The organism is Cryobacterium sp. PH29-G1 (assembly GCF_030063365.1).
GTDB lineage: Bacteria > Actinomycetota > Actinomycetes > Actinomycetales > Microbacteriaceae > Cryobacterium.
Map to the genome: position 1 here is coordinate 113,961 of NZ_JASISY010000002.1, position 230,686 is coordinate 344,646.

At 63.2% G+C, this 230,686-nt stretch carries 208 protein-coding genes, 3 tRNA genes, 1 other RNA gene and 8 pseudogenes (2 of these 220 only partly in view); 86 read left to right on the top strand and 134 right to left on the bottom strand.

What is annotated here, in order from left to right:
* Positions 1–2,153: the 5' portion of a bifunctional [glutamine synthetase] adenylyltransferase/[glutamine synthetase]-adenylyl-L-tyrosine phosphorylase gene (locus QMK22_RS02945; protein WP_283496144.1), read on the bottom strand. 931 nt of this gene lie to the left of the window's left edge; 2,153 of the gene's 3,084 nt are visible here — the first part of the coding sequence; its start codon is at positions 2,151–2,153; the stop codon falls past the left edge of the window.
* A gap of 157 nt (positions 2,154–2,310) precedes the next feature.
* Positions 2,311–3,648, bottom strand: coding sequence for a type I glutamate--ammonia ligase (glnA, locus tag QMK22_RS02950; protein WP_283496145.1), 1,338 nt, complete (start codon positions 3,646–3,648; stop codon positions 2,311–2,313).
* 106 nt (positions 3,649–3,754) lie between these two features.
* On the opposite strand from glnA, the gene panB reads away from it, so the two are divergent.
* Positions 3,755–4,639 carry a 3-methyl-2-oxobutanoate hydroxymethyltransferase gene (gene panB / locus QMK22_RS02955; protein WP_283496146.1) on the top strand — a complete coding sequence of 295 codons (885 nt, stop codon included), beginning with the start codon at positions 3,755–3,757 and terminating at the stop codon, positions 4,637–4,639.
* A 57-nt stretch (positions 4,640–4,696) separates the two neighbouring features.
* Here panB and QMK22_RS02960 read toward each other — a convergent pair whose 3' ends face one another.
* A complete protein-coding gene (locus QMK22_RS02960) occupies positions 4,697–4,885 on the bottom strand; it encodes an SPOR domain-containing protein (RefSeq protein WP_283496147.1) in 189 nt (62 codons plus the stop codon).
* A gap of 12 nt (positions 4,886–4,897) precedes the next feature.
* Between QMK22_RS02960 and map the strand changes: the two genes are divergently transcribed.
* A complete protein-coding gene (gene map, locus QMK22_RS02965) occupies positions 4,898–5,761 on the top strand; it encodes a type I methionyl aminopeptidase (RefSeq protein WP_283496148.1) in 864 nt (287 codons plus the stop codon).
* Between the two features lie 29 nt (positions 5,762–5,790).
* Entirely contained in the window at positions 5,791–6,549 is a 759-nt protein-coding gene (gene ppgK, locus QMK22_RS02970; RefSeq protein WP_283496149.1) for a polyphosphate--glucose phosphotransferase, read from the top strand.
* A 44-nt stretch (positions 6,550–6,593) separates the two neighbouring features.
* On the opposite strand, the gene rnpB is transcribed toward ppgK, so the two are convergent.
* From rnpB to QMK22_RS03000, 6 genes are all read right to left on the bottom strand, one after another.
* An RNA gene (rnpB, locus tag QMK22_RS02975) (RNase P RNA component class A) lies at positions 6,594–6,987 on the bottom strand.
* Positions 6,988–7,034: 47 nt separating this feature from the next.
* Positions 7,035–7,772 carry a zinc ribbon domain-containing protein gene (locus tag QMK22_RS02980; protein WP_283496150.1) on the bottom strand — a complete coding sequence of 246 codons (738 nt, stop codon included), beginning with the start codon at positions 7,770–7,772 and terminating at the stop codon, positions 7,035–7,037.
* A gap of 60 nt (positions 7,773–7,832) precedes the next feature.
* Positions 7,833–8,651 (bottom strand): Nif3-like dinuclear metal center hexameric protein, encoded by an 819-nt coding sequence (locus QMK22_RS02985; RefSeq protein ID WP_283496151.1) that lies wholly within the window; start codon positions 8,649–8,651, stop codon positions 7,833–7,835.
* 87 nt (positions 8,652–8,738) lie between these two features.
* Positions 8,739–9,074 carry a hypothetical protein gene (locus tag QMK22_RS02990; protein WP_283496152.1) on the bottom strand — a complete coding sequence of 112 codons (336 nt, stop codon included), beginning with the start codon at positions 9,072–9,074 and terminating at the stop codon, positions 8,739–8,741.
* A 160-nt stretch (positions 9,075–9,234) separates the two neighbouring features.
* A complete protein-coding gene (locus QMK22_RS02995) occupies positions 9,235–9,945 on the bottom strand; it encodes a GAF and ANTAR domain-containing protein (protein ID WP_283496153.1) in 711 nt (236 codons plus the stop codon).
* A gap of 9 nt (positions 9,946–9,954) precedes the next feature.
* On the bottom strand, positions 9,955–10,572 hold the full coding sequence (locus QMK22_RS03000; protein WP_283496154.1) for a GAF and ANTAR domain-containing protein: 618 nt from the start codon (positions 10,570–10,572) through the stop codon (positions 9,955–9,957).
* A 565-nt stretch (positions 10,573–11,137) separates the two neighbouring features.
* Between QMK22_RS03000 and QMK22_RS03005 the strand changes: the two genes are divergently transcribed.
* Entirely contained in the window at positions 11,138–12,694 is a 1,557-nt protein-coding gene (locus tag QMK22_RS03005; RefSeq protein ID WP_283496155.1) for a glycoside hydrolase family 18 protein, read from the top strand.
* 27 nt (positions 12,695–12,721) lie between these two features.
* Here the strand turns inward: QMK22_RS03005 and QMK22_RS03010 are convergent.
* Positions 12,722–12,794 (bottom strand) — tRNA-Val (locus tag QMK22_RS03010).
* Positions 12,795–12,867: 73 nt separating this feature from the next.
* Positions 12,868–13,338, bottom strand: coding sequence for a peroxiredoxin (locus QMK22_RS03015; RefSeq protein WP_283496156.1), 471 nt, complete (start codon positions 13,336–13,338; stop codon positions 12,868–12,870).
* 258 nt (positions 13,339–13,596) lie between these two features.
* On the opposite strand from QMK22_RS03015, the gene aceE reads away from it, so the two are divergent.
* From aceE to QMK22_RS03045, 6 genes are all read left to right on the top strand, one after another.
* Complete coding sequence (gene aceE, locus QMK22_RS03020; RefSeq protein WP_283496157.1) at positions 13,597–16,323, top strand: pyruvate dehydrogenase (acetyl-transferring), homodimeric type; 2,727 nt, start codon at positions 13,597–13,599, stop codon at positions 16,321–16,323.
* 6 nt (positions 16,324–16,329) lie between these two features.
* Entirely contained in the window at positions 16,330–17,532 is a 1,203-nt protein-coding gene (locus QMK22_RS03025; RefSeq protein ID WP_283496158.1) for a PucR family transcriptional regulator, read from the top strand.
* Between the two features lie 105 nt (positions 17,533–17,637).
* A complete protein-coding gene (locus QMK22_RS03030; protein WP_283496159.1) occupies positions 17,638–18,558 on the top strand; it encodes an ACP S-malonyltransferase in 921 nt (306 codons plus the stop codon).
* Between the two features lie 17 nt (positions 18,559–18,575).
* Positions 18,576–19,580 carry a beta-ketoacyl-ACP synthase III gene (locus tag QMK22_RS03035; protein ID WP_283496160.1) on the top strand — a complete coding sequence of 335 codons (1,005 nt, stop codon included), beginning with the start codon at positions 18,576–18,578 and terminating at the stop codon, positions 19,578–19,580.
* Between the two features lie 58 nt (positions 19,581–19,638).
* Positions 19,639–19,887 carry an acyl carrier protein gene (locus QMK22_RS03040; protein WP_092108059.1) on the top strand — a complete coding sequence of 83 codons (249 nt, stop codon included), beginning with the start codon at positions 19,639–19,641 and terminating at the stop codon, positions 19,885–19,887.
* A gap of 104 nt (positions 19,888–19,991) precedes the next feature.
* On the top strand, positions 19,992–21,227 hold the full coding sequence (locus QMK22_RS03045; RefSeq protein WP_283496161.1) for a beta-ketoacyl-[acyl-carrier-protein] synthase family protein: 1,236 nt from the start codon (positions 19,992–19,994) through the stop codon (positions 21,225–21,227).
* A gap of 219 nt (positions 21,228–21,446) precedes the next feature.
* Here QMK22_RS03045 and QMK22_RS03050 read toward each other — a convergent pair whose 3' ends face one another.
* Both QMK22_RS03050 and QMK22_RS03055 read right to left on the bottom strand, forming a co-directional pair.
* Positions 21,447–21,968 (bottom strand): DUF3145 domain-containing protein, encoded by a 522-nt coding sequence (locus QMK22_RS03050; protein WP_283496162.1) that lies wholly within the window; start codon positions 21,966–21,968, stop codon positions 21,447–21,449.
* Positions 21,969–22,160: 192 nt separating this feature from the next.
* Positions 22,161–23,960 (bottom strand): bifunctional 3'-5' exonuclease/DNA polymerase, encoded by a 1,800-nt coding sequence (locus QMK22_RS03055; RefSeq protein ID WP_283496163.1) that lies wholly within the window; start codon positions 23,958–23,960, stop codon positions 22,161–22,163.
* A 123-nt stretch (positions 23,961–24,083) separates the two neighbouring features.
* Between QMK22_RS03055 and QMK22_RS03060 the strand changes: the two genes are divergently transcribed.
* Positions 24,084–24,638, top strand: a complete 555-nt coding sequence (locus QMK22_RS03060) for a DUF7010 family protein (protein WP_283496164.1) — start codon at positions 24,084–24,086, stop codon at positions 24,636–24,638.
* On the opposite strand, the gene QMK22_RS03065 is transcribed toward QMK22_RS03060, so the two are convergent.
* Positions 24,632–25,021: a MerR family DNA-binding transcriptional regulator gene (locus QMK22_RS03065; protein ID WP_283496165.1), complete on the bottom strand. Its 390-nt coding sequence runs from the start codon at positions 25,019–25,021 to the stop codon at positions 24,632–24,634. The two genes, QMK22_RS03060 and QMK22_RS03065, sit on opposite strands and share 7 nt — an antisense overlap.
* Positions 25,022–25,460: 439 nt before the next feature.
* Between QMK22_RS03065 and QMK22_RS03070 the strand changes: the two genes are divergently transcribed.
* From QMK22_RS03070 to QMK22_RS03080, 3 genes are all read left to right on the top strand, one after another.
* Positions 25,461–26,981: a SulP family inorganic anion transporter gene (locus QMK22_RS03070; RefSeq protein ID WP_283496166.1), complete on the top strand. Its 1,521-nt coding sequence runs from the start codon at positions 25,461–25,463 to the stop codon at positions 26,979–26,981.
* Positions 26,982–27,056: 75 nt separating this feature from the next.
* The gene (locus tag QMK22_RS03075) at positions 27,057–28,505 is read left to right on the top strand and encodes an NAD(P)/FAD-dependent oxidoreductase (protein WP_283496167.1); all 1,449 of its coding nucleotides are present in this window, start codon (positions 27,057–27,059) and stop codon (positions 28,503–28,505) included.
* A gap of 59 nt (positions 28,506–28,564) precedes the next feature.
* Positions 28,565–28,903, top strand: coding sequence for a cupin domain-containing protein (locus QMK22_RS03080; RefSeq protein WP_283496168.1), 339 nt, complete (start codon positions 28,565–28,567; stop codon positions 28,901–28,903).
* 25 nt (positions 28,904–28,928) lie between these two features.
* Here QMK22_RS03080 and QMK22_RS03085 read toward each other — a convergent pair whose 3' ends face one another.
* Positions 28,929–29,645 (bottom strand): TetR/AcrR family transcriptional regulator, encoded by a 717-nt coding sequence (locus QMK22_RS03085; RefSeq protein WP_283496169.1) that lies wholly within the window; start codon positions 29,643–29,645, stop codon positions 28,929–28,931.
* 235 nt (positions 29,646–29,880) lie between these two features.
* Here QMK22_RS03085 and QMK22_RS03090 point away from each other — a divergent pair, with 235 nt between their 5' ends.
* The 5 genes from QMK22_RS03090 to QMK22_RS03110 are packed head-to-tail and all read left to right on the top strand — an operon-like array spanning position 29,881 to position 36,771.
* Positions 29,881–31,542, top strand: coding sequence for an amidohydrolase (locus QMK22_RS03090; protein WP_349360496.1), 1,662 nt, complete (start codon positions 29,881–29,883; stop codon positions 31,540–31,542).
* A gap of 23 nt (positions 31,543–31,565) precedes the next feature.
* Positions 31,566–33,230: an ABC transporter substrate-binding protein gene (locus QMK22_RS03095; RefSeq protein ID WP_283496170.1), complete on the top strand. Its 1,665-nt coding sequence runs from the start codon at positions 31,566–31,568 to the stop codon at positions 33,228–33,230.
* Between the two features lie 33 nt (positions 33,231–33,263).
* Positions 33,264–34,220, top strand: a complete 957-nt coding sequence (locus tag QMK22_RS03100) for an ABC transporter permease (protein WP_283496171.1) — start codon at positions 33,264–33,266, stop codon at positions 34,218–34,220.
* A complete protein-coding gene (locus QMK22_RS03105) occupies positions 34,217–35,077 on the top strand; it encodes an ABC transporter permease (protein ID WP_283496172.1) in 861 nt (286 codons plus the stop codon). Before QMK22_RS03100 ends, QMK22_RS03105 begins: the two co-directional genes overlap by 4 nt.
* Complete coding sequence (locus QMK22_RS03110) at positions 35,074–36,771, top strand: dipeptide ABC transporter ATP-binding protein (RefSeq protein ID WP_283496173.1); 1,698 nt, start codon at positions 35,074–35,076, stop codon at positions 36,769–36,771. The genes QMK22_RS03105 and QMK22_RS03110 overlap by 4 nt, the downstream gene beginning before the upstream one ends.
* Here the strand turns inward: QMK22_RS03110 and QMK22_RS03115 are convergent.
* Positions 36,768–37,898, bottom strand: a complete 1,131-nt coding sequence (locus QMK22_RS03115; RefSeq protein ID WP_283496459.1) for a ScyD/ScyE family protein — start codon at positions 37,896–37,898, stop codon at positions 36,768–36,770. The two genes, QMK22_RS03110 and QMK22_RS03115, sit on opposite strands and share 4 nt — an antisense overlap.
* Positions 37,899–38,261: 363 nt before the next feature.
* Here QMK22_RS03115 and QMK22_RS03120 point away from each other — a divergent pair, with 363 nt between their 5' ends.
* The 3 genes from QMK22_RS03120 to QMK22_RS03130 all read left to right on the top strand — a co-directional run bounded on the left by QMK22_RS03120 (position 38,262) and on the right by QMK22_RS03130 (position 41,769).
* Positions 38,262–39,614, top strand: a complete 1,353-nt coding sequence (locus QMK22_RS03120; RefSeq protein WP_283496174.1) for a flavin monoamine oxidase family protein — start codon at positions 38,262–38,264, stop codon at positions 39,612–39,614.
* Positions 39,615–39,760: 146 nt separating this feature from the next.
* Entirely contained in the window at positions 39,761–41,170 is a 1,410-nt protein-coding gene (locus QMK22_RS03125) for an MBL fold metallo-hydrolase (RefSeq protein ID WP_283496175.1), read from the top strand.
* Between the two features lie 317 nt (positions 41,171–41,487).
* A complete protein-coding gene (locus tag QMK22_RS03130) occupies positions 41,488–41,769 on the top strand; it encodes a metal-sensitive transcriptional regulator (protein WP_283496176.1) in 282 nt (93 codons plus the stop codon).
* 87 nt (positions 41,770–41,856) lie between these two features.
* Here QMK22_RS03130 and QMK22_RS03135 read toward each other — a convergent pair whose 3' ends face one another.
* The 4 genes from QMK22_RS03135 to QMK22_RS03150 form a co-directional block, all read right to left on the bottom strand.
* A complete protein-coding gene (locus tag QMK22_RS03135; RefSeq protein ID WP_283496177.1) occupies positions 41,857–42,663 on the bottom strand; it encodes a sulfite exporter TauE/SafE family protein in 807 nt (268 codons plus the stop codon).
* Entirely contained in the window at positions 42,618–42,926 is a 309-nt protein-coding gene (locus tag QMK22_RS03140) for a rhodanese-like domain-containing protein (RefSeq protein ID WP_283496178.1), read from the bottom strand. The genes QMK22_RS03135 and QMK22_RS03140 overlap by 46 nt, the downstream gene beginning before the upstream one ends.
* A 167-nt stretch (positions 42,927–43,093) precedes the next feature.
* Entirely contained in the window at positions 43,094–43,582 is a 489-nt protein-coding gene (locus tag QMK22_RS03145) for a DUF2127 domain-containing protein (protein WP_283496179.1), read from the bottom strand.
* A gap of 129 nt (positions 43,583–43,711) precedes the next feature.
* Positions 43,712–44,932 (bottom strand): low temperature requirement protein A, encoded by a 1,221-nt coding sequence (locus QMK22_RS03150; protein WP_283496180.1) that lies wholly within the window; start codon positions 44,930–44,932, stop codon positions 43,712–43,714.
* A 296-nt stretch (positions 44,933–45,228) separates the two neighbouring features.
* Between QMK22_RS03150 and QMK22_RS03155 the strand changes: the two genes are divergently transcribed.
* The 3 genes from QMK22_RS03155 (at position 45,229) to QMK22_RS03165 (ending at position 49,974) form a co-directional block, all read left to right on the top strand.
* Positions 45,229–46,815: a class I adenylate-forming enzyme family protein gene (locus QMK22_RS03155; RefSeq protein ID WP_283496181.1), complete on the top strand. Its 1,587-nt coding sequence runs from the start codon at positions 45,229–45,231 to the stop codon at positions 46,813–46,815.
* Positions 46,812–48,656, top strand: a complete 1,845-nt coding sequence (locus tag QMK22_RS03160) for a helix-turn-helix domain-containing protein (protein ID WP_283496182.1) — start codon at positions 46,812–46,814, stop codon at positions 48,654–48,656. The genes QMK22_RS03155 and QMK22_RS03160 overlap by 4 nt, the downstream gene beginning before the upstream one ends.
* A gap of 124 nt (positions 48,657–48,780) precedes the next feature.
* The gene (locus tag QMK22_RS03165; protein ID WP_283496183.1) at positions 48,781–49,974 is read left to right on the top strand and encodes an acetyl-CoA acetyltransferase; all 1,194 of its coding nucleotides are present in this window, start codon (positions 48,781–48,783) and stop codon (positions 49,972–49,974) included.
* A 58-nt stretch (positions 49,975–50,032) separates the two neighbouring features.
* Here the strand turns inward: QMK22_RS03165 and QMK22_RS03170 are convergent, their stop codons facing one another.
* The 4 genes from QMK22_RS03170 to QMK22_RS03185 form a co-directional block, all read right to left on the bottom strand.
* Positions 50,033–51,862, bottom strand: coding sequence for a glycoside hydrolase family 15 protein (locus QMK22_RS03170; RefSeq protein ID WP_283496184.1), 1,830 nt, complete (start codon positions 51,860–51,862; stop codon positions 50,033–50,035).
* A gap of 90 nt (positions 51,863–51,952) precedes the next feature.
* Positions 51,953–52,255, bottom strand: a complete 303-nt coding sequence (locus QMK22_RS03175; RefSeq protein WP_283496185.1) for a DUF427 domain-containing protein — start codon at positions 52,253–52,255, stop codon at positions 51,953–51,955.
* 109 nt (positions 52,256–52,364) lie between these two features.
* Positions 52,365–53,240 (bottom strand): DUF1684 domain-containing protein, encoded by an 876-nt coding sequence (locus QMK22_RS03180; RefSeq protein ID WP_283496186.1) that lies wholly within the window; start codon positions 53,238–53,240, stop codon positions 52,365–52,367.
* A gap of 182 nt (positions 53,241–53,422) precedes the next feature.
* A complete protein-coding gene (locus QMK22_RS03185; RefSeq protein ID WP_283496187.1) occupies positions 53,423–54,349 on the bottom strand; it encodes an Lrp/AsnC family transcriptional regulator in 927 nt (308 codons plus the stop codon).
* Between the two features lie 218 nt (positions 54,350–54,567).
* Here QMK22_RS03185 and QMK22_RS03190 point away from each other — a divergent pair, with 218 nt between their 5' ends.
* A complete protein-coding gene (locus tag QMK22_RS03190; protein ID WP_283496188.1) occupies positions 54,568–55,791 on the top strand; it encodes a flavin monoamine oxidase family protein in 1,224 nt (407 codons plus the stop codon).
* A 30-nt stretch (positions 55,792–55,821) separates the two neighbouring features.
* Entirely contained in the window at positions 55,822–57,114 is a 1,293-nt protein-coding gene (locus tag QMK22_RS03195; protein ID WP_283496189.1) for a flavin monoamine oxidase family protein, read from the top strand.
* A gap of 70 nt (positions 57,115–57,184) precedes the next feature.
* Here the strand turns inward: QMK22_RS03195 and QMK22_RS03200 are convergent, their stop codons facing one another.
* From QMK22_RS03200 to QMK22_RS03220, 5 genes are all read right to left on the bottom strand, one after another.
* Entirely contained in the window at positions 57,185–58,372 is a 1,188-nt protein-coding gene (locus QMK22_RS03200) for an ABC transporter ATP-binding protein (protein ID WP_283496190.1), read from the bottom strand.
* A complete protein-coding gene (locus QMK22_RS03205) occupies positions 58,369–59,154 on the bottom strand; it encodes an ABC transporter permease (RefSeq protein WP_283496191.1) in 786 nt (261 codons plus the stop codon). Before QMK22_RS03205 ends, QMK22_RS03200 begins: the two co-directional genes overlap by 4 nt.
* Positions 59,151–60,059: an ABC transporter permease gene (locus QMK22_RS03210; protein WP_283496192.1), complete on the bottom strand. Its 909-nt coding sequence runs from the start codon at positions 60,057–60,059 to the stop codon at positions 59,151–59,153. The genes QMK22_RS03205 and QMK22_RS03210 overlap by 4 nt, the downstream gene beginning before the upstream one ends.
* 5 nt (positions 60,060–60,064) lie before the next feature.
* Positions 60,065–61,183 (bottom strand): extracellular solute-binding protein, encoded by a 1,119-nt coding sequence (locus QMK22_RS03215; RefSeq protein ID WP_283496193.1) that lies wholly within the window; start codon positions 61,181–61,183, stop codon positions 60,065–60,067.
* 222 nt (positions 61,184–61,405) lie between these two features.
* A complete protein-coding gene (locus QMK22_RS03220) occupies positions 61,406–62,941 on the bottom strand; it encodes a PucR family transcriptional regulator (RefSeq protein ID WP_283496194.1) in 1,536 nt (511 codons plus the stop codon).
* Positions 62,942–63,026: 85 nt separating this feature from the next.
* On the opposite strand from QMK22_RS03220, the gene QMK22_RS03225 reads away from it, so the two are divergent.
* The 4 genes from QMK22_RS03225 (at position 63,027) to QMK22_RS03240 (ending at position 67,648) form a co-directional block, all read left to right on the top strand.
* Positions 63,027–64,403 carry an aminotransferase class III-fold pyridoxal phosphate-dependent enzyme gene (locus tag QMK22_RS03225; RefSeq protein ID WP_283496195.1) on the top strand — a complete coding sequence of 459 codons (1,377 nt, stop codon included), beginning with the start codon at positions 63,027–63,029 and terminating at the stop codon, positions 64,401–64,403.
* Positions 64,400–65,947 (top strand): aldehyde dehydrogenase family protein, encoded by a 1,548-nt coding sequence (locus QMK22_RS03230; RefSeq protein ID WP_283496196.1) that lies wholly within the window; start codon positions 64,400–64,402, stop codon positions 65,945–65,947. The genes QMK22_RS03225 and QMK22_RS03230 overlap by 4 nt, the downstream gene beginning before the upstream one ends.
* A gap of 287 nt (positions 65,948–66,234) precedes the next feature.
* A complete protein-coding gene (locus QMK22_RS03235; protein WP_283496197.1) occupies positions 66,235–66,612 on the top strand; it encodes a hypothetical protein in 378 nt (125 codons plus the stop codon).
* Between the two features lie 178 nt (positions 66,613–66,790).
* Positions 66,791–67,648, top strand: a complete 858-nt coding sequence (locus QMK22_RS03240; protein WP_283496198.1) for a M23 family metallopeptidase — start codon at positions 66,791–66,793, stop codon at positions 67,646–67,648.
* Between the two features lie 49 nt (positions 67,649–67,697).
* On the opposite strand, the gene QMK22_RS03245 is transcribed toward QMK22_RS03240, so the two are convergent.
* The 6 genes from QMK22_RS03245 to QMK22_RS03270 form a co-directional block, all read right to left on the bottom strand.
* On the bottom strand, positions 67,698–68,984 hold the full coding sequence (locus QMK22_RS03245) for an APC family permease (protein ID WP_283496199.1): 1,287 nt from the start codon (positions 68,982–68,984) through the stop codon (positions 67,698–67,700).
* A 48-nt stretch (positions 68,985–69,032) separates the two neighbouring features.
* On the bottom strand, positions 69,033–69,188 hold the full coding sequence (locus QMK22_RS03250) for a hypothetical protein (protein WP_283496200.1): 156 nt from the start codon (positions 69,186–69,188) through the stop codon (positions 69,033–69,035).
* Complete coding sequence (locus QMK22_RS03255; RefSeq protein WP_283496201.1) at positions 69,185–70,279, bottom strand: FUSC family protein; 1,095 nt, start codon at positions 70,277–70,279, stop codon at positions 69,185–69,187. The genes QMK22_RS03250 and QMK22_RS03255 overlap by 4 nt, the downstream gene beginning before the upstream one ends.
* Before the next feature lie 323 nt (positions 70,280–70,602).
* The gene (locus QMK22_RS03260; protein WP_283496202.1) at positions 70,603–73,206 is read right to left on the bottom strand and encodes a multicopper oxidase domain-containing protein; all 2,604 of its coding nucleotides are present in this window, start codon (positions 73,204–73,206) and stop codon (positions 70,603–70,605) included.
* Positions 73,203–74,366 (bottom strand): DUF8744 domain-containing protein, encoded by a 1,164-nt coding sequence (locus QMK22_RS03265; protein WP_283496203.1) that lies wholly within the window; start codon positions 74,364–74,366, stop codon positions 73,203–73,205. The genes QMK22_RS03260 and QMK22_RS03265 overlap by 4 nt, the downstream gene beginning before the upstream one ends.
* Positions 74,367–74,398: 32 nt before the next feature.
* Positions 74,399–74,752 carry a DUF2249 domain-containing protein gene (locus tag QMK22_RS03270; RefSeq protein WP_283496204.1) on the bottom strand — a complete coding sequence of 118 codons (354 nt, stop codon included), beginning with the start codon at positions 74,750–74,752 and terminating at the stop codon, positions 74,399–74,401.
* Positions 74,753–74,940: 188 nt separating this feature from the next.
* On the opposite strand from QMK22_RS03270, the gene QMK22_RS03275 reads away from it, so the two are divergent.
* Together QMK22_RS03275 and ppsA are read left to right on the top strand one after the other, a co-directional pair.
* Positions 74,941–75,915, top strand: a complete 975-nt coding sequence (locus QMK22_RS03275) for a 1-phosphofructokinase family hexose kinase (RefSeq protein ID WP_283496205.1) — start codon at positions 74,941–74,943, stop codon at positions 75,913–75,915.
* A 141-nt stretch (positions 75,916–76,056) separates the two neighbouring features.
* Positions 76,057–78,438, top strand: coding sequence for a phosphoenolpyruvate synthase (gene ppsA, locus QMK22_RS03280; protein ID WP_283496206.1), 2,382 nt, complete (start codon positions 76,057–76,059; stop codon positions 78,436–78,438).
* Positions 78,439–78,516: 78 nt separating this feature from the next.
* Here ppsA and solA read toward each other — a convergent pair whose 3' ends face one another.
* The 3 genes from solA to QMK22_RS03295 all read right to left on the bottom strand — a co-directional run bounded on the left by solA (position 78,517) and on the right by QMK22_RS03295 (position 81,447).
* Positions 78,517–79,707, bottom strand: a complete 1,191-nt coding sequence (gene solA, locus QMK22_RS03285) for an N-methyl-L-tryptophan oxidase (protein ID WP_283496207.1) — start codon at positions 79,705–79,707, stop codon at positions 78,517–78,519.
* Positions 79,704–80,870 carry an ornithine cyclodeaminase family protein gene (locus tag QMK22_RS03290; RefSeq protein ID WP_283496208.1) on the bottom strand — a complete coding sequence of 389 codons (1,167 nt, stop codon included), beginning with the start codon at positions 80,868–80,870 and terminating at the stop codon, positions 79,704–79,706. Before QMK22_RS03290 ends, solA begins: the two co-directional genes overlap by 4 nt.
* A gap of 184 nt (positions 80,871–81,054) precedes the next feature.
* Positions 81,055–81,447, bottom strand: coding sequence for a GyrI-like domain-containing protein (locus QMK22_RS03295; protein ID WP_283496460.1), 393 nt, complete (start codon positions 81,445–81,447; stop codon positions 81,055–81,057).
* Between the two features lie 185 nt (positions 81,448–81,632).
* On the opposite strand from QMK22_RS03295, the gene QMK22_RS03300 reads away from it, so the two are divergent.
* The 4 genes from QMK22_RS03300 to QMK22_RS03315 all read left to right on the top strand — a co-directional run bounded on the left by QMK22_RS03300 (position 81,633) and on the right by QMK22_RS03315 (position 85,377).
* Positions 81,633–82,301 (top strand): hypothetical protein, encoded by a 669-nt coding sequence (locus QMK22_RS03300; RefSeq protein WP_283496209.1) that lies wholly within the window; start codon positions 81,633–81,635, stop codon positions 82,299–82,301.
* Between the two features lie 296 nt (positions 82,302–82,597).
* Positions 82,598–82,942: a DUF7793 family protein gene (locus QMK22_RS03305; RefSeq protein WP_283496210.1), complete on the top strand. Its 345-nt coding sequence runs from the start codon at positions 82,598–82,600 to the stop codon at positions 82,940–82,942.
* A gap of 98 nt (positions 82,943–83,040) precedes the next feature.
* Positions 83,041–84,579: a putative bifunctional diguanylate cyclase/phosphodiesterase gene (locus QMK22_RS03310; RefSeq protein ID WP_283496211.1), complete on the top strand. Its 1,539-nt coding sequence runs from the start codon at positions 83,041–83,043 to the stop codon at positions 84,577–84,579.
* Between the two features lie 9 nt (positions 84,580–84,588).
* The gene (locus QMK22_RS03315; protein WP_283496212.1) at positions 84,589–85,377 is read left to right on the top strand and encodes a class I SAM-dependent methyltransferase; all 789 of its coding nucleotides are present in this window, start codon (positions 84,589–84,591) and stop codon (positions 85,375–85,377) included.
* 108 nt (positions 85,378–85,485) lie between these two features.
* On the opposite strand, the gene QMK22_RS03320 is transcribed toward QMK22_RS03315, so the two are convergent.
* On the bottom strand, positions 85,486–86,853 hold the full coding sequence (locus tag QMK22_RS03320; protein WP_283496213.1) for a glucose-6-phosphate dehydrogenase: 1,368 nt from the start codon (positions 86,851–86,853) through the stop codon (positions 85,486–85,488).
* Between the two features lie 196 nt (positions 86,854–87,049).
* Here QMK22_RS03320 and ctaD point away from each other — a divergent pair, with 196 nt between their 5' ends.
* A complete protein-coding gene (ctaD, locus tag QMK22_RS03325; RefSeq protein WP_502856945.1) occupies positions 87,050–88,753 on the top strand; it encodes an aa3-type cytochrome oxidase subunit I in 1,704 nt (567 codons plus the stop codon).
* Here ctaD and QMK22_RS03330 read toward each other — a convergent pair.
* The 6 genes from QMK22_RS03330 to QMK22_RS03355 form a co-directional block, all read right to left on the bottom strand.
* Positions 88,728–89,951 (bottom strand): mycothiol-dependent nitroreductase Rv2466c family protein, encoded by a 1,224-nt coding sequence (locus QMK22_RS03330; RefSeq protein ID WP_283496214.1) that lies wholly within the window; start codon positions 89,949–89,951, stop codon positions 88,728–88,730. The genes ctaD and QMK22_RS03330 overlap by 26 nt on opposite strands.
* Before the next feature lie 188 nt (positions 89,952–90,139).
* Positions 90,140–91,117 carry a zinc-binding dehydrogenase gene (locus QMK22_RS03335; protein ID WP_283496462.1) on the bottom strand — a complete coding sequence of 326 codons (978 nt, stop codon included), beginning with the start codon at positions 91,115–91,117 and terminating at the stop codon, positions 90,140–90,142.
* 18 nt (positions 91,118–91,135) lie between these two features.
* Positions 91,136–91,558: an organic hydroperoxide resistance protein gene (locus QMK22_RS03340; RefSeq protein WP_283496215.1), complete on the bottom strand. Its 423-nt coding sequence runs from the start codon at positions 91,556–91,558 to the stop codon at positions 91,136–91,138.
* The gene (locus QMK22_RS03345; protein WP_283496216.1) at positions 91,558–92,031 is read right to left on the bottom strand and encodes a MarR family winged helix-turn-helix transcriptional regulator; all 474 of its coding nucleotides are present in this window, start codon (positions 92,029–92,031) and stop codon (positions 91,558–91,560) included. Before QMK22_RS03345 ends, QMK22_RS03340 begins: the two co-directional genes overlap by 1 nt.
* A gap of 103 nt (positions 92,032–92,134) precedes the next feature.
* The gene (locus QMK22_RS03350; protein WP_283496217.1) at positions 92,135–92,965 is read right to left on the bottom strand and encodes a cytochrome c biogenesis CcdA family protein; all 831 of its coding nucleotides are present in this window, start codon (positions 92,963–92,965) and stop codon (positions 92,135–92,137) included.
* Positions 92,966–92,967: 2 nt separating this feature from the next.
* Complete coding sequence (locus QMK22_RS03355) at positions 92,968–93,606, bottom strand: DsbA family protein (RefSeq protein WP_283496218.1); 639 nt, start codon at positions 93,604–93,606, stop codon at positions 92,968–92,970.
* Between the two features lie 225 nt (positions 93,607–93,831).
* On the opposite strand from QMK22_RS03355, the gene QMK22_RS03360 reads away from it, so the two are divergent.
* From QMK22_RS03360 to QMK22_RS03370, 3 genes are read left to right on the top strand one after another with little or no spacing between them, the layout of a single operon-like run.
* Entirely contained in the window at positions 93,832–94,413 is a 582-nt protein-coding gene (locus QMK22_RS03360) for a hypothetical protein (protein ID WP_283496219.1), read from the top strand.
* On the top strand, positions 94,410–94,799 hold the full coding sequence (locus QMK22_RS03365; RefSeq protein WP_283496220.1) for a BlaI/MecI/CopY family transcriptional regulator: 390 nt from the start codon (positions 94,410–94,412) through the stop codon (positions 94,797–94,799). The genes QMK22_RS03360 and QMK22_RS03365 overlap by 4 nt, the downstream gene beginning before the upstream one ends.
* Positions 94,799–95,788, top strand: coding sequence for a M56 family metallopeptidase (locus QMK22_RS03370; RefSeq protein ID WP_283496221.1), 990 nt, complete (start codon positions 94,799–94,801; stop codon positions 95,786–95,788). Before QMK22_RS03365 ends, QMK22_RS03370 begins: the two co-directional genes overlap by 1 nt.
* A 151-nt stretch (positions 95,789–95,939) precedes the next feature.
* Here the strand turns inward: QMK22_RS03370 and QMK22_RS03375 are convergent.
* The 8 genes and pseudogenes from QMK22_RS03375 to QMK22_RS03410 all read right to left on the bottom strand — a co-directional run.
* A pseudogene (locus QMK22_RS03375) lies at positions 95,940–96,176 on the bottom strand (putative PEP-binding protein); the annotation flags it as partial.
* Positions 96,177–96,295: 119 nt separating this feature from the next.
* Positions 96,296–96,502, bottom strand: a pseudogene (locus tag QMK22_RS17480) (hypothetical protein); the annotation flags it as partial.
* 84 nt (positions 96,503–96,586) lie between these two features.
* Entirely contained in the window at positions 96,587–96,988 is a 402-nt protein-coding gene (locus QMK22_RS03385) for a toxin-antitoxin system YwqK family antitoxin (protein ID WP_283496222.1), read from the bottom strand.
* Positions 96,989–97,097: 109 nt separating this feature from the next.
* Positions 97,098–98,288: an imidazolonepropionase gene (gene hutI, locus QMK22_RS03390; RefSeq protein ID WP_283496223.1), complete on the bottom strand. Its 1,191-nt coding sequence runs from the start codon at positions 98,286–98,288 to the stop codon at positions 97,098–97,100.
* A complete protein-coding gene (locus QMK22_RS03395) occupies positions 98,288–99,661 on the bottom strand; it encodes a formimidoylglutamate deiminase (protein WP_283496224.1) in 1,374 nt (457 codons plus the stop codon). The genes hutI and QMK22_RS03395 overlap by 1 nt, the downstream gene beginning before the upstream one ends.
* A 2-nt stretch (positions 99,662–99,663) precedes the next feature.
* Positions 99,664–101,334, bottom strand: coding sequence for a urocanate hydratase (gene hutU / locus QMK22_RS03400; protein WP_283496225.1), 1,671 nt, complete (start codon positions 101,332–101,334; stop codon positions 99,664–99,666).
* 59 nt (positions 101,335–101,393) lie between these two features.
* Complete coding sequence (locus tag QMK22_RS03405) at positions 101,394–102,050, bottom strand: IclR family transcriptional regulator (RefSeq protein ID WP_283496226.1); 657 nt, start codon at positions 102,048–102,050, stop codon at positions 101,394–101,396.
* A gap of 338 nt (positions 102,051–102,388) precedes the next feature.
* Positions 102,389–102,742: a hypothetical protein gene (locus QMK22_RS03410; RefSeq protein ID WP_283496227.1), complete on the bottom strand. Its 354-nt coding sequence runs from the start codon at positions 102,740–102,742 to the stop codon at positions 102,389–102,391.
* Here QMK22_RS03410 and QMK22_RS03415 point away from each other — a divergent pair.
* Positions 102,741–103,844: a glycerate kinase gene (locus QMK22_RS03415; RefSeq protein WP_283496228.1), complete on the top strand. Its 1,104-nt coding sequence runs from the start codon at positions 102,741–102,743 to the stop codon at positions 103,842–103,844. The two genes, QMK22_RS03410 and QMK22_RS03415, sit on opposite strands and share 2 nt — an antisense overlap.
* Here the strand turns inward: QMK22_RS03415 and QMK22_RS03420 are convergent.
* A complete protein-coding gene (locus QMK22_RS03420; RefSeq protein ID WP_283496229.1) occupies positions 103,819–105,006 on the bottom strand; it encodes an RsbRD N-terminal domain-containing protein in 1,188 nt (395 codons plus the stop codon). The two genes, QMK22_RS03415 and QMK22_RS03420, sit on opposite strands and share 26 nt — an antisense overlap.
* 391 nt (positions 105,007–105,397) lie before the next feature.
* Between QMK22_RS03420 and QMK22_RS03425 the strand changes: the two genes are divergently transcribed.
* The 6 genes from QMK22_RS03425 to QMK22_RS03450 are packed head-to-tail and all read left to right on the top strand — an operon-like array spanning position 105,398 to position 112,153.
* The gene (locus QMK22_RS03425) at positions 105,398–106,759 is read left to right on the top strand and encodes an MFS transporter (RefSeq protein WP_283496230.1); all 1,362 of its coding nucleotides are present in this window, start codon (positions 105,398–105,400) and stop codon (positions 106,757–106,759) included.
* Entirely contained in the window at positions 106,756–107,154 is a 399-nt protein-coding gene (locus QMK22_RS03430; protein WP_283496231.1) for a RidA family protein, read from the top strand. Before QMK22_RS03425 ends, QMK22_RS03430 begins: the two co-directional genes overlap by 4 nt.
* Positions 107,151–107,795, top strand: a complete 645-nt coding sequence (locus QMK22_RS03435) for an RraA family protein (protein WP_283496232.1) — start codon at positions 107,151–107,153, stop codon at positions 107,793–107,795. Before QMK22_RS03430 ends, QMK22_RS03435 begins: the two co-directional genes overlap by 4 nt.
* Position 107,796: 1 nt before the next feature.
* Positions 107,797–109,515 (top strand): thiamine pyrophosphate-dependent enzyme, encoded by a 1,719-nt coding sequence (locus QMK22_RS03440; protein ID WP_283496233.1) that lies wholly within the window; start codon positions 107,797–107,799, stop codon positions 109,513–109,515.
* Entirely contained in the window at positions 109,512–110,783 is a 1,272-nt protein-coding gene (locus QMK22_RS03445) for a M20 family metallo-hydrolase (protein WP_283496234.1), read from the top strand. Before QMK22_RS03440 ends, QMK22_RS03445 begins: the two co-directional genes overlap by 4 nt.
* Positions 110,780–112,153: an NAD-dependent succinate-semialdehyde dehydrogenase gene (locus tag QMK22_RS03450; RefSeq protein ID WP_283496235.1), complete on the top strand. Its 1,374-nt coding sequence runs from the start codon at positions 110,780–110,782 to the stop codon at positions 112,151–112,153. The genes QMK22_RS03445 and QMK22_RS03450 overlap by 4 nt, the downstream gene beginning before the upstream one ends.
* 24 nt (positions 112,154–112,177) lie before the next feature.
* On the opposite strand, the gene QMK22_RS03455 is transcribed toward QMK22_RS03450, so the two are convergent.
* Entirely contained in the window at positions 112,178–112,618 is a 441-nt protein-coding gene (locus tag QMK22_RS03455) for a PNPOx family protein (RefSeq protein ID WP_283496236.1), read from the bottom strand.
* A gap of 214 nt (positions 112,619–112,832) precedes the next feature.
* Here QMK22_RS03455 and QMK22_RS03460 point away from each other — a divergent pair, with 214 nt between their 5' ends.
* Positions 112,833–113,186, top strand: coding sequence for an ArsR/SmtB family transcription factor (locus tag QMK22_RS03460; protein WP_283496237.1), 354 nt, complete (start codon positions 112,833–112,835; stop codon positions 113,184–113,186).
* 14 nt (positions 113,187–113,200) lie between these two features.
* Positions 113,201–114,181: an SRPBCC family protein gene (locus tag QMK22_RS03465; protein ID WP_283496238.1), complete on the top strand. Its 981-nt coding sequence runs from the start codon at positions 113,201–113,203 to the stop codon at positions 114,179–114,181.
* Positions 114,182–114,313: 132 nt separating this feature from the next.
* Here the strand turns inward: QMK22_RS03465 and QMK22_RS03470 are convergent, their stop codons facing one another.
* From QMK22_RS03470 to QMK22_RS03480, 3 genes are read right to left on the bottom strand one after another with little or no spacing between them, the layout of a single operon-like run.
* Positions 114,314–115,573: a beta-ketoacyl-[acyl-carrier-protein] synthase family protein gene (locus tag QMK22_RS03470; RefSeq protein WP_283496239.1), complete on the bottom strand. Its 1,260-nt coding sequence runs from the start codon at positions 115,571–115,573 to the stop codon at positions 114,314–114,316.
* A complete protein-coding gene (locus QMK22_RS03475; RefSeq protein WP_283496240.1) occupies positions 115,570–117,078 on the bottom strand; it encodes a class I adenylate-forming enzyme family protein in 1,509 nt (502 codons plus the stop codon). Before QMK22_RS03475 ends, QMK22_RS03470 begins: the two co-directional genes overlap by 4 nt.
* Positions 117,079–117,127: 49 nt before the next feature.
* Positions 117,128–117,424: a 2TM domain-containing protein gene (locus QMK22_RS03480; RefSeq protein ID WP_283496241.1), complete on the bottom strand. Its 297-nt coding sequence runs from the start codon at positions 117,422–117,424 to the stop codon at positions 117,128–117,130.
* A 124-nt stretch (positions 117,425–117,548) separates the two neighbouring features.
* Here QMK22_RS03480 and QMK22_RS03485 point away from each other — a divergent pair, with 124 nt between their 5' ends.
* A complete protein-coding gene (locus QMK22_RS03485; protein ID WP_283496242.1) occupies positions 117,549–118,142 on the top strand; it encodes a TetR/AcrR family transcriptional regulator in 594 nt (197 codons plus the stop codon).
* A gap of 824 nt (positions 118,143–118,966) precedes the next feature.
* Positions 118,967–119,590 carry an RNA polymerase sigma factor gene (locus QMK22_RS03490; RefSeq protein ID WP_283496243.1) on the top strand — a complete coding sequence of 208 codons (624 nt, stop codon included), beginning with the start codon at positions 118,967–118,969 and terminating at the stop codon, positions 119,588–119,590.
* A gap of 485 nt (positions 119,591–120,075) precedes the next feature.
* Here QMK22_RS03490 and QMK22_RS03495 read toward each other — a convergent pair whose 3' ends face one another.
* Positions 120,076–120,621, bottom strand: a complete 546-nt coding sequence (locus tag QMK22_RS03495) for a hypothetical protein (protein WP_283496244.1) — start codon at positions 120,619–120,621, stop codon at positions 120,076–120,078.
* 255 nt (positions 120,622–120,876) lie between these two features.
* On the opposite strand from QMK22_RS03495, the gene QMK22_RS03500 reads away from it, so the two are divergent.
* Positions 120,877–121,440 carry a hypothetical protein gene (locus tag QMK22_RS03500; protein WP_283496245.1) on the top strand — a complete coding sequence of 188 codons (564 nt, stop codon included), beginning with the start codon at positions 120,877–120,879 and terminating at the stop codon, positions 121,438–121,440.
* A gap of 1 nt (position 121,441) precedes the next feature.
* On the opposite strand, the gene QMK22_RS03505 is transcribed toward QMK22_RS03500, so the two are convergent.
* The 3 genes from QMK22_RS03505 to QMK22_RS03515 form a co-directional block, all read right to left on the bottom strand.
* Positions 121,442–121,672, bottom strand: coding sequence for a helix-turn-helix transcriptional regulator (locus QMK22_RS03505; RefSeq protein ID WP_283496246.1), 231 nt, complete (start codon positions 121,670–121,672; stop codon positions 121,442–121,444).
* Positions 121,653–122,078, bottom strand: coding sequence for a hypothetical protein (locus QMK22_RS03510; protein ID WP_283496247.1), 426 nt, complete (start codon positions 122,076–122,078; stop codon positions 121,653–121,655). The genes QMK22_RS03505 and QMK22_RS03510 overlap by 20 nt, the downstream gene beginning before the upstream one ends.
* 472 nt (positions 122,079–122,550) lie before the next feature.
* Complete coding sequence (locus QMK22_RS03515; protein WP_283496248.1) at positions 122,551–122,772, bottom strand: hypothetical protein; 222 nt, start codon at positions 122,770–122,772, stop codon at positions 122,551–122,553.
* 263 nt (positions 122,773–123,035) lie between these two features.
* Between QMK22_RS03515 and QMK22_RS03520 the strand changes: the two genes are divergently transcribed.
* The 4 genes and pseudogenes from QMK22_RS03520 to QMK22_RS03535 all read left to right on the top strand — a co-directional run bounded on the left by QMK22_RS03520 (position 123,036) and on the right by QMK22_RS03535 (position 128,019).
* The gene (locus QMK22_RS03520; RefSeq protein ID WP_283496249.1) at positions 123,036–123,170 is read left to right on the top strand and encodes a hypothetical protein; all 135 of its coding nucleotides are present in this window, start codon (positions 123,036–123,038) and stop codon (positions 123,168–123,170) included.
* Between the two features lie 42 nt (positions 123,171–123,212).
* Positions 123,213–123,365: pseudogene (locus tag QMK22_RS03525) on the top strand (Tn3 family transposase); the annotation flags it as partial.
* 69 nt (positions 123,366–123,434) lie between these two features.
* Positions 123,435–124,317: pseudogene (locus tag QMK22_RS03530) on the top strand (IS3 family transposase).
* Positions 124,318–124,977: 660 nt separating this feature from the next.
* Positions 124,978–128,019 (top strand): RHS repeat-associated core domain-containing protein, encoded by a 3,042-nt coding sequence (locus QMK22_RS03535; protein ID WP_283496250.1) that lies wholly within the window; start codon positions 124,978–124,980, stop codon positions 128,017–128,019.
* Positions 128,020–128,251: 232 nt separating this feature from the next.
* Here QMK22_RS03535 and QMK22_RS03540 read toward each other — a convergent pair.
* A pseudogene (locus tag QMK22_RS03540) lies at positions 128,252–129,434 on the bottom strand (IS3 family transposase).
* A gap of 555 nt (positions 129,435–129,989) precedes the next feature.
* Here QMK22_RS03540 and QMK22_RS03545 point away from each other — a divergent pair.
* On the top strand, positions 129,990–130,148 hold the full coding sequence (locus QMK22_RS03545; RefSeq protein ID WP_283496251.1) for a hypothetical protein: 159 nt from the start codon (positions 129,990–129,992) through the stop codon (positions 130,146–130,148).
* Between the two features lie 298 nt (positions 130,149–130,446).
* Here the strand turns inward: QMK22_RS03545 and QMK22_RS03550 are convergent, their stop codons facing one another.
* Complete coding sequence (locus QMK22_RS03550) at positions 130,447–131,133, bottom strand: cation efflux transmembrane domain-containing protein (protein ID WP_283496252.1); 687 nt, start codon at positions 131,131–131,133, stop codon at positions 130,447–130,449.
* Positions 131,130–131,483 (bottom strand): Cd(II)/Pb(II)-sensing metalloregulatory transcriptional regulator CmtR, encoded by a 354-nt coding sequence (cmtR, locus tag QMK22_RS03555; protein ID WP_283496253.1) that lies wholly within the window; start codon positions 131,481–131,483, stop codon positions 131,130–131,132. The genes QMK22_RS03550 and cmtR overlap by 4 nt, the downstream gene beginning before the upstream one ends.
* Before the next feature lie 164 nt (positions 131,484–131,647).
* On the opposite strand from cmtR, the gene QMK22_RS03560 reads away from it, so the two are divergent.
* From QMK22_RS03560 to QMK22_RS03575, 4 genes are all read left to right on the top strand, one after another.
* Positions 131,648–134,728 carry an ATP-binding protein gene (locus QMK22_RS03560; protein WP_283496254.1) on the top strand — a complete coding sequence of 1,027 codons (3,081 nt, stop codon included), beginning with the start codon at positions 131,648–131,650 and terminating at the stop codon, positions 134,726–134,728.
* Between the two features lie 116 nt (positions 134,729–134,844).
* Positions 134,845–136,272: an FAD-binding oxidoreductase gene (locus QMK22_RS03565; RefSeq protein WP_283496255.1), complete on the top strand. Its 1,428-nt coding sequence runs from the start codon at positions 134,845–134,847 to the stop codon at positions 136,270–136,272.
* Between the two features lie 105 nt (positions 136,273–136,377).
* Positions 136,378–136,974: a DUF1326 domain-containing protein gene (locus QMK22_RS03570; protein ID WP_283496256.1), complete on the top strand. Its 597-nt coding sequence runs from the start codon at positions 136,378–136,380 to the stop codon at positions 136,972–136,974.
* Between the two features lie 6 nt (positions 136,975–136,980).
* Complete coding sequence (locus QMK22_RS03575; protein ID WP_283496257.1) at positions 136,981–137,748, top strand: DUF2182 domain-containing protein; 768 nt, start codon at positions 136,981–136,983, stop codon at positions 137,746–137,748.
* Positions 137,749–137,786: 38 nt separating this feature from the next.
* Here QMK22_RS03575 and QMK22_RS03580 read toward each other — a convergent pair whose 3' ends face one another.
* From QMK22_RS03580 to merA, 7 genes are all read right to left on the bottom strand, one after another.
* Positions 137,787–138,536: an ABC transporter ATP-binding protein gene (locus QMK22_RS03580; RefSeq protein ID WP_283496258.1), complete on the bottom strand. Its 750-nt coding sequence runs from the start codon at positions 138,534–138,536 to the stop codon at positions 137,787–137,789.
* The gene (locus QMK22_RS03585; RefSeq protein ID WP_283496259.1) at positions 138,533–139,321 is read right to left on the bottom strand and encodes an ABC transporter ATP-binding protein; all 789 of its coding nucleotides are present in this window, start codon (positions 139,319–139,321) and stop codon (positions 138,533–138,535) included. Before QMK22_RS03585 ends, QMK22_RS03580 begins: the two co-directional genes overlap by 4 nt.
* Positions 139,318–140,175, bottom strand: coding sequence for an ABC transporter permease (locus tag QMK22_RS03590; protein ID WP_283496260.1), 858 nt, complete (start codon positions 140,173–140,175; stop codon positions 139,318–139,320). The genes QMK22_RS03585 and QMK22_RS03590 overlap by 4 nt, the downstream gene beginning before the upstream one ends.
* Positions 140,172–141,134, bottom strand: a complete 963-nt coding sequence (locus QMK22_RS03595) for an ABC transporter permease (RefSeq protein ID WP_283496261.1) — start codon at positions 141,132–141,134, stop codon at positions 140,172–140,174. The genes QMK22_RS03590 and QMK22_RS03595 overlap by 4 nt, the downstream gene beginning before the upstream one ends.
* Positions 141,135–141,176: 42 nt before the next feature.
* Positions 141,177–142,673: an ABC transporter substrate-binding protein gene (locus QMK22_RS03600; RefSeq protein ID WP_283496262.1), complete on the bottom strand. Its 1,497-nt coding sequence runs from the start codon at positions 142,671–142,673 to the stop codon at positions 141,177–141,179.
* Between the two features lie 58 nt (positions 142,674–142,731).
* Positions 142,732–143,514: a DUF1684 domain-containing protein gene (locus tag QMK22_RS03605; protein ID WP_283496263.1), complete on the bottom strand. Its 783-nt coding sequence runs from the start codon at positions 143,512–143,514 to the stop codon at positions 142,732–142,734.
* A 155-nt stretch (positions 143,515–143,669) separates the two neighbouring features.
* A complete protein-coding gene (gene merA, locus QMK22_RS03610) occupies positions 143,670–145,112 on the bottom strand; it encodes a mercury(II) reductase (RefSeq protein ID WP_283496264.1) in 1,443 nt (480 codons plus the stop codon).
* Positions 145,113–145,245: 133 nt separating this feature from the next.
* Between merA and QMK22_RS03615 the strand changes: the two genes are divergently transcribed.
* The gene (locus QMK22_RS03615; protein ID WP_283496265.1) at positions 145,246–145,635 is read left to right on the top strand and encodes a heavy metal-responsive transcriptional regulator; all 390 of its coding nucleotides are present in this window, start codon (positions 145,246–145,248) and stop codon (positions 145,633–145,635) included.
* A gap of 81 nt (positions 145,636–145,716) precedes the next feature.
* Here the strand turns inward: QMK22_RS03615 and QMK22_RS03620 are convergent.
* The 3 genes and pseudogenes from QMK22_RS03620 to QMK22_RS03630 all read right to left on the bottom strand — a co-directional run bounded on the left by QMK22_RS03620 (position 145,717) and on the right by QMK22_RS03630 (position 147,933).
* A pseudogene (locus tag QMK22_RS03620) lies at positions 145,717–146,450 on the bottom strand (flavodoxin family protein).
* A 343-nt stretch (positions 146,451–146,793) separates the two neighbouring features.
* Positions 146,794–147,357, bottom strand: coding sequence for a dihydrofolate reductase family protein (locus QMK22_RS03625; protein WP_283496266.1), 564 nt, complete (start codon positions 147,355–147,357; stop codon positions 146,794–146,796).
* A 165-nt stretch (positions 147,358–147,522) separates the two neighbouring features.
* Complete coding sequence (locus QMK22_RS03630; RefSeq protein ID WP_283496267.1) at positions 147,523–147,933, bottom strand: class I SAM-dependent methyltransferase; 411 nt, start codon at positions 147,931–147,933, stop codon at positions 147,523–147,525.
* 265 nt (positions 147,934–148,198) lie between these two features.
* Between QMK22_RS03630 and QMK22_RS03635 the strand changes: the two genes are divergently transcribed.
* The 7 genes and pseudogenes from QMK22_RS03635 (at position 148,199) to QMK22_RS03660 (ending at position 153,105) form a co-directional block, all read left to right on the top strand.
* Entirely contained in the window at positions 148,199–148,597 is a 399-nt protein-coding gene (locus QMK22_RS03635; protein ID WP_283496268.1) for a hypothetical protein, read from the top strand.
* Positions 148,598–148,691: 94 nt separating this feature from the next.
* A complete protein-coding gene (locus tag QMK22_RS03640; protein ID WP_283496269.1) occupies positions 148,692–149,297 on the top strand; it encodes a DUF305 domain-containing protein in 606 nt (201 codons plus the stop codon).
* A 232-nt stretch (positions 149,298–149,529) separates the two neighbouring features.
* Positions 149,530–150,285: a M23 family metallopeptidase gene (locus QMK22_RS03645; protein ID WP_283496270.1), complete on the top strand. Its 756-nt coding sequence runs from the start codon at positions 149,530–149,532 to the stop codon at positions 150,283–150,285.
* The gene (locus tag QMK22_RS03650; protein ID WP_283496271.1) at positions 150,278–151,534 is read left to right on the top strand and encodes a M23 family metallopeptidase; all 1,257 of its coding nucleotides are present in this window, start codon (positions 150,278–150,280) and stop codon (positions 151,532–151,534) included. The genes QMK22_RS03645 and QMK22_RS03650 overlap by 8 nt, the downstream gene beginning before the upstream one ends.
* Positions 151,535–152,015: 481 nt before the next feature.
* Positions 152,016–152,096, top strand: a pseudogene (locus tag QMK22_RS17515) (twin-arginine translocation signal domain-containing protein); the annotation flags it as partial.
* A 118-nt stretch (positions 152,097–152,214) separates the two neighbouring features.
* On the top strand, positions 152,215–152,721 hold the full coding sequence (locus QMK22_RS03655; RefSeq protein WP_283496272.1) for a multicopper oxidase domain-containing protein: 507 nt from the start codon (positions 152,215–152,217) through the stop codon (positions 152,719–152,721).
* A gap of 123 nt (positions 152,722–152,844) precedes the next feature.
* Positions 152,845–153,105 (top strand): SHOCT domain-containing protein, encoded by a 261-nt coding sequence (locus tag QMK22_RS03660; protein WP_283496273.1) that lies wholly within the window; start codon positions 152,845–152,847, stop codon positions 153,103–153,105.
* Between the two features lie 285 nt (positions 153,106–153,390).
* Here QMK22_RS03660 and QMK22_RS03665 read toward each other — a convergent pair whose 3' ends face one another.
* The 5 genes from QMK22_RS03665 to QMK22_RS03680 all read right to left on the bottom strand — a co-directional run bounded on the left by QMK22_RS03665 (position 153,391) and on the right by QMK22_RS03680 (position 156,385).
* Positions 153,391–153,759 carry a sulfocyanin-like copper-binding protein gene (locus QMK22_RS03665; RefSeq protein ID WP_283496274.1) on the bottom strand — a complete coding sequence of 123 codons (369 nt, stop codon included), beginning with the start codon at positions 153,757–153,759 and terminating at the stop codon, positions 153,391–153,393.
* Positions 153,760–153,962: 203 nt separating this feature from the next.
* Complete coding sequence (locus QMK22_RS03670; protein ID WP_349360526.1) at positions 153,963–154,223, bottom strand: SHOCT domain-containing protein; 261 nt, start codon at positions 154,221–154,223, stop codon at positions 153,963–153,965.
* 253 nt (positions 154,224–154,476) lie between these two features.
* Positions 154,477–154,911 (bottom strand): hypothetical protein, encoded by a 435-nt coding sequence (locus QMK22_RS03675; protein ID WP_283496275.1) that lies wholly within the window; start codon positions 154,909–154,911, stop codon positions 154,477–154,479.
* A gap of 29 nt (positions 154,912–154,940) precedes the next feature.
* Positions 154,941–155,276: a PLD nuclease N-terminal domain-containing protein gene (locus tag QMK22_RS17520; RefSeq protein ID WP_502856970.1), complete on the bottom strand. Its 336-nt coding sequence runs from the start codon at positions 155,274–155,276 to the stop codon at positions 154,941–154,943.
* Between the two features lie 206 nt (positions 155,277–155,482).
* Positions 155,483–156,385, bottom strand: coding sequence for an SCO6745 family protein (locus QMK22_RS03680; RefSeq protein WP_283496276.1), 903 nt, complete (start codon positions 156,383–156,385; stop codon positions 155,483–155,485).
* A gap of 333 nt (positions 156,386–156,718) precedes the next feature.
* Between QMK22_RS03680 and QMK22_RS03685 the strand changes: the two are divergent.
* The 3 genes and pseudogenes from QMK22_RS03685 to QMK22_RS03695 form a co-directional block, all read left to right on the top strand.
* Positions 156,719–156,940 (top strand): annotated as a pseudogene (locus QMK22_RS03685) (type II toxin-antitoxin system death-on-curing family toxin); the annotation flags it as partial.
* A 177-nt stretch (positions 156,941–157,117) separates the two neighbouring features.
* Positions 157,118–157,606 (top strand): cupin domain-containing protein, encoded by a 489-nt coding sequence (locus tag QMK22_RS03690; RefSeq protein ID WP_349360529.1) that lies wholly within the window; start codon positions 157,118–157,120, stop codon positions 157,604–157,606.
* A gap of 159 nt (positions 157,607–157,765) precedes the next feature.
* A complete protein-coding gene (locus QMK22_RS03695; protein ID WP_502857047.1) occupies positions 157,766–158,098 on the top strand; it encodes an EamA family transporter in 333 nt (110 codons plus the stop codon).
* A 151-nt stretch (positions 158,099–158,249) separates the two neighbouring features.
* Here the strand turns inward: QMK22_RS03695 and QMK22_RS03700 are convergent, their stop codons facing one another.
* Complete coding sequence (locus QMK22_RS03700) at positions 158,250–159,641, bottom strand: IS1380 family transposase (RefSeq protein WP_283496278.1); 1,392 nt, start codon at positions 159,639–159,641, stop codon at positions 158,250–158,252.
* Positions 159,642–160,039: 398 nt separating this feature from the next.
* Here QMK22_RS03700 and QMK22_RS03705 point away from each other — a divergent pair, with 398 nt between their 5' ends.
* Together QMK22_RS03705 and QMK22_RS03710 are read left to right on the top strand one after the other, a co-directional pair.
* On the top strand, positions 160,040–160,330 hold the full coding sequence (locus QMK22_RS03705) for a DUF5652 family protein (protein ID WP_283496279.1): 291 nt from the start codon (positions 160,040–160,042) through the stop codon (positions 160,328–160,330).
* Between the two features lie 303 nt (positions 160,331–160,633).
* Positions 160,634–161,038, top strand: a complete 405-nt coding sequence (locus QMK22_RS03710; RefSeq protein ID WP_283496280.1) for a VOC family protein — start codon at positions 160,634–160,636, stop codon at positions 161,036–161,038.
* A gap of 635 nt (positions 161,039–161,673) precedes the next feature.
* On the opposite strand, the gene QMK22_RS03715 is transcribed toward QMK22_RS03710, so the two are convergent.
* The 11 genes from QMK22_RS03715 to QMK22_RS03765 all read right to left on the bottom strand — a co-directional run bounded on the left by QMK22_RS03715 (position 161,674) and on the right by QMK22_RS03765 (position 170,274).
* The gene (locus QMK22_RS03715) at positions 161,674–162,027 is read right to left on the bottom strand and encodes a hypothetical protein (protein ID WP_283496281.1); all 354 of its coding nucleotides are present in this window, start codon (positions 162,025–162,027) and stop codon (positions 161,674–161,676) included.
* The gene (locus tag QMK22_RS03720; protein ID WP_283496282.1) at positions 162,024–162,638 is read right to left on the bottom strand and encodes a phage integrase central domain-containing protein; all 615 of its coding nucleotides are present in this window, start codon (positions 162,636–162,638) and stop codon (positions 162,024–162,026) included. The genes QMK22_RS03715 and QMK22_RS03720 overlap by 4 nt, the downstream gene beginning before the upstream one ends.
* Positions 162,638–162,874, bottom strand: a complete 237-nt coding sequence (locus QMK22_RS03725) for a helix-turn-helix transcriptional regulator (protein ID WP_283496283.1) — start codon at positions 162,872–162,874, stop codon at positions 162,638–162,640. The genes QMK22_RS03720 and QMK22_RS03725 overlap by 1 nt, the downstream gene beginning before the upstream one ends.
* A gap of 635 nt (positions 162,875–163,509) precedes the next feature.
* Entirely contained in the window at positions 163,510–163,974 is a 465-nt protein-coding gene (locus QMK22_RS03730; protein ID WP_283496284.1) for an antitoxin YezG family protein, read from the bottom strand.
* Positions 163,949–166,180, bottom strand: coding sequence for a DNA/RNA non-specific endonuclease (locus tag QMK22_RS03735; protein WP_283496285.1), 2,232 nt, complete (start codon positions 166,178–166,180; stop codon positions 163,949–163,951). The genes QMK22_RS03730 and QMK22_RS03735 overlap by 26 nt, the downstream gene beginning before the upstream one ends.
* Positions 166,180–166,539, bottom strand: a complete 360-nt coding sequence (locus tag QMK22_RS03740) for a DUF6507 family protein (protein WP_283496286.1) — start codon at positions 166,537–166,539, stop codon at positions 166,180–166,182. Before QMK22_RS03740 ends, QMK22_RS03735 begins: the two co-directional genes overlap by 1 nt.
* A 51-nt stretch (positions 166,540–166,590) precedes the next feature.
* Positions 166,591–166,911, bottom strand: a complete 321-nt coding sequence (locus tag QMK22_RS03745) for a pore-forming ESAT-6 family protein (RefSeq protein WP_283496287.1) — start codon at positions 166,909–166,911, stop codon at positions 166,591–166,593.
* A gap of 11 nt (positions 166,912–166,922) precedes the next feature.
* On the bottom strand, positions 166,923–167,258 hold the full coding sequence (locus QMK22_RS03750) for a hypothetical protein (protein WP_183323589.1): 336 nt from the start codon (positions 167,256–167,258) through the stop codon (positions 166,923–166,925).
* Between the two features lie 552 nt (positions 167,259–167,810).
* Positions 167,811–167,884 (bottom strand) — tRNA-Ile (locus QMK22_RS03755).
* 39 nt (positions 167,885–167,923) lie between these two features.
* A complete protein-coding gene (locus QMK22_RS03760; RefSeq protein WP_502857049.1) occupies positions 167,924–169,186 on the bottom strand; it encodes a glycosyltransferase in 1,263 nt (420 codons plus the stop codon).
* A gap of 173 nt (positions 169,187–169,359) precedes the next feature.
* Positions 169,360–170,274, bottom strand: a complete 915-nt coding sequence (locus QMK22_RS03765; protein ID WP_283496288.1) for a DMT family transporter — start codon at positions 170,272–170,274, stop codon at positions 169,360–169,362.
* Between the two features lie 40 nt (positions 170,275–170,314).
* On the opposite strand from QMK22_RS03765, the gene def reads away from it, so the two are divergent.
* Complete coding sequence (def, locus tag QMK22_RS03770) at positions 170,315–170,887, top strand: peptide deformylase (protein ID WP_283496289.1); 573 nt, start codon at positions 170,315–170,317, stop codon at positions 170,885–170,887.
* Positions 170,888–170,938: 51 nt separating this feature from the next.
* Here def and QMK22_RS03775 read toward each other — a convergent pair whose 3' ends face one another.
* The 16 genes from QMK22_RS03775 to recO form a co-directional block, all read right to left on the bottom strand.
* On the bottom strand, positions 170,939–171,244 hold the full coding sequence (locus tag QMK22_RS03775; RefSeq protein WP_283496290.1) for an AzlD domain-containing protein: 306 nt from the start codon (positions 171,242–171,244) through the stop codon (positions 170,939–170,941).
* On the bottom strand, positions 171,241–171,993 hold the full coding sequence (locus tag QMK22_RS03780) for an AzlC family ABC transporter permease (RefSeq protein WP_283496291.1): 753 nt from the start codon (positions 171,991–171,993) through the stop codon (positions 171,241–171,243). The genes QMK22_RS03775 and QMK22_RS03780 overlap by 4 nt, the downstream gene beginning before the upstream one ends.
* Positions 171,994–172,031: 38 nt before the next feature.
* Positions 172,032–172,937, bottom strand: a complete 906-nt coding sequence (locus QMK22_RS03785; RefSeq protein ID WP_283496292.1) for a sensor histidine kinase — start codon at positions 172,935–172,937, stop codon at positions 172,032–172,034.
* A 93-nt stretch (positions 172,938–173,030) separates the two neighbouring features.
* A tRNA-Asn gene (locus QMK22_RS03790) sits at positions 173,031–173,103 on the bottom strand.
* 243 nt (positions 173,104–173,346) lie between these two features.
* Positions 173,347–174,255 (bottom strand): ATP-binding cassette domain-containing protein, encoded by a 909-nt coding sequence (locus QMK22_RS03795; RefSeq protein ID WP_283496293.1) that lies wholly within the window; start codon positions 174,253–174,255, stop codon positions 173,347–173,349.
* A gap of 5 nt (positions 174,256–174,260) precedes the next feature.
* Entirely contained in the window at positions 174,261–175,964 is a 1,704-nt protein-coding gene (locus QMK22_RS03800) for an ABC transporter ATP-binding protein (protein WP_283496294.1), read from the bottom strand.
* Positions 175,961–177,058: an ABC transporter permease gene (locus tag QMK22_RS03805; protein ID WP_283496295.1), complete on the bottom strand. Its 1,098-nt coding sequence runs from the start codon at positions 177,056–177,058 to the stop codon at positions 175,961–175,963. Before QMK22_RS03805 ends, QMK22_RS03800 begins: the two co-directional genes overlap by 4 nt.
* Positions 177,059–177,060: 2 nt before the next feature.
* Positions 177,061–178,152: an ABC transporter permease gene (locus QMK22_RS03810; RefSeq protein WP_283496465.1), complete on the bottom strand. Its 1,092-nt coding sequence runs from the start codon at positions 178,150–178,152 to the stop codon at positions 177,061–177,063.
* A 99-nt stretch (positions 178,153–178,251) separates the two neighbouring features.
* Complete coding sequence (locus tag QMK22_RS03815) at positions 178,252–179,886, bottom strand: ABC transporter substrate-binding protein (protein ID WP_283496296.1); 1,635 nt, start codon at positions 179,884–179,886, stop codon at positions 178,252–178,254.
* A gap of 224 nt (positions 179,887–180,110) precedes the next feature.
* A complete protein-coding gene (dnaG, locus tag QMK22_RS03820) occupies positions 180,111–181,976 on the bottom strand; it encodes a DNA primase (RefSeq protein WP_283496297.1) in 1,866 nt (621 codons plus the stop codon).
* A gap of 234 nt (positions 181,977–182,210) precedes the next feature.
* Complete coding sequence (locus QMK22_RS03825) at positions 182,211–183,461, bottom strand: deoxyguanosinetriphosphate triphosphohydrolase (protein ID WP_283496298.1); 1,251 nt, start codon at positions 183,459–183,461, stop codon at positions 182,211–182,213.
* Complete coding sequence (gene dusB, locus QMK22_RS03830; RefSeq protein WP_283496299.1) at positions 183,454–184,656, bottom strand: tRNA dihydrouridine synthase DusB; 1,203 nt, start codon at positions 184,654–184,656, stop codon at positions 183,454–183,456. The genes QMK22_RS03825 and dusB overlap by 8 nt, the downstream gene beginning before the upstream one ends.
* A 133-nt stretch (positions 184,657–184,789) precedes the next feature.
* Complete coding sequence (locus QMK22_RS03835; RefSeq protein ID WP_283496300.1) at positions 184,790–184,921, bottom strand: hypothetical protein; 132 nt, start codon at positions 184,919–184,921, stop codon at positions 184,790–184,792.
* An 83-nt stretch (positions 184,922–185,004) separates the two neighbouring features.
* Positions 185,005–185,709: a DsbA family oxidoreductase gene (locus tag QMK22_RS03840; protein ID WP_283496301.1), complete on the bottom strand. Its 705-nt coding sequence runs from the start codon at positions 185,707–185,709 to the stop codon at positions 185,005–185,007.
* A 75-nt stretch (positions 185,710–185,784) separates the two neighbouring features.
* Positions 185,785–186,603, bottom strand: coding sequence for an isoprenyl transferase (locus QMK22_RS03845; RefSeq protein WP_283496302.1), 819 nt, complete (start codon positions 186,601–186,603; stop codon positions 185,785–185,787).
* On the bottom strand, positions 186,600–187,322 hold the full coding sequence (gene recO, locus QMK22_RS03850) for a DNA repair protein RecO (RefSeq protein WP_283496303.1): 723 nt from the start codon (positions 187,320–187,322) through the stop codon (positions 186,600–186,602). Before recO ends, QMK22_RS03845 begins: the two co-directional genes overlap by 4 nt.
* A gap of 171 nt (positions 187,323–187,493) precedes the next feature.
* Here recO and QMK22_RS03855 point away from each other — a divergent pair, with 171 nt between their 5' ends.
* Positions 187,494–188,171, top strand: a complete 678-nt coding sequence (locus tag QMK22_RS03855; protein ID WP_283496304.1) for a hypothetical protein — start codon at positions 187,494–187,496, stop codon at positions 188,169–188,171.
* A gap of 140 nt (positions 188,172–188,311) precedes the next feature.
* Here QMK22_RS03855 and leuA read toward each other — a convergent pair whose 3' ends face one another.
* From leuA to QMK22_RS03885, 6 genes are all read right to left on the bottom strand, one after another.
* On the bottom strand, positions 188,312–190,078 hold the full coding sequence (gene leuA / locus QMK22_RS03860; RefSeq protein WP_283496305.1) for a 2-isopropylmalate synthase: 1,767 nt from the start codon (positions 190,076–190,078) through the stop codon (positions 188,312–188,314).
* A 175-nt stretch (positions 190,079–190,253) separates the two neighbouring features.
* Positions 190,254–192,833 (bottom strand): DUF2156 domain-containing protein, encoded by a 2,580-nt coding sequence (locus QMK22_RS03865; protein WP_283496306.1) that lies wholly within the window; start codon positions 192,831–192,833, stop codon positions 190,254–190,256.
* Complete coding sequence (locus tag QMK22_RS03870; protein WP_283496307.1) at positions 192,830–194,155, bottom strand: alpha/beta hydrolase; 1,326 nt, start codon at positions 194,153–194,155, stop codon at positions 192,830–192,832. Before QMK22_RS03870 ends, QMK22_RS03865 begins: the two co-directional genes overlap by 4 nt.
* A 197-nt stretch (positions 194,156–194,352) precedes the next feature.
* On the bottom strand, positions 194,353–198,129 hold the full coding sequence (locus tag QMK22_RS03875) for an SCO7613 C-terminal domain-containing membrane protein (RefSeq protein WP_283496308.1): 3,777 nt from the start codon (positions 198,127–198,129) through the stop codon (positions 194,353–194,355).
* Entirely contained in the window at positions 198,126–198,374 is a 249-nt protein-coding gene (locus tag QMK22_RS03880) for a helix-turn-helix domain-containing protein (RefSeq protein WP_283496309.1), read from the bottom strand. Before QMK22_RS03880 ends, QMK22_RS03875 begins: the two co-directional genes overlap by 4 nt.
* Complete coding sequence (locus QMK22_RS03885) at positions 198,374–198,850, bottom strand: DUF2975 domain-containing protein (protein ID WP_283496310.1); 477 nt, start codon at positions 198,848–198,850, stop codon at positions 198,374–198,376. Before QMK22_RS03885 ends, QMK22_RS03880 begins: the two co-directional genes overlap by 1 nt.
* Positions 198,851–199,207: 357 nt before the next feature.
* On the opposite strand from QMK22_RS03885, the gene QMK22_RS03890 reads away from it, so the two are divergent.
* Positions 199,208–199,405 (top strand): hypothetical protein, encoded by a 198-nt coding sequence (locus QMK22_RS03890; protein ID WP_283496311.1) that lies wholly within the window; start codon positions 199,208–199,210, stop codon positions 199,403–199,405.
* Positions 199,406–199,452: 47 nt separating this feature from the next.
* Entirely contained in the window at positions 199,453–200,865 is a 1,413-nt protein-coding gene (locus QMK22_RS03895) for an HNH endonuclease signature motif containing protein (RefSeq protein ID WP_349360540.1), read from the top strand.
* Positions 200,866–201,137: 272 nt separating this feature from the next.
* Here the strand turns inward: QMK22_RS03895 and era are convergent, their stop codons facing one another.
* The 8 genes from era to hrcA form a co-directional block, all read right to left on the bottom strand.
* Positions 201,138–202,055, bottom strand: a complete 918-nt coding sequence (gene era, locus QMK22_RS03900) for a GTPase Era (RefSeq protein WP_283496313.1) — start codon at positions 202,053–202,055, stop codon at positions 201,138–201,140.
* Entirely contained in the window at positions 202,052–203,389 is a 1,338-nt protein-coding gene (locus tag QMK22_RS03905) for a hemolysin family protein (protein WP_283496314.1), read from the bottom strand. The genes era and QMK22_RS03905 overlap by 4 nt, the downstream gene beginning before the upstream one ends.
* A complete protein-coding gene (gene ybeY / locus QMK22_RS03910) occupies positions 203,389–203,853 on the bottom strand; it encodes an rRNA maturation RNase YbeY (RefSeq protein WP_283496315.1) in 465 nt (154 codons plus the stop codon). Before ybeY ends, QMK22_RS03905 begins: the two co-directional genes overlap by 1 nt.
* A complete protein-coding gene (locus QMK22_RS03915; protein ID WP_502856986.1) occupies positions 203,850–204,938 on the bottom strand; it encodes a PhoH family protein in 1,089 nt (362 codons plus the stop codon). Before QMK22_RS03915 ends, ybeY begins: the two co-directional genes overlap by 4 nt.
* Complete coding sequence (locus tag QMK22_RS03920) at positions 204,925–205,302, bottom strand: HIT domain-containing protein (RefSeq protein WP_283496316.1); 378 nt, start codon at positions 205,300–205,302, stop codon at positions 204,925–204,927. The genes QMK22_RS03915 and QMK22_RS03920 overlap by 14 nt, the downstream gene beginning before the upstream one ends.
* A gap of 19 nt (positions 205,303–205,321) precedes the next feature.
* A complete protein-coding gene (locus QMK22_RS03925) occupies positions 205,322–206,062 on the bottom strand; it encodes a 16S rRNA (uracil(1498)-N(3))-methyltransferase (protein WP_283496317.1) in 741 nt (246 codons plus the stop codon).
* 1 nt (position 206,063) lies between these two features.
* Positions 206,064–207,170, bottom strand: coding sequence for a molecular chaperone DnaJ (dnaJ, locus tag QMK22_RS03930; RefSeq protein ID WP_283496318.1), 1,107 nt, complete (start codon positions 207,168–207,170; stop codon positions 206,064–206,066).
* Between the two features lie 78 nt (positions 207,171–207,248).
* Positions 207,249–208,268: a heat-inducible transcriptional repressor HrcA gene (hrcA, locus tag QMK22_RS03935; RefSeq protein ID WP_283496319.1), complete on the bottom strand. Its 1,020-nt coding sequence runs from the start codon at positions 208,266–208,268 to the stop codon at positions 207,249–207,251.
* A gap of 252 nt (positions 208,269–208,520) precedes the next feature.
* On the opposite strand from hrcA, the gene QMK22_RS03940 reads away from it, so the two are divergent.
* Entirely contained in the window at positions 208,521–209,075 is a 555-nt protein-coding gene (locus QMK22_RS03940) for a DUF4870 domain-containing protein (protein WP_283496320.1), read from the top strand.
* An 87-nt stretch (positions 209,076–209,162) separates the two neighbouring features.
* Positions 209,163–209,534 (top strand): DUF4870 domain-containing protein, encoded by a 372-nt coding sequence (locus QMK22_RS03945; RefSeq protein WP_283496321.1) that lies wholly within the window; start codon positions 209,163–209,165, stop codon positions 209,532–209,534.
* Between the two features lie 18 nt (positions 209,535–209,552).
* Here QMK22_RS03945 and hemW read toward each other — a convergent pair whose 3' ends face one another.
* From hemW to QMK22_RS03965, 4 genes are all read right to left on the bottom strand, one after another.
* The gene (gene hemW, locus QMK22_RS03950) at positions 209,553–210,776 is read right to left on the bottom strand and encodes a radical SAM family heme chaperone HemW (RefSeq protein WP_283496322.1); all 1,224 of its coding nucleotides are present in this window, start codon (positions 210,774–210,776) and stop codon (positions 209,553–209,555) included.
* A 52-nt stretch (positions 210,777–210,828) separates the two neighbouring features.
* Positions 210,829–211,479 (bottom strand): DUF1990 domain-containing protein, encoded by a 651-nt coding sequence (locus tag QMK22_RS03955; protein WP_283496323.1) that lies wholly within the window; start codon positions 211,477–211,479, stop codon positions 210,829–210,831.
* A gap of 5 nt (positions 211,480–211,484) precedes the next feature.
* Positions 211,485–213,335, bottom strand: coding sequence for a translation elongation factor 4 (gene lepA / locus QMK22_RS03960; RefSeq protein ID WP_283496324.1), 1,851 nt, complete (start codon positions 213,333–213,335; stop codon positions 211,485–211,487).
* A gap of 186 nt (positions 213,336–213,521) precedes the next feature.
* Entirely contained in the window at positions 213,522–213,917 is a 396-nt protein-coding gene (locus QMK22_RS03965; RefSeq protein ID WP_283496325.1) for a YciI family protein, read from the bottom strand.
* A gap of 172 nt (positions 213,918–214,089) precedes the next feature.
* Between QMK22_RS03965 and QMK22_RS03970 the strand changes: the two genes are divergently transcribed.
* Positions 214,090–214,821 (top strand): alpha/beta fold hydrolase, encoded by a 732-nt coding sequence (locus tag QMK22_RS03970; RefSeq protein WP_283496326.1) that lies wholly within the window; start codon positions 214,090–214,092, stop codon positions 214,819–214,821.
* A 196-nt stretch (positions 214,822–215,017) separates the two neighbouring features.
* Here the strand turns inward: QMK22_RS03970 and nhaA are convergent, their stop codons facing one another.
* The gene (nhaA, locus tag QMK22_RS03975; RefSeq protein ID WP_283496327.1) at positions 215,018–216,967 is read right to left on the bottom strand and encodes a Na+/H+ antiporter NhaA; all 1,950 of its coding nucleotides are present in this window, start codon (positions 216,965–216,967) and stop codon (positions 215,018–215,020) included.
* A gap of 583 nt (positions 216,968–217,550) precedes the next feature.
* Here nhaA and rpsT point away from each other — a divergent pair.
* Together rpsT and QMK22_RS03985 are read left to right on the top strand one after the other, a co-directional pair.
* Positions 217,551–217,814: a 30S ribosomal protein S20 gene (gene rpsT / locus QMK22_RS03980; RefSeq protein ID WP_283496328.1), complete on the top strand. Its 264-nt coding sequence runs from the start codon at positions 217,551–217,553 to the stop codon at positions 217,812–217,814.
* 211 nt (positions 217,815–218,025) lie between these two features.
* Entirely contained in the window at positions 218,026–218,667 is a 642-nt protein-coding gene (locus tag QMK22_RS03985; RefSeq protein ID WP_283496329.1) for a hypothetical protein, read from the top strand.
* A gap of 96 nt (positions 218,668–218,763) precedes the next feature.
* On the opposite strand, the gene holA is transcribed toward QMK22_RS03985, so the two are convergent.
* Genes holA through QMK22_RS04000 form a run of 3 tightly spaced genes read right to left on the bottom strand, consistent with a single transcriptional unit; the run spans position 218,764 to position 223,097 of the window.
* Positions 218,764–219,819 carry a DNA polymerase III subunit delta gene (holA, locus tag QMK22_RS03990; protein WP_502856994.1) on the bottom strand — a complete coding sequence of 352 codons (1,056 nt, stop codon included), beginning with the start codon at positions 219,817–219,819 and terminating at the stop codon, positions 218,764–218,766.
* 9 nt (positions 219,820–219,828) lie between these two features.
* Entirely contained in the window at positions 219,829–222,390 is a 2,562-nt protein-coding gene (locus QMK22_RS03995; RefSeq protein ID WP_283496330.1) for a ComEC/Rec2 family competence protein, read from the bottom strand.
* Positions 222,387–223,097 carry a ComEA family DNA-binding protein gene (locus QMK22_RS04000; protein ID WP_283496331.1) on the bottom strand — a complete coding sequence of 237 codons (711 nt, stop codon included), beginning with the start codon at positions 223,095–223,097 and terminating at the stop codon, positions 222,387–222,389. Before QMK22_RS04000 ends, QMK22_RS03995 begins: the two co-directional genes overlap by 4 nt.
* Before the next feature lie 234 nt (positions 223,098–223,331).
* Here QMK22_RS04000 and QMK22_RS04005 point away from each other — a divergent pair, with 234 nt between their 5' ends.
* On the top strand, positions 223,332–223,628 hold the full coding sequence (locus QMK22_RS04005; RefSeq protein WP_283496332.1) for a hypothetical protein: 297 nt from the start codon (positions 223,332–223,334) through the stop codon (positions 223,626–223,628).
* A gap of 80 nt (positions 223,629–223,708) precedes the next feature.
* Here the strand turns inward: QMK22_RS04005 and leuS are convergent, their stop codons facing one another.
* Together leuS and QMK22_RS04015 are read right to left on the bottom strand one after the other, a co-directional pair.
* A complete protein-coding gene (leuS, locus tag QMK22_RS04010) occupies positions 223,709–226,309 on the bottom strand; it encodes a leucine--tRNA ligase (protein WP_283496333.1) in 2,601 nt (866 codons plus the stop codon).
* Positions 226,310–226,390: 81 nt separating this feature from the next.
* Complete coding sequence (locus tag QMK22_RS04015) at positions 226,391–227,926, bottom strand: anthranilate synthase component I family protein (protein ID WP_283496334.1); 1,536 nt, start codon at positions 227,924–227,926, stop codon at positions 226,391–226,393.
* 94 nt (positions 227,927–228,020) lie between these two features.
* Here QMK22_RS04015 and QMK22_RS04020 point away from each other — a divergent pair, with 94 nt between their 5' ends.
* Positions 228,021–228,656 carry a DedA family protein gene (locus QMK22_RS04020; RefSeq protein ID WP_283496335.1) on the top strand — a complete coding sequence of 212 codons (636 nt, stop codon included), beginning with the start codon at positions 228,021–228,023 and terminating at the stop codon, positions 228,654–228,656.
* A 4-nt stretch (positions 228,657–228,660) separates the two neighbouring features.
* On the opposite strand, the gene cydC is transcribed toward QMK22_RS04020, so the two are convergent.
* Together cydC and cydD are read right to left on the bottom strand one after the other, a co-directional pair.
* Positions 228,661–230,367: a thiol reductant ABC exporter subunit CydC gene (gene cydC, locus QMK22_RS04025; protein WP_283496336.1), complete on the bottom strand. Its 1,707-nt coding sequence runs from the start codon at positions 230,365–230,367 to the stop codon at positions 228,661–228,663.
* On the bottom strand, positions 230,360–230,686 hold the final stretch of the coding sequence (cydD, locus tag QMK22_RS04030) for a thiol reductant ABC exporter subunit CydD (protein ID WP_283496337.1). 1,434 nt of this gene lie beyond the right edge of the window; the window shows 327 of its 1,761 coding nt (coding positions 1,435–1,761); its start codon lies off the right edge, out of view — the gene reads right to left on this strand; the stop codon is at positions 230,360–230,362. Before cydD ends, cydC begins: the two co-directional genes overlap by 8 nt.

A 230,686-nucleotide genomic window follows, 5' to 3' on the forward strand; every position in this document is an offset into this window, starting at 1 on the left:
CGAATAGCAGCGATCACGCCCTGGATGAAGGTGGCGTTGACGTCGGTGAGGCCTTGGCCGAGTTGGTCGAGATCGATCTGGCCGAGGAGTGAGGCTAAGGCCAGACGCAGCATCTCACGGCGGCGGGCCACACGGAGGATAGTTGCGGCGGCATCCGGGCTCTCATGCCGGCCCAGCACCGCCCGGGTCTCGTCCTGGAGGGCCTTGAGCGGTCGAGCCTGCAGGTCAGCCTCATCTTCGAGCCAAGCGACAGCTTCGGGGATTTTTTCCAAAAGTTCGCCGATGTACCGACTTCCGGACAACACCCGGGTGAGACGTTCGGCGGCGCCCGAGGAGTCCCGCAACATGCGCAAAAACCAATAGGTCGAACCCAGATTGTCGCTGAGTCGACGGAAGGCGAGAAAGCCGTAGTCCGGATCGGCACCCTGCGAGAACCACTGCAGGAGGACGGGGAGGAGATGCCGCTGGATGGTCGCGCGCCGGGATACACCCCCGGAGAGGGCAGCGATGTGGGCCAGCGCTCCTTTGGTGTTGAGGAATCCGATGGCCGCCAGGCGGGCTTCGGCCTGCGCACTCGTGAGGTTCAGGCCCTCGGCGGGAAGTGACGCCACAGCTGACAGAAGCGGGCGGTAGAACAGCCGTTCGTGCAGCCCGCGTACCCGCTGTTTGGTCTCCGACCAGCGCAGAGTCAGCCCGGCCGCGCTGGTGGCCAGACCCGTCGAGCGGGCGAGCACCCGCAGATTTGCCTCGTCTCGCGGTACGAGGTGCGTGCGGCGGAGCTTCTGCAGCTGCAGCCGATGTTCCATCAGGCGCAGCATGCGGTAGTCCTGAGCGAATTCGGTCGCTTCCGCCCGGCCCACGTACCCGGCGCCGGCCAGCGCAGTCAACGCTGGAAGGGTGCCGGCCTGACGAACCTCGGGGTCGGCCTGACCGTGCACGAGTTGGAGTAGCTGCACCGTGAATTCGATATCGCGCAAACCACCGGGACCGAGTTTGAGCTGCACATCGACCTCATCGTCGGGAATATTGTCGGTGACCCGCTCACGCATCCGCTGCACGGATTCGACAAAATTCTCCCGGCTGGCGCTGTTCCAGACCTTTGGAGTGACGGCGTCGATGTAACGGGCGCCGAGCTCTCGGTCACCAGCCAGTGTGCGGGCTTTGAGGAGGGCCTGGAACTCCCAACTCTTGGCCCAGCGGTCGTAGTAGGCGAGGTGAGACTCGATCGATCGTACGAGCGCTCCGCTCTTGCCTTCCGGGCGCAGATTAGGGTCCACTTCCCAGAGCTCGGGTTCGACGTCGGACTCGCCGAGACCGCGCATCACGATCATCGCCAGCTTGGTCGCGATTTCAACGGCCCGGGAGCTTTCCAGACCGACCGTTTCGTTTCCGTCAGCAACGAAGATGACGTCAACGTCGCTGACATAGTTGAGTTCGCTGGCACCGGCCTTGCCCATGCCGATAATGGCCAGGCGGGTGGCGCGCACCTCGTCGTGTGGAAAGACACCACGACCGGCAACGTCGCCGCTGCACATCGTGCGAGCGACCGCGAGGGCGGTCTCCAGCGCTGCGGTGGCGAGGTCGGACAGGGTGCGGGCCACGGCGTCGAGCCCGGCCACGGGGTCGTCCTGTTCCAGGTCGAAAGCGGCGAGCTGGGCGAGGCGCCGCCGATAGCGCACCCGGAGGGCGATCCAGGCTGCATCATCCGTCAGGCGGGAGAATCCGTCGACCGCGGCCACCGAGTCCAGCAGATCGTTCACCAGATCGTCGACGCTCGGGAGTGTCAGCATCGGTGCGGACAACACCGACAATTCTTCGGGATGCCGGAGAAAAAAATCGCTGAGCCCGATCGATGCCCCGACGACTTTCAATAGCCGCTCGGTCGCCGACGGCGACTGGAGGAGTTCGAACAGTGCGGGTGAACCCTGCCGGAGTAGCTCGACGAGCGCGACGAGCGCGGCATCCGGGCTTGCCGTTGCGGCGAGGAGGGGTAGCAGTAGGCGTGTGTCGGTCAACCGCCCGGATGAACCAGCCTGGCCCCGGGGGCTCGCTGCACCGAGGAGCGCGACCTCATCAAGCCGAGCACGTACCTCTCCGAGATCAACGAAACCGACCCGTACGAGTTCGGTCCGGGTCAGCTGCATTTGCTCCATCGCGGGTGATTCCTTCGACTCGTCGGCACTGATGGCTCGTGTTCGTTGGCGTGACACGAGTGGCGTGGGTACGTCAGTCGGTTCTCACCAGAGCCGCACGCCTGGAGGCCGCGTGGGCCAGCCAGACGCGCGTTTGGTCTGCAGACGTCAGTGACTGTTAGAGCATCTCCAGGTTTTTATGCAGTTCGAACGGGGTGACCTGCGACCGGTAGTCTCGCCACTCTTGCCGCTTGTTGAGTAGAACGTAGTTGAAGACCTGTTCGCCGAGCGTCTCCGCGACGAGCTCGGACTCTTCCATGGATCGAATGGCGTGATCGAGGCTGGCCGGAAGCTGGGTGTATCCGAGCGCACGTCGTTCGGTGTCGCTGAGGCTCCAGACATTGTCTTCGGCTTCGGGCGGCAATTCGTACTCTTCTTCGATGCCCTTGAGTCCGGCGGCCAGCATGAGGGAATAGGCCAGATACGGGTTGGCGGCGGAGTCAATCGCCCGGTACTCTACGCGGGCGCTCTGGCCCTTGTTGGGCTTGTAGAGCGGTACACGCACCAGTGCCGAGCGGTTGTTGTGGCCCCAGCAGACGAAGCTGGGGGCTTCGTCGCCGCCCCACAGGCGCTTGTAGGAGTTGACGAACTGGTTGGTCACCGCGGTGATCTCCGGGGCGTGCTTCAGCAGCCCGGCAATGAACTGGCGGCCGATTTTCGACAGTTGGTATTGGGCGCCGGCCTCGTAGAAGGCGTTCGCGTCGCCTTCAAACAACGACATGTGGGTGTGCATGCCGGATCCGGGGTGCTCCGACATGGGCTTGGGCATGAACGTCGCATAGACGCCCTGCTCGATCGCTACTTCCTTGACCACGGTACGGAACGTCATGATGTTGTCGGCGGTGGTGAGAGCGTCGGCGTAGCGCAGGTCAATTTCGTTCTGGCCGGGACCGGCTTCGTGGTGGCTGAACTCAACGGAAATACCGAGATCTTCGAGCATGCGCACGGAACGGCGCCGAAAATCGTGTGCGGTTCCGCCGGGAACGTTGTCGAAATAGCCCGCCTTGTCCACCGGAATCGGCCCGTTCTTGCCGTACTTAGACGACTTGAGCAGGTAGAACTCCACCTCGGGGTGAGTGTAAAACGTGAAGCCGCGGTCGGCCGCTTTGGCGAGGGTTCGCTTGAGAACGTTGCGCGGGTCGGCCACAGCGGGCTGGCCGTCCGGGGTGGTGATGTCGCAGAACATGCGGGCGGTGGGATCGACTTCTCCGCGCCACGGCAGAATCTGGAACGTGGTGGGGTCCGGGTGAGCCAGGACATCCGCTTCGAAGGAGCGCGTGAGTCCCTCGATGGCGGAGCCGTCGAAACCGAGGCCTTCATTGAAGGCTCCCTCAACCTCGGCGGGTGCAATAGCCACCGATTTCAGAGTTCCGACGACATCTGTGAACCAGAGTCGAACGAACTTGATTCCTCGCTCCTCGATGGTTCGAAGAACGAAGTCGCGCTGCTTGTCCATTCACGCTCTTTCTGCTTGTTCCGACAGGTATGTTCCCAACTAACCAACTACTACTGTCTAGGCTACTGGCTCCAAGCAGGATTGCTGGCCTGACTACACTTGTCGCATGCCAGAGTTGACAGCACCAGAGCCCGACCCCACGGTTTCTTCTCCCGATGCCGGGGTTCGCCACCCCTACGGTGCGGCCGTCGGGCCGAAGCGAGTGCGCACCCGACACTTTCAAAACGCCAAGTTGCAGGGCGTCCCGATTACGGGGCTGACCAGTTACGACATGCTTACCGCCCAGATCTTCGACGAGGCCGGGATCGATTTTCTGCTTGTGGGTGATTCAGCCGGTAACAACGTGTTCGGTTATGAGACGACTCTCCCGGTGACGGTCGACGAGCTCATCCCCCTGACGCGTGCTGTGGCGCGTGCGGTATCCCGCGCGCTGGTGGTCGCCGACATGCCGTTCGGTTCGTACGAAAGCGGTCCGGATCAGGCCCTGGCAACAGCAGTTCGCTTCATGAAGGAAGCTCAGGCGCACGCTGTGAAGCTCGAGGGGGGCCAGCGCAGTCATAAACAGATCAAACGCATCGTCTCGGCGGGAATCCCGGTGATGGGTCATATCGGTTTCACGCCGCAGAGCGAACACGGGTTGGGCGGCCACATAATTCAGGGCCGGGGCGACGCCGCCGAAGAACTCATCGCGGACGCCCTTGCCGTGCAGGATGCCGGAGCGTTTGCCGTGGTGCTGGAGATGGTGCCGGCCACAGTCGCCGCTCGCGTCACAGAACGGCTCTCGATTCCGACCATCGGCGTTGGGGCCGGGCCGTCCGTTGACGGTCAGCTGCTGGTGTGGACGGACTTCGCAGGAATGACCAGCGGTCGCGTGCCCAGATTCGTGCGGCAATACGCCGACGTCCGTGCCGTGCTGACGGATGCTGTGCAGCGCTTTACCGCCGACGTCGCTTCGGGCGTGTACCCGGCTCCCGAGCATAGCTACGAGTAGATAGTCAGGAGGGTCAGAACTCTGAGGGCCTGGTGCTGCCCAGACGCTAGTCGTGGGTCAGCGGGCGTCGCGAGCGTCGTCCTCGGACCACTTGGCGCTATTGGCGCGCAGCTTCTCCAGCGCGTGGGCTGCCTCATCGCGGGTGGCAAACGGTCCGACCCGATCCAGCGACGTTGATTGCAAGCCCTGCTCCACTTCGCCGGTGTGCATGTTGTACCAGAATGCGTGTTCTTTGTCCTCGGCCATAAGCTTGATCCTATGCCTAAGGATTCAATCGGTCACCTCACCCCGGGAACGGTGTCCTCGACCCGTTCCGTTCCGTCCCATATCGTTCGTCCGGAGTACGTCGGCAAGAAGGGCCCCGCCCCGTTCACCGGATCTGACGTCTATTCTGCCGAGCGGATCGAGCTCATTCGAGAATCCGGACGCATCGCCGCCCGGGCGATCGTCGCGGTCGGGCAGGCGATAGTTCCGGGGGTAACCACCGAAGAACTCGACCAGATCGGTCACGACTACATGGTGGCCAACGACGCGTACCCCTCAACTCTCGGCTACCGCGGCTACCCGAAATCGTTGTGCAGCTCGGTGAATGAGGTCATTTGCCACGGAATCCCCGACAACACGGTGCTCGAAAACGGCGACATCGTCAATATTGACATCACGGCGTTCAAGAATGGCGTGCACGGCGATACCAACGTCACATTCATCGTCGGCGAGGCTAGCGAGGAAGTGACCCTGCTGGTCGAACGCACCAGGGAGGCGCTCGCTCGCGGCATCAAGGCCGTGGCTCCCGGGCGCCAGGTGAACGTGATCGGACGCACCATCGAGTCTTATGCCAAAAGATTCAACTACGGCGTTGTGCGCGACTACACGGGCCACGGAGTCGGCGAGGCGTTCCACTCCGGCCTGATCATTCCGCACTACGACGCGCCGCAGTACGACACGGTCATGGAAGTTGGGATGGTCTTCACCATCGAGCCGATGCTCACCCTCGGCAGCAGCGACTGGGATATTTGGAGTGATGACTGGACGGTGCTCACCCGCGACCGCAGCATGACCGCCCAGTTTGAACACACCCTCGTGGTGACCGAGCGCGGCGCCGAGATTCTCACTCTGCCCTGACCGGCTCTTCGAACAGATAGGTTCATCTCATGACGGCAACGACGGCAATCGGCATCGACATCGGCGGTACGGGAATCAAGGGAGCGGTGGTTGATCTCTCGACCGGCGAACTTCTCTCCGATCGCGTGAAGTTGGCCACTCCGAAGGGTGGTCGCCCGCAAGACATCGTCGAGACCACCCGCGCACTACTGGCTACCGTCTCCCAAGGCGTCGGTGACCTGCCCGTCGGCGTGTGTTTTCCCGCCGTCGTGAAGGATGGCCACACGATGTCGGCGGCGAACGTATCGTCGAAGTGGATCGGGCTGGCCGCGGAGGCACTCTTCGAAAAAGGGTTGAATTTGCCCATTCACTTCGTTAACGACGCGGATGCTGCCGGTTACGCGGAAGCGCAATTCGGAGCGGCCAAGGGCGTGGCCGGTGTCGTGCTGCTGACCACGCTCGGCACCGGCATCGGTTCGGCGCTGCTGAACGACGGCGTTCTGGTGCCCAATACCGAGCTTGGTCACCTTGAGATCGACGGGCATGATTACGAGACCCGCGCCGCGTATTCCGCCAAGGAGCGTGAAAAACTCAGCTGGGACAAGTGGGCCGCTCGCCTACAAAAATACTATTCGACATTGGAACTGCTGTTCTCGCCCGACCTGTTTATTGTCGGCGGCGGTGTGTCGAAACACCACGAGAACTTTCTACCCCTGCTCAATTTGAAGACTCGGATCATTCCGGCCGTGCACCGCAACAATGCCGGAATTCTCGGCGCTGCGGCCCTGGCAGCTCGGTTCCCGAGCTAGCTCCGCTCCGCAGTCGCCCACTTCGGGGCCGGCTAACCAGTGGGGGAATGGGCCGGCTATTACGCCGGGTTCTGTCCAGGTGTTTGCACACCGTCGACGGCCATCTATCTCGTGACTACGTTACCGCAGCCCTCTAGCGGTCTACCCGAAAGCTCGGCGAGCCGCCTCAGCGCTTTCTGTCTGACCTTGCTCCGGACGAGGTTTACCGAGCCGACCAGGTCACCCTGGCCTCTGGTGGTCTCTTACACCACCGTTTCACCCTTACCACCACGCCCAACCCGAAGGTTAGGCACGGTGGCGGTCTACTTTCTGTGGCACTGTCTCGCGGGTTGCCCCGGGTGGGTGTTACCCACCATCCTGCTCTGTGGAGCCCGGACGTTCCTCGGCATTCGTTGGATCCGAAGATCTGGCGAATGACGCGACCGTCTTGCCGACCCATTCCGAGAATCCAGCCTACAGGGCGGGCGGGGCTGCGCCGAACCGGCCTAGATTCCGGACTCGTCGGTGCGCACCAGCACGGCGCCGCAGTCTGGGCAAAAGATGACCTCGTCGGCTGGCGCCTGGCGGGCTTCCGCGAGGTCACTGCCGGTTAGAGTCATGGTGCATCCGCTGCAGGTGCGGGCGCGCAGCAGCGCCGCGGCGTTTCCGTGGCCGGAGATGCGCAGACGCTCGTAGAGGGCCGCGAGGTCATCGGGAAGGGTCGCGGCGACCGTTGCTCGGTCACGAGTGAGCTCACCAAGCTGACGGGTGAGATCGACCAGCACCTCGTCGCGCGCGGATTCGGTAACGCTCACGCGCTCGGCGATGGCATCCCGTTCCTTTTCCACCACGGCCACGGCGGCCTCGTGCTCTTCCTGACGCTCCAAAACGGCGATTTCGATCTCCTCGAGGTCGAAGAGGCGTTTCTTGAGGGAGGCGATTTCGGAGTCCAGAGCCTGGATGTCCTTGATCGAGGAGGTGTGCTGTAACCGGTCGGTGTCGCGTGCGATGCGCTTTTCAACGACCTCGACGTCACTCTCGATGCGCCCGAGTTCGGTGCGGACGTCATCGAGTTCACCCGACCGACCAAGCAGTTTCATGCGGCTGGCTTCTGATTCACGGCCCAGCGCCGCCAGCTCGGTGTGCTGCACGAGAGACTTTGACTGGTGGCTGAGCTGAAGAACCTTGATGTCGAGGGCCTGAAGCCGCAGAAGTTCCTTCTGCTGGAGTGGTGATGCCTTCACGATGTCCTGACCTAACGCTGGAAGTGAGATGTGGTGCGGAAAATTTGAATGGTTCGGAGGTTAGTGCACAACGGCCCAGGACCACGGGTCGGTGTTCAGATCGCTCACCGTGACCAGCATGCCCGGTAGAGCCGCGCGTAACTGGGCGGCCGCCGGTTCGAGCCAGAGCCACTCGCTGGCCCAGTGTGAAACGTCTATGAGGGCGGGTCCGCCGGCGCACAACGCTTGCTCTCGAGCTTCGGAGGCCGGGTGATGACGCAGATCGGACGTGATATAGACATCCGCGGTGAGCACGGCCGGTTGGCGCAGTAGCGAATCGCCCGCGCCACCGCAGAGGGCGACGGTTTGGATCGGCGCAGAGTAGTCGCCGGCGACACGCACACCGGAGGCCGTCGCCGGCAGCAGGGCCAGGAGGGTGTGGGCGAGGTGGCCGAGGGTTGTCGGCGTAGCCAATCGGCCGACCCTACCGATCCCGGTACCCGGCGCGGCACTGTCGGTGATCGGTCTCGCGTCGACCAAGCCGAGACGGGTGGCGATGGTATCGGACACACCATCAGCGACAACATCAGCGTTGGTGTGTGCGGCCAGAAGGGCGCACTGGGCGCGAATCAGCCGGCTGAGCAGTGCACCCTTGTAGCCATCCTCCGCAACGCTCGTGACGCCGCGCAGGAGCAACGGATGATGCGTCAGGAGCAGGTCGGCCCCCGTTGAAATGGCCTCGTCAACGGTGTCGGCAACGGCGTCAACGGCGAGATGGATGCTGCGCACCGGTTGGGATGGATCACCGCTCACCAGACCCGGAGTATCCCATTCCTCGGCGCCGTTGAGCGGCCACAGGGTATGGGCGACCTGGGTAACGTCGGCTAGCGAGAATGACACCTGTTCAGCCTACCGGGCGCCCGGCCGTAGAGCTTCGCCGAACGCGGGCAACCCGATGCACCGCGCCCGGCGAAACGGTCGAAAAAATCAGTAGTCGTAATCGTCGAACTGGGCGGCAGCCGACTCTTCCCGGGTCCAGGCGGCGGGAATCATCGCGCCGGACTGAGCTTTTCGGTGCAGAAAATCAGTCGTTTCCGGTTCGATGAGTTCCGGCGACGGGGTCTCGGCTGTGACGCTCATCAACTGGCTCGCGGCCCCGATCAAGAATTGCGCGCGGAGCAGGTTTCCGTTCTCGCCCATCACGGGAATGTCCACGACGTCAACCTGACGACGGTTGCACAGTGCTTCGGCATAGAGCAGGACGGCATCGGCGATATCGCTGCCGGTTATTACCGAACCGCCCGGATGGAATATGTGCTTCATGTTCGCCCCTCGAATGCTCACGGAAAAGAATTCACGTGCTTCCAGGGTCCGGGGTCGCAAGTCACATTATATGCCCGCACCGGTCCGGGACGCTGCACTCCCGGCTGTTTCGCATGTTGCGCCGTTTGGAGGCCTCCGGCGAAGCCGGCGGTTCGTGACTCTATAGAGTCAACTCGCGATTCACGATGCGCTCGGCCACGTTCACCAGTGGAAGACCATTGTTTCGGGCGTAGTCTCGAATTTTGTTAAAGGCATCACCCATGTGCATGCCATGGGTATAGGCGAGTACGCCCTTGGCTTGTTCGATGAGGACGCGACTGTTGAGTGCATACTGGAGCTGCTGACGAACGATATCGCTCTCGCGAATGGCCCGTTCCTGCAGAATTCCAATCGTAGCCACATCTGCCAGTGCCTGCACCGTGTTGGTGTCCCCCGCGCTTAGGCCCCCGGTTCGATCCCAGAACAAATTGAGAGAACCAATGGTCGTGGCGCGGAGTCGTAGCGGAACGGCATGCATGGAAGCGAAGCCCTGCGCCAAGGCGCCTTCTCGAAACTTCGGCCACTTGTCGGTGCGCTTAATGTCGGGAATGGCGACTGCTAAGCCGGTGGTGAAGCTCTCCACACAGGGACCGCTGCCCGCCCGCAGCTGGAGTATTTCGACGAGCCTGCTGCGTTCGTTGGTTGACGCCATGACTTCGAGTTCGCCCTCACCGGCCGACAGGATGATACCCGCTGCCGAGGCCTCGAGAAGAGCGGCACACTTTTCCACGAGCGTGTGCAGAAGATCGACGACATCATAGTCGGCGACGAGAGTATCGGCCAGGGTAACGAAGGCTTCGACGAGTTGACCTTCCCGGGTTTTTGTCACCATCGTTCCATCCTAAGTCTCGAGCATCGACGAAAAATCCAGTCGTCGTGTCACTACATCGTCGGCCACTTCGCGAACCGTCCGCCCGCGAGAAAAGGCATGGCCGTGAATAATCAGGAGCGCATCGGCCGCGGAAAGATGGAGCTGGGCCAGAACCATTCCGGTCGCCTGGTGCACAACGCGCCTCGAATATCCTTCATTATCTTCCAAATCGGTCTTCTGTGCGTGAGACGCGAGGGATCGGCGCAAAACCTGGCCGGCGGCAATCTGGGTGAGCACTTCGGCATCTCGAATCTGACCCACGGTCAGGACTCGCGGCCCGTGCGAAAACAACGACACCGCTCCGATATCGATGGATCCCATGGTCAGAGGGAAGGCAAGGACGGATCGAACCTCAAAGGCAAGCGCTGCCTTCATCAGCGCCGGCCAGTTCGAGTGCTGCACGGTCTGGAAATCATCGATCAGCACCGGGCGCCGCGTCGTCATTGCATCCCAAGAAGGTCCTTCTCCCAGATCGAACTGAAGCTCGTCGAAGGTGGCCGCGAGTGATGTGCTGGCACACATCGTTTCCGATCCAAACGGGGTCCCCAGAGTGCACAAGCTCGCTGCGTCGACCGGAAGCGCGCGCACGAACGGCTCGCACATGCTGGAACTTCGTTCGTACGACACCGTCAGATCGTCGACGGCAGCGGAAAAAATTTGCCGATCAGTCATCCTTCACCACCGCGCCGCGACCGTGCACGGGCTCGTGATCACATCGTCCTGTCATACGACCTCACGATCACGTCACTGGGGGGAAAATCGGATTCGTTGCTCCCTGCTGGCGGGCTGCCACTGCGGTCTTCGCACTGCCCGGTATAAACACTGATGGCGGATGCCGCCGGTCGAACCGATGACATCCACAGGGTGAACGGGCGTCCTGCCTCAAAATTACGAACAGTCCACAACACTACGCGGTTCAAACAAGGAATCCCATGTGCGGCTATTTGCTGATATCTCGGCAGACGTCGCAACAGCTGCGGTTGTGCACCAACGCCTCACCGATACGCGAGACGGATGAATAGTTCATTCTGAGAGCATAAAGTCGGCGCAACTTGCTCGTACGCACTAACGAATCCCCCTATGCGGACGATAAATTGAAGCGACTGGCATCAGCGGGTTGTTTCATTCGGTTTGCCAATAGAGAGACGTCACTGTGAAAGACTTTATTTTTCGGAAACGGATCGGTGCCGCTGTCAGTACCGCCGTCGCGCTTGTCCTCGGGGCGGGGGCACTCACGGCGCTGCCCGCACTGGCAGCACCCGGTGCTCCGACAGAAGTAGCCGTCACTTGGGCGAACACGAATGTGTGGCGAACCGGATTCCAGTCACAGGTGACTGTGACGAATAACTCCAGCGTCGTGATTGCTCCGTGGCAGATCGCCTTCGCCTACTCTCATGACGTAAACACGTTGTGGAACGGCACAGTCCTTGAAACGGCATCCGGCTTCGAAGTGAAAGCCCCAACGTGGGCTTCCTCCTTGGCCCGCGGTAAATCAACGTCGTTCGGTCTCACGTCATACACGGTCGGGACCTCCGCACTGCTACCGACATCCTGCGTTGTTATCGGCCTGCCGACCGGCGCTGCATCGATCCCCTGCTCCATCAACGGCCAGTCGGCAGACACAACGCCCCTGCCGACACCGATACCCACACCGATACCGATACCGACACCCACACCCACACTGACACCCACACCGACACCGACACCCACGCCCACACCCACACCGACACCCACGCCCACACCCACACCGACCGGCAGTCTCCTCGTCGCGCCGTACGTGGACATGGGGCTCTGGCCGTCAGCGGACCTCTCCGCGTTTTCCGCCGCATCCGGGGTTAAAGCCATCACCGGAGCTTTCATCGTCGCCGACAGGTCTCAGGCGTGCAGCCCGACCTGGGCTGGCTACACCGCGTATACGGTCGGGACCAGCGGCGACTTCCGTAGTGCTGTCGCGACGTTCCAGAACGAGGGTGGGCAATTCATCGCGTCATTCGGCGGTGCGGTCAACGACGAGCTTGCGCGAGTGTGCACTGACCAGAGCGCCCTGCAGGCGGCGTATACGTTGGTCATCGAGCGATATAACCTCACGAGAATCGATTTCGACCTTGAAGGCGTTGACGTGTCCGACAGCGCCTCCAACAAGCGACGAGTCGCAGCCATCGCCGCTGTTCAGAAGCAACGCGCTGCCGCCGGGCACGTTCTTGATGTGACGCTGACGCTCCCCGTGATGCCGGACGGTCTGATCTCCAGCGGGATGCGCACCGTTAGTGAATTCGCCGCCTCAGGAGTGACGCTGAGCGCCGTGAACATTATGGCGATGGATTACGGTACCGGCACAGCTGACATGGGTTCCGCCGCTATCTCAGCGGCTCAAGCGACCGCGGCTCAGCTTGGCGCACTCCCCGCTTACGCGCACTTGACCAGCGCGCAGCGACTTTCCATGATCGGCCTCACGCCCATGATCGGCAAGAACGACACTGCGGGTGAAGTGTTCAAACTCTCAGACGCAACCACCGTCGGTGCGTGGGCGAAGGCCAACAATCTGGCCGGTCTCGGCTGGTGGGAAATGACTCGAGATCAATCGTGCGCCGGCGGAATTTGCGACGTACATGTGTTCAGGTGTCAGCGAAGCTCGCTGGGCGTTCTCGAAGGCATTCGTAGCCGCTACCCGCTGACCAGCGGACTGCGCACCAAAAAAGTGCGATCCTGAAACCCTGTCTGGCATGGGGTTATTCTGTGGGCCCTACCGGGCTCGAACCGATGACATCCACGGTGTAAACGTGGCGCTCTACCAACTGAGCTAAAGGCCCCCACGACGACGCGTTGATCGCGGGTTTGTCCAGTATAGGTCAGAGTCGCCGTTGGTTTGGCGACGTACCCGATTCAGAGAGCCGGTACGAGTTGTCCGAGTGCAGCACGGTAGGCGTCGATCGATCGTGCCTCGCCCGGTGCAGTGATGAAGCTGGCACGAATAATACCGCTGGGATCGATCAGGAACGTGGCCCGATTCGAGAATCCCTTCTCCTCGAGGAAGACGCCGTATTCCTTCGCGACCGCGCCGTGCGGCCAAAAATCCGCGACCAGATCAAACGAGTACTTTTCCTGCTCACCGAATGCACGCAGGGCGTGTCGAGAATCAACCGAGATGCCGATCAGTTCCACGCCGCTGTCTTCAAACAGGGCGAGGTTGTCACGGAGCTCGCACAGTTCACCACTACAGATACCCGAGAATGCCAACGGAAAAAACACCAACGCGACCGACTTCCGACCTCGGTATTCGCTGAGCTGAACGCTCTCACCGAACTGGTTCATCAGCTTGAAGTCGGGTGCCTGGGTGTCGTTCTCGAGAGCCATGTGTGCTCCTTTCCTGGTGCGCCCGAAGCGCACAGATTGGCCGGTGACACACTCTAGCCCGGCAACGTGCGCAGTTTCGCACGACCGGCGAATTTTTTCCGGACGCCGCCCCGTACGCGGACCTCGGACGTAATCTGTAGGCTTACATTGTGCCGCGGGTTGCAATCCAACCTGCTCATTTACGGCACGTGCTCCGTGGCGTCGCAATCGTTCATCACGAAGCACCATCCCTGAATAAAACCCAGAGAGAGGTCGACTGTGACGGTCAACGACCAGGACCCGTACTCGACGAACAATGCCGACTCCGATCCGGAGGAAACGGCGGAGTGGTCGCAATCCCTCGACTCGCTCGTTGCCGAACATGGCCACGAACGCGGACGCGAGATCATGCTCAGCTTGTTAAAGCGGTCGAAAGAACTACACCTGGGTGTTCCCATGGTTCCCACGACGGACTACATCAATACCATCGCACCGGAGAATGAACCCGATTTCCCGGGTGACGAAGACATCGAACGCCGCTATCGCGCCTGGATTCGCTGGAACGCCGCCGTTTTGGTGCACCGCGCCCAGCGACCCGGTATTGCCGTTGGTGGACACATCTCGACGTACGCTTCATCCGCTGCCCTCTACGAAGTCGGTTTCAACCACTTCTTCCGCGGTCAAGACCACCCGGGTGGTGGAGACCAAATCTTCATTCAGGGCCATGCCTCCCCCGGCACCTATGCCCGCGCCTTCCTCGAGGGCCGTCTGACGGAGAACCAGCTCGACGGATTCCGGCAGGAAAAGTCGCATGCCCCGGATGGAATTTCCTCCTACCCGCACCCGCGCCTAATGCCGGAGTTCTGGCAGTTCCCCACCGTGTCCATGGGGCTTGGCCCGATCAACGCGATCTACCAGGCGCAGCTGAACCGGTACCTGACCAACCGCGGCATCAAGGACGCAAGTGACCAGCAGGTCTGGGCGTTCCTGGGTGACGGCGAGATGGACGAGGTGGAAAGCCGCGGCCAGCTGCAGGTTGCCGCGAACGAGGGGCTCGACAACCTCAACTTCATCATCAACTGCAACCTCCAGCGGCTCGACGGCCCGGTTCGCGGAAACGGCAAAATCATCCAGGAGCTCGAGAGCTTCTTCCGCGGTGCCGGCTGGAACGTCATCAAGGTTGTTTGGGGTCGCGAGTGGGACAACCTGCTCAAGAACGACACCGATGGTGCCCTCATCAATTTGATGAACGTCACCCCCGACGGCGACTACCAGACCTACAAGGCTGAGAGCGGCGCCTACGTGCGCGAAAACTTCTTCGGTCGCGATCCGCGCGCGCTCAAGCTAGTGGAAAACCTCACCGACGACGAGGTCTGGAACCTCAAGCGTGGTGGCCACGACTACCGCAAGGTGTATGCGGCGTTCAAGGCTGCATCTGAGCACAAAGGCCAGCCGACGGTCATCCTAGCGAAGACGATCAAGGGCTACGGCTTGGGGCCGAGCTTTGAGGGACGCAACGCGACCCACCAGATGAAGAAGATGACGCTGGAGAACCTCAAGTCCTTCCGCGACAGCATGCACGTGCCGATCACGGACGCCCAGCTCGAGGAAAATCCCTACCTGCCGCCTTACTACACTCCCGGCGAGAAGGACGAGGCCATCGAGTACATGCACGAGCGTCGTCGTGCGCTCGGCGGCTACGTGCCGGAGCGCCGGACGAAGCACACCAAACTCAACCTGCCAGACGACAAGACCTATGCCGTGGCAAAAAAGGGTTCCGGAACGCAGGAAATCGCTACGACGATGTCGTTCGTGCGGCTGCTCAAGGAGCTTGTTCGCGCCAAGGACTTCGGTAACCGCATTGTGCCGATCATTCCCGACGAGGCACGTACCTTCGGCATTGACGCGTTCTTCCCGACGGCGAAGATTTACAACCCCAATGGGCAGCACTACACCTCGGTCGACCATGCGCAGCTCTTGGCGTACAAGGAAAGCCCGCAGGGCCAGATCCTGCACGTGGGCATCAATGAGGCCGGAGCCGCCGCAGCCTTCACCAATGTGGGAACTTCGTATTCCACACAGGGTGAACCGCTGATCCCGGTCTACGTCTTCTACTCCATGTTCGGATTCCAGCGCACGGGCGATGCGTTCTGGGCGGCCGGCGACATGATGACCCGCGGGTTCATCATCGGCGCCACCGCCGGACGCACGACTCTCACCGGAGAGGGGTTGCAGCACGCTGACGGTCACTCCCCGATGCTCGCCTCGACGAACCCGGCCGTCGTGTCCTACGACCCGGCATACGGCTATGAGATCGGGCACATTGTGCGCGCCGGCCTCGAGCGCATGTACGGTGGCTCGCACACCGACCCGAACGTCATGTACTACATCACGGTGTACAACGAGCCCGCCGTGCAGCCGGTCGAGCCCGACAACGTGGACGTTGACGGTATTCTGCGCGGATTGCACCGTGTCAGTGAATCGGTAACTGCCGGACCCAAGGCCCAGCTCCTCGCCTCCGGTGTGGCTGTGCCGTGGGCTTTGGAAGCCCAGAAGCTCCTCGCGGCAGACTGGGGTGTCTCCGCCGATGTCTGGTCGGTCACCTCGTGGAACGAGTTGCGTCGCGACGGCTTGGCCGCCGATGAGCACAACTTCCTATACCCCGATGAGGAGCCGCGAACCGCGTACGTCGCCGAGAAGCTCGCCGGAGCCGGCGGCCCCGTCGTTGCCGTTTCCGACTTCATGCACGCCGTGCCAGACCAGATTCGCCAATTCATACCCGGCGACTTTGCGACCTTGGGCGCGGACACCTTCGGTTTCTCGGATACCCGACCTGCGGCACGTCGCTTCTTCAAGATCGATAGCCCCTCGATGGTCGTGCGCACGCTCGAGTTGCTGGCTCGTCGCGGGGAAATCGACCGCAGCCTCGTCGGCCAGGCCATCACGAAGTATGAGCTTCACGATGTGCGGGCCGGCACCACCGGGTCTGCCGGGGGCGAGAGCTAAGAAACCGTGGCACCGGCGCCCAAGACGAAAGAGCAGACTCTTAACTGGCTGCGCACCATCTCTGGCGAGTTATCGACCCAGACGTTGAAACGACTCGAAGACACGCTGTCCTGGTATGGCGACATGCCACCAGGGCGGCGGTCCGCCGTCGGTCTGGTCGCCCAGGCCGGGATAACCAGTTTCATTTCATGGTTCGACGATCCCCGGTCAACTCCGTGGATTGCGGCGGACGTCTTCGGTGCCGCCCCGCGCGAGCTCCTGCGTTCGGTGAGCCTGCAGCAGACGCTGCAGCTCATTCGAGTGGTCGTCGAGGTGGTCGAGGAACGTGTCAAGGACGGCGGCGAGGTGCTGCGTGAGGCGATACTGCTCTATTCGCGAGAAATCGCGTTCGGGGCAGCGGATGTGTACGCTCGGGCGGCTGAGGCACGTGGACTGTGGGACGCACGCCTCGAAGCCCTCGTCGTAGATTCCATCCTTAGCGGGGAATATGACGATGAGCTGCCCAGCCGAATCGCCGCCCTCGGCTGGCATGGCCACGGCGAAGTCTGCGTTCTGGTCGGCACAACGCCGCAGCTGCTCGATGTCGATCAACTGCGCCGGGCAGCACGGCACATGGCCGCCGACGTGCTCATCGGAGTGCAGGGCAACCGGCTCGTGCTGGTCATCGGGCGCGCCCGTCCCGCCCCGGCGGACAGCGAAGATGTGGGCACGGCAGCGGCGTTGACCTTCATGGAGATCGCCATGCAGCTTGAGCCGATCTTTGGACCCGGGCATCTCGTGCTTGGACACGAGGTTCCCAACCTCGTCGATGCGTCGAAGAGCGCGAAGGCGGCACTGGCCGGTTTCGCGGTCGCTCGATCGTGGCGGAACGCTCCCCGGCCGGTTCAAGCCGACGATCTCCTGCCCGAGCGCGCCCTCGCCGGTGATCCGTTGGCCAGGGCCACGCTCATTCATCGCATCTATCGACCGCTGCAGGCACACTCCACCGAGCTGCTCACCACCCTGTGGTGCTACCTCGACAATGGGCGCTCACTCGAGGCCACCGCACGCGAATTATTCGTCCACCCCAACACGGTGCGCTATCGCCTGAAGCGGGTTTCCGAAGTGATCGGCTATGACGCCACCGGCGCGCGGGAGGCGCTCATCCTGCAGTCGGCGCTGATCATAGGTTCGATCAGTGATCATGACGGTTCATCCCGCCGCCGTTGATGTACCGACGAAACCGGACGGATCTGCGGATACGCACAAAGGTTTCTTGGATACTTAGTGCGATTTGCACATCCATTCGCGTCGTCACATTGGAAGACTAACTAAATGATCGTTGTCGTCTGCCCGGGTCAGGGCTCCCAAACTCCCGGATTCCTCGAACCCTGGTTGGCTTTGCCTGCCTTCAAAGCCGGGCTTCGGCAGATTTCCGACAACCTCGATCTGGACCTCGTCGCCCATGGCACGGTCAGCGACGCGGCTACGATTCGCGACACGGCGATCGCCCAGCCGCTTATCGTGGCCGCCGGAATCCTCACTCTGGAAGCACTCCTCACGCCGCAACGCCGCGACCGCATTGCCGGCATCGCCGGGCACTCGGTCGGCGAACTGACCGCTGCGGCCGGGGCCGGTATTCTGCACACCGCCGACGCGGTCAGTTTTGTACGGGAACGTGGCCTCGCGATGCAGGCGGCCGCCGCTCTGGTGCCCACCGGAATGAGCGCGGTCATCGGTGCCGATGAGGACGAGCTACTGGCCCGGGTCGCTGAGCTGGGCCTGGAGCCGGCCAATTTCAACGGTTCGGGTCAGATCGTTGTCGCCGGGGCTCTCGATGCCTTGGCCGCCCTGGCCGAGACTCCCCCACACCGTGCCAGGGTCATCCCGCTTCAGGTCGCCGGTGCATTCCACACCCGGTATATGCAGCCCGCCGTTGAACGGATGACCGTCGTCGCCGACTCGCTCCGCCCCATAGATCCCACCCTTCCCATTTGGACCAACCGCGATGGAAGCCAGGTGAGCGACGGCATCCGTTTTGTGGACCTGCTCGTTGGCCAGGTGTCCTCACCGGTACGGTGGGACAGGTGCATGGAGGCTTTCGCTGCGGCGGGAGTCACCGGAATCATCGAGGTCGCACCCGCTGGTGCCCTCGTCGGTCTCGCTAAGCGAGCCCTCAAAGGCGTCCCCAGCGTCGCCATCAAGTCCCCGGACGACCTGCCCGCCGCCTGGGCCATGATTGACCAGCAGTCCTGAATCTGATAAGAGAGACAATGACTAAGCCCACACTCCAGCAGTCCCACGGACCGAAGTACACCCGCATTCTCTCTGTGGGCGCTGCCCGCGGAGAGAACCTCGTCCCCAACGACGATCTCGTCGAGGCCATCGATTCCTCGGACGAGTGGATTCAACAGCGCACCGGTATCGTCACGCGGGCCCGGTCCGGCCAGGACGTCGACGCCCTCGACCTCGCAACGGATGCCGCGCGCGAGGCTATTGACAGAAGCGGTATCGACCCCGCCCTCATCGACGCGGTGATTGTCGCGACCATCAGCAACGGCCGCCAAACCCCGTCTATAGCCGCCGTGGTGGCCGACCGGGTAGGCAGCAATCCGGCGGCAGCCTACGACATCAACGCTGCCTGCGCTGGCTATGCCTACGCCGTGGCGCAGGCTGACGCACTGATTCGTACCGGTGCCGCGCACTACGCGCTGGTCATCGGAGCTGAGAAACTGTCCGACCTTGTCGACCCCACCGACCGGAGCATCTCGTTCCTGCTCGGCGACGGTGCCGGCGCCGTCGTCATCGGCCCGAGCGACTACCCGGGCATTGCCACAACGGTATGGGGCTCGGATGGTTCCAAGGCCGAAGCGATCCAGATGAACCACACCCTGCAGGAATATCGCCGCGGTGAAGTCGAATGGCCGACCCTGCGCCAGGAAGGACAGACGGTCTTCCGCTGGGCCGTGTGGGACATGGCCAAAGTGGCCAAGAAAGCCCTCGAAGTCGCCGGAATCGAAAGCTCCGACCTGGCCGCGTTCATCCCGCATCAGGCCAACATGCGCATCATCGATGAGTTCGCCAAGCAGCTCAAGCTCCCGGAGTCCGTTGTCATTGCGCGTGATGTTGCCACGACCGGGAACACGTCGTCGGCTTCCATTCCGCTTGCCACCCACCGCCTGCTTGAAGAACACCCCGAGCTCAGCGGCGGGCTTGCCCTGCAGATCGGCTTCGGTGCCGGACTTGTGTTCGGCGCGCAGGTCGTTGTGCTGCCCTAACCTACCCACCCCCTAAACTAGGTCTCGGTCAACCGAGACACCCTCAAGGAGAAAAAACATGGCATTGTCCACCGAAGAAGTTCTGACCGGCCTGGCCGAGCTCATCAACGACGAGACCGGAATTGCAACCGACACGGTTGAATTGGGCAAGTCGTTCACCGACGACTTGGACATCGACTCCATCTCGATGATGACCATTGTCGTCAACGCAGAGGAGAAGTTCGACGTGAAGATCCCCGACGAAGAGGTCAAGAACCTCAAGACCGTCGGCGACGCCGTTGAGTTCATCGTGAAGGCGCAGGACTAGGCCCAAGCCTGAACCAGGTCGGCCGGAAATCGGCCGACCTGTTCTTTGGACTGGTGCCACGAAGCGCCGGTCCACACGTTTGTCGTTCCATGGAGAGTTGACTTATGACCAAGAAAATCGTTATCACCGGTATCGGTGCCACTACGCCGTTGGGCGGCACGGCGGTCGACACCTGGACGGCCCTGCTCGCGGGCGAATCTGGCGCCACCACCCTCGAGCAATCCTGGGTCGCCGAAACGGCGATCCCCGTAACTTTTGCCGCACAGGCGCGTGTGAAGACCGTTGATGTGCTGCAGCGATTTGAAGTCAAGCGCCTCGACCCCTCCAGTCAGTTCGCGCTCATCGCCGGGCGCGAAGCCTGGGCGGATGCCGGCGCCCCCGAAGTCGAGCCCGAACGCCTCGCCGTGGATTGGGCCACCGGAATCGGCGGGGTATGGACCCTGCTCGACGCGTGGGACACCCTGCGTGAGCGCGGGCCCCGCCGCGTGCTGCCGATGACCGTTCCGATGCTCATGCCCAACGGTCCGGGAGCTGCTATCGGAATGGATCTGCACGCCCGGGCCGGAATCACCACGGTCGTCTCCGCGTGTGCTTCGAGCACCGAAGCGCTGGTGAACGCCTACAACCGGCTCCAGGCCGGATTGGCAGACGTTGTCATCGCTGGGGGTTCCGAAGCTGCGATCCACCCACTACCGATCGCCTCCTTCGCCGCGATGCACGCACTCTCGACTCGTAACGATGATCCGGCCACGGCGAGCCGCCCCTATGACGTGACTCGCGATGGATTCGTTCTCGGCGAGGGCGCTGCCGCGCTCGTTATCGAAACAGAAGAGCACGCCAAAGCACGCGGTGCGCACATCTACGCGGAGCTGTTGGGCGGCGTCGTCAATAGTGACGCCTACCATGTCACCGCGCCGGACCCCGAGGGATCCGCCGCCGCCCGCGCAATGGTGTCAACGATTGAGAACGCCGGTGCGGCCCTTTCCGACGTGTCGCACATTAACGCTCATGCCACGAGCACCCCGGTAGGGGATATCGCCGAGTACAACGCTCTGAGGCGTGTGTTCGGAGCCCTGCTCGATGGCATCCCGGTGTCGGCAACGAAAGCTTCGACCGGTCACCTGCTCGGCGGCGCTGGCGCTCTCGAAGCGTTCTTCACGGTGAAGGCTCTCGCCGAACGCACCGCACCGCCAACGATCAACCTCACGTCGCAGGATCCGGAAATTCCACTCGACGTGGTTACTACACCGCGGGCACTGCCCTCCGGCAATTTGCTCGCGCTGAGCAACTCCTTCGGTTTCGGCGGCCATAACGCCGTCGTGGCGTTCCGCTCGGTTTAAAGTGAAGTAGAGAATGACCCCGTCCGGGTTCGGACGGGGTCATTTCTGTATGGCGATTCACCGTATCTATTCCGGCCCTCGCGTTCGAGCAGACTCTGATCAAATCCAATCGACTCGAATCGGACCCAGACTGTGACTTCGTGGGATTACCGCCGGGAATGGTCACCGGTCGACACACCACGCCATCACGAGCGAATCGCACGCTTAGAGTTCCGCGAGTCAGCCCACTTGGTGCAGCCAGACCACGGCGTTTACATCGCTCGCCTGCCGGAAGGGTTCAAGTTCGTCGTCCCAAGACTGTCCGAGGGCCAGCCGTAGGTGCCGGTGCAATTCCAGGGCATTGGCGCCCCCACGCTCCATCGCGGAGCGAATGCGATCTTCTGGAACGACGACATTGCCCACGCTGTCGGTCTGCGCGTAGAAGATACCGAGCTCGGGCGTGTGCAACCACCGACCGCCATCCGAGCCGGACCCGGCATCTTCGGTGACTTCGAACCGCACCTGCTCCCACCCGCGCAGAGCGGAGGCGAGGGCGGCACCGGTGCCGGGGGTTCCCTCCCAGTAGTACTCCGCGCGATAGGAGCCTGGCAGGGCCGGCTGTTCTGACCAATCAAAGTTAACCGCTGCGCCGAGGGCTCGGCCGGCAGACCACTCCATGTGCGGGCAGACCGCTCGCGGAGAAGAGTGCACGAAAAGCACCCCCCGCGCGATCGGCGCTCGACGGTTGAGTGTTGCATCCATCGTGTTTCTCCGTTTCTAGTAGGTGCGTCTTCCCCAACGACCTCGAAACGACCGCACTTTCAACTCATAGCTGTGGGCACGATGGCAAGTGTTCAATTATTCGATCTCTGGCACCGCACAAGCCGCGATCCAGGGAGCCGATAGCGCCATTATGCCCCAGCGACCTGCGCATTCACAAGCAGCGGATTCGAACTATTTGGCCTGCGCATAGTTGTCGACGGTCGCCACAGCGAGCATGAAGTCGACCGGAAAGTCTCCGAAGAGCAATCGACCCGCCGTTTCCGCGGCGGTAACAATGATTCGAGCCACGAGGTCGGCCTGAACGGCCGGCGTGTGCACAATCACTTCGTCGTGAAGAAAGAAGACCAGGTGCGGCGAGGCGTCAAAGGGCGCGCGGCTACCTCGAAGGGTAGAGCCGCCGACGCCATAATCGACCGATGGAAGCGTAGAAAGTTCCCGGCGGATCTCGGCCATCCAGCACAGAGCCCATTCGGCCGCGCTGCCTTGCACGATGAAATTGCGGGTGAATCGCCCCCAGTCCCTGGCCTGGCTGCGGGCGCGTCGTTCATCGGCCGGTGTCGCCGTTGGGTCGTAAGCCTGCGCCTGAGCCTCGTGCCAGCCTGGTCCCGGCGTCGGTGACGAACGGCCGAGTTGCGTTGTCACCACCTCACCACGCTCACCCGCGCGCGCCGCCGATTCGGTCAAAGCGATCGCTCGGGGGTAGGCCCGGGCCAGCCGCGGCATGAGTCGGCCGCTCTCCCCGCTCGTGGCCCCGTACATAGCGCCGAGCATGGCGACCTTGGCATGGTCACGGGTCTGGACAATGCCGCTCGAGACGATCCCTGCATACAGGTCGGTGCCGTGTCCGGCGCGCGCCATACTCGTATCCTGTGACAGCGCTGCGAGGATGCGGGGCTCAAGCTGGGCGGCATCGGCGACGACGAGTTTCCACCCGCTATCGGCGACAACGGCACCGCGAATCAGTTTGGGCAACTGGAGCGCTCCCCCACCCCGCGTGGCCCAGCGGCCGGTCACCACTCCTCCGGGCACGTAATCGGGATGGAAGCGGCCGTCGACGACCCAGGATTCCATCCAGGTCCAGCCGTTGGCGCTGAGTAGTCGAGACAGTTTTTTGTACTGCAACAGAGGTTCGATAGCCGGATGCTCCAGCTTCTGTAGCTCCCACCCGCGCGTGGAGGTGACAGCGAGTCCCGCCCGTTGCAGCGCTCGGAATAACTCCTGTGCCGAGTCAGGATTAAGGGTGGCGTCGCCCAGCGCTGAGCGAATGCGCTGGGCCAGTTCTTCCAGGCGTGCCGGTCGAACGCCGGGTGCGGCCCGCGGCCCCAGCTCCCGGGTGAGAAGGAGATCATGCACGTCGGTGCGCCAGGGCAGGCCGGCGTAGCGCATCTCAGCGGCGATGAGCGCCCCCGCAGACTCTGCTGCGAGCAGCAGGCGGAGCCGCCCGGGTTCTGCAGCGTAGGCCACCGCGTCGAGCTGGCGGCGAAATTCCCGGGCTGTACTCGATGCGGAGTCTGCCGCTGCGCGGGGATCCGCCGAGCGTTGGGCGATGTCAGCGTCGCTGTCGTCGACGGTGACGTTGAAGTCAAAGAGCGTGGCCGGGGGGTCGGCCCGATCGCTCGCGGTGGTAGTGGCGATGTCCCAGCGGTCCGGCGCGGCCCGAGCGAGTTCACTGGCTTTGGACAGGGCAGAATTCTTAAGAATTACGTGACAGAGGCGGAGATCGTGACAACGCTGCACTCGGATTCCCGCGGCAAGAAGCTCCGGATAGATGCGAGCGGTGTCCTCCCAGACCCAACGCGGAGTGGCCCCGGGGGCACTCGCGGATGTGAGTGACGTCGGTTCGACCGACCTGACAAACGACCGAAACTGGGTCACGGTGAGACGGCGGGTTGCCTCGATCTGGGCACCGTCATCGTTTAGGCGCTCAACGAGCAGATCGCCATTGTTTGCTCGCCGCACCAGTACGTACACAGGTCTATTCTGCCCGCTCGACGATCCCGGTTTTTGCGGAACTGAAAGCTCAGTCGGTACCGTGGCCCAGCTCACCACCCTCGTCAGTATCGTGCGTGTGTGAATCGCGTGGGAGGATCAATCATGCACATTGCGCAGGCACAGGCTGACGTACGCCGGATCTACCGGGGCGGATCGTCCGGCGCTCTCGTCTCTGCACTCCTCTGGTTTGCCGCGGCCGCCGTCTATCAGCTGGTCTCGCCAGGCCTGGCGATGCTCGTGCTCTTCGTGGGTGGCACCCTGATCTTTCCGCTGTCGACTCTGGTGCTCAAGGCCATGGGAGGTCCGTCGGCTCTGCCTCGTGGGCACCCGGCCATCGGGCTGGCTATGCAATCAGCGTTCGCGGTTCCTTTGGGAATTCTTGTTGCAGTTGCTCTCGGAAGCTACGAGCCGACGCTGTTCTTTCCCGCTTCGCTCATCATCGTTGGCGCACACTTTCTTGTATTTATCTCCCTGTACGGGATGCGGATTTACGCAGTTCTGGCCGGTGCCCTCATTGCGGTCGGTACCGTTGCGTTGTTCTGGCTTCCTCAATTTGGAGCCATCAGCGGCTGGGTCGGCGCTAGCCTTCTTCTGCTGTTCGCGCTCCCCCTCTACCGTCAGGGCCGGCGCACCGCTGCGCTCGCCGCGCACTACTGAGTACGTAACAGTTCCAAAAACTCGTCAGCCATTTCCAGTTGGTCCTGGAGCTTTTGCCGACGCTCGATCGCTTGTGCAATAAACGCGTCGAGCTCTGCCCGCACCGTCGGACTGTCCGAACCGGCCACGCCACCCTGCAACATGTCGATGATTTTCAACAGTGCCATCATCTCCTCGAGAGAAAACCCGAGCGGTTTCATACGGCGAATCAGGATTAGCCGAGAGTGATCCTCCTGCGTGTAGAGACGAAATCCCCCTTCGGTACGGCCCGAGGCCTTGAGTAGGCCGATCTCGTCGTAGTGACGAATGGTGCGCAGAGAGAGGCCGGTCTTCTCGGCGAGCTCTCCAATGTGCATGGTGCCCGCTGTGGCCGGTGCAGTCATGGGTGAGTCCGTTCTCGTGCGGATTGGTAATCAACCCTTACGTTAGAGTAGTGTTGCTGAAGTTGGCCGACAGCGCTAGGCGAGGCCACTCCCCCACCATTGTCCCTGATGACAGGTGGCACTGCGCCACAGAGCGCCCACACTTCATGCGACACCACCCGTGTGTCCAACTTCGGAAAGGCCCCATGGCCATTGCCCTTTGTTGCACCAGGACGGACGTGGCCAGCTGGCAGAGGCTCTCAAATCTCATGCGAAGCGCATTAAACCCTTACGTTAAGGTAGCCTTGCGATGGTTGAGTGGTTCGACGGGCCAAATGCGTTCTTTCGCGCCGACTCTCATCACGCCGCAGCCCCGGAGGCGAGTCGCGTGAATCCGGCGCTCCGATCGCACACTCCCATCCAATCGGCTTCTTCCCGAGGTCCCATTTCTGGAGGCCTTATGGCTATTGCTCACAAATCCACCACGACCAGCCGGTACCAGGCGGAGCCATCAGTGCTCACCGCACTGCGCACCCCCCGGCTGCTCACCCGCGAGATACTCGCCGGCCTTGTCGTGGCGATGGCACTCATTCCGGAGGCGATCGCCTTCTCGATCATCGCCGGAGTCGACCCCCGGGTGGGCTTGTTCTCTTCCTTCGTGATGGCCGTGACCATCGCTTTTGTTGGCGGACGACCCGCCATGATCACCGCCGCCACCGGCGCTGTCGCCCTCGTGATCGCACCCGTCGCTCGCGACTACGGCATGGAATATTTCATTGCCACCGTCATCCTCGCCGGGGTGTTCCAAATCCTGCTGAGCTTGGTCGGCGTAGCAAAACTCATGCGCTTCATCCCGCGTAGCGTCATGGTCGGCTTCGTGAACGCCCTCGCCATTCTCATCTTCACCTCACAGCTGCCCCAACTGCTCGGCGTCCCATTTCTGGTCTATCCCCTCGTCGCCGCCGGGCTGGTCATCATGATCGTCATGCCCCGCATCACCAAGGTGATTCCCGCACCGCTCGTAGCGATCGTGGTCATCACCATTGTCACCGTGCTCATGGCGATCAACGTGCCCACGATCGGCGACCAGGGCGAACTGCCCCAGAACCTCCCCGAACTGTTCATCCCCAACATCCCCCTCAGCTGGGAGACGTTCACCACCATCGCCCCCTACGCCCTCGGCATGGCCCTGGTCGGTATCCTCGAATCCCTGATGACCGCGAAATTCGTCGACGAAATCACTGACACCCACTCCAACAAAACTCGCGAAACCTGGGGTCAGGGCGTCGCCAACGTCATGAGCGGCCTGTTCGGCGGCATGGGTGGGTGCGCCATGATCGGCCAGACCATGATCAACGTCAAGGCTTCTGGCGCCCGCACCCGCATCTCCACCTTCCTCGCCGGCGTCTTCCTGCTCGTTCTAGTGCTCGGCCTTGGTGATGTGCTCGCCGTCGTGCCGATGGCGGCATTGGTCGCGGTGATGATCATCGTGTCGTACCTGACCTTCGACTGGCACAGTATCCGTCTCTCGACCCTCAAGCGGATGCCCAAGAGTGAGACGACGGTCATGGTCGCCACGGTGATCGTTATCGTGCTCACTCACAACCTCGCCATCGGCGTTGTCGTCGGCGTCATCGTTGCGATGGTCGCCTTCGCACGCCGCGTCGCCCACCTTGCCCGCGTGGAACGCACGGTCGATCTCGACCAGCCCGTGCCGACCGCGTATTACACGGTGACCGGCGCCCTGTTCTTCGCCTCGAGCAACGACCTGCTGACGCAGTTCGAGTACGCCAGTGATCCCGACCGTATCGTGATCGATCTGTCGGCATCACACATCTGGGATGCCTCGACCGTCGCCACGCTCGACGCGATCACCTACAAGTACGAGCGGCACAACAAGTACGTCGTCATTGAGGGGCTCAACGAGGCCAGCAATGAGCTGCATGCTCGTCTGGCCGGCAACCTCGGCGGCGGACACTAACTGGCACACTGGGCAGACGCCCTAAGCCTGCCCCCTAAACGGTCTCAAGGCTGAGACAGAGATAGAGATTTCCCCGTGGAAAGCACAGTTTTCGAGAGGTCCCGCCCGAAGACCTCCATCGTCGATCATGCCCTAAGCGGCTCCCGGCTGGCAGCTTTTTGGCTTGACGACATTGCTCCGGCCCGGCGCTACCCTCAGCTCACTGCCGACATGGACTGCGACCTCGCTGTCGTGGGCGGCGGCTATTGCGGTCTGTGGACGGCCGTCCTGGCCAAGCAGCGTAACCCGTCCTGGCGCGTGGTGCTCGTGGAGGCGAAGACCATCGGTTGGGCGGCATCCGGTCGCAACGGCGGTTTCTGCGAAGCCAGCCTGACCCATGGCGAGGAAAACGGCCAAAGCCGCTGGCCGAAGGAGATAGACCGCCTCAACGAAATGGGTATGGAGAATCTCGACGCCATTGAACAGGCCGTCACCGACCTCGGCCTCAACTGCGACTTCGAACGCAACGGCGCCCTGGCTCTCGCCGTTGAGGAACACCAGGTTGAGTGGCTGAAGGACATGGCCGCCGACTCAGCGAAGACCGGCAACACCGACGATGTGTATCTCGACACCGATGCCGTGCGAAAGGAGATCAACTCCCCCACCTACCTCGCCGCCGTCTGGAGCAAGCGATCGTCCGCGCTCGTGCACCCCGCGAAACTCGCCGCAGAATTGGCCCGTGTGGCAACCGAACTCGGCGTCGAAATTTTCGAGACTTCTCCGGTTACCGCCCTGGACACGTCGGGACTGACGCCCACGCAGGGCACCGCTGTACGCACGAGCAAAGCACGCATTCTGGCGAAGAAGACGGCGCTGGCCACCAATGTCTTCCCGTCGCTGCTCAAGCGCAACACCCTGTCTACTATTCCCGTCTATGACTACGCACTGATGACCGAGCCCCTGGACGCCGCCCAACTGGCGGATATCGGCTGGCAGAATCGTCAGGGGCTTGGCGATATGGCCAACCAGTTCCACTACTACCGGATGAGTCAAGACAACCGCATCCTGTTCGGGGGCTACGACGCGATCTATAACTACGGCCGCCGGGTGCGCGACCGCTACGAAGACCGTCCCGCCACCTACGACACCCTGGGCCACCATTTTTTCACCACTTTCCCGCAATTGGAAGGACTGAAGTTCAGTCATCGATGGGCCGGCGCCATCGACACATCCACCCGGTTCTGTGCCTTCTTCGGCACGGCTCGCGGCGGACGCATCGCCTACGCGGCGGGTTTCACCGGTCTCGGCGTTGCCGCTACGCACTTCGCGGCCGAGGTAATGCTGGACAAGCTCGAAGGCAAGAACACCGAGCGCACCCGTCTGGCGATGGTCCGCGAAACCCCGCTCCCCTTCCCGCCGGAACCCGTCGCGTCCGCCGGCGTGCAGGTCACCCGCTGGTCGCTCAACCGGGCCGACCACAACAAGGGCAAGCGCAACGTCATATTGAAGACGCTGGATGCTGTCGGCCTCGGCTTCGACTCCTAGTAGCCAGGGCGCCGGCCCGGCCGCAGTACTCCCCCCGACCTCGTGTGAAATGGATGCCCATGCTTGACACCACCGTGAAAATTGCAGCGATCGCACTGAACATCCAGCTTGAGGCCGTTTCGGCCGAGCAAGCTGTGGCTGGTCAGCCGCACACTGGGTCGGCCACGCTCGGAGAGTTCGGCGGCACTGAGATCGGGGTGTGGGAAATGACCCCGGGCGCCATGAGCGATGTTGAAGCCAATGAAATCTTCATCGTGCTCGTGGGCACTGGCACGGTCCAATTCGAAGAAACCGGTCTGACAGTGCCGCTGGCGCCCGGCGACGTGATGCGCCTGCGCGAGGGCCAGCGCACGATCTGGACGATCACACAGACGCTGCGTAAGGTCTACTTCGCCTGAACTGTCGGGCTCAAGGGGTCAGGGGTCAGACTTCCGCTGATGCTGCGCGCTCACGCGCTTGGGCGCCCGCGCGTTCGGCGGAGTCCATCAGCTCATTGATGCCCAAAAAGTAAATTTCTCGATCAGAAAGAGCGGTGAGCTCATCGCGCAGGGCTGCGATATACGGATGCGACGACGCCGTCACCGGATACGTTCGTCCCCACCACGGCGTAGAGTCTTCGGCGGTCAACGTGTTCGAGATGCTGTGCGCGCGGGCGATACCTGAGGCGTAGGAGAGCATATAGGTCGACAGCGCGGCGTAGTGCCGCACGAGTTCGGTGCCCTCAAGGCCGGTCTGAGCGTAGGCACCGAGCATGATCTCGACGCCGTCAAGTTCCGCGGGTCCTTCGGTGCTGAGCACGATCGCTTCAACCGCAATGGCTGGATACGCGATGAAGACGTTGAGCGTGGCGGTGCAGAGCTGGGTGATTCGCTCACGCCACGCCTCGGTCGGGGCCGTCACCTGAGCCGTGGACATCGCCAGTAGACGGTCGAGCAGGGCCTGCATCAGGCCTTCCTTGCTGCGAAAGTGGCGGTAGACGGCCGTCGGCGCCGCATCAAGCATGGCGCCGAGATCTCGCACCGAGACAGCCGCTGTACCGGGTTTCGACGCAATTCGGAGTCCGGCTTCGATGATCGATTCCGCATCGAGGCGGGCCCGTTCCCTCGTTGCGATCGGGTGTGTCTCCTCGAGATTTTCCATCCCCGTGAGCCTCTCTGAATGTGGCGTCAGCCAATGGATGGTGCCGGCACGCACTGGTGGATTCTTCCCGGGGCGCGCACAAGCATTGTTCCTGTTTGCAGTATCCCACACGATAGCCGAAGTGAACACCGTTGTGAACAGTGTTGTGAACGCTGTTGACAATACGCGCCAATGCCAGCTAGCCTCCTGAAAACCGGTCGACAATGGCGCCGTTCGAATGTGAGGAGTTTTTTCCGTGGCTGTACCAGCAGATCTGATTTATACGGGTGGATGGATCTTCACCACCCGATCCGATATTCCGGAGCGGATGGCCGTGGCGGTGACAGACGGTGTCATCACCGCCGTCGTTCCCGAGAACGAGGCTGCGGAGCTCGCCGCGGAGGCACGCCAGATCGTCGACCTGAACGGTGGACTTCTCATTCCGGGGTTTCAGGATGCTCATATCCATCCGGTGTCCGGCGGTGTCGAGCTGTTGCAATGCAATCTCACCGAGGCGACCAATGCCGAGGAAACCGTCGCCATGATCGCCGCATATGCGGCGTCCAATCCTGAACTCGAATGGATTCAGGGCGGTGGCTGGTCGATGGACCACTTTCCAGGCGGAAACCCCACCCGAGACTTGCTCGATGCCATCGTCGCTGACCGTCCAGTGCTGCTGTCCAGTCGAGACCATCACAGCACCTGGGCGAATACCCAGGCCTTCGAACGTGCCGGCATCACCGCGGCGACCGCCGACCCCGATGATGGTCGCATCGAGAGGGAGGCCGACGGAACTCCAGCCGGTGCACTTCAAGAGGGCGCGTCGGAACTTTTTAATGGCTTTCGCCCAGAGGCGAGCGATGACCTCGCCTACCGCGGACTCCTAGCCGCCCAGGCCGAACTCTTCTCGCTCGGTGTCACCGGCTGGCAGGACGCTCTCGTCGGTTCAGGTCTGGGCCTGTCCGACTCGCTGCTTGCCTACGAACGTGCCATCGCCGAGGGCACCCTGCTCGCTCACGTGGTCGGCTCACAGTGGTGGGAACGCAACGCCGGAATCGAGCAGATTTACCAGATGATCGAGCGCCGCGACGATATCGCCGCTCGGCACCCCGCTGAGACCCTGGACCTCAGCACAGTCAAGATCATGATCGATGGTGTGGCCGAGAACCAGACAGCCGCCATGAACGAGCCGTATCGCGATGCCCACGGCCACCACACCGACAATTCCGGTCTCTCATTCATCGACCCTGCGCTGTTGAAGACTTACGTCACGGCACTGGATGCCGCCGGCTTTCAGGTGCACTTCCACGCGCTGGGCGACCGCGCAGTGCGCGAAACCCTGGACGCCGTAGAGGTTGCTCGATCGGCGAACGGCCCGAGTTCCAACCGGCACCACTTGGCGCACCTGCAGGTCGTGGACGCGGCTGACACCCTCCGCTTCGCCCAACTCGACGCGATCGCAAACATCCAGTCGCTCTGGGGCTGCCATGAGGCGCAGCTCGACGAACTGACGCTGCCGTTTCTCGCCGATGACTCGGAAGATCACCACTATCCGTTCGGTGAACTGCATTCCAACGGTGCGCGCCTCGCGGCGGGCAGCGACTGGCCAGTCTCCAGTGCGAACCCGATCGATGCCATCCACGTTGCCGTCAACCGCGTCTCCCCCGGCTCGACGGACAGGCCCCTCGGACGGCCGGCTCAGAAGCTTGATCTGGCCACGTCGCTGACCGCCTACACCGCGGGATCCGCTTACGTGAACCATCGCGACCATGACACCGGAGCGATCGTTCCCGGGTACCTGGCCAATCTCGTCGTGCTCGAGCCCAACCCGTTCGAACTCGATCCGAGCGAGATTTACACCTCAACCGTCACGTCCACCTGGATTCGTGGCGCCCAAGTTTACCCGCGCAGCAACTAGCAGGCACCGCTTAGGAGGCACTCATGTTCGCCCCACAATCATCTCCCCGAATACACCGCACGTCGCACCGCATTCTCCGTTCGTCATCAGTCGTCATCGTTGCCGCATTGTCGCTCAGCGCGTGTTCCACGCCGAATTCGCAGCCCAGCGACGGCGCTTCGGAGTTCACACTGACCGCCGTGACCCCCGCGCCCACGGGCAATCTTGATTCCTTCACCTGGTCAGTTCACGCCGAGCCCTACTCACTCGACTACGCCTACGCCTTCGATTACCCCGACAACCAAGTGCTCGCCAACGTCTGCGAGTCGCTTCTGCGGTGGAACAGCGACCTCACCATTGCCCCGGGACTCGCGGAGTCCTTCGAGAATCCGACCCCGACGACATGGGTGTACACACTCCGCCCGGGTGTGAAATTTCACGACGGTACCCCCCTGACTGCAGCCGACGCGGTTGCCTCCATGAATCGTCACCTTGATCCACAGGTCGGGTCGTCCTGGTTCAGTGCCTACCAAAACGTCGCGTCGATCGAGCAGAGCGGCGATATGCAGGTCACCGTCACGACAACGGTTCCCGACTCGCAGTTCAACCAAGGGCTGACCGGCGCACCCGGTGTTATCGAATCGGCGGCCACCCTGGCCAAGGACGGTAAAGATTACGGCAATTCCTCGAAGGGAGTCAACTGCACCGGCCCCTTTACCTTCGGCACCTGGACCAGTGGAGAGAGCATTACGCTTGAGCGCTTCGACGGGTACTGGGACAAGAGTCTGATAGCCAAGTCGAAGCAGGTGAAGTTCGTCTTTCAGAATGATCCGAACGCTCGCGTGAACGCGTTCAAGGCCGGCGAGGTCGACGGCGGTTGGATGGTACCGTCCAACGGCATCGACCAGTTGAGGTCATCCGCAGAGGGCCAGATCTATTTCGGCACCAATACCGCCGTCGCCAGCATGATCGTGAGCAACCTGGCGGGGCCACTTGGCGATGTGCGGGTACGGCAGGCCTTGACGATGGCCATCGACCGCGATGGTCTTTTGAAGGCCGCGGAACAGGGCTATGGCACGGTCACCGATGCGATCACCGCGAAGTCGGTTTGGAATGGTGCCGCCACGGCCACTGTCACGGCTGCCTTCGGCGATCTGAAAAAGTACCCGTACGATCTAAAAGCCGCCAAGAAGCTGATTGAAGAAGCGGGAGTCACCGGTCAAGAGATCGTCATCGCCACCTCCCCGATCAATGCCGCTTTCGACGTGATCGCCCAAGCGACAGCGGCCGCAGCGAGCTCGATCGGTCTGAAGTCGACAATTGAGACCATCACTCCGAATAAGTGGACGACGATGTACTCTGACCCGGCGGCTCGCGAGGGTATCGACCTGTTCTATACGCTCTGGTACCAGTCGATTACCGACCCGCTTGAAAGCCTCGCTATTTTGCGCACCGGCGAATTCAGTAACTACGGAAACTGGTCTGACCCTCAGTTTGACCAGATCGTCACCGACGCGGTCGGCATCTCCGACCCTGCGGAACGCGCGGCCGAAGCGGCCAGGGCGCAGGTCATCGTCAACGAGCAACTTCCGTGGCTGCCGCTCTATGAGTCGCCGACCGTTCTTTGGCTGGGCAAGAAGATCACCGGTGTTGCACCATCCATCAACTTTCTCTATTACCCCTGGGCGGCGACAATTGGTGCACGCTAGCCGGTTTTCGCGTTCGGAAAGTTCGGTTGCCCAGTGAATATTTTCAAGCTCGTGGCCCGGAAGCTCGGAACGCTGCTGGTGACGGTCTTTGCCGCCTCACTGCTCGTGTTTTTCTCTCGCGCACTCGTACCGGGTGATCCTGTCGCTTTCCTCCTCCGCGGACGCAAACCCAGCCCGGAAGCTATCGCCGAGGTCACCAAGCAATTCGGTCTCGATAAGCCGATGTGGCAGCAGTACATCGACTGGCTCGGCAACCTGTTCCACGGTGACCTCGGCCGTTCGCTGCAGTTCAGGCAAGACGTGACGACGGTGCTGGCCGACCGGCTACCCGTCACGTTGGGCCTGGTCGTGCTGGCCGGCGTGTTGATTGCGATACTGGGTCTGGCCGCCGGAATTATCGCTGCTCTCAACCGCGGCAGAACCGCGGACCGGGCAATTCTGATCGCGATGACCGGTCTCGGCGCAATTCCCTCGTTCGTCGGAGCCATCGTTCTGATCGCTGTGTTCGCCGTTCAGCTGGGTTGGTTTCCGTCGTACGGAAGCGGAGACGGTTTTGCCGACGGTATCTTCCACCTCATCCTTCCGTCAATTGCCCTCGCGCTCACATTCGTAGCCCTGGTGGCTCGAGTCACCCGTTCGTCAATGCTTGATCAGCTTGAAAGGGAGCACGTGGAAGTCGCAACCAGCCGAGGACTGCCGCGGTCCCGGGTCGTCCTTCGACATGTTTTACGCAATGCAACCGGTCCGATCCTAACGGTCAGTGGTGTACTTGTTGCCGGTCTTCTGGTCGCCAGTTCAATCGTCGAGCAGGCATTCGGTCTCGCGGGTATCGGCTCCCTTCTGGTGCAGTCCGTCGACCGACTCGACTTTCCCGTGGTGCAGGCAATCGTGCTCCTCATCGTGATCATCTTCGTGTTGGTCAACACCATCGTCGACCTTCTCGCGCCGCTGATCGATCCGCGCGTTGCAGCAGGGGCGGCGGCACGATGAGGGCACTGGCAGCGCCCCCGTCGGTGGTCAAATCGCTGCGGCTCCCCCGGGCCAGTGGATTGTTTCTGACCAGTCTGATCGTTGCGGCGATCATGGTGGTCTCGGCCATCGCCGCACCGATTCTGGCACCGTACAATCCCAACATTGTCGACCTCGCCAACGTGCTGTCGGGGCCGACCAGTGCTCACTGGCTTGGAACGGATGCACTCGGTCGCGACACTCTGAGCCGCATGATGTTCGGGGCACGGTCCTCATTACTTGGCCCCCTGCTCGTTGTCGTGCTGTCGACGGCAATCGGCATTCTGCTCGGGCTGATCGCAGCGTGGCGCGGCGGCTGGCTCGATGCCCTCCTCGCACGCATCTTCGACCTCTTGTTCGCGTTCCCGGCTCTCTTGCTGGCAATTCTCGCCGTCGCACTTTTCGGCAAGGGTTTGGCAGCTCCGGTCATCGCCATGAGCATCGCCTACGCGCCGTTTGTGGCACGGCTGGTGCGATCACTCGTGGTCACCGAGCGCACGCGACCATATGTCGCGGCCTACCGCGTGCAGGGGTTCTCGGGCGGCTGGATCGCCCTTCGCCGTGTTCTGCCCAACGTGATGCCCACCGTCGGCGCCCAGTCCACGTTGAACTTCGGATATGTACTCGCCGACCTCGCAGCCCTATCGTTCATCGGCCTGGGCGTTCAAGCCCCCACCGCCGACTGGGGCGCAATGATCAATGAAAGTCGGGGAGCTCTCATGAGCGGGCAGATTCTTCCCGCTATGGCGCCGACGATTGCCGTTGTCCTCGTCGTGATCGCCATAAATATCATCGGAGAAGAATTCTCCGACCGACTCGGAGGACAGATCCCGTTATGAGCATCCTGAAAATCTCCGATTTTTCCCTCGAGCTGACGACCGGTTCGCAGGCGTGCCTCCTCGACGCCGTCTCACTGTCTGTCGAAGAGGGCGAGACCGTCGGCCTGGTCGGCGAGTCGGGCTCGGGTAAGTCGTTGACCGCCCGCGCCGCGCTCGGCCTGCTGCCCGGTCGTACTCGGATCAGCGGATCCGTCGTACTCGATGGCACCGATGTCTTCTCGGCCGGTCCGTCCCAGGTGCTGGCCCTGCGTCGCAGCACGGCGTCGATGGTCTTCCAAGACCCGCGGTCGGGCATTAATCCGATGCGCAGCATTGGCGATTACCTCACAGAGTCGCTGATCCTCTGCAATAAGTGGTCGAAAGCGGATGCGTCCCAGCGGGCGCTTGAACTTCTGCGCTCCGTCGGTCTGCCGAGGCCAGAGGCCCACCTTGCGCAATTCCCCCACGAACTCTCCGGCGGAATGCTTCAACGCGTGATGATTGCCGGTGCTCTGTCGACCTCCCCTCGGCTGCTGATCTGCGACGAGCCGACCACGTCGCTCGACGTGACGACGCAGGCCGAAATTATTGGCGTGCTGACCGAGCAGCAAGCTCAGCACGGCATGGGGATGCTCTTCATCACGCACGATCTCAATCTCGCCTCGGCCCTGTGCGACAGAATATATGTGCTCAATGCCGGCACTGTCGTCGAACACGGCGGGGTGCAGGAAGTCTTCACGAACCCGCAATCCGCCTATACGCAGCAGCTCGTCGCAGCCACGCCGAGCGTCTTCACACGCACCGTGTCTGTGATCAACCCGACGCGTTCGGCTGCCGCGCTGCGGCCTGCACCCGAGCCGGAATCGGCGCGGCCCGCCGTGATGCTTGAGGCACGCTCGCTCTCAAAGACGTACTACGTGAAGGGGAATCCACCGCTTGTCGCCGTCAACAACGTGACCCTGGCGGTGCCACGCGGCGATGCTCTCGCGGTGGTCGGAGAGTCAGGCTCCGGCAAATCGACTCTGGCACGAATGATCGTCGGACTTGAGCAGGCCGACGCCGGCGATATCCTGGTGGCTGGTGTTTCGCGCGCCGCACACAGCCGCACCAGAGCGGAACGGTTGGATCGTGCCCGCACGGTGCAGATAGTATTCCAGGATCCGTACCTGTCTCTGGATCCTCGCATCATCGCCGGTGCCGCTGTCGAAGACGCGCTGCGACTGCACAACAAGCTCAGCCATGCTCAGTCGCGTTCCCAGGTACTTGCCCTGTTCGATCAGGTCGGCCTCGGCGAGAAGCACGCCAACGCGCGCCCGCGCACACTCTCAGGCGGGCAACGACAGCGGGTCGCTATCGCTCGCGCGCTCGCCGTTGGTCCCGAAGTGCTCGTGCTAGACGAGGCAACGAGTGCGCTCGACGTGTCAGTGCAAGCGCAGGTGCTCGAAGTCGTCCAGGAAATTCGCCGAAAACGGGGACTTACACTTCTCTTCATCAGCCACGACCTCGCGGTTGTGCGCAAGGTCTGCGAGACCACCATGGTGATGCGTCGCGGCGACATCGTTGAGCACGGCCAGACGAAGAATCTGCTGGAGAATCCCCAGCATCCGTATACCCAGTTACTGCTCGACTCGATACCGAGACCCGAGTGGGAACTCGATCAGCCCGAGGTCCCACTCGCACCCAACACGTCCTCAGCCCAGATCATTGGAGCCTAGTCGTCGCCGAGCCTGACCGAAAGCTTCACGACCTTCCCGATCGGTTGAGGAGCCCCGGTCGCATCGGCCACGAAGGAGTTCGTCGTGACATAGACGCTGTTACCGGCGAGTTCGATCGCAGACGGTGATGTCACCGGAATCCTGAGTACGCGTTCACTCCGCGTCGGGTGGAACACAGAAACCTGGCCGGTTCCTTTCGGGCCGCCAAACAATTCAGTGACGGCGATCACACCGGTGCTCTGCGACACAGCCAAGTCGGTTGCCCCGACGAATCCGCCGGCCACGAACCGCACCTCACCGGTGGCCGGGTTGACCCGATAGACCGCGCCGCGGGCGCCGAGGCTCGCGTCCTCGGGACCGCCGGGCAGGCTCGTCACGTACAGCCAGCCATCCCCGCCCTGTTCGACGTCGGTTGGCACCGGTTCAAACCGGTAGCCAAATCCCGCGGTGCACGCCGGAAACCCGACGCCGGCAGCGATCTCGGGAGTGACCACGATCGGATCGCTGGCGGGCAGCACGGCTGCCGTGCTGACCGTGCCGTCATATCCGACCTTGAGTATGGCGTTCGCACCGGCATCCGCTATGTAGACGGCGTCCTTCAACGGAAGGCTGGCGTAGGGGTGAGTATCGACAATTCCGGTGTAGCTGGCTGGGCCGGTGGGCGCTGCAGGATCGAATTGGTCAAGGCAGGACTGCGGCAAATCAACGAACCCGTAGCTATTGATCTGGTCGGGGTTTGCCGTGTTCTCATAGCCGTACAGGTCCGCGAGGCGGGTCGGTACGGCACCGGCGCGCATCGCGTAGAGTGCGGACGCCGTGTGATCCTGAGTGTTCGTGGCGTAGTACACGGTACCTTTACGCACGGACACGGCGCCCAGCTCATCGCCGGGACTGGCGCTGGCGACGACGCTGTTCGCGCCGTCGGGGCTGACCTTGGTCAGCACGCCCAGGGCGTTCTGCGATACATATGCGGTTCCGCCCGAACCGATGCCCAGACTCAGCGGTAAGAAAAGACCGCTCGCCAACACCGTTGGCCCGCCGAGGGTCGGCAGTTCCACAGCGGATGCCGGAGCTGCGACCATCGCTGACGCGATGGCGGTGACGCAGGCAACGGCGGTAAAGACCATCTTTTTCACAACGTGCTCCTTGACTCGATGTGGCTTTCAGGGATGAACGAGAACCACGACAGGTCGCGAGAGAACGGTGTTCCGGGAGGGGTGACCGCCGGCACCACGTGCGGGCGTCACACCATTGCGACCGGGGTCGTGCTGTTCCGAGCCGACGCATCCAGATGTCGACGAAGAAACCGTATCCCCGAAGCTGGGAGCTGTCTAGGTAATTCCTGCTGGAATGTTGGCGAACGCGATCGCGACGCCAGATCGTGCGGTGCAGGCACGATCTGGCGCAGCACGCGCCGTTTTGTGCTGGGCTGACGGGGTCAGTAACGTCACAGGAGTGCCAATGTGGCGCGCTATGACGGAAGGCCCAAAATGAACCAATTCGACGTGATCGTGGTCGGTGCGGGAGTGGCGGGTTTGACCGCCGCCCGGTTGTTGGCGAACGCCGGCCGACGCGTCGTCGTGCTCGAGGCCCGCGATCGTGTGGGCGGCCGGGTATGGACCGACCGTACCGACGGACTCACCACCGATCTGGGCGCATCCTGGATTCACGGAATCACCGCCAACCCCGTCGCCGCCGCCGCCGAGGCTATCGGGATGCGAACCGTGGAGTTTACGGTGGGCGGCTACCAACCGGACAGCCGCCCGATTGCATACTATGGTGCGAACGGCGAGCGACTTTCCGATGATGCCGCTCGATCCTTCGCGGATGACATCCGCGCCGTCGATGCCGCGCTCGTGATCGCGGTCGCGGCATCGGAGCCACACGCGTCTTACCGGGACGTGACGGAAGTGGCCATTTCTGAACAGGGCTGGGACCGTGATCGCACCGAACGTGTTCGCGAGTTCATGCAACACCGCTCCGAAGAGCAGTACGGCGCTGGGATCGAAGAACTTGCCGCGCACGGACTCGATGACGACGTCATCGAGGGCAATGAGGTGGTGTTCCCCCAGGGCTATGACCAGCTTCCCGGGTATCTCGCCGCTGGACTCGATGTCCGCCTTGACCATGAGGTCACCCACGTTCGGTGGTCGACGGACGGCGTCACCGTCACGGTGAATCACGGCACCGTGACGGCGGACACCGCCATCGTGACGGTGCCGATCGGGGTGCTTCAGTCGACGGATTTCATCATCGAGCCGACGCTGCCCGAACCGAACGCGGGTGCCATGGGGCGCCTCGCGATGAACGCTTTCGAGAAGGTCTTCCTGCGGTTCCCGACCAAATTTTGGGACGACGGGGTCTATGCGATCCGGCAGCAGGGACCCGAGGGTGGCAGATGGCATTCCTGGTATGACTTCACGCCCCTGCACGGGACGCCGACCCTGTTGACCTTTGCCGCCGGTCCTACGGCTCGGGAGATTCGCCAGTGGAACGAGGAGCAGGTTGTTGATTCGGTGCTTGAACAACTGCGGCGCCTCTACGGCGACCGAGTTGAGCAGCCAACCCGTGTTCACATCACCAAATGGCAAGACGATCCCTACGCTCGCGGATCGTACGCGTACATGACGCGCGGCTCCACGACGGCGGACCACGACGACCTCGCGACGCCGATCGGCGGGGTTCTCCACATCGCCGGCGAGGCGACCTGGACGGACGACCCCGCAACGGTCACCGCGGCGCTGCACTCCGGCCACCGAGCGGCATCGAACGTCCTGCATCGTGCGATCCCGATTGCCGAGGTGTGGAGCAATACCTCCGTTTTTCCATCCTTGTCGACGTAGCAATACCGCCAGATCACGGCGCGTCGGGCTGGAGATCGGCGAAGTCTCAAGGCTTGCAATATACCCCCGAGGGTATTATCGTAGTGGAAGGAGGTACGGAATTCTCATCCCGAAAACTCCCCCACCATCCAACGAAGGAGAGCCCCATGCTTATTGAACGCATCTACGACGACGATCTGGCCCAGGCTGGCTACTTCATCGGCTGTCAGGCCAAGGGCGAAGCCATCGTTGTCGACCCCCGACGTGACATTGCCGTCTATCAGGCCATGGCGGCAGCAAACGGGATGAAGATCGTGGCCGTCGCCGAGACACACATTCACGCGGACTTCCTCTCCGGCACCCGCGAGCTGGCCGCCGCCACCGGTGCCACCGCCTACGTCTCCGGCGAAGGCGGGGCTGACTGGCAGTATGAGTTCGAGGCGGAACGACTCCACGATAACGACGAAATCGCGCTCGGAAACATCACCGTCAAGGCCGTACATACCCCTGGCCACACCCCCGAGCACTTGTCCTTCCTGATTACGGACGGAGCATTCGCCGACACTCCTGGATATCTTCTCTCCGGAGACTTCGTCTTCTCCGGTGACCTGGGCCGCCCTGACCTGCTCGACGCGGTCGCCGGCGGCGTGGATACCCGTTTTGCCGGAGCTAAGCAACTCTTCAGTAGCCTGCGGAACAAGTTCCTGATCCTTCCTGATCACGTTCAGGTTCACCCGGGTCACGGCGCCGGCAGCGCGTGCGGCAAGGCGCTTGGCGCCATCCCTTCCTCCACCGTCGGCTACGAGCGGCTCTATGCGTGGTGGGGTCCCTACCTGGCGGCTAACGATGAGGAAGGCTTCATTGCCGAACTGCTCGACGGCCAGCCTGACGCCCACGCCTACTTCGGTCGAATGAAGCGCGAAAATCGGCAGGGTCCGGCCGTTATGGGCGCGCGTGCTCCGTTGGAGGAGTTGGACACCACCGAAGTCGCCCGGAGCCTCGCTGCGAACTCGATGACGTTCGTGGATACTCGGTCTAACACCGAGGTCCACGAGGGAACCGTCGCTGGCTCCCTGAACATTCCGGCTGGCAAGTCCACCGCCAGCTACGGCGCGTGGGTTGTGAACCCGGAAACGGACACGAACCCGCTCGTACTCCTGGCCTCGGACCAGAAGTCCGCGCAGGATATGTGGGACCACTTGGTGCGGGTTGGCATCGACACGATCGCCGGTTTCGTCACCACGATCGATGGTCTGCCGGCCAGCACGCCCAAGCTGATCCAGCCCGAAGAGCTCGTGGGCTTCAACGCCGCTATGGTGCTGGATGTTCGCAATCGCACGGAGCACGCGGCCGGTCACGTCCCCGGGTCGCACCAGCTGAGCGGAGGCCGCGTCATGTGGAATTTGGATCAGCTTCCCGCCGAAGGGACCATAGTGACCTACTGCCAGAGCGGCGTAAGAAATTCCGTCGCATCCAGCGCCCTGCGCCGTGCCGGCTATGACGTCGTTGAACTTGATGGCAGCTACGCCGCATGGGCAGCCTGGCAGCAGACGCGGGAGACTGTTTCCAGCAACTGATTCGGGTCACACCGATGAAATGATCTATTCAGGGCAATGGCGGCGAACCGGGACACCGGTTCGCCGCCATTGCCGTATGGCAAACGTCGGGTTGTGCCGCTGCGCTCGTGCAGCATTTGGTGAATCCTGTGATTCCCCCAATTTCTGACCCGATCCGCACCACAAAGGATACCCGGCAGGGTATCCTTAACCATGCGGGATATTTTTTGGTCACGTTCTATCGGCTCCCCACCGATTGATCGCCGACACCCGTCTGGGAGCGCCTGCAGGAGGCCCTCAAAATATACCTATGGCCGAGAAGAAAAGGTGCCCTGATTATGGCTTCGGAACCAGCGAAATCAGATGACCTGCGCAAGATCGTAAACCGACTCAAGCGCGCGCAGGGGCAGCTCGCTGCGGTGATTGCGGCGGTTGAATCCGGTGCAGACTGTCGGCCTGTTGTCACGCAGCTGGCGGCGGTGTCTAGCGCGATTGATCGCGCTGGCTTCACGATTATTTCCTCGGCAATGAAGGAATGTCTCATCGAGACGAACTCGACGGGCGAGAAGAAGCAACTCGATGTCAACGAACTCGAGAAGCTGTTCTTATCCCTCTCCTGAAGCCACAGCAAGCTTTCGTATTGGAGTAGCGCACTCAACCGCGTATTCGACGGCGCTGTCGAATACGCAATGGTGCAGCATGAAGGGTCAGCTGACGACGGTCCTCACCGCGACGTAAGCCGCAATGATCAGAACCAGAACGGCGAAACCACGCTTCAGGACAACGTCCGGTAAGCCGCGCCCGAACCGGCCGGCGGCCAGGGATGCCACCATGGCTGTCGCGGCGAACGCACCGGTCACGGCCCAGTCGATCTGCACGTCCCCCAGATACGCGGTGAATCCCGCGGCGGCGTTAATGACGATAATGACCAATGAGGTACCGATCGTCACGCTCATGGACAGGCCTAAAACCAGGGTGAGAGCCGGCACGATCAGGAAGCCGCCACCGACTCCGAGCAGCCCGGTCAAAAACCCCACCACCGCGCCGGTAGCCAGCGCCCGAGGGAGGCAACTGCGCCACTTCACCCCACCGCCCGGCAACGCGCAGGGCCCGCCGACGGATCTGGTCGGAAAGAACATCCGCACGCCCGCGATGACCATAATGACGGCGAACGCCCCGAGCAGGACGCGAGGGTCAATCAAGCGATTGACCATGGCGCCGAGGTATGCGGTGGCCACGCCGGCGGCACCGATAATCGCTGCCAACTGCCAGTTCACACCCCGGCGCAGTCTCGGGATTACTGCCACCGCCGAGGCCGCGCCAACAACAATGAGTGAGCTCGGAATCGCCTCGGACAAGGGTAGGCCGACACCGTAAACCAACGCGGGCACGGCGAGGATCGACCCGCCACCACCGACCAGACCGAGCAATGCTCCGACGATGAGCCCCAAGGCCAGGGCCGCGATGATCACGAAGCGTGCGGGGCGACGGTCGGCAGTGCCTCGGCCGTCCACTCGAGCATGCCACCAGTCATGGTGTGGGCCGTGAAGCCCGCGGCGGTCAAATTTTCGGCGGCAGCGGCGCTGCGGCGGCCACTCCGGCACACTGCGATCACTGGTCTGGCTGTGTCGAGGCTGCCGTAGCTGAGGGGTATTTCGCTCAGCGGAATGTGCCGGGCACCGGGAATCATTCCCTCTGCGAGTTCTTCGGTTTCGCGCACATCGACGATTTGGTCGATGGTCAACCGCTTAAAAACCTGTTTGGTGGTGAGCTCCATTTCGGGTGCCTTTCTCGGTTTGTCGTGTCGTCATGGTCATAATACCCCCTAGGGTATCTTGTGACCAAATGCCTGCGACGTGAATCCGATGGGCCGGTTTGCCGTGCGGGACATCCTCCGAACCGAGGACGGCTCGAGGGCTCTAGGTCGCCGTTTGCCCTCGTGGATCAGGACTCTTTTTCTCTGCGATGAATGCCGTATTCCCGCCGTGTAAGGTACACGATCAGGATGTCAAATGTTGTCAGTAGGGCGAGACCCCACGAAGGGCCCAAGAGCATTTGGTAGCCCTGGTAGCCGATGAAGACCAGAAGGAAGGCAATCATCCACGGGTATGCCCACAAGTGGTTTCTCAGAACCGCCCACACGAGCACAATCTTGACGAGACCGTGGAGCAGGAGGTAGGCCGCCCCGAACAGTGACGCAGACACGCTGAGGTCGCCGGTGAGCTGTAACAACCCATTCGCGATGAAGTCGCCGGGGTCTTCGGAGAGTTCATGCTGGGTGAGCAAACGGGTGATCGCGCCGATCTGATTCGGCGGGACCACCAGCAGTAAAATACCGCCGATCAGCTCGAGGACTCCGTCAAGCCCCTTCATGACCAAGCTCACCCGGAAAACCCGGTCAAGCAGGGTGGTGTGCAATATTCGCTCGCGCACCGCGTCTCCTCCCCTGGTTTCCCCTGCTGCGTCGAGACCGTCTGAGCAGGGACTTTTCGTTGCGTCGATTCGGCCACCGCTGTTCTCCGGGCGACCGCCCAGCACTTCGGTGTGGGGACCATTCGGTATTCAGCCGGCGTCTGGCTCGTCAGTGCCTGAGCGTACACGCCGGATCGTTTCCCACCCGGCGACGCCGATGAGAACCGTTGTGGTCAGGGCCGCTACCGCGAGCGGTGGGAGTAAAAATGCCAGGCCGAATAGCACCAGGAGCACGCCGCCGCCGGCCACATGCGGAATGGGCAGAGCGCGGGCAACGACCCAACGAAACAGCACGACCCCGACGAGATAGAGCACTGGCCCGCCCACGAGAGTGACGGCCGTCGCCAGATGCACGCGGGTATCCGGATGTTTCAGCATCTCCTTGTCAGCGACGGAGCTCAGCACGATCCCCGCGATGATGATCGCGTGCACATAGGTGTAGGCGAGGCGCGCGATCCGGCCGGGGGTGGACGATGATGCAATGGCCTTGCTACCCACACGCTCTCCATGGTCGAAGTAGAGCCACCACATGGCGACGGCGGCGACAAACGCCACGAGCAGACCGAGCACGCCCTCGACGGAGATGTCCTGTTCCACGAACGCAAACCCGGTGACGAGAAACGATTCCCCGAGCGCGACGATAACGAAGAGCGCGCCGCGTTCGGCGATATGCGGACCGGAGATATCCCAGTCGTCGGCCGCGGCGCGGCCCAGGCCCGGCACCCGAAATCCAAATCCGGCCGAGAGATACTCGATGGCCAGAGCGAGCGCCCAGAACGGCAGCCGCCACTCGATGGCCAGAAAGCCACCGAGAATCCAGAAAATCCCGGCAACGGAGAGCCAAACCAGTATTCGTAGGTGGGTGCGGAACAAGTCCCGGTCATGGCGGGCGACAGCGGCCAACATGAATACCGTGCGCCCCAGTTGCAGGGACACATAGGTAATCGCGAAGACGACTCCCCGATCACCGAACGACTCATAGATGGACGTGCTCAGCACCAGCCCAATCAGCGAGAGCACGATGATTGCGCCCCGTACCGGCAGACGCACGGGATCGAGCCAGTTGGTGGCCCAAGTTGTATAGATCCAAATCCACCAAAAGGCGAGCACCAGCACGGTGGATTCCAGCGCACCGGTCAGTGACTGGTTGTCGAAGAGGTACCGGGAAAGCTGTGTGAGCGCGAAGATGAAAATCAGATCAAAGAACAGCTCGATGTACGTGACATTGTGAGCGCGCTCCGAGTCGTCGGGCCGGAGGAGATTCTGACGAATGCCGAAGGTCGAGCGGGACGCCTGTGTCGGAAAAGTCACGGCATCATTCTCCCGTGCAACGGTGCCTGCGACTAGGGGCCAGGCGGGGGCTCCGATCAACTTTCGCGGAGCCCAGCCTCCGCCACTGTCCTCACGGCCAGCGTGTACCTTCGTGGCGAACCCGGTATTCAATCTATCGCTGCCCGGTATGCAGTGTGCGGCCTGCTGTGACGACCACACATCTCGTCGGGCGAACTCAGTGACGAGATCACATAATGCCACGCTTAGATCTGCCCTAGTCTTCGAGTAATTCATTTCAAAGAAGTTCCGCTGGATTCAGAGCAAAGGCGCCTGTTATGCATGATGAAACACCCGAAACGTTCGAGCAGCTGTGGGTAGACGCGGTGAAAGCGCACGGCGACAGCACGTTTCTGGTGTTTTCTGAGCCGGACGCCTCCGTGTCCTGGACGTATCTCGAGTTTGACCGACTCGTCGCTCAGACGGCGCACCAAATGACTGACTGGGGGCTCTCCCCCGGAGATGCTGTGCATTTGGCCCTCAAAAATTCTCCCGCCTTCGTGCTCATCTGGCTGGCCGCAGCCCGACTCGGTGCGTGGATTGTGCCCGCCGACCCGGCAGCCACGGCGAGGGACATCGCCGCACAAATTCGCCGGGCACGCCCGACGCTCGGGTTCTATGCCGGGAGTCGAGAAGACGTCTACCGCACCGGCGCCGCAGGACAGCTGCATCGTGCAGTTGCGCTCACCGAGTCCGTTGCTGATGCCCGTCCGGGATCGGCGCTTCTGTCCACAGACGGTGATATCCCCGCATCAAACAGTTTGGAACCGTCCCGGGTCTTACCGAGGGACCGGTTGGCTGTAATGTTCACGTCGGGAACGACATCGGAGCCCAAGGGCGTGATGCTCACCCAGCAGAACTACTTCCGGCTGGCGCACTCGATGGCCGACATTATCGGACTTCGGCCGGAGCATCGCTGGTTGGTCACGCTGCCGATGTTCCACGCAAACGCACAGTTCTACTGCTTTAGTTCCGCCATCGCCACCGGTGCCAGCGTCGCTCTCACGTCGGCGTTCTCCGCTTCCGGCTGGTTCACTCAGGCGGCAGAGTTGAAAGCCACGCACGCGAGTCTCTTCGCCGCTCCGATCCGAATGATCCTCGCGCGCCGCCGTGAGGATGCACCGCCAGTGCGACTCGAGCACGTCTGGTTTGCACAGAGTCTCGGTGAGGACCACTACCGTGAATTCGCTGAGTACGTCGGCTGTCAGCCCCGGCAGATCTACGGCATGACGGAAACGACGGCGATTGTTACGGGAGACTTCGGCGTGAAACCGCGACCTGACGTTATCGGAACGCCGATTCCCGGTCGCTGTCTTGAATTGCGGGACCCCGCCACTGGCCAACCGGTCGCTCAGGGGGCACCGGGAGTGATGACCGTGCAGGGTGAACCTGGCGTCGACCTGTTCGAGGGATATCTTGACGATCCCACGACAACTGCTCGCTCGTTCTCCGTCCGAGACGGACAGACCTGGTTCAGCACCGGTGATCTTGCCCGCGCCGATGCCGATGGCACCTTGCGATTCGTGGGCCGTATCGACGACGTGATCAAAGTCGCGGGAGAGAACGTCAGCCTCACCGAAATTGAGGCCGTCGTTTCTCAAGCACCGGGTGTGCTCGAAGCGGCAGTGCTCGCGGTGCCCGATCCGCTGCGCGATCAGGTGCCGGTGGCCTACGTGGTCGCACGCGACCCGAAGTTCCCCCCGGTCCCGCAACAGTTGGCCGCGTGGGCAGAGCTTAACCTGCCCCCGCATAGCCGCCCCCGAGAGTGGACCATCATCGATGAACTCCCCCGCACCAGCGTGGGTAAGATCCGCCGCTTCCAGCTGAAGGCTGCACCGTCGACCGACACGAAGGCACCGGTATGAGCGCCGATACGGGGCGCGACGTCGGTCGCCTCGACGTCGATCTCCTGGAATGCCTCGCAGCAGGTTCCACCACTGCGCAGCTGCGCGATTTCGGCCGAACCGAGACAAACCCCCAGAACAAGAGACTAATCGCTGCAGCCGTGAGCGTCCGTAGCCGAATCGACGAACTGGAAGACCGCGAGCGGGCCCTGGTTCGACTGGGTGAGACGGTGCGCGATATCGCCGGACTGGACGGTGTTGACGGCGTGTTGCAGTCCATCGTTTCACGCAGTCGTCGACTACTGATGGCCGATGTGGCCTACTTCCTCAGTTACGACGAGGCAACGCAGATTGCGTCGATGCATGTGTCTGAGGGAATTATCAGCGAGGCGTTCAGTTGTCTCCGAGTCGAGCCCGGCGAAGGGATCTCGGGCTATATCGCCACGACGCGACGACCCAGTTGGTCCTCGAACTATCTCACTGACGAAAGATACATTCACACCACCACCATTGATACCGCCACCAGCGAAGAGGGGCTTCGAGCTATTGTCGGGGTACCCGTTCTGTGGGCCGGCCGGGTCGTCGGGCTGCTCCTCGCCGGAGACCGCCGCGCGCATGCCTATCGACCGCAGGATGTCGAGCTACTGTTTTCTCTCGCACAACATGCCGGAGTACTCATCGAGAATGCCACCGTTCATGCCCAAGACCAGAAAGCGCTTGGGCAACTCGAAGTCGCACTGCACGCGCTCGAGGCTGATGAGCGCACATCGCAGGCAATTCTCGAACTTCAAGATCGCCTCGTTGCGTTGCTCATGAACCGCGGTTCTCTCGAAGACCTCGCTTCAATGACGCAGTCCGCCGTCGGCGGAACGATCGTAATATGCGATGAAGGGCGACGCGAGCTTGCTCGTGCCGGTGATGACGAGCGAACTTCGACCGACGAGGGGTGGAATGCTCAGCCGCTGACGTCGTCCACGGCAACTCTGGGCTTTATGCTGCACGTCGCGACCAAAAGCGACCACGATGATCTCGAGGAGATCCAGGGCAGGCAGATACTGGTGCGGGCGGTATCCGTGGGAGCCCTCATGCTCGAGTCGTTGCAGGCCAGCTTGCACAGTTCACGTGAAGTGGCTGCAGACCTCATCAATGAACTGATGAGCAACCCACTCAGCGATCGCGCCACTTTGCTGCGCGGATCGGTGCCGATCGGCATCGACACTCTCAGCGTCGTTTTGCTGGCACGGCCTGCAGATATCTCCCGCCGATACGACCTGTTTCGTGCGGCCCACCGGCTGGCCGAACAACGGCACGGTTTGTCGTGTGAGTTTGAGGCGGACGTGTTGCTCTGGTTACCGGGGGGAAACCCGAATCAAACCGCCCGGGAGGCCGCGACTTCGCTCTCATCTACGGTGAGTGATGCCGTCACGGTGGGGGCCAGCCGAATGACGGTAACTTCCCGGACTCTCGGCAAGGCCGTGGCTGAGGCCAAGAACACAGTTAGCGCCCTCGTTGCCCTCGGGCGCGTCGGTCAGGGAACTGATAGCTCGGGCGTCGCCCCGTTTCCCACTATTCTCGCCAATTCCTCAAATGAGGAAATCGACCAGTTCATCAGAGATGTACTCGGACAGCTGATCGACTATGACAAGGAGCAGCACACCGCGCTATTGCCCACATTGGCAGCGGTGTACCTCAACTCAGCCAACGTTGTTGCAGCAGCCGAGTCGCTGTACCTGCACGCAAACACAGTTCATCAGAGGCTGGCCCGGATCGATCAGATCACCGAAGTCAGCTGGCGCGACACCGACGTTGCGTTGCAACGCCAACTCGCGCTGCGAATCAACGCCCTACGGACTCAGAACTGACACCCTGGCTCCATCTCTATCAGCTTTCAGCTTTCACGGTTTCGAATCATCGTCGCCAGGTGTTCCGTGGCACGTTCACCGGCTACCAATTGGGGCGCGTCCCCACACAGGAAAGAGCACGAGCATGAGCCTTGCAGACCAATTCGGCACCGATATTCTCTTGACCGGTTGGGGACATTCCCGCTTCGGCAAGCGCACCGACGAAACACTCGAGTCGCTGATCGTCGGGGTGGCCACAGACGCCATCGAGAACGCCGGCATTGACGCCAAGGACATCGACGAGATTTACCTGGGACAATTCAACGCCGGAATGGTGCCGTTGGCGTTCCCGTCCTCGCTCGTGCTTCAGGTCTCGCCGCGCCTCGCCAACGTGCCGGCCACGAGGGTTGAGAATGCTTGTGCATCCGGCTCAGCGGCGTTCCAGCAAGGGGTGAAGGCCCTGCTCGCCGGCACCGCGAACACCGTGCTCGTGGTCGGAGCCGAGAAGATGACTGCAGCAGGAGCCGATACGGTCGGCGCGGCGCTGCTCGGGGCTGACTACGAGATGGCCGGCAAGCTCTCCCGAACTGGTTTCGCCGGACTCTTCGCCACGGTTGCCGATGCGTATGCGGAGCGTTACGGCGACGTCGGCGACTCGATGGGCACAATCGCCGCGAAGAACCATCACAACGGGATGTCGAACCCGTATGCCCACCTGCACAAAGATCTGAGTGAAGAGTTCTGCCAGACCGTCTCGGAGCAAAACCCGATCGTTGCCGGCCAGCTGCGCCGAAGCGACTGCTCACCGGTTTCAGACGGGGCAGCGGCCGTGGTGATCAGCACCAGCGATATTCGCTCTCGTGATGCGGCGACGCCAGGCGTGCGGTTGACCGGATTCGGCCACGCGAACGATTTTCTGCCGAGCGCAAAACGTGACCCGATCGCCTTCGCCGGCAGTACGGCCGCGTGGCAACGAGCGCTGGCGATGGCCGGATGCGGCCTCAAGGACTTGTCGTTCGCCGAGGTTCACGATTGCTTCACCATCGCGGAACTGATCCTCTACGAAGCCCTCGGCTTCACGGAGCGCGGCGACGGGCGACGGGCATTGGACGACGGGACCGTCTATCGTGACGGCAAACTGCCGGTGAACGTGTCGGGCGGCCTCAAATCGAAAGGACACCCCGTCGGGGCAACCGGCGTTTCCCAACACGTGATCGCGGCTATGCAACTCACCGGCACCGCAGGAAGAATGCAGCTGCCCAATGCTCGCCGAGCGGCCCTGCACAACATGGGCGGGCTTGCGGTCGCAAACTATGCCAGTGTGCTTGAAGCGCTGTAGACGGGCGATGGCCGGCCTGTGAACGCGGCGCCACTTGCCTGGTGTTCACACCTGCCGGCTAGATTTTGTGTTGGTGATTCTCGGCCTGGTCGATGGCCCAGGCGGCGTTGACCAAACCGACATGACTGAACGCTTGGGGAAAATTCCCCAGTTGTTCGCCGGTATCGGAGTCGATCTCCTCGGCGAGCAGGCCGACATCGTTGACGTGACTCACGGCTCTCTCAAATATCACGCGGGCTTCCTCGGTGCGGCCGCCGGTGGCGAGCACCTGAGCGAGCCAAAATGTGCACAGCAGGAAGGTGCCCTCGTTACCCGTCAAGCCGTCGACGCCACTGTCAGTCTGATACCGATACACCAGCCCACGGGCATCCGTGAGCCGATCCATGATGGCGTCCGCAGTGGCGAGCACGCGTGGATCGGAAGCCGGCAGGAACCCCACGATCGATAGCATCAGTGCCGCCGCATCCAGGTCGGGCGAATCAAAGGCCTGGGTGAACGCACCTGCCTCGTCGTTCCAACCCTTCTCAAGAATGGTTGCTCGGATCTGGGCAGCCATCGCTGACCACTCGGCGACACGGTCGACGGCGTGCAGCTGGTCGGCCATGGCGATTGCCCGGTCGAGGGCCACCCAGCACATAAGTTTCGAGTACAGGAAGTGGCGCGGGGCGCCGCGCACTTCCCAGATGCCGTTGTCCGGCTGCTGCCATTGGCCTGCAGCTGCATCGGCAAGGGCGATCAGGAAGATGCGTGTGGCCGGTTCGATCTCGCCAAGCTGCTCACGCAGCCGGAACGCCGCGTCGAGGAGCTCGCCGTACACATCGAGTTGCGGTTGGTCCCACGCGCCGTTTCCGACTCGCACGGGGCTGCTGCCCCGCCATCCGGACAGTTGCGGGAGAAGGCGTTCCGACAAATCATGTTCGCCGCCGATGCCGAACATGATCTGCAGATGTCGGTCGGGGTTGGAATGCGCGGCGGCGGCCGTCATAAAGCCGAAGAATTCGTGGGCTTCGTCGGGGCACGCAGCAACCCAGAGTGCCTTCATGGTGAAGCTGGCATCGCGCACCCAGGAATACCGGTAGTCCCAATTGCGCTCACCGCCGATTTGCTCGGGCAAGGACGTCGTGGCGGCGGCCACGATCGCGCCGGTGGGCTGGTAGCTCAGCGCCTGGAGCACCCGTCCGGAATGATGAACCAACTCCCGCCACGGCCCGTCGTAGCTCTGGTGAATGTTCGACCATTCCTGCCACCTGGCGATCGTGGCGGCTAGAGCGGCCTCGATCGCCTCCTGGCTGTAGGCACCGGGAAGTGGCTCGCCGAGGCGTGTGCGTTGCAGGGCGAAGTACTGCTGTTGTCCTGCCTCGAGCGTGAACTGCATCCTAATCTCTCCGTCGCGCCTGATCGCCGGTGCCGGAAGCGATACGGTGAGGCGGCCAGAACCGCCCGTGGCGACGATACCGGAATCGATTTCAGCGAGAACCGGAACGACCAGCCCGTATTCGGGACGAGGCCGGCAGACCATCTCGATGGTGACCGGACCGCTGGTGCAGGAAATACCGCGCAGCAGGGTGTGCGGGGCATTCTCGCCGAGACGGTGTGGATCGCTAGAATCCCCGAGTTCCAGCGCGTCGAGCAGTTCGAAGGTACCCTCATCGGACTGGCAGATGGTCTGCAGCGCCATGCTCCCTTCCACATACGACCGGGTCGACGTGGTTGGCGTGGGGGCTCGGAACGACCAGTGCCCGGCATCGTCGTCCAGGATGGATGCAAACACGGATTCGCTGTCGAACCGAGGAAAGCACAGCCAGGAGATCGAACCATCCCGGGTTACCAGGGCGGCGGAGTGCCGATCTGATAGCAGCGCATGGTCAGCAATCGGAAGGTTACTCATTCGCGGCCCTCGATCGGGCCAGGACGGTGCGGTGGTAACTGGCGGTGATCATGCTGTTCTCCTCGGGTGGTGGCAGGACGGCGGCTCCGGCTATGCGGTGACCTGTACCTCTTTCCAGAATGTGACGAAGTTGCTGTAGTCGCGGCCGACTCGTTCGAAGGAAGCGGGGTAGGGATCGGGATAGCTGAACGCGCGATCCTGAAGAATGGTGTCGCCGTCTTTCACGTTGAAGTATTGGCATTCGCCTTTCCACGCGCAGGTGTACGGCGTTGTGCTGGCGACCAAAAGCTCAGAATTGACGCTGTCGGGCGGAAAGTACCAGTTGCCTTCAATCTTGACCAGTTCATCCTGTGGTGCTTCGGCGATCACGACGCCGTTGAGTACTGCCTTCATGGGGTTGGACCTTTCGTTGGGGGGACATCCAGTGACCTCTACGAGCGTAGAGGGCTACTATCGGAAATTCTGTGACTTGGCATACACAAGCGGGTTCGCGTGCCAGCCGTCAGTGGAGCAGATCGCCGTCGTGCGTCAATACGTTTCGCTCGCCCGCCGTGACGGCGATTTGCAACCGATTTTGTGTCGGCGGGATGGGGCAACTGAAGTTGTAGCTGAAGGCGCAGGGCGGCAGGTAGGCAAAATTGAAATCCACGACGAGAGTGCCTGAGTCGCTGGGCGCCACACGAAGGAACCGGCCAACGCTGTAGCTCGTCTCTCCGGAGGTGGCATCGGTAAAGACGAGCAGCCAGCTCGGACCATCTTCGTACACCACAGGCGCGAATGTCTGACCGTCGAGGGTGAAGCTGATCTGGCGCGATCGGGCCTTCTCGCTGGTCTTTCCCTCTTCCTTGAGATGAGCGATGCTGACTTCACTCGTGTCGGCATCCGGTATGAATTGTGCCTCTACGACCCACTCAGGGTTGTACCGGAATGCATCGATCGAACCGAAATTACGGATGCCCTCCGAGTCGGCATTCCACACCCGCAGGGCATAGTCGCCCTCCTCGCTGGCAATGACGGTTCCGGTGACGGTCTCGCTGAACCGGATGCGGGACGGGGACACCGCGTCCAGACCCGCCACGACCACATCGCCGTCAACAAGTACACCGTCCACGAGTATTCCGTCGGACGCGGAGGCGCTCAACAATAATCCGGACACCCCCATCGGTAGTGGCGACCACAGTCCAGAAGCTCCCCAGATGGGCTGACTCACTCCAACGTCACCGGTGATCCATTGGGTGTTCATGAGCGCCAGGTTTCCTTGCGGCGCCACAACGACCTGCGCGCGCTGACGCCGCGCTGCGTTGACGAGCGCCTCGGGCCCGGAGTCATCGCGGGTCGGCCCGGAGGTATCGATTTCGTTGTCGATGCGGTGCGTCATGATTTTGTCCCAACACGGTTTCAGCCCAAAACGGGTCGTGAGCAATAACCACCCGACGCTCGGTTTTATTGCACGTCACGATTATCGCGCCGAACATGGATGCGCGGTCGTTGGTCGAATGACCCTCAGCGCCCGTGCGTCTCGCAGCCGTCCGAGTTGGTGGAGCGGGTATCGATTTGTGGTCAGTGTTCTCGCGAGTGTCGATACGCAGCGATACTGTAGTCCTCTTTCAGAATTTGCATGTGGAGCCAGGTCGATAGGGACGTGACCCACGGCTCGCGACGAAGTACTTCGACAAAGTCGTTCGCTTCACGCAACGTACTGAAAACTGCTGTGGCGATGATGCCAAAATCCCCGGTCGTAGCCGTCATGAATTCCACGCCGAGCCGGCTCAATGCGTTCAGACCGATGCTGGAACCGCCCGTGTGCCGTATGCCCAAACCGAGTGCGAGCGTGTGCGCACGGCCAAACTCCCGCCGCGGCACTGCGACGACACGAATGATCTCACCGTCCATGAGGCGTGTCATCCGGTGACGCACGGAACTTTCGGGAAGACCGAGGGCCGCGGCGAGCACCCGAACGGGAGCTCGGCCGTCTCGTTCGAGCGTCTCCACCAACCGCATGTCAGTCTCGTCGAGCGCGTATTCCTCCTCAGCCTGGAGCGTGGGTGCGTAGACATTGTGGGAGATCGCTTGATAATGGTGCACCTGGATTGAGAGCACCTCAGGATGTTCGCGAATCGCTGCGAGCAACTCGACGAGCTCCGTGTCAACGCGACACCGCACCTGAACGCACAACCCGGCGTCTCCGGTTGTTGTAGAGACATACGTCGTCAGTGACGACCCAATCATTTCTTCGTAGAGCAAGGTCGGGTCTCCCCGGAACGAAACGTGCAGGTGACCCTCAACTCGAAATCCAAACATGCGTGGATTAGCGCTCGCGGTGAATCGCAGTTGTCCACGGTCAACGACCGACTTCACGATTTCAGAAACACGATTGCGGGTGAGCCCAAGTTCCTCGGCGATGGACGAGTACGACGCACGCCCGTCCCGGCGCAGGCAATCGATGACGCGATCCTCTTCAATGGATGGCCCGTAGCTGTTTGGCATTGTCACTTCGTCTCAAGATCTGGTCCATCGAATACTGCCACATGGAAGCGCAAATTCGCATTAGAGCGAGTGGATATTGGGAATATGCACACACTTTTCCGCTTTTCAGATACTCTTTTTCATAATTACCGCCGTTTCGGCGTAAACAGCATCAACAATGAAGTTGAGCGTTGCTCAGGGCAGAACCTGGGCCTCGTGCCACAAACTGATGGGGAATCGTGAAGGTTATTATTATCGGCGCTGGGCTCGCGGGCCTCACCGCCGCATGGAAACTGCGCCAACTCGGACATGATCCGGTTGTTCTCGAAGCCCGCAACCGGGTCGGTGGGCGCACATGGTCAGAAACGCTCGCCAATGGCCAGGTCACCGAGCGCGGCGGTGAGTACGTATTCCCGACCGAATTCGCGATTCGTCGCTTGTCAGCGCAGCTTGAGGTACCGATCCTCACCCACAACGTTCGCTACGCACGAAGAACGGTGAACGGTTCGCACTTGAGTCTCAGCGAGCTCAATGCAGTCGGTGCACGACTGCGCACCACACTGAACCGGATGCTCGCAGACGGTATGGACCGGATCTCGGTTGACGAGGTGTTCCGGGTGACCATTGGCGTGGAATTTCCTAGCCACCCGGCATATCGGCGAATTGCGACGTCGTTGGCTGGCGATCCTGAATTCATCAGCGCCGAGGCCGCACTGCTGCATGAGTCTTCGGCCGACGGAGGCTATGTCGAGGACGGGGGGCGATTCCTGATGGGCAACCAGTCGCTCGCCATTGAACTCGCTCGTTTGCTTGGCACGGCCATACGGTTGGAGTCCCCCATCGCCGCTGTCGATCAGTCTCGCTCGGGCGTTCAGGTGACCCTCCGCGATGGCAGCCATGTCGATGGCGAGGCGGCAATACTCGCCGTCCCGCTTCCCATTTTGCGCGGGCTCGATCTCGGTTTCGTACTTCCCGCTCCGCAGCGCGCAGCGCTCGAACACCGTTCGATGGGCACGGCCGCAAAGCTGGGTGTTCCACTGCTGGCTGTCGACGGTGACGTCGCACTTCAGAATGCGGATCATGCATGGTGGTCGTGGCGTTCCCTATCGGTCGACGGCGAGAATCGCGTTCCGGCACTGTCGTGCTTCGCCGGCGGATCCCGCACGCTGGCCGCACTCGAGACCGCGAGCGGGCCCCAACGTTGGGTTGCCGAGCTGAAACGGATGCGCCCAGACCTGGTTATCGACGGAGACGTGCTCTTTACCGACTGGACGCACGACGAATGGACGATGGGGTCATACTCGGCACCCTCCCTCGATTGGAGGCCGGAGGACACCTCCGCCTTCGACTCTGCTGCCGGGCTCGTAGCGATAGCCGGCGAGCACACCGGTCTCCAGCAGTCCCTCAACGGTGCGGTCGTGTCCGGCTTTCGAGCGGCGAAAGCCATCTCGGCGCTAGCCTGAAAATCAACGGAACACATCAGGAACAACACAGTGGAAACCACAGACGTGATCGTCATCGGCGCCGGATTCGCCGGCCTTGTCGCCGCGCGCGAACTCGGCCGCTCCGGACACAAAGTGATCGTGCTCGAGGCGCGCGCCCGAGTGGGCGGTCGTACCTGGACCGAGCAGGCTCTTGGTCATGACCTCGAGCTCGGTGGCACCTGGGTGCACTGGGTGCAACCCCACGTCTGGGCAGAAATGACCCGGTACGGCCGACAAACTGTTCGCAGCCCGATCGCTGAGGAGGCCTACTGGCTCGGCGCCGGTGCTGCACCACGGAAGGGCTCGCTGGCGGATTTTTCGGCTCTCATCCACGACGGGCAACAACAAATAGTTGCGGATGCGCTCTCGGCAATTCCGCAAGCGATAGCTCCAACCGTCGGCAGAATCACTGACCTGGACGAGCAGTCGCTTCAGCAGCGCATAGACGATCTGCACCTCGACGATGAGGCCCGTTCCGCGAATGAGTCGGTGTGGGTCGGGCACGTCAACGCCCCATTGCACGAAGTAGGACTGTCTAGTGCACTGCGTTGGGCGAGCGCGACGGGCGGCCATTGGCCTCTGATGCACGAAGCCTCGGCAACCTATCGCGTCGTGGGAGGTATGTCCGCCTTCAGCGCTGCCATCGCCGCCGATGTGGTCGGCGATATCCGCCTCAACTCGACGGTCACCGCCATCGACCACAGCGAGAATAGGGCCACCGTCACTCTCTTCGACGGTCAAAAGTTGCGGGCGCAGCGCGTGATCATGACTCTGCCCATCAACGCCATCGACACGATCACGGTGACACCGTCCCTACCCGAGGTGTGGCGGCGCGCCAATGAAGAGCGCGTGGCCTCCCAGGGAATCAAGGTATGGATAAAGGTTCGCGGGCGCCTGCCGCGTTTCTTTGCTTACGCTTCTCAGCACCACCCGATCTCGGTACTCAAAAGCGAGTTCATCGAGGATGATCATTCGATCCTCGTCGGCTTTGGCCCGGATCACACAGCCATCGATGTGACCAGTATCGAACAGGTTCAGGCTGCCGTCGGAGTGTGGCGTGACGACCTGGAAGTGATCGGCGTTGCTGCACATGATTGGATGAAGGATCCCCTGTCGAAGAATACGTGGATGACCCACCGACCGGGGCAGTTGACGCGCGATCTCTCGCGCTTGCAGCTGGCGGATGGCGTGCTGCACTTTGCCGGCTGCGATACCGCTGATCTGTGGGGCGGGTTCATCGACGGCGCCGTCGAGAGCGGGCTGCGCGAGGCCCGCCTGGTGTCGAACGCGCTGACACGATAATGCTGCCAGGTCCCTCTCGGGCCCTGGCAGCATCGACTGTGACTATGTCTTTCCGATAGTCAGCGAAGCGCTAGGTGAGCGATACGCCTTCTTCGCCGGTGTCTTCGAGGAGTACGCCGGAATCGACATTCCACCTCATAACGGCACGAGTGCCGGGCTCGCGCACCCCGGCAGAGTGCGCCTCACGAACGGTGCCAGTGCTGCCATCCGGCAGTTGTACCTCACATCGCCACGCTGAGCCAAGATAGTTCGCATCCAACACAGTTACCGGCAGCGTGTTCACGTCTGAGGACTCTGACTCGGTACCTTCCGCACAGAGAGTGATGTTCTCTGGACGAATAAGAATCGCCAGAGACGTCGAATTCTTCTCACCGGGAACACGGATTGCATGTCCGGAAACATCCAAAGTAGATGTGCCGCCAACCGTATTGACCAGCGAGCCGGACAGGACAGTGGATTCCCCGAGAAACCGTCCCACGAAGAGTGTCTCCGGTCGTTGATAGAGCTCAGCCGGACTGCCGACCTGCTCGATCCGACCATTATTGAATACCGCAATCCGGTCGGAAAGCGACAGCGCCTCCTCCTGGTCGTGTGTCACGTACACGAAGGTTGATCCCACCTCGCGATGGATTCGCTTGATCTCTTTCTGCAGCCATTCGCGCAATTTCTTGTCGAGCGCGCCGAGCGGCTCATCCATGAGCAACACCCGAGGCTTGTAGACGAGTGCGCGCGCGAGCGCCACGCGCTGTTGCTGACCGCCCGAAAGTTCCGCCGGATAGCGATCGCCGAATTCGCCCATGCGCACCATGTCGAGGGCGCCGGCGATCATCGTCTTTTGTTCGGCCTTCGCGATCTTGCGCCGATCCAAGGGATACGCGATGTTTTCGGCCACGGTTTTGTGCGGGAACAGGGCATAGTTCTGAAACACCATGCCGATGTCGCGTTTGTGTGCGGGCAGTTTGGCAACGGGCTTGCCATAGATGTGGAGTAAACCTTCTGTGGCGGACACGAAACCGGCGATCATGTTCAGAGTCGTGGTTTTGCCCGACCCGGACGGGCCGAGAAAAGTCATGAATTCGCCCGGTTCGATAACGAGATTGATGGCGTCGACAACCGCCTTCTTGCCGTAGCGTTTTGTGACATCGCGGAGGCTGATTCCCGCGTCGTTGATCACACTGATGATCTCAGTATTCAGGTGCAACTGGCGAAGTTCTCGTTCGTTTTGATCCAGTGCGGACGGGCTGGTTTCCGGTCTCATGCCGAAACTCGCTTTCTCTTTCGGGTAGCAAATTGTGCGGTGAGCATAACCAGTACAGAAGTCAACATCGCAATGACGGCAACGGCGGCAACGGTTGGGTCACTCGCTTGCGTCACACTGTTGTAGATCTTCACTGGCAGCGTCTGTAACTGCGGACTCTGAATAAAGAGCGACAGAATGATTTCGTCAAAGGACGTGACGAAGGCGAAAAGAGCTCCCGCCGTGACCCCGGGCATGATCAGCGGGAGCGTGATGCTGAAGAATGTGCGTAGCCGTCCAGCCCCCAGAGTTGCCGAGGCTTGCTCCAATCGCGGGTCCACGCCCTGCAGCGAGGCTGTCACGTTAATAATGACGAGGGGCAGGGCCACGACGGTGTGCGCCAGCACAAATCCCGGCAGTGTGCCGAGCAGGTTGAACCGCAGGAAGAGCGAGTAGAGCCCAATTGCGATAACAATGCCCGGGACGATCAGCGGTGTGAGGAAGTAGCTCTCTAGCAAGGCCTTTCCGCGGAATTTGACTTTGGACAGCCCGATCGCCGCCATGATCCCCAGCGATGTTGCGACGACCATGGTGACGAGCGCGACCTGCAGCGATGAGCCCAGGGCTCGCAACCACGAAGGGTCAGTGAAGAAGTTCTCGTACCACTGCAGGGAGAACCCTTTGGGTGGAAAGTTGAACGACGCCGCCGAGTTGAACGACATAGGAATGATGACCAGGGTCGGTAGCAACAACCAGAGAACGATGAGAACTGCCAAGGCACCCAGTGCGCGCTTAAGCGTCATTTCACCCGCCCCGCAAACAGACTCGTACCCTTGGACAAACGGCCCACGAGCGCAAGCACCACGATGGTTGTGGTGAGCATGAAGATACCGAGCGCCGTTCCGTGGCCCCACATTAGGAAACCACTGATCTGCTGGTACATAAGTGCAGACATCATGATTTCCTTTGACGAGCCCAGCAGTGCGGGGATGATGTAGAAGCCCAATCCCAGAATGAAGACCGTGACCGAACCGGCAAAAATCCCTGGTCGGGACAGCGGCAAATAGACCGTGAAGAATGCCGTAACTGGTCTTGCGCCCAGATTTGCCGCCGCGGGTAGAAGTCGCTTGTCGATTTTCGCCAGTGCTGAGTAGATCGGCAGGACCATGAACGGCAATAGCACTTGGGACATACCAAGAGCGACGCCGAAGGTGCTCCGAATCAACGGCAGCGGGCCGATTCCGAACAACGATTCGAGAAGCCCATTGATCGGTCCGGTGTCCTGCAAAAGAACCAACCACGCGAGTGTGCGCACGAGGATGCTCGTCCACAACGGCAGCATGATGAACAGCTGCAACATGTTGCGAGTGCGATCACTCACGATCGTCATCAAATATGCGTAGGGGTACGCAATAAGCAGGCAGACGATCGTGACGAGGAAGGAAGTTCCGAATGTGCGCAGTGCCACCACCATGTTGGTGGGGGTGGTGAACAGCCACACATAGTTCTGGATTCCCAGCGTCGGATCCGTGATGCTTCGGACGAAGACATCGATGAGCGGCGCGAGAAAGAAGAACGAGACGATGACGAAGGCGGGTATCAGGAGCAGAAACGGGCGCCAGTTCTTGGGCTCTCGACCCTGTTTCGTCGTCCCGCCGTCGTCAGTGGAGCGGTTGCCCCGATCGCGAGTAGAAGCTATATCAGCCATGCGGGTTAGCTACCGGTAACCCAGCCGGCCCATGCCGCCGACAGAGCGTCGTAGTTTTCCACCCAGAAGTCAATGTTCGGGGCGTGCCCGGTCTTGAGGTGTTCCGTGGTGAGCCACGTCTCCAACGTGGCGTCAACCTTTGGCTTTGCGTCGACGTTGACCGGCCCGTACGAGGTCAGCTCTGTCATGCGTGCCTGCTGTTCGGCGCCGAGGTAGAAGTTCACCGCGGCGAAAGCTGCCTGCGGATCCTTCACTCCCTTGGGAATGGCCGTCGAATCGACCATGATCATCCACTCATCCCACATGGGGGCGATCGGTGCTCCAGCTGCCGCCGCACCGTATCCGCGGCCAGACCAAACCAGCCCCATGACGGCCTCGCCCGATTCGAGCTGCTGCTGCGCTTGTGCGCCGGAAGTCCAGCCGATCACGTCGTCGCCGAGGGCACGGTACTTGTCGAAGGCGGTATCGATATCGGAGACGTTCACATTATTGATATCTTTGCCCTCGGCCGCCAGGGCGAACTCAACTGTCTGAGGATCAACGTACGGAGATTGACTGACCGTGCGCTTGCCCGGGAATTTATCGGTATCGAAGAAGTCAGCGGCACTGGTCGGTGGGTTGTCACCGAACGCATCAGTGTTGTAGGCCACGACGAGGCCGTAGAGAATATTCGGCACCATGCACTTGTCAGTGATCGTTCCCTCAGGAACCTTCGAAATGTCTACCTGAGAGTAGTCATACTCTTCGTACAACGTTCCGCAGCCACGGGCCGTATCGAACTGTGTCGCGTTGGTAATGTCCCAGGTGACGTTTCCGCTGTCGACCATTGCCTTGAGCTTGCCGGCGTCGAATGCGTCCTGCAAGAAAGTCGCGCCCGAGATTTTCGCGAACGGATCCCACGCCGCGTCTCGTTGACCGTCCTGAAAAATCCCGCCGGAGGCAGCATAGGTCAGCGTCACGCCGTCAAAGACTCCCTCGGCAACCACGCCCGCTACCGGGGTGCCCAGGTCGCGATCGGGCGCGGGGGCAGCTTCATTTCCCCCGGCGCAGCCAGCCATGAGCAGGGTGGCTACTCCGCCCAAAGCGATTACACACAGCTGCCGCTTCAGTTTCTGATTTCGCATGGTGATCCTTCTTCCTTCACGCCGTTGTGAACCCCCGAGGCCAGAACACGCAAACCTGCTGCACTGCACTCTCCAGGAATCGGTAGCCTCAACGTAGCAACTTCGATCCGGAAGTGCGACTAATTCTTCAAATTTCAGCGAATATCACGCGAAAATTTGATTGATTCGCGGTGGGCTTCGCGCAAATTGGCAATTCGTTACGCATCCGTGACGAAATACGCGCTAGTCCGATGCGCTCCCACGCAACGCCAGCCACAGTTCGGCCGACACGTCAGGGTCGTCAAGATCTACTTCCATGAGCTTGGTCGCGATACCGATGCGATGCCGCACAGAATTGCGGTGCAGGCCGAGTTCACGCGCCACGGCCTCCCACTGACCGCGATGCCGAAGATAGCTTTTCACCGTGACCACTAGATCGGCCCGGTGGTAGTCAACGAGCGCTGTCACCCATCCCGCGGCTGACGAACCCGAAAGGTTTGGGATGGTGGAGAGACGACCAACGGGAGCGATCCGGCAGGCTCGGCGCAGATCTTGCACGCTGCCCGGCAGGTCGCGAAGTAGCATCGGTCGGCTGAGCACCCCCGCATAGTCGGCGCCACGAAGCGGAGCCGCGGTTTGCCCGAATGAGCTCGGAGTCACCGGCGATTCAAGTACAAGGTAGGTGAGGCCGTCGGTGGTGCATCGCAGTCGCGAGCGACGAATGCTCTCGCGAAGTCGATTCTCGCCCGTGGCGATCACCATGGAACCGAGCTGTTCCGAGAGTTCGGCAGTCGACAGCGCGACGGCATCGTCCCCTCGAATCGCGAGCAGCTGCACCCGTTCCGCCAGTGGTCCCCCGGCCAGATCCACCACGACGAGCCGGGCTGCATCCGCAAAGCCGTTCACGAGCAGGGTGGCAGCGGTGCTGCTCATAATTGAGTTTGCGCGAGTGAGCTGCCATTCACGCTGTGCAGTTAGTGCCAGCACCATGCAGCCGGTGAGAACGAGCTGTCGCTCGGCAGCGCGCAATGGGCGCCCGGCGCAGACTGCCAAAAAACCGGCGGTGCGTGAGCCATCGATGATGGAGTATTCCAGAACGTCTTCTCCGAGCATGGCGAAGCTTGCAGCCGAGCGGGTCCCCGCCAGATTGAATCGCTGCGTTTCCAGTCTGAGCTGAGGGAGGATGTGGCGGTGCGTGGGTGGCCAGCAGGTTTCATCCGACAGGTCTGCTGGCAGGTAGACAGCCCACCCGGCCAGAGCCGTCCCGAGTACCTTCACGACCGCAGCCACCGCTTCCGGCCGAGTCGCCGCTTGGGCGAGGGATGTTTGCAGACTCAGACTGGCCGCCAAGTCGGCGCGGGCCGTTTTGCCGACCAAGTCCCAGTAGGCCCGAGCCACCTGCATAAAGGGGGTCCCGTCCGGCACGATGAGCAGCTGGATCTCGGCGGCAACGCAGGCGCGCTGAAGTTCCACCGGCACCGAATCTGTGCCGGCACCGAGCCCCAGTCCGAGCGCGGCAACACCGTGCAGGGCTAGCCGATCGACGTAGGCCCGAATAATGGCTTCGCGGTTGGTTCCAGTTTTCCCGCCCAGAGGTATCCCGGTGGTGAGCAGCAATTCACCGCCCTCCAGATACGGGGTGGGATCGTCCAATTCGGAGATATGCACACCGGTGAGTTGAACCTTTGCGACACCCGCGTGACCCACCGGGTGCAGGCCGGCCCCCAGTCTTTCGCAGAGCTCGATCAGACCGATCACGCGCACCCCATCCACTCTCATTGAATTGGATATTCAATCTAGAAATGCTCCAAATGGGATAATACATCCAATGTGAGGGGCGGGGTCGCGTTGCTAACTTGAGGCCATGACACTGGCGTCCCTTACACAATCTCGGCTGCTAACCACGGCCATCCCCGGCCCTCGCTCGATTGCGCTGCACGCAGAGCGCGAAAAGCAGGTCACAAGTGGTTTTGGCGTTGCCCTTCCCATCTTCATCGACCGCGCTGAGGGCGCAATCCTGGAGGATGTCGACGGAAACCGAATTATCGATTTCGCTTCAGGCATTGCGGTAACTAGCGTTGGCGCGAGCAACCCCAAGGTGCAGGCTCACGTCAGTGAACAGCTGGCCAGGTTCACCCACACCTGTTTCATGGTGACCGAATACGACTCTTTCACCGCTGTCTGCCGCTGGCTCAATGAACATACTCCCGGCGATTTCGAGAAGCGCACAGCGCTGTTCTCAACCGGTGCTGAAGCCATCGAGAATGCCGTGAAGGTTGCCCGTTCGGCGACCGGACGGCAGCGCGTGCTCGTATTCGACGACGCCTACCACGGCCGTTCGCTTCTCACCATGGCGATGACGGCGAAAGAGAACCCCTACAAGCTCAATTTTGGTCCCTTTCCCGCTGAGGTAATTCGCGCGCCATTTGCTGCCCCCTTGCGCTGGCCGACCGGCGCCCACAATGCCACCGCCGACGCGCTGGCAGCGCTCGAGCGTATTCTCGAGGAGAACGGGCCGGAAACTTTTGCGGCGATGGTCGTTGAGCCTATTCAAGGTGAAGGCGGGTTCATCGTTCCCTCCCCCGGATTTCTTCCCGGCCTGCGCGACATTGCAACAAAATACGGCATCGTATTGGTGCTCGATGAGATCCAGGCCGGCATGGGCCGGACCGGGGCACTTTTCGCGAGCAACGATGAGAATATCGCCGGCGACATCACGGTTACGGCAAAGGCCCTCGCGGGCGGATTGCCCCTGAGCGCTATCACCGGGCGAATCGAGTTGATGAACGCTGTGCATGCCGGCGGTCTCGGCGGCACCTATGCGGGCAACCCGCTCGCCTGTGCCGCCGCTCTCGGTGTTTTCGAGGCATTCGAAGACGGCAGCCTGATCGAAAACGCTCTGCGTATCGAGACGACAGCCCGCGGCATCCTGGAGCCGTTGCGTTCCACGACAGGCATCGTGGCCGACGTGCGCGGTCGGGGGGCCATGCTTGCCGTCGAATTCGCCGATGCCGGAACGCTGGTGCCACGAGCCGATCTCGCCAAAGCGATCGCTGATCTCTGTCACCGCAGTGGCCTTCTCGTATTGGTCTGCGGCACATTCTCGAACGTGCTTCGCCTTCTCCCGCCGCTGGTGATTGACCAGGACCTGCTTGAGGATGGTTTGATACTTCTTCGAGACGTAATTTCGCAAGTCAGCGAAGCGGTCGACATCGAACAGCTCGAAACCGTGGCGACGTGATCGCCTCGGCTTCGACCACGGACGTGAGTCACAACCCGCGCACCGCCGAGAGCGTCGGTGGTGTTCAGCACACGACACCGACCGCCGTCGAGGCGATTCTGCAGGCCGCACAATTCGCGGCGGCGGAGCTGGCCGCATCGTCGCCGTTCGATCGACAGCGCTGGCTGAATGCTGTCGCTGCGACGCTACTTTGCCATAGTGACGAGCTCGCACTACTGGCCGATGAGGAGACTGCGCTGGGTCTCCCGCGTCTCCGCGGAGAAATCGCTGGGGCGGCCAAAAGCGCCCAATTTTACGCCAGCGTGGCCGTCGACGGCCATTATCTGAATGCCAGCACTGAAATCGTGAACGACACTACAACTCTCGCTCGCTGGAACGTTCCGATTGGCCCCATCGCCATTTTCGGCGCCAGCAACTTTCCATTTGGCTTCGGCGTTTGTGGGCACGACGTGGCCTCTGCCCTTGCGGCCGGCTGCCCCGTAGTTGTGAAGGCTCACCCGGCCCATCCGCGGCTGAGCGTTCGTATGGCGCAGCTAACCCGTGACGCCCTGGACTCAGCCGGGGCGCCCGCAGGCGTTTACGACCTGGTCGTCGGTTTCGAGGCCGGGTTGCAGCTCGTTGACTCGCCTGTGATTATGGCCGTCGCGTTCACAGGCAGTCAGGGCGGAGGAATGGCCCTGCGCGATCGCGCCGCTGCACGGGGCGTACCGGTATTTGCTGAAATGGGCACGGTCAACCCTGTTTTCGTGACCGCCACGGCGATTACCGCGTTCAATCCCACCGAGACCATCGCTGCCGGATTTGTCGAATCGTTCACCATGGGTGCTGGCCAATTCTGCACGAAACCGGGCCTGATCTTTGCCCCCGCTGGTTCTGGCATGTTCGCCGCGATCACGGACATTGTGGCTCAGGTCGCGCCCGCACCTCTGCTTACGGCGGGTATCGCTGCCAGCTTCGATGCCGGTGTCGCGGAGCTCGCTCACGCGACGGGCTCGCTCGCTCACGCGACGGGCTCGCTCGCTCACGCGACGGGCTCGCCCGCTCCCGCCGAGGCACGTCGCGACAGTCTCAGCGCCGCCAGGGTGTTCGCCGTCACCCTCGATGACCTGCAGCCGGGCTCACGCCTTCTCGAAGAATGCTTTGGACCCGTCGCGCTGGTCTGCGAATATACCGACTCGGCAGCGGCCGTGAATGCTTTGGGTCGCCTTCAAAACTCACTCGCGGCATCCGTCTTCACCGGCGGCCCGTGCGACGTTGAGGCGAATGAGGTGGTTTCTCAGCTGCTCACCAAGGTCGGTCGTGTGGCCGTCAACGCTTGGCCCACCGGTGTTGCCAACACGTGGTCCCAGCAGCATGGTGGTCCGTGGCCGGCGACATCACGTCCCGACGCTACGAGTGTCGGTGCCGGCGCGTTGTCCCGGTTCGTTCGCCCCGTTGCCATTCAGAATGCCGCCCCGGCTATGCTGCCCGGCGCACTCGCACCGGAGAATCCGTGGAGCATGCCCCGCCGGGTCAACGGCATTTTGACCGTCCCCACCTCTTAGTCTCCGCCGTCTGCGCGAGCAGCGAGACCGCCAATCTGACAACGTCAGCGGTGAAACGAGGCGAAAGGCTGGCTTCTGCGACCCGACCCACTAGGGATGCGAAGACTAGCGCAGCACAGACCGGGAGGCCACAGGCACTCAGGAATCGCTTATGCCCGTGCGGTAGTCTTCGAAGATTGCCGTGAACAGCCCCGTCCTGGGCTGAAGGCGTAAACGGAGGTGACATGGGGCTGGGGCATGCAATCCGACGGGTGGTTTCGCCCGTTTCGCTGTCGCCATTTGTCTCCGTGCTAGCTCTCGCAGCGTTGCTGTTTGCGGTCTTCGCCCTGCACTCCGAGGCAACCGGGCGTGACCTGCACACGCTCGTCCCCGCTGGGTCCACGGTAGCCGGTCAACAGACGGACCTGGGTGTGGCTGCTGTCGCAGATGCCCCCGTCGTCGCCGCAATCTCTTCCGGCAGCCGCAACGGACCGCTCGACTGCGCGCTCCTTGCCATAGCGTGCGTTCTGCTGCTCACCCTCGTTGCGCGCGTCTATTTGACCCGGCTACCGGCCAGGTATCGGCGCCTGCTCGATGCCGGTGGCGGCCCCGTTCGCCTGTGGCAGACCCACGCCATACCGATCCACCGGCCCAGCCTCACTCTTCTCTCCATCAGTCGCGTTTAGACCGGGGCAGTTTCGAGGCCAGTACCTGGCTTGGGAGCGACGCTGTGCCCTCGGCCGCCCAGTTTGTACTCGGAAGCCCCAACGCGACCATTTTTCGATAGCTGAATCACCTGCAAGGACATATTTATGCATTACCGTGACATTTCTCGACCAACGTGTGCTTTCGGGGCGGTGCTCTGTGGATAACACCGGACACGTCGCCACCGCGCCAGACGCGTCCGGGGCGCTGCCACCACTATCGCGGCGCGATATGCGCGCGTTGGAAAACAGGCTGCGCACGACACGATCCGCCAAGACTGAATCCGCTGCACCGCCGGCGCGCACGGTCACCCGACCGGTTTCAGTACGCAAACGCGCAGGGGGCGTTGGCGCCATGGCCATGATCGCCCTCTTCGCGGTCAGCACGTCTGTGCCCGCACTGGCCATCGTGTCCGAAACGCCAGAAGCTGACGCAACCGTCGCCGCCGCCGAGGTGGACCACTCACAAAGCGTGACGGCCGCCAGCACAACATCCGTTCCCTTTCAGCGCGACGGATACGCCATCACGGAGGCACCCGAGCCGGCGTCGTACACCGAAACTGCCAGCAACGGTAAATGGGCCAGCCTCAGTGCCGGCCAGCTCAGCGACCAAGGCTGGGCGCTCCCTGTTTTGGGACGGATATCGAGCCCGTTCGGTTCTCGCCCGGACAAGCCCGTTGGCGGTGTGGGCGATTTCCACAACGGCACCGACATCGCCGCGCCCTGCGGCCAGCCCGTGTTCGCCGCAAACGGGGGAAAGGTCATCGACTCGGGATACCAGGGCTCGTATGGCAATTGGATTCTTATCGACCACGGGAACGGTGTCGAGACCGGTTATGCCCACAGCAGCCAGCTCCTCGTTGACGTTGGTCAGGTCGTCACAGCGGGCGAAGTCATTGCCGTCGTGGGTACAACGGGTTCGTCGACTGGCTGCCACGTGCATTTTGAAGCCCGCGTCGACGGTGAAATTGTCGATGCAGAACCCTTCATGAACGCTCGGGGCGTTTCGCTGGGCTAGGCGAACTCGGTGTCTCCACTGTCGGTGGAGCCCGCAACCCGGAACGTCCCTACGCCGCGTGAGTCCGGGCACGGACAGTCAGAACCTGCGCTAGCACGATCGCTGCGGCGACCGCTGTGGCGACGATGACGGTGAGGAGGTCGTTTTGTACTTTCAGGACGGTGAAAGGAATGAGGATCGCGAGGTCGAGGGCTATCGTGAGGGTCGGGATCCAGGGATTCGCATCGATTTTTGTGCGTAGGTGCCGGATTACGCCCCACTGCGCGGCCATGTCCATGGCGAGGTAGAGGAACGCCCCCATCGAGGCAATTTGGCTGAGATCCAAAAACGCTGTGGCGACGATGGCGAGGCCAGCGGTGATGATCATCGGCTGATGTGTAACCCGGTCCGGCAGCGACGGCGCCTGCCGCATGTCCTGCAACATCGCGTAGAGACGTGACACGGAGTACAGGCTCGCGAGAAGACCGGAAAGTGTGGCGACAACGGCGATCGCGACGGTGATCCCGACACCCCAAGCGCCGAAAAGCGGCTCGGCTGCTTGAGCGAGTGCGTAGTCGCGGGCGCCAACGGCGCCTTTCGCGCCGATACTGGACTCAACTGACACCGTAATCAATAGGTACAGCACCGTGCAGATGAGAAGAGAAATGACGATTGACCGCGCGATGTTCTTTTTCGGGTCTTGGATGTCATCACCCTGGTTGGTGATCGTCGTGAAGCCCTTGTAGGCGAGTACGCACAGCGTCGTCCCGGCCAGTAGGCCGACGACATCCAACGAGTCACCCGAGGCTTTGGCGAAGAACCCGTTGCCGGATACGGCGGTTCCGAGTAGTCCGGCGATCGCGAGGACACCGATACCGAGAATCTTCAGCACCGCTGTCGTGGTTGCCGAGCTTTCGACGAGTTTGTTGCCGAGAAGGTTCACCACGGCCGCTAAGACGATCGCGGCGACACCCAGGACAGGAACGAGAATGACGGAGTTTTGCAGGCCGAATGGACGCATCAGGTAGGTGCCGAAGGTGCGTGCCAGGAGGCTCTCGGCGATGACCATCGACACATACATGAAGAGCGAGAATGAGCCCGCAGCCACGCCCGGACCGTAGGCGTCTTTCAAGAGCATCGCGATACCACCGGAAGAGGGGTTCACGCTGGAGTAACGAACGTACGAGTACGAGCTGACGCCGGCCACGATCGCGCCCAAAAGGAAAGCAATCGGGAACCAATCGCCGGCAAACCCTGCTACCTGACCGACGAGAGCGAAGATCCCCGCGCCAATCATCACTCCGGTGCCGAGCGATATCGAGCCGGCTAATGTGATCTTGTCGGTGCGGTTAGCCATGGATCCTGACCTCCGTGCGCGCTGTGCTACTGCTCGTGGTAATGATACTCAACACGGAGCCTTCGCGATGGTCATGGCGAAGTTCGGCACCCCGTCGAGCATCATGCTCGTATATGTGAGGGTATCCTCCAAGACGATCGGAGTCCCGTCCACGATGAGAGCCACGCCACCGATAGCGAGAATATTGAGCCCGGTGGCGCTCACGATGATGTCAGCCTTGTTGAGGCATCACCCGCAGGATCGGCGGGCCCGTCGAGCCGGGTACCCAGAGCAGCGAGGATGCGTGCGACATCCATGGCGATGGCGGCCGCGGCACCCATCGCCGTCGCAGGCGCAGAGTCCCGTCGTTCGTCCAGCTCGGTCATCAGCGACGCCGACGCATCGACGGCAGCGGAATACGCCGACGGTTGCTGCGTCTCCGCATCCCACTCGCGGAGCAGGACCGCCACCGCGTCGAGGGCAACGCTCAACGACGGACGCAACTCCGGTCTCAGCTCGACGTTGATCGGGGTTCCCCACACCGCACCGGCGAGTACATCCGTGAGATCCCGCACATGAAAGGTGACGGTTTCGAGGGCAGCCAAGTCTGCGTAATCAGCATTCAGGTCTCGGCGATGGATTCGGGCGCGCGGATTGACTTTACGACTGTCGTCGGCGTGATGCAACGCGGCGCGCACGTCGCGGGAAACACCGACGAGGGCGTCATTGCGGGATGCCCATCCATCCCGCTCCGGCGGCCAGCTCTCGGCCAGAGCTTCAGCGATCTCGAGCAGATGATCTGCCAATACCGAGCGATAGTTCGAGAGTTGCCGGCCCACTGCGTCGAAGCTGAGCGTGGGAAAAACCAGCATGTTGATTAAAAGCCCGATCACGATACCGAGGCTGATTTGCTCTAGGTACCCGATCGAATAGGAGTCGGCATTCGGGCCACCGACGATGAGCACGAACAGGGCCGTGACCGGAATGAATTCGCGGTTCGCGCCAAACCACCCGGTGGCAGCGATGAGCGCACCGACGCCGACGGCGAGTGAGATGGTCCATACATTGGGGTCGCTGAGTAGGAGCACTGCCGCCGCGAGGAGAATGCCGATCGCAAGACTTCCGAGGGTCTGCAGGGCATTCCTCACCGAGCCCATGAGTGTGGGGTACATGCTCACGAGGGCGCCGAGCGGTGCATAGTAAGGGTAGTTGTCGGCCACCCCCGGCAGATACGGCGCGACGGACCAGGCGATGCCGACGGCGACGGCGGCTTTGGCCGCCTGGAGGCTGCGCGCCCGGGTGATCTGCGATTTCATTCGCCACGCGGTTCTTTTCACCGGTGTGAGGAAGATGCTTGTCATTGACTTCCAATTTGCTCGTCGAGCCCGACGGGAATCGCTCGTTGTATCGCCACCGTTGTTGGAGTCACGCCGCGTGCCGCAGCGTCTGCACGTCACCAAAACTGAGCGATACTACGCTAGCGCACCATGCGTTTCAGACAGAACCGTGTCGCTGCACGAATGACCGAAATCTCAAGCAGGATCGAGCCCAGACTTCAGTGGCTCTCCCATCTTTCGAGACCGGTGGATAGTGATTCTGACCGCCGATCGGGCTCGCGACCACAGCACGTCGAGTGCTCTTATGGGAGTACCGCAAAAATGCCGCGGGCGCCCTTCTCGGCATCCGACATGATGTGGCTAACGAAGGGATAATGGCCGGCTTCGGTGAAGGTGAGCTCAACGAAACCACCCTGGGCGACGGCCAGATCGAGTACCTGGGACCCGCCAGTTGACGTGCTGCCGCCGTCTTTGAGCGAGTAGTCACCCTCTTTGAAGACGGTGTGAAATTGGCCTCCGACAATATGGAAGGCACTGGCCACGTTGGGTCCGGCATCCAGCACCCAGACACGCACGGTCTCGCCCACCGTTGCCGCGAGCGGACGAGCGGCGTACTGGTTGGCGTACCCGTTGAAGATGACCAGATCGGGGGTCTGCGTCGCCACCTTGAGGTCGTCGACCTCACCACCCTGCGCACCGAGATAAAGCTCGGACTGCACCACGAGGTACTCCCGGTCCACCGTTGCAAGACCTGGCGGGTCGATGATGACGGCACCGAACATGCCATTGGCAATATGCACCGACATCGGCATAGTCGAGCAGTGGTAGAGCCAAATGCCGGATCGTGTGGCGGTAAACGTGTAGATGAGACTCTCGCCAGGCTGAATCGTGCGCATCACATCGTCCGGGCTCACGTCGCCGGCGTGGAAATCAACGGAATGACCCATCGTGCCCTCGTTCACGAGGGTGATCTCGAAGACGTCGCCTACCGAGCCGCGCAGGGTGGGACCGGGCGCGGTGCCGTTGAAGGTCCACAACATTTGCACGACTCCAGGTGCTACCTCGGTCTCGACATTACGCACGACCAGGGTGCTGCGATGTACCGTGGCGGATGTCGCGGCGGGCAAGGCCGCATCTCGAGCCGTGAAGGCAGAATCGGGCTCGGCCATCGGGTCGAAGTCATCGGCGGCTGAGCGTATTCCAGTCTCAGACTGATCGGCGTGAGCGGAATCGGCAGCGGTGCCGACCGCGATGATGCTGATCGTCATGCCGAGCAGCCGGTGCCCGGCAATGGAGCACCAGCCATTCAGGTCGGCGTCGATCATGCCGAGTGGCACGGTTTCGGACGCGCCCGGTTCGAGCGATCCCGACATCATGCCACTCTCAAAAACCAGATTATGCACCATGTCATCGCCGTTAGTGAGGGCGATCACGAGCGTGTCACCCACCGGAACCTCTATGCGGTCCGGAACGAACCGCATATTCACCATGGTCACCGCCACCGAAGTGGTGTGTCCGGTCGCTACCGCGCCTTCAGCGGATGCACCGGCCTGGGCTGACACCGTGCCAAGGCCAACCGAGGCAGGGTCGGCGACAATCCCCACGGTTACCGTGAGCAGCAGTGCGGCCGCGGCCACGAGCATGCGCCCGGTCTGGCGGGGCGAGGTTGTCGGAGCCGCTCGCTCCCCCGGGGTGATGCGCACGATTGGCAGTGCCCGCACCCGCCGGTTTTCGCGCAGGGCCCGGATAAAGAACACTAGGAAGCTGGCCAGTGTGCCCACAATCAGCGCCGAGAGCACCACGGTCAGGCTGCTGGAGACCGGCAGCAACGTCAGGACGAGTGCGCCATTGACGACCGCCACCCGGAACAGGCCGCCGCGGTCTAGTTCATTCGCGGTTGCTTTGAGTGCAGCCGGGCCGCCGCCAAGCACCACGGGCACGAGGTGGCTCAGGGCTCCGAGGAGAATTTGCGCGGCGAACCCGATAGCGAAGTACGGCACGAGCATCTCAACGGCCGCGGCCGCGGCGGTCCAGCTCGGAGCAAAGGCCACCTGCAGGCCAAAGCCGAGGGTGCAGGTGGCGAACCAGACAAGCGCCGCACCCAGGCTCCAGGCCGGAAAGCTGACGGCGGGCGCGCGACGCAGATGGGCGACCGCCTCCCCCAACACCAGACCGAGGCCTACCAGGTAGGTGAGTACGCCCAGAGCTGCAATCAATCGCAGATCGACCAGGCAGCCAAGCGAGAGCAGGCCAAGTCCGCCCACGAGCACGGTAAGGGTATGCCCGGCCGCCTTCGTTCGACCCTGCGCCTGGGTGTGCAGAACAGTGGGCCAGAGCAGTGCGACGGTGCCGATCACGGTCAGCCCCACCCAACCGAGCAGGTTGAGACCGAGGTGCCCGATAAATAGGCGTTCGTAACCTTCGCCGCCGCCGCTAAGCCCAGCCATCAGTATGCCCAGGGTTACCCCGACCACGAGCGTCAGGGCGCTGGCCACGTAGTAGCGTACGAGCGGGGCGAACCGGCCGGGCAGCGCGCCGCGGGACTGGCCGACGATCACGATAGCGTGGGCCAGGGCGTTCAGTCCCACCAGAATGCCGCCGACGAGTACCAGCTGATACGCGTCGATGACCATTCCGGTCATCACCAGCGCGGCACCCAGAGTGTGCACGCTCAGGCGCAACCCCAGCGATAGGCGGTGGCCGAGTGCCTTCCGTCGCAGCAGCGTGTCGGCGAAGTGCTGGCTCCAAATCAGGATGGCGGTACTCACCGCTCCGAGCAGCAACAGGTGTACCAAGAGCCAGCCCGACGACGGAATGAAGCGGTGCAGGAGTGTGAAGATCAACGCGGCGGCCAGCCACGCGGGCACCAGGATTCCAGACGTAATGTGCCAGAGCCGGTCTTTCATGTGCGCGCACGTTGTAACACCGGCACCGCGGTTGCGAGCAGCACCGACATGACCGCGATCACCATGAATAGCAGGACCGCGACGATGTTGAACACTCCGCCCCATTGCACGATGGCCGGCCAGCCATAAGCGTCACCGACAAGTACCCGCGCGAGGAGTGAAACGTGCAGCAAGGCCGCGGGCACATACATGACCGGTCGGTAAGGCAGCGGCCGGCGCAGTACGGCCGGCAGGATGGTGGGGGCATGTGCCATGATCATCGAAATCACGAATCCGAGAAATGCCGCATGCATCATGGCGTCATAGGCAGGGCCGGAATAGACGGGACCCCTGAGCAGCCAGATACCGCCGACCACAACGAGCCAACCGTAGCCGGCCAGCAGGCACCATGCCATGTAGCGGGGCAGGCCGGCAGAACGAACCGTGCGTGTTGCGATGTCATGCCGGAACAACCACGCCACCAGCGCCAGTATGCCGACGCCCAACACGCGATAGCCGACCACCGGCCAGACCAGAGCCGCGACTGAGCCGAAGCCGAGGGCCAGGCTGATGGCCAGCATCCATTGTTCGGCGCGCGGGTCGACGGTTGGCGAGATACGCGACAGTTCGAGGCGTTCGCCGGCGATCGTGAGCACCAGAACAAGGATGAGGAGCGGGGCCAGCTGTGGGATGCCGATACCGCGCAACCAGAACACCGTGGACATCAGCCCAAGCAGGGCTCCGAGCACCTGGACCGCGATGGATACCGCGGCCTGTTTGCGCCAGATTTCCGCGTAGATGATCAGCAGCACCAGGCTGCCGGCAACAAAAGCGGCCTGGCCAACGACTACCGGCAGCGGCGAGATGAGCGCGAGAGCGCCACCGCCGAGCAATCCGGGCGCCAGATACGCCCAACGTCGACGCACGGCCACAGCGCGCTCGAGAACAACCACGGTGCCCACGAAACCGAACACCATGAGTGGGCCGTGCACGGCGGTCAGTCTGCTGCTGTCGACCGGTGCGCCCAGGCCGAGCAGCGCTAGGGCACCGTCGAGCCCGGCGAGGAGGGCGAAGCCTGCCAGCAGCAGAAAAACTATTCGCCCCGTGACCTGGGGCTTGGCGACAGGACTGCCGCCTCGCGCGGCGCGGCCGGTGCGGCGGATGGGACTCAGCGTAGACATCGCGGGTGGCCCTCAGATAACGTGCGTGTCGGCTAGTTTGCGCGGGTAAGGCGGATAGTCCAGGTTTCGGGCCCGTTCTCGCGGTAGGAGATGACAAAGTCGCCGGGACGGCTGCTTTCGAGCTGCGCCAGCAGCGGCAGCGGGTTGTGCGAAGCGATGAGATCGAGGGCGAAACCGGGCTGAATGGCGCTGAGCGCCCCGAAAATCGTGGCGTGCCGGATTGCATGCGGAATGGGGCGTGAGTCGAGGACGATGTTCTCGGTGTCCTCGTGGCCACACGCACAAGCGTGCGGATTGGAAGGCTCACCGGTGGGTGCTTCGACGGGGGTTCCGGCGTCTACAGCACCGGGACGGCTGGGCGATATGGTGATCGGTTCGGCGGTCATGGTTCTCTCCTCGGTGCTTGGTTCGAATGGCACTATAGATTTATATTAGAGGATACAGCTGCTTTTAAATGCGTTCGTCCGATCGGGAAAGCTAAATGATGGCAATCGGGCAGGCGATTTGGGTGAGGAACCGCAGTAGGCGGTGCCAGGTCGGCCTACCGTGATGACAAAGTCATAAAGTTGTTGGCATGACATTCGTCGCTCGCGCGTCATCGAATAGTGCCCGGTCGATCGTGACTCTCACGGTCAACCCGGCCCTCGACATCAGCACGTCGACGTCCCGAGTGATGAGCGAACACAAGCTGCGCTGCGGTCCGAGCCGGATCGATCCGGGCGGCGGCGGCGTGAACGTGGCGCGTACCATCCATCGCCTCGGCGGGGACGTGCTGGCCATCTACGCCGCGGGCGGGCTCACCGGTGCCACCTATCGCCAGTTGCTCGAGGCGGAGGGTGTGCCGACCCTCGCCATTCCCATCGCGGGAACGACACGGGAGAGCTTCACCATTGACGAGACAGATTCCGGTGAACAATTTCGTTTCGTGCTTCAGGGTCCGGAGCTTTCGGAGGCCGAGTGGACGAGGTGCCTCACGACGGTGGAAGCGGCTATTGCACCGGGAGGGTACGTCGTGGCCAGTGGCAGCCTGCCTCCCGGGGTGCCGACGGATTTCTACGCGCGGGTGGCACGGTTGGCGCACCAGCACGGTGCACGTTCGATCGTGGATGCCTCGGGCGAAGCGCTCCAGGCGGCGCTCGCCGAGGGTGTGTATCTGGTCAAGGCGAGCCGACGCGAGCTGAGCGAGTTCACCGGCAGGGAATTGGCCAACGAACAGAAAGAGGTAGACGCGGCAACCGAGTTGGTTGCCCGTGGGGCCGCGGAGCTCGTGGCCTTGACTCTCGGCCAAGCGGGCGCCGTGCTCGCGTCTGCCTCCGGGGCCATCCGCTTGCCGGTGCCCAGGGTGCGCGTGCAGAGCGTGGTCGGTGCGGGTGATGGTTTTCTTGGTGCGTTCGTCTGGCGCCTGTCGCAGGGCCAGAGACCGGAGGTGGCGTTTCGTTCCGCCGTCGCGGCCGGTAGTGCAACGGCTGCCAAACCCGCCACCGACATGTGCACCCGCGCCGACGTCGAGGCGCTCGAACGTCTTCTCCCCGCGGCCACGCGCTACTGAACCCGGTGCGGAGCATCGACCGGAAACAGCGCCGGACGGTTCGCCGCAGTAGTGCCATTGGTCCCTAGCCGGGTGGCCGGCAGGCCCATAGCGTTGAAGGAACGAGAGCGACAGTTCCAACAACGGTGTGGAGGTAGCGGTATGGATCAGCATCACGTGGTGTGGTTCGAGAACGTCGGCATGGGGGACGTTCCCATCGTTGGTGGTAAAAATGCGTCGTTGGGGGAAATGGTTCGCACCCTCGACAGCCAGGGCGTGCGGGTTCCACCGGGCTTCGCCACCACGGCTGATGCCTATCGGTCATTCGTTGATGCGAACCGGATCGCTCCGGCCGCCCGCGAGTGGCTTGAGCGTTTCCACGCGGGGCAAGCGAGCTTGCGCGAGACGGGGGATGCGATCCGCGAGTTGTTTCTCGGCAGCCAATTTCCCGAAGACATTGCCGAGGCCATCCGCTCGTCGTATCGGAGCCTCGGCGAGAGGTCGGGCGAGAAGAACCCTGCGGTGGCGGTGCGTAGCAGTGCCACCGCCGAGGACTTGCCGGATGCGAGTTTTGCGGGACAACAGGAGACCTTCCTGAACGTTGTGGGCGAACGGGACCTGCTGGATGCCTGCCGCCGCTGCTACGCCTCGCTCTTCACCGACCGCGCAATCAGCTATCGGGAAGTGAAGGGCTTCGACCACCTGGATGCGGCGCTGTCGATCGGGATCCAGCGCATGGTGCGATCCGATGTCGGCGGTTCTGGCGTGATGTTCTCCATCGATACCGATAGCGGGTTTCCCCGTGTAGCCGTGATCAGTGCGGCCTGGGGACTGGGCGAAACCGTTGTGCAGGGAACAGTGAACCCCGATAAGTACCTCGTCTTCAAACCACTACTGGAGATGCCCGAGTACTCACCAATCATTGAAAAGACACTGGGTGCCAAGTCACGCAAGATGATCTACAGCAAGGGCGGCAGCGCACGCACGCACATGATGGACACCTCCGTGCGCGAACAGCAATCCTTTGTTCTGACGGACCCTGAGATTCTTCAGTTGGCACGGTGGGCAGTCATCGTCGAGGCGCACTACGGTCGCCCGATGGATATGGAGTGGGCCAAAGACGGATTGAGCGGTGAACTCTTCATGGTTCAGGCTCGCCCCGAAACCGTGCAGGCCCGAAAGACTGGTACACGGTTCGTCACTCACCACCTCACCCAGCAGGGAACTGTATTGCTCTCCGGCGCTGCCATCGGTGACGCGATTGCCACCGGCTCCGCGTGCGTGATCCGCGATCCGGCCGACATCGAGAGCTTTCGAGACGGAGCGATCCTGGTTACCGAAATGACCGACCCGGACTGGGTACCGATCATGACGCGCGCCGCGGGAATCGTCACCGACCACGGCGGCCCCACCAGCCACGCCGCCATCGTCAGCCGCGAACTCGGCATTCCGGCAGTCGTCGGTACCAGCACCGCGACCGAGGTGTTGAAAGAGGGGCAAGAGATCACTTTGTCGTGCGCGGAGGGTGACCAGGGCCATATCTACGATGGCACCCTCACTTTCGAGACCGAGGAGACCGACCTGGGAACGCTGCCGGAAACGCGTACGGCAGTCATGGTGAACATCGCGAGTCCCGCGGCGGCTTTTCAGTGGTGGCGGTTGCCCGCTGCCGGCGTCGGCCTCGCCCGCATGGAGTTCATCATCAATAACCTGATCCAGATTCACCCGATGGCGTTGGTGCATCCCGAACGGGTAACCAGTAAGAAGGAGCTGCGGCAGATCCGCACTCTCACACGTGGCTATGACGATCCAAAAGACTTCTTCGTCGATACTCTGGCGCTGGGGATCGCCAAGCTGGCTGCGCCGTACCACCCGCATCCGGTAATCGTACGGCTGAGCGACTTCAAGACCAATGAATATGCGCACCTGCTCGGCGGCAGTGCTTTTGAGCACTCGGAGGAGAATCCCATGCTGGGGTTCCGGGGAGCGTCCCGCTATTACAGCCCGCGATATCGCGAAGGATTCGAGCTCGAATGCCGGGCGCTCAAACGGGTGCGCGAACAGATCGGTTTCACCAACATCATCATCATGGTGCCCTTCTGCCGCACACCGGCCGAGGCCGACCTCGTCTTGGCCGTGATGGCCGAAAACGGATTGGTACGCGGCGAAAACGGGCTTGAGGTGTACATGATGTGCGAGATCCCCTCCAATGTGATTCTTGCCAAGGAGTTCGCGACCAGGTTTGACGGCTTCTCGATTGGTTCCAACGACCTGACCCAGCTCGTGCTCGGCGTCGATCGTGACTCCGAGGACCTGGCGGCGCTCTTTGACGAGCGCGATGACGCGGTCAAGCTCATGATCAGCGAAGCCATCCAGAAGGCGCACGCCGCCAACATCAAGATCGGTATCTGCGGTCAGGGCCCCAGCAACTACCCCGATTTCGCCGCCTTCCTCGTCGGAGAAGGGATCGATTCCATTTCCCTCAACCCCGACAGCTTCATGAAGACCGTGCGGCACATCGCGGCGGCCGAGTCGACGGCATAATCGCGCTCCCCCACGAACACCGTCGGGAGCGCAATCGCAACCGCTCCCGACGCTCGTGGCGTCCCCCGATCTTGTCTCTTACCCGGTGGGCGTGCTCGTTGCCGACGCCGCACCGAGGCGTTCGCGATGTGCGGCCACAGTGAAAAGCGGATGCCGCCACTCACTCGCGCCGTGCATGGCGAGTTCGGCGACAGCTCGCCCGTAGACGGGAGCGAACTTGAACCCGTTTCCGCTCATGCCCGTGGCCACCGTGATCAGTCCGTCTGCGACGGTGTCGATGATCGGCATTTTCGACGCGGTCTGCGAATCAGCGTGCAGAGACCAGCGCACCGGCTCCGGAACGAGATCGGGCATGAGCCGCGCCGCCTGGGCGCCTACCCAACGCAGCTGTTCCCGCGACAGGGTGGATGCGCGTTGGGCATAGTCGGCGACTTCATCGAAGACGAGGTGCGGGCAGATCTTGATGCTGTACCCGTCCAGAGTCGGTACACCGAAGGCGTGCAGGTCTCCCAGGTCTCGCATGAAGCCGGGAAGCTTGTCGGGGGTGAACATTTCGATGTGCCGCGGCATGAGCCAGGTGAGCGCGTAAGTGCTCACGGTCACAAGATCGCGAAGTTCCGGTAGAACCCGGGTGGTCCACGGGCCGGCCGTGATGATGACTCGCTTGGCGTGAACCTCGCCCCGTGACGTGTGGATGCGCACGCCTCCGTCCACGACGTCGATGCCGGTGACTTCGGTGTTGTACGACACTTGGGCGCCGAGCTTTACTGCACGCTCCGTGGCGGCTAAGACTGCCGCTTCGGGGCGCAGTGCGCCGCCGAGCTGGTCAAGAACGCCGATGTCGTTGTCCTCCACGGCGAACTGTGGAAAACGGGACCGCAATTCTTCAGCGTCGAGGCGATCGTGCGGAAGGTCGAAATCCTGCATCGCGGTGAGGGTCGCAGCCAGATCGGGGTGGTCGTCGGGGCCGACGCTCAAGGCGCCGGTCTCCAGGAGCAACTCACGGCCGCTCGCCTGCCCGAGCGCTTTCCACATCCGCCGCGCTTCAAGCAGGGCCGGTGTGTACAGCTGCCCTTCTTTGGCTGCAACCCGGAATAGCCGCGACTCCCCCGCATATGCGCCGTTGGCGTGCACCGGGCCGAACTGCTCGATGCCGAGCACGCTCTGACCGTCGGCCTCCGCGGCCTGCCAGAGTGCCATGGAACCCATCGTGCCCAAACCGATCACAACGATGTCGATCATTTCAGCGTCTTCTCTCATATTCGTCATGCCAGTGCCGGTGAGTCCCAGAGATTGAGCGTCACCCCGATGCCGTTTGCAATGGCATTGCGGTAGACAGTGGTTCCCCAGGCGACGTCTTCGACGGGTAGGCCGCCGACCGACAGCACGATGATCTCGTCGTCCGTGCGGCGGCCGGGAGTTGCGCCGGTCACGATCGCGCCGAGATCTTCCAGATCCTCAGCGCGCAACCGGCCCTCGGCTACCAGATCCATGTACTTGCAGCCGATAATCGGGATGGCTGCGTGGGCGGGTACCGGCACTTCGGAAGCCCAGGCCTCGTAAAGTCCGGGACTGTCGAGTACCTTGCGCACATCGGGGGCGTCCATACCGTCATCGGTGTTGCAGGCCGCCGGCATACTCAGGAACGCTCCGGGTTTGACCCAGTCTCGCTGCACAGTGGGGTACGTCGCGGGGTCTCCCACCTCACTCGAGGAGCAAATGGTCACAATATCACTGCCACGCACGGCCTCTTCGACCGTATCCACCTCGATGACCGTGGTGATCGAGGGATGCGCATTCCGCAGCCACTCCAGAAACTGGTCCAGGCTGGCCCGGCTGCGGCCTTTGACCTTCACGGTGTCAATGCCCGGCCGCGCCACGAGAAACGCCGACAGTGAGGTACGAGCCATGACGCCGGGACCGACGATGCCGACAACGCGGGCATCCGCTCGAGCGAGGTGTCGGGCGCCCACTCCGGGAACAGATCCGGTGCGGTAGGCAGAGAGGAGATTAGCCGACATGAGCGCGAGCGGCGCGCCGGTCTCGGTGTCGTTCAGGATGAACATAAGGATCGATCGCGGCAGACCACGGTCACGGTTGGCGATATTCGACCCGTACCATTTCATGCCGGTCGTGCCGAAACGACCGCCCAGGTATGCCGGCATCGCCATGAACCGGCGATCGGTTGTGGGCAGCGGCATCCCGGGGAACGGTGAGGATTCAGGAAACGTGATCATAGCCCCGTGGGAGTCGCTGTTGGACCCGGCCATGCGGTAGTCGCCCGCGTACAGCAGTGCGAACATATCCTCCATCGCATCGACACAGGCACCCATGTCGGTCACTCCCGCTCGAATCATGTCGGGTTCGGACAGGTAAATGAAGTCGATCTTGGCGCTAGCCGTTCCGATTGCTGTATCTGCGAGCGATGTCATGATTATCTCCAGAGGCTGATCTTTTTTATACGGGCGTAGAAATAAGAATGGGGTATCGGTGCGGCAAAGGGAAGGCTGACGCCCAAAGCTGAACGATTTTTTTACGCAGCGTTAACAATCCGGGCGCGCTTCGGCCACACGTACGAATCCCGCTGGATCAATCCGCCGCATGGCGACGACTCGATCAGGCGGCGTCGCCATCCGACAGCGAGGAATACGCACGGACGACGGGTTGCCGCAGAATAATTTTCAGCTTCTCCGGCGCGGTGCGTCGTGGATCGCTGAGGTAGATCTCGTGGTGTTTGCCGGCCATGTTCAGCGAGTGGGCCGGGATGAAGTCAGTGTGCATCGCGGCAAGAACTGGGCCTTCGTCATCGTACGGACCGATGTGGAGAGTCTGCACGGCAAGGCCCTCGTCGAGTGTCTCAAACCGCAGCGCTTCGAGTGGCATCACGGTGTAGTCGCGGTCGAGTTCACTTTTACTGAAGAACTTCAGCCCGTAGGCGATGGGATAAATCGTCTCCAGTGCCGCCTTGTACACCTGGGACGTGTTGGGGTCGCCGTGGCCATCGATCATGAGGAACTGGGTCGATTGCAATATTTATACCCGACGCTCGGCATGCGCCGGTTATCCGAAACGAACGCGGGCCGCCCGAATCAGGCCCCACCCTTCTCTCAGCCTGACGACAGCATCCTGATAAGGATGCCCCGCATGCTTGTGAAAACACGGCGCACATTGCGCATAAGACGGAAGGTACCACCATGAAGAAGAAACTGATCGCCGGAGCAGCGGGCGTGGCTTTAGTCTCCGGCCTCGGACTGGGTGTGGCCCAGACCGCCCAAGCCGCTCAGGAGCAAACTCCCACCGTTAGCGCCAGTGCATCCGGTACGTCCGGCGACGAGACCACAAGCACGGGTCGTCACGAGGGCCGAGGTCATGGTCCTCGCGGTATGGGATCAGGCGCCGCAGCGCTGGCCACCGCGCTGCGACTGCCCGAGGCCACCCTCTCCGATGCCTTAACCGCAGTGCGTGATCAAAAGAAATCCATCACCCGTCCTGCCGCCGACGCCACGCAGGCGGAGCGAGACGCCGCGAAGGATGCCCGCCAAGCAGCGCTTGCCACGGCGCTGGCCGCTGAGCTGCACGTTGACGCAGCCACGGTAACCTCGGCGATGACTGAAATCCAGATCGAGAACCGGGCAGAAGAAGCCGCCGAGAGAAAGGCCGCGCTCGCCCAGGCCGTCACCGACGAGACCCTGACCCAAGCAGAGGCTGACGCTGTGCAAAAGGCCATGGATGCCCACATTATCGCCACCCGTGACCAAGCCGTCACGGACGGGACCCTGACCCAGGCGGAGGCAGCTGCCGTGCAAACGGCCATCGATACCCACGTTATCGGTTCCCGTGACGGAGGTCACGGCCGACGCTGACGACGACGGTGTACGGGCCGGCAACCGTGCAGTGCAGGCCCGTACACCTGTCCCGCGCCCCACGTGAATGGGTTGAATCCGCCGCGCAGCATGGTTCGCATGGTCGCCCCGAGACTAACCGACCGCTGGCCGTCGCGAACGTGCCACGACGGCACCTGCTACCTCCGAGATGGCGCTCTACCGCCGGTTTGAGAAGTCGATGAACCCCGGTACCTTTGAGGAGCGGCTGAATGGTTCGGCGGCGTGCTCAGGGGGAGGACGTGGTTGTGGATCCACTCGCTTCGAACGATGCAAAGATGACTCTGGAACTAACGAGTGGCGGGCTTCTCCACCTGCGTTGGTTCCACGGAGTCGACATTCTGGTCGACGACGCCCGAGCCGCCATGGCTGAAGTCAATGACCTCTGCCAGCAAGAGCGGTATCCCATGCTCGTCGACATGGCAACAGTTGATTCGGTCAGCCGAGAGGCCAGGGCCGTTTGGTCCATCCCGTGCAGCGCCTCGCGTATTGCTCTGTTGGGCAAGTCTCCAGTTGACCGGGTCCTGGCTAATTTCTTCCTCGGTGTGCATGTCCCGCCGTGTCCCACACGCTTTTTCACGTCGCGCACTGAGGCCATGGACTGGCTGAGCGCCGGTGCCTGAGCGCCCGAAAGCAGTGCCTGCCACCTTGGGCGCTGAGCCCAGAATTCAGCCGGGTCAGGCACGGGGCGGACTTTCTGTGGGTTACCGAAATGGATTTTATGACTTCGGTCGGTGACGTCAGAGACCCTCGCCTGGAGCAGCTCGTCGAGGGCATCGTCAGGTTGGCTGCCGGCGAGCTCGACGCACGCATGGAACCGTCGGAGCGGAGGGATGACATTGATGCTGTCATCACAGGAGTCAACCTGCTTGCGGAGGAACTTGAGTACGTGTACTCGAACTTCGAACAGCAAGTTGCCGACCGTACCGCCATGCTGCGGCAAACGCAGGCTGAGCTGGAACAGATGGCCAAGACGGATTCCCTCACAGGTTTGGCAAATAGAACCCTGCTCGGTGAGCGAATCCAGGAGGCAATCCGGGACAGCACCGAACATGGAAAAGCCCCGGCTGTGCTGGTATTGGATCTGGATTCTTTCAAGGCCATCAATGACACTCTCGGCCATGGTGCCGGTGACGTCGTGTTAGTCGAAGTTGCCAAGCGTCTCCGGTGCGCTGTGCGCTCTGGCGATACCGTTGCACGTTTGGGCGGGGATGAATTTGCCCTCGTCATCACCGAGTCCACGAAGGACGAGATCTTGCAAATTGCGCAACGGGTTTCCGAGCAGTTGCAGGACAGCGTGGATGTCGGAGCCGAAACGGTCTGGGCGATGTCCAGCATCGGGGTTTGCATTGGCGAATCGGGGCAACCGGCCGAAACGTTATTGCGCGATGCTGACATCGCCATGTATCAGGCGAAAGCGCAGGGTCGCAATAATGTCCAGCTCTTCCGCCCCGACATGCTCGACGCTATTCGGGATCGATCACGCATAGTTGCGGATCTGCGGAACGCTGTTGCCGGCGGCGAACTGGCACTGCACTACCAGCCGGTGGTCGAACTAGCCTCGGGCACGGTTATCGGCGTCGAAGCGCTCCTTCGGTGGCATCACCCCGTGCGCGGAACCGTTCTGCCGGACAGCTTCATTCACATCGCGGAAGAATCTGGTCTGATTATGGAGATCGGGCGGTGGGTGCTTCATGAAGGAATTGCCCAGATCCAGCGCTGGCACGAAACCGCAGCCGACCTGACGGACTTTGTACTGCACATCAATCTTTCCGCCGCCGAACTTCTTCGCAGCGATCTCCTGGAGGATGTCCGGATTACTCTGGAAAGGCACCAGGTGGCTCCGCGGCGTTTGGTTTTAGAGATCACCGAGACCCTGTTGATGTCTAGGGGAACAACCGAAGAGCACGTTCTGAGCGGACTGCGCGACATGGGCGTCGAGGTGCAAATTGATGACTTCGGTACCGGATATTCGTCGATCAGCTATCTCCGTTCGCTTCCTGCCGACACCGCAAAGGTCGACCGTACCTTGATTCAGGACATCGTCACGGACCCGCAGCAACAGAAATTCGTTGCTGCAGTACTTCAATTGATCTCTGCTGCGGGCCTAAAAGCAATCGTGGAAGGCATCGAAAACTCGGAACAGTCGGCCCAACTGCAGGCCATGGGTTGCCTCTACGGCCAAGGCTATTTCTATGGCCGCCCGCTACCGCCCGCGGAGGTATTGGATCGTATTCGGGGTCTTGACCCGCGCCACTAGAATTGGACCATGTCTAAGCTTTGGGGGCGGATACTGCTTGTCCCGTCGGTAGTTCGCTTCGCTTCCCGCGCACCTAAGGACCCCCTAGCCGGGTGGGAAGGGTATTGGCGGGGAATCCACGCCACCGGCTACTCGGGAGACGTGCTGTGGGATTCCGGATCCCGAACCGAATTCGCACAGTATTCCGACATGCTCGGAACTCACTTTGATCCGGCCCTTCCTGCGATTGACGTGGGGTGCGGCAACGGAACCTATACCCGCTGGCTCGCTGGCTTATTTCCACGCGTGCTCGGCATCGACGTTTCTGCCGGCGCCGTCGAATTGGCCCGCAGCGAAGCTGAAGGTATCGACAACATCGATTTTCTTGCGATCAATGCGGCCGAAGCTGGCGCGGGAGAGCGCCTCTGGGAGCGGATGGGGCCCGCCAACGTCTTCGTGCGTGGAGTCTTTCATGTTCTGAAACCCGACAAGCAAGCTCACCTGGCTACCAACCTGCGAACAATCGTCGGAGATAGCGGCCGAGTGTTTCTCACTGAAACCAACTTTCGAGGTACCAGCCTCGCCTATATGCAGCAGCTGGGCGCCACTCGACAGTCCATGCCTCGGCAGCTGCAGAGCGCCTTGGAAAATCTGCCCCGCCCCGGACATTTCGGCGCCGACGAACGGCACAGAACATTTTCCGATGCGGATTGGCGGTTAATCACGGAAGGCCCGGTAGACATCGAAGTGGTCCCGATGGATCGAACCGGTCGCTCACAGCAGGTTCCGGGGTATTTTGCGGTCCTGGCCGGCTCCTAAACCGCACCCACCGGTCAGATCCGCGTGCTGCGGCGCGGCGAGAGAGTTGACCCGGCGCTGCTGGCTGGCGTCGTCGGGGTCGAGCGTGTGCCATCGACGCTCATCGACCTAGCGCCAGGTGGTTGGACCCGCAGAACCCGCTCGGTAGCTGTCCAGTGGCACCGCGTTTTTGCGCCAGGCAGAAAGGATTGGAGCGACGATTCGCCAGCATTCCTCGACCACATCGGCGCGCACCGACAGGGTGGGATCGTCAGAGAGAACACCGTGCAACACCTCGCCGTAGGGACCGAGTTCTCCTTGGGCAAAGTTCACGTTAAGACTGACACGCTCCAGGGTGAAAGGATCGTCTTCGCCGTTGATGTTCAGGTCGAGTTCGATGGCATCCGGGCTGAGCGAGATGGTCAGCCGGGCAGGCCCAGGATTACCGGTTAGGCCGTACGGGCGGTGCAGCACGTCTTTGAAAGTCACCACGATCTGCTGACTCTTTTTGGCAATCGCCTTTCCCGACCGGAGTCGGAACGGAACTCCGGCCCAGCGCGAATTCTCAACTCCGACAGTCACCTCCGCGAGCGTTTCGGTTTCGAGATCCGGATCCACGCCGTGTTCTATCACGTAGGCCGGAAGTTTTCGCCCGTCGATGGTGCCGCCGGTGTAGCGAGCACGGCGGCCGGCGGCGGCCGGGTGGGCTTGCCAGGAGTGCGTGGCGCGTAAAACCTGGGCCATGGCACCACGCAGGTCGTCGGCGTCGAGACTGGACGGGGGCTCCATAGCCGTGAGCGCCAACACGAGAAGCAAGTGACTCTGGATCATGTCCACGAGGGCACCGGCCTTGTCGTAATACCCGGCGCGTCCATCAAGGCCCAGGGTCTCGTCGAAGACGATGTCAACTCGCTCGATGTGCTCTGCGCTCCAGACCTGCTCGAACATGCGATTGGCGAATCGGAGACCGAGCAGATTGAGCACCGTCGACTTTCCGAGAAAATGGTCAACGCGATGGATGTGTTCTTCGGGCAGGAGCTTCACGAGCTGTCGGTTGAGCGCTCGAGCACTGCGCAGGTCGGTGCCGAATGGTTTCTCCAGCCCCAGCACGATGCCCTTGGGCAGATCGACTTTTTGCAGTGCGGCGATCGAGAGAATCGTCACGTGCGGTGGCAGCGCGAAGTAGAGTGCCGGGGCGCCCGTGGCGGCAGCAAGAATTCGGGTGAGGTCGGCCGGGTTCGTGACGTCGGCTTGGAGGTAGACCGATTTCTTGGCGACGGATGTTGCCCGGGCGCTCGTGGATTCTGCCGCTGCGAAAGACTCGATCACTCGGGTACGCCACTCGGCACGCGTCATCGGTTCGAATCCCACACCGATCAGGTGCAGGTCATACCCCCGAGCGCTGCTGAGCAACTCGCCCAAGCCCGGGAGCAGCAATCTCTGGGTGAGGTCCCCACCAGCTCCGAAGATGACGAGCGTTCCGATCTGGTCAGTCATGAGCACAGATTACCCCCGAAAGTTCCGGCGCGATGGCTCGGTGCATCGAAGCGAATCACTGCGGTTTCACTGGCGTTCAATTTCTGCAGTGCAGGCGCTTGCGACCGCATCGCGGCGGGTGTTCAATATCAAACAGTTGCGCGGCTGCACTACCACCGCGCTACATCGTCGATTCCAGAAGGAGAGGGGCCCTAACGTGACCGAGACGCTCCCCCATACGCCACCGACTCTTCCGGGATCCGACCCGGCCGTCGCCCCTTCCGCCCGTCGCAAGGGCAACCTCCTGGTCATGACGATCACGTCAACTGACCATAAGGTGATCGGCTATATGTACCTGATCACCTCATTTTTGTACTTCTGCCTGGGCGGGATCATGGCGCTCATCATGCGCGCGCAGCTGTTTGCTCCGGGCCTGGAGGTGGTGGGCACCAAAGAGCAATACAACCAGCTGTTCACGATGCACGGCACGATAATGTTGCTCATGTTCGCCACGCCATTATTTTTCGGGTTCGCGAATTTTCTGGTTCCGCTCCAGATCGGTGCACCCGACGTGGCGTTCCCTCGTCTCAACGCTTTGGCCTACTGGTTCTTCAACTTCGGCAGCCTCATCGCCGTGGCGGGCTTCCTGACCCCGCAGGGGGCAGCATCCTTTGGCTGGTTCGCTTACCAGCCGCTCGCGAGCACGACCTTCTCGCCGGGGGTCGGTGGAAACTTGTGGATGGTGGGGCTCGGTCTCTCCGGGTTCGGCACCATTCTCGGTTCCGTCAACTTCATCACGACCATCATCACCATGCGCGCCCCGGGCATGACGATGTGGCGGATGCCCATTTTCACCTGGAACTCGCTTCTCACCGCTTTGCTGGCTCTGATGGTGTTCCCGGTTCTCGCCGCAGCCATGCTGGCAGCTGCGTCTGACCGAATCTTCGGTTCGCACATCTACGACGCCGCCACCGGTGGCGCCATACTTTGGGAGCACTTGTTCTGGTTCTTCGGGCACCCCGAGGTATACATCATTGCGTTGCCGTTCTTCGGCATCGTTTCGGAAGTGTTTCCCGTCTTCAGCCGCAAACCACTCTTTGGGTACAAGACGCTTATCTACGCAACCATTTCAATCGCCGCTCTCTCCGTGTCCGTCTGGGCGCACCATATGTATGCCACGGGTTCTGTGCTGCTGCCGTTCTTCTCGCTGATGAGCATGCTCATCGCCGTGCCGACGGGCGTGAAGATCTTCAACTGGATCGGCACCATGTGGCGAGGGTCCGTCACCTTCGAAACCCCCATGATCTGGGCCATCGGCTTTCTGATCACGTTCACCTTTGGTGGTCTGACCGGGGTTATCCTCGCCTCGCCCCCACTTGACTTTCACGTCACTGACACCTACTTCGTGGTGGCCCACTTCCACTACGTCGTGTTCGGTACCGTGGTCTTCGCCATGTTCAGTGGTTTCTACTTCTGGTGGCCCAAGTGGACCGGAAAGATGCTCAACGAGAGCCTCGGCAAGTGGCACTTCTGGTTACTCTTCATCGGCTTCCACACCACCTTCCTCATTCAGCACTGGCTGGGCGTCATGGGCATGCCGCGTCGGTACGCCACCTACTCACCGGAAGACGGCTTCACCTGGATGAATCAGGTGTCGACCGTCGGCGCCATGATCCTCGGTGTGTCCATGATTCCGTTCTTCCTCAACGTCTACATCACGGCGCGCACAGCACCAAAGGTCACCGTCGATGACCCGTGGGGTTATGGTTCTTCACTCGAATGGGCCACGTCGTGCCCGCCGCCGCGCCACAATTTCACATCCATACCGCGCATCCATTCTGAGCGTCCGGCATTCGACCTGAATCACCCCGAGGCCTCCGTGCCGATCGCGCAGCTTACTTGGACTCGGCGATCTGCTTGATTGCGGCGAGCGTTTTGGGAATGCCGTCGTGCGCCTGCCGGGTGCGATCAGTGATTTGAACCCTTGCCTGGTCACCGAATTTCTCTTCAAACATGGCTATTCCGCCCGGGAGAAATTCCCAGTACTCACTGAGGACAGTCCCGGTATCTGCAGGGCTGAGGGTGAAACCCCAACGAACCAGATCTCCTCCGACCACCCAGCCGAACTGGCGGCCGTCGGCCACCTCAACCTGCGACCGGGTCTCCCAGGTGCGGTGCGGGAGTTCGTTGCGCCCGGTAAACCACGCACCGACCTGACCAGCTGTGGCTTCGTCGTCCCACCAGCAGGTCGTACAGACGGGACTCCACTCGCCGGTTCGGGTGATATCGGAGACCATGTCGTAGAGCGTTTCGGCTGACGCCGCGACCGTGACGGACTCCTGGTGGCTGCGACTGTTCAGCTCACTCATTTTTGTGCTCACGGATCGGTCATTTTTCTGGCGTCGGCTGCCGCCATGCCAGTCTTCCTGAACACCGACGGTGTCGGCGTCGATACCGAAGGCTGCGAGTTGAGGCTGCTCCCGCAAGCTCCGTTTGAGCTCGGCGAAACCGGGGAAGCGCGCGAGCCCGACCACGTGGTCCCACAGCTCTGCGGCCTCGTCGTCGCGTGGCAGCCGGGTGATGACAGGCCCGAAGAAGGCCACACCGGCCGGTGGTTCGAAATGGATGATAGGTGTACCTACGTCCTTACCCGTCAGCGCGAGCGCTTCATCAGTCTCCTGCTGAATTTCACGGTCCCAGGACTCGTCGTCGAGAGCGTCGGCCAGCGAGAGGGGCAGGCCGGCCTCGGCGAGGATCGGCTCGACGAACTCACGCGTTCCGCGTCGCTCGCGCAGCATGGTCTCGGTGCCGGCCTGATCCGGCGCGACCTCGAAAATGTGTGCTCCGAACGCCGCGTACAACCGGGCTATCGACGCCCGGCCATGCTCCGCACGGGCCCGGGCAGCCACGCGCAGAAGCCGAAGCCCGGCAGTGTGTCCGGCCTCGTACTCAGGCGGAAAATGTGCGTCGTAATCGACCTCGGCGTTGATCAATCGCAGCGAGATGAACCGCCAGTCCACGGTATATTCGCGCTGCGCTTGCACCTGCCGCACCCATTTACTCGTCATCCAGGCGAAAGGGCAGACCGGGTCGAAGTAGAAGTTGATGTCGGCATCCATGAGTCCACCCTAAACGACGTCGTCACCCGCCATGGAGACGGCGAGCGCCTCGCGAATGCACCCGACTTGCGGTGCTCGACGCCGTTCCAACGTTTCGACGTCGCTCGCGGATCTCCTGACACGGCCAGCGGGCGCCTGCCGATTGCAAAAAAACAATCGAACAGGCGCCAGCGTATTCTGCCGAAGATTCAGGCCCGGAGCAGGACCTTGCCCACCCGCCCGGCCGTATCGCTGGCCGTAACCGCTGTGCTGATGTCATCAAGGTTGAGAGTTGCCGCGACCGGCAAGGTCAGCGTTCCATCAAGAACGCGGCCCATCAGCTCCTGGAAAAGCTGCCCCTTGAGATTTGCGGGCATCTCGCGGCTGACGACGCTGCCCCAGAAGCCCCTGACCGTGGCCTGCTTGAAAATGACGTCGCCGGAGGCGAGCTGGAGAGTGGGTGATGCCATCGCACCGAAGACTACGAGGGTGCCGTTTGTCGCCAGAGTGGCTAGCACGTCACCCGCTGAGGTTCCGCCGACGGAATCGATGCCCACGTGGATGGGCGCGCCGCCGGTGATCTCGGCGACCTTGCCGCGCCAGTCGTCGGTATCGGTGGCGACGACGCGTTCAACGCCCTGAGCGCGGAGTTCTTCGACACCCGCCGTTCGACGGACCAGCCCGACGACATTGATGCCACGTGCCGCGCCCAGCTGGGCGACCATCCGGCCTACAGCGCCGTTGGCCGCGTTCTGGATTAGCCAGTCACCCTCGTGGAGGTTGAGTGAGTGCAGGAGGCTGATGGCGCTGAACGGCATGGACACCAGCTGCGCGGCTGATTCGTCGGTCAGCGCATCCGGCACCGGGATCAGGCCCGCCGCGTCGGCCACAAAGTACTCGGCCCAAACACCGAACGTTCCGCCCGTGGCGACCCGTTGGCCGACCTTGAGCTGATCGACGCCGTTGCCGAGCGCATCGACGATACCGACGGCCTCGGTTCCGGCCAAGGCCGGCAGGTCGGGTTTGAAACCGTAGGTGCCACGAATAGTCCACAGATCATGGTTGTGAATGGCGGAGAGGAGCATGCGCACGCGAACCTGGCCGGGGCCGGGCTGCGGGAGGGGACGTTCCTCGACCCTGAGAACGACTCGAGGGTCGCCGAATTCATGATGGACGAGGGCACGCATCGTATCGTTCGTCATTGCCTAATCCCCCGAAACCGTGATGATGACATCGATGTTGCCGCGAGTCGCGTTGGAGTACGGGCACACTTGGTGGGCCGCATCCGCGAGCGACTGCGCCTGGTCTGGCTCGATCCCGGGCAATACGACTTCCAGCAGTACGGAGAGCTGATAGCCGCCCTCGCCGTTCGAACTGATCTGCACCTGGCTGCCGACCGAGGAGTCTGAGAGCTTCACTTTCTGGCTGCGGGCAACGGATTGCAGAGCCGAGTGGAAGCACGCGGCGTACCCGGCAGCGAAGAGCTGTTCAGGATTCGTGCCGATGCCTGAGCCTCCCATCTCTTTTGGGACGGCCAGGTCGAGAGCGAACGAGTCGTCACTGGTGGCGACCCGCCCATCCCGGCCAGCGCCCGTTGAGAGTGCTTCTGCGGTGTAGAGAGCTGTCATCAGTGTGTTTCTGCTTTCGTTTCGGTGTCGTGGACCGTGTGCTGTGTGCTCACGGCATGCATCGTTTCGGTGAGGTGCTGGAGTGTTTTGATGAGCGCGGCGGCGGCTTGGCTGTCGGGCAGCCCCGTGCCGGCGGCGATCGTGGACGGGATGTGGGCCAGTTCGGTGCGGAGCTCACGACCGCGATCATCGATTGTCACGGTTACGACGCGCTCGTCGGTGTGACGGCGTTCGCGACGGACCAAGCCCGCATGCTCCATCCGGCGAAGCAACGGTGAGAGAGTGCCAGAATCCAGTTGCAGATGCTCGCCCAGCGAGGAAACCGTCTGGTCTCCCTCGATCCACAGCGTCACCAGCACGAGGTATTGCGGATACGTCAGCTTCCATGGTTCGAGCAGGGAACGGTACGCCTGTGTCGTGGCGCGAGCAGCGGCGTACAGGGAGAAACAAACCATTTCATCGGTTACGGACATAAGAGAATGATTGCACGCAATTTAGTTGTGCGCAACCTAGTGCCGTTGAAACCGGCGCTCTTTTGCGGTGGACGACCGCATTCCGCGTGACGACGCCGAGGAGCTACCGCGCACTGGCCGCGACGCGCTTGCGGTTTCGCAGAGAATGAAGGCCGAACAGCAGCGCCAGGGCAAGCGCTGCGGCGAGAACGAACCAGAGATCGCTGATCGCGGACGTCTGAGTGGTCACCCACGATTCGGCGCGATACTGCGCGCCGATCGTGAAGAAACCGCCCAGGGACGCCGTACCGTCACTGGCCAGCAATAAAATGCCCACGCCGACGGACAACAGGCCCGAGACGATCATCACCCACGTGTTCCGGTAGCGACCGATCTGCACTGCACGTGGACGTGCCAACGCGCGCCAACGACCGCCCGTTCGCTGCCAAAGTGCGGCCAGTACGAAGAGTGGAATAACCATTCCCACGCCGTACAGCGCGAGCATGATTCCGCCGTAGACGGGACTACCGCCAAGGGCTGCCACCATCAAAACCGACCCGAGAACCGGTCCGGCGCAAACTCCGGCTACCGCGTACACGGTCCCCAGCACGAAGACCGACACGGCCGAGGTTCGGTCGGCGGCGCTCTCGGTGCGTGACAGGCCGGGAATAGGCACGCCGAGCAGCTGAACAAGGCCGGCGAGGATCACCACGAGAGCTGCAGTGGTGACCAGTACACCGCGATGCTCACTGACCAGTGATCCGAGCGCTCCGGAGAACACCCCGAGTGGTACCAGGGCGGTGATCAAGCCCAGGTAGAAGATTCCGGTGCGGCCGATGAGCTTTGCGGGAGAACCGAATGCATACGAGAAAAAGGCCGGCAGGAGCATTACCGAGCACGGGCTCAGTAGGGAAATGACGCCGCCGAGCAGCGCGCCGGTGAAACCGAGATCCACGATCAGTGCCCCGCGGCCAGGGCGATCTCGTCGTCGATAACCTGGCGGAACGCCTCGAGCGGCTGCGCGCCGAGCACCGGAGTGGTACCGATCATGAAGATCGGCGTAGATGTGGCGCCGATCTGTTGTGCCTGGCTGGCATCCACCTGCACGGCTGCACGATGCACCGGATCATCCAGATCGCGTTCGAAGGCCGCCAGATCGGGAACCTTGGCTTGCTCAGCAAATTCCATCAGCGTCGCGCGATCGATGGCGAGGTGTCCGCGCTCGGGTGCGGCGGCGAACACCGCGGAATGGTATTGCCAGAAGCGCCCCTGTGCGCCGGCCGCCCGGGCGGCAACTGCGGCTTGCACGGACTCGTCACCGAACACCGGCAGATCGCGCCACTCGTAGCGCAGCAGGCCGGAGTCGACGTACTCCGTCATCAGGTCGGGCATCGTGTCCCGGGCGAAAATACCGCAAAAGGGGCAACGATAGTCCGCGTATTCGATCATCACCACAGGAGCGTCCACAGCGCCAATCGCGGTCACGTCGCCCTCGAGGCGACGCGCGAGGCCAAGATCATCTACGGATGGTGCCGATTCCTCCGCCGTGGAGGAATCGGTTGAGCCGGGCGTCGACGTCGTATCGGCGTCGGTCATCGTGTCCCACAGAGCGACGACGAGTAGCAGAATGACTATTGCGACTCCGGCTATGCCCCAGATCAACCGTCGCGACCGTGCACGACCAATCGTTGGTCGAGTGCGTTCGGTTCCGGGCATCAACTCTCTCATTTCTCCTCAGTCGATGCTCCGAGCTAGGGCAGACCATCTACTATGCAACATAGTCGACTATGTTGCATAGTAATAATCAGGCATAGTTGAACCATGACGATTCTGACTCGCTCGATGGTGTCCCTGCGGCAGAGCGTAGTGCTCGCTGGTCAAGCGCTTCGGGCCTGGCGTGCCCGGCAGATATTGACGGCGATTGCCGCCACCATTGTGGTCGGCCTGCTCATGGGCTTCGCCACGGTCCTGATCCCGAACCCGGTCTTCGCGCGTGAGATTCCGCCCGTGCCGTGGAATTACCCGGCTTGGATCCTGGCCTCCGTTTTGACAGGGCTGCTCTTCGCCACGTACGTGCGCCCGAACCCTCCGGCATCCGGTGACGACGCAGCACCCCAAACGGACGAAATTCTCCTGCCGGAGCCCCTCGAAGCCGAGGAGCGGCGGAGCAGCCGAATGGGAATTGCCGGGGGGTTTTTGGCCTGGTTCGCGGTGGGCTGCCCGGTCTGCAACAAGCTGGCCTTGCTCGCGCTCGGATATACGGGCGCCATCACGTGGTTCGCCCCGATTCAGCCCTATCTGGCTCTCCTGGCGATCATTCTGTCCGGGCTTGCTTTGCTCTGGCGTCTGCGCGGACAAGTCGCCTGCCCCGCCACGAAACCACGCGAAGCGGTTCACGTATGAGTGCATCTGGAATACCGAAGGCGTTCGAGCCGCTGCGTCTGGGGGCGCTCGAAAAACAGGTCATGGACGTACTGTGGGATCAGGGCCCATCAACCATTCGTTCCATCATCGAGAATTTGCCCAGTGACCCGGCCTACACCACCATTGCGACCGTGCTGGGCAATCTGGAACGCAAAGAACTCGTGACACCCAAACGGGATCAACGATCCGTGCGCTACGCCTCCCGGCACACGCGCGAAGAACACGCGGCTCTACTCATGACGCACGCGCTGGCCGGCAGTAGTGACCACGCCGCATCCATGCTGCACTTCATCGACGCCATCTCACCCAGCGATATCGAATTGCTGCGCACCTATCTTGGCGACCGAAACGCTCGGCACGCGTAGTGAATGCCGTCGTCCTGGCCCTGCTCGTTACGATCGGCATCCTGACCTCTGCCGTTGCGGGCCCGTGGCTACTTCGACACTCCGCACCCGCGCTCGTGCACATTCCCCGGCTGGCCGCTCTCATTCTGACCACGAGCGTCGTCCTCTGGCTGCTGGCCGTTCTGGCCCTGGGCCCGATGACGGCCTGGATCATCTCGGGACCCGCCGTTCTTCCCGGTCAAGCCGCTGAGATCTGCCAGCGCTGCCTCGTTTCGGCCAACCCGCTTGGAGGGACATTCGTTCAAACGGGCGTACCAGCCGTGCTGCTTCTCGCGCTGCCCGCTCTCGCGGCGCTAACCGTGGTCGCCCGCGCTATGCAGCATTTACGGCGCCGGCGACGCATTTTACGAGGTCTGTTTAACGAGATCAGCGCGATAAGTACGCGTGGCACGATGGCTGGCTATCCCGTGCTCCTGACGAATGGTCTGGAGCCGACAGCGTTCGCTCTCCCCCGAAAATGGGGCGGCATCGTGATCTCGACCGGGGCGCTCGCGTTGCTCACACCCGAAAAACGAGTTGCGGTGCTGGCCCACGAACGCGCACACCTGCGCCAGCACCATCACGGGATCATCGGGTGCATTGAATCCCTCGCGCACTCCCTGCGGTGGGTGCCCCTCGTCGCGGCCGCCGCCGATGCGCTGCCCCACTATCTCGAGATAGCCGCGGATGATGCTGCCCGCCGTCGTACCGGAACGACCGCGGTGGCCGGTGCCCTGCTCAAACTCGGCGATCCGCTCACGTCAGACGCACAGAAGAACCTGCCATCCAATGCGGGATTCCTGCTGCACGCAGCCGGTCCCCAGCGAATTCGTCACCTCGTCGCACCTGTTTCCGCGCGCGGCGGCGCAGGTCCGGCAATCGCTACGGTTGTGCAGCTGGCCGTCCTGGCTTCGATCAGCGGTGGGGTCGTGCTCCCGTATGTCACCGCTGCAGTTAACGGATGCACGTAGCCGAGCGGGCGCAAACATTGGCTCTGCTGTCGGTCCCGTCCGGAGCCACGGTCGCGGCCAAGCACGGTGCATCCGCATTCGGGTTCTCCACCTCGTTCCCAGAGAGTGGTTGCTGCCTTACCGGCACGCCATCCACCTAGGTCAGGCCGCGTCAGGCGGCGCCGAGGGCCGACCTTCCGGCTTCCAACCGGGCCACCGGCACTCGGAACGGTGAGCACGAGACGTAGTCGAGTCCGACATCGTCAAAGAAGTGGATCGAGGCGGGATCGCCACCGTGCTCGCCACAGACGCCGAGGTGCAGGTCGGGACGGCTGCTTCGGCCTCGTTCGACCGCCGTGCGCACCAACTCACCGACACCCTCGGTGTCGAGGGACTCGAATGGGGACACTTACCGCCCCGACTGGTGAGATCGTCGAGGTCGATCAGGCCCTCGTCAGCCATGTGCACCGCAATGCGGAACGCGGCCTCAGGGGTGCGCTTTCCAACTCGGGTCTGCAGCATCCAGAGTTTGCCACGCTCGATGGTGAACTCGATGTCACACATGTCGTGACAGTGGTCTTCGAGGGTGCGCATAGGTCGTTGAGACCGACGATGAACACCGTTTCCATCATTCCTGGCAAGGAAAACTTCGCGCCCGACCGAACCGAGACCAGGAGGGGATCTTCGGCCCCACGCTGGCTTTAAACGCGAGGTTCGCTCAATCAATTCGGCCATTGATCGCCCCGGACGCTGCGCTAACCCTGCTCGATGTCCAGACCAGTGCCTCGGCCACTTCACCGGAGCGAATGGTGCAGTGGATCACTCTGCGGGTGCTGGAACCGAAGTGCGGTAGGTGGTGCGCTTTTTCACGCTTCCGTCCGGGTTGTACACGATCCACTCCCCGACCTTGGTACCACGGTTATATTTCCCCTCGTCGAGGAGGTCGCCTGCGGCGGTCCACCGCTGCCACAGCCCATGCTTCTTTTCGTCGATAAAGGCACCTTTCTGCAGGAGGCCGCCGGTTGCGCGGTACCAGGTGGACGGTCCGGTGAGCGTGCCAGAGTCGTAGTTGAACTCGGCACGCAGTCGCCCGTCGGCAACGTGGTGCAGCCACGGACCATGCCGTTCGCCGGCGACGTAGCTTCCAGTAACGACGCCGCCGTGCGGGTCGGGTTCCTCCCACTGGCCCGTCTTTAGGCCCTGTTCGTCAAGAAGATTCATTTGAGGCTCTCGTTGAGAATGTGGATGCCGCAGATGTCGTCACCCGTATACGTCACCCATATATTTAAGCTCCATCGCGCGCCACTGCGCAACTACACGGAGAACGAATTCACATCTGGCCTGCAGATTCGCGGACCCGCAAACCCTCGCGCCAGACCGCTGCGCGCAGCGGCACTCCGGGGCGATAAGCGAGGTGCGAGATCGAGGGCGCGTTCAAAACCTGCAGGTCGGCTCGACCGCCGACGACGATCGAACCGACGGCATCCGTGCCCTGATCGCGGCCGAGCGACTGCGCCGCGCCCCGAGTTGCGGCCCAAACCGCCTCGGTGACGGTGAGGCCCATCTGCAGCACCGCCGTCGCCACGCAAAACGGCATCGAGGTGGTGTACGAGGTACCGGGATTACAGTTTGTCGCCAGGGCGATCGTGACACCGGAGTTCAACAACCGCCGTGCCGGCGGAAAAGGCTGTCGGGTGGATAGGTCACACGCGGGCAGCAGGGTGGCCACCGTGCTGCCCGCAGCCAGGGCGTCGATATCGGTCGCTTCCAGGAAGTTGCAGTGGTCGACGCTGGAGGCGCCCAGTTCAGCGGCGAGTCGCACGCCGCCGCTGAATCCGAGCTGATTGCCGTGTACGCGCAATCCAAGCCCGGCCGCTCGGCCAGCCAAAAGAACTTCTCGAGTCTCCTCAACATCGAACGCTCCCTGCTCGCAAAAGGCGTCGATGAACTGCACGTACGGTCGCACCGCCGCGAGCATGGGGCCGGTCACCAAGTCGAGGTAGTCACGCCGGTCCACCCCAGTGGGCACCACATGGGCGCCGAGATAAGACACAACATCGGCCACCTGAGCGGCGACGCGGGCCGAGCGCCCCTCGCTCGCGATATCGAGTCCGTACCCGGTCTTGGTTTCGAGAAACGTGGTGCCCTGCAATGCCGCCTCGTAACGCAGTGCTCTGGCCGTGGCCACCAACTGCTCCTCCGTGGCGGTGCGGGTCGCCGCCACGGTCGTGTTGATGCCACCGGCCGCATAGGCCTGCCCGGCCATACGGGCCTCGAATTCCGCCGAACGGTCACCGCCGAAGACCAGGTGCGTGTGCGAATCGACCCAGCCGGGCAGAACGGCCCGACCACCAACATCCGTTCGCTGATCGGCCGCGGGAGCCTGATCGGCCGGGCCGATCCAGAGTATTCGGCCGCCACCGATCACGAGCGCAGCATCGTGGTGGCGCGCGTCGGGAGCGCTCGGCTCGGCGTTCGTGGTGAGTTCGCGAATGCCGGTAATGAGCTCGGTCGCGGTCATTAGTCGGCCTGTCTGAGCGCGAGTCGCTGTAGTGCATCCGTCATGAGCGCTGCCGGCCGGATCCCACCGATGAGCTGGCCACTGTCGGCCACGAGGCGTCCGCCCACGAAGACGCGCATGACATCGGAGGCTGACGCCGTCAACGCCAGCTGTTCAGGCAGCGACCCCGAGGTACGCACGCTTGTCGTGCTGATCTCGACGAGGTCGCAGGGGTCACCGGGCTGCAGCCGGTGGCGGCCGAGTCCCAGCGCGGAATATCCGGCGGTGGACGCCGCGGTCAGCAACTCGGCGGGGGCGAAACGACCGCGCTTCTGCGAGGCGAGTCGCTCCCCCATCTCCAGGCCGCGCATTTCCAGAAACGGGTCGATCACAGCGTTCTGATCGGAACCCAACGCAATGGGCGAGCCAGAATGCGCGAGCGCGAGGGCCGGTCCGATACCGTCGCCGAGGTCGGCCTCGGTCGTCGGACACATCACCACGGTCACGCGCGCAAAACCCAGCAGTGCCCGATCATCGTCGCTCAGGTGCGTCGCGTGTACGACGCTGAGTCGCGGCGTGAGCGCATCGATCGAATCGAGCAAACCGGCCGGAGTGAGGCCGTATTCGATTTCGCAGTCTGCATTTTCTTGCGGCTGCTCCGACAGATGGATGTGCACGGGGATTTCCGGAGGCAGACCGGCGAATACGTTCCGCATCGCATCGGGTGTGACCGCGCGAACCGAGTGCACGGCGGCCCCGAGGGTGACCAGATCGTTGTCCGCGAGCCGGGAACGCAGCGACTTCCAGCGCGCCAGCCAGCCGGCCACGCCTTCGTCGCCGAACGCACGCTGGTTCGGCGCGAGCTCCCGCCCGATCGCGCCCTGGAGATAAACCGTGTCGAGCAAGACCAAACGGATGCCGACCGCTCGCGCCGCCGAGGCCAGCGCGAGCTCCATGGCGTGCGCCGGTACATACGGCTCGCCATCCCGGTGGTGGTGCAGGTAATGAAACTCGCCGACCGCGGTATAGCCGCTGGCCAGCATTTCGGCGAAAACGGCGGTGGCCAGCGCCTGGTAACTTTCGGGATCGAGCTGAGCGGCAATGCGGTACATGCTCTCGCGCCAGAGCCAAAAGTCGCCACCCTCGCCGTGGGTCCGGCCACGCAGCGCCCGATGGAACGCGTGCGAATGCGCGTTGCCGAACCCTGGCAGTACGGTGCCGAGGCGGGTGTCCGTTGTCTCGGGAGCCACTCCGGGCTGCACGCGCGAGATGCGCCCGCCCGCATCCACTTCGAGCCGTACACTGGCGACGGCGATCCCCTCGACGAGCAAGGATTCGCACCAGAAGCTGGTAGCTGTAGCAATCTCGGCCAGGCCGCCGAGCTGTCCGGGCAAGGCTAGCTTTCCCACATGGGCACGCGCAGGCCGCGCTCGCGCGCGACTTCTTCGGCCCGCTCGTAGCCGGCGTCGACGTGCCGCATGACGCCGGTACCGGGGTCGTTGGTGAGCACCCGCTCAATCTTCTCGGCGGCCAGCGCGGTGCCGTCGGCGACGATAACCTGCCCGGCGTGGATGCTGCGGCCGATTCCCACGCCGCCACCGTGGTGGATCGATACCCAAGTCGCGCCGGAGGCGGTGTTGAGCAGGGCGTTCAGGAGCGGCCAGTCGGCGATCGCATCGGAACCATCCTTCATATCTTCGGTCTCGCGGTAGGGCGAGGCGACCGAACCGGAGTCGAGGTGATCGCGGCCAATCACGATCGGTGCTGCCAGTTCGCCGGAGGCAACCATCTCATTGAACTTGAGCCCGGCCCGGTGGCGTTCCTGGTAACCGAGCCAGCAGATTCGAGCCGGCAGCCCTTCAAACTGCACCTTTTCTTCGGCCTGGGTGATCCAGCGGTGCAGCTGCATGTCGTTCGGAAACAGATCCAGGATAGCCTTGTCGGTGGCCAGGATGTCGGCCGGGTCACCGGAGAGTGCCACCCAGCGGAATGGGCCCTTCCCCTCGGCGAAGAGCGGGCGGATATAGGCCGGTACAAAGCCAGGGAATTCGAAGGCTCGCTCGTAGCCGCCGAGTTCGGCTTCGGCGCGAATGGAGTTGCCGTAATCGAAGACCTCAGCGCCGGCATCCTGAAACTCGACCATGGCGTGTACCTGCTTGGCCATCGCGGCACGGGCACGAGCGGTGAACTCCTCCGGGCTCGCAGCGGCGTAGTGGTGCCATTCTTCGACGGTGACCCCCTCAGGCAGATAGGAAAGCGGGTCGTGGGCACTGGTCTGATCGGTGACAATATCGATCGGCACCTTCCGGTCCAGCAGCTCCGCAAACACCGTTGCGGCATTGCCGACCAGACCCACCGACAGAGCCCGGCGTTCAGTTTTAGCCGCGAGCACGCGGGCGATTGCATCGTCGATATCGTCGGTCATCTCATCGAGGTAGCCGTGATCAACGCGGCGTTGCAATCGAGCCGGGTCGACGTCAACGATGAGTACGACACCGTCGTTCATGGTGACGGCGAGCGGCTGCGCGCCGCCCATGCCACCAGCCCCACCGGTCAACGTGAGGGTGCCGGCCAGGGTTCCGTTGAACCTCTTTGCGGCCACAGCGCCGAAGGTTTCGTACGTGCCCTGCAAAATGCCCTGCGTGCCGATGTAGATCCAGGATCCGGCGGTCATCTGCCCATACATGGTGAGTCCGAGGTGCTCGAGCCGGCGAAACTCGGGCCACGTGGCCCAGTCCCCCACGAGGTTGGAGTTGGCAATGAGCACGCGGGGTGCCCACTCATTCGTGCGAAAGACGCCGACCGGCTTGCCCGACTGCACCAGCAGGGTTTCATCTTTTTCCAGCGTTTCCAGGGTCCGCACGATCGCGTCGTAGCACTCCCAATTGCGGGCGGCCTTGCCCGTACCGCCATACACGACGAGGTCGTCGGGGCGCTCGGCAACCTCGGGGTCGAGATTATTCATGAGCATCCGCAGCGGCCCCTCGGTCTGCCAACTCTTCGCGGTCAGCTCGGTGCCGCGGGCGGCGCGAACCGGGCGTGCCGTATGCGTGGTGTCTGAAGTCACAGTCGGGTTTTCCTAACCTTGGTTTGGGCAGAGGATTTGTCGGGAATGCTGCAGATCCATCATGTGGCGTACAGCTGGCGAGATTCACCGAGCAGAGCCTGGCCGATGCGCTCGATACTCGAGGAAGTAATGCGGTAGCTCGGAACGACAACACTGAGAGCGCCTACGACGCGGTCGCTGACATATATCGGTACCGCCACAGCCGTGACGTCGCGCTCCACGCCGTCACTGACCACGCAATAGCCGATATCACCGGTGCGGCCCTGCAACGCTGTGCCCGCGGCGCTTGAGTCAAGGGGAAATTTGCGGCCGACCCAATTCGCGTGCCGAACAGAGTGCGTTCCTTCTACGATGGCCACATACAGTCCCTGCCGGCCTGGTGCGGGAATGCTCAGGTAGGCGGACTCACCGGTTTGCTCCACGATGCGTGTCATCGGATCGCGGCACAGGGCCACGAGCGATTCTTGACTCAGGGCGAGAACACCCAGCTGCACAATGGCTGCACCCGGGTGAAAGTTACCCTCGTCGTCGCGGCGAATAAAGGTTGTGGCCTCCAGCGTGCGCAGCAGACGCAGGGCGGTACTGGCCGAGAGGTCGACAGCCTTGGCAGCGTCACCGAGGGTGACCGGGCCTTGCTCGCAGACAATGCTGAGCAGGGCCAGGGCTCGTTCGGCCGTGCGAGTAGTCGTATCGGGCTTGATGGGTACTGCACTCATGCCACGATCCTCGCGCTTTCGTCAGGTTCACACTTGCAATGAGTAAAACACTCTTTTCATTAGATGGCAACACCGAACGTGAACGTGCCCTGAGAAAATGAGTTAGCCCTGTCAGGCACGGCTCATTGCATGCTCGGAGGTATTTTCAATCTGTGACCACCGACAGGAGATGCCCGCAGTGATCGAGCACCGACGTGTCGTTTAGGGGTTGCGCTCCGTGCACACCGCCATTGTGTCGCGCACAAAGGTGGCACCGTCGAGCCCGCCGTAGTTCTTCGCCCAAACGCCAGTCGATCCCCCTTCCGCAAGTACGAATGGCACGAAGGGGGGCACCTGCTCTAGGCGGCGCTGCCTAACGTTCCCGTCGGCACCGGGCTCGTATCGGTACCAAACACAAAACGAGATTTTTCTCGTGCAGCACGTGATGTTGGGTGCATGATGAAGGTGGAGATGCCTTCGTCTTCGACTTCGCCGGCGGCACTATGCGCCAGCAGCACCTCCGCGGTGGCAAGGGCGCCGACGTGGCCGAGATGACCGCTTTCGGATTGCCTGTCCCGCACCGAGAAGAGATGCCATGACCCCCACCGCCGCCCCGTTCGTACACCTGACCGCTTCCGCACCCGGCGCATCCGCGTCGTCGAACGGCGCGTCGTGAGGATCGTGTGCGCCCCGGACTCGTTCAAGGAGTCCATGACCTCAGTTGAGGCCGCGGAAGCGATGGCCAGGGGCATCAAGGGGGTCGACCCGAGCATTGTGTGCGAGCTGGTACCGATGGCCGACGGCGGCGAGGGGACCACGGAGGCGCTCGTGACCGCGCTGCAGGGCGAGTGGGTTGAGGCCGACTGTCACGATGCTCTCGATCGACCGATCACGGGCCGTTACGGATTCGTGCCCGTCAGCCGCTTGGCTGTCATCGAGGTGGCTGAAGCCGCCGGACTCGCCCAGATCACTCCCGGTGATCGGGACCCGTGGGTGGCCACATCCCGTGGCGTCGGTGAATTGATTCTGTCAGCGCTGGATCATGGGGCGATCGAATTTATCATCGGTTTGGGAGGAACTGCGACGAATGATGCGGGCGCCGGTATGCTCACGGCTCTGGGCGCCCATTTTCTCGACGCCAATGGCATCGCCGTCGCCGATGGTGCCCGTGGCCTGACTTCGCTCGTTTCAGCGGACCTCGGTTCCCTTGACAACCGGTTGCGCACGGTGAAGTTCCGCCTCGCCTCAGATGTCACGAATCCCTTGCTCGGCGACCGGGGCGCCTCAGCAATTTACGGTCTGCAGAAGGGTGCGAGCCCGCAGGATGTTCCTGGGCTCGATGCCGCTCTGGAACGCTGGGCGGATATCGCGGAAGCAGCCTTCGATCGGCACGTACGTGACATTCCCGGCGCTGGCAGCGCGGGAGGACTGGGTGCCGCATTCGCCGCGGCCACCCACGCCTCCTTGGAAAGCGGCGTCGAACTGGTCAGAGACGCGGTCGGGCTGCGGCAGCGGATCGCCGGAGCCGACTGGGTTTTCTCCGGGGAAGGGGGTATCGACCGGCAGACGGCGTCGGGAAAAACACCGTGGGGCGTGGCGCAGGCGGCCAAGGCGGAAGGCGTTCCCGCCATCCTCTTCGGCGGACGGATCAGCGACGGTGCCTACGAGCTGATCGGTGATGCCGTCGTCGCCGTCGTGCCGATCCTACGCCAGGCTACAGACCTGCCGTCCGCGCTACGCGACGGCAGCGTTAACCTGGAAAGGGCTGCGGCCACGGTCACCCGGCTTCTCACCGCCCGGATAGGTTGCCCCTAGCCCAGGCCCGCGCAACCTCTGGGCCGAACGCGATGAGGCCTCTGGCGGCATCGGCGGGCCGTGTCGGGTCAAGGCCGGTTGCGCGTTCGAAGGCGTTGAGCCGGTTCACCACGGTGTTGCGGTGGCAAAACAGGTTGAGGGCCGTCTGCTTCAAGGAGCCGGTGCGGGTGAAGTCGGCGAAGGTTTCCAGCAGTCGGGCTCGTTCGCCGTCGAGAATATGATCAAGGGCGGTGGCGATGCGCACCAGCTCAGGCATGGTGCCAGAGACAGCGTCGTGGGCAAGGACCGGCCACACGTCCTCTTCGGTGCGCAGAGTGTCCTGGCTCCCGGTGCTGTGCTGCGCAATGGATCGGGCGGCGCGCACGCCGTGGGGCACGCTGCCGAGCCCGACGACACCTCGCACGAGACCCCCCCGAATCGCGGGCAGAGACTGCGACCAGGACGAGTCCTGGCGCTGTTCCCGCACGAGGACGACAGCGTCATCGAATTCCGACGACAGCAGGAGACGACCTCGCTCACGAAGTTCCAGCTCATCGCGCGCGCCGGCGAAGAGGGCAGCGGGAATCACAGCAATCTCAAACACCGCGTTCACCGCAACGCCGAGACGTCCCGCGACGGACACGGCAATGTCTTCGACATCCCCCTGCGCGTTGAGCAGCCGTGCAAAGGCTCGCGAAACTTCGATTTGAGAGTCATGAGCCAGGGCGGCCTGCTCATCGAGGAAGGCGACTTGAACATCGCCAATGTACTGCTCGACGATTGTCAGCAGCTCTTCCGCGTGCAGAACGATGAGCTCGCCGGACTTGCCGTCGTTGGCGCGCACCAGACCCGACCACAGAACGCGAAAATCAAGTCGCACTGCTTCGAGCAGGCTTTCGCGGGCAATGCCTTGGCGCGCTCGTCGCACTCCCAATCGCCGGGGAAGCTCAATCTGTTTCGCGGTCAGTGGCACGCCGGCAATCTTTCGGATCAGCATGTCCAGCGTTTCGATCGCAGTGGCACGCAGGTCATCGGAGGGAACAATATGGTCGCCGTATGCCCCGAGCTGGGCGACGCGTTCGAGAAAATCATCCACGAGTAGGTCGCGTTGTGATTCGAGGCGTTCAACCAATCGAGCCCATGCCGCGGCATCCGAGGGCGGTGATTCCGGTGCTGTGGTCACGCTGTGACTCCTGACGTGGTGTCGGCTCATTAATGCGGATGGGTGGCGCTGCATGGCTGCACCGACCAAGGCGGCGTCTGCCCGGATTGGGCGTCTGTCCAATCTACCGGTCGCCCGAGTGCCGAGATGTTTACCCTCCCGAAACACGAACGAAACACGAGGCTCGAGGTCTTCCCCGGGCCTTTTACACGGCCCGATGCTGCATTTTCCCCCGGGGTCCCGGGCCGGATACCGGATTGAGATAACACATGAATAGACGACCCGATGGTTCAGAGTGTGCATTCGCACAGTTTTGAATCAAATCCGTGTGCGAATGCCGATTGCCACCCGACCGGAGAAAAGAGAGTGTTATCTCACACAGCTTCACCAACTCGCCCTTCCGGAGGACACAATGACAACGACGCCACTCGCTCCGACCGGGTCCGAGGAAGTCGCCTCAGCGCGACTCGATCGAACCAAAATGCGAAAGATCGCCCTCGCCAGCGTGATCGGCACCACCGTGGAATGGTACGACCTGTTCCTCTTCGGCACGGCCTCGGCACTCGTCTTCAACAAGGTGTTCTTTCCCGATCTCGACCCCGCGCTCGGAACCCTGTTGGCTTTCCTCACTTTCGCCTCGGCCTACGCGGCACGTATAGTCGGCGCCGTGTTCTTCGGTCACTTCGGCGACCGCCTCGGCCGCAAATCCATGCTGTTGATCTCGCTCATCACCATGGGCGCCGCCACCTTCGCGATCGGCCTCATCCCCGACGCCAGAACCATTGGAATAGCCGCACCCTTCATCTTGCTGTCCCTGCGTTTGATTCAGGGTCTGGCGCTCGGAGGGGAATGGGGCGGCGCCGTCCTGATGACAGTTGAGCATGCTCCCGCAAACCGCCGCGGTTGGTACGGGTCGCTCGTGCAAGTCGGCGTTCCGATCGGAACGCTTATCGCGAACGTCGCTTTCCTGATCGTCGCGGCCACGATGAGCAATGAGGATCTCATTGCCTGGGGCTGGCGTATTCCGTTCATGGCATCCGCTTTGCTGGTCGGTGTCGGAATCTACATCCGCCTGCACATTGAAGAGACGCCGAGCTTCACTCAGGTGCGTGAGCAGGGCGCCAAAGCCAAGCTGCCGTTCACCTACCTCATGCAGAACTACTGGAAGCAGGTTCTTCTGGGCGGCGTCGCGACGCTTTCCACCGGATCCACCTTCACGCTCCTGGTCGCATCCGGCGTGAGCTACGGCACGACCGACCTCGGACATTCCAGCGGCTTCATGCTCTCAGTGGTCATGTTCTCCTGTGTCGTTGCGTTCCTCGCCATCCCCTTCTTCGGGCGCCTGTCCGACCGGATCGGCCGTAAGAAGGTCATCCTCGGTGGTGTCGCAGCAGAAGCCGTTCTGGCATTCCCGTTCTTCTGGATGCTGGACAGCGGCTCCAACTTCATGGTCTTCGTCGCGTACGCACTCATGATGCTCGCCTTCTCGGCCAACTACGGCCCGATCGCCACCTTCCTGGCTGAACTGTTCGGCACCAAGGTGCGGTACTCGGGACTCTCTGTGGCGTACATGCTCTCGGGTCTGCTGGGTTCGGCCATTACGCCGGCCATCACCGTGGCGCTGTTGAACGCAACCGGCCAGAGCTCATCGATTGCGTTCTACATCGTCGGAGCATCCGTGCTGTCACTGATCGCTCTGCTGATCCTGACGGACAACCGAAACCGGGATATCGACTCCGTCGACCTGATGCAGGTTTCGGTGGCTTCTCGATGACGATCAGGAGGGTTTCGACGGTTGAGGGGCTCCGCGCGCCGGTCGGAGCGTTCTCGCAGGCGGTGATCGCCCGGGGCCTCATCTATACCTCAGGCCAGATCCCGATGCTGTTGGATGGTTCGATTCCGCACGGCTTTGAAGCGCAGCTTCGGTGCACTCTCGACAACCTTCAGACCCTCCTGACCGAGTGCGGATCGTCGCTGGAGCACGTCGTCAAACTCAACGGGTACCTGACGGATCCGGATCACCTCGAGCTGTACAACAGGGTGTATCGCGAATACTTCGGCGGACTGCTGCCAGCCCGCACCACGGTGTGCGTATCGCTCTGGGGCGTGTCGCTGGAACTTGAGTGCGTCGCAGTAGTCAGCGACGCCGACGTGAGCGACCGGATATGAACGACGCCGAAGCCGTGCTGTCGGCGCTTGAGTCAATCGAGCTGGCCACACTCGGGCATTTCCTCGAGGAGGGATTCTGCGCACCGGAGATGGCCGCTGTGGTCCCCGGCGCTCGGATGGCGGGGGTTGCCTACACCCTCCATCTCGCTGAACCCGACGCCGTCGCCGTGAACCGCGCCATCATCGCCGCACCTCGGGGTAGCGTGCTGGTGATCGAGGTCGTCGGAGGGCGCCATGCTCCGGTCGGTGACATCACGCGTGCTGCTGCCGCGGCCCGCGGACTTGCCGGAATCGTCGTGGACGGTCTCGTGACGGATCGCCAGGCGCTGCAAGACGGGCCGTTGCCCGTGTTCGCACGAGGATTCACAAATCTCACCACCAAGTTGCTCGATTCCGGTTTGGCTCGTGCCGATGTGCCCGTCATGATCGGGGACGTACTGATCCACCCCGGCGATGTCGTGCTCGGTGACGACAACGGCATTGTTGCGCTGCGTCCCGGCCACATCGACCCCGCCGTCTATGAGCGCGCTCGAGCCTCGGATGCGGCCGAACCCGAACTTCTCCAACGCATTGCTGCCGGTGAACCACTCGAAGAGCTTCTCGTGCTGCACTCCCCCACCGGAACCCCGAAAGGCCACTGATATGACAATCTCCCCCGAGCTGATCGACACCGGCACGCGCAGTGCACCGGTGTCGGCGGGCCACCTCATCGTCGCCCAGCTGGAGCGCGAAGGCGTGCAGCGAGCCTACGGCGTTCCCGGAGAGTCTTTTCTTGACGTTCTCGACGGACTGCACGATTCAACGATCAACACCGTGATCACTCGGCACGAAGGCGGTGCGGCGCTCATGGCGCTCGCGGAGGGTCGACTCACCGGACTGCCCGGAATCGCACTCGTCACTCGCGGCCCGGGAGCAGCGAACGCATTCATCGCCGTGCACACCGCGTGGCAGGATGCGACGCCGCTGGTGCTTTTCGTCGGACTCATTCCGGTTGCCGACCGGGGGCGTGCCGCATTCCAGGAATTCGACCTCACCGGCTGGTTCGGCAGCACCGCCAAACAGGTCGTCACCCTGGACGATCCCAGCGCCGCGGCGCGAGTGGTGTCCGAGGCAATCTTCATTGCGCGCAGCGGTCGACCCGGCCCCGTCGTCATCGGACTGCCCGAAGACGTGATCCGACTGTCAGCCGGTGGCGCAACAACCCAGCAACCACGGTCGCTGAACGTATCCCGCCCGAGCGACATCGAGCTCGGCCAGGTAGTCGCACGCCTCGATGCGGCCGAACGACCCGTCGTTGTTGTCGGCGGCGAAGGCTGGACGGCATCCGCTGGATCGGCATTGATCGACTGGGCCGCTGCGCACCGCATCCCCGTGCTTGCCGACTTCCGTGCCTACGACGCGGTGCCACATGGCGGTGCCACCCCCGCTTTCGCCGGGTCCCTCGGCTACGGGCGCAGCGACGCGGCAGCGGCACTTCTGGCCCAGGCCGACACGGCCGTTCTGATCGGCACCGCACGCACCGACGTGATGAGCGACGGCTACCAGCTGGGCCTGGAATCCGAAACAGTCGTGGTGCTTCCCGGTGAGCCCGTGGGCCACTCGGGCCGACTCGATCAACTCATCACGGGTGACCACGTTGCGTTCGCCGAAGCTCTCGCCGAAACGAGCCCGCGAGTTCAGGACGGCCCGCGCTTCGATCGGGCTGTCGCCGCCGCCATCCGCTTCGCCACGCCGAGCACGGCCGCCATCGAGGCGGAGTCGCCGTATGTGGATTTCACCGCGGTGATGGCCGTGCTGCGCGAGGAACTGACCGCGGATGCCGTCATCACCTACGGCGCCGGAAACCACGCCGTGTGGGCCGGCCGCTACCTGTCGCACAACGCTCCCGCCTCGCTGGTCGCACCCCGAAACGGTGCGATGGGTGTCGGTATCCCGGCAGCGGTCGCTGCCTCCTTGGCATTTCCCGGCCGCGAGGTCGTGTCGATCTCCGGTGATGGCTGCTTCATGATGAATGGCCAGGAGATCGCCACCGCCGTGGGCTACGGCGCCCCGTTCATCGCCGTGATCGCCGACAACGGTGTCTTCGCGACCATCCGGGAACACCAGGAGCGCCACTACCCCGGACGGCCCTCCGGCACGCATCTGACCAATCCCGATTTTGCCGCTCTGGCACGTTCCTACGGCGGTCACGGAGAAACGGTCTCCCAGATCGGCGCATTCCGTGATGCCTATCGTCGGGCACGGGCCAGCGGACTGCCTGCTGTGCTGCACATCATGCAGGACCCCGAGGTTCGCGCGCCATCCGGTGCGGACGACGCCCAAGAGCACGCATACAACAACCCGATTGAAGGACAAAGATGACCGGCACGCGCACGATGATCCCCGCTCCGAGCGTCGCAGACTTCTTGCGTGACTTCGAGACGATGAGCGCCTTCGGTGCCACCCCGGCAGGCGGAGTCGAACGGCAGGCAGCTAGCAGCGCTGATATCGAACAACGTCGGTGGTTTGCAGGGCTGCTCGAAGCGAATGGCTTCCGCGTCGAGTATGACCGGATCGGAAATCAATTCGGCCTGTTCGACGTCGCCCCGGGTGAACCTTACGTCGTCGTGGGGTCGCACATGGATTCCCAGCCGACCGCCGGTCGCTTCGATGGTGCCTACGGCGTGCTCTCCGCAGCCCACGCTGCGTTTCGCGTTGCGGCCGAACATGCGTCGGGCACCAGCACGCTGCGTTACAACCTGGCTGTCGTTAATTGGTTCAACGAAGAGGGTTCGCGTTTCGCCCCCTCGATGATGGGCAGCAGTGTCTACACCGGCGTTATGCCGCTGGAAAAAGCACTGGCCATCCAGGACCACACCGGAGTTACGGTTGAAGAGGCCATGCGACCGACCGGGTTCCTTGGCGACGGCGACGGTCCGACAGCTGCCTACTCCGCAGAGATCCACATCGAGCAGGGTCGTATCCTCGAGAACTCGCAGATCACGATCGGTTTGGTCACGGCAAGCTGGGCAGCCAGCAAATACCGTGTTGTCGTCAGGGGTGAGCAGGCCCACTCCGGTGCGACGGTGATGGAAGACCGTCACGATGCCCTGTACGGCGCTTCGCTGCTCGTCGTGTTCGCTCGCGAGCTCGCCGACCGATTTCCTGGAGTGCTGCACACGGCGGTCGGGCAACTCGACGTGTATCCGAATTCTCCGGTGGTTGTGGCCTCAGAGACAACGCTGCTGCTCGACCTGCGCTGTGCCGACGAAATTGTGCTCGCCGAGGCAAACGCGCTGCTCGATGCCCGTTTCTCAGAGATCGAGTCCATCGCCCGTGTCACCATCGAACGCGCTCTCTCCCACAACTGGGGAGTGAACCCATACCAAACGGCCGGTGTCGAGCTGGCGCGATCCAGTGCCGAGGCTGCCGGATATTCCCACGCGGAAATCATGACCGTGGCCGGGCACGACTCGATCAATATGAAAGAGGTCGTTCCCACGGTCATGCTCTTCGTTCCCTCCGTAGAAGGAATCTCGCACAACGAAGGCGAATACACGCGTGATGAAGACCTGATCGCCGGCGCCGCGGTACTCACCGATGTCGTGCGACGCCTGGGCGCCGGCGAACTCGATGGAGAAAACGGATGACCCGCTACGCCGTAACCGATCCGGTCACCAACATAGAGGTTCGGGTTTACCCCACCGCAACGGATGCTGAAGTGGATGCCGCAATCCAGCGCGCCTCCGCCAGCTACAGCACGTGGCGCAAGACTCCCAAGTCGAAGCGCGCGAAGGTGCTCAGGCGTGTTGCGGCGCTGCATCGCAGCAACCGTGAACGCTTGGCCGCGATCATCACTCGCGAAATGGGCAAGACCATCGATGAGGCCCTCGGCGAGGTGGATCTCGTTGCTGACATTTACGATTACTACGCTGTCAACGGTGCGGCCTTTTCCGCTGATAAGCCGATCGATGTTGCCAGCGGTACCGCGACAGTTCGTTCCGACCCCCTGGGCGTTCTTCTCGGAGTGATGCCGTGGAATTACCCGTACTATCAGCTAGCGCGATTCATCGCCCCCAACCTCATGCTCGGCAATACCGTGCTGCTCAAGCCCGCACCGCAGTGCCCGGAGTCTGCCGAGGCAACAGCCGAACTCTTCGCTGAGGCGGACGCACCCGAGGGCGTCTTCCTCAATGTTTTAGCCACCGAAGACCAGGTTCGCCACATTATTGAACACCCGGCAGTACAGGGAGTGTCGTTGACCGGCTCCGAACGTGCCGGCAGTGCCGTCGGCGCTATTGCCGGCCGGGCAATGAAGAAATACGTGCTGGAGCTGGGCGGTTCGGATCCGTTCATCGTGCTGGCAGACGCTGACCTCGCTGCCGCGGTCACCGCTGCCGTCGCCGGTCGCATGGGCAACGCCGGTCAGGCCTGCACAGCGTCCAAGCGATTCATTGTGCTCGACGAGGTCTATGACAGCTTTATCGCTGACTTCGTGGCGCGCGTGGGCGCGCTGGTCGTCGGTGACCCGCGGGAGAAGGTCGCATTCGGCCCGCTCGCCTCGGAGGCGGCAGCGGTGAACGTTACAGCCCAGATTCGCACCGCAGTGGATGAGGGCGCTCGCGTGTTGGTCGGCGGCGGCCGGCCGGAGCGCGCCGGTGCGTTTGTCGAACCCACCATCCTGGTTGACGTGCGGCCGGGGGCGCGGGCGTACCGCGAGGAGATTTTCGGTCCGGTTGCGGTGGTGCATCGGGTCGCTTCGATTGCGGAGGCCGTGGAACTGGCCAATGACACGCCTTACGGTCTCGGGAGTGTCGTCTTCGGCTCTGACCCGCAGGCGCTTGCGAGCGTCGTCGACAACCTCAATGTGGGCATGGTGTCGATCAATGCGCCGTCCAGGACGGAACCGGGGCTGCCTTTCGGTGGAGTGAAGGCGTCGGGGATCGGCCGTGAGCTCGGCGAATACGGCATGTCTGAGTTCGTCAACCGCAAGCTCATCCGCACGTCGAGTTCGTCGTAGCTCCGAGGAGCAGACCGGGCCCGATCAGCCCAGAAATGGGGCATGATACGGTGGCCCGGCCGTGGGCGATTCGGCGGCAACGAGCTTCACGAAGTGGGTGCGCTTGAGGACTTTGAGTACCCGACGCTGAAACGGGGTGAACGCGGCAACGCCCTGGGCGGTTGTCATCGGTTCGAGCCCGACGATCTTCGTGGTCACCCCGTCACGCACTATCTCGCCGCCGTTCGCCGCCACCAGATTGCGGTACCAGTTGACCGTAGGACCGTAGGTCAGCTCGCAGACGAAGCCGCCGGCGATCGGTTGCACGATGATCGGTGTCTCAAAGAGCTTTCCGCTTTTCCGACCCACGGTACGCACGAGCGAGAACTGCCCCCGGCCGCGGCGTGCCATGTGGCCGGTCAGCCGGTTCAGGCTGTGTTTGATCGTGAATAGCCAGCCACGCCGCAGCATCGATCCGAGATTCATGCCAACAGCATCTCACCGCCACCGCGCCTGAGTAAGCTCGCCGTTCGAGTTTGTACCGGCAAACCCAAACTCGCTCAGATCGACCGCGAACGCGCTCACCGAACCGGTGGGAGTCGGCCACTCGAGCGCGACCCTGCACGTCGTGCGAGACGGGGAGCAATTCGGTGCATCTTCACCTTGCGCTATTCGCCACGGACGATTATCGTACAACCAAATGGTTGTATCAGAGCTTTCCGAACAGGATGTCAACCGTATCTTCCGCGCCCTCGCGGACCCGACGCGGCGCGACATCGTGCGCCGCACTCTCGTCGCCGCTATCTCGGTGTCGCAGTTGGCGGATTGCTACCAGATGTCCTTCGCGGCAGTCCAGAAGCACGTGGCCGTATTGGAGGATGCCAGGCTTGTGACCAAGGAATCACGCGGTCGCGAGCGGATGGTGCGGGGAAACCTTGATCGCATCCGCCAGGCGCAGCGACTGCTGGACCGGTTCGAGGACATGTGGCGCGCGCGCACGGATCGGCTGGACAACCTGCTCGCAAAAAGCGATCCCGCTCCATCCGCCCTCTAATCGAAAGGAACGTCATGCCCGTCACCTCCGTCGAGAAGGACCTCGACCAGCTCACCATCACGATCGTCGCCGACTTCACAGCCCCGCTCCATCGGCTATGGGACGCGTACACCGATCCGCGCCAGCTCGAGCGGTTCTGGGGACCGCCCAGCTATCCGGCCAAGTTTCTCCGGCACGACGCCGTGGCCGGCGGACGCAGCGTGTACGTGATGACCGGCCCCGAGGGAGACGCGCACTACGGGTGCTGGGATTGGACGTCGGCCGATGCCCCGAACGCGTTCGAAGTGCTCGACAGATTTGCAAACGAAGCCGGCGAGCCCAACCCCGACCTCCCTGCCACGCGAATGGATTTCGCATTCGAGGCGACGACCGATGGCAGCCGACTGAGCACGACCGCGCACTTCGACTCACTCGAGCAGATGCAACAGCTCCTAGATATGGGCATGCTCGAAGGTACCCGTGAGGCCATGGTCCAGATCGACGCGGTGCTGGCCGACCTGGCGGCATTCTCGGCCGACCGCGGGGCGGAAGCGCAGGTGCTCAGCGACACCCAGGTGCGGGTGGCTCGCGTTATCCGCGGCACCGTCGACCAGGTGTGGCGGGCTCATACCGATGCCGCGCTCATGCAGCGGTGGCTGCTCGGGCCGGACGGCTGGTCCATGCCCGTTTGCGAGGTCGCGACCGCGGTCGGCGACCACTACCGTTACGAATGGCAGCGGGATGGCGGCGACGAACGATTCGGTTTCACCGGCGAGCTGCTGGAGTCGGATGAGCCATATCGCGCCGTCACGACCGAGTCCATGATCGGGATGGATTTTCCTGCAACGCTCAACGAGCTGACCCTTACCGCTGTCGAGGGAGGAACGCTGCTCGCACTCGTCATCACCTATGCGAATCTCGAGCAGCGCGACGCTGTGCTTGCGACCGGCATGACGGACGGCATGGAAGCGAGCTACCGGCGTCTGGACGGGCTGGTGCAGCCGACACTCGCATAGTCGGCTGCGGCGTGACCAGGGCACGCGGCCCCGAACCGGCTGGCCGGCCCTCTGGACCAGCCAGCCGAAGCCGCGGAAGTCAGCAAGCGGGGTGGCCGACCCACCGCTTCAGGAATTCCGGATGTGGTGGGTCTACGTCGGGCCCCGCGTGACCACGAGTGCGCCGTTGTGCCCGCCGAATCCGAATGAGGTCGACAGCACGGTATTGACACTCTGGCTGCGAGCCTCGCCGGCCACGAAGTCCCAGCCCTCGAACTCGGGGTCGTCCAGGTTGCCTGTGGGTGGCAGTATCCCGTCGCGCAACGACTGCACGGCGATGATCGCCTCGATAACCCCGGATGCCCCGAGCAGATGCCCCATGCTGGACTTGGTCGCACTGATCGGGATGCGGTGGGCACGGTTGCCGAGTGCGGATTCCAGAGCGTTCAACTCGGCGGCGTCGCCGGCCGGAGTCCCGGTGCCGTGGGCATTGATGTGGTCGACGGCATCCGGTGCGATGCCCGCGTCGGCGAGGCAGTCGCGAACGGCCCGCGCCGCTCCCCGGCCCTGCGGATGCGGGGCGGTGGCGTGGTAAGCGTCGCTGGCGGCTCCGAATCCGGCCAGCTCGGCCAGTGCGACGGCACCTCGGGCGTGGGCGGTCTCCTCGGACTCGAGCAGGACGGCGCCGGCCCCCGCCGACATCACGAAGCCGGAGCGCGCCCGGTCGAAGGGCCGGGAGGCGGCGGCGGGATCGTGCTCATACCCGCGTGCCAGTGCGCGCATGTTCGCGTTCGATGAGAGATTCACCGGGTTCAGGCAGTCCTCCACACCGACCACGAGCACCGCGTCGGCGTAGCCGTGACGGATGCGACGCATCGCCTCGCCGAGACCGATCGCCCCGCTGGCGCACGTCGCCGACACGCCCTGGGCGGGACCGAACGCCAGGTATCGCTGGCTGAGTACGGAGGCGGCCGCGTCGGGCGCGCCGTAGATCGCAAGCGTCAGTGGCACCGCCCGCGGACCGCGCTGGTCAAGGGCGCGGGTGGCCCGCTGCATGGCATCGACCGGCCCAGCTCCCGTGGCGGCGATCACCGCGAACCGGTGCGGATCCCACGGGAGGGCGGTCACGCCGGGCGTCCATCCCGATTGTGTCATGGCCTGGTCGGCGGCTGCGACCGCCCAATGCTGGCTGCGGCTGAGCCGGCGGACGAGGCTCGCCTCCAGAACCGTGGCCGGCTCGAATCCGCGCACCTGTCCGCCGATGCGCACGGCCAGGTTCGCGAACTCGGCACCGTCCAGCGTCGTGATGGCGCTGCGGCCGTGGACAACGGCATCCCACATCGTTGGCACGTTCAGGCCGCTCGGGGTGATCGCCCCGAGCCCAGTGATGACCGCGCGGCGCCGATCCTTCACAGCCGTTCCGCCTCTCCCCGCGCGACAAGCTCGGCGGCGGCGGTGCGACGTATCTTGCCGCCGACGGTGCGCGGTAACCGCTCGACTCGGTACCACCGGCGCGGCACAAATTGCGGCGCCAGCTTCTCCCGTGCGCGGTTCAGAAGCTCGCCCTTGCCTGGCACCGCACCTTCGATGACGAGACCGACGACAGAACCCAGCCGCCCGTGCGGGAGCGCAATCGCACAGACCGCGCCGAGGTGCGGCATCCCCTCGAAGGCGCGCTCCACCTCCGGCAACGTCACCTTGTGCCCGCCCGTGACGGCGATGTCTCCGGCGCGGCCCGCTAGCACAAGTACGCCGTCGACCAGTCGGCCGTGGTCGTGCACGGTCACCCAACCGTCGGGGCCCTTGAGCGTGGCATCCGTCGTTCCGGGGAGGTACACGTCGGAGCAGGCGGCGGCGCGGATCCACAGCGTCCCGAGCTCACCGTCGGGCACCTCGTTGCCATCCTTGTCTCGGATACTCACACCGATGCTCTCGTAGATACCGATACGGGTGCCGTCGCCGTTGCGGCTGTCGCCGATGAACCCGATCTCGGCGGCCCCGTAATAACTGATCAGCCGCACATTCGGCAGCACGTTCTCGAGCCCAGTGCGCAGGATCGCGGGCAGATTCGCGCCGCCGGTGACGACCAGCTCGAGCGTCGTGAATCGGTGCGTAGCGCGACGGGCGGCATCGATCAGGGCCTGAACCACGGCGGGAACTGCTACAACGCGGGTGATCTTCTCGTCGTGGATGCGGCGGCCCAGCTCCACCGGATCGAACGCATCCGCCAGGTGAGCGCTGCCGCCGGAGGCGAGGCTCTCGATGAGTGCGTAGAGGGTGAGGCTGTACGACACCGGCCCGGGCGCGAGCGTCGCGGTGCCGGGTCCAGGCTCCAGGTGCGCGCTGGAGACAGCGAAATTCGCGCGGTATTGGCCCCGGGTCTTCAAAAATGCCTTGGGATTGTTTGTGGTGCCCGACGAGAAGAGAAGGAGAAACGGCTCTTCATCAACCCGCACCGCCGGGTCGATTGTCGGCGCGGCATCCGCCTCGTGCTGCATGAAATCGGTGAGCGTGATGATTGTGCCCGTCCACTCGCGCGCGGCGAGGGCCACGGCGAGGTCTGCCGAGTCACTGATCACAACACCGATTCCCGTGGCGAGGATGACCGCGGTGCGGTGCTCCAGCGGCCACTCCGGATCGATGGTCGCCGACACGGCCCGGAATCCCGCAAGCCCCGCGATGATGCGCGCGGTGTGGAAGGCTGAGGCAAGGCTCACGGCAGTGATCGGGACACCGCGAGTCGCCGGCGCGGTCATCGGCGGTGTGGGCTGTGCCCGGTGCAGGGCATCCACGACCGTGAACATGGGCCGAGAATTGTCGATGAGTTGCGCGTACGTTAGCTGGCCGTCTGTTGCGACGATCGCCGGCTGGTCGCCGTGCTGTTCGGCCATGGCCAGCACAGCCCGCGTTATCGGCACCCGCGGTCCCCTTCAGATCGACGTTCGCTTCTTCATTACGGGAGCAATTTTAGGGGTCGCGCGGGCCACGGCGCCGCGTCATCCGCTCAACCTCCGCGTCAACATCGGACTCGGTTTGGTAACGCCGGCCCGGTCCATAGGCATCCAACCCCACGAACAACGCCGCGACTCCCATCCCAAAAATTACCCAGACCGGCCAGAAGTATCCCCCGGAACTCGTGAGGAACCAGATGACTGTCAACAGAATCGACACAGCCGCCCACACGCCGACAAAAGTCCAAAAGCCCGCGCGCGCCTTGAGCCGTCTTCGTGCTTCTCTTCTCAACTCTTCGTCATCGCTCATCATCGACTTCACGATACGCCGAGCACTCGTACCTGTCTATTGGCGCGCGTGCCCGCCGGACCACCAGCGTCAATCGGGCAATCACGTACAGTTGTGTCTGAGATAGCGAATCGGGTGGGAGCTGGAAATGGCACAGACACAACGGGAGCGCGCGGTGCGATCGGACTCCATCCGCAATCGCGACGCGATTTTGGAGGCGGCGGCCACGTGCCTGGCCACCAACCCAGCGTCGAGTATCGCTGACATTGCAGGAGCCGCGGGTGTGGGGCGAGTCACCTTGTATGGTCATTTCTCGTCCCGAAACGCGCTTCTGGCTGCGCTCCTTGATCGCACGATGACACGTGTGGAATCGGAGCTTCAGAGCGTCGATCTGGGTGGAACGCCATGGCAGGCGATGGATGCGCTCGTCGCGTCATCCTGGAAGCTCGTGGAGAGCCTCAGCACACTACGCACTGTCGTCGCGCAGGCCCTACCGGACCAGGACCTGCACGGCAGTCATGACAGGCAGAGGGCACGCGTGCAGGAACTCCTGACACGCGGTCGAGCGGAGGGTGAGTTTCGCGTCGATCATTCTCTTGATTGGCAGACTGCATGCTATTTCGCAATCCTGCACGGTGCGGCGTCCGAAGTGAGAACCGGCCGTCTCTCAGAGCACGAGGTAGAGCACGTACTGCCGCAAACGATCCGAGCCCTGCTGCAAGTAGGGCCTCAAGCGTCATAACCGTTCGGCCGGTCCGCGATATCGTCGTCGATCGACTTTCGATTTCACTGCACAATCTCTTGACTAAACCCTACATATATGTATATTTTAGTGATGCGAACCGGGTGTGGCCGCGGTATCCGCGGGCCAGCACGAACCTCGCTGATCACCGCTCCGCGCTCGAGCTGGTGGGGGCTGGTCTGCTCAACCCGGAGAACCGGTGGCAGTACCTGGGCGAGGCTGCGTAGGGTGCGGCCCTGAAATCGTTAGGTCTGTAGAGCGGTGAGGGTTACTGCGACTCCCCCGACACCCGGACCGGCACCGGCACCGGCACCGGCACGGCAATCCTGCTGGAACCAGGCACACGCCCCGCGCGGACGCGACGAAACGGCGGCGCGGCCGCCGTCCCCCTTTCACCGAAGTGGAACCGCTTCGCGGCCGGTGATATCAGAGTGACTTCACTCTGAAACCACGGCTAACGCCGTCACAGGCGTGATGGAGCCGCTGCGCGGCGCTGTTCGCTGGGCATTTTTGTCCTTTCTGGCGTTTCACCGTAGAGCGATTGCGCTGGCAGGGTATCTCGTGCGGGATCCGGCAGGAGAAGAGCCTGTTGGATGAGGTGGGTGATATCGACGGAGATCGTTCGTGAACCTGTCATAGGGCTTCCTAAAGCTGAGATGGACGAGTGATTCTCTCTGGGATGTCCGGGTGGGTGGGAAAGGTTCAATATCGGGGCGAAGGGCACACCACATTCCAGGTCGCTGCACCCCGCAACCAGAGCAGGTGTGGATTGCATCAGCCGCTGACGGCCTATCCTGAGACACGTCCAGGGGGGGGGAGGACTAGTGGGTAGTGAAGTATCGGATGCTGCGCTGTGGCTTGAAGCGCTAGCGGGTACGGAGAGCGCGTTTGCTGGCCTTTTTGATCGGCATCGAGCCCGCATCTTCCGTAAGGCCTACTCCCGGGTGCGCAATGTGCACGATGCGGAGGATGTGGTCGCAATGGTGTTCCTGGAAGCGTGGCGATCCAGGGAGAAGGTCCGGATTGTCGAGGGTTCCTTGCTGCCGTGGTTGCTGTCTGTTACGACCTACATCACTCTGAATAGTGATCGCGCCGCACGGCGCTACCGGCGTCTCCTCTCAAAGCTCCCCGTTGCTCCCCCGGTGGATCCGGTCCACGATATCGACGACCGGCTGGACATGCGGGTTCGCGCCAACCAGCTCACGCAGGCTCTGCGACGCTTGAGCTCAGTCGAACGGACTGTCGTGGATCTATGCCTCGTTGAGGAGCTCTCGATGGCTGCTGTCGCTGGAGTGCTTGATGTGCCAACTGGCACGGTGAAGTCACGGCTGAACAGTGCGCGACGAAAACTTCGAACCTATTTAGGCGAGTCGGACATATCAGTACACACGCCTGAAGAATTGTCGACAGAAGGGATATCAGGATGGACTCCATTGAGCCCGAGATGACCCCTGAACGAACTGACGCTATTCGTGGACTCCTCCTGCGCACGCTTCGGAACGAACCAGCTCGTCGGATCCAGCGTCAGCGCCGACGCGTTCTTATTTGGGTGAGCAGTGTCGTCCTCGTCGCCGGTGTCGCCACCACTGGTGCCACGGTCTTGCTGCAGGAGAAGAGTGTCGAGAACACAGCGATCGTTCATTGCTACAGCTCTACAAAGCAAAACGCTGATGGCACCTATCCTGGATCATCGGCGGCGATCTCCGATGGCAATGGGCGCGGGCAAGCGAGGGACGCACTCGCGCTATGTACCGCCATGTGGGAACAGGGAGTGTTCGGGACCGGGTTTGAACCCACAACGCCGGCTAATGAGCCGGGTGTGGTTCCGGAACTGCAGGTGTGCGTGATGGGCGATGGGAGTGCGGCCGTTGTGCCTGGCAAATCAGCCAGCATTTGCCAAACAGTCGGGCTCGCACCCCTGGTGGCGTAACCGCTATCCGAATGTGCCGGTCGGGCGGAAGACCAATGACTTTACGTCGTCGTTCCAGCTCCCGAGACTTCCGCAGTATGGCGTGCAATTCAGTCGGGAACCGCCGTAGCTCGCCGCTGTGTAGAGGGTCAGCCAGCAGCCGTTTTGCCCGCTGGCGGAGCTGATGGTGTTGGTCCAACCGGACTCCAGGGATGAAAACCCAAATACCGAGCCGGTGCAGCCATTCGACCCCCAAAGCGTGAGGCTGGAACCGCTTCGGTTGGTGTCCTGGTAGACGGTCCCCAAGATTGTAGATGCGTTTGCGCTGCGTGCAGCCGGATTTCCTGGTTGCTGAATGCTCTCGATATACGCTTCGGCTTCCGCCTCGGTTCCGAAACAAACAGGTTCGCTCTGCATCGTCGGATCGTTTAACGGTGTTGCCTCTGCCGCGCAGTGCACCTCAATCGCCGGGGCGGTCGGTTGCGCCAGCGCGCTGGCCACCGGCCCGAATGACAGCATGCCTGCCGCGACCATGACCGCGATTGTCGTTTGCCTACCCAATTTGCCCATGTGGGTTCCTCTCTGTAATCGGGGTTTTCCCCGTCACAGGGAGATGTCCGGCTGGCTGGAACGGTTCATTCGAGACACCTCATCTCGAGGTCGCATCGAAAACTGAACTTTCCGAGGTGTGCAGGACATCCCCTGATAACGGCCGAGCTACGGCCGACACTTCACCAATCACGAGGGGACTCTCAACAGCTAGGGGATCACGGCGGTCATGAATTCATGCCCACCTTGAAAGTTCAAGAACACAAGGAGAACAGAATGAAGATTGTGAAAAAGTACCTGCTGGCACTGCCTGTGGCGATTGCTCTGATTGCCACATTCGGAGTCACAGCAGCATCAGCAGCCACGCCCGAAGCGGTGCCAGCTGATCAAACAGCCAGCTTCTCCGCTGCTGCCACAGCCGAGCTCACGCAGGAACAGGTCGACGAAGCATTCGCTGAACTGGAAGCATCCTCACTGCCACGGGTGACTGAGACAGACGGTGTCACGATTCAAACTCGATTCCAGCTCACCGAGGACTTCGGCATGACATTCGCGAAGCCCGACCCTGATGTCGTCACTACCCAGATAGCCGGCGGCAGCGACAGCGGTGGCTGGTACATCAAGTTCAACCAGTTCGATCAGGATGCCATCATCAGCGGAGCCGGGTTGGCTCTGGGCACGGCCATCTGCCTGATTCCCGCCGTCGGCGTCGTAGCCTGCGCCGTTGTGGGAACGATCATCACAGCTGGGGTTCTGTACTTGAGCTACAACGGCAAGTGCCCCAACAACAAGCAGCTCAAGGTCTACCTTCCCAACAGGGTTGCTGGCTGCGTAGCGTAGCTCATTCTGATGGTTTGGGGTCGGCTTCAGCCGGCCCCAAACCATCGTCCTGGAACAACACCTCAATGGTTGTGCCAAAAATCCTCGCCAGGCGGAATGCGACGGGGAGACTGGGATTGTATTTCCCGCGCTCCAGAGCGATAACTGTCTGCCGAGATACCGAAAGCCTCGATGCCAAATCCTCCTGGGACCAGCCGGCTGAACGACGAGATTCAGCTATGAGATTCTTCATCGCCTGCCCCCGTGAGAACCCGTCTCTTCTCCACTGAGTACCTCACCCAGAACGATATGACGAGCAGCGCTATCGCGCTGACAATGACAACGAGGGCGAGGGGCGAACTGCCGGAAATCGCCACCACGGAAAGAGCTAGAACCATGATTACCAGCGCGTCTATATACGCCGCGGATTGGGCTTTCAGCGCCACATCCTTTTCGACGCTGCCCTCCGTGTACGCCAAAGTTCGTTCTTGATGAGCTCGTTTAACGAGCTGCACACAGACGAGCAGGCCAACAAACAGCACCGCCACCGAGATGCGAGCGAGTAACTCTCCCGTTGGCCCGGCGGCATTAGCCCAGGCGAGGAGCGCAGCCATGGCGGCAATACCCACGACCAGAATTCCCGCAATCTGTTTCTTCATTTGGGACCACTTTCTTCCATGCATCGAATAGATGTAAACCAACCTTTACACTCGCAGCCAGAGATGTCAATGCCCCTTTACATTGAGTAGCGCGGAAATTGGTTCCGCGCAGAGATGCGGCTGCTTTGGAGAATCGAAACTAAATAAATGGCCGCGAGGCCCATATGCGGTTCACTACACAGGGGCGTGAACGCACTGATCGTCGTGTCGGGTGCGAGTCGGGGAGCTTGTCCGGAGACTACCTCTGGCGCAGCAACACCAGAATCGGCCCAGGAAATTTCAGACCACTCCGGCCCACCCGGCACCGTTAGCGCACGGATTATTTTCCGTTTTCTGAGGCGACCCGGGGAGGGGCAACCCCTCGCGCTCCCCCACCCGAGTCACCCCTGGTTTGTGTGGGCTCGATGCTCGGGTGAGGGAGGAGAGATTTACCGCTATGAAGCTGGCTTTCTGGCCGAAGGGGCGGGGCGTGCTAGCCGCAGAACTGGGCGCGCTCGTCAGCGCTCATGGCCTTATTGTGGCCTTGGATCACTTCAGATGAGGGTCGGGTGGTGTCGGGGCCCTCGATCGTGACCGGGGCGGTGTACCAGTAGTAGTGGCCGTAGTACCGGTCGGAGAAGTGAATTTCATAGGTGCCGGTGACCCGGTTCATGGCGGTTGCTTTGGTGATGTAGCCGATGTTGCCCTCGGGCACGTGCAGGGTGAGGAATCCGCCGGTCGTACTCGTCGACGTCCATGCGTGCGAGTAGGGGCCAGCTCACGAAACGGAATAAATACCACGCTAAGAGGTTCCGGGCCTGTGCAAGGGCCGTGCGCAAACCCAAAGCAGTCCGCTACGAGCACGCCAAACCGGACGATCTGGTGGCGGCGGGGATGCTGGGTTCGAGGTAGCTCGTGCGGGTCTGAATGACAGTCCGGTCGGCTGGCGGGCGCGGTGAAGGGGCAGAGGATGTCGGGATGGTGGTTCCGGTTAGGACGGGCGGGGACAAGCAACGCAACAGCGGTTGGGCCAGCGATTCTCGGATTGACTATGAAGATAAGACCGGCAGCGAGCAGAACGACCAGCCCGACTTTGAGTGGACCGCTCCCTGAGATGGAGTTCTGAGCTTCGTCTTCACCTGAAGGGCCTCCTACACCTCGATCAAGACCGGCACCGTCACGGCATCGCTGATGCTCCGAAAGCTGGGCAGCTACCCGCGGCAGAACGGTCTGGCTACAGCCCTGCGGGAGCTCGGCCGACTCGAACGCACCCTCTTTACTCTCGACTGGATGCAGAACCCCGAGCTCTGAGCTGCCGCGGATATCTCGGACAGTGGGCCCTCTTAAAATGAGGGTTCACTGAAAGTAGAGATCAGCATGGCCGCAGCACGTAGGCGTTTCACCCAGGAGTTCAAGGACGAGTTATGCCGCGAGGTGATCAACACCTCCAAACCGATCAAGGACGTCGCCACCGCATATGGCGTCGGCCCCGAGACGCTCCGCAACTGGCTGGGCAAATATCGCGAGGCGAACGGCGGCACGGAAGCGGATCTAACGGTCTCGGAACGGGCTCGTCTGAAGGAGCTCGAGCGGGAAGTTCAGGAGCTGCGAGCGGAGACCGCCTTCTTGAAAAAAGCCAGCGCTTACTTCGCGCGGGAGCAGCGGTAGTGAGCAAGTACGAATACATCGACTCCCAAAAATCTGAGCCCACCAACAAGAATTCGGTGGTGAAAATGTGCCTCTGGCTGGCCGTGTCAACGTCCGGTTTCTATCACTGGGTGACATCACGTACATCCACACCTGGCAAGGGTTCATTTATCTGGCCACGGTCATCGATTGCTACTCAAAGAAGGTCGTCGGCTGGTCCATCGCCGATCACATGCGCACCGAGCTCGCCGCCGATGCCCTCCGCAACGCCGCCGCGACGACCCTGATCGAGCCTGACACGATCTGGCACTCCGACCGCGGCAGCGTGTATGCCTCGGCCGAGTTTCGGGCACTGGTGGCCGGGCTGGGGATGCGGTCCTCGATGGGCCGTACGGGCGTGTGTTGGGACAACAGCATGGCCGAAAGTTTCTTCTCGATGCTCAAAAACGAGCGCGTATACCGCACTGCTTACGCGACGAAGTCACAAGCTCGAAGCGACGTCATTCGGTATATCGAAGGGTTCTACAACAGCCGCCGCCGGCACTCCGCGCTCGGTTACAGAAGGCCCAATGAAGTCCACTATGGTTATCAACAGCCAGCATTGGCAGCGTAGAAGAATCCACTAATTCCGCTGTCCGAAATGCCCGCGGCAGCTCACTGACCCCTTAATGTCTACCTGCAGGACGACCTACTGCACAAGTCGCTTGAAGTTGTCTACGCGTCGGACGAGGAAGTAATACTCGTTCAGAGCAATCCGGCATGGGGCAAGCTCCACTATGTGCGCGAAGCTCGAAAAGACATCGAGCTCGAGCAAGCCTAATCGGGGGAATGCGCATAAGGGGCCACACACCAGTGTAAAAAAGGTCCCTCGAACGGGGGCTGTTTTCGTGATTGATGTTGCGCCACAGTTGGGCCACCGAGCTGTCCCGTGCTCGCCATCGATCGGCGTGTCATGCAACGACGCAACATGCTCTTTGTCTTGTTCACAGCTGTTGCGGTCGCGCTGACTGCCACGAGCATCCCGGCCATCGCGTTGACCGTCCCGGCAGCTCCAGTGGCCGCGGTGAGTGATCCGAATATTGTTGAACCACCACCGACTCAGTTGGATAAGGCGTGTGCACCAGCAGCGGGTGCCGCAGCGGGTGATGTCGCTGCCTCGAACCCGCCCAGCTCGGGTTGGGCACTGCCGTCAGCAAATCGGAGTGTCAGCTCCGGTAGCGCCACGTCGCGGGCATCTTCGGGGACCGTGGTGGGGGCTCCGGGCATTGGAGCATTGCCCTACTTTGGCTTCGACACGATCAACCTGTCAGCGGATACCGCCGCGCAGGTCAACCTCGGCAACGGCAATCTATTGGTCACGTCGAATGACGGGGTGTTGAACGGACCGGCTCTGGCTGTTCGTAACGACCGTTTCTACAACGGTCTCTCTCCGTCGGCGGGGTCGTTTGGGGGTGGCTGGTCTTCACCGCTTTCCGCCGCTGATGTCGGCTTGAAGGTCACATCGTCGACGGCGACGTTCTCGGGCCCGACTGGGTTCACTGCCGTATTCACCCGCAGTGGCACCAGCTGGGTCGCCCCGGCTGGGTTTCGCGCCACCCTGGTCGATGGGCAGTACACGCGTACGTTGACGTATAACCAGACCGGTGAACAGTATGTGTTCAACCTCAACGGGTGGATTACGAAAAATTTGAACCGGAACGGTAAAGGGACCACATTCACCTATGACGTGTCCAGCCAGCAGGTCACGACGGTGACCGAAGCATCGGGCCGGTCCTATTCGATCATGTGGCAGAGCATCGGTGGTGTCGACGTCATCAGTTCGATCACTGACTCTGCCGGTCGGGTCACCACGTATACGGCCAATGCCAGTGGCCAGTTGACCCGGGTGGATGCGCCGGCGGGGTTCTTTGAGCAGTACACCTACGACAGTGTCGGCCGCCTCGCCACCATCGTCACGATCGGGACCGGCAGTGCGAGCACGAACACGCTCGTGCAATTCGGGTACGACAGCTCCAGCCGCGTGAGTTCGGTCAAGCGCGGCCTGAATTCAACGCCGACAGTGTTCCTCTCCACCAGCAGCTACACCTACACGAGTGGTCAGACGACCGTCACTGACGGGCGCGGTAAGACCGCTACCTTCACCATTGATACCGCGGGCAGGGTCACAACAGCCACCGATGCTCTCGGCCGGAGCCGGTCGAAGACGTGGACGGCCAACAGTGACGTGGCGACATCAACGGATGCGCTCGGCACGGGGCCGGGCAACACGACGACGTTTGCGTATGACGCGTTGAACAATGCCGTCGGGGTGGCCTTGCCCACCGGCGCGGCGGCCAGTGCCGCCTATGCGACCGGGGTCGGCTGCACAGGAACGGGCGGCACCACGTTCCAACCGAAGTGTTCCACCGACTCCGCCGGAGCCGGGAAAGCTTTCACCTACGATGCCAAGGGCAACCCGACCAAAGTCACCGACACCACCACCGGTGGCACCGGATCCGTCCCTCAGCAGTTCACCTATGAAAATAGCGGCAGTGTCTGTGGCGGTTTCGATGGCCAGGTATGTACGACGAAGGACGGCAATAACAACACGATCAGTTATGCCTACGACGCGGATGGAAACTTGACCTCGGTCACTCCGCCGTCACCGCAGGGCGGGACGACGTATACGTATGATTCCCTCGGCCGAGTCCTGACCGTCACCGACGGCAACAATGCCACTTCCACCTATGCGTATAACGTCCGTGATGAAATCGTCTCGAGCACCTTCCAGGGCGGGCAGACGTTCATCACGCAGTATTTTGGGAATGGCCTCAAATCCAAGGACACTGACAGCACCGGGCCGACGGCGTATTTCTACTTCGACGCTCTCGGACGCACGCGCAAGCAGGTGGAGGTGGTCACGGCGACTCGCACAATGGACTTCACCTACGATGCCGCAAGCAACATCACCAGCTTCGACGACAGCTCCAACTACCTCACCTCCTACGTCTATGACGACGCCAACCAGCTCGTGCAAATCTTGGAAACTGGCGGCGTGTGCCCCACCGGAACCGGATCTCCGGCCAGCTCCGGGTGCATCAAGATCAGCTACAACGCCAACGGCGCGGAGACCCTGCGCACCCTTCCCGGCAACGCCACCGTCACGACCGTGAACGATGCTTCCAGTCGCCCGACCCGCATCACAGCGAAAGACACCGCCGGCGTCGTGAAAGTCGACATCGGCTTCTCCTATACGGCAGTGGGTGGCACGGGCGCCACCGCGGACCGCGTCACCATCCAGACCCGCACCAGCTACTTGGAGACCGGGATCACTGCCGGGGCTGTTACCAGTTACACCTACGACTCGCTCAACCGCCTCAAAACCGCGATCGAGAAAAACGGAGCGACCGCCAGTGCGTCCTGGGCCTACACCTATGACGCCGCCGGCAACCGCACCGCGCAAACCCGCACCGGCAGTACCGGATCGGCGGCGGGAACGGTGACGTATACGTATAACGCGGCCAACCGCCTCGCCAGCACCAATACCGACACCACCACATGGACGTATGACGGTGCCGGGAACCAAACCCGGAACGGGCAAACCGCGCAGACTGCCGCCTACAACTCGCGCGGCGCCGTCACCGCCATCGGTGCCACCAGCTACACCGCCTACGGGCAGGGGAACACACAGCAGCTCACCAGCAGCAACAGCTCGACGACGTTCCAAAACTCACCGCTCGGACTAATTGGTGAGAACCTGGGTGGTCCCAGCCGGGCCTTCACCCGCACCCCGGATGGGCAAGCCCTCAGCACCCGGCTCAGTGGCGGGTCCCGATACTATTACGCCCAAGACAGCCTCGGCTCAGTGGTGGGCATGTTCGACAAAACCGGCGTGTATCTCGGCGGCTACTCCTACAGCCCCTACGGAGAAACCCGAGCCGTCAGCACCGGAAGCGCGCTGACCACCAACCACCTCCGCTACATCAGCGGCTACTACGACACCGGATCAGGACTTTACAAACTCGGTGCTCGCTACTACGACCCCAGCATCGGCCGATTCACCCAATACGACCCATCCGGACAAGAAACCAACCCCTACGGTTACGCCGGCTGCAACCCCATCAACGCCAAAGACCCAAGCGGCCTAAGTCCTTGCAGTGACCTGAAGCTATTTCAAAATGCAGCGGCCGGATTCACATATGGAGCGGGCGTCGTCGCCGGCATAGCAGGTGTGACTGGCGCAGCCCCGGTCGCAGCCGTGGCAGTCGGTGTCGGAATTTCGACTGGAGCTGGCGCGCTTATCGCGGGATACATTTACGATGGGACGTGCTCATGAATCTGGGACTTTCAAGTGTCGGATTTGTAGTGATGCTTGTGGGAGCCGTGATGTTTTTGATTGGACGTAGACATAGACGACGTGAGACAAATCTTAATGTTGTGAGCGGATTTGGAATTGTCCTGTTCTTATTAGGGGTAGCAACTCTCGGGTTAGGGTTTATCGGTCGATAGTGATTCGACAGGGACTGACCTGCCGCGGGCATTTCGGACAGCGGAATTAGTGGATTCTTCTACGCTGCCAATGCTGGCTGTTGATAACCATAATGGACTTCATTCGGCCGGCGATAACCCAGCGCGGAGTGCCGGCGTCGACTGTTGTAAAACCCTTCGATATAGCGAATGACGTCGCTGCGAGCTTGTGATTTCGTAGCGTATGCGGTGCGATAAACACGCTCGTTCTTGAGCATCGAGAAGAAGCTCTCTGCCATGCTGTTGTCCCAACACACGCCGGTGCAGCCCATCGAGGAGCGCATCCCCAGGCCGGTCACCAGAGTCCGGAACTCAGCCGAGGTATAGACGCTGCCGCGGTCGGAGTGCCAGATAGCGTCCGGCTCGATCAGGGTCGTCGCGGCGGCGTTGCGGAGGGCATCGGCGACCAGCTCGGGTGCATGTGATCGGCGATGGACCAGCCGACGACCTTCTTGGAGTAGCAATCGATGACGGTGGCCAGATAAATGAACCCTTGCCAGGTGTGGATGTACGTAATATCGCCGACGAATTTCACTCCGGGGCGGTCAGCGGTGAAGTCGCGTTTGACGAGGTCGGGCATGTTCGCGGCCGCCTTCGCATCGGCTTCGGTCGTGATGCGGAAGGGCCGTGGTTGGCAGGCAACAAGGCCGATTTGGCGCATGAGTTGCCGCACCAGCTCGGGCGAGCACTCGGTCTGTTCCGCGGCGAGGTCGGCGTGAATACGACGATAGCCATAGGTGCCTTCGGACTCCTCGAAGAAGTGCTGAATCCGCGCGATCAGCGCCTCGCGGCGGGCCGACGTCGCGGACTGGGGCCGGATTGCCCAGTGATAGAAACCTGACGTGGAGACGGCCAGCCAGAGGCACATTTTCACGACCGAATTCTGGTTGGTGGGCTCAGATTTTTGGGAGTCGATGTATTCATACTTGCTCACTACCGCTGCTCCCGCGCGAAGTAAGCGCTGGCTTTTTTCAAGAACGCGGTCTCCGCCCGCAACTCTTGAACTTCCCGCTCAAGCTCCTTCAAACGAGCCCGCTCCGACACCGTCAAATCCGCTTCAGTGCCGCCGTTCTCCTCGCGGTATTTGTTGAGCCAGTTCCGGAGCGACTCCGGGCCCACGCCGTACGCGGTGGCGACGTCCTTAATCGGCTTGGAGGTGTTGATCACCTCGCGGCACAGCTCGTCTTTGAACTCCTGGGTGAAACGCCTACGTGATGCGGTCATGCTGATCTCTACTTTCAGTGAACCCTCATTTTAAGAGGGCCCACTGTCCGAGATATCCGCAGCAGCTCAAACCTCACCGGCGACTACACCTGGAACAACCCCCGCCAACCCAAAGCCGGAAAACTCCGCCCCCTGCACAGGCCCGGAAACTCTTAGCGTGGTATTTATTCCGTTTCGTGAGCTGACCCCTATACACGCACTATTACGCCAATACCTATCCCGGTGAGGTGTCAGCAATCATCGGAATCGACCCGATGACGGCTAAGACGTCGTCGCTCACAGTCGGCCAGGCGTCGACTATTGAACGAACGTTGGACGGTCTTGGGCTGATGCGCCTGGTCAGTACGATCGCGCCGAGCATCATTCAGCCCCCCCGGCACGGCGTACACCGCGCACGAACGCAAGCAAACTGCCGCGCTGACGAATTGGAACTACGGCAACGAATCGATCTCCGATGAGTGGGCTCACATCGGTGCGAACTCGACGAAAGCCAACGCGAAGCCGCTCCCGGCCAACATTCCCGTGCTTGAGTTTCTGTCCAGCGACAGTGTCAGCATGGATGCAAGTTGGTTGCCCAACCACGAGGCCGAACTTGCCGATGTTGCCACCCACCAGCTCGAAGTGCTCGACGGCGCCCACTACCTGCAGTGGACGCAGGCCCCCGCAATGGCCAAGACCATCACGGCGTTCATCGCCGCCCACGTCACCGACTGAGCGCCACGCACGGCACGGGATGGCACGAGGAACGACCAGGTGGACTGGCTGAATCATCGCCCGATCCGACGATCATCGGATCCTGCTAGAGAGGTGCTGAGACCGTTGATACAGGCTCGTCAGGTTTATCGGCTACTCGGTTCGCCGCTCTCGAGCTGGCCTGAGCCCAGAAACCGAACGCAGCAGTGGGCGACGCGCACTGCGATTTCGTGAGTCGGATGAACACCATTGAGAATCGTCCCTAAGGTGGCTCACGGTCATCGGGCGGATGCCTTATTTTCCCGGCGGGTGGGTTGATTCAGTGGCAATCTTCGTGCTGGACGTCGCGTTCTCCCGTCAGAGCAGCCACGGGTACCGTGCAGGCGTCGCCGCGCCAGGCCTCGAGGCCTTCCCGAACGGCGAAGACCACAATCACGAGGGCGGCGACCGAGTCCGCCCACGCCCAACCGAAAAGGGTATTCAGCAGCAGCCCCACCAGCAGTGCTGCGGAGAGGTAAGAGCAGATCAAGGTCTGTTTCGAGTCAGCTATCGCCGAGGCAGAACCCAACTCCCGGCCGGCCCGACGTTCTGCGAAGCTCAGAAAGGGCATCACCAGCAAACTGACCGCGGCCAGAACGAGGCCGACCGTACTGTGTTCGGCTTCCTGAACACCGAACAGGGACAGACCGGCATCGACGGTCACATACGCGGCGAGAGCGAAAAACGCCACCGCGATGACTCGCAGCGCCGTCTTTTCCCGCTTCTCCGGATCGGGAGCGGCGAACTGCCATGCCACCGCAGCAGCCGAGAGGACCTCCACGATGGAGTCCAGGCCGAAGCCGATGAGCGCCGCTGACGACGCCACACTGCCGGCCGCGATCGCAATGATCGCTTCAATGACGTTGTAGGCGATGGTCGCCGCGACGATCCACCGAATGCGGCGACGCAGAACCTGCGTGCGGTCAGGCTGCATCTCAGCAACTCGGTCGTCGGCGGAGAGGCTCATACGCCGGCCCCGCAACACAGCGGAACATCGCAGGTCTCATCGACGCAGCCGACACCGTCATCGACGGCGAGCACGACATCCATCAGAGCGACCAGCGCCTTCGTCACGTGCGGATCCGCGATCTCATAGCGCGTCGAGCGTCCCTCCGGAACAGCTGCCACGATTCCGCAGCCTCGCAAGCACGACAGATGGTTGGACACGTTCGACCGCGACAACTGCAGCTCGCGCGCCAGCGCACCCGGATATCCCGGGCGGTCGAGCAGGGAGAGCAGGATGCGCGACCTGGTGGGATCAGCCATCGCTCGACCCAACCGGTTCATTACGTCCACCCGCGAAGTATTAGTCAGCATCCACTGACATTACATCGATCGCTGACCAATAGCCACCGGTCGGTCAGGCAACATGTCGTAGTTCTGCAGCCTGATGAGTGTCGATCACATCCGAGGAGGTACCACGTATGCCGGTGGTATCTTAAGCCTGCAAGGGATGCCGATCCCAGATCTCAGGTACCACGATGACCGGAACGATCCGCGTTAACCTGCTCGGTGGGGTGGAAGTGTCCGGTGCGGTTTCCGGGCAGTTCCGCAGTTCCCCGCGGTCGCTGTCGCTGCTCGCCTATTTGGTGAGCCACCCGGAGAGTCCCCAGCCGCGTGCCCATCTCGCGGCCTTGCTATGGCCCGACTCCGAGGAGGCACAGGCTCGAACAAACCTGCGCCGGGAACTGTACAATTTGCGCGTAATGCTCGGCGACAACGAGTGTCTGCAGGTGGATGGAAGTACCTTGTGCTGGCGGCGTGGTTCAGACTGCGCCGTCGATGTGCACGACTTTCTCAATGCCTGCGAGTGCGCCGTTGCCGCACTGGCTTCCGGTGAACGCTCGAGTATCGAAGAACATGGAGGTCGCGTTCTCGCCCTGTACCAAGGGTCGTTCCTCCCCGGTTGCGACGACGACTGGGCCTTGGCTGTTCGGCAGGAGTTGAAACAGACCTGTGTCGATTTGTGCGACAGCGTGGCGGGCTATTGGATGTCGTCAGGCGATCCGACGACCGCAGCCATCTTTGCGCGACGCCGAATCTTGCTCGATCCGTTGGATGAACAGGGCTACCGCACACTCATGCAAGCTCAGCGGATGGCCGGTGACCCACCGGGTGCAATGCGCACCTACCACCAATGCGCGTCGGCGTTGGAACGCGAGCTCGAGGTCGGACCTTCATTAGACACCCAGGCCGAGCTGGATGCCGTCTTGTCCGACCTCGACCGGGCTCCTGGAGACACTGGGGTGGTGGCCATCGACAAACCCGCATGGTCCTTGGCGTCGGGAATGGTCGGACGACAAGCAGAACTGGACCGGTTGATGTCGGCGTGGCGTGGGGCGCAAGCCGGCTGCCGCTTCCTGGTCGTGGTGGGCGAGGCTGGTGTTGGAAAGTCCAGGCTGGTAGCAGAGGTTGCAGCTACGGTGCGGCGGCAAGGCGCTGTGGTCGCGACAACGCGGTGCTTTGCTGCGACAAGTGCGGTGCCGCTCGCTCCCGTGGCCGATTGGTTGCGTACTCCCCTCCTGAGGATGGCAACCCGGCGGCTCGACCCGGTGTGGCGGGCCGAGGTGGACAGGCTGATTCCGGAGGGTGAAAGTGACGCAGATCCGAGAACCGGTGCCCGCGCGAAGGTGGACGCCTGGCAACGATTTCGGTTCTTTGAGGGACTTGTACGTGCTTTCCTCGCCGTGGACCGTCCAATCCTTCTCACGATTGACAACTTGCAGTGGTGCGACAAGGCGACGATGTCATGGCTGTCCCTGCTGATGGCTTCCCGCGGCTCAGCGCCGCTGCTTCTGATCGCAACGGCGCGCGATGAGGAGTTCGCCGGCAGCGTTTTTGCCCCTGTATTAGAGAGGATGCGGGCGGCCGGCCAGACCGAGTTCATCATGCTCAATAATTTATCTGCGCAAGCCGCGGCCGTGCTGGCGGAGGAAACCCTCGGGCACGCCGTGAGCGAGCAAGATCTCAACCTGTTGATGTCCGCAACCTCGGGCAATCCTTTTTTTCTGCTGGAGGCCCTGCGCACCTCTTCCGCCACGCCCGGGCCGGTGAAACCCGCAGACCTGCGTGCGGTGCTGGACGACCGGCTCTCGCGTTTGTCGGACTCGGCGCGCGCGGTGGTCGAGCTCGCATCGACCGTGGGCCGCGACTTTACCCTCGATCTGCTGATCGAGGCATCCGATCTGGCAGAAAACATTCTGGTGCGCGCGGTGGACGATCTGTGGCGTCGACGTATCCTCGAGGAACACGGGCGCGGTTACGATTTCGCCCACGACCTCCTCCGGGAAGCGGCCTATCGCATGTTGAGCCCGCCTCGGCGCTGGCTCCTGCACCGCCGTCTGGCGCAAGCATTGGAATTGCTGTGGTCAGACCGCCTGGACGACGTGGCCGCCCAGCTGGCGGAGCAGTACGACAGGGGCGGACGTCCCGACCGGGCTCTGCCGTTCTACGAACGCGCTGCACGGCAGGCCACCACGGTTTTTGCGCATGCCGAGGCAGTTCGGTTCTGGCAGCGCTGCCTCGCCCTGTTTGCCGAGCTTCCAGCCAATAGTGAGCGTGATCGCCGCGAACTCACAGTGCTTCAGGAGCTACTGCCACCGTTGAATGCGTGGCGCGGCTACGCCTCGGCTGAGCTTGAGGATTACGAACGCCGGGCGGACGAACTCGGCGAACGACTGGGATTGAAGGATGTCCGTTGCACCGCGGCGATTGCTCTTTTCAGCACCACCTTTGTTCAAGGACACACCGCGGAATCACACCTATGGGGCAGGCAGGCGCTCGCTCTGGCCGGGACTGGTCCTGAGCTTGCCGCGCAAGCCCACCTGGCGCTGGCGGGTTCAGGGCTGAGCCTTGGACTTCTCCGGCAGGCCGATGAGCACTTTCACCTCTCCTGCGATCTGGCCGGTGCATCGGATTCGCTGCCGATCGGCACTCGCACGGAGGTGCATGCTCGGGCCTGGTGGGCGCACGCTCGATGGCTGTTGGGAGACGAGGCCGGAGCGTCGGCGGCGAGCGCCGCCGCGGTGGAGACCGCCCGGTTCATCAACCACCCGTACTCCCTGACTGTGGCACTGTCCTACGCAGCGCTCATGCATCAGGTGAGCGGTGATCTCCGGTCGCTTGCCGGCGATCTGGACGAGTTGACAGAGCTGTGCGAACGATATGAATTCGCGTACTACCGCCAGTGGGCGACCGTACTGACCGGGTGGGCAGATGGCGGAGCCACGGGGCTCCGCCATGCTCGGAGCGGGATCGAGTCGCTGACGCGCGAGGGAGCGCTCGCGCGGATGCCGTATTGGCTGTCCCTGGTCGCCGACCTGCACCGTCGGCAGGGCGACACCGCAGCCGAAAAGGCCACTCTCGACGCCGCCGCGGCGATCGCGACCGAGCACGACGACCGGTGGTGGTTGCCGGAGGTTCTGCGCGCACGCGCAGCCCTCGATCCGATTCGGGGTCCCAATATGCGCTTGGAACAGGCAGCAGCACTGGCTCGGGCGCAGTCGAGCGCCGCCCTGCTGGCGCGCTGCCGTGGCGATATCGAAGAGCGCAGTCAACGCTGACGCGCAACCGTTCTCCCGGCACATTGCCTGATCCGAACGGTTTGGGAACGCTCATCCGTTTAGCGTTGCCCGTGCATCAGGCCGACTTACGGCCTGTCGTCGAGAGGCACCCCATCATGTCCGATTCAACAACCCTGCACACGAGGTCGACCCGCTCCAGCGGCCCGCCGTTCGGCGAACTCGCGGCAGCCGCTCGAGGCAGCGTGGTGCTGCCCGGCGATGCTGACTACGATCAGGCTCGCTTCGTGTATAACGCGATGATCGACCGGTATCCCGCCGCCGTGCTGCGGTGCAGCGACGTTGCCGACGTCATTGCCGGGGTGCGATTCGCCAGAGAGCACGGGGTTGAACTCGCAGTCCGCGGAGGCGGACACAACGCGGCCGGCCTCGGCGTCTGGGATGACGCCCTGGTGCTTGACCTCGGTGCAATGCACAGCACGACCGTTGACCCGGCGGCGCAGACCGTGCGCGTCGACGGCGGCTGCACCTGGGGCGACGTCGACCACGCCACCGGCGCATTCGGAATGGCCACACCCTCAGGTTTTCTGGCCAGCACAGGTGTCGGCGGGCTCACTCTGGGCGGCGGAATCGGCTATCTCACCCGTCGATTCGGGCTCACGGTCGACAACTTGCTCTCCGCCGACGTCGTACTTGCGGACGGCTCACTCGTGAAGGCTGACGCGCGGTCGCACCCCGATCTATTCTGGGCCGTTCGCGGGGGCGGCGGCAATTTCGGGGTTGTCACCTCTTTCACGTTCACCTGTCACCAGATTGGTGACCACGGCACTATCTTCGGCGGCCCGGTCTTCTATGACCTCGACGACACCCGCGAAGTCATGCAGTGGTACCGAGAATTGCTCCCAAGCCTGCCCGAGGAACTCAGCGGTTGGATAGCGCTACTCACCGTCCCACCCGTGGCCCCCTTCCCCAACGAGCTCTGGGGACGCAAGGTGTGCGGAATCGTGTGGTGCTACACCGGGTCGATGGCGAAAGCCGCCGAGGTGACCGCGCCCGTGCGCGGATTCGGCTCCCCTCTTATGGTCGGCATGCACGAGATGCCGTTCAGCACGCTTCAGCAAGCCTTTGACGGGCTCTATCCTGCCGGTCTTCAGTGGTATTGGCGATCCGACTTCTGTACCGAGATCAGCGACGCCGCGATCACCGTTCACCACAAGTTCGGCACGCTGCTGCCCACCGGACACTCCACCATGCACATGTACCCAGTCGGCGGCGCCGCCTCGCGAGTCCCCGCGAACGCAACCGCATTCGCCCACCGGGACGGCGGATGGGCCGCGGTCATCGTCGGTGTCGATCCGGATCCATTGAACGCGAACCGGATCTCGCAGTGGGCGAAGGACTACTGGGAGGAGCTGCACCCGACTTCGGCTGGCGGAACCTACGTGAACTTCCTCATGGAGGAGGGGGCCGAGCGCGTCCGCGCCAGCTATGGCGCGAACTACCCACGCTTGGCGGCGATCAAACGCCGCTACGACCCGGACAACCTGTTTCACGTCAACCAGAACATTGTGCCGGAATCGGCCTGATCGACGACATCACCGACGCTGAAACCCGCATGCTGGACCGTCCCACTCAAACATTTCTTCACCGAACGAACGCAGACAGTACCGATACCCTTGGAGGTTGTCATCATGTCCTGGAACATTTCGGGAAACTATTTCGAATCCTGCAACTGCGAGAGCGCGTGCCCCTGCGTGTTCCTCAGCGCACCAACCACCGGCGAGTGCACGGCCCTCCTCGGCTGGCACATTGACGACGGCGTGTATGAGGGGTTGCGGCTGGACGGGCTGAACATCAGCCTGGCCGTGCATTCATCCGGACATATGGCCACGACGCCGTGGCGGGCGGCCCTGTATTTGGACGACCGCGCCACGCCTGAACAGCAGGAGGCCCTCGGCGCCATTTTCTCCGGGGCTGCCGGAGGACACCCCGCCGTTTTAGCCAACCATATCGGCGAGGTGATCGGGGTCACCGTGGCACCGATCACGTTCGATGGCTCGGACGCATCCCGCGCTCTGCGTGTCGGTGAAACCGCTGACCTAAAGATCACCGCAATTGCCGGGCAGGGCGGCGAGAAGGTCACGATCGCCAACCATCCCCTGGCTGTAGCTCCGGGACAGCAGTTGGTCGCTGCCCGAGCCGATCATCTGCACTACGCCGATCACGGCTATGAGTGGGAGCTGTCGCAGACCAATGGTTTCTACTCGCCCTTCGCGTACAAGGCGTGATCCTCGATGACCGTGTTGCTTTCCGAGCCGACGGCACGCACCAAACGGGCCGTCACGACGGCTCTCGTCGTCATTATCGGGCTGTCCTGGGCATACCTGGCGTTTCTCAGCACTCGAATGAGCGACATGGGATCGCCGTTCGCGATGCCGATGACCTCGGCATGGACGGGCCAGCAGGCGGTACTCATGTGGACGATGTGGTCGGTCATGATGGCCGGAATGATGCTGCCCTCGGCTGCTCCCATGATCAGCGTTTACTCCCGGACGATCGAGGCCAGCGCTCGTGGCTTGCACGGATCGACCGGAATATTTGTAGCCGGCTATCTGGCGACCTGGAGCGGCTTCGCTGTGCTGGCGACCGCCGCGCAGTGGATGCTGCACGATGCTGCACTCGTGAACACCATGGGTGTTTCCACTAGCCGTTGGCTCGGCGGAGCACTGCTCTTGGTCGCCGGGGCCTACCAATTCACCGCGCCCAAGCAGGCGTGCCTGCGGCAATGCCGCTCGCCGCTGGGCTTTCTGATGAACCACTGGCGCAATGGCCGAGCAGGCGCCCTCGTTTTGGGAATGCATCACGGCGTTGTGTGCGTGGGATGCTGTTGGGCGCTGATGGCCGTACTGTTCGTCCTCGGCGTTATGAACCTGTGGTGGATCGCCCTGGTGGCGGCGGGCGTGCTCGTTGAGAAACTCCTCCCCAGCCGACTGATCACGCGCATCCTGGGCGCCGGTCTGGTGGTCTGGGGCGCCGCCCTCCTCATCGGAATCGGCGCGTGATGCGCGCTACGCCGGCATCACGTTCTACTGGTGTGGTTTTAGGGGTGGGGCAGTCGGGGCACGGCCGCCACGAGACGGCGGGTGTAGTCCTGGCTGGGGGTGCTCAGAATTGTGGCGGTTGTACCGTGCTCGACGACCCGGCCGGCGTTGAGCACCACAGTCTCATCGCAGAGCGCCGCGATCGCGCTGAGGTCGTGCGAGACCATGAGGATCGCCAGCCCGGCCGACGCCCGCAGCTCCGCGAGGAGGTCGATCACCTGAATACGCGTGGTCACGTCGAGCGCGCTCAACGGCTCGTCGGCGAGCAACAGGCGCGGGTGGCACACCGTTGCACGAGCAATGGCGATGCGTTGGCGTTGTCCACCGGAGAATTCGTGCGGGAAGCGGCCGAGCGCATCCGCGGGCAGGCCCACGGCGGCACAAGACTCCGCCACCATGCTCCGCGCTTCGGACCCGCGCGCGATCCCGAGCGAACGCAGCGGCTCGGCCACGATGCTCTCGATGCTCTGCCGTGGGTCTAGCGAGGAGTAGGGATCCTGGAATACCGTTTGCACGGCCCCGCGAAACCGGCGCATCACTGCGGGCGCGATCGGCGCACCCTCGAACAAGACCGAGCCAGACGAGGGCTTGGCCAAGGCGAGCATGAGCTTCACGATCGTGGACTTGCCGCTGCCCGACTCCCCTACGAGGCCCACGCTGGCGCCCTCGCCGACAGCGAGCGACACGTCGTCGAGAGCAAGCGCACCCGCCCGGTATCGGTACGAGACGTTCTGTAGTTCGAGGATCATCGCTGGCCCAACATGTCATCCAGAGCGCGCGCACTGCGCACGAGCTCGGCGGTGTATGGGTGCTGAGGCTTCGACAGCACCCGCTCGATCGAGCCGCGCTCCACGGCCACGCCCGACGACATCACGATCACGTCAGGGGTCATGGCCGAGACCACGGCCAGATCGTGGCTGATGAACAACAGCGCCATTCCGCGAGCGTCGATCAGGTCGTCGAGCAGACGCAACACCTGCGCCTGCACGGTCACATCCAGGGCCGTGGTCGGTTCATCGGCGATGAGTAGCTGAGGGCGGCTGGCCAGTGCGATCGCGATGGCCGCGCGCTGGCGTTGCCCACCCGAAATCTCGTGCGGATACGCCCGGCTGATGCGCGCCTCGTCCAGACTCACCTCGTCGAGAGCGTCGGCCACAGCGGCGTGGAGCGCCGACCCGCGCAGACCGCGGTGGCGCGTAATGGGTTCGGCCAGCTGCCGACCGATGCGCATGAGCGGGTCGAGTGCGGTGAGTGGCTCTTGGAACACTACGGATGCTACCCGTCCTCGCAACGGTACGAGTCGTCGTTCCGAAGCACCCACGACCTGCACACCATCCAGCAGCACACTGCCACTCGCCACCAGACCTGAGCCGAGCAGCCCGGTGACGGCGAGGGACGTCACCGATTTGCCCGAGCCGGACTCGCCGATGAGGCCGAGTCGCTGCCCCGCGGCGAGGTCGAAGCTGAGGTCGGCCACGAGGGCGCGGCCGGCCGGCGTCTGCACGCCAAGGTTTTGAACGGAGAGCAGGGTCATCGGCGTGCCCTTCGTGCGGGGTCGGCAACATCGCGGAGGCCGTCGGCGATGAAGTTGACGCCGATCACCAGCATGATCAGGGCAATGCCCGGAGCGATAGCTCCGAGTGGAGCTGTTACGACGGTGCCCTGAGCCTCCTGCAGTAGTCGGCCCCACGATGCGTTGGGCGGCGGGGCACCCAAGCCCAGGTACGAGAGGCTGGCCTCGGCGAGCACGGCCACGCCGAACTGCAGAGCGAGGCTCACGCTCAGGGTCGGCCAGACATTGGGCAGGATATGCCGGAGCACGATGCCCGGCCAGCGGGTACCCGAGGTGCGGGCGGCCGTGACGTACTGCTCGGACAGCACCCGTTTGGTGAGTACCCGGGTGAGTCGAGCGACGACGGCCGACATGGCCAGTCCGATCGCGACGATCACCGAGACGAGTGAGGCTCCCTGAGCGGCAACGATGAGCATCGCCAGGAGCAAGACCGGGAAGGCGATCACCACGTCGAGGGCGGCCGAGAGGGTGTCGTCGAGCCAGGACTTCGCAAAGGCAGCGATCAGACCGACGCTGATGCCAAGGATGGCGCCGACCGCGACGGCGCCGACCCCCACCACCAGAGCGATACGGGCCCCGATCATCAGCTGGGTTGCGAGGTCGCGGCCGAGTTTATCGGTGCCGAGCCAGTGCGTGCCGCTGGGCCCTTCCAGCCGGGTACCGGTGGTGTCGGCCGGGGGGAACGGCAGCCAAACCAGTGAAAGGAGAGCCACTGCGACGACGACCCCCACCAGGACGCGCCCGACGATGAGGGTGCCCGATCGGGAGCGGCGCACCGGTGCCACAACGGGCGGAGTGCCCACGGCAGCGCTCATCGAGTGGCCGACAGACTTACTCGGAGGCGTGGATCAACGAGACGCTGCGCGACGTCGCCGAAGAAACCGATCAGGAGCACCACCAGCGTGCTCACCACGAGTACGCCCTGAATATTGGGATAGTCATGCTGTTGAATGGCTTTGAGTAGCATGCTGCCGAGGCCCGGCAAACTGAACACGCTCTCCACCACCACGGCACCGAGAAATGTTGTGGCCAGCTCGATGCCGAGAATGGCAATCACCGGAACGGCGCCGTTGCGCAGCCCGTGCCGCCAGAGCGCTTCCGTGTGGCCGGAGCCCTGCGCGCGGGCCGACCGCAGGTAGTCGCTGCCGAGCACATCGAGTGTGGCCGAGCGGACATAGCGGGTGAGTGATGCACTCATCACGAGAGCCACCGTGATCACGGGCAATGTGAGCGAACGAAGCGCATCGGTGGGGTGGGCCCAGTCGTCGCGCGGAAAACCGCTGGAGGGCAACCAGCGGAGGCCTATGGAGAAGAGACTCACGAGCAGGATCCCGACCCAGAAGACGGGGACGGCAACGCCGAGCTGGGACACCCCCGAGATCAGGATGCCGTACCAACGGTCAGATTTGATGGCGGAAACCAGCCCGGCCACGATCGAGATCACCAGCGCCAACCCGAAGGCCATCAAAGTCAGGGGAACCGTGACCGCGAGCCGACCCGCGATCTCGGGCCAGACCGGCAGCGAGCTGATGAAGGACTCTCCCAGGTCGAACCGGATGAGTTGAGCGAGCCAGGTGCTGAACTGCTCGAGCACTGACCGGTCTGCACCCACTTGGGCCTGCGCGGCAGCGATCTGCTCGGGCGTGGCCGTCACCGACAGCAGCGCGTTCGACGGGTCGCCCGGCAGGAGTCGGAGCAGCACGAAGATGGCCACCATGGCGATGAAAAAAGAGACCAGAAGAAAGGCGCTCCGGCGCAGAAGATAGGGAATCATACGGCCTCAAGGCTAGCCCCGACCCGGGGCTAGCCTCATCGATTAGTTCGTGACGATGTCGTAGACGAAAAACTGTGAGTTGAGCCCGTTCACCGGGTAGCCCTTCACGTCACTCGATGCCACGACGATCTGCGGGTAGAGGTAGAGCCACACGCTTGCGGCGTCCTGGGCGATCTGCTCGTTGACCTGTTTGAGCTTGGCGGTCTGCTCGTCGGTGGTGATGGCGGCCTCGGCCTCGGCGACCCAGGTGCTCACCTGCGGATTGTCGTAGCCCCAGTAGAAGTCGGGGTTGCCGTACCAGACCACATCGCGGTCGTTCACGTGCTCCTGCAGGGTCGCGGTAAAGTCCTGCGTCTTGTAGACCTTGGTGTACCACTCGTCTGAGCTGATCGTGTTGATGTTCACGGTGACGCCTACTTTGGCGAGTTCGCTCTTGAGGAACTCGGCCACGATCGGGTGCGGATCGTAGCTCGGGGTGTCGAGCGTGAACTCGAAGCCGTTGGGCTGGCCACCGGATGCCAGGAGTGTCTTGGAGAGTTCCGGGTCGTAGGGGTTCACCTGCGTGAGATCCTCGTACCACGGGTCGGTCGGCGGAACCATGGAGCCGATCAGGGTGCCGTAGTCGCCCCAGATCGAATTCAGCAGCTTTTTCGTGTCAATGGCCGAGTAGATGGCTTTCCGCACGTCAACGTTGTCAAAGGGCGCGATCCGGTCGTTGAAGACCAGAATCTCCTTGGTGGTCGAATCGCCGTCATTCACGACGTAGTCGGCGTTGTCGATGAACTGGCTGAGTGCATCCGGGCTCTGCACGCTCGTGACGATGTCAACTTCGCCGGTGAGCAGCGCGTTACTGAGCGCGGTGGCGTCGGTGAAGTAGTTGAAGACAGCCTTTTCGTTGGCGGCCGGGTCTGCCCAGTAGTCGTCGAAGCGGATCAGGCTCAGGGCGCTGCCGCGCTTCCACTCGTCGAGGGTGTATGGGCCCGTGCCGTCTTCGGTGGTCTCGAGGTCGGTGGCGTCGGCGTTGATGATCCAGATATAGCTGAGGTTGTAGACGAAGGAGATTGACCGCTCAGCGAGTGTGACGACGACGGTGGAGTCATCCGGGGTCTCGATGCTCGTGATCGCACCGAAGCTGCTCTTACGGGCCGACTGGGAGTCGTCGGCGAGAACGGCCTCGATGCTGCCCTTCACGTCGGTGGAGGTGAGCGCTTTGCCAGAGTGGAAGATCACGCCGTCCTGCAGGGTGAACGTGTAGACGAGGCCGTTCTCGCTCACCGTGTTGCTCTTCGCGAGCAGCGGTTGCACGCTGCCATCGTCGGTGAGCTGGTACAGGCCCTCATAGACGTTGCCGTTGAACGCCTCGGTGACGCCCTGTCCTCCGCCCCCGAAGTTGCTGAGGTTCTGCGGCTCGTAGAGCGAGCCGATTTCGATGGTCGCATCCTGCGCGGATACCGACGACGAGTCCTGCCCGCTGGCGCAGCCGGCAAGCAACAGAGTCGTTGCTAGGCCGAGCGCGACAAATGCCATGTTTTTCTTCATAGTGCTCCTGGTGCTGTGATGGATGCTGCGCTGTGTGTGCGGTACTGGTCTTGAAAATCTAGAGGGTGTAGATGTCTAAGTCGCCGGTGAATACCACCTGACGTTCGCCGGCCTCGATCGGCCCAGCGAATCGGTTCTGCGCAGGGGCCAGCGGGCAGTTGTACTGCGCCGAGAAACCGCACGGGGGCACGAAAGCACGATTGAAGTCCAGGATGACGGGCCCCGATTCGCCAAAGTTGGGGGTGCCGGTTGCGGGTAACCCGACACGCTGCACGAACAGAAATCGACCGGAGGAATAGGTCGAGGTCTCGCCACTTTGCCGGTTGGTCGCATCGGCGAAGACGAGCAGTAGGGCGCCGTCGTCGTCGAAGGCGCTGAGCGAGTAGTCCACGCCATCGTGGGTGAACGTGATGTCGCCCGGAACCACGAGCTCCCGGCTGCCGCCGTTGTCGCGAATGTGCTCGAACGGGACTGTGTGGCCGGCGCGAGTTGGAGTGAATTGAGCCTCGATCACCCAGTTCGGGTCGTAGGCGAAGGCCGATATGCTGTCGAACGCCGAGAGGGCCGGTGACGCCGCATCCCATCGGCGTAGGCCGCGTTCGGGCTCGCCCGTCTCGGCGTTACTCCGGGTGAGGCGGGTCACGGTGACAGTGGCGGGCGCATCGGCGCGGGCGTGCGCGACCTCAGCGTCCGGGTCGGTTCCGGCGGGCAACCAGCGGGTCTCGATCAGAGCGAGGTTGCCCGTCGCGCCGGTCACGGCGCGCCGCCGGGTGTCGTGCCAAATCTGGAGCGATGCGGCTGCTGCGTCGTCAGCAGGCGCATCGGTGGAAGGTACTGTCATGACAGTCTCATTTTCTGCTTACACGGGCGGCGGGCACAATCGGTGTACCCCAGTGACGGAGGAAACACTCATAGCCGTGCGAATTATTCCGGATCGTTTCGGTAGCACGGTTGCAGTCCCTTGAGCGTCGCACGGTGTACCTGCGGACACGAATGTCAGATGGCGCAGCAGGAAAGCTTGGAGACGTCCGTGCGGTAGGACTGGCAGGCAATCTTGATGCCTTCGGCCATGGTCAGGTACGGACTCCACATGGCGGCGACCTGGTCCACGGTCAGCCCTGCCTCCAGAATATATACGCCGGCCGCGGCGATTTCACCGGCGTCTTTCGCGACGGCTGTGAGGCCGACGATCAGCCCGGTCTGGGAATTCGCGACGACCTTGATGAAGCCGCGGGTATCCCGGTTGACCAGCGCCCGGGGAACGTATTCCAAGGGCAGCACCCGGCACTCGCAGGATATCCCGGCGGCGTTTGCTTCCTGGTCCGTCATGCCCACCGCGGCGACGGCTGGGCTGGTGAACATGACTCGGGGAAGGTGGCGGTAGTCCACGCTGCGCCCGGCGTCGCTGAACGCGTTCTCCACGACCAGGGCGCCATGGGATGCCGCCACATAGACGAACGCGCGGTGCCCGGTCACGTCCCCGGCGGCCCAGATCCGCGGGTTCGTGCTGGTCAGCAGGTCGGACACCTCGATCTGGCCTCGGTCGCCGACCCGGACTCCCACCGCGTCCAGGTTCAAGCCCGCCGTGACCGGTCGACGTCCGGTAGCCACAAGTAGCTGGCTGGCCTGGATGTTTTCTTTCCCACCTGAGCCAGTGACCTCGGCGATCACGTCGCCGGTACTCTCATCGCGGCGCACAGACGAAACGGTGGACCGGCGGATGACCCGAATCCCCTCGTCGGCGAAGACCCCCATCAGCGCCCGGGCTGCCTCGGGCTCTTCCTGCGACGCCAGCCGGGAACGCACCAGGACCGTCACCTGGGAGCCAAGCCGTGCGAAAAGTTGCGCTTGTTCCAAGGCGACATAGCCACCGCCCAAGACCAGCAGCGACTCGGGCACCTCGTCCAGTTCCATTAGCGTGGTGGACGTCAGGTACCCCACCCCGGGCAGTCCCGCGATCGGTGGCGCCCACGGCGCGGAACCGGTGGCCACGAGGTAGTGATCGGCGCGCACGGTTTCGACCGAGCCGTCAGGCGCTGAGATGCTCAGCAGCGGATCTTCCGCCGTCCCCGCAAATGTCGCGTCGCCGTTGCGGAGATCCCAGTCGTAGTCGGTGATCAAGTCCACATATTTGCCCGTTCGCATCGCGGCGACCAGGTCACGCTTCCCGCCGATCAACGCTTCCATATCGACCGGCCCGGCCGAGGCGTCGATGCCGGGGAACCGGCTCGCATCCAGAGCAATGTGGCGTGCCTCGGAGGCCGCCAGCAAGGCCTTCGACGGAATACACCCGGTATTGACGCAAGTGCCTCCGACGGTGCCCCGTTCGATCATCAGCACCCGCTTGCCGAGCGCGGTCGCCCGGATGGCGGCGGCGAACGCACCCCCACCGGAGCCGATGATCGCCATGTCATAGTTGGCCGGTATTACGTCAGACATGAATCCTCCAGGTACACAAATATTGATCGGGTCGTCACCGGGCAGTACCTGCAAGCGCTCAGCCCAGCATCCACCTTCCCCTACGCTGGAAGGTCAAGGCGGATTACAGATTTGGTCACGGTGGGAGCACGGCATGCGGATAGGTGAAACGGCCGAGGCGGCCGGGATGACGGCGAAGACCCTGCGGTTCTACGAGGACCGCGGATTGCTTCCGGCTGCAGAGCGCGCCGCCAATGGGTACCGGGAGTACGGGCAGGATTCTCTCAGCCGGCTGGACTTCATTCGCCGTGCCCGGGGCGCCGGTCTGACGCTGGCCCACATTCAGGACATCCTGAAGGTGCGCGACTCCGGCGACGCACCCTGCACCCATGTGCGCGAGCTTCTCGCGGAGCGGCTCGCCGAGCTGGACACGCGGATCATAGAAATGACAGCACTGCGCGCAACAGTCGCCGGCCTCCATCAAAGCGTCTCCGCGGCAGACCCGGCTCGCTGCGAACCCGATGAGATCTGCAGTTACCTGTAGAACTCGCCGCTCGGCGGAGGTACCGGCGGTTCTAAGCCGTCCATTCATTAGAGTGTCGATCGATGAGGTGCCAGGTGTTCGTCAGCGGTATTCCGGGTTGGCGTCGAATCCGAAGCGTTCCCCCTCGTTCCACGCCTGCCGGAGGTTGCCGTAGGCGGGGATGCCGCCGGCGTCCTTGAGCATTCTGGCCGTGTGAAGAAGGTTCCAGGTCATGAACGTCGTGTTGCGGTTGGTGAAGTCGTTTTCGGGACCGCCCGATCCGGGATCCAGATAACTCCTGGTCCGACTTCGCCGATCCACCCTGCGTCAGCAGCCGGTGGAATGCTATAGCCAATGTGCTGGAGGCTATAGAGAATCGACATGGCGGAGTGTTTGACACCGTCCTCATTTCCGGTGATCAGGGCCCCTGCCGTCTTCCCGTAATAGATATATTGACCCTTCGCGTTGTAGAGACCGCTCATGGCGTAGAGGCGCTCGATGAGTTGCCGAGTGATCGACGAGTTGTCGCCGAGCCAGATCGGGCCGCCGATGACGAGGATGTCAGCGGCCTGAACGAGTGGCCACACGTCATCGGGCCAGGCGTCGTCCTTCCATCCGTGCTCCCGCATGTCCGGGTACACACCGGTGGCGATGTCGTGGTCGATGAAGCGGATGTTGTCAACCGTCACTCCCTCAGACCGCATGAGCGCGATGCTCTTGTCCATCAGCCCCTGGGTGTGGCTGAGAGCTGGACTCTTTTTCAGCGTGCAATTGATGAACACTGCTCGCAGGTCGCCATAAGAGGCGGGCCCGCCGTTCACAGGGCACCCACGGATGTGGTCAATTCAAGCCTGCGCCCCGCCGGGTCGGTCTGACCGAACCCGGCCCGGGCGGCGCCCTCGGGGCTTCGGAAATCGTTCTGAGTATGGGCTCGCGCTAAAGCTGTGGTGGGTTTATCGAAAGGCATGGGGGCTCTCCTCCGTAGATTCCCGGGTGTGCAGCCGCACGCTCGGTCAGCGTAAACCTACGGGCCATCCACTTGCGGGTCAGTAATCCAAGACACATTAGCGCTCGCGACCACAAGTTTTGACAGGCACCGGTATTCCTGCGGGTGAAGGTTCGCAGCTTCGTTGTGCAGCATCAGGTGCATCCGGATGAGCTGAATTTGAAGAACTGCGGTTATCGCACTACGCGGTGCCGAAGGTAGACCACTCCCGAGTCGAAGGTGCGGGTGTCGACGAGTTCGAGATCGACCCGGCGGTCACCTCTGGGAAAGAACGGAGTACCACCGCCGACCAGCACCGGGAATACCATCACCTGAAACTCGTCGATCAACCCCAGAGCGGATGCCTCGGCCGCGATCGTCGCGCCGCCAATAGCGATATCGCCCTCCCCCGGCTCAGCGCGCAACCGCTCGATCTCCTCCGCGAGCCCACCGGAGGCCAGGCGGGCATTGCCCTGCACGGCGGACAGCGTGCGGGAGAACACTACCTTCGGGAGCGGGTTCCACAGCGCTGTCCACTCGAGGTCGGCCTCGTCGAGCGTTTGCTCCCGGTCGGCCGTCTCCCAATACAGCATCGTCTCGTACAGCCGTCGCCCCAACAGGTGCACAGCTACCTGTCGAATGTCGTCGATCCAGAAGCGAAAGACCTCCGCGTCGGGCGTCCCCCAGTTAAAGCTGCCATCCGGCCCGACAATGTAGCCGTCCAGGGACATACTCATGGAATAGGTCACTTTGCGCATCAGAAACCTCCTCGGTAACGCGTTCGAGAATACGCCGCACGCCGCGGAACGCAACGCTGTTCCCACGTCATCCCGGACCTCCGGCCGGTGCAGCGGACTGGCGTCCGGTCGCCTGAATGGCGAAGCTCGTGCTCACGCTGATCGGTCAGAACCGACGGCTGGGCGTTAGGTCATTCTGGTGAAGAGGTAGGCAAAGGGCGATTTCGTGTATCCGACGCCACGACCGGAGTGGTGGAGGATATCGGTCGTGATGGCCTGCGGTTTCTTGGCGATAAGGTACGAGTCCAGCCCGGTGGTCTTGACGCGGTAGTTTCCGGACCGGGAAATGACGACGCCCGTCAGCTGGTAGCGGACGTCGGCGGAGGCAGTGGCGGCGTCGCCATGGCTCGGGTTCACCAGCAGGGAACCGCCGACTTTGAGGTGCCGGGTGCAATGCTCGGAGACGAATCCGGCAAAAAGGGAGACGAGCAGGTCGAAGTTCTGATCGGGCAGGTCGAGGCTGCTCGTGTAGTCAGCGTGGATGAACCTGAGGTCAGGATTGGCCGGGCCGTTATGGTGGGTGACGATTTCGGCCACACCGGCAGTGTCAGCAAAGAACCGCTCGGCCCGCCTGTCGCTGTCCAGATAGGTGACCGAGCAGGTGCGAACTTACCGGTTTACTCCTGGCCTATGACCTCGAACCTCCGCGAAGACGTTAACAGGCCGGGCGTTCACGGTCACCTATGGGCCGTAGGCTAGCCTACAGAGAATGACGTGAGCGGTCCGTTACTGGGCTGCATGCAGAGAGGGAGGTGACATGGGGCCGGATCGCGCGGTACGACGGATGATTTCATCTGTCTCGGTGTCTCCATTTATTTCCCTGCTTGCTCTCGCAGCGCTGCTTTTTGCGGTTTTCGCCATGCATTCCGAGGTCACCGGGCATGCCATGCCGACGCCCGTTCCGGCATCGGCAACGGCCTCTGACCAGTCGGTAGACATTGTGGGAATGGCAGCTGTCATGACCGACCCTGTCGTCACGGCGATGTCGGCTGGCGGTTTTAACGGAATGCTCGATTGCGCGCTGCTCGCCATGACGTGCCTTCTGCTGCTCATTCTCGTCGCGATGGTTTTCCTGACCCGACTGCCGGCCATATATCGGCGCCTCCTCGATGCCGGTGGCGTCACGCTGGGCTTATGGCGCACCAGTGCGTTACCGATTCATCGCCCCAGCCTCACCCTTCTCTCCATTAGTCGCGTTTAGACCGTGATGCCGTTCCGTGGCCAGTATCTGGCTTCGGAACTTTGCCGTGCCCTCGGCCCCTCGGTTTCTACTTTTGACGATGAATGGATGAACGATGCTCAAACCACGTACCTTTTTCTATGCTGCGCTTGCCCTGGCGGCGACTCTCACTCTCAGCTCGTGCGCAGGCGGTAGTCCCGCCACCGAGGCGACGACTGCCCCCGCGGCCGAATCCTCCGCGGACTCCACAGCCGTGTTCAATGCCGCCGATGTGACCTTTGCCCAGATGATGATTCCCCACCACGAGCAAGCCGTCGAAATGAGCGATGACCTCCTCGCGAAAGACGGTGTCGATCAGAGCATCATCGACCTCGCCACCGAGATCAAGGCCGCCCAGGAACCGGAGATTACCCAGTTGAAAAATTGGTTGTCGGCGTGGGGCGAAGACGAGAACAGCATGTCCGGCATGCCAGGAATGGGCAGCGGCTCCGACGGGTTGATGTCGGACGACGACATGATGGCACTCCAGGATGCCGCGGGCACCGACGCTACCAAATTGTTCCTGGAACAGATGACGGTGCACCATGAAGGCGCGGTCGCGATGGCACAGCTCGAGTTGGATGACGGCGAGAACGCGGATGCGCAGGCGATGGCCGCCAGCATCATCGCGTCTCAAACCGCCGAAATCGCCGTCATGGCAGATCTGCTCGCCGCCCTCTAGAGCGACACGTTCGGGGCGGGTCCTTCTGCCGAAGGCCGGCCCCGGGCGAACCTTTTTCGTTTTCTGACTCACCTGCAAGGACAATTTATGCATTGCCGTTACATTGCTCAACCAACGTATGCGCTCAGGGCGGTGCGCTGTGGATAATACGGGGCACGTCGCCACGGCACCGCACGTCTCGGGCGCGCTGCCCCCACTGTCTCGACGCGATATGCGTGCATTGGAGGCTCGCTTGCGCGCAAACCGTTCCGCACCGGCTGAACCTGCCGCGCCACCGGCACGATCCGTTCCCCGGCCGGTTTCGCTGCGGCAGCGCGCCGCCGCCGTCAGCGCCATGGCTATGACCGCCCTCTTCGCGATCAGCACATCCTTGCCGGCGCTCGCGGTCGCCCCGGAAGCGCCGCCAGCAACAGCAACAGCAACGACTGACGACCTGCAAAGTGTCACGGCCGCGAGCACAACATCCGTTCCCTTCCAACGCGACGGATACGCGATCACGGAAGCACCCGAACCCGCGTCCTACACCGACGTCGCCAGCAACGGCACGTGGGCCAGCCTCAGCCCGGGCCAGCTCAGCGATCGCGGCTGGGCACTGCCCGTTCTGGGACGAATATCCAGCCCCTTCGGCTCCCGCCCGAACAAGCCCGTCGGCGGTGTCGGCGACTTCCACAACGGCACCGACATCGCCGCACCCTGCGGCCAGCCCGTGTTCGCTGCAACCGGCGGAAAAGTCATGGACGCGGGCTACCAAGGCTCCTACGGCAACTGGATTCTCATCGACCACGGCAACGGCATCGAGACCGGCTACGCCCACAACAGCCAACTTCTCGTCGACCCCGGACAGCTCGTCGTCGCCGGTGAGATCATCGCCCTCGTCGGCACAACGGGTGCCTCCAGCGGCTGCCACGTGCACTTCGAAACCCGCGTCGACGGTGACTACGTCAACGCCGAACCATTCATGAACTCACAAGGAGTCAATCTTGGCTAAGCGCGCAGGGCGCACACACGTTGCCCTCGGGGCAGCGACACTTCTGCTCTTGCTCGTTGTCGCGGCGCCGGCGGAGGCGGTCGAGTACCCCTCCTGGTCTGATGTGGAAAGCGCCCGATCATCCGAGGCGGGCAAACAAGCGCAGGTCACGGAGTTGACCGCGCTGATCACAGACCTCACGAGCGAAGTGGATGCTGCTCGTGCCGACGCAGCTCGGCGTGCGACCGACTATGAGAACGCCCAAAACGCATACGACGGCACAACCCTGCGCGCAACCAACCTGCAGGACCAGGCCGATGAAGCCACGGTCGCTGCCGCCGACTCCGGCGAGCAGGCCGGTCGATTGGCAGCCATGCTGGCCCGCTCCGGGAGTAGCGACGTGTCGTTATCCCTGTTCCTGGATGGGCCCGGTGCCAGCGATCTTCTGAATCAACTTGGTTCCGTGAGCAAGCTGACAGAGCGGATGAATCTGATCTATGAGTCCGCAGCGGCCGACCGAAACTCCGCCAGATCACTCACCGACCAGGCCCAGGTTGCACAACAGACCCTCGGCGCGTTGGCCGAGACGGCCGAGACGGCTTTGGCCGAGGCGATGGCCGCCAGCCTCCGGGTTGAGACGGCACTGGCCGACCAGCAGCAAATTGCCGGAACGTTGCAGGCACAGCTGGCGGTCCTGACCGAGGATCGGGCTGCGACGGAAGCCGACTACGCCGCAGGGGAAGACATTCGACGGGCAGCCGAAGCTGCAGCCGCGACAGCGCGCGCCGCCCAGGCCGCCGCCGCTGCCGCTGCCGCAGCCGCAGCCGCAGCGAGCCCTCCCGCGAGCAGCAGCAGCAGCGGACAGGGCTGGGTTTTGCCCGTATCGGGCTGGATCAGCTCGGCATACGGGGCTCGGCCCAACAAACCAGTGGCCGGGGTCGGTGCGTTTCACTATGGCACCGACATCGCTGCCGGCTGCGGGCGGAATGTGTACGCCGCATCCGCTGGCACCGTCGTCTATGCCGGCTGGCTCGGATCCTACGGCAATTGGGTCCTGATCGACCACGGTGACGGCACCCAAACCGGCTACGCACACAACAGTTCCCTTCTGGTCAGCCCCGGGCAACAGGTATCCGCGGGAGCCACCATCGCTCTCGTGGGTACGACGGGCGCCTCCAGCGGCTGTCACGTGCACTTTGAAACGCGAGTCAACGGTGCCCGCGTTGATCCGCAAGCATTCATGAGCGCCCGAGGAGTCACTCTTGGTTAGATTAGATCGGTCACGACGCCGAATTCTTGCACTGTCCGTGCCGCTCGTAGGCATTATTGCCCTCACGGGGTGTTCGACCGACAGTCCGGACTCTGGCGCACGATCGCCAGTCGCCGCCCCGGTCGCGAGTGCCTTTGAACACGTGCACGGCCTCGGCGCCGATCCCCTGACGGGAAATACGTATGCCGCAACCCACCAGGGGGTTTGGCTCATCCCGACTGGGGCTCTGCCCGACACCTATCTGGGCGATGGGGCACGGTCCGACAGGGCACAGCCGGAGCAAATCGCGGGGCGGGCACAGGACACGATGGCATTCACCGTGGCCGCGCCAGGCCAATTGTTGGCATCGGGCCACCCCGATCCGGGACGACCGGTCGCACCCCCGAAGCCTTCACGGTGCTGGACAGCCGTGGTCTCAGTCGCCAGTTAGCCCACGCACGAACCCAGGCACAGTCTATTTTTTTGATTCAAAGGAAACTTGATGAATTCATCCCTTACGCGCCGCACATTTCTCGGCGCGTCCCTCGCCACAACAGCAACCGCAGCACTGGCATCCTGCGCGCCATCGACCTCGCCCGGAGCGGAAACGGTCAGTCGCATCCTGCCAACAGACCAGCTCGTTTCACAATACGAAGACGCCCGCCCACCTCTTCAATGGCCGGGCCGCTCAGGATGCCGAGGTGCTCCAGAGCAAACCGGGCAACCGTATTCGCCTGCGCATCATCAACACCGCTGGCGACACCGCGACACTTCCGAGCACCCTCGACGGCGTCGTCACCGACGGAGGACGTCTCAAAGCCGCCGAATCCGTTCTCCTGACCGCTACGAAGCCCGACCGCCTCCACACCATGCGCCTGACCGGCAGCATGGCAAAGTACGACTGGAGCATCAATAGGCGCCGCTTCAACATGAAAAAGCCCTTTGCGGGCGCCTTCAACATCCGTTTGGACGAACGCGTTCAGGTCAAGATCGTCAATGACACAGCCATGTGGCACCCCATGCACCTGCACGGACACAGTTTTCAGCTGAATGGGAACGGTGCACGCAAAGACACCGTCATCGTGCGCCCCAAAGAGACGGTCACGTTCGAATTCGACGCCGATAACCCCGGACAATGGATAACCCACTGTCACAATGCGTACCACGCTGAGCAAGGCATGATGGGTTTGTTCTCCTATGTGCGTTGAGGTACCGCTTGACAATCTCGGTCACCTATCCGATCCAAATACTGCGTGTGGCTGGCATTCAGCCGCGAAGCATACCCCTAAGGGTATATTGGAGCATCGAGGAACAACGAAGGGAATCGCATCATGATGTGGGACAACGGAACTATGGGGTGGTCTTGGGGCTTCGGCCTTCTGGCATTGGTCGGCGTCGCGATCGTCGTCTATGTCGTTATTCGTCTTCTTTCCAAGAATGGCGGCAGCGATAACAGCGCCTCGTCAGCATCCGCGAGAATGCCGGCTGAAGTGACCAGTGCGCGGAAAATTCTCGACGAGCGGTTTGCTCGCGGGGAGATCTCGGCGGAACAGTACCGCGAACAGATACGGGTGCTCGGCGACGGCCGATGATGGTCGACATCCGCCGTCGCCAACGCACCATCCTCCCGTGCCGTCAGTGAGCCAGTCGCCGGCTGCAGTGAGCACCGTTGCTCGGGCCCGGGGGCCGTACACCGCGTCGAGCTCGCGCCCCGGCGACGGCGGTGTACCGCGCCACGATATGCAGGCCGCCGATTCCGAGCAGCGCAACTGCGAGCGCACGGCCACATTGTCCCCGTCGTAGCGCATTCCGGCAAGCCTGCTGACGGGGTCAGCAGCCGCGGGCCGGCGGGGGGTGTTGGCTCGCAGTCATCCTGGCTAGGTGATCGTGATCTGCGTGTACATACCGGCAGCGTAATGACCCGGAAGATTACAGACCAATTCATATCGACCGGGCGCCAACGAGACGGTCACCCAGCCCGACGCACCCGGCAGAATTCCCGCGCCTGAGCCCACTCCGCACGTGTTTGACGCTTCGCCGAGGTTGCTCGTCTCGTCGACCTGGGCGTCACCACCCAGTGCGCGTGTGCCGACAATCTGGGAGTCCTGAAGGGCAAGGATAACCATTTCGTGGTTCACGCTGCCACCGTTGGTCACGAAAAAGGAGACCGTGCCGTGCTTCGCAGTGGCGTGCTCCGCGATCAAGCGCATCGCCCCACCGTGCGGCATCCCACCAGATCCGTTCATTATCGGCCCACCACTGTTCGTGAGGGCGACATTAATGACCTCTCCCGAAAGCTCTGGTGCCGTGCACGAGGAACCGGAGCGAAATCCCGCCCCACCTGGACCGATTCCACCGCCCAGGGCTCCCACTACGACGACTGATAAGCCGGTCAGTACAAGGGTCGCCCCGATCCCCAGCGCAACCTGTGCCCGTGAAAAGACGCGGGTCATTCCGCGCGCCTCAGCACGTCCCGACGAGCAGTGTATTCATCCGCATCGATTTCTCCACGAGCGAATCGTTCATCCAGAATGTCCTCAGCACTACTGCGGGACGGGCGACGCGACCCAGCTGGCCCGTCGTCCAAGTGTCGACGGCGAAACAAGAGCAGCCCAGCCGTGACCACTGCGCCCCAAAAAACCAACATCATCAGCACCATGGCGATCCAGGAACCGACACCCCATCCTGCGCCGTACCATCCGTTTATCATGAACGCTCCTTCCTGACTCTCCTGGGTGCTGTGCGAATACCGATACCCGCGGCACTCGAGAAACCGCCCAGCTCCCGTGAATTGGACACGATTCGCTGAAACCAGTCTGAATCACGGACTTCCCGGTTCACAGGGCCGAAAGTCCCGAGGTCATCCTCCTCGCTGCCGGAGGCACAGTGAATTACCGGCCACAAACAAACCGGAAAATCAAATCACCTATGGACCGCGTTCACGACCACGGTGGGAAGAGCCTCTAGTCGAGGGACTCCACCCATGCGGCCCGCCAGCCCGGAGCCTCCGACTTTTGCGTGTAATAGCGTGTATCGCGAATGATCGACCCGTCCGTACCGAACTCGAGGATCGCCACCACGTGCCACACGTCCCCGGCATAGTCATTTATGCCCTCGACGACCCAGATTTGCCCCGACCCCACGACTCGGCGCAGGGTGATCGAGGGGGGTTCAGGAAAAGCCACCTGCATTGCACGCATAGCCTCACGTCCACGGATGCGCTCCCCCGACTGCGGCATCTCCATCACGTAGCTGTCGTCACGAAGCCGATACTCAGCGCCAGGTGAAAGCCCCTCCCCGGTGAGACCGAACAAACGCTCGAGGCCCTCGCGCATGGCTGCCGCATCGTTGTCCGTGATAGCCCGCAGAAAAAATTCTCGCACTTCTACGTCGCTCATTCGTCCTCCTGCTCGACGTTGAAACTGAACTACGCACATTCTGCTCCTCTCTGCCGATGAAGTGTCAGCGCCAGCGGACCTCTTTCAACGCGCGTGCACACAGGGGCGCCCTTGGGCAGTGCCCGGTAGCAAACCGCTGCCTTACCGCGGCACAGTATGACCTGCGCGCGCCACAGATTATTGATACGGATCGACGATGCCGCGCAGCGCGACCAAGGCGTCACGGAGGCGAAATTCCTCCCCGGAGGAACGGGTAAAAGTCGTTGCTTTGCTGCACGAGCGGATCGACGGCCAATCGCGAGCCATGCCAACGGCCCGACCACCGGTACGAAAATCGTCACGAGCGTCCAGACCCGGACCTGCATTGAGTTGGGGCGTGTCCCATCCCCCGCGCAGTTTAGAGCAATCGACAGGCCCTCGCCCTGTGCATCAATACGACCGCCTAGCTGCCTATCCGGAAGGCTGACCCACGTTCGGAGAACCGTCTCCCCGCGGCGATAACCAGTCTGCGAATGCTCATCCTTTCCCCGCCCCCACACGAATCAAGATCCGTCCCCGTCGGTGACCCTTTTCAGTTCGCGCGCGGCGACGTCGGGATGGAGGACGCGTTCGGATCGAGATCCGGGTCCCACGGCTGGGGCATGCCGATCGGGTTCGGAAATGGCAAGACCGTATGGCACGCTCGTGCGATGGGCGCAAGCGTTCGGGCGACATCCGTGATCTCGTCGTCGGTCACTCCGCGCCACGGACGGACGGCCAATCGGTTGGTCACCTGCTCGGCGCGATCGAGTGCTGCTGTGCCCTTCTCGGTGATTTGGCCTTGGCCGGTCAGTAGCCCGCGGGTGGACAACTCTTGAACCTCGGATGCCCACTGTTCCTCCGTCCAGCCACGCGCTTTTCGCACGCTCGTCGCGTCGAGGTCCATCGCGCTGCGCAATACGATGGTGCTGATACCCGCGATCCCTCCCTCGACCAGTGCGATCACATGACCGTCTCCGCGATGCTCGCGGAGAGTGGCCGCGGCTTGCCAGAGGCGGCGATACGGATCCGAATCCACGGGCAGCGCGCTGTTCGCCGCCGCGAGCGGTCGGCCCACGGTGTCGGCACGAGCCGCAGCCTGGGCCAGTACGTCAGCCGCTTCGGTGACAGATAGCTCGTCGGGCACGAGGTTTCGCAACGTCTCCGCTGCACCCCGGGACCGCGCGTCAAGGACTCGGTCCACCGTCACCGTCGACCACACGGCCGGCAGCACCCGTTCGACCAAGAACGGAGCGAACCCACTGAAGATAGCAACGACCGGCGCGGCGGTCACGGCCCCGAGCGGGGCGGCGCGACCGGCGAAGTATCCGTCCCAGTAACGGGTGAGTCCGATATCGGCGAACGCCTCCCTCGCCGCCGGCGAGAAATACGTCACCGCGTGGATCGGCTCGAACAACGTCCACAGTGCCCGAACGCGATGCTCCAGCTCGTTCATTCGTCTCCTTCGTCGCAGCGTCTTCCCGATTCTATTGCGCGGGGAAACACCGACCTCAAGGCCTCGGCCCACCGATGGCAGGTTGCGCACCCGGACGTCGAGAATGTTTAGCGGGACACTGTTGACACCGGTGTCATTAGGGATCCCGTGCGTCCATGCCGATGCCCCTTCGCCTGACCGATGACGAGGCGGACGCTCTGCGTCGCCGTGCCGTGTCCGAGGGGCGGTCTATGCGGGACATCGCCAAGCAGGCGCTGCGTGAATACGTCCAGAACCACGGCCGACAGGATCTGCTGAGTAGGAAGGGATGCCTATGGAAGTCTCCACGAGAAGGCCGCGGCGCTGACGCACTCCTTGACCCACAGCCACGGCTTGATTGACGGCAATAAGCGGCTGAGTCTCGCTGCGCTGATCGCCTTCCTCGGTATGAATGGAAGACGGCTGACCCGGTCCAATGATGAGGCCTATGAATTCATCATGGACGTTGCTTCCGGGCGCCTTGACGACGTCTCCGAGAATGCGGCACGCATTGACTCGGGCAGCGAGGATCGCTGACCGGGTCCAGGATCCCCGGATGCGCATTTCCCTGAAAGTGCAGCATGCTGCACTAATGGATGTTGGTGCAGAGCCGTTGGCACGTGCGATCGGCGCGCGGGTGAGGCATGAGCGCAAGGGCCGGGACTGGACTGGACTCTCGACCAGCTTGCCGCGGCGGCGGGTGTGAGTCGGCGCATGGTGGTGAGTGTCGAGCACGGTTTGGTAAATCCGAGCATAGGCACGCTGCTGCCGCTGTCCGACGCGCTCGGCGTGGGCCTTCCCGCTCTGGTCGAGCCTCCTTTCCCGCGAGTAGCGAAGGTGACCCGCAGGGGCACGGGTGCAGTGCTGTGGCACGGCGAGCAAGGCGGGCAGGGCATTCTGGTGGCGGGCACGGAACCGCCTGACGTGGTCGAGCTGTGGGACTGGAGTCCGGCTCAGGGCGAGCGGCACGAGAGCGAGGCCCACGCCGCCGGCACCCGAGAACTGCTGCACGTTCAGGAGGGCGCGATATCGGTCGAGGTCGATGGACAGTCGCACGAGCTCCATACCGGCGATGCCCTGACTTTCGTGGGTGACACCGCACACACTTATACCAACCCGAACAATGAGCTGGCCAGGTTCTCGCTCACCGTCTTCGAACCCGGAGTCGGGACGTCACGCCATACGGAGAACCCGGATGGCTGAGTCCTCGGCTACCCACGAATTACCCTCAGCTGAAGTGGGGCGAACAGCCTATCGGGCGTTTGAGGCGCACTCGCAACACTTCCCTGAAGCGGTGATTACTACATGACGTGGCAACGGACGACTGTGGGGTTCCCGCCGTGGTCATTGTCCGTGGCCGCGATGCTACTCATCCAGCTCGCGAACGCACTCTCAGTCACCGTGGTCGACCAGGTGGGACCCGCAGGAACGGCCTGGCTAAGAATGTGCTGTGGCGCACTGTTCCTCTGGCCGATCGCCCGCCCCCGTATCCGGTCGATTCGCCGCAAAGATCTCCCGATCCTGCTCATGCTCGGTCTGGTCACGGGGTTCATGACCACCTGCTTCCTCGGTGCCATTGAGCGCATTCCTCTCGGAACCGCCGTAGCAATCGAGTTTCTCGGCCCTCTCCTCGTGGCTGGCATTGCGAGCAAGCGGCGCAGCGTGTTCCCAGTTTGGCTCAGCAGGAGGCAGTAGCGTCTTAGCCTGAATCCACCGGTCGGCCTCTGAGCGATTCCTGATTTTGGCGCTGATTGACTTTCGGTGTTTCAGGCGCGGATGAGGTCCGGGTCTCGCTGCCCGGGGTGTTCCACTGGTGTTCCTGTTGAGGCCGATGTCGGCTGGTTGGTCAGGTGGGGGCGGGTTGTCTCGAGCGGAAGTTCTGGTTGAACAGGGCCGTCCAGGGTTTCTCCCAGGGCCAGTATTCAGGCAGGTGCAAGGTGATGCGCCGTGCGGAGGATGAAATGCGCGCGGGGACGCTGACGAGTTTCCGGCGGATCGTTGCGGTGGTCGCTCGAGCGAGACCGTTTCCGGCGATCGTCGCGGCGACGCGGGTGAGGTTGAACGCCATGACGGCCAGGACCAGCCAGGCGGCGTTGGCGGTGAAAACGCCTGAGGGCAGGTGCGCCAAGGCGCTGCTCTTGAGGTCGGAATTCACCAGCTCTATCGTGGCGTGGGCGCGGTGGGTTTTGTCGGCGGCGACGGTGTCGAGGGTGCTGGTGGTGAAGAAGGCATGGAACCGGTGGGTGTCGAACAGGGTCGGCTGGTCGACGTTTTTCTTGTTCAGTTCCGGAATCCGCCGCACGACCAGGCGCCCGGTGATGTGCTCGGCTTTCTTGCGGGACGTGAACGCGGTGAACGGGACCTCGGTGACTTCGGCGTTACTGATCCACGTTTTGGTGGCCTCGTCGTAGATCGCGTTGGTGTATTCAATCGCGGTCCAGGCGCTGTCGGGGATCGTTCCGATCGCTCGTTTGATGGCGGGGTCCATGCGAGCGGTCACTGAAACGTCGGCGCCTGCTGTGCGGGCCGCACTGATTGACGCGTGACCGTAGAACGCGGAGTCGGCGCGGAAGAGCACGCGAGCTTTTTCGGCTCCGCGGAGCCGCTTGGTGGTGGCGAGGGCGTCACGGATCAACCGGGCGGCGCCGCGCGGTGACCCGCAGGCCCCGCGGCGGAGCCGTTGACCGATGATGATCGGCGCCGACACGTCGGTTTTCAGCGTCGCGAGGATCGCGTTGAGACCGCGCACCCCGGAGTACCCGTAGCCGGAGCCTTCCTTCTGGTAGCCGTGGACTTCGATGATGGTGTCGTCAATGTCGAGGAAGAGGTAACCGTCGGTGTCGTGCACGACGAGTGGGGTTTCGGCGGTGAGGCACCGCACGAAGCGCGAGGCGACGGCGTCGAGTTGCCGGACGTGACCGAAAGTGAACTCGCGCAGGAACGACCCCAACGTCGACGGCGCGTAACAGTTGGTGAAGACCTTCCGCATGCCACCGTGGCGAAGAATAGCGAGGTCGTCGATGGAATCAGCGCCGGCGACCATCCCGCCGACCAGTGAGGTCACTTTCAGGCCGGCGTTGGCGCCCTTGTCGGTCGGGACACTCAGCCACTGATCGGCCAGAGTCGCCAGTCCTGCTCGGGCGGCCAATTTCATGATCGGCACCAGCCCCGCGGACGACACGAGATTCGGGTCGGTGAAGGATGCAGAAACGGCGCGGTTGGTGTGGGAAACTTGCATCTACGAGGTGCTCCTCTGTTTGGCAAATGTGAACTCTCGACAAGTCCTATTTTACCTGATCAGATGGGCATTCTCGGTTTAACGCGCCGCCAGAATATCACGTCGACCGGTGGATTCAGGCTTAGCCCGTATCCGGCCAACCCGTCGAACCTCGGTCGGAGTAGTCGACGTCGACAATTCCATCTGACCGGTCGAGCACCCGGTAAGTGCCATCCCGGCGCGCAATCGGATGCCTACCGCGGGAAGTTGAATATAGACGAATAGAGCGTCTCCAGCACATCCGCCCACCACAGACACGATCGCAGTGCCTAGCCGGAGGAGTTACTGCTGCGGACCAGAGACGTCGTGGCACACTGGAGATCGACCAGTCTGACTGAACAGAAAAGGAGTGGACTGACATGAACTCGCATCCGGGTGGCAAATCAGCTCTACCAGTGAGCGCGCGGGGACCCCTGATCGCGCTCGTGGCTTGGACCCTGGCGTGGAAGGGCGCCTCGCTCTGGCGCGCTGCAAGGGTTGACAGTAAGCCATGGTTTGTCACGCTGCTCATCTCGAATACTTTCGGAATCCTAGACGCCATCTACCTCTTCGGCGTGAGCGGTGTTCGCCGCCATGCGGGACGCGGCGAAGACTCAATCCTTGCCGCGACGGGTGAACCTCAACAACTCGGGCATACGCAAGAAACCTGAAAGCACACCCCAGACGCGCCAGGACTTCGCCACTCTCCGTCGCCATCCTTTGCGACACCCGAAGCTACGGGCTGCGGGAACTTCCTTCAACAACGGCGATACGCCGCGGGCAGCCTCGACTTCGGCCACCCGGTTCGAGCACCGGAGCCTGAATTTGTGAACACGAACTCTCTCTGGCCGAACTTGGAGCGACACGCATTTGGGCTCAATCACAGAGTCAGGGGTGCCCTCGCTCCTCGTTTCACACGGGCACCCATACAGCGCTTTTACGATCCGTAGTTAATTGTTCTGTATGATCTGCACATGATTGCGCCGCAGATCTATGTCACCTTCCCCGGTACAGCGCGCGAAGCGCTCTGCTTCTATGCGGCTGTTTTCGGTGGAGAGCTTTCCCTGCACACCTACGAGGATTTCGGTCGCACCGACGGCCCGCCACATGCCATAGCTCACGGGGTGCTCAAGGGCGCAGTTGCCTTGATGGGATCCGATGCCGCAGCGGGTGAGAACAGCGTCCGGTCTGAAGGCGTCAGGCTCTCGTTGCTGGGAGCTGCGGAACCGGGTGTTCTTCATGAGTGGTTCGACAAGCTCGCCGTTGGCGGCAGGGTCGTTGACGACCTTGCCCCCAAGCCGTGGGGCGCTTCGGATGGCCAGGTTGTCGATCGTTTCGGTCTCCATTGGCTCATCGGATACGAGCCGGAGACTGACTGAGATACAACTGCTCGCCCAGCGAGCAAACTTGGGACGCTCGATGATTACGCAAACAATTTCGCGCCGCGGTCCCGCTTGCCGTCCGGGTTGCAGGCGAGTGCGCCAATGCACCTACCGGGCATCGCACCGGCTCCGACCGATAGCGAGATTGCGCGCCGTGCGCAGATATGCTCGAGGTATGGTCAAGCGACCCTATCGCCGGACGTCGCCAAGGGTTCCTCATTCCGTCGAGCAGTGCTGAGTATGACCTCGATGGGGGCTCCTCGCCTTCCGAGTGCTGGTTGTCGCGCGGGGAGATCACCCTCAGCATGTCGTGTCCGGAAAATGTGACACTCCGCGCGTTCTCAGCGAGCGGGATTGCCCTCGCCGACGAGGACGTGACGCTCAACTGGGTCCGAGTCGGGGGTAGCGAGCGGTGTGGAGGCCCTGAAAAAGCTGGCCCGGTCACCCTCATGATTGCGTCCTGAACCACCAGACGTTCTTCAAATTGGCGCGTTCCGGAGGGGGTTCCCTATCGGGCGCCAACTGATCGGCCTGCGCATCCTCTGGACAAGTCAGTCCGACTGCAGCCCGGATCACTACTTGGAACCACGGCGTCGCCTTTTCAGACACCATTCCCGTGCGACGGGCTGGCCTCAGCCAATCTGTTCGGCCAGCGCGACGATGATGCCCGCGGGGCCACGGAGGTAACAGAGCCGGAAGCTGGTCTCGTACTGCGCCACATCGCCGAGGGATCCGACCGACTCCGACTCCGACTCCGACTCCGACTCCACCGTGCGGTCCGGCTCGTGCGACTTCGGGTAGTCCTGGCGGTGCAGGCCGGCCTTGTTTTGCACCACGAGCGTGCCACTGATAGTCACCCGCGGCGGATCAGCGTCCAGGTCGACGTCGCACTGCCGAAGAGCGAGTACTTCACCGATGCGCGTGGCCGAGCCGCGCATCACCTCGAAGATGTCCCGCACCTGCCCGTCAGACCGCGGCCGGATCATGTCCGGCCCATGCGCCACTCGAGACCCACCAGACGGATGGCAGCGATCTGCTCAGCCGCGAGCGCCTTCGGCGTGTGCAAAGGCTTCTTCATACGCGAGGTTTCCTTCATGGGATTGCGCCGGATGATCTCCCGCCTCACGGCGAAGGCCAGGATCATGCCGAGGAGGGTTCGGGAGTGTTTTGCCCGCGTGTAGGACTTCTCGCGCTGCTGCCTCAGGAAGAGCTCGATGCGCCCGACGGTCACTTCGCGAATGGTGAAATTCTCGAAGAACGGAATCACCAGAACGCGGAGTTCACGTTGGTATGTGTCTTTTGTTCCTTGGGAACGGTCGACGTCGAGCATCACGTCCTCCATCCACGCCTCGGCGAGTACCGGAACGGGCGAGCTAGCGTTGAGCGAGTCACCTGTACCACCGGTGCGCAAGCGGGCCGCCAGATCGACTTTGAGCGCCGACTGCGCTGCGTTGCGGCTCTCACGTGTCGCGCCGACTTGCCGCGACTGCCCGTCCCAGTCGCGGAAGACGGTCGTCGCCCGATACCGCCCGGGACCAAGCTTGACGACGGTGATCGAGCCGAAGGTGCTGATGGGCAGTCGCGGTCGTCCGGCCATCAGTGCTTGCCCCCTCCGCCGGGCAGAGCTCTTTCGGGCTCGTGAAGACCGTCCAGCCACAGCCGAACGTCGGAAACGCGGTAGCGGATCTCCCGGCCGACGCGTATCCCGGAAGGCCCGCGGCCGTCGGTGCGCAGGTCGTAGATGGCCTGCACTTGCACGCCGAGATACTCGGCGAGCTCGCTGGTCGTTAAAACTGGCTCGAGACCGAGCCCGAAGAGTCGTTCACTGTTCATAACCCGTAGGTGCTCGAGGTCACTCCAGAGCGCTCGAACCGGGTCGTGCACCTTCTCTACAAGCGACCGGAGGAGGCGGAGATTTTCGAATAGACAATGGATACACAATGGGTGCATCAAATGAAGCCCTTCTTGTGAAAAGAAGAACCCCTGATCAAATCGAATTTACAGTAGGGCGGGTGGGACTTGAACCCACGACCGACGGCTTGCGCCGAATTCTTTTCTGGACTGTCTGTCCAACGTCGACGGCTCGACTGATCTCGATCTAACCGGGAGTTCCTTGCTTTGTCAGCCTTTATTCTATCGAAAGGCCTCGACCTGCCTCGTCCTGTCTCGACGGAATAAACGTCCAATACCTAGCCGCGCATCAAATGCCTGCCATGCTGTGACTCCCAGATCATGCTGACTTAAGGCCGTTCCCTTGGCAAGGAGAGTCAGGACGATTGGTCTAAAAGGGGCCATTCCCTGCCCCCGACTGCGTGGAATCGCCGAGCAAGCGGTGAATGCCGAAACCTCGGCCAGCCTAGGCTGCTCTCGACCGAATAAGCGGTGGAGGGACGTGCCTGCATCAAAGTCCTTGTTCCTCGACTACAACTTCTCTTCAGGGAGCTCGAGACCGTCCGATGCCTCCACAGTCAGCCTCCGGCGAGTTCCACCTGGCGTCGCAGCCACTCCGGGATGTGCTGAGCACTGCGCGGGAAACGCTCAAGGTCTTGGACGTAGCATGACGGGTCAATGGGGAAATCCCAACTGGGTTCATCATCATAGTTGAATGTCGAGTGCAGACTGCCTGCAGCCGTGACCGTGAACTCAGCGCTGAACCAGGTCCCGAGATCTTCGCGCCACATGTTCGCCCGTAGCTCATCGGTATAGCGGTCCGCGGCTTCATCAACCAGGACGCTCACATAAGTCCCGTCAACACGAGCGACTCTCGCCGTCACCTGTCCGACCGGGACAGTCGCACTGACTCTAAACAGGACGCTGTCAAAGCCGATTGGGATACTCGAATAGAGAATTTTGCCCAGTTTTTCCAGAATAATCCGCTGTCCGAGCACGCCCGGGTACTCCGAGAGCTCAGCTCCTATTGGCGAATCTGGCACGGTAGACCTCACCTCCATCGACTTGATATGAAACGCGAATCTCGCTAGGTACAGGACTGCCCTCAGGGTACAGCGGCCGGATTGAGACAGCAATATTGGGTGGAGGATCCCCCGCGAGGATTGATCGCCACCGGTTCTCGAGGTTGAAGTAACTCGGACCCGAGCCGCGGTTGACCTCGCGAAGCATGGCCACGAGGTTGATACGCTCAGCGCCACCAGCTGTTGCATTTCCGACGAGATGCCCACCGTCGAAGCCGATGCCACCAATGGACCCCACAGTCGATTGAACGTGCCGAGACCTTGGGGCATCTCCGAGCCCCAGGTGCGCGACGTCGACGGAGCTGACTCTGGCCAAGTCATCCGTTCGGAAGACGTGTTCGCCGCCAACGATATATGTGGCGTTCGCAAGCGGTTTTTGGAGGTCTGGGTTAAGCGCGGCGCGCGGACCATAGTCGGTCTCCACGACTACTACTCTTCCGAGATCGTCTGTATAGAACGTCCCTCTACCCTCGACGTCATATGCCGTATTCGGAGATAGGCCAGTGCGCTCGGCAAAGGGCGTCCTAACCCCCGGAACATCGGAACCGGCGACGATGGTCCGGTGTGTAATCGTCGGGTGCTGGACCTCGGGCTGCCACTGGGCTGGACCTGAAACCGGCTCGACGCCCGCCGGCCGAGCTGGCGGTTCAAACTGAATGGTGTCCGGGCCGAGTTCAGAATCAACGACAACAGGCCGAGCTGGCGCGTCAATCTGAATTGTGTCCGGGGCGCGCCCAACATCAACGCGGGAAGCGACGCTGTGCAAAACACCCCCGCCACTTCCGGGCTCACCAACCGCGAGACGGGGCACCGCACCGAACCCGGCACCGTCCGGGGTGACGGCTGAGTATCCAGGTTGAATGCGCACCGTCGGGATGGAATCAGCGAGGGTGTGCAGGGCCTGCGCGAGAGCGCCACGGGAAGCGTTCACACCCGAGACGAGGCTCAGCCTGGCGGCATCCGTTACGACCGAGAGCCCGTGCCCCGCGTGCAGCAGGCCCGCGGTTGCCCCGCGCACACCCCAGGACCCCGCCGGCACAGCGAAGTCAGCCACGTGACCCACGATGGTCGCCGCGCGCCCGCCGATCGAGGCGGCCTTCACCCCGGCGCCAGCCCCGCCGCCGAGGAACAGGGAACCCACGTTCACGAGCGTGGCACCTGCCGCCTCCGCGGGGTTCTCCGCCCACTTGTCCGACGCCACCAACGCCAGGACCGCGGCGTCCACCTGAGCGGTTGATTTTTCGTAAAAGTCAGCCTGCACGCGCGCAGCCAGATCGGTGCCCTGCCCGGCGGGTGGAGTCACTCCGTACTGGGCGTAGGAGGCAATCCCACCGACCAACATCCCCACACCGAACCAGGCCTGACCCGCCAACTCCCCATCGCCTTCACCGGTCACCGCGTTGAAGCCCACGAGCGCCGCAGCGCCCTGCCACATGCCCACAGCAGCATCCCACGCGCCATCACCGAACGACTCAAGGCCCGACCGGTCACCATCGGTCGCCGCGCCCCACGGCAAGACCACCCCGTCGGCATTCATCTCGGCGGCAGTGTGCGGCACGACCGGCGCGACTCGAGTATCGTCGCGGAGCGCATTGATCGCGTTGACGCAGTCGGCACTGGCCGTGTTGAGCGCCGCGACCTCCGCATTCACCCGGCGAAGCAGTTCTTTGTTGGCCTCCACCGACGGCTTGTGCTCCCGCCACGTGATCACCATCGGCAACATCCCCTCCACTCCTGGCGAAACGAGGCTCCACAGCCACGACGGGTAGTCCGAATCCCCCGCATAGACCGTCACGCCGCCCGACACGTCGGCGACGAAGGCCCGTGCCTCCTCGCGAATCGCAGCGAGGCGGGTCTTCAGGGGCGCCACGTCGTCGGCGAAGTCCGCGACAATCTTCGACACGGCGGTAAAGGTCTGGCCGAGGGCGGCGGAATCCACCGAAACAGGGTTCATCACGTCGAGCAAGTCGGTGGCCTCCGGCGCCACATACACCCCAGACAGCGCAGCCCACTCCGTGACAACCGCCGCACCCTTCTCGGTCACCGCGGTGCCAGCTGCCGAGAAACCGGTCGCGGAACCGACGATCGCGGCGGGGTCCATGTCGTCGCCCGGGATCATGTCCGGGTTGATCAGATCGCCGTCCACCGGGCAGGTCGTGGCCGCCATCAGGGTGTTCCGCCCGCGTTGAAGAACGACAGATCACCGGATGACGCGGCATGGCTGGCCGCCGTCTGCGCGGTGACCGCCATCTCCTCATCCCCTTGGATGTAGCCGATCGTAGCCGTGCTCGCTCCGAGAGACCCCGCCGTGATGCGGTTGCCGATCGCCGTGAGACGACCCTGCTCGCTCTCCATCAACGCCTGAATCGCGGCCGGGACATCGGCCATGTTCGGGCCGGCACCTGTCGCGAGTTCTGCGAACGACGTCGACGCGGAGTCGAGGGCCGTGCGGAGCTCGGTCGCGGCGGTTTCCACCGAGGCGAGAACAGACTGCACGCCGGACGGGTCGATGCTCCAGCCACTCATGCTGAACGCTGAGAAGGACTCGACAAGCTCGACCACCAAAGTCGCACGGGGCTATCCGATGTTCTGAACGGCGCAACGACCACGAGCGAGAGCCGACTGGGCGGTCTCGTCATTCGATGCGAGGGAGGAGCGCAGCGACGTGATGATCTGCTTCACCTGCCCGGCAACAGTGTTCCAGCGAATTTCCTTCGACGCGTACTCCTCCGACACACCGTCGGCCTGGTAGTCGGCCATCATGGCCTTCACGTCGGAGTCGCGCTGGTCGATGAGGGCCTCGAGGCGGCCCGCGATCGAGTTGAAGTTGTCCTGCGCATTCTGTGATGCGGCAATGTCATAGTCGCGGCGATCCGCCGCGTTTGCGCCTGTTGCCATGAGTGTGTTCCCTATCCCCGTGAACCGAACCGTGCGGAGTCGAAACCCGCCCCGGATTGCGCTGATGTCGTCTGATCGGCGAGCTCCTGGTCGGCCTGGCCGAACGCGAGGTCCTGCCCCGCGATACCGGTGAGGATCGACCCCAGCGCACCGTTGAGCTCAGCGGAAATCGAGTCCGTCTCGTTCTTGAACCTGTCGAACGCGGCGCGACCTGCACCGTTGAACCGGCCCTCGAGCGGCGCGGCAGCCTCGAACAACTGCTTCACGAGCGACCCAAGGTCGTCGGACGAGGTACTCGTCTTCTTCGTGAGATGCGACAGAACGTCGGATCCCATTGCAAACTTCATGCCAGCCATCGAAAGCCCCCAGAGATTGTGCTTCAGCTCGTGAAGTCTAGACCACCAAAAAGACGCGCTGTCTACCCTCGGGCGCTGGGACCCAGATTCCACCACATGGGCCGAGTTACGCTGCGAGCCAACTCATCACCGAGCCGAAAAGTCATCGAGTATCCATCACTCGTTGGCGAGAACAGCACCTAGGCCAGCCCAGACCAAGCCAGACCAACCCAACCGCGTCGTGCACCGTGTCGCGGAGCGGCCGGAACAGGTGGGTACCGAGCAATAAACGTCCAATAAACGGCATGCAGGTCAAACCCTGTCGCCATTGGCAGAAAGAGAAGTACTGATCAAAAGCTATTTCGAAGGGAAAGTCGACACTTGAACCCAAGACGCAACGAACCCGGTGTGAGCTTTGACATCGCGAAGGAAGCGAGAAAACCCTGATCAATTGCTATTTCCGTGTTATCCAAGTCTTGGACTCTCGCGACCGAAACTAGAGTTATTGCTGCTTTCGGCGAATTGGGGCCGAGGAGAATGCCTGATCAAATGCTATTTCTTCGGTAGGGCGACTGGGACTTGAACCCAGGACCGACGGATTATGAGTCCGCTGCTCTAACCAGCTGAGCTACCGCCCCAAAAAGCGCGACCAGAAGGTCGCACCAACAAACGTAGAGCTAATCGGACGTATGAGATGACGCCCCGTTAGGAACAAGATCACTGACCGGCTCCCCACGATACAGGCATTCGAACGTGTTCAGAGTGCGCTTGATGTCGTGCGCCGCAATGAGTCGAAGCGACTCCCGCTTGAGCGCCTCGAGGCGTTCCGGCGCAGCGGTGAGCACCGCGGTCAGCTTGTCGGCCATGTCCTGCGCGTCACTCGGCTTGAATAGGTACCCGTTCGCCTCGTCGTGCACAAGGTGAGGCAGGGCCATGGCGTCAGCGGCCACGATCGGCAATCCGGAGGCCATGGCCTCCATCGTGGCGATGCTCTGCAACTCGGCGATGGAAGGCATCGCGAACACCGTGGCGCGCGAGTAAGCCGCGCGCAGCTCTTCGTCTGTTACATAACCGGTAAACGTGACGCGTGAGCGGATGCCGAGAGTGTCGGCCAGATGCTCCAGGTTGCGTTTTTGATCGCCTCCACCGACGATTTCGACCTGCGCATCGAGGTCGGGCGACAGCCGCGCCGCCGCTTTAAGAAGTACGTCAATCTGCTTCTCACCAGTGACGCGACCGACGAACAGGATGCGGTTCTCGGTGCGGGGCTCGAAATTGGGTGTGTAGTTGTCGGCGTCGATTCCACATGAAATGGCGTACACATCGGTAAGACCGGTGTACTTCTCCAAGAACTGTGCAGCCCGTCGAGTTGGGGTTGTCACGGCCGCGGCTCGACCGAATGTGCGGCGCGCGGCCCGCCATGCGGCCTTGATCACCCGATCTTGGAATCCCACCGGAATGAGGGAGAACTTCACCATGTTCTCGGGCATGAAATGGTTTGTGCCCACCAAACGGATATTGCGTTTGGCGGCTTCGATCGACACGCCACGCCCCACATTGATGTGCGACTGAAAATGCACGACGTCCGGTCGGAAGGAGTCAAGAATGCGTCGGCTTTCACCGCGAACCAGCCACGGCAACGCGAAGCGCAGCCAGTCGTGCGGATACCAGCGCCAGCTGTGCAAGCGATGCACCACCATCGGCTGGCCTTCGTGCATCTCGGTCCAGCTACCATGCTTGCGGGACGCGGCTGGGGCCATGATTTGAACTTCATGGCCGCGCGCTACCAGGCCCGCCGCGAGCCTCTCGGCAAACCGCGCGGCACCGTTCACGTCGGGCGCGAAGGTGTCGGCAGCGATGAGCACACGAATCCGAGGTTTCTCGGTTGGCGCACTCACCGCGCTCTCTGGCGTATCGCCCGGAGTCGGGCTGCTCAGCAAGTCGGTCGAATCTGACAAGTGGCGTGGTCCCTACGTTGGTTGGCCGGGAATCGTCTTCCGGCAGGAAATCTTGGGCGCGCTCGGCATAATTGACACTGCGCACTCGAACCCTATTCTAAACCGTGCAAACTTTGCCGTGTCCCGCACCGTGGTTGGCGAAAATTCTTCACCAGTCAGCGATCAAGTTGAGGGTGATAGCGCGCGAGCAGAAACACACCCCAGATGGCGATTGCCCCGGCCACCATGAACGCCACCGCTGCTGCGGCCGGTGCCTGGCTGGCTTCGCCGAGCACGATAATTCCAATGCCGACAGCGACGAGAGGGTCAACGACGGTGAGCCCGGCAATGACGAGGTCAGGCGGTCCCGAGGCATACGCGTTCTGCACAAAATATGCCCCGAGCGTGGCAGCGAGCAGGAGTCCCAGCACACAGGTCAGGGTCAACCAGTCGAAGTTGCCGTGCTGGGTGCGGTTAATGACGACCTTGGCGAGGGTGGCCACAAATCCGTAAAGCACCCCCGCTCCGAGAATGTAGAAGATTGCCTGCGAACGGCGGCGTAAAAAACCGAAGGCGAGAGCGAAGCCCAACAGAACAACCGCGAGCACGATGAGGATGGTCACGAGGTTGCGGTCGGTAACGGGTTTGTCTACGGCGGTGAACGCCGCCACGGTCACGAACAGACCGACCCCGCCCACGCACATGGAGATGGCGACGATGCTCGCGCGATTGAGCTTGACCCTGCTGACACGTGCGTTCAGAATGGCGGTAATGACGAGCGCTACCGCCCCGAGCGGCTGCACCACGATGAGTGGTGCAAAAGCAAGACTGGTGAGTTGAAATACGACAGCGAGGCCAAGCATGAGCGTTCCGAACACCCAGGATGGTCGGGTGAGCAGCATGGTGAGTTGCCGCACGTTCAGCCCGCCGGTTGCTTCTTTGGTGCGCGCCTCGACTTTGGTCACGCCGCGGTGCTGAAATTGGGCGCCGAGGGAAAGAAAGATTGCACCGACCAGGGCCAACGGAATTCCGATGGCCTGACGCGGATCAATAGCGATTTCAGTCGCCAGATCGGTTAGGTCAGAGGTCACTTCATGACCCTATCGACAAGCTTGCCGATATTCTGGTGAAATGGCCGTACGCGCGATAGTAATTTCAGGTGACCCCGTTCTCCACTCCCCCGCTGCACCCGTCGTCGATTTTGACGATAATCTGCGCGAATTGGTGCGAGACATGTTCGAAACGATGGATGCCGCGCCGGGGGTTGGTCTTGCCGCCACGCAGGTAGGCGTCGGCCTGCGCATCTATACGTACAGTTATGAAGACGACGACGAGGTCTCGTGGCGTGGCGTGGCGATAAATCCCGAACTCTGGATCACTCCGGTCTCAGCCGAGCCCGTCAATGACGAGGACGTCGATGAAGACGAAGGGTGCCTGTCTTTTCCGGGTGAACGTTTTCCGTTGAAACGGGCTCAGTCCGCCATTTTGCGCGCCGTCGACACCGAGCAGAATCCGTTCGAAATTCGAGCGGATGGCTGGCTTGCCCGCATTTTCCAGCACGAATACGACCACCTCGAGGGCACGCTGTATGTAGACCGGCTCGAGCATGTCTACGCCAAAATGGCAGCGAAGGTCGTGCGCAAGAAGAGTTGGGGTGTGCCCGGCTTGAGCTGGACACCGGGCATCGACAACCTCGAGGGCTGACTCGGGCGCGGTGGGCGCGCTCAGCCTCACCCAGTATCGAGGGGCCTGCCGCTAGGTCAGTGCACGCAAGCCGGCGGCAACCAGTGCCGCCACAATCACCACCACGATGAACGGCGTCTTGATTGCAAATAGCCCGGCCGCTACGATGACGGCCGGGACGCGGGCGTCCACGGTAAGGGCCTGACCGTTGCCGAGCGTCTGCACGGCGATCAACGCTGCCAACAGCGCCACCGTCAGCAGGTCGGCGATGCGGGAGGGCGTGGGCTTCTGCAGCAGCGCGGGTGGCACGAGGTATCCGGCCAGTTTGAGCGCGAGCACCGCGATCGATGCAGCGATGATGATCTGCCAGAGCGTCATGAACACGGTTCCTTTCCAGCGGATGCGGCCCCGACGTCGTTCGGTGTTCCCCACCAGTTGAATGCGCCTGCCACCACCGCGACGAGAGCTGCGACCAGCACCGGCAGGCCCGGCATCAACACCGGCGTCAGCGTCGCTGCGACGACCGCCGCCGCCACGGCGACCGCAACCGTCTGCATCCGCTTCAACCGAGGCCAGAGCAGGCCGACAAAGGCTGCAGCGGCCGCAGCATCCAGCCCATAGGCTCGCGTGTCGCCCAGCGCGTCGCCGATCAGCGCACCAACTAGTGTGGTGATGTTCCAGCCGATGAAGACGGCCAGGCCGGTGACCCAGAATCCAGTGCGGCGGCTGCGCGGTGTCGGCTGGGCGAGGGCCACCGCGGTGGATTCATCAATGGTGATCCAACCGGCAGCAAGCCGTTTGCCGAGACCGCGCCCCACGATCGGAGCGGTGCGCATGCCGTAGATGCCGTTGCGCACACCGAGCAGCGCCGCACTCGCGATGGCAGGCGCGCCGGCAGCGACTCCGCCGGCCGCCAGTACGCCAATGAGGGCGAATTGCGAGCCACCGGAGAACATGACGATGCTGATAAAGCTGGTCTGCCAGATATCGAGTCCGGCGGCGACTGACAACGCGCCGAAGGACACACCGTAGGCGGCGGTGGCGAGCCCCACCGCGAGGCCCTCACGAATCGCCAGCCGTTGTTGGCGAGTTTCGTGCAACGGGTCGGGCGCGGTCAGGTCGGTCACGGAGTCGGAACCATCAGGGTGCGAAGCGGATGCCGTCGTCATCGAGCGAGGTCGACACCGTGCACGCCGTTATGAAAGCGCAACGAAGGGAATACGGCAGAGACGGAGAACCCGAGTCCCGGAACGGTCCCGGCGTTGAACACGCCGCCGAACAGTTGCGCGCGCTCACGCATCTGCGTAATGCCGGGGCCGGCGATGCTTTCGCTGAGGGCCTTGAGGTCGTCTTCGATCGTGTACGGGGTGCGTGCGGCCTGTTCGCCGTTTTCTTTGCCGTCCCGACGCGCTGCCGCACGGATGCCGTCATCATCGACGAGCAGCTGCAGGCCGTCTCTGGTCCAGGTGAATGACACGCGCGCTTCGGTGCCAACGCCGCCGTGCTTGAGCGCGTTGGCGAGTGCGCTCTGCAGAATGCGAAAGATGGCCAGCTCGGCACCCGCCTTGAGGGCGAAGCGTTCGCCGGATTCGATGAAATTCACCACGAGCCCGGCGTCGCGCATCACTCGAAACAGGTCGCGGGTTGACTGCGGCCCGGGCTGAAGCGCACCAACGGTTTCACCTTCGCGAACGATCGTCAGCACGCGGCGCATGTCGGCCAAGGCGACTCGTCCGTCGTCCACCAGCGCGGTCGCGGCCCGCACCGCCGTAGATGGGTCGCTCTCGGCGGTGTACCGGGCGCCCTCGGCCCGCGTGATGAGACGGGCAATGGTGAGCACCGCGCCATCCTGCAGCTCGCGGATGATCGCCAGTCGGCCCTGTTGTTCGGCGAGGGAAAGTTCCAGCTCGATGCGCACCCGCTCGGCGGTATTGCGATCGAAGACGACCCGGCGGGAGCGGAGCAGCGCGATGATCCAGAGCACCAGGAGTGCCCCGGAGAGTACGCCGAGTGCCGGTACCAGAATTTGCGAGAAATCCACGTGGACCGCCGTTTCTTGTGCCGAAGCCATATTGCCCCGTAACAATTGGGAAGGAGCTTTTCTGTCGAAGAAAACGTACCGACAAAAAAGGCCACCCGGGGTGGAGCCCTGAGTGGCCTTTCGCTCCCCGACTTGGACTCGAACCAAGAACCTGCGCATTAACAGTGCGCTGCTCTGCCAATTGAGCTATCGGGGAATGCTTGAACAGCGTTGCTACTTTACCAAGGTTTCTTTCAGTGCCAAAACCACGATGGCTGCTGATTGGCTCGGAGAGCCCTTTTTATGAGGTGAGAATCCGGCGCAGACCCCGGAATGCGGGCTGGTAACAACAATTGAGCGGTCTCGTGCGCCAAACGCGGGTCGGGCGTGTCGGAACGTACGGCCAGCCGACAGGCACAGATCCCGCGACGAGTACAGAGCAGGTTGGCAGGAACCCGTCTCAGTTGCCGGGGGCGACATCCGTTGCGCTGTGCGGCTCGTTTGTCGTTGCGGGCTCGACGGCGTGCTCAGTAGCCGTCGGCTCGAGCGCGCTCGGCTGCAGGGCCGCCGCGAGGCCCCGTACGTAGGGATGCCACGGATCACGAAAAACGTCGTCCAAGGTGCCCAGGCCCACCAGCACGCCCTGATGCATGACGCCAATCCGGTTCGCAACTCGCTGCAACACGGCCAAGTCGTGGCTGATCACGAGCGCGGAAAAGGATCTCTCCCGCTGGAGTTCGCTGATCAGATCGATCACGGCATCACGCACCATCACGTCAACGCCCGCTGTCGGCTCGTCAGCGATCAAGAGGGCGGGGCCGAACACGAGCGCCTGCGCCAGCGCCACCCGCTGTCGCTGACCGCTGGAGAGCTCGTAAGGGTATTTGCCGAGAGCGGCCAGTGGCAGACGCACCGCGTCGATCATGGTGGCCACCCGGGTGCCCAGAGCGCGACGGTTGTAGCGTCGATCCCGTTCGAGCACCGGTTCGGCGACAATCTCCGCCACCGTCATGGTCGAGGGCAAGGTATCGGCGGCGTCCTGCGCCAGCAGCCCGACCCCGAACGTAAGCCGTGCCAGTTTGCGCTTGCCAATCCGGCGCAGCCCGAATCCGAGCACGGTCGCCTCTCCCCCGGTGATCTGCGGACGGGCACCGGCGGAGTCGTTCACAAAGGCATCACCGGAGAGCACCCGGGCGAGGGTGCTCTTGCCGGAGCCGCTTTCACCGAGCAGCCCCACCACCTCGCCCGGCGCGATGCGCAGAGTGAAGCCGTGCACCGCTACGAATGCCGGACTCGCCCCGTGCGGTGGGTATTCGATGGTCAGATCGCTCGTTTGGATCGGGGGAAGAGATGCTGCGCCATGCCTCATACGTTCTATCCTGCCGCACGCAGAATGCGGAGTTCATCCCTCCGCAGGGCCTGCGCCGCCGGATCGGGAACCGGCAGGGACGCCAGCAGACGCCGCGTGTAGGCATCCTTCGGAGCGCCAAGCACCTCGGCGCCGGTGCCCTCCTCCACCAGTTTTCCCTTGTACAGCACGGCAATGCGGTCAGCGAGAATGTCGACGACGGCGAGATCGTGGCTGATGAACAGTGCGGCAAACCCGAATTCTTTCTGCAGCTCGGCGAAGAGTTCCAGCACCTTGGCCTGTACCGATACGTCCAGCGCGCTGGTGGGCTCGTCCGCGATGAGCAGGGTCGGTTCCAGAGCAAGCCCGCGCGCGAGGCTGGCCCGTTGGCGCTGCCCACCGCTGAGCTCGTGCGGGTACCGATCGCCATAGGCCCGCGGCAGCTGAACGGCCTCCAGCAGTTCATTGACCCGTTTGCGGGCGGCACCGGGGTTGGCCGCGCGCCCGTGCACGACGAGCGGTTCGGCCACACACTCCGCGATCGTGAGCAGCGGGTTGAAGCTCGACGCCGGGTCCTGAAAGACGAAGCCGATATCGCTGCGCACCTTCTTGAAGGCGCGTTCCTTAAAACCGATCATTTCGTGGCCCAACACAGTGAGGGAACCTCCGGTCACCCGAGTGAGCCCGGCCATCGCCCGGCCAATCGTGGTCTTGCCGGATCCGCTCTCGCCGACCAAACCGAGTACCTCACCCGAGCGGATGATGAAACTCACCCCGTCGACAGCGGTGAAACCGGGTTTCCCCAGCCGGCCCGGGTACTGGATCTTGAGGTTGTCGGCCACGACCACCGGTGCCTCGGTGGCCCACCCGGGTTCGCGGGCGAGGGCCCGCGCGGTGGCCCTGGTGGTTCCCTGACCGACGTGCGGCACCGAGCCGAGCAGTCGTTTGGTGTAGTCGTGCTGGGGGTCGGAGAAGAGTTGCTGTGCCGGAGCTTCCTCCACCACCTTGCCCTCATACATGACGGCGACGCGGTCGGCGAGGTCGGCGACGACACCCATATTATGGGTGATCAGCACGATAGCGGTGCCGAATTCATTCCTGCAGCGGCGTAGCAGGTCGAGAATCTCGGCCTGCACGGTCACGTCCAGAGCCGTGGTCGGTTCGTCGGCCACGATCAGTCCGGGGTCGAGCACCAGAGCCATGGCGATAACAACGCGCTGTTTTTGACCGCCGGAGAACTGGTGCGGGTAGTAGTCGACGCGACTTTCCGGGTCGGGAATACCCACTCGGCCCAGGATTTCAATGGCCTTGGCACGCGCTTCTTTGCGGCTGAACTCGCCGTGAGCACGAATCCCCTCGGCGATCTGCCAGCCCACGGTATAGACCGGGTTGAGAGCCGTGGACGGCTCCTGGAACACCATGGACACATCCGTTCCCCGCAGCTGGCGAAGCTTCTGCTTGCTCACCGTGAGAATGTCGTTCGAACTTGAACCGTCTTTACTGCTGAGAATGACGGCGCCGTTGGCGATCGCGGTCTCTGGAAGCAAACCGAGAATGGTCTTGGCGGTGACGGTTTTGCCGCTACCGCTCTCCCCCACGATGGCGAGAACCTCGCCCGGAGCAACACTCAGCGTTACGCCGTCGACGGCCTTCACCGCACCGCCGTCGGTGGCGAAGGTCACATTGAGGTTGTCGATGCGTACGACGTCGGGCAGGGACTGAGCGGTCATGATTTGGCCTCGAAGGGGTCGTCGTTCGGGTGCGGATCGTACGTGGGCACGTCGGCTTCGAGCCCGTCAATTCCGCCGGGACCGGCGGCCAGGGTTCCACCGGGCACGACGCTCGTCTCGGCGTAGACGCCCGCGGCGGACTTGCCGGGGGCGCGTCGGCTGCGCAGTCGCGGGTCGGCAAGGTCGTTGAGACTTTCTCCCACCAGGGTGATGCCGAGCACCACGAGCACGATGGCGAGCCCCGGGAACAGGCTGGTCCACCAGATGCCGCTCGTCACATCGGACAGCGACTTGTTCAGGTCGTAGCCCCACTCGGCGGCCGACGACGGTTCGATGCCGAAGCCGATGAAGCCGAGGCCCGCGAGGGTCAGGAGGGCCTCGGACGCGTTGAGCGTGAAGATGAGCGGCAGGGTCCGTGTGGCGTTGCGCAACACGTGGCGGAACATGATGCGCCCGTTGCTCGCGCCGATCACCCGGGCCGACTCGACATAAGCCTCCGCCTTGATTCGCACGGTTTCAGCGCGAATCACTCGGAAATACTGCGGGATGAAGACGACCGTGATCGAGATCGACGCCGCGAGGATGCCGCCGAACAGGTCGGAGCGTCCACCCGAAATGACGATGCCCATGACGATCGCCAGCAGCAGCGCGGGAAACGCGTAAACGGCGTCGCTCACGACGACGAGAATACGGTCCAGCCAACCGCCGAAATACCCCGAGACGAGGCCGAGGGCCACTCCGGCGAAGATCGAAAGCACCACGGCGACGATCATGACCGTGATTGCAGTCTGTGAACCCCAAATGACGCGGGAGAGCACGTCATAGCCTCCGACGGTGGTGCCGAGCAGGTGATCGCCGCTCGGCGGCTGTTGCGCGCCGAAGGCGCCGCTGTCATCGCGCAGCTGGCTGAAGCCGTACGGCGAGAGCAGCGGGGCGAGGATTGCGGTCAGGATGAAGATGCCGGTGATCGCCAGGCCGACCACGAGCATGCCGCGTTGCAGGCCGACGCTCTGACGGAGCTGATGCACGACGGGCAGTCGGGTCCACAGCGGAGCTTTCGGGGCGGTCGTCGGTTCAGTAGTGAGTATTGTCATGGTTAGTACCTCACTCGCGGGTCGATGAGCGCGGCAATGATGTCAACGATGAAGTTGGACAGGGCAACGATCACCGCCAGTAGTGCAACGATGCCCTGCACGGCGACGAAGTCACGAGCCTTGATGAACTCAATGAGAATAAAGCCGAGCCCCTTCCATTCGAAGGTGGTTTCGGTGAGGACGGCACCACCCAGCAGCAAGGCCACCTGCAATCCGATGACGGTAATGATGGGAATGAGCGCGGGACGGTAAGCGTGTTTTCTGACCAGACGAAACTCATTCACACCCCGCGAGCGGGCGGCGGTCACGTACTCGGTGCCCAACGTGCCGATCACGTTGGTGCGCACCAGACGCAGGAACACGCCGGCGGTGAGCAGCCCCAGGGCCAACGCGGGAAGTACTGCGTGCATCAGTACGTCGCCGAAGACAGCAGGACTTCCCGTTTTCAACGCGTCGATGAAATAGATGCCGGTCTTGTCGGGGAGAACCTGCATCTGCAGTTCCGACCCGACCGTGGCGCGGCCAGCGACGGGCAGCACCTTGAGCCAGACTGCGAAGACGAGCTTGAGCAGCAGTCCCGCGAAGAATACCGGTGTCGCGTAGCAGAGAATCGCGAAGACGCGAAGGAAGGCATCGGGTGCCTTGTCACGCCAATATGCGGCGACCATTCCCAGCGGGATGCCGACGATGAACGCCACGAGGAGCGAATAGAACACCAACTCGGCGGTCGCTGATCCATACGTGAGCAGCACCTCGGATACTGGACGGTTGGTACTGATGGTCGTGCCGAAGTTACCGGTGAAGATCTGTCCCAGGTATTCAAAATACTGAATCAGAATCGGTCGATCGTAGCCGGCTTCACTGATGAGTTTGGCGAGCTGATCCGGGCCGAGCTTTCCACCGAGCGCGGCGGTGATCGGGTCCCCCGTCGTGCGCATCAACCAGAACACCATTGATACCAGGATGAAGATGGTGGGGAAGATCAGAAAGAATCGCACGAGCAGGTATCGAACGATACCGCCGCCCTCCCGGGTCTTCTTTTTTGAACCTCGCCCAGTCGCCGGTACCGGCGGTTTCATGGCCACAGTGGTCATCACTACCTCACAATTGCAAAAGAAGCGGGGGCATTCAGCGATCGGCTCGCTGAACACCCCCGGTGATCAAACTAGAGAAGACTCTAGTCGTACTGCGGTCTAGCCTTTGGCCAGTGCGCCATAGCGGAATTTGAACGACGCGTCGAGCGTGTCCTGGGTTCCGGTGATGTCGGTACCGGTGATGGCTACCTGCGCACCCTGAAGCAGCGGCACGGTCGACAGCTGGGCCGCAACCTTGTCCTGGATTTCCTCGATGAGGGCGGTGCGCTCCGTGACGTCGTTGGTGACGGCCTGCTTCTGGATCAGCGCGGTCACCTCGGGGTCGTCGTAGTGGTTTTTCAGAAAGTTGCCCTCGGCGAAGAACGGCGACAGGTAGTTGTCGGCATCGGAGTAGTCCGGGAACCAGCCGAGCTGGTAGGCGGGATACACGTCGGCGGTACGGTCCTTGGAGTACTGAACCCACTCGGTGGACTGCAGGCTGACCGTGAACAGGCCGGAAGCATCCAGCTGGTCCTTGATCAGGGCGTATTCATCGCTCGAACCGGGACCGTAGTGGTCGGCGTTGTACTGCAGATTGAGCGCGATCGGGGTGGTGACTCCCGCGGCGGCAAGGTCTGCTGCGGCCTTCTCCACGTCCGGTCCGCCTTCGCCGTCACCGTAGAGGCCCTTGAGCGATTCGGTGGCGCCGGTCATTCCCGCAGGAACGTAGGAGTACAGCGGCGTATAGGTGCCCTTGTAAACCTGGTCAGCGAGCTCTGCGCGGTCAACGATATCGGCAAGCGCAGCGCGCACCGCGAGGGCCTTGGCCGGGTCGGCCTCAGCGGTCGTGGCACCGAAGGGCTGCGTGTTGAAGTTGAATGTGATGTAGCGGATCTCGCCACCAGGGCCGTCGACAACGCTGACCGCGTCGTTTCCGCGCAGGTCGTCAATGTCGGTCGCCGACAGGCTGCGCCAGGCGACGTCGATGTTTCCTTCTTGCACGTCGAGCTTGAGGTTCGACGCATCGGTGTAGTACTTGACGTTTACAGCGTCGGTCTTCGCCGGCCCGAGCAGGCCTTCGTAACCGTCGTACGCCTTGTAGGCGAGCAGGTTGTTGAAGTCATAGCTGGTCAGAACGTACTGGCCGGCGAATGCGTTCGCGTCGAAGATGTCTGCGTCGGGGGTGACCTCAGTCGCGGACAAGGTTTCTTCGTCCACGATCACGCCCGCGGGGCTGGACAGGATTTGAGGGAAGATCTGGTCATTACCGACCTTGAGGGTGAAGACGACGGTCGTGTCGTCAACGGCCTCGGTGCTGTCCAGGTTGTACAACAGCGACGAGGGGCCGTTGTCGTCTGCGATGGCCAGCTGGCGATCGAAGCTGAACTTGACGTCCGATGAGGTCAGCGCGTTGCCGTTGGCCCACTTCAGGTCGGGCTTGAGCACCACGGTGTATTCCGTCGGCGACGTGAACTCGGCGCTGACCGCAATATCGGGTTCGACATCCGCTGTCCCGTAGGCGCTGTTCATGAGGAACGGAAAGACCTGAGTCTGCACCGAGAAGGAGCCGTTGTCATACGAGCCGGCTGGGTCGAGCGTCGTGACCTTGTCGGTGGTGCCGATGGTGATCGGGCCGCCGGCTGTGCCGGTGGTGGTCTCGCCGCCGGAAGCGCAGCCGGAAAGAACCAGGGCCGCGACCGCGAGGCCGGTAGTGGCAACGAGAGCACGTTTGCCGTTAGTGAATGCGGATGTCATATCCGTCGTCCTCTTCCTCTAGAAGTCTCATGATCAGAAGCTCCCGAACGGGCGCAGCTGTTCATTGCTGTAAGGAAAGAATTAGCACAGAATTCGCAGACCGCCATGCTTAGCCGCAGCTTCTTTACAGATCTGCAACAAAGTCAGGCCCATGTGTTGCAGTTTGAGGGTCAGTGCTCACATGTTGGTGGCGGCCCACGCTCGGGGATGAGCCGGTGCGCGCATCATTCGTCGCGCAGGGCGCGCCTCTCGGCCTCGACCCGCACGAGCTCGCGCTGCAGGGTGCGGTACATCTCCGTCTCGCTGGCATCCGCTCGCTGCAGACGTCCCAGCAATTCGGCCTTCAGCCGGAGCAGGTCCTTGTCAATGAGCACGATGGTGATGTCGCGCACATAGCGGGCGACATCCTTCTCGGTGCGCTCGGGCAGGTTGGCCATGGCCAGCTCCTGCACGAGGTTTGTGAAGCCCTCCGGCACCTCGGCGACTACGCGTTCGAGCCAGTCGGGCGCCTCAAAATGCGCGAGGCTCGCCGCGATGGCATCGCGCACCACCGCGAGCGACGCGTTCGAAAAGGATGTCTGCACCGCGCTGTCGAGAATATCCCGGCCGATCAGCGTGGGGCGTTGCAGCATGGCCATGAGGCCATCGCGCTCCAGCCGAGTGACCGGGTCGGTGGGCAGTTCGACGAGCGAGAAGGGGCGTTCGACTGGTGTTTCAATCACGCCGGCGTGGCGCGGGGCGTTCGGGCCGCCGCTCGCCGACGCTCGCGCGCCGGATTGGGCATTCGACACGGCCTTACCGACCTCGCCCATGTCGACGCCGAGCATGCGTGCAAGTTCGCGCGTGTACCCCGGTCGCAGCACGGGGTCGCGGATCTCACCGACGACGGGGGCGGCGGCGCGCAGTGCCGCCGTTCGCCCTTCCACGGTGTCGAGGTTGTACTGCGAGAGGATTTGCCGAATCATGAACTCGAACATGGGCTTCTTTGAGTCCACCAGGCGGCGTACGGCGTCGTCGCCGCGTTGCAGGCGCAGGTCGCATGGGTCGAGGCCTTCCGGACCGACGGCCACATAGGTCTGGGCGGAGAAGCGCTGCTCCTCGCTGAAGGCGCGCATCGCTGCCTTCTGACCGGCAGCATCCGGGTCGAAGGTGAAGACGACTTCGCCGACCCCGGAGTCGTCGCCGAGCACGCGGCGCAACACCTTGATGTGGTCGACGCCGAACGAGGTGCCACAGGTGGCGACAGCCGTGGTGATACCAGCCAGGTGGCACGCCATCACGTCGGTATACCCCTCGACCACAACGACCTGGTGATTGCGCGAGATGTCGCGCTTGGCGAGGTCGAGGCCGTAGAGCACCTGCGCCTTGTGGTACACCGGCGACTCGGGCGTATTGAGGTACTTGGGACCCTTGTCGTCGTCGAGAAGCTTGCGCGCGCCGAAGCCGATGGTCTGCCCGGTGATATCGCGAATCGGCCAGACCAGACGGCCGCGAAAACGGTCATAGATTCCGCGGTCGCCGGCAGAGACCAGACCGGAGAGGGTGAGTTCCTCGGTGGTGAAACCACGTCCACGCAGGTGGTTGGTCAGTTCGTCCCAGCTTTTCGGCGCGAACCCGACGCCGAACCGGGTTGCCGCTGCAGCGTCGAAGCCGCGCTGACCCAGAAAGGCTCGGCCCACTTCAGCGCCGGCGCTGCCGAGTTGCTCGATGAAGAAATCGGAGGCCGCCTGGTTGGCGGCGAGCAGACGTGCCCGATTGCCATGGTCAGGGGCAGCGCCGGAACCATCCTCGTAGTGCAGGTCAAGACCGACCCGCCCAGCCAGACGTTCGACGGCTTCGCTGAAGCTGACATGATCCATCTTCTGCAAAAAAGAGTAGACGTCGCCGCTTTCGCCACAGCCAAAGCAATGGTAGAAACCGACCTGCGGACGCACGTGAAAGCTGGGGCTGCGTTCGTCGTGGAAGGGGCACAGGCCCTTCATCGATCCAACGCCGGCGGACTTCAGGGTGACATAGTCACCGATGATGTCGGCAATGTTGGTGCGGGCCTTGACCTCTTCGATGTCACTTTGTCGAATCAGTCCAGCCATGGGTGAATTCTATCGTCCTCGGGCGACACCCTCGGTTTGCGAGGCGGGCGTCGGGGATGGGATATCCGCTCCTCGCTCAGACATTGAGTGTTTCCGGGAACACCCCACCCCCGCCGCGGTTCAGAACGAGTTTGGTGCCGGGCCCATGTTCGGAAAGCGGGCCCATGATCAATCGTGGGCCCAGTTTCCGGGCCCGGGCCCGGAAAGAGAAAGTGGAGAGGGACGGGGTGGGAGCTAGCCCTGCACCAGGCGTTCGTACCAGGCGAGCGCGGACTGGTCGGTCAGGCTGGCGACCTGGTCGACGATGACGCGCTTGCGGGCGGCATCGTCGGCGGCAGCATGCCAGTCCTCGCGAAAACCGGGATCGAGGTGCTCATCGCCGGACTCGTGCAGGGTCTGCGCGAGCAGGGTGAGCACCTGCCGCTGCTGCACGTAAATAGGCTTGCGGGTGTTTCGGGTCATCACGAAGGCGGCAACGATGCCCTTGAGCACGGAGATTTCAGCCTGAATCTCCCGGGGTACGATCACGTTGGCTCCGAAACGGAGCATGTTGGCGCCCGGGTGCGCCTCTTTGGTGGCGTGCACGGCGGCGCTGCTGAAACGACCGATGAGCTGGCTGGTGAGGTTCTTCAAGCGGCCCTGGTCGCGGCGTCCGGCGGTCCACGAGTCCATCCACACATCCAGGGAATCCAGCCGGTTGAACGCACTCGCGAGGTCGTCGGCACTGGTCTCGTCGCCGATCCATTCCGACATGGTGGCGAGCAGTTCGTCGTGGTTGGTGCGGCTGCTCAGCGCAGCGACATCGACATAGCCGTTGACGATGGCGTCTTCGAAGTCGTGCACGCTGTACGCAATGTCGTCGGACACGTCCATGACCTGGGCTTCGATGCAGAGCTGGCGATCGGGTGCCCCCGCACGCAACCATTCGAACGCGGCAATGTCGTCTTGGTAGAAGCCGAACTTGGCCCGCCCGCTCGGGTCGTAGACGGCGGCGTTTTCGGGCCAGGGGTATTTGCAGCTCGCATCGAGGCTCGCTCGGGTGAGGTTGAGGCCATAGCTGCGACCATCGGGCCCGAACACCTTGGGCTCGAGGCGGGTGAGCAGGCGCAGCGTCTGCGCGTTGCCCTCGAAACCGCCAATGTCTTCGGACCACAGGCTGAGGGCCTTCTCACCGTTATGGCCAAACGGCGGATGCCCGATGTCGTGCGCGAGACAGGCGGTATCAACGATGTCGGGGTCAACGTTGAGGCGCGACGCGATTTCTCGCCCCACCTGGGCGACCTCGAGCGAGTGGGTCAGCCGGTTGCGGGCAAAGTCCAGCCCGGCCGTCGGGCTGAGCACTTGTGTCTTCGCCGCCAGACGTCGTAGCGCGCTGGAGTGCAACAGACGCGCACGATCGCGGGCGAAGTCGCTGCGCCTGGAGTAGTGCTCTTCGGGAAACCAACGGGCCTCGTCGATCTCGCTGTATCCGGTTTTATTAGCCACCGCTGGTGTCCCCTTCGCCCTCGGTCAAATTCAGTCGTTGCGCGCCGGCGAGATCCTGCGACTCGAGCCAATGTTCGGGTAGCGAGGGCTTCTTCGGTGTTCCGGCACGACCGCGCGGTCCTTCCACATCGGCGCCCGGGTAGGGCAGCGACGCATCGAGGGTGCCCAGCAGATCGTCGAGCTGCGCGAGGGATTGCACCATGGCCAGGCTCGCGCGCAGGTCGCCGCCCACCGGGTAGCCCTTGAAATACCAGGCGACGTGCTTGCGGATGTCGCGGCAGGCGCGATCTTCGCTGTCGAAGTATTCGGTGAGCAGCTCGGCGTGGCGGCGAAAAGCGTTGATGACCTGGCCGAGGCCGGGTTCCGCCTTCTGCTCCTGCCCGCGGAACGCTGCGTCGAGATCGCCGAACAGCCACGGGCGCCCGAGGCACCCGCGCCCGACGACGACGCCGTCGCATCCGGTTTCCCGCACCATGCGCAGGGCATCGTCGGCCGACCAGATATCGCCGTTGCCGAGCACCGGCACATCAGTGATGGCATTCTTGAGCTTTTCAATGGCGGACCAGTCGGCGTGGCCGGAATAGAACTCGGCGGCCGTTCGGCCGTGCAGGGCGATGGAGGCGACGCCGGCCCCGGCGGCGGCTTTGCCGGCTTCGAGATAGGTGAGGTGGTCGGAGTCGATTCCCTTGCGCATTTTCACGGTGAGCGGAACCGAGCCGGCCGCAGTGACGGCGGCTTCCACGATCTGCCGGAACAGGCCGATCTTCCACGGCAAGGCCGCTCCCCCGCCCTTGCGCGTGACCTTGGGAACAGGGCAGCCGAAGTTGAGGTCGATGTGGTCGGCGCGGTCCTCGGCGACGAGCATAGTCACAGCTTCGGAGACCGTTTTCGGGTCAACGCCGTAGAGCTGAATGGAACGAGTGGTTTCGCTCTCGTGATGGGTAATCAACCGCATCGTTTCGACGTTGCGTTCCACGAGCGCCCGTGAGGTGATCATCTCGCTCACGAACAGACCGGCCCCATATTCGCGGCAGAGCCGACGGTACGCCGTATTCGTGATCCCGGCCATCGGCGCGAGCACGACGGGCACGTCGAGCGTGAGCGGGCCGATCGAGAGCGGTGCGATCGTGCCGGGTGCGACCGTGCGGGGTGCGATGGGCGCCAGCTGGTCGACGGTGGGGATGGGTGAAGTCATGTTGGGTCAATTCTCCCAGAAAGCGCGGGATCCGTGAATTCGCCGGAGCGGGGGCGCAGACGGCACACGAAAGCGCACCTGTCGAGCCGTGCGACGGGCCATGCGACAGCTGCGCTTTCGGGAGTGGGATGAATTAGCTGCAGCAGCCCCCACCGCAGCAGGAACCGGCGGCCTCGTCGGTCGCTTCCGGCGCACCGAGCAGTTCGATGGTGGGACGGCCGGCGGCATCGGTGAAGACGGGCGGGGTTGTCGTGGTGTCGCTCAAGGTGTTCTCCTGATCATTGGGGTGAAGCGGATGCGGCCGACTGGGTCTGTCGTCAGGCTACGCGAGTTCTCTGGGTAACGCTGCTACGCGGAAACGCTGTCGGTCGAACCATCAGCCAGGCGCTCGGCACTGACCTGGTCGAGTGCCTGTGTGAACGCCGTCGCATCCTGCGCGCCGGAGATGCCGTAGCGGCCGTCGATCACGAAGAACGGAACGCCCTGAATTCCATAGGCGCCGGCCTGCGCCACGTCGGCCTTCACCGCAGCGAGGTGCTCGTGGGCGGTGAGCGAGCGCACCACATCGGCCCGGTCGAGTCCGATCTCGGCGGCGAGGTCGGCGAGGTCCTCGATTCGACCGACGTGGCGGCCGTCGATGAAGTAGGCCTTGAGCAGGCGTTCCACCATGTCCAGCTGACGACCGTGAGCCTTGGCGTAGTGCAGCAACTCGTGGGAGATCACGGTGTTGGTCTGGTGCACCGAGTCGTAGTCGTACTCGAGGCCGACGCTGGCAGCAACCGCCGTAACGTTCTCCAGCATCTTCTGCACCTGGTCGACGGGCATTCCCTTGCGCTGGCTCATGTAGTCGACGGCATTACCGACGAAGTCCACCGGGGTATCGGGAGCCAGCTCAAAGCTGTGGTATTCGACCTCGACGGTTCCGTCGAAGAGCGCGACGCCGGCCTCAAACTTGCGTTTGCCGATGTAACACCAGGGGCATTGCACGTCAGACCAGATATCGACCTTGATCGGATCGGTGGTCGTTGTCTCTGTCGCAGTTGTCTCAGTCACAGTTGTCTCAGTCACACTCGGCCTAACGACAGTCCATGCAGACGTATTCCCCCATCGGAATATTTGTTAGGCAATTCAGGGTGTGGGGGCGTCGACCGCGCCGCCGTAGCGCCGGTTGCGGGAGGCATAGAGTTCGACGGCGTGCCAGAGGTCGACCCGGGTGAAGTCCGGCCACAGCGTGTCGAGAAAGACCATCTCGGCGTAGGCGCTCTGCCAGAGCAGAAAGTTGCTGGTGCGCTGCTCGCCCGAGCTGCGCACGAACAGGTCAACATCGGGCAGTTCCGGCACGTACAGCTGCTTCGCTATGGCTTTCTCGGTGATCCCCGACGGCTTCAGCCTGCCGGCGGCGACGTCCTCGGCCAGCGCGCGCACGGCATCCGCTATTTCGGTTCGCCCGCCATAGTTCACGCACATGGTGAGGGTGAGCACGTCGTTGCCGGCCGTGAGCCGCTCGGCAAACTGCAATTCATTGATTACGGATGCCCACAGCCGCGGCTTGCGCCCGGCCCACCGCACCCGCACACCCCACTCGTTGAGTTGATCACGGCGACGATGCAGAACATCGCGGTTGAAGCCCATGAGAAAACGCACCTCATCGGGCGATCGCTTCCAATTTTCGGTGGAGAAAGCATAGACACTGAGGTGTTTGACGCCGATCTGAATAGCGCCCGCGACGACGTCGAGCAGTGCAGCTTCGCCGGCCTTGTGCCCTTCGACCCGGGTCAGTCCCCGACTGTTGGCCCAGCGGCCGTTACCGTCCATGACCACGGCCACGTGCTCGGGCACGACCTTGCGGGGAAGCTCGGGCGGATACAGGCCGGTCCAGTCCAGCGGCTTGAACGGAACGGCATCCTTGTGGGTTGAGCCTTTGGTGCCGAACAATCCAGCCATCATCGGGCCACGTGTTCCAGTGAGCGCAGCCCACGGCCCAGGTGCCACTGGGTGTAGGCGGCAACAACGCCGGCCGCTTGGCCCTGCGTGCGTTCGGGCGATGCCGCGGCGTGCTCCCAATCGCCGGTGAGCAGGGCGCTGAGCAGACCGATGGTCGCCGCGTCGAGTCGGGGCGATCCGGGCGGGGCACAGGCATCGCACACGATACCGCCGAGCTGCACGACCATCGCGCTGTGCTGCCCGAGAGCCCCGCAGCGGGCACAGTCCTGAAAGCTGGGCGCCCAGCCGGCCATCGACACGGCGCGCAGCAGATAGGAGTTAAGGGTGAGGTGGGATCCGTGTTCGGAACGGGACAGCGATCGGAGCGCACCGACCAGCAGCAGGTATTGCTGCAACGACCCTTCCGATTCGGTGAGTTTGTCAGCGGTTTCCACCATGACACTCGCGGCGGTATAGCTGCCATAGTCAGCGGTGATCAGGGCGCCATAGGAGCCCAGCGACTCGGCCTGCGTAATGATGTCGAGGCTTCGGCCCTCGTAGAGCTGCACATCGGCGACCATGAACGGCTCCAGCCGGGCACCGAATTTGGAGCCCGTACGCCGCACGCCCTTGGCGACGGCCCGCACCTTGCCGTGGCTGCGAGTGAGCATGGTGACGATGCGGTCGGCTTCACCCAACTTGTGGGTACGCAGCACGACGGCTTCATCTCGATAGACAGGCACAGACAATTATCCCACCCCGCCGCGTGAAGAACGGTCACGACTGGCCTCGCATGCAGAACGAATGCCGCCGGTCGCTGAAGTTTTCTCAGCGCGACACTGCCTGGCTCTGGTTTTTCGGGCCGGAGAGGGGGAGACTTAAGGGCACGTAGTCCCCATGGTATGGAGGTTTTCATGAAACCGATCCAGGGCAGCCTGCCCGACAGTATGCCCGTACTTTCACGTGGCAAACACCGCACTCCGAAGAGTGGCGGTTGCTTCATGGAATTCGCCTCCTATCTTGCGGGCGAGTCGTGGAGTGACCACCCCGCCTGCACCCATCCGGTGCTCGCCTCACTGGCTCGTATGGTGAACGATTGCAGTTCCGACGATGCCAGGTCCCGACTCGCTCTCCTGATCCCGTCGGTCATCGGCCTGACCGGTTCCGATAAGCGCGTAGAACTTGCTGTCGCACTGCGTGCCGGGTGCGAAGCCCTTCCAGTGGCCAGTCTGGAACGCCAGCGCGCGCTCGCGGTGGGGGTACTGACCTGCGAGCGAAACGCGTCCGTCGTTGATCCAGCGTTGGCCGAGCAGGTTCGTCCGCTGATTCGGGCCGCCCTCGATCAGGCCCCCGATGCCGAACGCTGGGCCCGCGACTTCATCGGCAGCGTGCATTCTTGGTCGCACACCAAGTTCACGCCGCGCACCGCCGACACGATCATTCGTGTTGCCGTGCAGGGCATCGGCGAGGCCTGCATCGCCGACCCGGACGCCAGGCTGTACGCCCTGCTCGACCACGCCATCGATGATTGCAGAGCACTGCTCGGTACGCGCACCCGCGAACGCTCCGTGCAGCTGCACGCCCTGATCTGATCAGGTCCACCTGATCAGGCCCCCCCCCGATCAGGCCCCCGACCGCACCCGGATGGTGCAACGAAAGCCCAGACTCCGTGTCAAGTCTGGGCTTTCGTGTGTGCTGGCTCGGCTGTGCTGGCTCGGCTGATGCTTCGGCTTTAGATCGCCGCCAGCTCCAGGTCACCGATCTCGGCGCGAATGCCACGGTTGACCGCGGAGACAACCGATTTGAGGGACGCGGTGGAGATGTCAGCGTCGATGCCGACCCCCCAGTAACGCTTGCCGTTGACGTCGAGCTCAACGTAGGCCGCGGCCTGCGCGTCGCCGCCGGCCGAGAGTGCGTGCTCCACGTAGTCGAACAGGGTGATCGCGATGCCGCGTTCCGCCATCACGCCGAGGAACGCGTTGATCGGACCGTTACCGGAGCCCGTGGCCTGGGCCACGGTGTCACCGTCACGAAGTTCAACCGCGAGGTCGACCGTGCCGGACAGGTCGCTCGACGTGCGGGTGGAGTGCAGCTCGAACCGGCCCCACTTGGCCTCGGGGTCTTTGAGCTTGGCCGGCAGGTATTCATCGTTGAAGATGTCCCAGATCTGCGCGCTGGTCACTTCGCCGCCCTCGGCGTCCGTTTTGGCCTGCACGACGCCGGAGAACTCGATTTGCAGCTTGCGCGGCAGGTCGAGGGCGTGGTCGGTTTTGAGCAGGTAGGCGACGCCGCCCTTGCCGGACTGCGAGTTGACGCGGATGACGGCCTCGTAGCTGCGGCCGAGGTCCTTCGGGTCAATCGGCAGGTAGGGGACGGCCCACACCAGGTCGTTAACGGTGCAGCCTTGCTGTGCCGCGTCGGCGTCCATGGCTTCGAAGCCCTTTTTGATGGCGTCTTGATGTGAACCGCTGAACGCGGTGAAAACCAGGTCGCCGGCCCATGGATTGCGTTCGGGCACCGGTAGCTGGGTGCAGTACTCGGCGGTGCGCTTGATCTCGTCGATATTGCTGAAATCGATCTGCGGGTCGATGCCCTGCGTGAACAGGTTCACGCCGAGGGCGACGAGGTCGACGTTACCGGTGCGTTCTCCGTTACCGAAGAGACACCCTTCGATGCGGTCGGCACCGGCCAGATAGCCGAGTTCGGCGGCGGCAATAGCTGTTCCGCGGTCGTTGTGCGGGTGCAACGAGATGAGGATGTTCTCACGCTGGGTCAGGTGAGTGCTCATCCACTCAATGGAGTCGGCGTACACATTGGGGGTGGCCATCTCGACGGTGGCCGGCAGGTTGACGATGACCTTGCGATCCGGCGTGGGCGCCAGAATCTCCACGACCTGGTTGGTGATGTCCACGGCAAAGTCGAGCTCGGTGCCGGTGAAGCTCTCCGGCGAGTACTCGTAGTAGATGGTCGTGCCGGGGATGGTCGATTCCATCTGCTTGCAGAGGCGAGCCCCGAACAGGGCCAGGTCGATGATGCCCTGCTTCTGTTCGCGGAACACGACCTCGCGCTGCAGGATGCTCGTGGAGTTGTAGAAGTGCACGATCGCCTGTTTGGCACCGGTGATCGCTTCGTAGGTGCGCTTGATCAAATGCTCACGGGCCTGGGTGAGTACCTGAATGGTGACGTCGTCGGGGATGGCATTCTCGTCGATGAGGCTGCGCACGAAGTCAAAGTCCGTCTGGCTCGCCGAGGGAAAACCCACCTCGATCTCCTTGTACCCCATGCGCACGAGCAGATCGAACATGATGCGCTTGCGCTCGGGGCTCATCGGGTCGATGAGCGACTGGTTGCCGTCGCGCAGGTCGACCGCACACCAGCGCGGGGCAACCGTGATGTGCTTGCTCGGCCAGGTGCGGTCGGGCAGGTCGACGGCGAACTGCTCGTGGTACGGGCGGTAGCGGTGGATCGGCAGTGTGGATGCGGTCTGATTGTTCTTCATGGTCCTGTTTCCTCGTGGGTGTCGGCTGCCAACAACAAACGCCGCGACGAGGGAGGCCTCAGATTAGGACTCGTCGCGGCAGCTAAGGAGGAGCGCACCGTTCAACACAATTTCAGGCTAGCACCGTTTGCTGCCGATGGCGGCACGCATTACGAGCGCAGCTGCGTGGCGGATGCTATTGGCCGAGTCCGCGCATCAAGGTCACGACCTCCCGCATCGACAGACTCGGCAGGTAGGCCCGCGCCAGCGCGAGCCCGATTTCGGGCAGGGCGATCGGGTCGGGGAACGCCATGAAAACCGGGGAGAACTCGGGCTGGAACTTGCGTTTGAACAGCAGCAGCGACCGAAACCCGTAGACCGGTTCGAGCGTACGACCGAGATACTCCAGCAGCCGGTCGGCGATTCCGCCCTGCCGCGGTCCGGCGGCCGGGGCGAGCGGCGCTATCGACAGGCTGAGGAACTCAATCTGCGCACTCTGTTGCATCCGTTGGGCCGTTTGCGCGATGAGAAATTCCATCACGCCATTGATGCTGTCCGGCCGACGCCGCATGAAGTCCAGGGTCCAGCCGACAATCTCGCCGTCTCTGTAGGTGGGCAGCCAGCTGGTCACGGCGTGCACGTGCTCGGCGCTGTCCACGGCGATCATGAGCCGCACGGCGGGGTCGCGCAGTTCGTCGAGGCCGCCGAGGGTGAACCCCAGCTCGGGCAGGGCCTTTTCCTGAACCCACTGCTCGGAGATTTCTGTGATTTGGGCCGTCATCGACAGCGGCAGTGCCCGGTAGGTAGTCCAGACCGCCCGCACACCGGCACGCTCCGCACGATTGATCGAGGACCGGATGTCCTGCCACTTCTTTCCGGTAGTACTCCAGCTGCTCGGCCTCAGCAGTGTCTCCTCCCCCACCTGCGTGGTGTGCCAGCCCATCGCGGTGAAGGCGGGTCGCCAATTCTCATGCACGCTGTAGAACACCGGCACCCAGCCGTGGTCGTCGCACATGCGGGCGAAGGATGCGACGGCGTCGGCACCCTCAGCGGGTGGCCCGACCGGTTCCGACGTTGTAATGGCAATGCCGCGAACAACCCGGTAGGCGACGGCGCTGTGGCCGTTCGCTGTGAACCAGAGGGAATTGCCGGTCCAGGTCGTCATGAACCCGAGCGATCCGCCGCCGTGGGCGGACAGCAGTGTGCGCAGTCGACCCGGCGCGTCGGCTGTCGAACCGAGGGAGGTGCTCCCGAGACACACGATCGCGCCGACGAACACGACGATCCAGAAAGCGGCACCGACCCCGTCGTACAGCGCGGTGGAGATCGGATCGGTCGGAAGAAAAGACACCCGTTCCAGACGCAGAAAACCCACCGGAATAAACCGCTCGGGAACATCCGCGAGTAGATCGAGCACGGTGACCGCCGGTTGAAAATGGCCGCGCAACATCCAACCGACACCGATGTAAAACGCCGCGAGGGCGGTAAAACTGCCACCGGTGACCAGCAGAAAGCGCCGCCGCTGGCCGGGGCGGGACGGCACCGGGAAGTGGCGCAAATTCGCGAGAATCACGAGGGCCACAATGAGCGGCACGAGCACCGAGACCACCAGAACGACGGCGATCTCCCAGTACCGCCCATTCGGCCACTGCAAGACGTAGGCCTGTCCGGAGATAGGCAACAATCCGTAATACCAACCGGCGAGAAGGGCCAGCCCGGTGTTGATCGTGATGGCGAGCCACGCGGCGAATCGTCGACCACGGGCGAGGCCGAAGATGGCAACGACGAGCGTAAGCAGCGGTAGCAGGCTCACCAGTACCGGGCCAGCCCCACCGATGCGTTCGAGGGTGAGTTCCTGCACGCACTGTCGGGTCACATCGCCGAGCAGACAACGGTCGACCACCTCACCAGCCGTGGGAACATCCTGGGTGAGCAGCAAACCGAGCGGGGCGAGCAGGCCGAATCGGGCGCCGGAGAAAATGGTGACGACCGGGCCGACCGCCACCATGCCCACAATGGCGGCCACCAGGGTGCGAGTTTCGTGATCGGAACTACGTCGCCATGAAGTCACCCTCAGGGTTGGGCGAAAGAGCCAGCCGAGGCCGAGCCCCACCAGCACGGCAAGGAGGCGGTAGAGATCGGAGGGCTGGCCGGAGTACAGCACGAGCACGAGCACCGTCGAGAGCCCGAGCACGCGGATGCGTCGACGCCAGAGCGGCCCGGCAAAGTAGCTCGCCGCCATGGCAGTGCCGAAGATGGGGGTGAAGGGGTCGATCGCCCACAACTCGCTGACACCCCGAGACCACATTTCCCCACTCGCAACGCCCAGATATTGCACACCGAGACCGATGGCGGCACCGAGAACGGCCGTCGTCAGAAAGGCGATCGCGGTACGGCGGGTACCCATGAGCCGTTCGGCGAAGCCCAGCACGATCACCGTGCCGGCCAGAGCCAGCAGCAATTCCGCGCCGTTGTCCACAAAGAACACCGAGGTGAGCGGAGACCACCAGTGGCCCCGGTCGATGACCGACGCAAAGCCGGTACCGAAGAGAAGACGGATGTCGTGCGACGGTCCAGACACCACCCCGCTGACCAGGGCCACACCGAGCAGGATCACGGCGTAGGCCACGGCCCAGGGGCGTTGCGCGGCCAGGCGGTACAGCGTTCTTCGGGCGGAATGCCGGGGGGCTGGAGTTGGGTCGGGACCGTCAGCGGTCGAACCCGACACCGGCTCGATGTCTGGCCCCTTCTCGTGCGCGGCCCGGTTTCCGGTCACCGCGTCAACGCCACGACCGAGGGCGCGAGCAGGTTGGTGCGAGCGGCGATGATGGGCAGGGCGGTGGTCCAGGCGTAATCGACGGTGTGCCAGTCGTGGGCTGTCCCGGGGGAAAGGATGAGGCGGGTGTCGACGCCGGCCCGGGCGGCAGCATCCGCAATCGTGTGCACCCCCGGCAGAAAACGCTGGTCGCCGTCGCCGACAACGAAAATCGCCGCCAGATTGGAGTACGGAGCGTGTGCCGCGAGAATGGCGGTCGGTGCTGCTGCCGCGTAAGCGGCAGCGTCGCCGCCGAATCCGGCTGTCACCGTGTGCGCCTCGCTTCCGTTGCTGGGAACGAGCTCCCCTGAGATGTCCAAAATCGTACCGTACAGCTCGGGATGCGCGGCGCCGAGCTGAATCGAACAGGTGCCGCCCTGAGAGAATCCGGCAATGGTCCAACCGGCCGGCTGGGCGGTTACGTGCAGGTTGCTGCGGATCCAGGCGGGGACATCGATCGTGAGGTAGCTGGCCGAATTGCCGAGCGGAGAATCCACGCACATCGGATTTTTCGCGGGAGCACCGAGTTGGTCGGGTACAACCACGATAGGGGCAAGTCCGGAATGCGCGTGCGCATAGGCGTCGAGGATGCCCGCCAGGCCACCCGCCGTGAACACGTCGCTCGGGCTGCCGGGCTGGCCCGAGAGCATCTCCACCACGGGCAGAGCGGGTGGATTCGGGCCCATCGCTGCGGGCGGCAGATAGACGAGGGCGGAACGCGCCGCGAATCCCGAAACCGTCGCCGGAATGGTGACCGTGCCGACGATACCCTCGGCCGAAGCCGGACCGGCCGCAGTGCTGGTCGCCCGCGCGTCTCCCGTCATGCTCGCGACTGCTTGGTCGAGTGGCGGGTAGTTGCCCAGGCCGAAAGCCACGCGCAGGGTCGGGAATTGCCCGATGTCGGCGTTGATCCCGGCGGCAGCGCTGAGCACACACAACGGCAGAGCACAGATCGCGACCAGCCGCCGCCACCGAAGATGGCCGCTCAGGTTCAGGAGCACAATCGCAACGCTGGCACCGAGGGCGGCGCTCCAGAGCCGGGTTCCGACGGACAGCGAAACACCCCACGGATCCCAAACATCACTGACCAACCAGGCCAGGACCCAGCCAGATGCCGCACCGACCATCGCACCGACCACCGTGATGATGGCACGACGCAGCTCGGCAGGACCGAGTAGCACGAACAAGAGCACGAGGCCGGTGACCGCGTAGAGGATTGTGAGAACCGGAACGCTGACAAGGTCGACATCGAGTGGGCTGAAAGCCGACAATACCGAGTGCATCCAAAGCCTCCGGACTCACTCTGGCACCACCACCCGCTCGCGGGCGGGTGGTGCTGGATTTTTGCAGCCCGCATTCGGCTAAGTCATGGCTCGTTAACGGCCCGCACCCAGACGAAGAGCGGATGCCCTCGAGTTTCCGGACGGACGCTTCCACGCTCGTTTGCCACGCTCGTCTGCACGCTCAGGCCGACCCGCTCCTAGCGCAGGTCTCGCAGGCGGTCGGTGATGCTGTTCTCTTCGCCCGCTCGCCGCTCATAGGTGACGGCGATGATGAGGAGTACGGCGCCGACGACGGCCAGGGTGATCCACCACGGCATCGACTCGATCCCCCGGCCGATCTGCACCAGAAACACCAAAACGTTCTCGAGCGGAAGCGCGACGATGCCGATGAGGAAAGGGGCTGCGAGCTTGAGACTCGAGCCGATCAGGATGGCGACCAGTGCAATGATGATCACGAGTATCGCCCGCCAGGTCTGGGGGTCGGTGAAGGTCGCCGCAATCGATGCCGCCAGCACGGTCACGATGCCGGGGGCGAGCAGAGGCCACGAGCCGCTCCAGCCCGCCGGCCAGCTGTTGACGGTGCCATCGCGCCTGCTGCCACGCTCTGGGTGCAGGCGCGTAATCTGCGCTCGCGCACTACTCATGACGGCGGCGCCGGCCGCAATCAGGAAGATGCCCAACGGTAGTGAGAACCACTCGACCCGCAAATCTCGTGGACTCCAGGCCACGATCGCGGTGACGAACGCAATTGCGAAGACGAACCATACTGGTGGCAGGCTGCTCGGGCCGCTCCGCAGCCGCCAGGCGATGACGACGACGATCACGAGGTAGGCGAGCATCAGGGACCACATGATCCAGATCGTGAACCAATCGCGCTCAATCGATGGCCAGGTGGCGACCGCGGCATATACCGCCGGGGGCGCATACAACCAGCGGGTGCCGGCCAACCATGACCCTTCCGGGGCGTTCGAACGGATGGCCCGCGCGCCAAGGGCTGCAGGCAGCGCGCCGGCCAGGCCGATTCCGAAGCTGAGCAGAACAAGCGGCACTCCTCCGGTCAGGATCGGGTCGGCGCTGAGACCGAATCGCACACCCTGGATCATTCCGGCCGCACCGGCAGCAATCGCGATGCCCAGGGTCGGCACCTGAAGTACTCGCAGTCGTACAGCACGTGCGGATGCACCCCGGCCGAGCCGTATGCCGAGGCCGAGGAGGAGCCAGGCAGCGACAACGAGGCCATAGCCACGCCACGGCGCCAGCGCGGCGGCTCCCGTGCCGGATACCGCCAGAACCATGAGGAGGGGTGCGACGGCCACGACGAGGCCCGCCGAATACAGCGACACGGCGCGGGAACCGCGTGCCGTGAGGATCATGCCGACGACTGCGGCGGCCAGGCTGGGTGGCAGCAGGTAGGGCTCGAGCGTGCTCATTCCGGCGATGGCCCACAGGCACCACAGCGCACCGGTGAATGCGACACCGGCGACCCACCACCCGTAGCGACGGTTCGCCCAGAACGACGTAGCTGCGGCGCCGAGCCCGAGAACGACCAGAACGATGAAGGTGGTCGGCAGCCCTGCAGCGATGCGCACGAGCGCCAGCTCGACGGCGATCACCGCGGTGAGCAGTGTGGTGGCTTCGATCGCGTTCCGAGCAGCCGTCGCATCCCGCGTGCCGATCCCCCGTTTGCCCAGTAGCGAACCGATCAGGCCGGTGCTGGGGAGCACGATGGCGACAATGACGGCGATAATTGGCAGCGTCACCGGAGAGGCGCTGCCGAGGAGAACCTGCGCGCCGAGGCAGATCACCACGACAGCGAGTGAGGGAACGAGAAGACCCGCAGCGATCACACGCAGCACGATGCCCAGGCCGGCGCGCCGGGTAATAAGGAGGGTGAGCGCCAGGAGGAAGATGAAGGCCGTCGACAGGGCGCTCCAGCCGCTGCGCTCGAAGAGCACCTGAGTGACGCCGATCATGAACGGCACCGCCGTCACGACCAGAATCGCGCACCAGGCCCGGGGCGCCACCCGTCGGAGGAACGTTGCGACGATGGCGCCGATCGAGCCGAGCGATGTGGTGAGGCAGAGCAGCGCAATGGTGCCCACGCCCAACAGGTCGAGCGCCGTCGCGAAGACGAACAGTGCATAGGCGTAGCCCGCACCGACGTGCAGGAATCGCGCCTGGGTCGGCACGGTTCGCGCAATGACAACGAGGGTTCCGACGATCACCAGGCCCGCCCAGACGGTGACGACGTCATCGACCAGTGAGCAGACCGTGGCCAGCAGCACCGCGAAGTGGGCGCCCAGCACGAGGGGTAGGCGCATCTTCAGGGCGGCGTTCCGGAGACGCGGAACAGCGACGAGCGCCAGGCTCGCTGCCACGGCCAGGCTCAGGGCGATCGCGATGCGCGACCACACGGGCAAACCGGGCTGGCAGGCAAATACCAGCCCGGCGAGGGCGGCGAGCCAGATCGCAATCGAGCCGGTCCACGCGGCCAGTCTTCGGGAATCGTGCGGGGAAGCATCCGTTCTGGCGGTATCGCGGCGCCTGGTCAATACCGAGAATGCTCCGAGCCCGGTCGACATGGCGCCCAGGCCGAGCACGACGGCAAGAACACCAGCAGGAGACAGAAGACCGATCGCCCCGCTGTCGGAGCCGGTGAGTGCGGTGAGCACGGTGACCGCCCCGATCAGCATGGCGAAGAGAACGGGCGAGAGCACGCTCACCCCGGCCAGCGCGAATGCGCCGCTCAAAAAGGCTCTCCGCCTGAGGGTGCGCGCTCGCGGTGCGAACACCTGCAGCGCGAGCAGTGCACCGGCGCCCGCCGCAGGGGTGATGGCCTGATACCAGTCGCCCATACCGTGCGCCCCAAGGTCGAGCGCGAACGGCAAGCAGACGGCGGCGGCCATCGCGGCAGCACCGGTCGCGGCGCTCCACAAGTTTCGGGCGAGCTGCCGCGTCGCAAGCAGGGCCAGCGCCGCGATGGCGGTCAGCACGGCGGTGATCGTCAGCCAGTACTGGGTCGTGCTGGTCAACTCGATGAACCAGATCTGGATCAGCACGATGCCGGTGGCGACGATCTGGATCGTGGCAATCGTCATCCGCTCAGCCGACAGGCGCGCATCAAACCGCTGGGCCAGACCCGGTATCGTCGCGATCAGGGCGAGCGCGGCGAAAGCAACTCCGAGGTGCCCGAGGGTTGCCGAGAGAGTGGTTGCGCCCGCGTAGCCCAGCATCGCGGGAACCAGGGTGAGCGCTGCGACCGAGATCCAGAGCCAGCTACGGATGCGTGCGAGCGTCGACGCCATGACCATTGCGGCGCCGCTGATCAGTGTTCCGGTGGCGGCGAACACCCACGGGCTGACTCCCGTCGGCACGAGTTCCGCGAACGCGTACACGTCAAGGGCAACGAAAACCATCCCCAGGCCACCGACGGCTTCCGCCGAGAAGTGCAGCGTGCGGTGAGCCAGAAACCAGGCCCCGCCGAGAAAGAGGATGGTGATCAGGCCGACGATCACACTGCGCAGTGCGCGATCGGTGAGGTCGGGATTGAAGAAGGTGAAGACGATTGCCGAGACCGCGAACAATCCAGCACCGGCGACTGCCAGCACTGACTGCACCGTCGCGCTGGACCGCGGCGCGACCGTGGCGGGGGCAGCGTCGGCACCAGGCTGCGCGGGTGCGCGCTGGCGTATCGGTGTCGGTGCCACGGCGCTGGATTCGGATTCGGATTCGGATTCGATCGTTGGGGACGGATGCGACACTCGAACGAGTGCCTCCTGTCGGGCTACGAGCGCCGCGGCGGCCGCCTCCGAGGCAGACCAGAGTTCGGCTGCCAGGACACCGACGAGTTCGGCGCCGCAATTGCGGCAGGGGCTGTCGGGCCGGGCGACCGCGCAGACGGGGCACGACTGCCGGTCGAGCAGACGGCGGATCGCGACGTCGTTCCAGGATTGCTCTGCTCGCGGCACGCTCATGCCCCCGTCAATGTGGACTTGGCCTCCGTGGCGGTCTCGTCTTCTGGCACCCACATGAAGATGTCGCCGGGCTGGCATTCCAGCACGCGGCAGATCGCGTCCAGAGTGGAGAATCGCACGGCCTTCGCCCGACCGTTCTTGAGCACGGATACGTTGGCCGGCGTGATGTCGATCGCTGCGGCGAAATCCGCGACCGACATCTTCTTCTTGGCGAGTTCGACGTCGAGGTTGATCACGATCGGCATCAGACCACTTCCGCCAGATCGCGTTCGAGTTGGGAAGCCTGACGGAGGAGCCCGCGCATGACAACGACCAGCAAGGCGAGTCCGGATCCGACGACGATCCCGAGCCAGCACAGGATGGTTACCGAAGGCGATGCAACTCCCGCGATCGCCAGGGTGATGAACGATCCGACGATGAGGAGTGTCGCCAAAGCGACCAGGCCGAGGACGATATTGACGTAGGTGAACGCCGTTTCGCTGAAGATGATGGATGCCCGCACCAGAGACAGCAGTCGCCAGACGCAGACGAGCGCGACCTGCACGCAGAGCAGGAACCCCACTGTGACTATGATGCCCGGCAGCTGGAGGTAGCCGAGTTGGGGAGATCTGTCGACCATCTGCTGAGCGACCGCGGGAACCACGAACACCTGGCACACCAGCAACAGTGCTATCAGTGCCAGAATGAGCGTTTTCAGTGTGACGATCGCCGTGCGATGCATGAAAATCCTATCGTTTATCGGTGTCATTCTATCGATAAACAATATACACACGTTTCTTCGGACAATACGACTGTACGAACGTGTCCTCGCTCCCGACCGAATCAGCCGGGTCATGACCGCCTTCATCGTCTCTTCGATCGTCCCGGACCGCGGCTGGCCCGATCCACCTGGGCGCCATCGGCAGTGCCGATTTTCCTGCAGTAGAGCGGTGCGGGAATTTCCGGCGCGGCCCTCGCCCGCGATCGGACAGTCCCAAAAAAACATTTCTTACGGTTTCTTTGACTGATTTCGACGTTTTAGTGCTTGTATCCCTGATTATTCCTCAGGAATGTCGGTGGTCGGGTGTTGGGTTGAATCATGAACAACTTAGCGATGGAGCTCACTCGAGTGGCGGCCTCCGTCGCCGCGCTCGGTGGGTCCAGCGCAGCGTTCGGCAGCCTGTCGGATGCAGAGGTGCTCGCTGCTCGTGCCCCGATCGCCGATCTGCTCCGACTGAGCAACACGGTCGCAGCGTTGCTGGCGGCACGATCGCCGAGCGGTCCCGCCCGGAGTTAGGTCAGTCCGGGTTGGCGGCGCGCTTCGGATTTGGCAACCCCACGCTGATGGTGCAAGACGCCACCGGTCTCAGCCGCGTGGAGGCGGGTCGGCTGCTGGCCGTCGGTGTTTTGATGGGCGACACTGACACCGCTGAACGGCAGGCGGCCGATGCCGTTCGAGCGGCTGAGCGGGCAGCGCAGGCTGCCGCCGACTTCGCCGCCGAAGCAGAACGCGAAGCGGAGCGGGAGGCGGAGCGGGCCGCCGTCTGGGCCGCGCTGCACCCAGATCTTCCGCCACTGCCGGTGGCCGTCCCCCGCCCGCTGCCACCGGTCGTGCCCGTAGCCTCGGTCGGACCAGTGGTGGTGCCGTGGCAGGCGCCGATCGTGCATGCCGTCGCCGACGGCACCTTCTCGCCCGGTGTCGGTGACGCCGTTCTGCGCGGGCTGGGTACGCTGGATCAGGCGATCACGGCCGAGAAGCTCGCTGCCGCGCTGCGGGTGCTGTTGGCGGAGGTGCCCGGGATGAATTCCGAGCAGGCATATAAGCGGGCTCGGCGGTCGCGGGACGCCCTGGACGCTGCGGGTATTGCGGCGCGGGAGAAGCAGGCGCGCGACGACACGACCTGGTCGTTGTGGCGGCGGGCGGACGGCATGGTGACCTTACACGCCCTGTTGGCACCGGAGCAGGGCGAACTGTGGCTGGCGACCTATGACGCGCTGACCAGTCCGCGGCGCGGTGGGGTACGGTTCGTCGACCAGGAACGAGCCGCGTGGGCGCAGAGCGTGAAAGACGACCCCCGCACCCTCGCCCAGATCGCCGCGGACTCCTTCACCCAACTACTCAAACTCGGCGCCGACGCCGACCCGAACACAATGTTCGGCGGGCGCCGCCCTGTCGTGCAGATCATCGTCACCGAACACGACCGCCCCACCACCATTTCCGACCCCGACCCCGACCCCAGGGTCGGCACGACAGCTGGCACGGAAGAAGGCGGAAGCGCCAAATCAATCTTCGGATACCTCGAGGGCAACCCGGCCCCGGTATCTGCCGGCACGATCGATCGGCAACTCTGCGACACCGGCTACCTCGGAATCCTGTTCAGCCAGTCCGGGCAACCCCTCAACATCGGGCGAGAACAACGGCTTTTCAACCGCGAGCAGCGTCGGGCACTCGCAGCGCGTGACGGCGGATGCCGCTGGCCCGGCTGCGATCAACCACCATCCTGGGCAGAAGCGCACCACATCGACAAGTGGTCTGATCACGGACTTTCCGACGTAGATCTCGGCATATTACTGTGTGCTTTTCATCACCTGTTGCTGCACAACCGACACTGGAAGATCCATCTCCGCGACGGCCGGTATTGGTTGAAACCCCCGATTGAGATCGATCCCGAGCAGGAGTTGATCGCCCTCACCAACAAGAGTGCGCTCATGCCGGATCAGATGCCGGGTCGTCCCCACGACGATGACCGAAACTAGGTCGTCGGGTTTCCCGCTCCGCGCCCGGCACCGAGACATCCACCCGCTACGGGATGGCGGTCTCGACGGGCTCGACCAACGAACGAGGGGCGACCGGAATCCGGGATATTCGAACGACGACTATCGAAACTGAGCAGCTGCGGTGCCCGCCGCCGTGGCTGGCACCGCAGACAGCTGCGCGTCCTGGGATGGCGGTCTCGACAAGCTCGACCGGCGGGTTGGGGAAGCCCGAAACCGGGTCGCCCGCGCGACGACTATCGAAACCAGAGCCGCTAGAAGCCGAGGCGGCCGAGCTGCTTCGGGTCGCGCTGCCATTCCTTGGCGATCTTCACCCGCAGCGACAAGAACACGCGCTTGCCAACAAGCGGTTCGATCTGCTTGCGCGCACGGGTACCGACATCCTTCAGCCGGCTACCCGACTTACCGATGATGATGCCCTTTTGGCTGTCTCGTTCCACGAACAGGTTGGCGTAGATCTCGACAAGTTCCTGGTCGTCACGCTCGATGATGTCGTCGATCGTCACGGCGATGGAGTGCGGAAGTTCATCGGTGACGCCTTCAAGTGCCGCCTCGCGGATGTACTCCGAGATGCGCGATTCGAGCGTCTCATCGGTGACCGCGTCGGCCGGGTAGAGCGGCGCATCCGCGTGCGGCAGCAGCCGCAGCAGCTGGGTGGCCAGCGTGTCGAGCTGGATGCGACTGGTTGAGGAAATCGGCACGATCGCCTCCCAATCGCGCAGTTGCGACACCGCGAGCAGCTGATTGGCAACGTTGGTTTTCGAGGACGCGTCAATCTTGGTGACGATGGCGACCTTCTTGGCGCGAGGGAAGGCATCCAACTGCTCGTTGATGAACTTATCCCCCGGGCCGATCGGTTCGTTGGCCGGAATGCACAGGCCGATCACGTCGACGCCGGCCAAGGTGGCGGTGACCAGGCTGTTGAGTCGCTCGCCGAGGAGGGTGCGCGGGCGGTGGATGCCGGGGGTGTCGACCAGGATGAGCTGGCCGTTCTTCTGGTGCACAATGCCGCGAATGGCGCGGCGGGTGGTTTGCGGCTTCGACGAGGTGATCGCAACTTTCTCGCCCACCAGTGCGTTCGTCAGGGTGGACTTGCCCACGTTGGGGCGTCCCACGAACGAGACGAATCCCGCTCGGTACCCTGCGGGGTGGGGCTCTGCTGCTACGGTCATGACCGTTCTCCTTCATCATCTGACGCTGTGCTCGTGCTACTACTCGGTACGGTGAGGAATGCGGTCTGCGCATCAATCAAAGCTTCATCGCGCTCCACCAACACCGTGCTGATGCGCTTGCGGCGGCCTTCGGTACGTTCGGCGGTGAGGTTCAATCCGCTCACGGACACGACCGACCCCGGCACCGGCAGCCGTCCGAGGGCTTTGGCCAGCAGGCCACCCACCGAGTCGACGTCATCGTCGTCGAGTTCGAGATCGAACAGCTCACCGAGTTCATCAACCGGGAGGCGGGCGCTCACGCGAAAATGTCCATCGCCGAGGTCTTCGAACTCCACCACGTCGCGGTCATACTCGTCGGAAATATCGCCGACGAGTTCCTCGATCAGGTCTTCGAGGGTGACCAGTCCGGCGATTCCGCCATACTCGTCAACGACCATGGCCAGGTGGTTGGACTCGAGCTGCATTTGTCGCAGCATGTCGTCAGCCTTTTTCGACTCGGGCACGAAAACGGCCGGTCGGGCCAGATCGGCCACGGTGAGTTGGAGGGCATTGATCGGGCGTTCAAAGACCAGCCGAGCCACGTCACGCAGGTACAAAATTCCCGCGACGTCATCGACCTCACCGTCGACCACGGGAACACGCGAGGTGCCACTGCTCAGGAAGAGGCCCATGGCCGCGTCGATGCTCGCATCGGCGTCGATGGTGATCATGTCGGTGCGCGGAATCATGACCTCGCGCACGACCGTCTCGCTGAATTCGAAGATGGAGTGGATGAGTTCCCGGTCTTCTTCTTCGATCACGTCGAGCTCGGTCGCCTCGTCCACCATGCTCAGGAGCTGGTCCTCGGAGGTGAAGGTGGCGAGCTTGGTACGCCCGGGAGTAACCCGGTTGCCCAGGGCCACGAGGGCGTTCGCGATCGGGCCGAGCAACACCCGGGCGAAGTGCACCAGCAGCGCCGTCGCAGAGAGCAGATTGATGGGGTGGGCACGGCCGACGCTGCGCGGGCTGGCGCCGACCAGCACGAACGACACCGAAGTCATGATCAGTGACGACAGCAGCAAGGCCAACCACAGCGCATCGATCGTGGTGGCGAACACCAGGGTCACCAGCACGGCGGCCGTCGTCTCAGCGGTAATACGAATGAAGTTGATCGCGTTCAGGTGCGCGCCGGTATCGTCGGCGATGGCCTGCAGTGACCGTTTGGCGCGATGACTGGCCACCAGGCTCGCGATATCGGCCCGGGACTGGGTCGTGATTGCGGCGTCGACGGCGGCCATGAGCCCGGCAAACACCACGAGGATGACCGCCGCATAAATGAACCACACGATGAGCATCAGTGGCGTTGTCGTTCCTGCATGGCAAAGCCAACGAGAATGTCGCGCTGAATGCCGAACATTTCTTTCTCTTCGGCCGGTTCGGCATGATCGAAACCGAGCAGGTGCAGCACGCCGTGGGTGGTGAGCAGCAGTAGTTCGTCGAGGGTGCTGTGACCGGCGGTCTCAGCCTGCTCCTTGGCGACCTGCGGGCAGAGCACAATATCGCCGAGCAGGCCCGGCGGGGTCTCCTGGTCTTCGGTGCCGGGGCGCAGCTCGTCCATCGGAAAGCTGAGCACGTCGGTGGGACCGGGCTCGTCCATCCACTGCACGTGCAGCTGCTCCATGGCACCCTCGTCGACGAGCACGATGGCCAGTTCGGCGTCAGCGTGCACGTGCATGGTGTCGAGCGCGAATGCAGCGAGGCGCAGAATGGTGGCCTCATCGACCGGAATGGTCGACTCGTTGTTGATTTCGATGCTCAACTGGAACTCCGTTTCGGGGTGCGGCCCGGCGTCATGCCGCGTTGGGGGCCACGGGTGGCAAAATCTCGGGCTTCGGCGCTCTCCTGTCGGAGGGCCTGTTTCTGCGCGTCGTACTCGGTATAGGCATCGACGATGCGGCCAACGAGCGAGTGCCGCACAACGTCGGCACTGCTCAAATAGGCGAAGTGGATGTCGTCGATCCCGTCCAGCACGCGGGTGACCAGTTTGAGGCCACTGGTGCCGACCGGCAGATCGATCTGGGTGACGTCGCCGGTGATGACCATCTTCGAGCCGAAGCCGAGACGCGTCAAAAACATCTTCATTTGTTCCGGCGTGGTGTTCTGTGCTTCGTCGAGCACGACGAAGCTCGCGTTGAGGGTGCGCCCGCGCATATAGGCGAGTGGTGCGACCTCGATGGTGCCCGCGGCGAGCAGTTTGGGGATCAGCTCGGGGTCGAGCATCTCCCCGAGTGCGTCGTAGAGCGGCCGCAGGTAGGGGTCGATCTTGTCGGTGAGGGTGCCGGGCAGAAAGCCGAGCCGTTCCCCGGCTTCAACGGCCGGACGGGTCAGGATGATGCGCTCGACCTCTTTGTTCTGCAGGGCACGAACCGCCTTCGCCATGGCCAGGTAGGTCTTTCCGGTGCCGGCCGGGCCGATACCAAAGACGACGGTGTTGTCGTCGATCGCGTCGACGTACTGCTTCTGACCGATTGATTTGGCGCGAATACTCTTGCCCCGTGCCGTCAGAATGGGCGCGCCGAGCTGGGCGGAGGGGCTCACCGAACTGTCAGCGGCGAGCATCCGCGCCGCCGTGGCGACCTCGGTCTCGCCCAGATCGTGCCCGGTGCGCAGGGCCAGCTGCAATTCTTCGATCAGGCGCCCCACCGCCGCCACGTCGTCGGCCGCGCCGATGAGGGTGACATCGTTGCCGCGCACGTGCACGTCGACGTTCGGGTAGGCGCCTTCGATGGCGCTGAGGTAGCGGTCCTCGGGACCGAGCAGGCGCACCATCGCGACGCCGTCGACGGTGAAGCGCAGTTCAGCGTTCGAGCTGGCGCCGGAGCTGTCGGATTTAGAGGGCGCCAAGGGAGTCCTCCCCCAGTACGTCGGCCGGCTCCGGGCTGCCCATGACGTGGGCGTGCACGTGGAACACGGTCTGGCCGGCAGCGGCCCCGGTGTTGAACACGAGGCGGAACTGCCCGTTGGTGCGCTCCACGGCAATCTGCTCGGCGACCGCGACCAATTCGGCGAGCAGGGCCGGGTTGCCGGCAGCGAGCTCAACGACGTTACGGTACTGCTGGTCTTTCGTGGTGACGACGACGTGCACCGGAGCTTTGGGAGCGATATCGAGGAACGCGATGATGTTTTCGGTCTCGGCCACGATCGTCGCCGGAATCTCACGCGCGATGATGCGGCTGAAAATGGTCGGCTGGGCGCTGGTGGAAGACATACCTCTATCTTAAGCGGCGCTACCAGCGGCCGAGTGTTGCATTGAGGATTGCAAGGGCGGCCGGTCCGGCCGTCGACGTGCGCAGTACGGTGTCGCCCAGGCGCACCTGGCTGGCTCCGGCCGTTTCAAGCAGGAGCAGTTCGGCCGGCGAGATACCGCCCTCGGGACCGACGACGAGCAGAATGTCCCGGTCGTCGGTGGGTACGGCCACCTCGGTGAGGCGACCGGTCGCGGTGGGGTCGAGCAGCAGCATCCGTGTCGTCGCGGCTAGAACAGCCAGCTGTTTGGTGCTCGTGAGCGGCGCGACGCTCGGCAACCAAGCGCGGATCGACTGCTTGCTGGCCTCACGCACAATGTTGCTCCAGCGTTCGTGACCCTTGGCTATTTTGGGCCCCTCCCACTTGGTGATGGAGCGGGCGGCAGCCCAGGGAATGACGCCGTCGACGCCGAGTTCGGTGGCTGCCTGAATGGCAAGCTCGTCCCGGTCGCCCTTGGCGAGGGCCTGCACCAAGCGGATGCGTGGCGTCGCCGGCGCGCTCTCGCTCGCGTCATCCACGCGCAGGGTTAACACCGCGGCCTCCGCGGTCAGCACCGTACCTTCCAGGAGCAGCCCGGCTCCATTACCCACGCGGAGCCGGTCCCCGGGGCGGACCCGACTGACCGTGACCGCGTGACGCGCCTCAGCGCCGTCAATGGTCACGACCTGCCCCGGGCGGCAGTTATCCGCCCGGAGCGTTTCCTGCAGGTAAAAATGTGCCATCTCAGCCGCGGAACCGGTCGCGCAGCTTGGCGAACAATCCCTGCTGGTATTCACTCAAGCTGGGCGCTGGAGCCGCATAACGGGCAGCGAACTGCTCGATCAGGTCGCGTTCCTTGTGGTCGAGCTTGCTCGGCGTGACCACGTGAATACCGATCTTGAGGTCGCCCCGGCCGCTGCCGCGCAGCTTGGTGATGCCGCGGTCTTTGATGGTGAGCACCTCGGCGCTCTGCGCGCCCGGGCGAATCTCCACCTCGATGTCACCGTCGAGGGCCTTCACGGTGACGCTCGTGCCGAGAATGGCACTGGTCATTGGCACGTCGAGCGAGCACATGAGGTCGTCACCGTCCCGGCTGAACACGTCGTGATGGCGCACCTTCATCTCGAGGTACAGGTCGCCGTTGGGGCCGGCTGCCGGTCCGGCTTCTCCGCTGCCGGGCATCTGCAGGCGCAAGCCGGTGTCGACTCCGGCCGGGATGTCAACCGGAACCGTGCGGCGGGCGCGTACCCGGCCCTGGCCAGAGCAGGTCATGCACGGGGTCGCGATGATAGTGCCGTAGCCGCGGCAGGAACCGCAGGGGCTCGACGTCATCACATTGCCGAGCAGGGACCGCACGGGGCGCTGGATGCTGCCACTGCCGTGGCAGATGTCGCAGGTGATCGGTGATGTGCCGGGGGCGCAGCAGGATCCTTTGCAGGTGTCGCAGACAATCGCGGTGTCGACCTCGAGGTCGCGGTGCGTGCCGAAAATGACCTCGTCGAGGTCGAGTTCGACTCGAATCAGAGCGTCTTGACCGCGTTCGCGGCGTGAGCGCGGGCCGCGGCTGCCACCGCCGCCACCGCCGAAGAAAGTCTCAAATATATCACCGAAGTTACCGAAGTTCTGCCCGTCAAAGCCGCCGTTCTGGCCGCCGCCCTGGTCGTACTTCTGGCGCTGCTTCGCATCGCTCAGCACGTCGTAAGCGTGGGTAATGGTTTTGAACCGTTCCGACGCCTCGGCGCCGGGGTTCACATCGGGGTGCAGTTCGCGGGCGAGGCGACGGTACGCCTTCTTGATTTCGTCGGTGGTCGCGTCACGGCCAACGCCGAGGGCTTCGTAGTGGTCAGCCAAAGGTGGCTCTCCTCATTGTTCTAATGGTTGTTCTGATGGTTGTTCGAAATTGTGGTCATGCCGCGGACGGCGAAAAATCTAGGTCTCGCCGAGCAGGCGGGACAGGTAGCGAGCGACGGCACGCACGGCCGCCATGTTGTTGGAATAGTCCATGCGGGTCGGTCCGAGCACGCCGAGGCGGGCCAGATTACCGTTGGCGGTGTAGCCGCTGGTCAGAACGCTCGCCTCGGGCAGGCCGAACGCCGCGTTCTCGCGGCCGATGCTGACCGAGACGCCGTGTTGGTCGGTCTCCATCTCGCCGAACAGGCGCAGCAGCACCACCTGCTCTTCGATGGCTTCGAGCACCGGGTAGATACTGCCGGAAAAATCGTCTTCGGTGCGCACCAGGTTCGCCGCGCCCGCCATGACGAGCTTGTCCTGGCGGTTGGCGCCGACCTGGTCGGCGAGGGTGCTCGTGATGAGATCGACGATCGGCTGCAGAGCCGGCGCGCCCGGCCATACGCTCGTGGCGAGGGCCGCGCTCGCTTCGGCCATGCCCAGTCCCACGACCGCCACGTTCAGTCGGGCGCGCACCTCGCCGAGCGTTTGCTCGTCGAGCACCCGCGGCAGGTCAATCACCCGCTGTTCCACTCCCCCGGAATCGGTGATCAGAACCGACAGGATGCGGGTCTCGGACAGCGGAACGAACTCGATGTGCCGCACCTTGGCGCGTGACAACGACGGGTATTGCACGAGCGCGACCTGATGAGTCAGCTGCGAGAGCAGCCGCACGCTGCGCACGAGCACTTCGTCGAGGTCGGCAGAATGGCCCAGGAATGTTTCGATCGCCTGACGCTGGGCCGGGGTGAGCGGGCGCAGGTCGGCGAGGTGGTCGACGAAGACACGGTAGCCCTTGTCGGTCGGGATACGTCCCGAGGAGGTGTGCGGGGCCGCAATCAGCTCTTCTTCTTCGAGCAGGGCCATATCGTTGCGAATGGTGGCCGCGGAGACGCCGAACGAGTGCCGATCAACGATCGATTTGGAACCCACAGGTTCGCGGGAGGCGACGTAGTCCTGCACAATGACGCGCAACACATCAAGTCCACGGTCGGAGACCATAACACCCGCCTTCCTCATTTTCCGGTTCTGCCTGGGTTGAATTGCTCGGTTGAATTACCTGGGTGAGCGGATGCCGCCACCGGGCGCGCAGACAGGCACGCGGGACCGCGGATTTGACGGGACGTCATTGGCACTCGCATCCACTGACTGCCAATCCTACCGCGACCGGCTGGGAACGCCCATTGCTTGTCTGCCCGAGAAAGCGTTTAATAGTGTTCACATGCTTCCCCGCGTTTAGCGAAAGGAACAATCATGAGCGATCCGCAGGCACAACCTCCCCGTGATCCGAGCTACGGTGAACCGACCTCCCGGGAACCGAATGTCGGCCAGCCCGGCGCGGGGCAACAGGCCGGCCCACCGATCGGGCAACCCGCTGGGCCACCGGTCGGGCAACCCGGCGGTCAGGCAGGAGGGCCACCCCCCGGAACCCCCTACGCCAACCCGGTGGTTGCGGCGCCCCTCTCCGAAGCCGACGATCGGCAGTGGGCCTCTTTCGCGCACCTCGGCGGCATTCTCAGCTTTCTGCCCGCTTTGATCATTTGGTTGGTTTTCAAGGATCGCGGTCGTTTCACCAACACCGAAACGAAGGAAGCGCTGAACTTTCAGATCACCCTGCTGATCGGTTACGTGGCCATCAACGTGGCCGCGTCAATCCTCGCTATCGTTACCTTCGGAATCGGCGGACTGCTCATTGGTCTGGCATGGCTGCTGTGGGTGGCCGGCGTGATCTTGTCGATCATGGGCTTTCTCAGTGCCAAAGACGGCCGAGGTTACCGCTACCCGTTCGCGCTGCGCCTCATCAAATAGTCAGCTGGTGGGATTTGGCCGCTGACGATTAGGCTGGGAGCCGCTGGCACCGCTGTGCCAGCGGCCGGCCGTGAACCTGGAGCCCCCATGTCAGAGCAGAACCCGTACCAGTCGACACCGCCCAACCCGATGAGCCCGGCCGACGAGAAATTGTGGGCGACGCTGATCCATGTCGGCGGCATCATCTTCAGCTTTCTGCCGGCGCTGATCGGCTACCTCGCGCTTCGGGATCGTGGCCCGTTTATTCGCGCCCACACCGCGACCGCGTTGAACTTTCAGATCTCGATCTATATCTACGGGGCCGTTCTGGTGCCCATCACCGTCGTCACGCTCGGCTTCGGCAGCATTCTGTATGCACCGTTGATTATCGTTGCCCTGATCTTCATGATTATGGCGGCGTTGGCTGCCAATCGCGGCGAGGGCTACAGCTACCCGCTCACCATCAAGTTCGTTAGCTAGGCGCTCGGCACTCGGGCGCTAGTCGCTCAGCCGTCGCACGACGGCGTCGGCCAGAAGCCGTCCGCGCAGGGTCAGTTCAACCGATCCGGCCAGGGCGGCTTTTGCGTCGATGAGCTCATCGGCGATGAGCCCGGCGACCTCGACGCGGCCGGCCGACGACAGCGAGGCCACCGGGATGCCGGTGCGGATGCGGCTCTGCAGCAGAATGCGTTCGAGTTCGCGGGTGGGAGCGTCGAGCGTTTCTCGGCCGGCGGCCGGCGAGAGAGCGCCGAGCATCCGTTCGGCATACGCGGCCGGATGCTTCACATTCCACCAGCGCACACCGCCGACATGGCTGTGCGCGCCGGGTCCGACGCCCCACCAGTCCTGGCCGGTCCAGTACGCGAGGTTGTGGCGCGACCGGTGGTCGTCGCTCGTGGCCCAATTGCTCACCTCGTACCAGTCGTACCCGGCGGCGGCGAGGAGTTCGTCGGCCAACTCATAGAAGTCAGCCTGTTGGTCATCGTCGGTCGGCGCGATCTCGCCACGGCGAATCTGCCGGGCCAGCTTGGTGCCGTCTTCAACGATGAGCGAATACGCACTCAGGTGGTCCGGATGCAGGCTGAGCGCTTGCTCCAGGCTCGCTCGCCAATCGGCCAGCGACTCCCCCGGCGTGCCGTAGATGAGGTCGAGGCTCACGTCGAGCCCGGCGGCGCGCGCCCACTCCACGACGAGCGGCACCCGCTCGGGGTCGTGGGTGCGTTCGAGCGTCGCCAGCACGTGCGGTACCGCGGACTGCATGCCGAACGACACCCGGGTGAAACCGGCCTCGGCGAGTGCGCCCAGGTATGCGGCATCAACCGAGTCCGGGTTCGCCTCGGTCGTCACTTCGGCGCCGGCGGCCAGGCCCCACTGATCACGTACGGCACCGAGCATGCGGGTCAGGTCGGTCACTGGCAATAGCGTTGGTGTTCCTCCCCCGAAGAACACCGTAGATACCGGGCGTTCCGGCACGCCCGATGCGGTCAGGATGCGGCCGGCCGCCTGCACCTCGAGCACGGCCTGGCTGGCATAGTCGCTCTGTTTTACGCCGCGCAGTTCGGTGGCGGTGTAGGTGTTGAAGTCGCAATAACCGCAACGCACCCGGCAGAACGGCACGTGCAGGTAGACGCCGAAATCGCGCATCTCGGCATCAACGGCCGCCGAGGCGGGCAGGAGGCCGTCGTCGGGTGCTGGATCGCCGACGGGGTGGGGTCCGGCCATGGGTAGTGCTCCAGTACGTAGAAAAGTTGTTGAATATTGGCGGATGGTGCCGCTACTTGATGACACCGGCGGGGTGCAGCGCCCGCAGGTACAGCTTTGTGAATCGTGCCTGTTGAAAACGCAGTACCGGCCAAGCCAGACGGTAGTACCAGGTGCTGGCTCGCGAGAACGAGCGGATGGTCAGCCAAACCGAGTCGTCATCGCGGTGTTCCACGATGAAAGATTCCTCGCCGCTTTCCGGGTGACCGGCCATGGTCCCGTAGGCGAATCCGATGCGCGCCACCTCGTCGATCACATACACAACCCGTACCGGCGCGGTCACGGAGAATATCCAGACCTTCGTCTTCAGCGTCGCTGTCATGCCGTTGGCGATGTACGGCGTGCCGTCTTCGGCGAAAGTCGCTTCGTTAACTGGATGCTGCTGGCCGACGGCGGGTGTGCCATCCGGCTCAAACGTCACCGGCGTGTACTGCACGCCCGTGCCGTTTTCCAGGTCGGTGACCTCCATGCCGCTGCCACGCTGAATTCCCCAGGTCATGAGCAGTTTGGTTGCGGCTTCAAATCGCTCGGCGGAGCTGCCGAGCTTAACGCTCTGCTCCATCGGGCGGTACCCCTTGGGCGGATAGCTCATCAGGTCGGGAGCGAGCGTGCCGCCGATGGCCGCATAGCTCACGGCGGCGTCGGTGAAGGTGGCCCTGCGCATCCGCTTTACTTCTTGTCTTTCGTTTCAATGTCACCCGACAGCGCGGCGATGAAGGCTTCCTGGGGCACCTCGACCCGGCCAACCATCTTCATGCGCTTCTTGCCCTCTTTTTGCTTCTCGAGCAGCTTGCGCTTGCGCGAGATGTCACCGCCGTAGCACTTGGCGAGCACGTCTTTACGCATCGCGGAGATGCTCTCGCGGGCAATGATGTGGGCGCCGATGGCCGCCTGGATGGGCACCTCGAATTGCTGGCGCGGAATAAGTTTGCGCAGGCGCCCGGTCATGAGCGCGCCGTAGGCGTAGGCCTTGTCACGGTGCACGATGGCGCTGAACGCATCGACCTGCTCGCCCTGCAACAGAATGTCGACCTTGACCAGGTCGGCCTCCTGCTCGCCGGAGGGTTCGTAGTCGAGCGAGGCGTAACCGGCGGTGCGACCTTTGAGCATGTCGAAGAAGTCGAACACGATTTCACCGAGCGGCATGGAATAGCGAATCTCGACGCGGTCTTCGCCGAGGTATTCCATGCCGAGCAGGGTGCCGCGGCGACTCTGGCAGAGTTCCATGATGACGCCGACGTAGTCTTTCGGCGCGAGGATGGCGGCCTTGACCATGGGCTCGAGCACCTTGGCGATCTTGCCGGTGGGATACTCGCTCGGGTTGGTCACCGTGATCGTGCGTTTGTCGTCGGTCGTGACCTCGTAGGGCACGCTCGGCGCGGTCGTGATGAGGTCGATATTGAATTCGCGTTCGAGGCGTTCGGTGATGATCTCGAGGTGCAGCAAGCCGAGAAAGCCACAGCGAAAACCGAAACCGAGAGCGACGGATGTTTCGGGTTCATAGCCGAGGCTGGCATCGGAGAGCTTCAGTTTGTCGAGGGCCTCGCGCAGCGCCGGGTAGTCGCTGCCGTCGATCGGGTACAGACCGGAGAACACCATCGGCTGCGGCTCGTCATAGCCCGGCAGCGCCTCGGTCGCCGGACGCACCGCGGTCGTGATCGTGTCGCCCACTTTGGACTGGCGCACATCCTTCACGCCGGTGATCAGGTAACCGACCTCGCCGACCTTGAGCCCCCTGCTCTCGATCGGCTCGGGCGAGATGACACCGATTTCGAGGATCTCGTGGGTCGCCCGCGTCGACATCATCTGGATTTTTTCGTGGGCCTTGAGGTGGCCGTCAATCATGCGCACATAGGTGACGACGCCGCGGTAGCTGTCGTAGACCGAGTCGAAGATCATGGCGCGCGCGGCGGCATCCGGATCGCCCTTCGGCGACGGAATCATGGTCGTGGCGAGGTTGAGCAGTTCTTCCACCCCGGCGCCGGTCTTGCCGGAGACCCGCAGCACGTCTTCGGGGCGCCCACCGATGAGGCTCGCGAGTTCGCGGGCATACTTGTCGGGATCGGCGGCCGGCAGGTCGATCTTGTTGAGCACCGGAATGATCGTGAGGTCGTTCTCGAGTGCGAGGTACAGGTTGGCCAGGGTCTGAGCTTCGATGCCCTGGGCCGCGTCAACCAGCAAAATGGCGCCCTCGCAGGCGGCCAGGCTGCGCGACACCTCGTAGGTGAAGTCGACGTGGCCGGGAGTGTCGATCATGTTCAGCGCGTAGGTCGTGCCGTCCAGCTCCCACGGCATGCGCACGGCCTGGCTCTTGATGGTGATGCCGCGTTCACGCTCGATGTCCATGCGGTCCAGGTACTGGGCGCGCATGGAACGTTCGTCGACCACGCCGGTAATCTGTAGCATGCGGTCGGCGAGGGTCGACTTGCCATGGTCGATGTGGGCGATGATGCAGAAGTTGCGGATGAACTCGGGGGCCGTGGCGGCCGGTTCCAGCGCGTGAAGGGCTCTCGGTGACATAGTTCGTCTATTGTCCCATGCTCGGCCGGGTTGTTCGGTCTACGCGCGTCGCGCCTCGCCTAACGGTTGGTGCCTCCGTGACGATCGGCCCGGTCACGGCCGAGGTCGTCGAGGGCGCGCTGTAGTTGCGCGCTGGTGGGGCCACCTGCTCGGCTCACGCCCGGGAGTCAGCGCTCGCGTCCGTGTTCAGACCTGCGACGCTTCGCTGCCCGGGCGGTGCCACGCACCATCGTGAAAGATGATGGCCGATGGGCGAATCTCGACGGCGCCGTACTGAGCACCGGGGCACTTCGCGGCCCAGCTGATGGCTGCGTCCAGATCGGGGACCTCGAGCACAAAAGTTCCGTTCAGACGCTCCTTGGTGTCGGCGAATGGACCGTCCTGCACCCTCAATTCGCCGTCGCGTACCGAGATGGTAGTGGCCACGGCGACCGGCTGCAGGATGTCGGCGGAGACGAGCACGCCGGCGGAATCGAGCGATTTCGCGTAGGCGTCGAACGCCCGACGGCCCCATTCCATGGCCTCGTCGCTGACCTCGGCGTCGCCGGCTTCCTGGCTCATGACGAGCAGTGAGTACTGCATGAGTGGTGTCCCTTCTGATTATTTGATACTGACACCGACATGAAGATCGAGACAGGCCGAAATCGACACCGCCGCAAAGACAACCGCGCGCTTGTCAAAGATTGGTCGGCCCGGGCCGCGCTCGCGCGGCGCGGTGGCTAGGCTCGCGGGCATGGAGACTTGCCCGGCCCGCGTGCCAGTTTTACTCGTGCACGGCATTCGCGCCTCGGCCACAATGTGGCGTTTTCAGGAGCAGAGCCTACGGGCGGCCGGGTATCCGGTGCTTGCGATCGATCTTCCCGGCCACGGGCAGCGGATGCGCGAGCCGTTCACGGTGCCGGCCGCCCTCGCCGCCATCGATGACGGCGTGGCCAGGCTCGGCGGCCGGGTCTTGCTCGTGGGGCTCTCCCTCGGCGGTTACTACGCCGTGACCTACGCAGCGAATCACCCCGACCGGGTGGCCGGACTCGTCGCCGCGGGGTGCAGCGCCGTTCCGCGGGGCGTCTTGCTGGAGGGATATCGCCTGCTGGCACGTCTGATCCACCGTCTTCCCGATCGTGGCCTGTGGCTGCACGAGACCATGGCACGCAGATTGCTGCCTCCGGCAGGAGCGCGAGATGTGCTCGCGGGCGGAGCCGCGCTCGACGTGATGGATTCCGGGCTGCGAGCGACATCGACGCTGGCACCGCTGGCCAGTCTGGCGGCCTACCCGGGACCGATCTGGCTGGTCAACGGCGCGCTCGATCACTTTCGACTCAATGAGCGGCGTTTTCTTGCCGCCTGCCATGACGGGCGGATCGTTGTGGTGCCGGGGGCCACCCATCTCTCCAGCCTGGCCCAGCCCGAGCGCTTCACCGCGATTCTCCTGCGGATAGCGGCGCTGGTGAGCGGCCATCCATCGACTGGAACAACCGCGCCGCAATAGCCGCCCGGCTTCCACCTGGGTGTTCGCGGCAGCGCATGCAATCCCCTGCATTTTCTGATTTGTCTCCCGCGCAGAGCACTCTCGCCCAATAGCTGCGCCCGCTGGATCTGAACTGATCTTCAGCGCAGGCGCCGCCGCGTGCGCCGCGCGCGTCCGGCGAATGTGCACCACCCAACCGCTGGCCCAACTGGCCCGATCAGATGGTGGACGGGCTCGTTTTGCCCTGGTCGCCGTCGGGATCAGCGGTGGCCTCGCGGCGCGCGGCCATGATTGATGCGTTGATGCCGGCGATGAGGCTCCTCGCGTCGATCGCCCCGGTCCAGCGCTGTCCGTTGATGAAGAACGTGGGAGTGCCCAGGGCGCCGGACGCCTGGGCGCTGGCGAGGTCATCGCGGATGCGCGCCGCCGTGGCCGGTGCGTCGAAGGCCTCATCGAAGAGCTGCTCGTTCAGGCCCAGCGTCCCAACGCGGTCCATCAGGTCGTCGTAGGAGAGGTGGTCCTGGTCGGCGAACAGAGCGTCGTGCATCTCCCAGAACTTACCCTGGGCGCCGGCGGCCTCGGCGGCCTGAGCAGCAAGGAGCGCTCGGGGGTGGTCGTCGACCAACGGCAGGTGGCGGAAAACATAACGCAGCCGGGACCCGTAGTGGGCTCGCACTTCGTCGATCGACCCGGTTGCCCGGGCGCAGAACGGGCATTCGAAGTCGGCGAACTCCACGAGCGTGGCCTCCGGCTCCCCGGGTGCGTCGAGCGGGGTGTCCCGTGAGCCGTCGTGAACATGAACGTGGTCACGGTCGGGGTCGACCGGTGGCACCAGCGTGCTCGGCGTGGTGTGCGCGGCGGGCCCGAACCGGCGGCCCAGCGCGAAAAGGGACCATCCCAAAAGCGCCGCGACCAGCGAGGCGGTCAGCACCCCGATGCGCGCCTGGTCGGCGAGCACCTCGTCGTCGCGCAGGGCCAGGTCGACGATGAGCAGCGAGATGGTGAAACCGATCCCTGACAGCGCCGCACCCCCGGCGATCTGCCATCGGTCCAGCCCGGGTGCCAAGTCCCCCAGACGCAGCCGTACCGCGGCCACCGTTCCACCGAGGATCCCCAGGAGCTTCCCGCCGACCAGGCCTGCCACCACGCCCCAGGTGACCGGCGATGTTGCGGCGCTGGCCAGCACGTCGGCGTCCAACACGATGCCGGCATTGGCCAGGGCGAACAGCGGCACGATCACGAAGACGGACCACGGCTGGTACAGCAGTTGGAGACGGTCGGTGGGCGCGATCGAAGCATCGATGGACCAGCGGGCAGCACGCGCGTAGCGAGGCCCGGGGTCTTGGCGGTAGGTCGTCACCGCACGGGCCGCAGCCGCGACCCCGAGGCGACGGGGAATGAATGCCGGGGTGAGCAGCGCGATGACCACCCCGGCGATGGTGGGGTGCACGCCCGAGGCCACGGTGGCCACCCACACCGCGGTGCCCAGCACGAAGTAGAGCGGCCCGCGGCCGATTTTGAGCCGCGCCAGCGTTGCCATGATAGCGATGCCGCCGGCGGCCAGAAGCAGCGGCCCCCACTCGAGGTGATCGGTGTAGAACAACGCGATCACCGTCAGCGCACCGATGTCATCGGCGACGGCCAGGGTGAGCAGAAACAGGCGCAGCTGCTGCGAGCCCCGGGGCCCGACCAGGGCGAGAACACCGAGCAGAAAAGCGGTGTCGGTGGAGATCACCACGCCCCACGCTGCGGCGGCCGCGCCAGAGGGGTTCAGGGCCAGGTAGACCAGGGCCGGCACGGCCAGACCGGCCGCCGCGGCCGCGATGGGTACCGCGGCGCGGCGCGGGTCGGACAGATCGCCGACCACTAGTTCGCGTTTGACTTCCAGGCCGAGCACGAAGAAGAAGAACACCATCAGCCCGTCGTTGACCCAGTGCTTGAGGTCCAGGTCCAAACTGGCACCACCGAGGGTGATGTTCAGCGGGGTGCTCCAAAACTGCTCGTAGGTCGCTCCCGCCGGCGAGTTTGCCCACACCAGCGCCGCCAGCGTCGCGCCCAACAACACCGCCGCCCCAGCCGATTCCTTCGCCATGAAACGGCGAACCCCATCGACCAGTCGTCCGGTGCGCTGCCCCGGGGCTGGTGTCTGCAACGAGGAGTCGTTCATCGGTCGATCCTTCGTGTGGTCGAACAGGTCAGCAGCAGGATTGCCCCAATGCCACAGTTTACTTTGGGGTCGCGACCACGCCACGACCGCCGAGCCGCGCGGTTCACTGCTTTCGCTTCCCGAGGTCACGGGAGACATGCTTCATCGTGCGCGGGAGCTGCGCCCGTGCGCGGGCGGCGGAACTCACGCGCACTGGCACAGGTCCCGCGCCACGAGATACGCGGGAGTACCGACCAAACCAAAGCTCCCGCGCACCGGCGCAACACCCGCGTAGAGCGCTCATCAGCGCTGACCTCGGACCGTAACACCCGCGCACCGGCGCAGATCCCGCGCAGCGCGTTCGAGCATCCGGGACCCGCTGACCGCGGCCGCTTTCCGCGACCACCCGCTCCGGGGTCCAATCATCCGCTTCTGAGGCCGGCCGGCCCGGTTTGGGCGTCGGGTCGTTTGCTGGTAGCGTTAGTGGTTGGCTTGCGTGTCGGGTCCCACCCCGCACGATTTTCGCCGCAGAAGCGCCCTCTACCGCTGAGCGGCTGTCCATACAAGATTGTTCTGACCAGAACTTAACGAAAGCGTAAAAAACGTGGCAAATATCAAGTCGCAGATCAAGCGAATTGGCACCAACAAGAAGGCCCAGGAGCGTAACAAGGCCGTCAAGAGCGAGTTCAAGTCCGCGATTCGCGCGACTCGTTCCGCGATTGCCGCTGGCGACAAGGACAAGGCCGTCGTCGGTCTCGCCTTTGCTTCCAAGAAGCTCGACAAGGCCGTCAGCAAGGGTGTCATCCACCAGAACCAGGCTGCGAACAAGAAGTCGGCCATCGCGAAGGCCGTTTCCGCACTCGTCTAATCGGCACCAGTTCCACACACGGGGGAATACCGAATCAGTTCGCGAGAGCGGATGCGACTCCTCAGGTAAAAATGCCCCCACCGTCTCGGTGGGGGCATTTTTGTATCTGCAAAGCCACTGTACCGGCCATCCCACGGCGCCCTCCTCTCGCATCGTGTATCCCGGCCGGCCCACCCCGCCTCGTGCATCAGCGCCCCACTATACTGACGCCGTGAAGAGCACCCCACCGGTCAATAAGATTCCGGACACCAGCGCACCGCAGCGCCGCACGCATGCTCGTTTCCTCGCCGCCCTACTCAGCCCCGCGGCACTCGCTGTTGCAGTGTGGCTCGCGTTCAGTACGAGCGACGTCGCAGCAGCCAGCACGCGGATCCAACACCTTGTCGCACTGGGCGCGTTCGTGCTCTTTCTCACTGGAATCACGTTCTATCTTGCCGCAGCGGCGGCCACCGGGTCCCGCGGCCGCGGGAAGTTTGGCGGGCAAATCGAAGCCGACGGAGCAGGTCGAACAATTCGACGCATCCGTTCGCTATCCGGAATCGGAGCCGTCTTTGCACTCGCCGCCGTGCTGACGATCGCCGGGCTCGAAGCGCTGCGCATCGTCGCGCCGCCAGCCAACCGCCCGGTCTCCGTGCAATTCTCCGAGATCACCGGCCGCGTTCAGTTCGAATATTGTCCGAGCCTCCCCGGATCTTTTGAGGCCCTCGTCAAGCCCCCGGATCTGGCCGGTTCATCAACCCTGCTGCCCGTCTGGGTCGCCGGCACGGTATGCGGCAACCCGAATTTTCAGAATGGAGTGTGGCTCTATCTGAACCGCTCAACCATCACGGTCGCGGATGCCGGCGACCGGTGATCGGTGACCGGTGTCGGCCACCGGGTACGACGGTGACCGGTTGTGACGGGAATAAGCTGGATGGCGACAAACTGCACGTAGGAGTCTTGACGGTGGCTATTGTTCACCGCGACGGGCGATCACGCCGATCAGCCGCTCCAGGGCGAAGACCGGGTCGCGGCCGGCACCCTTCACCGCGGCATCCGTCTCGGCGAGCACCAGAATGCAGTGCGCCAGACCCTCGTCGCTCCACCCCCGCAGGTCTTTCTGCGCCCGTTCGACCTGCCACGGTGCCAGGCCGAATTGGGCACCGAGCTGCACCGAGCCACCGCGCGCCCCGAACACTTTGGCCATGGTGCGGATCTTCATGGCGAACGCCGCGACAATCGGAACCGGGTCGGCTCCGGACGAGAGCGCGTGCCGCAGAGTGACGAGCGCCTCTCCGTTGCGGCCGGCGATGGCCCAGTCGGCCACCTTGAAGGCGTTGGTTTCCACCCGACCGCCGTAGTAACGGTCGACCGTGGTTTCGGTGACCTCGCTCGTGGCATCCGCAATGAGTTGCTGACAGGCCGCGGACAGTTCGGCCAGATCGTCCGAGAACGCTGCCACCAGCTGGCGCAGTGCGCTGACCGTGACACGCTTGCCCGCTGCCTTGAACTCGTTCGTGGCGAATTCATACTTCTCGGTGTCTTTTTTGAGTTCCGCGCAGACGATTTCAATCGCGCCGCCCAGTCCACTTCGGATGGTGTCGAGCAGTTTTTTACCGCGCACTCCCCCGCCGTGCCGCAGCACGACATAGGTGTCATCGGCCGGATTATTGAGGTAGTCGAGCGCCTCAGCCAGAAAAGTGTCGCTGCATTTCTCAACATTGCTGACCCGAATCAGCCGCGGTTCACCGAACAATGACGGGCTGGCGAGAGTCAGCAGTTCACCGGGCGCATAACTGTCCGCCTGCACGTCGCTGATTTCGAGGCTCGGATCTTCCAGCTTGAGAAAATCACGCAACTGGCGGATGGCGCGTTCGGCGAGAAATGTCTCGGTCCCGGAAACCAGCACGATCGGCGCCGGACGCACCTGGTGCCATCCGAGCTGGGGAATAACGGTGCCCTTGGCCGCGCGGGTGGTGGAAGCCTTACCGGCCCGGGAACCGGTCGTGGCGGGTCGTGCAGCCAATGCGTTCTCCTAGGGTTTCGTGCGCGGTAAATCAAGCCTAACCCGCACCGCTGACCCTCCTGTCAGTATCCGCTCGGCCGAACGGTGCACTGTGGGGGCCGAAGCCGCAGGGGTCGCGGGGGGAGCACGCCCGGATACCTTCTCGGCCCACAGCACGAGGGTGCCGTTGGCCCCGGGCGCGATGACCGCCATGCCTTCGCGGTCGGTTCGCACCGCGAGTGTGCCTACGGAGGCCAAGATGTTCAGCAACGTGTCGGTCGGGTGACCATAGCTATTCTTCACCCCGACCGAGATCAGCCCCACCCGCGCCCGCAGGTCAGCATAGAGCTCCGTGCTCTGGTCGGCCGAGCCATGGTGTGCCACCTTGACGACATCGACCCGTCCGGGCGGTGAGACACGGCGCAGGGCATCTTGCGCCTCCTGCCCGAGGTCACCGAGAAAGATAGACCGGATGCCCCGTCCGTCAAACATGATCGTGAGACTCCCCGGGTTGCCCACCTGCATCGTCGTCGCTCCACGAAGTGGCCAGAGAATGTTCCAGCGCAGGCTGCCGAGGGTGCCGGCATCGCCGCGTGCCGCCTGACTCACCGTGGCACCGCCAGCGGCGAGGCGCTCGTGCAGGCGTTCGTCCTCGGCGTTTTCCGGCACCCCGACCAGGGCGGTATCGACCCGTCCGATGACGGCGTCCACGCCGCCGATGTGATCAAGGTCATAGTGGGTGAGCACGAGCAGATCGATATGGGTGATGCCGAGGGTGGCCAGGCAGTTGGTGAGCAGCTGGGGGTCGGGACCGACGTCGACGAGCCCGTATTGGTCGCCGTCCCGCACGACGACGGCGTCGCCCTGGCCGATATCGCAAGCTGCAATCTGCCAGTCGGAGGGGAAGGATACGACGCGGCCCAGTCCGGTCCCGATCAGGGACCCCGCGTACCCGCCCAGACCGACGAGCAGCACGGCCAGCACCGCTGCGGGCCAGCGGGCGGGCCGAGCCGCCGGCCCACGTAACACCACCACCAGGGTGAGCAGAGTAGCGACCGAGAGCAGCAGCACTCCCAGCGCACCACCGGGCCAGGGCAGCCGGGTTCCCGGCAGAGTTGACACCCCCTGGGCAACGGCGGCAATCCAGGCCGATGGCAGCCACGCCAGGGCCAGCAGCCCCGAGGCGACGCCGGGAAGTAGGGTCAGGGTCAGGCAGGCGACCAGCCCGACCACGGTCGCGATCGGCGCGGCTGGACCGGCCAGAATATTGGCCGGAACGCCATACAGCGGCAGGCTCGGGTTCAGCAAGATCAACACCGGTTGGCAGGCAAGCTGGGCGGCCAAAGGAATGGCGATGATTGCGGCGAGTGCCCCCGGCATCCACCGTGCCAGTACACGACCGAGTGGACCGGCGAGGAGCAGGAGCCCCGCGGTGGCGAGCACTGACAAGGCAAACCCGTAGTTGCGGGCCAGCCACGGATCGAACGCCAGCAGTCCGATCACGACGCCGAGCAGGGTGGGCACGCCGCGACCGGGGCGGCCAGCACCGATGGAGAGCAGGGTGAGCGTTGCCATGACCGCCGAGCGCAGCACGCTCGGCTCCGGCGTGACCAGGACCGTGAAGCCGAGCAGCGTCAGGAGCGAGAGCGCGATGCGCCAGGAGCGCCGCAACCGAAGATAGCCGCCGAGCAACATGATCGAGGCGATCACAATCGCACAATTTGCTCCGGATACCGCGGTCAAATGGCTGAGCGAGCTGGTCTTCATGGCGGTGTCGAGTGCCGAACTGACCGCACTGGTGTCGCCGATGGCCAACCCGGGCAGCAGATCTCCCCCATCCCCCGAGAGCGTCGTGGCCGCCTTCATGAATCGGGCCCGAACGTCGTTGGACCAGTGCAACCACCACGGCGGCGGGGCTACGCTGGCCGCCGAGCCGGTGACGAACAGCAGCGCGACTGCGGCGTCGCCCGGCTCGGTCGTGCGCAGCGTGGCACGCACCCTCAGTTTCACGCCGATTTGGGGCTCGTCGCCGTCTTTGGCCGCTTCGGCGAACACCACCACCGGACTCGACACCTGGGCGCTCGCACCGTTCCCGTCGATCTGGGTGAGGGTGGCCCGATAGCGCACCCGACCGGAGGTTCCGCTGCCGATGAAGGCCTTGGCCGCCACCGGAACAGACCACACGGTGACGATAGCTGTCACCGTCGCGTGCGACTGCGCCGCGGCACGCACCTCCGCCGGCAGACGCACCGGCGCCCACACTCCGATGGCCGTGGCCACAAGAGCCGCGCCAGCGCAGCAGAGCACCAGGCTACCGCCCAGTTTCTGCCAACGATCGGGGCTCGGCGTACCGGTGTTCCTCGAACTGGTGCTCTTCTGGCTGGTCTTCCTCGTGCCGTTCTCCCTCCTTACGGCGCTACCCGCGGTGCTCCGCCGCGGCAGCCGGCTGACGAGGAGAGCTGCGGAGCAACCGCCGGCCAGCAGCCAGAGCGTCACTGCAACGGATTCGGCCGCCTCTGGCGCTCCGATCAGCAGGCCGGAGCTCAGCCACACGGCGGCTGCCGGCAGCGCCAGCCGTAGGTCGAGGCTCATATCGTGATGAGGTCTTTGAGCGCCTCGAAGGTTTTATCGCCGATCCCGGCGACGTCGCGCAGCGCATCGACAGTGGCGAAGCGGCCGTTCGTCGTGCGGTAGTCGATGATGCGCTGCGCCATGGTCGGGCCGATGCGGGGCAGGGAATCCAGATCGGCCACCGTCGCCGTGTTGAGGTTGACCTTGGCGGCAGGAACGTTCGCGGCACCGGAGCCCGCTGCCGCTGGCGGGATTCCCGGTGGCACCTCACCCTGGCGGGGAACATAGAACTGCTCACCGTCACTGAGAATTCGGGCCAGGTTCACTCCGGCCGGATCTGCTTCGGCGATCAACCCTCCGGCTGCGGCAATAGCATCCATCACCCGGGCGCCGTCGTGCAACTCAAACAACCCGGGCTGGGTCACCGCCCCCAAAACGTGCACGAAGATGACGACTCCGACGTCTGCCCCGCCCGGCGTCGCACTCGCCCCGGCATCAAACGGTTCAAGAATGGCACTGTCGGAGGCGCCCCCCGACGGGATCGACACCGATCCGGATTCGACCGTGCGCTGCCCGGCTTGCTGGCCCACCGCCGACACGACGACGGCAACGACGAGGGCGAGCAGCAGCAGCACGACGGCCGCTCCGACGCCAACCCGCAGCCGGGGACGAGCCCGAGCGGTCGGAGCGAGTCGCTCCAGATCGAGGAGGGAATGGTCGGGCTGCATGCTCGCAGGCTAGGCGGCGCCGGGCATCCGTTCGTCAGCGACTCATGGATCTGGGCGCTGACGGGGTTGCCAGGCGACTGTGGAGGAGCGCCCCGATCTCCGACGTTGCGGTGACAAGCCGGTCAGAAGCGGCGGATCCCGGTCACTGCCGGTCGGCAGCACCCGCGCGCGCGGGCGCTCGCGTGCAGCGCCGTCGATGACCGTGCAACACTGGATCGACGAAAGGAACGACCTGTGGATGACCCGCGCGCGAATATGGAGGGCAACGGCCTGCTCGGACTCGGCGCCCCCCGGGTCAACTGGGCCAAGACGCCGGGACGGGTACCCGGGTTCTGGCTGTCCGTGGCCGGCACCATCCTGGCCCTGCCCGTTCCCCCCGCCGGCTTCATCCTCGCTGTCATCAGCCTGATGTTCTCCGGCAAGGCCTTCGGAGTCATCCCGGCCAAGGCTCGCGGCCGGGGACTCAACCTGACGGCGATCGCTCTGGCCGTCGTGGCGATCCTGGTCTCGCTCGTGCGCGTCTTCGCCTAGCCGCCAGGACGCCGAGCTCTGCGAGAGCGGCCCCGACCGTTCCCCGCTGGGGACCGACCGGGGCCGCTCGTTCGCGTGTGCTACGGGCGGGTGACGAACGAGACGAGCTTGGGCACCCGCACGATCACTTTAACGATCTCGCGGTCTCCGATCGAACGGATAACAGCGGGCGCCTCCCTGGCCATCTTTTCGAGGTCTTCGCCGGAGACCTTCGGCGACACTTCGAGCAGGGTGCGCATTTTACCGTCGACCTGCACGACCGCGGTGAGCGACTCCTGCACGAGGAGGGTCTGCTCGGCCTTGCGCCACGGTACGAGAGCGATGCACGGCTCGTAGCCGAGGTGCTCCCACATATCCTCCGCGGCGTACGGTGCGAACAGGTTCAGCGCCATGGCGGTGGCCTCGGCGGCTTCGCGCACCGCGGCATCCGCGGGGCCGGCACCGGTGTCGATGACCTTGCGGGTGGCGTTGACCAGTTCCATCAGGCGCGCCACGACCACGTTGAATTTGAACGATTCGACCAGGCCGGGAGCATCGGCAAGGAACCGGTGGGTGACCCGGCGCAGGGTCACATCGCCGGTCTTCCACTCCACGTCGGGGGCGCTCGTGACGTCACGCGCGACACGCCACGCGCGGGCGAGGAACTTGGCCGAGCCGACCGGGGAAACGTCTGCCCAGTCGATGTCGTCTTCCGGTGGACCGGCGAACGCCATCGTGAGGCGCACGGCATCCACACCATGCTCTTCGACTTCCTCGGTGAAGTAAACGAGGTTGCCCTTGCTCTTGCTCATCTTGGTGCCGTCAAGAATGACCATGCCCTGGTTGAGCAGCGCGGTGAACGGCTCGGTGAAGTTCACGTAGCCCTCATCGAACAGGAACTTCGTGATGAAACGTGCGTAGAGCAGGTGCAGGATGGCGTGCTCGACGCCACCCACGTACTGGTCGACGGGCGCCCATTTGTCGGCATCCTTCGGATCGAACGCCTTGGTGTCGTCGCCCGGGTTCAGGAACCGCAGAAAATACCAGGAGCTGTCGACGAAGGTGTCCATGGTGTCGGCGTCGCGACGGGCCGGGGTGCCGTCGATCGGGTTGGGCACGTTGACCCAGTCCGTTGCGCCACCAAGCGGGCTGGTGCCCTTGGGCTTGAGGTCGAGTCCATCGCTGGAGGGGAGCAGCACGGGCAGCTGCTCTTCCGGAACCGGAATTTCGGTGCCGTCTTCGCCATGGATGATCGGAATCGGCGTTCCCCAGTAGCGCTGACGAGAAATGAGCCAGTCGCGCAGACGGTAGTTCTTGGCGGCGCGGCCCAGTCCGTCGGCGGCCAATTGCTCGATGATGCGCTTGATGGCGGTGATCTTGCTCAGGCCGTTGAGCGGTCCGGAGTTGATCAGGCGGCCCTCGCCGGAGAGGGCGATGCCGGTGCTCAGTGGATCGAGCGCCGGCAGCTCTTCGGTGCCGTCGAGCATGGCCTGCGTGATCACCGGAATCATTCCGGTTGCGGGAGAGTTGGTATCGACGACGACAACGACCGGCAGATCGAAAGCGCGGGCGAAGTCCAGGTCACGCTGGTCGTGGGCGGGCACCGCCATGATCGCGCCGGTGCCGTAGTCGGCGAGCACGTAGTCGGCGGCCCAGATGGGCAGGCGTTCGCCGTTGACCGGGTTGATCGCGTAGCGGCCGAGGAAGACACCGGTCTTTTCACGGTCGGTGGCCTGGCGTTCCATCTCGGTGCTGCGCTGCACGCGCACGAGGTACTCCTCGAATGCTTCCTGCACCTCGGGCGTCGACTCGGCGACGAGTTCGGCGGCGAGATCGCAGTCCGGCGCGACGACCATGAAGGTGGCGCCGAACAGCGTGTCGGGGCGGGTGGTGAAGACGGTCACGCGCTCGGTACGTCCCTCGATCGCGAAGTCCACATCCGCTCCGATGGAGCGTCCGATCCAGTTGCGCTGCATGTTGAGCACCTTGGCCGGCCAGGTGCCCTCAAGTTGGTTGAGGTCGTCGAGCAGGCGATCGGCGTAATCGGTGATCTTGAAGTACCACTGGGTGAGCTTCTTCTTCACCACCACGGCGCCGCTGCGGTCGCTCGTCCCGTCGGCCAGGACCTGCTCGTTGGCCAGCACGGTCTGGTCGATCGGATCCCAGTTAACCCAGCTGTCCTTGCGGTAGGCGAGGCCCTTCTTATAGAGCTGCAGAAACAGCCACTGGGTCCACTTGTAGTACTCGGGGTCGCTCGTGTGCAGTTCACGGTCCCAGTCGAAGCTGGTGGCGTAGAGCTTCATGCTCTTCTTTTGCTGCGCGATGTTGTCGTAGGTCCAGCCGCGCGGGTCGATGCCGCGCTTGATGGCGGCGTTCTCGGCGGGCAGCCCGAAGGAGTCCCAGCCGATCGGGTGCAGCACGTTGAAACCCTGGTGGCGCCAGTACCGCGCCACGACGTCGCCGAGCGCGTACACCTCGGCGTGCCCCATGTGCAGGTCGCCGGAGGGGTAGGGGAACATATCGAGCACGTACTTGCGCGGGCGGGTGTCGCCCTCGGCGCTCGTCTTGAACGGCGCGAGCTCTTCCCAGATGGGTTGCCACTTCGCCTGGATCGCCGCGAAGTCATACACTTCTTCGTCGCTCTCATCGCGCGCGTCGATGCGTACGCTTTCGTGCTCGTGTGCCACGTGACTCTCATTCATTGCAGGGGTTAAGCATGGTCTGTGCCGAACTTTCGCTCGGGTATGCCCGCGACAAAGCGCGCGCGTACAGTGTCTAGATTACTAGGGCGCAGCGACGCCGAGGCTCGCCAGCAGCGCGGCCGCCTTGATTCGGGTCTCGTCAATCTCCTCGCTGGCGTCGGAGAGTGCCGTGATTCCGCCGCCAGTACCGATGCTCGCACCGTGGGAATCCAGCACGATGCTGCGGATGACGATGGCCAGGTCGGCGACGCCGCCCCGCCCAATGTAACCAAACGCTCCGGAATAGATCCCCCGCGGTCCCCGCTCCAGCCCGTTGAGAATGCTCATCGCGCTCCGTTTCGGAGCTCCCGTCATGGAACCGGCCGGAAAGCATGTTTCGATGGCATCGACGACTGTGACGCCCGGTGCCAGTTGCGCCTCGATCGTGCTCACCAGCTGATGCACGTGCGGGTAGCTTTCGACGGCGAGCAGGGTGGAAACCGCGACCGTGCCCAACTGCGCGATCCGACCGATGTCGTTGCGCATGAGATCGACGATCATCAGGTTCTCGGCGCGTTCCTTGTCACTGTGCGCCAGTTCGAGTTTCAGCCGCTCATCCTCGTCCGGTTCGCTCGCGCGCGGGCGGGTTCCCTTGATCGGCTTGGTGCGGATGCGGCGATCGCCTCCCACGTACAGAAACTGCTCCGGGCTCGCGCTCAGAAGTGCGACGTCACCGAATCGCAACAAGCCGCCGTGGTGGCTGGGACTGCCGGCGCGCAAGGCTACGAAGGTGTCGACCGGGTGCCACGAGCCCGGCACCCGAATCTCGTTCGTCAGGCACAGCTGATAGGCGTCACCGTCGTGGATGGCGGCCAGGCAGGTCCCGATCAGGGCAGCATAAGTGGCCGGGTCATGACGCCAGAGCGGGGGCACGGATGCCGGCGGCCGGCCTTCCCGGCCCGGCCCGGCTTCGGCCGCTGTCGCTGCGCCACCCACTGCCGCTGTCGCTGCCCCACCCGCTGCCGCTGCCTCTGCCTCTGCCTCTGCTTCTGCCTCTGCCTGAAGATGGATCGCCGTGAGGGCAGCGTCGGTCTGATCGAACCAGGCGGTGACGGTTGCGAGTGGTTCGGCGGAGCCTGGTTCGGCCGAGCTGGTACCCGCCACGAGCGTGACCGTGCGGTCGCCGTGGTCGAACCGGAGGAGACGGTGCACCTCGAGCAGCGCGGCATCGGGGTAGCGCGACCCGTGCACGGGGGTGCCGACGGTTTGCGCTCCGAGCTCGTAGCCGAGCCACCCGACCCATCCGAGCTCGAAACCGGCCTGCCGGGTGGGATCATCGTTCTCACCGGCCTGCGCCGCGAGATCGCGACGCAGAAAATCGAAGATGGTCTCCTGAGTCACGTCGGGTGGTGCAGCATCCGTTGTCTCGATGGTTCGACTGGTGACCGTTCCCGCGGCCACGGAGGCCGTGACGAAACGGGAGTGGGGCGAGGCTGCGCCGAGGTAACTCACGCCGGTCTGGGCACCGGGACCGGTGTCGAGCCAGAACGCGTACGGATCAGTGGCATACAGCGACGCGAATGCGGCTGCGGGGTCCGTCCAGGCGGTCAGGAGCCTCCTCTGCACGGTACCGGTCACCAGAACAGCCTAGCTTTGCGCCGCGGCCGGGCAAATCGACGCAACCACGCCACGCGACCTTGTTGATATCGGCGCAGCACGTAGGCTGGGAAAAATGAATGACACCCTCACGTGGATCCTCGATATCGTGTCCAGCGTCGACCCGATCATTCGGACCCTCCTGGCGTTTCTGGGCATGCTTCTGGAGACCTCGGTGCTGGTGGGACTGCTTGTTCCCGGCGACACGATCGTCATCGTGGCCAGCACGGCGATAGCCGGGCCGGTAGAGTTCGTCACCCTCGTGCTGGCTGTGATCGTGGGGTCTCTGGCCGGGGAGAGCATCGGTTTTGCACTGGGGCACCACTTCGGTCCCTACATTCGGAGCAGTCGGCTCGGCCGACGGATCGGCGAACGCAACTGGATCCGCGCCGAAAACTACCTCGAGCGGCGCGGCGGCGTTGCCGTGTTCATCTCCCGGTTTCTGCCGGTTCTGCACTCCCTCATTCCACTGACCGTCGGCGCCAGCCGAATGCGTTACCGAGCCTTCATGGCCTGGACCGTTCCCGCGTGCATTATTTGGGCGCTCGCCTACGTGAGCGTCGGATCGGCCGCGGCGGAGGGCTACCGCGACCTGAGCGGGCGCCTGCACTCCGCCGGGTACCTGTTCGTCGGGGTGATTGCCCTGTTCGTGCTGGCCGTTTTCTTGATCAAGAAGTGGCTGCACCGGCGCGAACAGCGCCACATGGACTGAAACCCTAGGCGTGCGCCGGCAGGGTCACCCGGGCCGTTACGAGCTCGTCCGGCACGGGAGTGTGCGAGATCAGCAACACCGCGCGGTGGGCGTCGGCCGCCGCCGTGAGGATATCGCGCACGAGGGCATCCGCCCCGGCGCTGTCGACGTTGGCGGTGGGCTCGTCAACGATGAGCACGGGAAAATCGGCCAGCAGCGCCCGTGCCAGGGCAATGCGCTGGGCCTGCCCGCCGGAGACGAGCGCACCGCGCTCCCCCACCCGGGCATCGAGCCCACCGCGACGGGCAGCCCAGTCGGCCAATCCGACGCGGGTCAGCACTACGTTGAGTTCGGTATCGGTGGCCGTATCCCGAGCAAACAGCAAGTTCTGACGGATGCTGTCGTCAAACAACCACGGGCGCTGCTCGCACAGCCCAACGACCTGTCGCACCTCGCTTTGGGCCAACAGACGCACCTCGACCCCGTTGAGCCGATAAGAACCGGTGTAGTCCAAAAAGCGCACGAGCGTCTGAGCGAGAGTGGTTTTGCCGGCGCCGCTCGGCCCGGCGAGGTGTACCCGGTCCCCCGGCGCCAGGCGCAACGTCACGCCGGCCACACCGGGGTCACGCTGGCCGGGCCAGCGCGCGCCGAGATCGGTCAGTTCCAGCACGACCGGCGCGTCGGCCTGGTTGAGGGAAACCAGTACCTGCGGATCCACAACGTCAACGGGGATCTCGGCGGGCGGCGCAGCCGGAACGACGTCGGCCACGCGCATCGCACTGACCCGAACCTGGCGCCACGCTCCGGCAGCGAGAGGAACCATGCCGAACACCTCAAACACCGCCATCGGTACGAGCACGGCCACGACGAGGGTCGGGCCGAGCAATTCCGGGCTGAGCAGCCCGCCGCCGCCGGTGAGCTCGGGAATGCCGAAGTACAGCGCACCGAGCGTTGCTGCGCCGGCGAACAGCGAAACCACCGCCGACTGCACGCCGACGCCGACTGATCGGCGCAGGGTCGCGCGCCGCAGGCGCTCATCGATGCGCGCGAGCTCCTCCAGCCGTGGTTGCAGAGCGTCAAAGGCGGTGAGTACGTCGAGATTTTCGACGATTTCGAGCACCTCATCGGCGAGGGCGCCGCGCAGCGGTGCGAGCTCCCGCTCGGCCCGCGCGGCCAGACTGCCGGAGAACAAGGTTCCGAGTACTCCGGCCAACAGGAGACAGACCAGCAGGGTCAGCCCGGCCGCCGGAACGATCAGCCAGATTCCCACGACGCTGAGCGAGGCGGTGATCCCCGCCACCAGAAGCGGTTGAACCACGCGCAGCGGCAGGTCCTGCAGGTCATCGACGTCGCGCACCAATCGAGTGAGCAGATCACCGCGGCCGGTCGTGGCCAGCCCGGCGGGGGCCACCGGTACGATGCGCCGAAAGATGCCCAGACGCAGTTCGGCGAGCTGCCGGAATGCAGCATCGTGGCTGGTGAGACGTTCCACGTAGCGAAAGACGGAACGAAAAATGGCGAAGGCGCGCACGCCGACAACGGCCATGCCCAAAAAGGCCAGAGATGGCATTTCGGCGGCGCGGGTAATCAGCCAGGCCGAGCAGGCCAGAAGCGCCACCGCCATGACGGCGCTCGTCGTGCCGGCCGCCAAGCCCGGCGCGAACCAGCGCGGGCGCGGCTGAGCGAGACGCAGTACATCACGAGCGGATCGGTCGAGCGTCAGATCAGACATGAATGAGCTCCTGCAATTCGATCACGTGGTCGGCGGCGGCCACAACAGCCGGTCGGTGACTGACGACGATCACGACCCGGCCCTGGTCGGCCAGTTGGCGGAGTCCGTCGAGAAGCCCTGCCTCGGCGTCGGCATCGAGCGCGGAACTCGGTTCGTCCAAAATCACTACGTGGCAATCGGTCACGAGCGCCCGGTAGATGGCGCGAGCGGCGGCAACGCGTTGAGCCTGGCCGCCCGAGAGACCCTCACCGTTCACGCCGAGCACCGTCGCGGGTGACACCTCCGCGGCTCCCGCCCAGTTCAGTGCCTGGGCGATGAC

Excerpts from the sequence above, each read along its gene's own strand:
- glnA (WP_283496145.1), bottom strand. The coding sequence starts at position 3,648 with ATGGACAAGCAGCGCGACTTCGTTCTTCGAACCATCGAGGAGCGAGGA.
- panB (WP_283496146.1), top strand. The coding sequence starts at position 3,755 with ATGCCAGAGTTGACAGCACCAGAGCCCGACCCCACGGTTTCTTCTCCC.
- QMK22_RS02960 (WP_283496147.1), bottom strand. The coding sequence starts at position 4,885 with ATGGCCGAGGACAAAGAACACGCATTCTGGTACAACATGCACACCGGC.
- map (WP_283496148.1), top strand. The coding sequence starts at position 4,898 with ATGCCTAAGGATTCAATCGGTCACCTCACCCCGGGAACGGTGTCCTCG.
- ppgK (WP_283496149.1), top strand. The coding sequence starts at position 5,791 with ATGACGGCAACGACGGCAATCGGCATCGACATCGGCGGTACGGGAATC.
- QMK22_RS02990 (WP_283496152.1), bottom strand. The coding sequence starts at position 9,074 with ATGAAGCACATATTCCATCCGGGCGGTTCGGTAATAACCGGCAGCGAT.
- QMK22_RS02995 (WP_283496153.1), bottom strand. The coding sequence starts at position 9,945 with ATGGTGACAAAAACCCGGGAAGGTCAACTCGTCGAAGCCTTCGTTACC.
- QMK22_RS03015 (WP_283496156.1), bottom strand. The coding sequence starts at position 13,338 with ATGGCTCTCGAGAACGACACCCAGGCACCCGACTTCAAGCTGATGAAC.
- QMK22_RS03030 (WP_283496159.1), top strand. The coding sequence starts at position 17,638 with ATGATCGTTGTCGTCTGCCCGGGTCAGGGCTCCCAAACTCCCGGATTC.
- QMK22_RS03035 (WP_283496160.1), top strand. The coding sequence starts at position 18,576 with ATGACTAAGCCCACACTCCAGCAGTCCCACGGACCGAAGTACACCCGC.
- QMK22_RS03040 (WP_092108059.1), top strand. The coding sequence starts at position 19,639 with ATGGCATTGTCCACCGAAGAAGTTCTGACCGGCCTGGCCGAGCTCATC.
- QMK22_RS03045 (WP_283496161.1), top strand. The coding sequence starts at position 19,992 with ATGACCAAGAAAATCGTTATCACCGGTATCGGTGCCACTACGCCGTTG.
- QMK22_RS03050 (WP_283496162.1), bottom strand. The coding sequence starts at position 21,968 with ATGGATGCAACACTCAACCGTCGAGCGCCGATCGCGCGGGGGGTGCTT.
- QMK22_RS03060 (WP_283496164.1), top strand. The coding sequence starts at position 24,084 with ATGCACATTGCGCAGGCACAGGCTGACGTACGCCGGATCTACCGGGGC.
- QMK22_RS03065 (WP_283496165.1), bottom strand. The coding sequence starts at position 25,021 with ATGACTGCACCGGCCACAGCGGGCACCATGCACATTGGAGAGCTCGCC.
- QMK22_RS03070 (WP_283496166.1), top strand. The coding sequence starts at position 25,461 with ATGGCTATTGCTCACAAATCCACCACGACCAGCCGGTACCAGGCGGAG.
- QMK22_RS03080 (WP_283496168.1), top strand. The coding sequence starts at position 28,565 with ATGCTTGACACCACCGTGAAAATTGCAGCGATCGCACTGAACATCCAG.
- QMK22_RS03085 (WP_283496169.1), bottom strand. The coding sequence starts at position 29,645 with ATGGAAAATCTCGAGGAGACACACCCGATCGCAACGAGGGAACGGGCC.
- QMK22_RS03095 (WP_283496170.1), top strand. The coding sequence starts at position 31,566 with ATGTTCGCCCCACAATCATCTCCCCGAATACACCGCACGTCGCACCGC.
- QMK22_RS03105 (WP_283496172.1), top strand. The coding sequence starts at position 34,217 with ATGAGGGCACTGGCAGCGCCCCCGTCGGTGGTCAAATCGCTGCGGCTC.
- QMK22_RS03110 (WP_283496173.1), top strand. The coding sequence starts at position 35,074 with ATGAGCATCCTGAAAATCTCCGATTTTTCCCTCGAGCTGACGACCGGT.
- QMK22_RS03115 (WP_283496459.1), bottom strand. The coding sequence starts at position 37,898 with ATGGTCTTTACCGCCGTTGCCTGCGTCACCGCCATCGCGTCAGCGATG.
- QMK22_RS03120 (WP_283496174.1), top strand. The coding sequence starts at position 38,262 with ATGAACCAATTCGACGTGATCGTGGTCGGTGCGGGAGTGGCGGGTTTG.
- QMK22_RS03125 (WP_283496175.1), top strand. The coding sequence starts at position 39,761 with ATGCTTATTGAACGCATCTACGACGACGATCTGGCCCAGGCTGGCTAC.
- QMK22_RS03130 (WP_283496176.1), top strand. The coding sequence starts at position 41,488 with ATGGCTTCGGAACCAGCGAAATCAGATGACCTGCGCAAGATCGTAAAC.
- QMK22_RS03140 (WP_283496178.1), bottom strand. The coding sequence starts at position 42,926 with ATGGAGCTCACCACCAAACAGGTTTTTAAGCGGTTGACCATCGACCAA.
- QMK22_RS03155 (WP_283496181.1), top strand. The coding sequence starts at position 45,229 with ATGCATGATGAAACACCCGAAACGTTCGAGCAGCTGTGGGTAGACGCG.
- QMK22_RS03160 (WP_283496182.1), top strand. The coding sequence starts at position 46,812 with ATGAGCGCCGATACGGGGCGCGACGTCGGTCGCCTCGACGTCGATCTC.
- QMK22_RS03165 (WP_283496183.1), top strand. The coding sequence starts at position 48,781 with ATGAGCCTTGCAGACCAATTCGGCACCGATATTCTCTTGACCGGTTGG.
- QMK22_RS03170 (WP_283496184.1), bottom strand. The coding sequence starts at position 51,862 with ATGAGTAACCTTCCGATTGCTGACCATGCGCTGCTATCAGATCGGCAC.
- QMK22_RS03175 (WP_283496185.1), bottom strand. The coding sequence starts at position 52,255 with ATGAAGGCAGTACTCAACGGCGTCGTGATCGCCGAAGCACCACAGGAT.
- QMK22_RS03180 (WP_283496186.1), bottom strand. The coding sequence starts at position 53,240 with ATGACGCACCGCATCGACAACGAAATCGATACCTCCGGGCCGACCCGC.
- QMK22_RS03185 (WP_283496187.1), bottom strand. The coding sequence starts at position 54,349 with ATGCCAAACAGCTACGGGCCATCCATTGAAGAGGATCGCGTCATCGAT.
- QMK22_RS03200 (WP_283496190.1), bottom strand. The coding sequence starts at position 58,372 with ATGAGACCGGAAACCAGCCCGTCCGCACTGGATCAAAACGAACGAGAA.
- QMK22_RS03205 (WP_283496191.1), bottom strand. The coding sequence starts at position 59,154 with ATGACGCTTAAGCGCGCACTGGGTGCCTTGGCAGTTCTCATCGTTCTC.
- QMK22_RS03210 (WP_283496192.1), bottom strand. The coding sequence starts at position 60,059 with ATGGCTGATATAGCTTCTACTCGCGATCGGGGCAACCGCTCCACTGAC.
- QMK22_RS03215 (WP_283496193.1), bottom strand. The coding sequence starts at position 61,183 with ATGCGAAATCAGAAACTGAAGCGGCAGCTGTGTGTAATCGCTTTGGGC.
- QMK22_RS03220 (WP_283496194.1), bottom strand. The coding sequence starts at position 62,941 with ATGAGAGTGGATGGGGTGCGCGTGATCGGTCTGATCGAGCTCTGCGAA.
- QMK22_RS03225 (WP_283496195.1), top strand. The coding sequence starts at position 63,027 with ATGACACTGGCGTCCCTTACACAATCTCGGCTGCTAACCACGGCCATC.
- QMK22_RS03245 (WP_283496199.1), bottom strand. The coding sequence starts at position 68,984 with ATGGCTAACCGCACCGACAAGATCACATTAGCCGGCTCGATATCGCTC.
- QMK22_RS03255 (WP_283496201.1), bottom strand. The coding sequence starts at position 70,279 with ATGAAATCGCAGATCACCCGGGCGCGCAGCCTCCAGGCGGCCAAAGCC.
- QMK22_RS03260 (WP_283496202.1), bottom strand. The coding sequence starts at position 73,206 with ATGAAAGACCGGCTCTGGCACATTACGTCTGGAATCCTGGTGCCCGCG.
- QMK22_RS03265 (WP_283496203.1), bottom strand. The coding sequence starts at position 74,366 with ATGTCTACGCTGAGTCCCATCCGCCGCACCGGCCGCGCCGCGCGAGGC.
- QMK22_RS03270 (WP_283496204.1), bottom strand. The coding sequence starts at position 74,752 with ATGACCGCCGAACCGATCACCATATCGCCCAGCCGTCCCGGTGCTGTA.
- QMK22_RS03275 (WP_283496205.1), top strand. The coding sequence starts at position 74,941 with ATGACATTCGTCGCTCGCGCGTCATCGAATAGTGCCCGGTCGATCGTG.
- ppsA (WP_283496206.1), top strand. The coding sequence starts at position 76,057 with ATGGATCAGCATCACGTGGTGTGGTTCGAGAACGTCGGCATGGGGGAC.
- solA (WP_283496207.1), bottom strand. The coding sequence starts at position 79,707 with ATGACGAATATGAGAGAAGACGCTGAAATGATCGACATCGTTGTGATC.
- QMK22_RS03290 (WP_283496208.1), bottom strand. The coding sequence starts at position 80,870 with ATGACATCGCTCGCAGATACAGCAATCGGAACGGCTAGCGCCAAGATC.
- QMK22_RS03295 (WP_283496460.1), bottom strand. The coding sequence starts at position 81,447 with ATGATCGATGGCCACGGCGACCCCAACACGTCCCAGGTGTACAAGGCG.
- QMK22_RS03300 (WP_283496209.1), top strand. The coding sequence starts at position 81,633 with ATGAAGAAGAAACTGATCGCCGGAGCAGCGGGCGTGGCTTTAGTCTCC.
- QMK22_RS03305 (WP_283496210.1), top strand. The coding sequence starts at position 82,598 with ATGACTCTGGAACTAACGAGTGGCGGGCTTCTCCACCTGCGTTGGTTC.
- QMK22_RS03310 (WP_283496211.1), top strand. The coding sequence starts at position 83,041 with ATGACTTCGGTCGGTGACGTCAGAGACCCTCGCCTGGAGCAGCTCGTC.
- QMK22_RS03315 (WP_283496212.1), top strand. The coding sequence starts at position 84,589 with ATGTCTAAGCTTTGGGGGCGGATACTGCTTGTCCCGTCGGTAGTTCGC.
- QMK22_RS03320 (WP_283496213.1), bottom strand. The coding sequence starts at position 86,853 with ATGACTGACCAGATCGGAACGCTCGTCATCTTCGGAGCTGGTGGGGAC.
- QMK22_RS03330 (WP_283496214.1), bottom strand. The coding sequence starts at position 89,951 with ATGGATGCCGACATCAACTTCTACTTCGACCCGGTCTGCCCTTTCGCC.
- QMK22_RS03335 (WP_283496462.1), bottom strand. The coding sequence starts at position 91,117 with ATGCGTGCCCTCGTCCATCATGAATTCGGCGACCCTCGAGTCGTTCTC.
- QMK22_RS03340 (WP_283496215.1), bottom strand. The coding sequence starts at position 91,558 with ATGACAGCTCTCTACACCGCAGAAGCACTCTCAACGGGCGCTGGCCGG.
- QMK22_RS03345 (WP_283496216.1), bottom strand. The coding sequence starts at position 92,031 with ATGTCCGTAACCGATGAAATGGTTTGTTTCTCCCTGTACGCCGCTGCT.
- QMK22_RS03355 (WP_283496218.1), bottom strand. The coding sequence starts at position 93,606 with ATGACCGACGCCGATACGACGTCGACGCCCGGCTCAACCGATTCCTCC.
- QMK22_RS03360 (WP_283496219.1), top strand. The coding sequence starts at position 93,832 with ATGACGATTCTGACTCGCTCGATGGTGTCCCTGCGGCAGAGCGTAGTG.
- QMK22_RS03365 (WP_283496220.1), top strand. The coding sequence starts at position 94,410 with ATGAGTGCATCTGGAATACCGAAGGCGTTCGAGCCGCTGCGTCTGGGG.
- QMK22_RS03385 (WP_283496222.1), bottom strand. The coding sequence starts at position 96,988 with ATGAATCTTCTTGACGAACAGGGCCTAAAGACGGGCCAGTGGGAGGAA.
- hutI (WP_283496223.1), bottom strand. The coding sequence starts at position 98,288 with ATGACCGCGACCGAGCTCATTACCGGCATTCGCGAACTCACCACGAAC.
- QMK22_RS03405 (WP_283496226.1), bottom strand. The coding sequence starts at position 102,050 with ATGAGTGCAGTACCCATCAAGCCCGATACGACTACTCGCACGGCCGAA.
- QMK22_RS03415 (WP_283496228.1), top strand. The coding sequence starts at position 102,741 with ATGACCTCAGTTGAGGCCGCGGAAGCGATGGCCAGGGGCATCAAGGGG.
- QMK22_RS03410 (WP_283496227.1), bottom strand. The coding sequence starts at position 102,742 with ATGGACTCCTTGAACGAGTCCGGGGCGCACACGATCCTCACGACGCGC.
- QMK22_RS03425 (WP_283496230.1), top strand. The coding sequence starts at position 105,398 with ATGACAACGACGCCACTCGCTCCGACCGGGTCCGAGGAAGTCGCCTCA.
- QMK22_RS03430 (WP_283496231.1), top strand. The coding sequence starts at position 106,756 with ATGACGATCAGGAGGGTTTCGACGGTTGAGGGGCTCCGCGCGCCGGTC.
- QMK22_RS03435 (WP_283496232.1), top strand. The coding sequence starts at position 107,151 with ATGAACGACGCCGAAGCCGTGCTGTCGGCGCTTGAGTCAATCGAGCTG.
- QMK22_RS03440 (WP_283496233.1), top strand. The coding sequence starts at position 107,797 with ATGACAATCTCCCCCGAGCTGATCGACACCGGCACGCGCAGTGCACCG.
- QMK22_RS03445 (WP_283496234.1), top strand. The coding sequence starts at position 109,512 with ATGACCGGCACGCGCACGATGATCCCCGCTCCGAGCGTCGCAGACTTC.
- QMK22_RS03450 (WP_283496235.1), top strand. The coding sequence starts at position 110,780 with ATGACCCGCTACGCCGTAACCGATCCGGTCACCAACATAGAGGTTCGG.
- QMK22_RS03455 (WP_283496236.1), bottom strand. The coding sequence starts at position 112,618 with ATGAATCTCGGATCGATGCTGCGGCGTGGCTGGCTATTCACGATCAAA.
- QMK22_RS03460 (WP_283496237.1), top strand. The coding sequence starts at position 112,833 with ATGGTTGTATCAGAGCTTTCCGAACAGGATGTCAACCGTATCTTCCGC.
- QMK22_RS03465 (WP_283496238.1), top strand. The coding sequence starts at position 113,201 with ATGCCCGTCACCTCCGTCGAGAAGGACCTCGACCAGCTCACCATCACG.
- QMK22_RS03480 (WP_283496241.1), bottom strand. The coding sequence starts at position 117,424 with ATGATGAGCGATGACGAAGAGTTGAGAAGAGAAGCACGAAGACGGCTC.
- QMK22_RS03485 (WP_283496242.1), top strand. The coding sequence starts at position 117,549 with ATGGCACAGACACAACGGGAGCGCGCGGTGCGATCGGACTCCATCCGC.
- QMK22_RS03495 (WP_283496244.1), bottom strand. The coding sequence starts at position 120,621 with ATGGGCAAATTGGGTAGGCAAACGACAATCGCGGTCATGGTCGCGGCA.
- QMK22_RS03500 (WP_283496245.1), top strand. The coding sequence starts at position 120,877 with ATGAAGATTGTGAAAAAGTACCTGCTGGCACTGCCTGTGGCGATTGCT.
- QMK22_RS03505 (WP_283496246.1), bottom strand. The coding sequence starts at position 121,672 with ATGAAGAATCTCATAGCTGAATCTCGTCGTTCAGCCGGCTGGTCCCAG.
- QMK22_RS03510 (WP_283496247.1), bottom strand. The coding sequence starts at position 122,078 with ATGAAGAAACAGATTGCGGGAATTCTGGTCGTGGGTATTGCCGCCATG.
- QMK22_RS03520 (WP_283496249.1), top strand. The coding sequence starts at position 123,036 with ATGGTGGTTCCGGTTAGGACGGGCGGGGACAAGCAACGCAACAGCGGT.
- QMK22_RS03545 (WP_283496251.1), top strand. The coding sequence starts at position 129,990 with ATGGATGCAAGTTGGTTGCCCAACCACGAGGCCGAACTTGCCGATGTT.
- QMK22_RS03550 (WP_283496252.1), bottom strand. The coding sequence starts at position 131,133 with ATGAGCCTCTCCGCCGACGACCGAGTTGCTGAGATGCAGCCTGACCGC.
- cmtR (WP_283496253.1), bottom strand. The coding sequence starts at position 131,483 with ATGCTGACTAATACTTCGCGGGTGGACGTAATGAACCGGTTGGGTCGA.
- QMK22_RS03560 (WP_283496254.1), top strand. The coding sequence starts at position 131,648 with ATGACCGGAACGATCCGCGTTAACCTGCTCGGTGGGGTGGAAGTGTCC.
- QMK22_RS03565 (WP_283496255.1), top strand. The coding sequence starts at position 134,845 with ATGTCCGATTCAACAACCCTGCACACGAGGTCGACCCGCTCCAGCGGC.
- QMK22_RS03570 (WP_283496256.1), top strand. The coding sequence starts at position 136,378 with ATGTCCTGGAACATTTCGGGAAACTATTTCGAATCCTGCAACTGCGAG.
- QMK22_RS03575 (WP_283496257.1), top strand. The coding sequence starts at position 136,981 with ATGACCGTGTTGCTTTCCGAGCCGACGGCACGCACCAAACGGGCCGTC.
- QMK22_RS03580 (WP_283496258.1), bottom strand. The coding sequence starts at position 138,536 with ATGATCCTCGAACTACAGAACGTCTCGTACCGATACCGGGCGGGTGCG.
- QMK22_RS03585 (WP_283496259.1), bottom strand. The coding sequence starts at position 139,321 with ATGACCCTGCTCTCCGTTCAAAACCTTGGCGTGCAGACGCCGGCCGGC.
- QMK22_RS03590 (WP_283496260.1), bottom strand. The coding sequence starts at position 140,175 with ATGAGCGCTGCCGTGGGCACTCCGCCCGTTGTGGCACCGGTGCGCCGC.
- QMK22_RS03595 (WP_283496261.1), bottom strand. The coding sequence starts at position 141,134 with ATGATTCCCTATCTTCTGCGCCGGAGCGCCTTTCTTCTGGTCTCTTTT.
- QMK22_RS03600 (WP_283496262.1), bottom strand. The coding sequence starts at position 142,673 with ATGAAGAAAAACATGGCATTTGTCGCGCTCGGCCTAGCAACGACTCTG.
- QMK22_RS03605 (WP_283496263.1), bottom strand. The coding sequence starts at position 143,514 with ATGACAGTACCTTCCACCGATGCGCCTGCTGACGACGCAGCAGCCGCA.
- merA (WP_283496264.1), bottom strand. The coding sequence starts at position 145,112 with ATGTCTGACGTAATACCGGCCAACTATGACATGGCGATCATCGGCTCC.
- QMK22_RS03615 (WP_283496265.1), top strand. The coding sequence starts at position 145,246 with ATGCGGATAGGTGAAACGGCCGAGGCGGCCGGGATGACGGCGAAGACC.
- QMK22_RS03625 (WP_283496266.1), bottom strand. The coding sequence starts at position 147,357 with ATGCGCAAAGTGACCTATTCCATGAGTATGTCCCTGGACGGCTACATT.
- QMK22_RS03640 (WP_283496269.1), top strand. The coding sequence starts at position 148,692 with ATGCTCAAACCACGTACCTTTTTCTATGCTGCGCTTGCCCTGGCGGCG.
- QMK22_RS03660 (WP_283496273.1), top strand. The coding sequence starts at position 152,845 with ATGATGTGGGACAACGGAACTATGGGGTGGTCTTGGGGCTTCGGCCTT.
- QMK22_RS03665 (WP_283496274.1), bottom strand. The coding sequence starts at position 153,759 with ATGAACGGATCTGGTGGGATGCCGCACGGTGGGGCGATGCGCTTGATC.
- QMK22_RS03670 (WP_349360526.1), bottom strand. The coding sequence starts at position 154,223 with ATGATAAACGGATGGTACGGCGCAGGATGGGGTGTCGGTTCCTGGATC.
- QMK22_RS03675 (WP_283496275.1), bottom strand. The coding sequence starts at position 154,911 with ATGAGCGACGTAGAAGTGCGAGAATTTTTTCTGCGGGCTATCACGGAC.
- QMK22_RS17520 (WP_502856970.1), bottom strand. The coding sequence starts at position 155,276 with ATGCAGGTCCGGGTCTGGACGCTCGTGACGATTTTCGTACCGGTGGTC.
- QMK22_RS03680 (WP_283496276.1), bottom strand. The coding sequence starts at position 156,385 with ATGAACGAGCTGGAGCATCGCGTTCGGGCACTGTGGACGTTGTTCGAG.
- QMK22_RS03690 (WP_349360529.1), top strand. The coding sequence starts at position 157,118 with ATGGTGGTGAGTGTCGAGCACGGTTTGGTAAATCCGAGCATAGGCACG.
- QMK22_RS03695 (WP_502857047.1), top strand. The coding sequence starts at position 157,766 with ATGCTACTCATCCAGCTCGCGAACGCACTCTCAGTCACCGTGGTCGAC.
- QMK22_RS03700 (WP_283496278.1), bottom strand. The coding sequence starts at position 159,641 with ATGCAAGTTTCCCACACCAACCGCGCCGTTTCTGCATCCTTCACCGAC.
- QMK22_RS03705 (WP_283496279.1), top strand. The coding sequence starts at position 160,040 with ATGAACTCGCATCCGGGTGGCAAATCAGCTCTACCAGTGAGCGCGCGG.
- QMK22_RS03710 (WP_283496280.1), top strand. The coding sequence starts at position 160,634 with ATGATTGCGCCGCAGATCTATGTCACCTTCCCCGGTACAGCGCGCGAA.
- QMK22_RS03715 (WP_283496281.1), bottom strand. The coding sequence starts at position 162,027 with ATGATCCGGCCGCGGTCTGACGGGCAGGTGCGGGACATCTTCGAGGTG.
- QMK22_RS03720 (WP_283496282.1), bottom strand. The coding sequence starts at position 162,638 with ATGGCCGGACGACCGCGACTGCCCATCAGCACCTTCGGCTCGATCACC.
- QMK22_RS03725 (WP_283496283.1), bottom strand. The coding sequence starts at position 162,874 with ATGAACAGTGAACGACTCTTCGGGCTCGGTCTCGAGCCAGTTTTAACG.
- QMK22_RS03735 (WP_283496285.1), bottom strand. The coding sequence starts at position 166,180 with ATGGCGGCCACGACCTGCCCGGTGGACGGCGATCTGATCAACCCGGAC.
- QMK22_RS03740 (WP_283496286.1), bottom strand. The coding sequence starts at position 166,539 with ATGAGTGGCTGGAGCATCGACCCGTCCGGCGTGCAGTCTGTTCTCGCC.
- QMK22_RS03745 (WP_283496287.1), bottom strand. The coding sequence starts at position 166,911 with ATGGCAACAGGCGCAAACGCGGCGGATCGCCGCGACTATGACATTGCC.
- QMK22_RS03750 (WP_183323589.1), bottom strand. The coding sequence starts at position 167,258 with ATGAAGTTTGCAATGGGATCCGACGTTCTGTCGCATCTCACGAAGAAG.
- def (WP_283496289.1), top strand. The coding sequence starts at position 170,315 with ATGGCCGTACGCGCGATAGTAATTTCAGGTGACCCCGTTCTCCACTCC.
- QMK22_RS03775 (WP_283496290.1), bottom strand. The coding sequence starts at position 171,244 with ATGACGCTCTGGCAGATCATCATCGCTGCATCGATCGCGGTGCTCGCG.
- QMK22_RS03785 (WP_283496292.1), bottom strand. The coding sequence starts at position 172,937 with ATGGCTTCGGCACAAGAAACGGCGGTCCACGTGGATTTCTCGCAAATT.
- QMK22_RS03795 (WP_283496293.1), bottom strand. The coding sequence starts at position 174,255 with ATGAGGCATGGCGCAGCATCTCTTCCCCCGATCCAAACGAGCGATCTG.
- QMK22_RS03800 (WP_283496294.1), bottom strand. The coding sequence starts at position 175,964 with ATGACCGCTCAGTCCCTGCCCGACGTCGTACGCATCGACAACCTCAAT.
- QMK22_RS03805 (WP_283496295.1), bottom strand. The coding sequence starts at position 177,058 with ATGACAATACTCACTACTGAACCGACGACCGCCCCGAAAGCTCCGCTG.
- QMK22_RS03810 (WP_283496465.1), bottom strand. The coding sequence starts at position 178,152 with ATGACCACTGTGGCCATGAAACCGCCGGTACCGGCGACTGGGCGAGGT.
- QMK22_RS03815 (WP_283496296.1), bottom strand. The coding sequence starts at position 179,886 with ATGACATCCGCATTCACTAACGGCAAACGTGCTCTCGTTGCCACTACC.
- dnaG (WP_283496297.1), bottom strand. The coding sequence starts at position 181,976 with ATGGCTGGACTGATTCGACAAAGTGACATCGAAGAGGTCAAGGCCCGC.
- dusB (WP_283496299.1), bottom strand. The coding sequence starts at position 184,656 with ATGACTTCACCCATCCCCACCGTCGACCAGCTGGCGCCCATCGCACCC.
- QMK22_RS03845 (WP_283496302.1), bottom strand. The coding sequence starts at position 186,603 with ATGATGGCTGGATTGTTCGGCACCAAAGGCTCAACCCACAAGGATGCC.
- QMK22_RS03855 (WP_283496304.1), top strand. The coding sequence starts at position 187,494 with ATGAAACCGATCCAGGGCAGCCTGCCCGACAGTATGCCCGTACTTTCA.
- leuA (WP_283496305.1), bottom strand. The coding sequence starts at position 190,078 with ATGAAGAACAATCAGACCGCATCCACACTGCCGATCCACCGCTACCGC.
- QMK22_RS03870 (WP_283496307.1), bottom strand. The coding sequence starts at position 194,155 with ATGCACTCGGTATTGTCGGCTTTCAGCCCACTCGATGTCGACCTTGTC.
- QMK22_RS03875 (WP_283496308.1), bottom strand. The coding sequence starts at position 198,129 with ATGAGCGTGCCGCGAGCAGAGCAATCCTGGAACGACGTCGCGATCCGC.
- QMK22_RS03880 (WP_283496309.1), bottom strand. The coding sequence starts at position 198,374 with ATGCCGATCGTGATCAACCTCGACGTCGAACTCGCCAAGAAGAAGATG.
- QMK22_RS03885 (WP_283496310.1), bottom strand. The coding sequence starts at position 198,850 with ATGCATCGCACGGCGATCGTCACACTGAAAACGCTCATTCTGGCACTG.
- QMK22_RS03890 (WP_283496311.1), top strand. The coding sequence starts at position 199,208 with ATGAACAACTTAGCGATGGAGCTCACTCGAGTGGCGGCCTCCGTCGCC.
- QMK22_RS03895 (WP_349360540.1), top strand. The coding sequence starts at position 199,453 with ATGGTGCAAGACGCCACCGGTCTCAGCCGCGTGGAGGCGGGTCGGCTG.
- era (WP_283496313.1), bottom strand. The coding sequence starts at position 202,055 with ATGACCGTAGCAGCAGAGCCCCACCCCGCAGGGTACCGAGCGGGATTC.
- QMK22_RS03905 (WP_283496314.1), bottom strand. The coding sequence starts at position 203,389 with ATGCTCATCGTGTGGTTCATTTATGCGGCGGTCATCCTCGTGGTGTTT.
- QMK22_RS03920 (WP_283496316.1), bottom strand. The coding sequence starts at position 205,302 with ATGTCTTCCACCAGCGCCCAGCCGACCATTTTCAGCCGCATCATCGCG.
- QMK22_RS03925 (WP_283496317.1), bottom strand. The coding sequence starts at position 206,062 with ATGGCACATTTTTACCTGCAGGAAACGCTCCGGGCGGATAACTGCCGC.
- hrcA (WP_283496319.1), bottom strand. The coding sequence starts at position 208,268 with ATGGTCTCCGACCGTGGACTTGATGTGTTGCGCGTCATTGTGCAGGAC.
- QMK22_RS03940 (WP_283496320.1), top strand. The coding sequence starts at position 208,521 with ATGAGCGATCCGCAGGCACAACCTCCCCGTGATCCGAGCTACGGTGAA.
- QMK22_RS03945 (WP_283496321.1), top strand. The coding sequence starts at position 209,163 with ATGTCAGAGCAGAACCCGTACCAGTCGACACCGCCCAACCCGATGAGC.
- hemW (WP_283496322.1), bottom strand. The coding sequence starts at position 210,776 with ATGGCCGGACCCCACCCCGTCGGCGATCCAGCACCCGACGACGGCCTC.
- QMK22_RS03955 (WP_283496323.1), bottom strand. The coding sequence starts at position 211,479 with ATGCGCAGGGCCACCTTCACCGACGCCGCCGTGAGCTATGCGGCCATC.
- lepA (WP_283496324.1), bottom strand. The coding sequence starts at position 213,335 with ATGTCACCGAGAGCCCTTCACGCGCTGGAACCGGCCGCCACGGCCCCC.
- QMK22_RS03965 (WP_283496325.1), bottom strand. The coding sequence starts at position 213,917 with ATGCAGTACTCACTGCTCGTCATGAGCCAGGAAGCCGGCGACGCCGAG.
- nhaA (WP_283496327.1), bottom strand. The coding sequence starts at position 216,967 with ATGAACGACTCCTCGTTGCAGACACCAGCCCCGGGGCAGCGCACCGGA.
- QMK22_RS03995 (WP_283496330.1), bottom strand. The coding sequence starts at position 222,390 with ATGAGCCTCGACCTACGGCTGGCGCTGCCGGCAGCCGCCGTGTGGCTG.
- QMK22_RS04000 (WP_283496331.1), bottom strand. The coding sequence starts at position 223,097 with ATGCAGCCCGACCATTCCCTCCTCGATCTGGAGCGACTCGCTCCGACC.
- leuS (WP_283496333.1), bottom strand. The coding sequence starts at position 226,309 with ATGAATGAGAGTCACGTGGCACACGAGCACGAAAGCGTACGCATCGAC.
- QMK22_RS04020 (WP_283496335.1), top strand. The coding sequence starts at position 228,021 with ATGAATGACACCCTCACGTGGATCCTCGATATCGTGTCCAGCGTCGAC.
- cydC (WP_283496336.1), bottom strand. The coding sequence starts at position 230,367 with ATGTCTGATCTGACGCTCGACCGATCCGCTCGTGATGTACTGCGTCTC.